The organism is Streptomyces sp. NBC_01341, from assembly GCF_035946055.1.
Classification (GTDB): Bacteria; Actinomycetota; Actinomycetes; order Streptomycetales; family Streptomycetaceae; genus Streptomyces.
This window is the reverse complement of sequence record NZ_CP108364.1, coordinates 5,260,912-5,489,081: the sequence shown is the minus strand read 5'-3', so window position 1 is coordinate 5,489,081 and position 228,170 is coordinate 5,260,912. Positions and strand designations below refer to the sequence as shown.

Annotated in this window: 203 protein-coding genes, 1 other RNA gene, 1 pseudogene and 2 riboswitches (1 of these 207 running past the window's edge); of the genes and pseudogenes, 108 read left to right on the top strand and 97 right to left on the bottom strand. The window is 71.4% G+C overall.

Annotated features, from left to right (window positions below; translation table 11 throughout):
- Window positions 1-154: 154 nt before the first annotated feature.
- The 4 genes from OG206_RS24125 to OG206_RS24110 all read left to right on the top strand — a co-directional run bounded on the left by OG206_RS24125 (window position 155) and on the right by OG206_RS24110 (window position 5,734).
- Window positions 155-709, top strand: a complete 555-nt coding sequence (locus tag OG206_RS24125) for a beta-class carbonic anhydrase (protein WP_327119470.1) — start codon at window positions 155-157, stop codon at window positions 707-709.
- A gap of 191 nt (window positions 710-900) precedes the next feature.
- Window positions 901-1,947 carry an AAA family ATPase gene (locus OG206_RS24120; protein ID WP_327119468.1) on the top strand — a complete coding sequence of 349 codons (1,047 nt, stop codon included), beginning with the start codon at window positions 901-903 and terminating at the stop codon, window positions 1,945-1,947.
- Entirely contained in the window at window positions 1,947-3,320 is a 1,374-nt protein-coding gene (locus OG206_RS24115; RefSeq protein ID WP_327119466.1) for a DUF58 domain-containing protein, read from the top strand. The genes OG206_RS24120 and OG206_RS24115 overlap by 1 nt, the downstream gene beginning before the upstream one ends.
- A complete protein-coding gene (locus OG206_RS24110; protein WP_327119464.1) occupies window positions 3,317-5,734 on the top strand; it encodes a transglutaminase family protein in 2,418 nt (805 codons plus the stop codon). The genes OG206_RS24115 and OG206_RS24110 overlap by 4 nt, the downstream gene beginning before the upstream one ends.
- Before the next feature lie 414 nt (window positions 5,735-6,148).
- On the opposite strand, the gene OG206_RS24105 is transcribed toward OG206_RS24110, so the two are convergent.
- The 3 genes from OG206_RS24105 to OG206_RS24095 all read right to left on the bottom strand — a co-directional run bounded on the left by OG206_RS24105 (window position 6,149) and on the right by OG206_RS24095 (window position 8,261).
- Window positions 6,149-6,553: a DUF3040 domain-containing protein gene (locus OG206_RS24105; protein WP_327119462.1), complete on the bottom strand. Its 405-nt coding sequence runs from the start codon at window positions 6,551-6,553 to the stop codon at window positions 6,149-6,151.
- A 300-nt stretch (window positions 6,554-6,853) separates the two neighbouring features.
- The gene (locus OG206_RS24100; RefSeq protein WP_327119460.1) at window positions 6,854-7,612 is read right to left on the bottom strand and encodes a class I SAM-dependent methyltransferase; all 759 of its coding nucleotides are present in this window, start codon (window positions 7,610-7,612) and stop codon (window positions 6,854-6,856) included.
- 100 nt (window positions 7,613-7,712) lie between these two features.
- The gene (locus OG206_RS24095; RefSeq protein WP_327119458.1) at window positions 7,713-8,261 is read right to left on the bottom strand and encodes an SAV_6107 family HEPN domain-containing protein; all 549 of its coding nucleotides are present in this window, start codon (window positions 8,259-8,261) and stop codon (window positions 7,713-7,715) included.
- Window positions 8,262-8,430: 169 nt separating this feature from the next.
- On the opposite strand from OG206_RS24095, the gene OG206_RS24090 reads away from it, so the two are divergent.
- The 5 genes from OG206_RS24090 to OG206_RS24070 all read left to right on the top strand — a co-directional run bounded on the left by OG206_RS24090 (window position 8,431) and on the right by OG206_RS24070 (window position 14,383).
- Window positions 8,431-9,189 carry an ATP-binding cassette domain-containing protein gene (locus OG206_RS24090; protein WP_327119456.1) on the top strand — a complete coding sequence of 253 codons (759 nt, stop codon included), beginning with the start codon at window positions 8,431-8,433 and terminating at the stop codon, window positions 9,187-9,189.
- The gene (locus OG206_RS24085) at window positions 9,161-11,248 is read left to right on the top strand and encodes a YhgE/Pip domain-containing protein (protein ID WP_327119454.1); all 2,088 of its coding nucleotides are present in this window, start codon (window positions 9,161-9,163) and stop codon (window positions 11,246-11,248) included. Before OG206_RS24090 ends, OG206_RS24085 begins: the two co-directional genes overlap by 29 nt.
- Before the next feature lie 29 nt (window positions 11,249-11,277).
- Window positions 11,278-11,889 (top strand): TetR/AcrR family transcriptional regulator, encoded by a 612-nt coding sequence (locus OG206_RS24080; protein WP_327119452.1) that lies wholly within the window; start codon window positions 11,278-11,280, stop codon window positions 11,887-11,889.
- Window positions 11,890-12,237: 348 nt separating this feature from the next.
- On the top strand, window positions 12,238-12,855 hold the full coding sequence (locus OG206_RS24075; protein ID WP_327119450.1) for a DUF4126 domain-containing protein: 618 nt from the start codon (window positions 12,238-12,240) through the stop codon (window positions 12,853-12,855).
- A 31-nt stretch (window positions 12,856-12,886) separates the two neighbouring features.
- Complete coding sequence (locus OG206_RS24070; protein ID WP_327119448.1) at window positions 12,887-14,383, top strand: phytoene desaturase family protein; 1,497 nt, start codon at window positions 12,887-12,889, stop codon at window positions 14,381-14,383.
- A 57-nt stretch (window positions 14,384-14,440) separates the two neighbouring features.
- On the opposite strand, the gene OG206_RS24065 is transcribed toward OG206_RS24070, so the two are convergent.
- From OG206_RS24065 to OG206_RS24040, 6 genes are all read right to left on the bottom strand, one after another.
- The gene (locus OG206_RS24065) at window positions 14,441-15,436 is read right to left on the bottom strand and encodes a hypothetical protein (protein ID WP_327119446.1); all 996 of its coding nucleotides are present in this window, start codon (window positions 15,434-15,436) and stop codon (window positions 14,441-14,443) included.
- A gap of 50 nt (window positions 15,437-15,486) precedes the next feature.
- Window positions 15,487-16,404 (bottom strand): methylenetetrahydrofolate reductase [NAD(P)H], encoded by a 918-nt coding sequence (metF, locus tag OG206_RS24060; RefSeq protein ID WP_327119444.1) that lies wholly within the window; start codon window positions 16,402-16,404, stop codon window positions 15,487-15,489.
- Window positions 16,405-16,628: 224 nt separating this feature from the next.
- On the bottom strand, window positions 16,629-17,279 hold the full coding sequence (gene thiE, locus OG206_RS24055; RefSeq protein ID WP_327119442.1) for a thiamine phosphate synthase: 651 nt from the start codon (window positions 17,277-17,279) through the stop codon (window positions 16,629-16,631).
- Window positions 17,280-17,418: 139 nt separating this feature from the next.
- On the bottom strand, window positions 17,419-17,784 hold the full coding sequence (locus OG206_RS24050) for an Rv2175c family DNA-binding protein (protein ID WP_327119440.1): 366 nt from the start codon (window positions 17,782-17,784) through the stop codon (window positions 17,419-17,421).
- Between the two features lie 59 nt (window positions 17,785-17,843).
- On the bottom strand, window positions 17,844-19,016 hold the full coding sequence (locus tag OG206_RS24045; protein WP_327122384.1) for an NAD(P)/FAD-dependent oxidoreductase: 1,173 nt from the start codon (window positions 19,014-19,016) through the stop codon (window positions 17,844-17,846).
- Between the two features lie 97 nt (window positions 19,017-19,113).
- Window positions 19,114-19,455 (bottom strand): hypothetical protein, encoded by a 342-nt coding sequence (locus tag OG206_RS24040; RefSeq protein ID WP_327119438.1) that lies wholly within the window; start codon window positions 19,453-19,455, stop codon window positions 19,114-19,116.
- 51 nt (window positions 19,456-19,506) lie between these two features.
- A riboswitch (TPP riboswitch) is annotated at window positions 19,507-19,619 on the top strand.
- Here OG206_RS24040 and thiO point away from each other — a divergent pair.
- The 5 genes from thiO (at window position 19,617) to OG206_RS24015 (ending at window position 24,800) form a co-directional block, all read left to right on the top strand.
- Window positions 19,617-20,843, top strand: coding sequence for a glycine oxidase ThiO (gene thiO, locus OG206_RS24035; RefSeq protein WP_327119436.1), 1,227 nt, complete (start codon window positions 19,617-19,619; stop codon window positions 20,841-20,843). Its footprint overlaps the riboswitch before it by 3 nt.
- Complete coding sequence (thiS, locus tag OG206_RS24030; RefSeq protein WP_327119434.1) at window positions 20,840-21,070, top strand: sulfur carrier protein ThiS; 231 nt, start codon at window positions 20,840-20,842, stop codon at window positions 21,068-21,070. The genes thiO and thiS overlap by 4 nt, the downstream gene beginning before the upstream one ends.
- Window positions 21,071-21,072: 2 nt before the next feature.
- Window positions 21,073-21,867 (top strand): thiazole synthase, encoded by a 795-nt coding sequence (locus OG206_RS24025; protein WP_327119432.1) that lies wholly within the window; start codon window positions 21,073-21,075, stop codon window positions 21,865-21,867.
- A 127-nt stretch (window positions 21,868-21,994) separates the two neighbouring features.
- Window positions 21,995-23,914 (top strand): Stk1 family PASTA domain-containing Ser/Thr kinase, encoded by a 1,920-nt coding sequence (pknB, locus tag OG206_RS24020; protein ID WP_327119430.1) that lies wholly within the window; start codon window positions 21,995-21,997, stop codon window positions 23,912-23,914.
- Between the two features lie 22 nt (window positions 23,915-23,936).
- Entirely contained in the window at window positions 23,937-24,800 is an 864-nt protein-coding gene (locus OG206_RS24015) for a deoxyribonuclease IV (protein ID WP_327119428.1), read from the top strand.
- A 27-nt stretch (window positions 24,801-24,827) separates the two neighbouring features.
- Here the strand turns inward: OG206_RS24015 and OG206_RS24010 are convergent, their stop codons facing one another.
- A complete protein-coding gene (locus tag OG206_RS24010; RefSeq protein WP_327119426.1) occupies window positions 24,828-25,460 on the bottom strand; it encodes a sulfite oxidase-like oxidoreductase in 633 nt (210 codons plus the stop codon).
- A gap of 154 nt (window positions 25,461-25,614) precedes the next feature.
- Here OG206_RS24010 and bfr point away from each other — a divergent pair, with 154 nt between their 5' ends.
- A complete protein-coding gene (bfr, locus tag OG206_RS24005) occupies window positions 25,615-26,094 on the top strand; it encodes a bacterioferritin (RefSeq protein ID WP_327119424.1) in 480 nt (159 codons plus the stop codon).
- A 38-nt stretch (window positions 26,095-26,132) separates the two neighbouring features.
- On the opposite strand, the gene OG206_RS24000 is transcribed toward bfr, so the two are convergent.
- On the bottom strand, window positions 26,133-26,402 hold the full coding sequence (locus OG206_RS24000) for a (2Fe-2S)-binding protein (protein ID WP_327119422.1): 270 nt from the start codon (window positions 26,400-26,402) through the stop codon (window positions 26,133-26,135).
- A 161-nt stretch (window positions 26,403-26,563) separates the two neighbouring features.
- On the bottom strand, window positions 26,564-27,910 hold the full coding sequence (locus OG206_RS23995) for a class II 3-deoxy-7-phosphoheptulonate synthase (protein ID WP_327119420.1): 1,347 nt from the start codon (window positions 27,908-27,910) through the stop codon (window positions 26,564-26,566).
- Between the two features lie 104 nt (window positions 27,911-28,014).
- Between OG206_RS23995 and OG206_RS32635 the strand changes: the two genes are divergently transcribed.
- Window positions 28,015-28,071: a trp operon leader peptide gene (locus OG206_RS32635; RefSeq protein ID WP_079159714.1), complete on the top strand. Its 57-nt coding sequence runs from the start codon at window positions 28,015-28,017 to the stop codon at window positions 28,069-28,071.
- A gap of 96 nt (window positions 28,072-28,167) precedes the next feature.
- Entirely contained in the window at window positions 28,168-30,075 is a 1,908-nt protein-coding gene (locus tag OG206_RS23990) for an anthranilate synthase family protein (protein ID WP_327119418.1), read from the top strand.
- A gap of 228 nt (window positions 30,076-30,303) precedes the next feature.
- Here OG206_RS23990 and OG206_RS23985 read toward each other — a convergent pair whose 3' ends face one another.
- The 4 genes from OG206_RS23985 to OG206_RS23970 are packed head-to-tail and all read right to left on the bottom strand — an operon-like array spanning window position 30,304 to window position 34,236.
- Window positions 30,304-32,430, bottom strand: a complete 2,127-nt coding sequence (locus tag OG206_RS23985) for a CocE/NonD family hydrolase (protein ID WP_327119416.1) — start codon at window positions 32,428-32,430, stop codon at window positions 30,304-30,306.
- A 4-nt stretch (window positions 32,431-32,434) separates the two neighbouring features.
- On the bottom strand, window positions 32,435-32,734 hold the full coding sequence (locus tag OG206_RS23980) for an antibiotic biosynthesis monooxygenase family protein (RefSeq protein WP_327119414.1): 300 nt from the start codon (window positions 32,732-32,734) through the stop codon (window positions 32,435-32,437).
- 43 nt (window positions 32,735-32,777) lie between these two features.
- On the bottom strand, window positions 32,778-33,260 hold the full coding sequence (locus OG206_RS23975) for a nuclear transport factor 2 family protein (protein ID WP_327119412.1): 483 nt from the start codon (window positions 33,258-33,260) through the stop codon (window positions 32,778-32,780).
- 31 nt (window positions 33,261-33,291) lie between these two features.
- A complete protein-coding gene (locus tag OG206_RS23970) occupies window positions 33,292-34,236 on the bottom strand; it encodes a D-2-hydroxyacid dehydrogenase family protein (RefSeq protein WP_327122383.1) in 945 nt (314 codons plus the stop codon).
- Window positions 34,237-34,626: 390 nt separating this feature from the next.
- On the opposite strand from OG206_RS23970, the gene OG206_RS23965 reads away from it, so the two are divergent.
- The gene (locus OG206_RS23965) at window positions 34,627-35,256 is read left to right on the top strand and encodes a TetR/AcrR family transcriptional regulator (RefSeq protein WP_327119410.1); all 630 of its coding nucleotides are present in this window, start codon (window positions 34,627-34,629) and stop codon (window positions 35,254-35,256) included.
- A gap of 586 nt (window positions 35,257-35,842) precedes the next feature.
- A complete protein-coding gene (locus OG206_RS23960; protein ID WP_327119408.1) occupies window positions 35,843-37,231 on the top strand; it encodes a homogentisate 1,2-dioxygenase in 1,389 nt (462 codons plus the stop codon).
- Between the two features lie 120 nt (window positions 37,232-37,351).
- On the opposite strand, the gene OG206_RS23955 is transcribed toward OG206_RS23960, so the two are convergent.
- From OG206_RS23955 to OG206_RS23940, 4 genes are all read right to left on the bottom strand, one after another.
- Window positions 37,352-38,389 (bottom strand): 6-phosphofructokinase, encoded by a 1,038-nt coding sequence (locus OG206_RS23955; protein ID WP_327119406.1) that lies wholly within the window; start codon window positions 38,387-38,389, stop codon window positions 37,352-37,354.
- Between the two features lie 113 nt (window positions 38,390-38,502).
- A complete protein-coding gene (locus tag OG206_RS23950) occupies window positions 38,503-39,195 on the bottom strand; it encodes a response regulator transcription factor (protein WP_327119404.1) in 693 nt (230 codons plus the stop codon).
- Complete coding sequence (gene macS / locus OG206_RS23945; RefSeq protein WP_327119402.1) at window positions 39,192-40,421, bottom strand: MacS family sensor histidine kinase; 1,230 nt, start codon at window positions 40,419-40,421, stop codon at window positions 39,192-39,194. Before macS ends, OG206_RS23950 begins: the two co-directional genes overlap by 4 nt.
- Before the next feature lie 83 nt (window positions 40,422-40,504).
- Entirely contained in the window at window positions 40,505-41,209 is a 705-nt protein-coding gene (locus OG206_RS23940) for a lysophospholipid acyltransferase family protein (RefSeq protein WP_442805888.1), read from the bottom strand.
- A 225-nt stretch (window positions 41,210-41,434) separates the two neighbouring features.
- Here OG206_RS23940 and OG206_RS23935 point away from each other — a divergent pair, with 225 nt between their 5' ends.
- Together OG206_RS23935 and OG206_RS23930 are read left to right on the top strand one after the other, a co-directional pair.
- Window positions 41,435-42,214, top strand: coding sequence for an alpha/beta hydrolase (locus OG206_RS23935; protein ID WP_327119400.1), 780 nt, complete (start codon window positions 41,435-41,437; stop codon window positions 42,212-42,214).
- On the top strand, window positions 42,207-42,872 hold the full coding sequence (locus OG206_RS23930) for a hypothetical protein (RefSeq protein ID WP_327119398.1): 666 nt from the start codon (window positions 42,207-42,209) through the stop codon (window positions 42,870-42,872). Before OG206_RS23935 ends, OG206_RS23930 begins: the two co-directional genes overlap by 8 nt.
- Before the next feature lie 73 nt (window positions 42,873-42,945).
- Here OG206_RS23930 and OG206_RS23925 read toward each other — a convergent pair whose 3' ends face one another.
- The 6 genes from OG206_RS23925 to OG206_RS23900 all read right to left on the bottom strand — a co-directional run bounded on the left by OG206_RS23925 (window position 42,946) and on the right by OG206_RS23900 (window position 47,936).
- Window positions 42,946-43,707, bottom strand: a complete 762-nt coding sequence (locus OG206_RS23925; RefSeq protein WP_327119396.1) for an endonuclease/exonuclease/phosphatase family protein — start codon at window positions 43,705-43,707, stop codon at window positions 42,946-42,948.
- Between the two features lie 75 nt (window positions 43,708-43,782).
- Window positions 43,783-44,724, bottom strand: coding sequence for an ROK family glucokinase (locus OG206_RS23920; protein ID WP_327119394.1), 942 nt, complete (start codon window positions 44,722-44,724; stop codon window positions 43,783-43,785).
- A gap of 75 nt (window positions 44,725-44,799) precedes the next feature.
- Window positions 44,800-45,291 carry a DUF5304 domain-containing protein gene (locus tag OG206_RS23915; protein ID WP_327119392.1) on the bottom strand — a complete coding sequence of 164 codons (492 nt, stop codon included), beginning with the start codon at window positions 45,289-45,291 and terminating at the stop codon, window positions 44,800-44,802.
- A gap of 79 nt (window positions 45,292-45,370) precedes the next feature.
- Complete coding sequence (locus OG206_RS23910; RefSeq protein ID WP_327119390.1) at window positions 45,371-46,552, bottom strand: ArsA family ATPase; 1,182 nt, start codon at window positions 46,550-46,552, stop codon at window positions 45,371-45,373.
- Window positions 46,553-46,556: 4 nt separating this feature from the next.
- Window positions 46,557-47,006 carry an SRPBCC family protein gene (locus OG206_RS23905; RefSeq protein ID WP_327119388.1) on the bottom strand — a complete coding sequence of 150 codons (450 nt, stop codon included), beginning with the start codon at window positions 47,004-47,006 and terminating at the stop codon, window positions 46,557-46,559.
- A 120-nt stretch (window positions 47,007-47,126) separates the two neighbouring features.
- Entirely contained in the window at window positions 47,127-47,936 is an 810-nt protein-coding gene (locus tag OG206_RS23900) for a metallophosphoesterase family protein (protein ID WP_327119386.1), read from the bottom strand.
- A 281-nt stretch (window positions 47,937-48,217) separates the two neighbouring features.
- On the opposite strand from OG206_RS23900, the gene OG206_RS23895 reads away from it, so the two are divergent.
- Window positions 48,218-50,014: an AMP-dependent synthetase/ligase gene (locus OG206_RS23895; protein ID WP_327119384.1), complete on the top strand. Its 1,797-nt coding sequence runs from the start codon at window positions 48,218-48,220 to the stop codon at window positions 50,012-50,014.
- Window positions 50,015-50,079: 65 nt separating this feature from the next.
- Here OG206_RS23895 and OG206_RS23890 read toward each other — a convergent pair whose 3' ends face one another.
- Window positions 50,080-51,222 (bottom strand): glycosyltransferase family 4 protein, encoded by a 1,143-nt coding sequence (locus OG206_RS23890; RefSeq protein ID WP_327119382.1) that lies wholly within the window; start codon window positions 51,220-51,222, stop codon window positions 50,080-50,082.
- Between the two features lie 77 nt (window positions 51,223-51,299).
- On the opposite strand from OG206_RS23890, the gene OG206_RS23885 reads away from it, so the two are divergent.
- Window positions 51,300-52,565 (top strand): glycosyltransferase 87 family protein, encoded by a 1,266-nt coding sequence (locus tag OG206_RS23885; protein ID WP_327119380.1) that lies wholly within the window; start codon window positions 51,300-51,302, stop codon window positions 52,563-52,565.
- On the opposite strand, the gene OG206_RS23880 is transcribed toward OG206_RS23885, so the two are convergent.
- The 5 genes from OG206_RS23880 to OG206_RS23860 form a co-directional block, all read right to left on the bottom strand.
- Entirely contained in the window at window positions 52,522-53,775 is a 1,254-nt protein-coding gene (locus OG206_RS23880; protein WP_327119378.1) for a hypothetical protein, read from the bottom strand. The genes OG206_RS23885 and OG206_RS23880 overlap by 44 nt on opposite strands.
- Window positions 53,776-53,791: 16 nt before the next feature.
- On the bottom strand, window positions 53,792-54,811 hold the full coding sequence (locus tag OG206_RS23875; RefSeq protein WP_327119376.1) for a C40 family peptidase: 1,020 nt from the start codon (window positions 54,809-54,811) through the stop codon (window positions 53,792-53,794).
- Window positions 54,812-55,048: 237 nt separating this feature from the next.
- Window positions 55,049-56,074 (bottom strand): C40 family peptidase, encoded by a 1,026-nt coding sequence (locus OG206_RS23870; protein WP_327119375.1) that lies wholly within the window; start codon window positions 56,072-56,074, stop codon window positions 55,049-55,051.
- A gap of 291 nt (window positions 56,075-56,365) precedes the next feature.
- Entirely contained in the window at window positions 56,366-57,727 is a 1,362-nt protein-coding gene (locus OG206_RS23865; protein ID WP_327119374.1) for an NYN domain-containing protein, read from the bottom strand.
- 37 nt (window positions 57,728-57,764) lie between these two features.
- Complete coding sequence (locus tag OG206_RS23860; RefSeq protein ID WP_018555472.1) at window positions 57,765-58,007, bottom strand: hypothetical protein; 243 nt, start codon at window positions 58,005-58,007, stop codon at window positions 57,765-57,767.
- Between the two features lie 176 nt (window positions 58,008-58,183).
- Between OG206_RS23860 and OG206_RS23855 the strand changes: the two genes are divergently transcribed.
- Both OG206_RS23855 and OG206_RS23850 read left to right on the top strand, forming a co-directional pair.
- Window positions 58,184-58,936: a rhomboid family intramembrane serine protease gene (locus tag OG206_RS23855; protein ID WP_327119373.1), complete on the top strand. Its 753-nt coding sequence runs from the start codon at window positions 58,184-58,186 to the stop codon at window positions 58,934-58,936.
- Entirely contained in the window at window positions 58,933-59,214 is a 282-nt protein-coding gene (locus tag OG206_RS23850) for an Lrp/AsnC family transcriptional regulator (RefSeq protein WP_145802057.1), read from the top strand. The genes OG206_RS23855 and OG206_RS23850 overlap by 4 nt, the downstream gene beginning before the upstream one ends.
- A gap of 71 nt (window positions 59,215-59,285) precedes the next feature.
- On the opposite strand, the gene OG206_RS23845 is transcribed toward OG206_RS23850, so the two are convergent.
- The 6 genes from OG206_RS23845 to ctaE all read right to left on the bottom strand — a co-directional run bounded on the left by OG206_RS23845 (window position 59,286) and on the right by ctaE (window position 66,398).
- Entirely contained in the window at window positions 59,286-60,665 is a 1,380-nt protein-coding gene (locus OG206_RS23845) for an aminotransferase class V-fold PLP-dependent enzyme (RefSeq protein ID WP_327119370.1), read from the bottom strand.
- 173 nt (window positions 60,666-60,838) lie between these two features.
- Window positions 60,839-60,956: riboswitch (SAM riboswitch) on the bottom strand.
- A gap of 97 nt (window positions 60,957-61,053) precedes the next feature.
- A complete protein-coding gene (gene trpD / locus OG206_RS23840) occupies window positions 61,054-62,118 on the bottom strand; it encodes an anthranilate phosphoribosyltransferase (RefSeq protein WP_327119368.1) in 1,065 nt (354 codons plus the stop codon).
- Between the two features lie 123 nt (window positions 62,119-62,241).
- Window positions 62,242-63,867, bottom strand: coding sequence for a cytochrome bc1 complex cytochrome b subunit (qcrB, locus tag OG206_RS23835; protein WP_327119366.1), 1,626 nt, complete (start codon window positions 63,865-63,867; stop codon window positions 62,242-62,244).
- On the bottom strand, window positions 63,864-64,916 hold the full coding sequence (qcrA, locus tag OG206_RS23830; protein WP_327119364.1) for a cytochrome bc1 complex Rieske iron-sulfur subunit: 1,053 nt from the start codon (window positions 64,914-64,916) through the stop codon (window positions 63,864-63,866). Before qcrA ends, qcrB begins: the two co-directional genes overlap by 4 nt.
- Window positions 64,913-65,722: a cytochrome bc1 complex diheme cytochrome c subunit gene (gene qcrC / locus OG206_RS23825; protein ID WP_327119362.1), complete on the bottom strand. Its 810-nt coding sequence runs from the start codon at window positions 65,720-65,722 to the stop codon at window positions 64,913-64,915. Before qcrC ends, qcrA begins: the two co-directional genes overlap by 4 nt.
- A 55-nt stretch (window positions 65,723-65,777) precedes the next feature.
- On the bottom strand, window positions 65,778-66,398 hold the full coding sequence (gene ctaE, locus OG206_RS23820; protein WP_327119360.1) for an aa3-type cytochrome oxidase subunit III: 621 nt from the start codon (window positions 66,396-66,398) through the stop codon (window positions 65,778-65,780).
- A gap of 187 nt (window positions 66,399-66,585) precedes the next feature.
- Here ctaE and OG206_RS23815 point away from each other — a divergent pair, with 187 nt between their 5' ends.
- A complete protein-coding gene (locus OG206_RS23815; protein ID WP_327119358.1) occupies window positions 66,586-66,987 on the top strand; it encodes a hypothetical protein in 402 nt (133 codons plus the stop codon).
- 77 nt (window positions 66,988-67,064) lie between these two features.
- Here the strand turns inward: OG206_RS23815 and OG206_RS23810 are convergent, their stop codons facing one another.
- From OG206_RS23810 to ctaC, 4 genes are all read right to left on the bottom strand, one after another.
- The gene (locus OG206_RS23810; RefSeq protein WP_327119356.1) at window positions 67,065-68,318 is read right to left on the bottom strand and encodes a L,D-transpeptidase; all 1,254 of its coding nucleotides are present in this window, start codon (window positions 68,316-68,318) and stop codon (window positions 67,065-67,067) included.
- Between the two features lie 125 nt (window positions 68,319-68,443).
- The gene (locus tag OG206_RS23805) at window positions 68,444-68,842 is read right to left on the bottom strand and encodes a cytochrome c oxidase subunit 4 (RefSeq protein ID WP_327119354.1); all 399 of its coding nucleotides are present in this window, start codon (window positions 68,840-68,842) and stop codon (window positions 68,444-68,446) included.
- The gene (gene ctaD / locus OG206_RS23800) at window positions 68,839-70,575 is read right to left on the bottom strand and encodes an aa3-type cytochrome oxidase subunit I (RefSeq protein WP_327119353.1); all 1,737 of its coding nucleotides are present in this window, start codon (window positions 70,573-70,575) and stop codon (window positions 68,839-68,841) included. The genes OG206_RS23805 and ctaD overlap by 4 nt, the downstream gene beginning before the upstream one ends.
- Complete coding sequence (gene ctaC / locus OG206_RS23795; RefSeq protein ID WP_327119352.1) at window positions 70,572-71,540, bottom strand: aa3-type cytochrome oxidase subunit II; 969 nt, start codon at window positions 71,538-71,540, stop codon at window positions 70,572-70,574. The genes ctaD and ctaC overlap by 4 nt, the downstream gene beginning before the upstream one ends.
- Before the next feature lie 271 nt (window positions 71,541-71,811).
- Between ctaC and OG206_RS23790 the strand changes: the two genes are divergently transcribed.
- On the top strand, window positions 71,812-73,194 hold the full coding sequence (locus OG206_RS23790) for a cysteine desulfurase/sulfurtransferase TusA family protein (protein WP_327119351.1): 1,383 nt from the start codon (window positions 71,812-71,814) through the stop codon (window positions 73,192-73,194).
- A 17-nt stretch (window positions 73,195-73,211) separates the two neighbouring features.
- Here the strand turns inward: OG206_RS23790 and OG206_RS23785 are convergent, their stop codons facing one another.
- Window positions 73,212-74,186 (bottom strand): carbohydrate kinase family protein, encoded by a 975-nt coding sequence (locus OG206_RS23785; protein WP_327119349.1) that lies wholly within the window; start codon window positions 74,184-74,186, stop codon window positions 73,212-73,214.
- A 160-nt stretch (window positions 74,187-74,346) separates the two neighbouring features.
- Between OG206_RS23785 and OG206_RS23780 the strand changes: the two genes are divergently transcribed.
- Window positions 74,347-74,544: a hypothetical protein gene (locus OG206_RS23780; RefSeq protein WP_327119347.1), complete on the top strand. Its 198-nt coding sequence runs from the start codon at window positions 74,347-74,349 to the stop codon at window positions 74,542-74,544.
- Window positions 74,545-74,711: 167 nt separating this feature from the next.
- A complete protein-coding gene (locus OG206_RS23775) occupies window positions 74,712-76,151 on the top strand; it encodes a hypothetical protein (RefSeq protein WP_327119345.1) in 1,440 nt (479 codons plus the stop codon).
- A 101-nt stretch (window positions 76,152-76,252) separates the two neighbouring features.
- Here the strand turns inward: OG206_RS23775 and OG206_RS23770 are convergent, their stop codons facing one another.
- Window positions 76,253-76,609 (bottom strand): HesB/IscA family protein, encoded by a 357-nt coding sequence (locus tag OG206_RS23770; RefSeq protein WP_327119342.1) that lies wholly within the window; start codon window positions 76,607-76,609, stop codon window positions 76,253-76,255.
- 218 nt (window positions 76,610-76,827) lie between these two features.
- Here OG206_RS23770 and nadA point away from each other — a divergent pair, with 218 nt between their 5' ends.
- Window positions 76,828-78,015: a quinolinate synthase NadA gene (gene nadA / locus OG206_RS23765; RefSeq protein WP_327119339.1), complete on the top strand. Its 1,188-nt coding sequence runs from the start codon at window positions 76,828-76,830 to the stop codon at window positions 78,013-78,015.
- 140 nt (window positions 78,016-78,155) lie between these two features.
- Here the strand turns inward: nadA and OG206_RS23760 are convergent, their stop codons facing one another.
- The 5 genes from OG206_RS23760 to OG206_RS23740 all read right to left on the bottom strand — a co-directional run bounded on the left by OG206_RS23760 (window position 78,156) and on the right by OG206_RS23740 (window position 84,765).
- On the bottom strand, window positions 78,156-81,311 hold the full coding sequence (locus OG206_RS23760; protein WP_327119337.1) for an efflux RND transporter permease subunit: 3,156 nt from the start codon (window positions 81,309-81,311) through the stop codon (window positions 78,156-78,158).
- 241 nt (window positions 81,312-81,552) lie between these two features.
- Window positions 81,553-82,245, bottom strand: a complete 693-nt coding sequence (locus OG206_RS23755; RefSeq protein WP_327119335.1) for a response regulator transcription factor — start codon at window positions 82,243-82,245, stop codon at window positions 81,553-81,555.
- Complete coding sequence (locus OG206_RS23750) at window positions 82,242-83,510, bottom strand: histidine kinase (protein ID WP_327119332.1); 1,269 nt, start codon at window positions 83,508-83,510, stop codon at window positions 82,242-82,244. The genes OG206_RS23755 and OG206_RS23750 overlap by 4 nt, the downstream gene beginning before the upstream one ends.
- Before the next feature lie 183 nt (window positions 83,511-83,693).
- Entirely contained in the window at window positions 83,694-83,972 is a 279-nt protein-coding gene (gene pspAA, locus OG206_RS23745; protein ID WP_327119330.1) for a PspA-associated protein PspAA, read from the bottom strand.
- A 10-nt stretch (window positions 83,973-83,982) separates the two neighbouring features.
- Window positions 83,983-84,765, bottom strand: coding sequence for a PspA/IM30 family protein (locus OG206_RS23740; RefSeq protein ID WP_327119328.1), 783 nt, complete (start codon window positions 84,763-84,765; stop codon window positions 83,983-83,985).
- 297 nt (window positions 84,766-85,062) lie between these two features.
- Here OG206_RS23740 and OG206_RS23735 point away from each other — a divergent pair, with 297 nt between their 5' ends.
- The 3 genes from OG206_RS23735 to OG206_RS23725 all read left to right on the top strand — a co-directional run bounded on the left by OG206_RS23735 (window position 85,063) and on the right by OG206_RS23725 (window position 87,604).
- Window positions 85,063-85,662, top strand: coding sequence for a DUF3043 domain-containing protein (locus OG206_RS23735; RefSeq protein ID WP_327119326.1), 600 nt, complete (start codon window positions 85,063-85,065; stop codon window positions 85,660-85,662).
- A 59-nt stretch (window positions 85,663-85,721) separates the two neighbouring features.
- Entirely contained in the window at window positions 85,722-86,456 is a 735-nt protein-coding gene (locus OG206_RS23730) for a class I SAM-dependent methyltransferase (protein WP_327122381.1), read from the top strand.
- A gap of 74 nt (window positions 86,457-86,530) precedes the next feature.
- Window positions 86,531-87,604 carry a S1C family serine protease gene (locus OG206_RS23725; protein ID WP_327119324.1) on the top strand — a complete coding sequence of 358 codons (1,074 nt, stop codon included), beginning with the start codon at window positions 86,531-86,533 and terminating at the stop codon, window positions 87,602-87,604.
- Window positions 87,605-87,695: 91 nt separating this feature from the next.
- Here the strand turns inward: OG206_RS23725 and OG206_RS23720 are convergent, their stop codons facing one another.
- Entirely contained in the window at window positions 87,696-87,899 is a 204-nt protein-coding gene (locus tag OG206_RS23720) for a hypothetical protein (RefSeq protein ID WP_327119322.1), read from the bottom strand.
- An 86-nt stretch (window positions 87,900-87,985) separates the two neighbouring features.
- Between OG206_RS23720 and OG206_RS23715 the strand changes: the two genes are divergently transcribed.
- Window positions 87,986-89,188, top strand: coding sequence for a bifunctional adenosylcobinamide kinase/adenosylcobinamide-phosphate guanylyltransferase (locus tag OG206_RS23715; RefSeq protein WP_327119320.1), 1,203 nt, complete (start codon window positions 87,986-87,988; stop codon window positions 89,186-89,188).
- Window positions 89,189-89,300: 112 nt separating this feature from the next.
- Window positions 89,301-90,449 (top strand): nicotinate-nucleotide--dimethylbenzimidazole phosphoribosyltransferase, encoded by a 1,149-nt coding sequence (gene cobT, locus OG206_RS23710; protein ID WP_327119318.1) that lies wholly within the window; start codon window positions 89,301-89,303, stop codon window positions 90,447-90,449.
- A gap of 26 nt (window positions 90,450-90,475) precedes the next feature.
- Here the strand turns inward: cobT and OG206_RS23705 are convergent, their stop codons facing one another.
- Window positions 90,476-91,249, bottom strand: a complete 774-nt coding sequence (locus OG206_RS23705) for a hypothetical protein (RefSeq protein ID WP_327119316.1) — start codon at window positions 91,247-91,249, stop codon at window positions 90,476-90,478.
- 87 nt (window positions 91,250-91,336) lie between these two features.
- Here OG206_RS23705 and OG206_RS23700 point away from each other — a divergent pair, with 87 nt between their 5' ends.
- The 8 genes from OG206_RS23700 (at window position 91,337) to OG206_RS23665 (ending at window position 102,861) form a co-directional block, all read left to right on the top strand.
- Window positions 91,337-92,119 (top strand): adenosylcobinamide-GDP ribazoletransferase, encoded by a 783-nt coding sequence (locus OG206_RS23700; RefSeq protein WP_327119314.1) that lies wholly within the window; start codon window positions 91,337-91,339, stop codon window positions 92,117-92,119.
- Between the two features lie 210 nt (window positions 92,120-92,329).
- Window positions 92,330-93,883 carry a leucyl aminopeptidase gene (locus OG206_RS23695; RefSeq protein WP_327119312.1) on the top strand — a complete coding sequence of 518 codons (1,554 nt, stop codon included), beginning with the start codon at window positions 92,330-92,332 and terminating at the stop codon, window positions 93,881-93,883.
- Window positions 93,884-94,225: 342 nt separating this feature from the next.
- Window positions 94,226-95,614: a dihydrolipoyl dehydrogenase gene (gene lpdA / locus OG206_RS23690; protein ID WP_327119310.1), complete on the top strand. Its 1,389-nt coding sequence runs from the start codon at window positions 94,226-94,228 to the stop codon at window positions 95,612-95,614.
- A 57-nt stretch (window positions 95,615-95,671) separates the two neighbouring features.
- Entirely contained in the window at window positions 95,672-97,486 is a 1,815-nt protein-coding gene (gene sucB / locus OG206_RS23685) for a 2-oxoglutarate dehydrogenase, E2 component, dihydrolipoamide succinyltransferase (protein WP_327119308.1), read from the top strand.
- Between the two features lie 149 nt (window positions 97,487-97,635).
- Entirely contained in the window at window positions 97,636-98,259 is a 624-nt protein-coding gene (locus OG206_RS23680; protein WP_327119306.1) for a GntR family transcriptional regulator, read from the top strand.
- A 268-nt stretch (window positions 98,260-98,527) separates the two neighbouring features.
- Window positions 98,528-101,209, top strand: a complete 2,682-nt coding sequence (gene aceE / locus OG206_RS23675) for a pyruvate dehydrogenase (acetyl-transferring), homodimeric type (RefSeq protein ID WP_327119304.1) — start codon at window positions 98,528-98,530, stop codon at window positions 101,207-101,209.
- A 78-nt stretch (window positions 101,210-101,287) separates the two neighbouring features.
- On the top strand, window positions 101,288-102,256 hold the full coding sequence (locus OG206_RS23670) for a helix-turn-helix transcriptional regulator (RefSeq protein WP_327119302.1): 969 nt from the start codon (window positions 101,288-101,290) through the stop codon (window positions 102,254-102,256).
- An 83-nt stretch (window positions 102,257-102,339) separates the two neighbouring features.
- On the top strand, window positions 102,340-102,861 hold the full coding sequence (locus OG206_RS23665) for a DUF4240 domain-containing protein (protein WP_327122380.1): 522 nt from the start codon (window positions 102,340-102,342) through the stop codon (window positions 102,859-102,861).
- A 24-nt stretch (window positions 102,862-102,885) separates the two neighbouring features.
- Here OG206_RS23665 and OG206_RS23660 read toward each other — a convergent pair whose 3' ends face one another.
- Window positions 102,886-103,410, bottom strand: a complete 525-nt coding sequence (locus OG206_RS23660; protein ID WP_327119300.1) for a GNAT family N-acetyltransferase — start codon at window positions 103,408-103,410, stop codon at window positions 102,886-102,888.
- 95 nt (window positions 103,411-103,505) lie between these two features.
- Here OG206_RS23660 and OG206_RS23655 point away from each other — a divergent pair, with 95 nt between their 5' ends.
- Complete coding sequence (locus OG206_RS23655) at window positions 103,506-104,405, top strand: TIGR01777 family oxidoreductase (RefSeq protein WP_327119298.1); 900 nt, start codon at window positions 103,506-103,508, stop codon at window positions 104,403-104,405.
- A 187-nt stretch (window positions 104,406-104,592) separates the two neighbouring features.
- Window positions 104,593-105,906 (top strand): FAD-dependent oxidoreductase, encoded by a 1,314-nt coding sequence (locus OG206_RS23650; protein ID WP_327119296.1) that lies wholly within the window; start codon window positions 104,593-104,595, stop codon window positions 105,904-105,906.
- 7 nt (window positions 105,907-105,913) lie between these two features.
- On the opposite strand, the gene OG206_RS23645 is transcribed toward OG206_RS23650, so the two are convergent.
- Entirely contained in the window at window positions 105,914-107,494 is a 1,581-nt protein-coding gene (locus OG206_RS23645; RefSeq protein WP_327119294.1) for a regulator, read from the bottom strand.
- 314 nt (window positions 107,495-107,808) lie between these two features.
- Here OG206_RS23645 and lipB point away from each other — a divergent pair, with 314 nt between their 5' ends.
- From lipB to OG206_RS23625, 4 genes are all read left to right on the top strand, one after another.
- The gene (lipB, locus tag OG206_RS23640) at window positions 107,809-108,621 is read left to right on the top strand and encodes a lipoyl(octanoyl) transferase LipB (protein ID WP_327119292.1); all 813 of its coding nucleotides are present in this window, start codon (window positions 107,809-107,811) and stop codon (window positions 108,619-108,621) included.
- Between the two features lie 135 nt (window positions 108,622-108,756).
- Entirely contained in the window at window positions 108,757-109,725 is a 969-nt protein-coding gene (lipA, locus tag OG206_RS23635; RefSeq protein ID WP_327119289.1) for a lipoyl synthase, read from the top strand.
- A gap of 270 nt (window positions 109,726-109,995) precedes the next feature.
- The gene (locus OG206_RS23630; RefSeq protein WP_327119287.1) at window positions 109,996-110,196 is read left to right on the top strand and encodes an SCO2195 family GlnR-regulated protein; all 201 of its coding nucleotides are present in this window, start codon (window positions 109,996-109,998) and stop codon (window positions 110,194-110,196) included.
- A gap of 30 nt (window positions 110,197-110,226) precedes the next feature.
- Window positions 110,227-110,934: a DUF4191 domain-containing protein gene (locus OG206_RS23625; RefSeq protein ID WP_327119285.1), complete on the top strand. Its 708-nt coding sequence runs from the start codon at window positions 110,227-110,229 to the stop codon at window positions 110,932-110,934.
- 208 nt (window positions 110,935-111,142) lie between these two features.
- Here the strand turns inward: OG206_RS23625 and OG206_RS23620 are convergent, their stop codons facing one another.
- Entirely contained in the window at window positions 111,143-111,610 is a 468-nt protein-coding gene (locus tag OG206_RS23620) for an RDD family protein (RefSeq protein WP_327119283.1), read from the bottom strand.
- 222 nt (window positions 111,611-111,832) lie between these two features.
- Here OG206_RS23620 and glnA (OG206_RS23615) point away from each other — a divergent pair, with 222 nt between their 5' ends.
- Complete coding sequence (glnA, locus tag OG206_RS23615; protein ID WP_327119281.1) at window positions 111,833-113,242, top strand: type I glutamate--ammonia ligase; 1,410 nt, start codon at window positions 111,833-111,835, stop codon at window positions 113,240-113,242.
- A 404-nt stretch (window positions 113,243-113,646) separates the two neighbouring features.
- Window positions 113,647-114,057, top strand: a complete 411-nt coding sequence (locus tag OG206_RS23610; RefSeq protein ID WP_327119279.1) for a hypothetical protein — start codon at window positions 113,647-113,649, stop codon at window positions 114,055-114,057.
- A gap of 214 nt (window positions 114,058-114,271) precedes the next feature.
- On the opposite strand, the gene OG206_RS23605 is transcribed toward OG206_RS23610, so the two are convergent.
- From OG206_RS23605 to OG206_RS23590, 4 genes are all read right to left on the bottom strand, one after another.
- Window positions 114,272-116,083 (bottom strand): choline/carnitine O-acyltransferase, encoded by a 1,812-nt coding sequence (locus OG206_RS23605; RefSeq protein WP_327119277.1) that lies wholly within the window; start codon window positions 116,081-116,083, stop codon window positions 114,272-114,274.
- Window positions 116,084-116,121: 38 nt separating this feature from the next.
- Complete coding sequence (locus OG206_RS23600) at window positions 116,122-116,928, bottom strand: class I SAM-dependent methyltransferase (protein ID WP_327119275.1); 807 nt, start codon at window positions 116,926-116,928, stop codon at window positions 116,122-116,124.
- Window positions 116,929-116,980: 52 nt separating this feature from the next.
- On the bottom strand, window positions 116,981-117,850 hold the full coding sequence (locus OG206_RS23595) for a HalD/BesD family halogenase (protein ID WP_327119273.1): 870 nt from the start codon (window positions 117,848-117,850) through the stop codon (window positions 116,981-116,983).
- Between the two features lie 152 nt (window positions 117,851-118,002).
- A complete protein-coding gene (locus OG206_RS23590; RefSeq protein ID WP_327119271.1) occupies window positions 118,003-118,566 on the bottom strand; it encodes a TetR/AcrR family transcriptional regulator in 564 nt (187 codons plus the stop codon).
- A 3-nt stretch (window positions 118,567-118,569) separates the two neighbouring features.
- Between OG206_RS23590 and OG206_RS23585 the strand changes: the two genes are divergently transcribed.
- Window positions 118,570-119,667 carry an alcohol dehydrogenase catalytic domain-containing protein gene (locus tag OG206_RS23585; protein ID WP_442805887.1) on the top strand — a complete coding sequence of 366 codons (1,098 nt, stop codon included), beginning with the start codon at window positions 118,570-118,572 and terminating at the stop codon, window positions 119,665-119,667.
- A 294-nt stretch (window positions 119,668-119,961) separates the two neighbouring features.
- Here the strand turns inward: OG206_RS23585 and OG206_RS23580 are convergent, their stop codons facing one another.
- Window positions 119,962-120,231: a hypothetical protein gene (locus OG206_RS23580; RefSeq protein WP_327119269.1), complete on the bottom strand. Its 270-nt coding sequence runs from the start codon at window positions 120,229-120,231 to the stop codon at window positions 119,962-119,964.
- Window positions 120,232-120,349: 118 nt separating this feature from the next.
- Here OG206_RS23580 and OG206_RS23575 point away from each other — a divergent pair, with 118 nt between their 5' ends.
- Entirely contained in the window at window positions 120,350-120,709 is a 360-nt protein-coding gene (locus OG206_RS23575; protein ID WP_327119267.1) for an ArsC/Spx/MgsR family protein, read from the top strand.
- A gap of 10 nt (window positions 120,710-120,719) precedes the next feature.
- Here the strand turns inward: OG206_RS23575 and OG206_RS23570 are convergent, their stop codons facing one another.
- The gene (locus tag OG206_RS23570) at window positions 120,720-121,649 is read right to left on the bottom strand and encodes a Gfo/Idh/MocA family protein (protein ID WP_327119265.1); all 930 of its coding nucleotides are present in this window, start codon (window positions 121,647-121,649) and stop codon (window positions 120,720-120,722) included.
- A 206-nt stretch (window positions 121,650-121,855) separates the two neighbouring features.
- Between OG206_RS23570 and glnII the strand changes: the two genes are divergently transcribed.
- The 5 genes from glnII to OG206_RS23545 all read left to right on the top strand — a co-directional run bounded on the left by glnII (window position 121,856) and on the right by OG206_RS23545 (window position 127,708).
- A complete protein-coding gene (gene glnII / locus OG206_RS23565) occupies window positions 121,856-122,890 on the top strand; it encodes a glutamine synthetase (protein WP_327119263.1) in 1,035 nt (344 codons plus the stop codon).
- A gap of 399 nt (window positions 122,891-123,289) precedes the next feature.
- Entirely contained in the window at window positions 123,290-123,910 is a 621-nt protein-coding gene (locus OG206_RS23560; RefSeq protein ID WP_327119261.1) for a winged helix-turn-helix domain-containing protein, read from the top strand.
- A gap of 202 nt (window positions 123,911-124,112) precedes the next feature.
- The gene (locus OG206_RS23555; protein ID WP_327119259.1) at window positions 124,113-125,381 is read left to right on the top strand and encodes a sensor histidine kinase; all 1,269 of its coding nucleotides are present in this window, start codon (window positions 124,113-124,115) and stop codon (window positions 125,379-125,381) included.
- Entirely contained in the window at window positions 125,366-126,013 is a 648-nt protein-coding gene (locus OG206_RS23550) for a response regulator transcription factor (RefSeq protein WP_327119257.1), read from the top strand. Before OG206_RS23555 ends, OG206_RS23550 begins: the two co-directional genes overlap by 16 nt.
- A gap of 183 nt (window positions 126,014-126,196) precedes the next feature.
- Window positions 126,197-127,708 carry a DUF1996 domain-containing protein gene (locus OG206_RS23545; RefSeq protein WP_327119255.1) on the top strand — a complete coding sequence of 504 codons (1,512 nt, stop codon included), beginning with the start codon at window positions 126,197-126,199 and terminating at the stop codon, window positions 127,706-127,708.
- Window positions 127,709-127,804: 96 nt separating this feature from the next.
- Here OG206_RS23545 and OG206_RS23540 read toward each other — a convergent pair whose 3' ends face one another.
- Complete coding sequence (locus tag OG206_RS23540; RefSeq protein WP_327119253.1) at window positions 127,805-128,281, bottom strand: hypothetical protein; 477 nt, start codon at window positions 128,279-128,281, stop codon at window positions 127,805-127,807.
- Window positions 128,282-128,391: 110 nt separating this feature from the next.
- Between OG206_RS23540 and OG206_RS23535 the strand changes: the two genes are divergently transcribed.
- Together OG206_RS23535 and OG206_RS23530 are read left to right on the top strand one after the other, a co-directional pair.
- Window positions 128,392-130,317: a hypothetical protein gene (locus tag OG206_RS23535; RefSeq protein WP_327119252.1), complete on the top strand. Its 1,926-nt coding sequence runs from the start codon at window positions 128,392-128,394 to the stop codon at window positions 130,315-130,317.
- Between the two features lie 90 nt (window positions 130,318-130,407).
- Window positions 130,408-131,130 carry a TetR/AcrR family transcriptional regulator gene (locus OG206_RS23530; RefSeq protein WP_327119250.1) on the top strand — a complete coding sequence of 241 codons (723 nt, stop codon included), beginning with the start codon at window positions 130,408-130,410 and terminating at the stop codon, window positions 131,128-131,130.
- Window positions 131,131-131,134: 4 nt separating this feature from the next.
- On the opposite strand, the gene OG206_RS23525 is transcribed toward OG206_RS23530, so the two are convergent.
- The 3 genes from OG206_RS23525 to OG206_RS23515 all read right to left on the bottom strand — a co-directional run bounded on the left by OG206_RS23525 (window position 131,135) and on the right by OG206_RS23515 (window position 138,689).
- Window positions 131,135-131,485: a 5-carboxymethyl-2-hydroxymuconate Delta-isomerase gene (locus tag OG206_RS23525; protein ID WP_327119248.1), complete on the bottom strand. Its 351-nt coding sequence runs from the start codon at window positions 131,483-131,485 to the stop codon at window positions 131,135-131,137.
- Window positions 131,486-131,582: 97 nt separating this feature from the next.
- On the bottom strand, window positions 131,583-136,889 hold the full coding sequence (gene pulA / locus OG206_RS23520) for a pullulanase-type alpha-1,6-glucosidase (RefSeq protein ID WP_327119246.1): 5,307 nt from the start codon (window positions 136,887-136,889) through the stop codon (window positions 131,583-131,585).
- 93 nt (window positions 136,890-136,982) lie between these two features.
- Window positions 136,983-138,689: a carbohydrate-binding module family 20 domain-containing protein gene (locus OG206_RS23515; protein WP_327119244.1), complete on the bottom strand. Its 1,707-nt coding sequence runs from the start codon at window positions 138,687-138,689 to the stop codon at window positions 136,983-136,985.
- 1,342 nt (window positions 138,690-140,031) lie between these two features.
- Between OG206_RS23515 and OG206_RS23510 the strand changes: the two genes are divergently transcribed.
- A complete protein-coding gene (locus tag OG206_RS23510; RefSeq protein WP_327119243.1) occupies window positions 140,032-141,084 on the top strand; it encodes a hypothetical protein in 1,053 nt (350 codons plus the stop codon).
- Between the two features lie 338 nt (window positions 141,085-141,422).
- Here the strand turns inward: OG206_RS23510 and OG206_RS23505 are convergent, their stop codons facing one another.
- The gene (locus tag OG206_RS23505; protein ID WP_442805960.1) at window positions 141,423-141,815 is read right to left on the bottom strand and encodes an ATP-binding protein; all 393 of its coding nucleotides are present in this window, start codon (window positions 141,813-141,815) and stop codon (window positions 141,423-141,425) included.
- Between OG206_RS23505 and OG206_RS23500 the strand changes: the two are divergent.
- A pseudogene (locus OG206_RS23500) lies at window positions 141,711-142,568 on the top strand (helix-turn-helix domain-containing protein); the annotation flags it as partial. The gene OG206_RS23505 and the pseudogene OG206_RS23500 sit on opposite strands and share 105 nt — an antisense overlap.
- Before the next feature lie 6 nt (window positions 142,569-142,574).
- Entirely contained in the window at window positions 142,575-142,784 is a 210-nt protein-coding gene (locus OG206_RS23495; RefSeq protein ID WP_327122377.1) for a DUF397 domain-containing protein, read from the top strand.
- Between the two features lie 53 nt (window positions 142,785-142,837).
- Here OG206_RS23495 and OG206_RS23490 read toward each other — a convergent pair whose 3' ends face one another.
- The 5 genes from OG206_RS23490 to OG206_RS23470 form a co-directional block, all read right to left on the bottom strand.
- A complete protein-coding gene (locus OG206_RS23490) occupies window positions 142,838-143,896 on the bottom strand; it encodes a LacI family DNA-binding transcriptional regulator (RefSeq protein ID WP_327119242.1) in 1,059 nt (352 codons plus the stop codon).
- The gene (locus OG206_RS23485; RefSeq protein WP_327119240.1) at window positions 143,881-145,563 is read right to left on the bottom strand and encodes a glycoside hydrolase family 13 protein; all 1,683 of its coding nucleotides are present in this window, start codon (window positions 145,561-145,563) and stop codon (window positions 143,881-143,883) included. Before OG206_RS23485 ends, OG206_RS23490 begins: the two co-directional genes overlap by 16 nt.
- 98 nt (window positions 145,564-145,661) lie before the next feature.
- A complete protein-coding gene (locus OG206_RS23480; RefSeq protein ID WP_327119238.1) occupies window positions 145,662-146,540 on the bottom strand; it encodes a sugar ABC transporter permease in 879 nt (292 codons plus the stop codon).
- Window positions 146,537-147,553, bottom strand: coding sequence for a carbohydrate ABC transporter permease (locus tag OG206_RS23475; RefSeq protein ID WP_327119236.1), 1,017 nt, complete (start codon window positions 147,551-147,553; stop codon window positions 146,537-146,539). The genes OG206_RS23480 and OG206_RS23475 overlap by 4 nt, the downstream gene beginning before the upstream one ends.
- 21 nt (window positions 147,554-147,574) lie before the next feature.
- On the bottom strand, window positions 147,575-148,846 hold the full coding sequence (locus OG206_RS23470; protein WP_327119234.1) for an extracellular solute-binding protein: 1,272 nt from the start codon (window positions 148,844-148,846) through the stop codon (window positions 147,575-147,577).
- A 358-nt stretch (window positions 148,847-149,204) separates the two neighbouring features.
- On the opposite strand from OG206_RS23470, the gene OG206_RS23465 reads away from it, so the two are divergent.
- Window positions 149,205-150,248, top strand: a complete 1,044-nt coding sequence (locus OG206_RS23465; RefSeq protein WP_327119232.1) for a LacI family DNA-binding transcriptional regulator — start codon at window positions 149,205-149,207, stop codon at window positions 150,246-150,248.
- 91 nt (window positions 150,249-150,339) lie between these two features.
- Window positions 150,340-151,278, top strand: coding sequence for a phosphatase PAP2 family protein (locus OG206_RS23460; RefSeq protein ID WP_442805886.1), 939 nt, complete (start codon window positions 150,340-150,342; stop codon window positions 151,276-151,278).
- Window positions 151,279-151,343: 65 nt separating this feature from the next.
- Here OG206_RS23460 and OG206_RS23455 read toward each other — a convergent pair whose 3' ends face one another.
- Together OG206_RS23455 and OG206_RS23450 are read right to left on the bottom strand one after the other, a co-directional pair.
- Window positions 151,344-154,340: a bifunctional [glutamine synthetase] adenylyltransferase/[glutamine synthetase]-adenylyl-L-tyrosine phosphorylase gene (locus OG206_RS23455; RefSeq protein ID WP_327119228.1), complete on the bottom strand. Its 2,997-nt coding sequence runs from the start codon at window positions 154,338-154,340 to the stop codon at window positions 151,344-151,346.
- A 115-nt stretch (window positions 154,341-154,455) separates the two neighbouring features.
- Window positions 154,456-155,244 (bottom strand): putative protein N(5)-glutamine methyltransferase, encoded by a 789-nt coding sequence (locus OG206_RS23450; RefSeq protein WP_327119226.1) that lies wholly within the window; start codon window positions 155,242-155,244, stop codon window positions 154,456-154,458.
- A 269-nt stretch (window positions 155,245-155,513) separates the two neighbouring features.
- Here OG206_RS23450 and OG206_RS23445 point away from each other — a divergent pair, with 269 nt between their 5' ends.
- Window positions 155,514-156,116 (top strand): acyl-CoA-like ligand-binding transcription factor, encoded by a 603-nt coding sequence (locus OG206_RS23445; protein WP_327119224.1) that lies wholly within the window; start codon window positions 155,514-155,516, stop codon window positions 156,114-156,116.
- A 249-nt stretch (window positions 156,117-156,365) separates the two neighbouring features.
- A complete protein-coding gene (locus OG206_RS23440; protein WP_327119222.1) occupies window positions 156,366-158,231 on the top strand; it encodes a LamG-like jellyroll fold domain-containing protein in 1,866 nt (621 codons plus the stop codon).
- Window positions 158,232-158,329: 98 nt separating this feature from the next.
- Here the strand turns inward: OG206_RS23440 and glnA (OG206_RS23435) are convergent, their stop codons facing one another.
- Window positions 158,330-159,691 (bottom strand): type I glutamate--ammonia ligase, encoded by a 1,362-nt coding sequence (glnA, locus tag OG206_RS23435; RefSeq protein ID WP_327119220.1) that lies wholly within the window; start codon window positions 159,689-159,691, stop codon window positions 158,330-158,332.
- 245 nt (window positions 159,692-159,936) lie between these two features.
- On the opposite strand from glnA (OG206_RS23435), the gene OG206_RS23430 reads away from it, so the two are divergent.
- The 5 genes from OG206_RS23430 to OG206_RS23410 all read left to right on the top strand — a co-directional run bounded on the left by OG206_RS23430 (window position 159,937) and on the right by OG206_RS23410 (window position 165,489).
- On the top strand, window positions 159,937-160,611 hold the full coding sequence (locus tag OG206_RS23430; RefSeq protein ID WP_327119218.1) for a DUF3105 domain-containing protein: 675 nt from the start codon (window positions 159,937-159,939) through the stop codon (window positions 160,609-160,611).
- Entirely contained in the window at window positions 160,608-161,333 is a 726-nt protein-coding gene (locus OG206_RS23425; RefSeq protein ID WP_327119216.1) for a DUF305 domain-containing protein, read from the top strand. The genes OG206_RS23430 and OG206_RS23425 overlap by 4 nt, the downstream gene beginning before the upstream one ends.
- A 207-nt stretch (window positions 161,334-161,540) precedes the next feature.
- Window positions 161,541-161,966 (top strand): CBS domain-containing protein, encoded by a 426-nt coding sequence (locus OG206_RS23420; RefSeq protein WP_327119214.1) that lies wholly within the window; start codon window positions 161,541-161,543, stop codon window positions 161,964-161,966.
- A gap of 106 nt (window positions 161,967-162,072) precedes the next feature.
- Window positions 162,073-163,641 carry a multicopper oxidase family protein gene (locus OG206_RS23415; protein WP_327119212.1) on the top strand — a complete coding sequence of 523 codons (1,569 nt, stop codon included), beginning with the start codon at window positions 162,073-162,075 and terminating at the stop codon, window positions 163,639-163,641.
- Between the two features lie 93 nt (window positions 163,642-163,734).
- Window positions 163,735-165,489, top strand: a complete 1,755-nt coding sequence (locus tag OG206_RS23410) for an NAD+ synthase (protein ID WP_327119210.1) — start codon at window positions 163,735-163,737, stop codon at window positions 165,487-165,489.
- A gap of 122 nt (window positions 165,490-165,611) precedes the next feature.
- Here the strand turns inward: OG206_RS23410 and OG206_RS23405 are convergent, their stop codons facing one another.
- The 4 genes from OG206_RS23405 to OG206_RS23390 form a co-directional block, all read right to left on the bottom strand.
- Window positions 165,612-166,844 carry an MFS transporter gene (locus OG206_RS23405; protein WP_327119208.1) on the bottom strand — a complete coding sequence of 411 codons (1,233 nt, stop codon included), beginning with the start codon at window positions 166,842-166,844 and terminating at the stop codon, window positions 165,612-165,614.
- Window positions 166,845-167,191: 347 nt separating this feature from the next.
- The gene (locus OG206_RS23400) at window positions 167,192-168,142 is read right to left on the bottom strand and encodes an endonuclease/exonuclease/phosphatase family protein (protein ID WP_442805959.1); all 951 of its coding nucleotides are present in this window, start codon (window positions 168,140-168,142) and stop codon (window positions 167,192-167,194) included.
- Between the two features lie 239 nt (window positions 168,143-168,381).
- On the bottom strand, window positions 168,382-169,092 hold the full coding sequence (locus OG206_RS23395; RefSeq protein WP_327119204.1) for a TetR/AcrR family transcriptional regulator: 711 nt from the start codon (window positions 169,090-169,092) through the stop codon (window positions 168,382-168,384).
- Window positions 169,093-169,193: 101 nt separating this feature from the next.
- Window positions 169,194-170,789, bottom strand: a complete 1,596-nt coding sequence (locus OG206_RS23390) for an MFS transporter (RefSeq protein ID WP_327119202.1) — start codon at window positions 170,787-170,789, stop codon at window positions 169,194-169,196.
- Between the two features lie 184 nt (window positions 170,790-170,973).
- Here OG206_RS23390 and panB point away from each other — a divergent pair, with 184 nt between their 5' ends.
- From panB to OG206_RS23375, 3 genes are all read left to right on the top strand, one after another.
- Entirely contained in the window at window positions 170,974-171,861 is an 888-nt protein-coding gene (panB, locus tag OG206_RS23385; RefSeq protein ID WP_327119200.1) for a 3-methyl-2-oxobutanoate hydroxymethyltransferase, read from the top strand.
- Between the two features lie 130 nt (window positions 171,862-171,991).
- Window positions 171,992-173,002 (top strand): ATP-binding cassette domain-containing protein, encoded by a 1,011-nt coding sequence (locus OG206_RS23380; protein ID WP_442805885.1) that lies wholly within the window; start codon window positions 171,992-171,994, stop codon window positions 173,000-173,002.
- Complete coding sequence (locus OG206_RS23375) at window positions 172,999-173,850, top strand: ABC transporter permease (RefSeq protein ID WP_327119198.1); 852 nt, start codon at window positions 172,999-173,001, stop codon at window positions 173,848-173,850. Before OG206_RS23380 ends, OG206_RS23375 begins: the two co-directional genes overlap by 4 nt.
- Window positions 173,851-173,853: 3 nt before the next feature.
- Here the strand turns inward: OG206_RS23375 and OG206_RS23370 are convergent, their stop codons facing one another.
- Window positions 173,854-177,183, bottom strand: a complete 3,330-nt coding sequence (locus OG206_RS23370) for a BTAD domain-containing putative transcriptional regulator (RefSeq protein ID WP_327119196.1) — start codon at window positions 177,181-177,183, stop codon at window positions 173,854-173,856.
- 137 nt (window positions 177,184-177,320) lie between these two features.
- Between OG206_RS23370 and OG206_RS23365 the strand changes: the two genes are divergently transcribed.
- Window positions 177,321-178,133: a site-2 protease family protein gene (locus tag OG206_RS23365; protein WP_327119194.1), complete on the top strand. Its 813-nt coding sequence runs from the start codon at window positions 177,321-177,323 to the stop codon at window positions 178,131-178,133.
- Here the strand turns inward: OG206_RS23365 and OG206_RS23360 are convergent.
- Both OG206_RS23360 and npdG read right to left on the bottom strand, forming a co-directional pair.
- Complete coding sequence (locus tag OG206_RS23360) at window positions 178,130-178,318, bottom strand: hypothetical protein (RefSeq protein ID WP_327119192.1); 189 nt, start codon at window positions 178,316-178,318, stop codon at window positions 178,130-178,132. The two genes, OG206_RS23365 and OG206_RS23360, sit on opposite strands and share 4 nt — an antisense overlap.
- Window positions 178,319-178,398: 80 nt before the next feature.
- Complete coding sequence (npdG, locus tag OG206_RS23355; RefSeq protein WP_327119190.1) at window positions 178,399-179,109, bottom strand: NADPH-dependent F420 reductase; 711 nt, start codon at window positions 179,107-179,109, stop codon at window positions 178,399-178,401.
- Window positions 179,110-179,259: 150 nt separating this feature from the next.
- Between npdG and OG206_RS23350 the strand changes: the two genes are divergently transcribed.
- Together OG206_RS23350 and OG206_RS23345 are read left to right on the top strand one after the other, a co-directional pair.
- A complete protein-coding gene (locus tag OG206_RS23350) occupies window positions 179,260-179,862 on the top strand; it encodes a hypothetical protein (protein WP_327119188.1) in 603 nt (200 codons plus the stop codon).
- A gap of 84 nt (window positions 179,863-179,946) precedes the next feature.
- The gene (locus tag OG206_RS23345; protein ID WP_327119186.1) at window positions 179,947-181,290 is read left to right on the top strand and encodes an MFS transporter; all 1,344 of its coding nucleotides are present in this window, start codon (window positions 179,947-179,949) and stop codon (window positions 181,288-181,290) included.
- Between the two features lie 43 nt (window positions 181,291-181,333).
- Here OG206_RS23345 and OG206_RS23340 read toward each other — a convergent pair whose 3' ends face one another.
- Both OG206_RS23340 and OG206_RS23335 read right to left on the bottom strand, forming a co-directional pair.
- Window positions 181,334-182,473: a glycosyltransferase gene (locus OG206_RS23340; RefSeq protein WP_327119184.1), complete on the bottom strand. Its 1,140-nt coding sequence runs from the start codon at window positions 182,471-182,473 to the stop codon at window positions 181,334-181,336.
- 1,019 nt (window positions 182,474-183,492) lie between these two features.
- Window positions 183,493-183,717, bottom strand: a complete 225-nt coding sequence (locus OG206_RS23335) for a hypothetical protein (RefSeq protein ID WP_327119181.1) — start codon at window positions 183,715-183,717, stop codon at window positions 183,493-183,495.
- A 59-nt stretch (window positions 183,718-183,776) separates the two neighbouring features.
- Between OG206_RS23335 and map the strand changes: the two genes are divergently transcribed.
- The gene (gene map, locus OG206_RS23330; RefSeq protein WP_327119179.1) at window positions 183,777-184,634 is read left to right on the top strand and encodes a type I methionyl aminopeptidase; all 858 of its coding nucleotides are present in this window, start codon (window positions 183,777-183,779) and stop codon (window positions 184,632-184,634) included.
- Window positions 184,635-184,814: 180 nt separating this feature from the next.
- Window positions 184,815-185,480, top strand: coding sequence for a biliverdin-producing heme oxygenase (locus tag OG206_RS23325; RefSeq protein ID WP_327119177.1), 666 nt, complete (start codon window positions 184,815-184,817; stop codon window positions 185,478-185,480).
- An 89-nt stretch (window positions 185,481-185,569) separates the two neighbouring features.
- Here OG206_RS23325 and OG206_RS23320 read toward each other — a convergent pair whose 3' ends face one another.
- Complete coding sequence (locus tag OG206_RS23320; RefSeq protein ID WP_327119175.1) at window positions 185,570-186,244, bottom strand: PhzF family phenazine biosynthesis protein; 675 nt, start codon at window positions 186,242-186,244, stop codon at window positions 185,570-185,572.
- Between the two features lie 319 nt (window positions 186,245-186,563).
- Between OG206_RS23320 and efeO the strand changes: the two genes are divergently transcribed.
- The 4 genes from efeO to OG206_RS23300 are packed head-to-tail and all read left to right on the top strand — an operon-like array spanning window position 186,564 to window position 190,867.
- Window positions 186,564-187,700, top strand: a complete 1,137-nt coding sequence (gene efeO, locus OG206_RS23315; RefSeq protein ID WP_327119173.1) for an iron uptake system protein EfeO — start codon at window positions 186,564-186,566, stop codon at window positions 187,698-187,700.
- A gap of 12 nt (window positions 187,701-187,712) precedes the next feature.
- Window positions 187,713-188,972: an iron uptake transporter deferrochelatase/peroxidase subunit gene (gene efeB, locus OG206_RS23310; RefSeq protein WP_327119171.1), complete on the top strand. Its 1,260-nt coding sequence runs from the start codon at window positions 187,713-187,715 to the stop codon at window positions 188,970-188,972.
- A gap of 40 nt (window positions 188,973-189,012) precedes the next feature.
- On the top strand, window positions 189,013-189,981 hold the full coding sequence (gene efeU, locus OG206_RS23305; protein WP_327119169.1) for an iron uptake transporter permease EfeU: 969 nt from the start codon (window positions 189,013-189,015) through the stop codon (window positions 189,979-189,981).
- Window positions 189,932-190,867 (top strand): hypothetical protein, encoded by a 936-nt coding sequence (locus tag OG206_RS23300; protein WP_327122375.1) that lies wholly within the window; start codon window positions 189,932-189,934, stop codon window positions 190,865-190,867. Before efeU ends, OG206_RS23300 begins: the two co-directional genes overlap by 50 nt.
- A 33-nt stretch (window positions 190,868-190,900) precedes the next feature.
- On the opposite strand, the gene OG206_RS23295 is transcribed toward OG206_RS23300, so the two are convergent.
- Together OG206_RS23295 and OG206_RS23290 are read right to left on the bottom strand one after the other, a co-directional pair.
- Complete coding sequence (locus OG206_RS23295; protein ID WP_327119167.1) at window positions 190,901-191,644, bottom strand: bifunctional DNA primase/polymerase; 744 nt, start codon at window positions 191,642-191,644, stop codon at window positions 190,901-190,903.
- Window positions 191,645-191,785: 141 nt separating this feature from the next.
- A complete protein-coding gene (locus tag OG206_RS23290) occupies window positions 191,786-192,397 on the bottom strand; it encodes a TetR/AcrR family transcriptional regulator (RefSeq protein WP_327119165.1) in 612 nt (203 codons plus the stop codon).
- Between the two features lie 184 nt (window positions 192,398-192,581).
- Between OG206_RS23290 and ddaH the strand changes: the two genes are divergently transcribed.
- On the top strand, window positions 192,582-193,397 hold the full coding sequence (gene ddaH, locus OG206_RS23285) for a dimethylargininase (protein WP_327119163.1): 816 nt from the start codon (window positions 192,582-192,584) through the stop codon (window positions 193,395-193,397).
- Here the strand turns inward: ddaH and OG206_RS23280 are convergent, their stop codons facing one another.
- Complete coding sequence (locus tag OG206_RS23280; protein WP_327119161.1) at window positions 193,398-194,402, bottom strand: small ribosomal subunit Rsm22 family protein; 1,005 nt, start codon at window positions 194,400-194,402, stop codon at window positions 193,398-193,400.
- A 167-nt stretch (window positions 194,403-194,569) separates the two neighbouring features.
- Between OG206_RS23280 and OG206_RS23275 the strand changes: the two genes are divergently transcribed.
- The gene (locus tag OG206_RS23275; RefSeq protein ID WP_327119159.1) at window positions 194,570-195,874 is read left to right on the top strand and encodes a hypothetical protein; all 1,305 of its coding nucleotides are present in this window, start codon (window positions 194,570-194,572) and stop codon (window positions 195,872-195,874) included.
- A 28-nt stretch (window positions 195,875-195,902) separates the two neighbouring features.
- Here OG206_RS23275 and OG206_RS23270 read toward each other — a convergent pair whose 3' ends face one another.
- Window positions 195,903-197,204, bottom strand: coding sequence for a multidrug effflux MFS transporter (locus OG206_RS23270; RefSeq protein ID WP_327119157.1), 1,302 nt, complete (start codon window positions 197,202-197,204; stop codon window positions 195,903-195,905).
- An 84-nt stretch (window positions 197,205-197,288) separates the two neighbouring features.
- Between OG206_RS23270 and OG206_RS23265 the strand changes: the two genes are divergently transcribed.
- Complete coding sequence (locus OG206_RS23265; RefSeq protein WP_327119155.1) at window positions 197,289-198,293, top strand: Gfo/Idh/MocA family protein; 1,005 nt, start codon at window positions 197,289-197,291, stop codon at window positions 198,291-198,293.
- 90 nt (window positions 198,294-198,383) lie between these two features.
- Here the strand turns inward: OG206_RS23265 and OG206_RS23260 are convergent, their stop codons facing one another.
- Complete coding sequence (locus OG206_RS23260; protein ID WP_327119153.1) at window positions 198,384-200,051, bottom strand: alkaline phosphatase D family protein; 1,668 nt, start codon at window positions 200,049-200,051, stop codon at window positions 198,384-198,386.
- A gap of 143 nt (window positions 200,052-200,194) precedes the next feature.
- Here OG206_RS23260 and OG206_RS23255 point away from each other — a divergent pair, with 143 nt between their 5' ends.
- The 10 genes from OG206_RS23255 (at window position 200,195) to OG206_RS23210 (ending at window position 209,078) form a co-directional block, all read left to right on the top strand.
- Window positions 200,195-200,950 (top strand): SDR family oxidoreductase, encoded by a 756-nt coding sequence (locus OG206_RS23255; protein WP_327119151.1) that lies wholly within the window; start codon window positions 200,195-200,197, stop codon window positions 200,948-200,950.
- Window positions 200,951-201,086: 136 nt separating this feature from the next.
- A complete protein-coding gene (locus OG206_RS23250) occupies window positions 201,087-201,551 on the top strand; it encodes a lamin tail domain-containing protein (protein ID WP_327119149.1) in 465 nt (154 codons plus the stop codon).
- A 185-nt stretch (window positions 201,552-201,736) separates the two neighbouring features.
- Window positions 201,737-202,591 carry a PhzF family phenazine biosynthesis protein gene (locus OG206_RS23245; protein ID WP_327119147.1) on the top strand — a complete coding sequence of 285 codons (855 nt, stop codon included), beginning with the start codon at window positions 201,737-201,739 and terminating at the stop codon, window positions 202,589-202,591.
- 81 nt (window positions 202,592-202,672) lie between these two features.
- Window positions 202,673-203,254 (top strand): GNAT family N-acetyltransferase, encoded by a 582-nt coding sequence (locus tag OG206_RS23240; RefSeq protein ID WP_327119145.1) that lies wholly within the window; start codon window positions 202,673-202,675, stop codon window positions 203,252-203,254.
- Between the two features lie 77 nt (window positions 203,255-203,331).
- Window positions 203,332-204,234: a glycosyltransferase family 2 protein gene (locus OG206_RS23235; RefSeq protein ID WP_327119143.1), complete on the top strand. Its 903-nt coding sequence runs from the start codon at window positions 203,332-203,334 to the stop codon at window positions 204,232-204,234.
- Window positions 204,235-204,425: 191 nt separating this feature from the next.
- Window positions 204,426-204,908: a universal stress protein gene (locus OG206_RS23230; RefSeq protein WP_327119141.1), complete on the top strand. Its 483-nt coding sequence runs from the start codon at window positions 204,426-204,428 to the stop codon at window positions 204,906-204,908.
- 147 nt (window positions 204,909-205,055) lie between these two features.
- Window positions 205,056-205,481, top strand: a complete 426-nt coding sequence (locus tag OG206_RS23225) for a pyridoxamine 5'-phosphate oxidase family protein (RefSeq protein WP_327119139.1) — start codon at window positions 205,056-205,058, stop codon at window positions 205,479-205,481.
- Window positions 205,482-205,907: 426 nt separating this feature from the next.
- Complete coding sequence (locus OG206_RS23220; RefSeq protein ID WP_327119137.1) at window positions 205,908-207,107, top strand: cytochrome P450; 1,200 nt, start codon at window positions 205,908-205,910, stop codon at window positions 207,105-207,107.
- A 277-nt stretch (window positions 207,108-207,384) separates the two neighbouring features.
- Complete coding sequence (locus OG206_RS23215; protein ID WP_327122374.1) at window positions 207,385-208,005, top strand: RNA polymerase sigma factor; 621 nt, start codon at window positions 207,385-207,387, stop codon at window positions 208,003-208,005.
- Window positions 208,002-209,078, top strand: a complete 1,077-nt coding sequence (locus OG206_RS23210) for a CU044_5270 family protein (protein WP_327119135.1) — start codon at window positions 208,002-208,004, stop codon at window positions 209,076-209,078. The genes OG206_RS23215 and OG206_RS23210 overlap by 4 nt, the downstream gene beginning before the upstream one ends.
- A gap of 243 nt (window positions 209,079-209,321) precedes the next feature.
- Here OG206_RS23210 and rnpB read toward each other — a convergent pair.
- The 3 genes from rnpB to OG206_RS23195 form a co-directional block, all read right to left on the bottom strand.
- Window positions 209,322-209,723, bottom strand: an RNA gene (gene rnpB, locus OG206_RS23205) — RNase P RNA component class A.
- A gap of 18 nt (window positions 209,724-209,741) precedes the next feature.
- Window positions 209,742-210,275, bottom strand: coding sequence for a TetR/AcrR family transcriptional regulator (locus OG206_RS23200; protein ID WP_327119133.1), 534 nt, complete (start codon window positions 210,273-210,275; stop codon window positions 209,742-209,744).
- 123 nt (window positions 210,276-210,398) lie between these two features.
- On the bottom strand, window positions 210,399-211,838 hold the full coding sequence (locus tag OG206_RS23195; RefSeq protein WP_327119131.1) for an RNB domain-containing ribonuclease: 1,440 nt from the start codon (window positions 211,836-211,838) through the stop codon (window positions 210,399-210,401).
- Window positions 211,839-211,971: 133 nt separating this feature from the next.
- On the opposite strand from OG206_RS23195, the gene yaaA reads away from it, so the two are divergent.
- Both yaaA and eda read left to right on the top strand, forming a co-directional pair.
- Window positions 211,972-212,772, top strand: coding sequence for a peroxide stress protein YaaA (gene yaaA, locus OG206_RS23190; RefSeq protein WP_327119129.1), 801 nt, complete (start codon window positions 211,972-211,974; stop codon window positions 212,770-212,772).
- A 61-nt stretch (window positions 212,773-212,833) separates the two neighbouring features.
- Window positions 212,834-213,481, top strand: a complete 648-nt coding sequence (gene eda, locus OG206_RS23185) for a bifunctional 4-hydroxy-2-oxoglutarate aldolase/2-dehydro-3-deoxy-phosphogluconate aldolase (protein WP_327119127.1) — start codon at window positions 212,834-212,836, stop codon at window positions 213,479-213,481.
- Window positions 213,482-213,490: 9 nt separating this feature from the next.
- Here the strand turns inward: eda and OG206_RS23180 are convergent, their stop codons facing one another.
- From OG206_RS23180 to OG206_RS23160, 5 genes are all read right to left on the bottom strand, one after another.
- A complete protein-coding gene (locus OG206_RS23180; RefSeq protein WP_327119125.1) occupies window positions 213,491-214,276 on the bottom strand; it encodes a TSUP family transporter in 786 nt (261 codons plus the stop codon).
- Window positions 214,277-214,286: 10 nt separating this feature from the next.
- Entirely contained in the window at window positions 214,287-215,525 is a 1,239-nt protein-coding gene (locus OG206_RS23175; protein WP_327119123.1) for a bifunctional RNase H/acid phosphatase, read from the bottom strand.
- Window positions 215,525-216,268, bottom strand: a complete 744-nt coding sequence (locus tag OG206_RS23170; RefSeq protein WP_327122373.1) for a zinc ribbon domain-containing protein — start codon at window positions 216,266-216,268, stop codon at window positions 215,525-215,527. The genes OG206_RS23175 and OG206_RS23170 overlap by 1 nt, the downstream gene beginning before the upstream one ends.
- Window positions 216,265-217,101, bottom strand: a complete 837-nt coding sequence (locus tag OG206_RS23165) for a Nif3-like dinuclear metal center hexameric protein (protein WP_327119121.1) — start codon at window positions 217,099-217,101, stop codon at window positions 216,265-216,267. Before OG206_RS23165 ends, OG206_RS23170 begins: the two co-directional genes overlap by 4 nt.
- Before the next feature lie 109 nt (window positions 217,102-217,210).
- Window positions 217,211-218,248 carry an ABC transporter substrate-binding protein gene (locus tag OG206_RS23160; RefSeq protein ID WP_327119119.1) on the bottom strand — a complete coding sequence of 346 codons (1,038 nt, stop codon included), beginning with the start codon at window positions 218,246-218,248 and terminating at the stop codon, window positions 217,211-217,213.
- Window positions 218,249-218,440: 192 nt separating this feature from the next.
- Here OG206_RS23160 and OG206_RS23155 point away from each other — a divergent pair, with 192 nt between their 5' ends.
- From OG206_RS23155 to OG206_RS23130, 6 genes are all read left to right on the top strand, one after another.
- Window positions 218,441-219,928, top strand: coding sequence for a hypothetical protein (locus OG206_RS23155; RefSeq protein ID WP_327119116.1), 1,488 nt, complete (start codon window positions 218,441-218,443; stop codon window positions 219,926-219,928).
- Window positions 219,929-220,083: 155 nt separating this feature from the next.
- Window positions 220,084-220,230, top strand: coding sequence for a hypothetical protein (locus tag OG206_RS23150; RefSeq protein WP_327122472.1), 147 nt, complete (start codon window positions 220,084-220,086; stop codon window positions 220,228-220,230).
- Window positions 220,231-220,415: 185 nt separating this feature from the next.
- A complete protein-coding gene (locus OG206_RS23145) occupies window positions 220,416-221,381 on the top strand; it encodes an ABC transporter ATP-binding protein (RefSeq protein WP_327119114.1) in 966 nt (321 codons plus the stop codon).
- Window positions 221,381-222,103 (top strand): ABC transporter permease, encoded by a 723-nt coding sequence (locus tag OG206_RS23140; RefSeq protein WP_327119112.1) that lies wholly within the window; start codon window positions 221,381-221,383, stop codon window positions 222,101-222,103. The genes OG206_RS23145 and OG206_RS23140 overlap by 1 nt, the downstream gene beginning before the upstream one ends.
- 143 nt (window positions 222,104-222,246) lie before the next feature.
- Window positions 222,247-223,341, top strand: a complete 1,095-nt coding sequence (locus OG206_RS23135) for a sensor histidine kinase (protein ID WP_442805958.1) — start codon at window positions 222,247-222,249, stop codon at window positions 223,339-223,341.
- A gap of 25 nt (window positions 223,342-223,366) precedes the next feature.
- The gene (locus OG206_RS23130; protein WP_327122371.1) at window positions 223,367-223,999 is read left to right on the top strand and encodes a response regulator transcription factor; all 633 of its coding nucleotides are present in this window, start codon (window positions 223,367-223,369) and stop codon (window positions 223,997-223,999) included.
- Window positions 224,000-224,002: 3 nt separating this feature from the next.
- On the opposite strand, the gene OG206_RS23125 is transcribed toward OG206_RS23130, so the two are convergent.
- Window positions 224,003-225,517 carry an MFS transporter gene (locus OG206_RS23125; protein WP_327119110.1) on the bottom strand — a complete coding sequence of 505 codons (1,515 nt, stop codon included), beginning with the start codon at window positions 225,515-225,517 and terminating at the stop codon, window positions 224,003-224,005.
- A 259-nt stretch (window positions 225,518-225,776) separates the two neighbouring features.
- On the opposite strand from OG206_RS23125, the gene OG206_RS23120 reads away from it, so the two are divergent.
- From OG206_RS23120 to OG206_RS23110, 3 genes are all read left to right on the top strand, one after another.
- On the top strand, window positions 225,777-227,315 hold the full coding sequence (locus OG206_RS23120; RefSeq protein WP_327119108.1) for an MFS transporter: 1,539 nt from the start codon (window positions 225,777-225,779) through the stop codon (window positions 227,313-227,315).
- Between the two features lie 152 nt (window positions 227,316-227,467).
- A complete protein-coding gene (locus tag OG206_RS23115) occupies window positions 227,468-228,124 on the top strand; it encodes a class I SAM-dependent methyltransferase (protein WP_327119106.1) in 657 nt (218 codons plus the stop codon).
- 21 nt (window positions 228,125-228,145) lie between these two features.
- Window positions 228,146-228,170: the beginning of an N-acetylmuramoyl-L-alanine amidase gene (locus OG206_RS23110; protein ID WP_442805884.1), read on the top strand. Its footprint extends 863 nt past the window's final position; only the first 25 of its 888 coding nucleotides appear in the window; its start codon is at window positions 228,146-228,148; the stop codon falls past the right edge of the window.

The window sequence follows — 228,170 nt, the reverse complement described above, 5'->3', positions numbered from 1 at the left end:
CAGCGCGTGGCGGGACCGTGACGTGACAGGAGACCTCACCCGGACGGGCGTGCGGGCGTGAGTCTTGTGGGTTACCTCACAACAAGTCTCGTTGACGTTCTTTGTCCCGACCCACAGCACGCAACGAGCGAATGCGACGGCTAACGTCATAGCCATGTCGACTTCTGCGCAGTCTTCCGCCGAGACCGATTCCACCGCCGCCCGCTCCGGGGGAACGGTGACCGACCGGCTGGTCGAACTGAACGGCCGCTACTCCGAGGCCTTCAGCGACCCGGGCATGGACGCACGGCCGGTTCTGCACGTGGCCGTGGTCGCGTGCATGGACGCCCGTCTCGACCTCCACGCCGCGCTCGGCCTCGAGCTCGGCGACTGCCACACCATCCGCAACGCGGGCGGCGTGGTGACCGACGACGTCATCCGTTCGCTGACCATCAGCCAGCGGGCGCTCGGCACCCGCAGCGTCATACTCATCCACCACACGAACTGCGGCCTCGAATCACTGACCGAGGGCTTCCGGCAGGAGCTGGAGCTCGAGGTGGGCCAGCGTCCGGTCTGGGCGGTGGAGGCCTACACCGACGCGGACCAGGACGTACGGCAGTCGATGCAGCGGGTGCGCACCTCGCCGTTCCTCCTGCACACGGACGACATCCGCGGGTTCGTCTTCGACGTGACCACGGGCAAGCTGCGCGAGATCCTCCCCACCTCCTGATCCGCCCCTCGACATACGGGCCACATCCGGCATATCGCTCCCACTTGTCCACAGGCGAGTGACACGAAGCGGTAACGGCAACAAGAATGCGGGTGTGACATCCCTCCGGGTCCTCCGGAGGGTGTCCGTATTTCGGGGCGGGCCGGGCAGTCCTGTGCCGCCGTCCGTGCACAAGGGCCGAGGAGGGCCGGGTGACGACCTATGACGATCGAGCGAGCCTCACAGATCTGACGACGACCGTGGAGCGGGTGCGCAGGTCGATCGAAGGCGTGATCGAGGGCAAGCCTGAGGTCGTACGGCTTTCTCTGACCGTGCTGCTGGCCGAGGGGCACCTCCTGATCGAGGACGTGCCCGGGGTCGGCAAGACGATGCTGGCCAAGGCACTGGCACGGTCCATCGACTGCTCGGTGCGCCGCATCCAGTTCACTCCCGACCTGCTGCCCTCGGACATCACCGGGGTGTCGATCTTCGATCAGCAGCGGCGGGACTTCGAGTTCAAGCCGGGTGCGATCTTCGCCCAGATCGTGATCGGCGACGAGATCAACCGCGCCTCGCCGAAGACGCAGTCGGCGCTCCTGGAGTCGATGGAGGAGCGTCAGGTCACCATCGACGGCCACACCTACGAACTGCCCGACCCCTTCATGGTCGTGGCCACCCAGAACCCGGTGGAGATGGAGGGCACCTACCCGCTGCCCGAGGCCCAGCGCGACCGGTTCATGGCCCGGGTCTCGATCGGCTACCCCAGCGCGGAGGCCGAGCTCCAGATGCTCGACGTCCACGGCGGGGCCTCGCCGCTGGACGACCTGCAGCCGGTGGCCCACGCGCACGACATCGTGAAGCTGATCGAAGCGGTGCGCACGGTCCACGTCGCGGAGTCCGTCAGGCGGTACGCCGTGCAGCTGGTGGCGGCCACCCGGCAGCACGCGGACCTCAGACTCGGGGCATCGCCGCGCGCCACCCTGCACCTGCTGCGGGCGGCCAAGGCCTCGGCCGCCCTGGCCGGGCGGGACTACGCCCTCCCGGACGACGTCCAGGCGCTCGCCGTCGCGGTGCTCGCCCACCGTCTCCTGCCCACGGCGCAGGCCCAGCTCAACCGCCGTACCGCCGAGCAGGTCGTGCTGGACATCCTGCAGCGCACACCGGTGCCGACGTCGGGCGGCGTGGCCGCGCCGGCACAGCCGCAGCACCGGCCCGGCAGTCCGGTGTTCGGCGGGCAGCCCGGCGCGCGGCGGCTGTGATGGCGGCCGGGATTCCCGGTCCGGTGGAGAACGGCGACGACAAGGGCGGCCTGCGGGCGGCTCTGGGCGGACTCACGACCCGGGGCCGGTCGTTCCTGGCCGCAGGCGTGGCGGCGACCGCCTGCGCCTACGTGCTGGGCCAGGGCGATCTGCTGCGGGTCGGCCTGCTGCTGGCCGTGCTGCCCCTGATCTGCGTCACCGTGCTCCACCGCACCCGCTACCAGGTGTCGGGCAGCCGGCGGCTTTCGCCGTCCCGGGTGCCGGTCGGCTCGGAGGCACGGGTCCATCTGCGGATGGACAACGTGTCACGGCTGCCGACCGGCCTGCTGATGCTCCAGGACAGTGTTCCGTACGTACTCGGCCCCCGGCCCCGCTTCGTGCTGGACCGGATCGAGGCGGGGGGCGTGCGGGAGGTCTCCTACCGGGTCCGGTCCGACCTGCGCGGGCGCTACCCGCTGGGTCCCCTGCAGCTGCGGCTCAGCGACCCGTTCGGGATGTGCGAGCTGACCCGTTCCTTCAGCGACTACGACACCCTGGTGGTCATCCCCCGCACCGTGCCCCTCCCCCCGCTCCGGCTGACCGGGGAGGCCTCGGGCTACGGCGACGGGAGGCAGAGGTCACTGGCGCTGGCGGGCGAGGACGACATCATCCCGCGCGGCTATCGCCACGGGGACGACCTGCGCCGGGTGCACTGGCGTTCCACCGCACGCCACGGCGAACTGATGGTGCGTCGTGAGGAGCAGCCGCAGCGGGCCAGGTGCACGGTGCTGCTGGACACCCGCCGGATCGCCTACCAGGACGCCGGACCGGACTCCGCCTTCGAGTGGGCGGTGTCCGGGGCCGCGTCCGCGCTGGTGCACATGCTGGAGCGCGGCTTCGCCGTGCGTCTGCTGACCGACGACGGGAACGCGGTGCCGGACGGAAGTGCCGACGGCTTCGCCGGATCGACACAGGAATCCGCCGACTCCGCGGGCCTGATGATGGACTCCCTCGCGGTCGTCGACCACTCCGACGGGGGCGGGCTCTCCCGTGCGCACGACGTGCTGCGCGGCACGAACGAGGGACTTCTGGTGGCGTTCTTCGGCGATCTCGACGAGGAGCAGGCGGCCGTGGCGGCCCGGATGCGGCAGCGCAGCCGCGGGGCCGTCGCCTTCGTCCTGGACAGCGACGACTGGGCACACGGGCGGGCGACGGCCTCTCACCCGCCGGGCGCCGACCGTCTGCGGTTGCTGCGCGAGGCGGGATGGACGGTCGTGCCGGTGCCGCCCGGGACCGGCCTTCCCCGGCTGTGGCTGCAGGCCGGCCTGCAGCGCTCCGACGCGCACCCCACCGCTGCCGGTCCGACCGCGGGATTCCCGGGGGGCCGGGCATGAGCGGGCGTACCCGGCTGGCGCTGTGCGCCTTCGCGGCCACGATGATGGCGGCGGGTGCGCTGCTGCCCCTGGTCGAGCCCTCGAAGTGGGTCCTGCAGGCCGCCTTCCTGCTGGCGCTCCAGAGCGGCGTGGGCGCGCTCGCCCGCCGGATGTCGCTCGCCCGGATCCTGACGGTCTCGCTCCAGGCGCTCGTCACCCTGGTGTCGCTCACGGTGGCCTTCGCGCGGGACCACGCCCTGTTCGGTGTGCTGCCCGGCCCCGAGGCGGTGCGGCGGCTCGCCGGACTCCTGACCGAGGGCGGGGACGACGTCGGCCGGTACGCGATTCCCGCACCGGCGACGGACGGTATCCGGCTGATGCTGATCGGCGGGGTACTGCTGATCGGTCTCGCGGTGGACGTCCTCGCGGTGACCTTCCGTTCCGCTGCTCCGGCCGGGCTGCCGCTCCTCGCGCTCTACTCGGTCGCGGCGGGGCTGTCCGACGGCGGTGCGGGGTGGCTCTGGTTCCTGCTCGCGGCGTGCGGCTATCTGCTGCTCCTGCTCGCGGAGGGCCGGGACCGGCTGTCCCGGTGGGGGCGGGTGTTCGGCGGTGTGTCCCGTACGTCGGGGGGCCTGGCGGCAGGTCTGGAGGGAGCGGGAAGGGCCATGGCCCCGGTCCGGACCGGCCGGCGCATCGGCGCGGTGGCCCTGGGGGTCGCACTGGCCGTGCCCGCTGCGCTGCCGGCGCTGGACGGCGGGCTCCTGGGCGGCACGGGTGGCGCGTCGGGGCGGGGCGGCGGCGGCACGATCTCCGCGGTCAACCCTCTGGTGTCCCTGCAGAACAACCTGAACCAGCCGGAGAACCGGGAGGTGATCTCCTATCGGACCAACGCCGCCGATCCGCAGGACTTCTACCTCCGCATCCTGGCTCTGGACCAGTTCAGCGGGGGCGAGTGGCGCCCGTCGACCCGCAGGCTGAAGGACGTCCCGGACAGGCTGCCGCAGCCGGACGGGCTGGGTCAGGACGTCACGGTCACCGAGGTCAGGACCAACCTCTCCGCGTCGCGTTCCTACGCGCAGACGTATCTTCCGCTCCCCTACCCGGCGAGCGAGGTGGACGTCCAGGGCCGGTGGAGGTTCGAACCGGAGGGGCGCACCCTAGTCGGTGACGACGGCCAGACGACGCGCGGCGCCCGGTACGAGGTGAGCAGCCTGGTCGTCGAGCCGACGGCCGCGCAGCTCGCCGGGGCCCTGTCGCCGCCCTCGGATCTGCTGGGCGAGTACACCCGGGTTCCCCGTTCGCTGCCGGACGTGGTCGCCAGGACGGCGAAGCGGGTGACCGAGGGGGCGTCCGGCGACTACGAGGCGGCCGTGAAGCTGCAGGACTGGTTCGCGTCGGAAGGCGGTTTCCGTTACGACACGACGGTGACGTCGGGCACCGGCACCGCGGCCATCGAGCGGTTCCTGAAGGACAAGGAGGGCTTCTGCGTCCACTTCTCCTCCACGATGGCCGCGATGGCGAGGACACTCGGCATCCCGGCACGGGTCGCGGTGGGCTTCACGCCCGGCACCGTCCAGGCGGACGGGTCGGTGTCGGTGGGACTGCGGGACGCGCACGCCTGGCCCGAGCTGTACTTCGAGGGAGTGGGCTGGACCCGCTTCGAGCCGACTCCCTCGCGGGGCAGCACCCCGTCCTACACCCGGCCCGACGCTCCCACGCAGGATCCGAGCGGTCCGGCGGCTCCGACGGAGGGCTCGTCCGTGGCACCGACGGCCGCACCGGCCGCCTCGGAATCCTGCCCGGTGCAGTTGCGCCGCGAGGGTGAGTGCGGTGCGTCCGCCGCTGCCGGGGCGGTGGATTCCGGCGACTCGGGCACCGGGGGCGGGGCGGCGGCGCTGTGGGGGCTCGGCATTCTGCTGGTGCTCACGGTCCCGTTCCTGCCGATGCTCTGGCGACTACGGCTCCGCGCCCGGCGGCTCGGCCACTCGGAGGGGCGTACGCCGGCGGATGCCACCGCCCGGGTCATGGCCGTGTGGCGTGAGATGACAGACACGGCCTGGGACCACGGCATCGCCCCGGATGATTCGCTGACCCCCCGGAAGGCCGCGGCACGCCTCGTGCGGCTGGGCGGCATCGACGGCACGGCGGCCGCTGCGGCCCATCGGGTGGCCGGGGCGGTGGAGCAGGTGCTGTACGCACCCGAGCCCCGGCCCGCGGACGGATCGGCCGAGGACGTCCGGGCGGTACGGGCAGGCCTGTGGGCGTCGGCCGGGCGTTGGGGCAGACTGCGGGCGACGCTGGCGCCGCGTTCAGCCGTTCGGGTGATATGGGCTCTGTCCGAACGCAGGGCGGATCTCGGGCGGCGTTGGTCCGGCCGGGTGGGGCGCGAGAGCTGGGCGGCCAGGCTGCGCCGCCCGTCACGCCAGGAGGGCTGACACGGAAAACCGGAGGCCGGCCCGTGCCCCGGGGTCCGGAGAGGGCTCTCCCCTCTCCGGACCCCGGGGGTGGCCGTTCGGGACCACGGGCGGGGCGGAAGGGCCCTGCGGGGCCGCGAGTGGGTGGCGTGGGACCACTGCGCGACGGTCCTCCGAGCAAGAGCACGTATCCGGCCCTCTCCTCGAAGGGGTCAAGGACGGGCTGTCCGCCGGAGCGGTCGGCAGGACCGGCCTGTCGCGGTGCGCCGGCCGTGTCCGCCCTCGTGCCGGCCGCGCATCCGGGCGCGGACGGGTGAGGGGCGGCCGCAGCGAAGCGGCCGCCCCTCACCCGTGAGGTCCAGCGTCACGTTCTCGTCGTGTGCGGTCCGCCGTCCGGGCACCGTGGCTGCAGCCACCGGCCGGAGAGCGGAGAGCTCACTGTCCCTGTTCGTCGCGGCGGCGCTGCCACCGCTGTTCGATCCGGTTCATCATGGACCGGCGCTGCCTGGGATGTCGGCTCTCGCCTCCGCCCCCGCTCGCGTTCCCGGCCGGCTGCTGCTCACCAGGCTTGGGCGCTTTGCGCCACCCGGTGACCGCCAGCACGGCGCAGCCCAGCATGACGAGGAATCCCGCCACGCTGACCCAGGTCTGCTGGAAGACCATTCCGGCCATGAGGAGCGCGATACCCACCAGAAAACCGGCCACCGCCTGGTAGACCCGTCGCCGGGTGTACCTGCGCAGCCCGCTTCCCTCAAGCGCTGTCGCGAACTTGGGATCTTCGGCGTACAGCGCTCGCTCCATCTGCTCGAGCATTCGCTGCTCGTGCTCCGAGAGCGGCACGGGATCCTCCTCGTCGTCGGCCGCGGGGGCGACCGGTATGCGGCCCTTCCAGGATAGGCAGGGATTCGCCCCCGTGAAACCCGCCCTCTAGCCATAGCCAGTCCGGACCGCCATGTCGGCTCGGCTGCTGAGGCGTAGATTCCCCGACCTCCGATCCGTCATGCCGGATGGTGTCACCCGATCATACGGGGCCCACGGCCCGATCGGGGGTTCTGAGCGGTACTCCGTCTGCAGCTGCGTTGCTGATCAGCCGTGCTCCGGTGGCTCCACGGTCCCGCCCGGGCGGGCTCCCCGTCCGGCTCAGGCGCGCTTCTCCCCCAGAACGTGCAGCTGGGTCGCCACGGAGTGGAACGCCGGCAGTTCCGCGACGGCCGCCTCCAGCCTGAGCAGCTCCTCCATCGCGCCCGGCTCGGTGTCCACGAGTACGCCCGGGACGAGGTCGGCGAAGACGCGCACGCCGTGGACGGAGCCGACCTCCATGCCGGCGTCCGCGACGAGTCCGGCCAGCTGGTCCGCGGTGAACCTGCGGGGCACGGGGTCGCCGTCGCCCCAGCGGCCGGCGGGGTCGGACAGTGCCGTGCGGGCCTCGGCGAAGTGTCCGGCGAGGGCCCTGGCCAGGACGGCTCCGCCGAGGCCGGCGCCGAGCAGGCTGAGCGCCCCGGACGGGCGGAGTGCCTCCACCGCGTTCCGCACGCCCTCGGCGGGGTCGTCGACGTACTCCAGGACGCCGTGGCACAGCACCGCGTCGTAGCCCGCGCGGTCGACGACCTCGAACAGGCCGAGGATGTCCCCCTGGACACCGCGGACCCGGTCGGCGACCCCGGCCTCGTCCGCTCGGCGCTCCAGGGCGAACAGCGCGTTCGGGCTGGGGTCGACGACCGTCACCCGGTGGCCGAGCCGGGCGACGGGCACCGCGAAGTTGCCGGTGCCTCCGCCGGTGTCCAGCACGTCCAGGGCTTCCCTGCCGGTCGCCTTGACCCGGCGCTCCAGGGCGTCCTTGAGGACCTCCCAGACCACGGCGGTACGGAGTGAGGCGCGGGGGCGCAGCTGGTCCGACACGGCAGTTGACTCCTCGGCACGGTGCCGCCACGGACGGCGGGGCGTGAACGGTGCAGGTGGTACGGGCTCTCCACCCTATTGCCTCGCGCCGCCCGCTCGCTCACCCCTCGTCGCGCCCTGCTCCGCGGACCTGTCGGGGCAGGTCCCGGGGCGGGGGAAGGACCGGCTGGAGGACGAGGAGCCGCTCGACGAGGCGCAGGAACATGGCCGCGTCGCGCAGCAGGTCGTCGGCGTCGCGGCCGGTGGCCGCGCCGGGTATGCCGGCCTCCGCGCGCGCCCTGCGCTGAGCCCCGGAGGCGAACAGGGCGCCCCAATCGGCGAGTTCGGGCGCGATCTCCGGGAGCACCTCCCAGGCGCTGCGGATCCGCTCCCGGCCGCGCCTGCTCGTCTCGGGCCTGCCCCGGGCGGCGAGGACCGCGGCCGCTGTGCGCAGCGCGGCGAGGTGGGCGGTGGCGTACCGCTCGTTCGGAACGTCGAGGACGGCGGCCTCGTCCAGGCCGGTCTGGGCCTGGGCGAGCAGATCGAGAGCTGCGGGCGGGGCCGTGGTGCGGCGCAGCACGGGGTGGACGTCGGTTGCCGGACCGGTCAGTGAGGGGGCAGGGCTGCCTGTGCGGCGCCGCGGTGCGGCTGCTGCGGACGAGCTGGCCATGACGAACCTCCTGTCGTCGCGTGACGGCTTCGTAGCCGTATGTACCCACTCTGACGACACCCACTGACAATCCCTCAGGATCTGCCCCTGACCAGCGACTTTGCTTCGAGCGCGAGTTCGGGTTAGTTTTTTTGCACTGACCAGTCAGTCTAAATATGGGGGTGGGGTCGTGGACAGCCCGCACGGAGCGGCGCTGAGCGCCGAGGGCTTCGGACTCGAGGGGCCGCGCGGCTGGGCGTTCCACGGAGTGGAGTTCAGCGCCGGGCCCGGATCCCTGGTCGCGGTCGCGGGCCCGTCCGGCTCGGGCCGGACCTCTCTGCTGCTCGCGCTGACCGGCCGGATGCGTTCCACGGCGGGCCACGCGGAGGTCGGCGGCGAGCGTCTGCCCGGGCGGCTCGCCGCCGTCCGCGGGTTCAGCGCGCTCGGCCCGGTCCCCGGCGTCAGCGAACTGGATCCCGCGCTGACGGTCGCCGAACACCTGAGGGAACGCGCCCTGCTGCGGCGTCGTTTCGACGGATCCCCCCGCTCGCTGCTGCGACCCCGTGCCGAGCGCGCCGCCGCGTCCCGGGCGGTGGTCGAGGCGGCACTCGAGGCTGCGGGGCTGGACCTCCCGGACCTGCCCAAGGCCGAACGCACCTCCGTACGGGACCTGGAGCGTCTGGAGGCGCTCCGCCTGTCCGTCGCGCTCGCGCTGATGGGACGCCCGAGGCTCCTCGCCGTGGACGACACCGACCTCAAGCTGTCCGCGCGGGACCGGGCTCTCGCGTGGCAGCTGCTGCGCCGCCTCGCGGACGGCGGGACGACGGTGCTGGCGGTGTGCAGCGAGGCCCCGGACGACGCGCTCGTCGTGCACGCACGGCCGGCCGAGGACGACACGACGAACCGGAAGGACACGGCAGATGCGATCGCCGAGACTGGCCGCGCTTGAACTGCGGAGGTTCGGCAGGGGCCGGATGCCGCGCGCCGCTCTGGTGGCTCTGCTCCTGTTGCCCCTGCTGTACGGGGCCCTCTACCTCTGGTCCTTCTGGGACCCGTACGGGCGGCTCGACCGCATCCCCGTCGCCCTCGTCAACGACGACAAGGGCGCGAGCACCGGCGGCGAACACCTGTCCGCCGGCGACGAGATCACCGGCAAGCTGCTCGACAGCAAGGTCTTCGACTGGCACGAGGTCGGCGCCGCCGAGGCCGCACGGGGCGTCGAGGACGGGACGTACTACCTCTCGCTGACCATGCCGTCGGACTTCAGCGAGCGCATCGCGTCCAGCGCCGGGGACTCCCCCGGAACCGGCGCCCTCCAGGTGCGGACGAACGACGCCAACAACTACATCGTCGGGCAGATCTCCAGGACGGTGTTCGCCGAGGTCCGCAGCGCCGCTTCGGCCAAGGCGTCACGCGGCTTCCTGGACAAGATCTTCATCAACTTCTCGGGTCTGCACGACGCGACCGCGAAGGCGGCCAAGGGAGCCGACGATCTCGAGAGCGGTCTGACGAAGGCGAAGAAGGGCTCGAAGGACCTCGCGGACGGCCTCAGGACCGCCAAGTCGGGCAGCGGAACGCTCTCTTCCGGCCTCATCAAGCTGGACAAGGGAGCAGGCGACCTCGAAACGGGGTCCCGGCAGGTGGCCGACGGCACCCAGTCGCTCGCCGACAAGGTCAACGAAGTCGCCGGTGACGTACGGCCGTTCCTCAAGGACAACGGAAAGGCCATCGGGGACACGGCCCGGCTGGTGTCCGACTCCTCGAAGGCCGTACGGGACAACCTCGACCTGCTGGTGGAGGCGGCACCCACCGCCTCCGCCGCCGCGCACAAGGCCTCCGACGACCTTGCCGAGGTCCACCGGCTGCGCTGCGAGGAACAGCCGCTGCCCGATCCGGGGGTATGCCCGCAGCTGAAGCGCGCCAGGACCGCCGCGGCCGATGTCGCCCGGGTCTCGGACGACGTGAACGCCCTGGTCACGAACCAGAAGGGCGACCTGACGAAGCTGCGCGGCCAACTGACCACCCTGCAGAAGCAGGCCGATGCCCTGGCGAAGCGCTCGCCGCACCTCGACTCGGACCTGGAGTCCGCGGTGGCCAGGATCAACGCGCTCAACACCGGGGCGCACAAGGTGGCCAAGGGCGCCGACACCCTCCGCACCGGACTCGGCACCGCCAAGACGGGAGCCGGGAACCTGGACAAGGGGGTCAAGAAGCTCGGGACGGGCGCCAGGAGTCTGGACAGCGGTCTCCACCGGCTCGGTGACGGCTCCGCGACCCTCGCCCAGCGGCTGAACGACGGCGTCGGCAGGATCCCGGACTACGACCGGGCCGACCGTGACGCGCGTACCGGTGTCATGGCCGACCCCGTGAAGCTCGCCTCCTCCTCGCTGCACGCCGCGCCCAACTACGGGACCGGTTTCGCCCCGTACTTCATCCCGCTCTCGCTGTGGGTGGGCGCGATGGTGGCCTACATGCTCATCCAGCCGCTCAGCCGACGGGCGTTGTCGGCCGGTGCGCCGGCCTGGCGCATCGCTTTCGCGGGCTGGCTGCCGGTGGCCGCGATCGGCCTGCTCCAGGTCGCCGCCCTGATGTCCGTCCTGCACTGGCGGCTCGGACTGCAGATGACCCACACCGCCGGGACGATCGGCTTCCTGGCATTGGTGACCTGCTGCTTCGCCGCGATCGTCCAGTGGCTGAACGCACGGTTCGGCGCGGCGGGCCGGATCCTCGTGCTCGCGGTACTGATGCTCCAGCTGACCTCGGCCGGGGGCACGTACCCCGTCCAGACGAGCCCCGGCTTCTTCGGCGCGGTCCACCCGTATCTGCCGATGACCTACGTGGTGGACGGGCTGCGCCGGCTGATCACGGGCGGTGGGCTCGGCCCGGTCTGGCAGGGCTGCGCCGTGCTGCTGGCCTTCACCGCGGGGGCGCTGGCACTGACCGCGCTCTCGGCCCGCCGCAAGCAGGTGTGGACCCTCGACAGGCTGCACCCGGAGCTGAGTCTGTGACTGCTCAAGGACCTGTGACAATCGTGCGCATGGACAGCAGCAGCACGACGCGCCGCCAGGCCACCCGGCAGAAGCTCTACGAAGCGGCGGTCACACTCATCGCGGAGAAGGGCTTCTCCGCGACCACGGTGGACGAGATCGCGGAGCGGGCCGGGGTGGCGAAGGGCACCGTCTACTACAACTTCAAGAGCAAGACCGAACTCTTCGAGGAGCTGCTGCGCCACGGAGTGGGGCTGCTGACACAGTCGCTGCGGTCGGCCGCCGACTCCACCGACGCCCGCGGCGGCACCCGCGTGGAGGCGCTGGACGCCATGATCCGGGCCGGCCTGGTCTTCATCGACCGCTACCCGGCCTTCACCCAGCTGTACGTCGCCGAGCTCTGGCGGACCAACCGTGCCTGGCAGTCGACCCTCCTGGTGCTGCGCCAGGAGGCCGTGGCCGTCGTCGAGGGGGTGCTCAGGGAGGGCGTCGCCGCCGGCGAGCTCAGCGAGGAGATCGACATCCAGCTCACGGCCGCGGCGCTGGTCGGGATGGTGCTCGTCGCGGCACTGGACTGGCAGGCGTTCCAGCCGGAGCGGACGATCGACGACGTGCACTCCGCGCTGTCCTTGCTCCTGCACGGCCGAGTCAGCGGGCGCTGAGCGCCCGGCGGGTCCCGGGGCGCACAGCGCCGGTCCGGTGGAATTCGATCCCCCCGAATTCCACCGGACCGGCGTTCGTGCAGCCGCGAAGCCCTCCCCCGTGACCCTGGTTCCCCCGTGGTCCCGGGGCTCCGCGCCGTGCGCCCCCGTTGTGTCCGGGGCGCGGTGCCCGTTCCGCCGCCCCGTGCCGGCGGTTCCGGAGCCGCGCCCCTTCCGTGGTCCCCACTCTTCCCTCTCCGCAGGTGGCAGCCCATCCGCGCCCCTACTCATCTCCCGCACTGAGTAGGGGTACTCAGGCCTGCGCCGAAGCCCCTCCGCGCGGCGCCGCCACTGGCTACGATCGCGTCCGTGTCCGTACTCCCCCTGGTGTTCACGAGTGGCTGGGCGAGCGGGATCAACACCTACGCGGTGGTCCTCCTCCTCGGCGTCTTCGGTGCGACCGGGCTCACCGACGAGGTGCCCGAGTCCCTCCAGCGCACGGACGTGCTCGTGGTCGCCGGTGTGCTCTTCCTGTGCGAGGCCGTGGCCGACAAGATCCCCTACGTGGACTCCGCCTGGGACTCCGTGCACACGGTGATCAGGCCCGTGGCCGGGGCCGTCGTGGCAGCGCTGCTCGCCGGTGGGAGCGGGTCGCTGCCGGAGCTCGCCGCCGGCGCGGTGGGCGGCTCGACGGCGCTGCTGAGCCACCTGGTCAAGGCCGGCACCAGGATGGCGGTCAACACCTCCCCCGAACCCTTCAGCAACATCGGAGTCAGCGTCGCGGAGGATCTGGGCGTCGCCGGGATCATCACCTTCGCGATGTTCCACCCGTTGGCCGCTGCAGTGATCGCCGGGACCCTGCTGCTCCTCGGGCTGGTGACACTGGTCTTCCTCGCCTCCCGCATCCGCCGCTTCCTGCGCCGCCGGGCGCAGCGGCGCGAGGAGAGGCGCATGGCCGGGGCGGGCGGTCACGGGCCTGGCGGGTGAGCTGTCGGCGGCACCCTCTAAAGTCACTGACATGGCACGAATTGCGGTGATCGGCGCCGGGACGGGCGCGATGGCGGCGGCCGCCCGGCTGGCCGTGGCAGGCCACCGGGTGACGGTGTACGAGCGCTCCGGGACCTACGGCGGCTCGGTCGGCCGCCACGCCCGCGACGGCTTCGTCTTCGACACCGGACCCGGGCTCCTCCACCTCCCCGCCGTCTACCGTGACCTCTTCGTGAAGACGGGCAAGCAGACCCTGGAGCAGTGCGTCGCGCTCCGCCAGGTCGACCCGGCGTGCCGTCACATCTTCGCTGACGGCACGTCGGTGTCGCTCCCCAACGCCTCCAGGGCGGGCGTCGTCGGGGCGCTCGACCGGGCGCTCGGTGAGGGGGCCGGTGCCCGCTGGGGCGAGTTCCTGGACCGGGCGGGCACGGCCTGGAACCGTTCGCGCAGGCCCCTGCTGGAGGAGCCGCTGCCCGAGGACCGCCGGGTGCTGGAGCGCGATCCCTATCCCTCGGCGCGCCGACGCAGGCTGCTCCGCGCGGCCCTGGAGGCGGCCACGGTGTCGCAGGTCGGCGAGTGGGAGCTGCGCGACCCCCGGCTCGCGGCCCTGCTCGACGGATACGCCCTGTCGTACGGCCTCGACCCGCGCCGCGCCCCGGCCGCGGCGGCCCTCCTGCCGTACATGGAGGAGACGTTCGGCAGCTGGTACGTCGCCGGGGGCATGCGGGCGCTGGCCGAAGCGGTGTACGAGCGGTGCCTGGCGCGGAGGGTGGAGTTCGTCTTCGGTGCCGAGGCGGTCCGGGTGACCGAGAAGGGCGGCCGGGCCTCGGGCGTCGAGCTGGCGGACGGCACGGCAGTGGAAGCCGATCACGTCGTCCTGGGTGCGTGGCCGGGCCCCGGCCTGCTCCCGGCGCGGGCCGACGGGAGGGACACGGCAAGGGAGTCGGTGGTACCCGGCCGCTTCGTCGTGCTGCTGTCGCTGCGCGGCGCGCGCGAGGCGGATGCCGTGCACCGGACCGTCGTGCACGGTGGGGACCCCGGGGCGGAGCGGGACGCCGTGTTCGGCGGGCGGACGGCCGAGCGGCCCACCGTGACCGTGTTGCGTCCCGACGACCCGGCCACCCGCCCGGACGAGGAGCACGAGGCCGTGACGCTGGTGGTGACGGTGGCCCCGCAGGGCCCGGTCGACTGGACGGACACGGTGCTGCGCGAGCGTTTCGCGCAGACGGTGACCGACCGGGCGGCCGTGGCCGTCCCGGGCCTCCGCGAGCGGATACTCCACACCGAGGTGCGCACCCCCGCGGAGACGGCCGCCGACACCGGCGCCGAGGGCGGGTCGGTGCCGGCTCCGGCTCTGGCGGGGGCGGAGGGGGCGTATCTGCACGCCGGGAACCGCACCCCGCTGCCGGGTCTCTATCGGGCGGGTGGCTGGTCGCACCCGGGCGGGGGGCTGGCCCACGCCGGAATGTCGGGCGCCCTGGTCGCCGGACTCGTGGTGGAGGGCGACGACTTCCGCGGCTCCAGGTGAGGTGCGGTGGCGGTCGTCCCTGACGGACGCCGGGCCGTGCCGGCGTCCGCCGTGCGGTCAGTAGCGGTACTGCTCGTTCTGGCCGGTGTCGTAGCCGTTGCCGTAGGGCCCGGGCTGGACGGGCTCCTCCGGCGGCAGCGGCGGGTACTGATCGCTCTCGCGCTGCTGCGGGACCCAGACTCCTCCGGGCGGGGTGTCGGTGTACTGACCCGCGTAGGGGTCGGCGGGCTGGTGCGGGCCCGCGCCCTGGGAGGGGTCGTATCCGTGACCCTGGTCTCCGAACGCCGAGTTGTCGTAGCCGTTGTCGTACGCGGCGTACTGCCCGGTCCCGTCCGTGGCACCCGCCGCGGCGTACGGGTCGGAGTACGCGGGGTACCCCGTCGGGTCCGGTCCGTAGTCGTACTGCCCCGTGTAGGCGCCTTGCGCGTGGAAGGTCTCCTGCGGCCGGTAGGTGTCCTGGCCGGGGTACGCGCCCTGGTCCTGGTACGTGTCCTGGCTCGGGTAGCCGCCGCTCCCGTCGCCGTAGGAGTCCGGAGGGGTCTGCTGGCCGTAGCCGCTGTAAGGGTCGTACGCGGCGTACTGCGGCTGCTGTTCGCCGCCGGCCGGGGCAGGGTCGGTGTAGATGCCGTACTGCCCGGTGTCGTCCGGCATCGGCTGCGTTTCGTAGACCGCCGCGGGCGGCTCCTGCTCCGTGGACAGGGACGGGGAGGCCCCCTCGTACTCCAGGTCGGAGACCTCGAGTACGGGCTGCTGGGGGGCGGAGACTCCGGCACCTCGCCGGCGGCGGCTCTCGCCCGGACTGCCGCCGAGGGCCCAGCCGGTGGAGAAGCCGCGCCTGAAGGAGAGCGTCACGTACGTCTGCCCCGTCGCGAAGGCGATCGCTCCGAGCGCGATCACCAGCACGGAGGGGATCAGCACACCGAGGACCACGCCGAGGAACCCGCAGAAGGCCAGCAGCCGCCAGCGGAGCCGCGCCTTGTACTGCAGCAGCACCTCACCCAACAGCCACAGCGCCACTATGCCGAATGCGATGTAGAGGACCGTCCAGCCCACGCCCGCCCCCTCCTGCGGCCACCGCCCCGGTCGGTGGCGGGTACGGCCGGTCAGGACTGCTTGTGCAGTCCGAGATTCTCGTAGATCTCGAGCGTCGCCGTCGAGTTGTTGAGCGTGATGAAGTGCAGCCCCGGGACACCCTCGGAGAGCAGTTTCGCGCAGAACTCCGTGGCGAACTCGATGCCAATGGAGCGTACAGCGGCCGGGTCGTCCTTCGCGGCGAGGATCCGCTCTTTCAGCGGGGCCGGCAGGGACGCGTTGCTGAGCTGGGCGAATCGTTCGAGCTGCTTGACGCTGGTGAGGGGCATCACCTCGGGAATGACCGGGGTGTCGCAACCCGCGGCGACCACACGGTCACGCATCTGGAGGTAACTCTCCGGATGGAAGAACATCTGCGTGATCGCGTAATCGGCCCCGGCGCGGCACTTGTCCACGAAATGGCCGATGTCGGAGTCCCAGTCGGCCGATCGCGGATGCATTTCGGGAAATGCCGCGACGCCGACGCAGAAATCGCCGGCCTCCTTGATGAGCCGGACCAGATCGGCGGCGTACCGCACGCCCTGCGGGTGTTCGACCCACTCGCCCATGGGGTCGCCGGGCGGGTCCCCGCGCACGGCGAGGATGTTCCGGATGCCGGCGTCGGCGTACTGGCCGACCATGTTGCGCAGTTCGGCGACGGAGTGGTCGACGGCGGTGAGGTGCGCGACGGGGGTGAGCGTGGAGTCCGCGGCGATCTGCTGGGTGGCCCGCACCGTCCCGGCACGCGTCGACCCTCCGGCCCCGTAGGTCACGGAGACGAAGCTGGGCCCCACGGCCTCGACGCGCCGCAGCGCGTTCCAGAGGTTCCGCTCGCCCTTCTCGGTCTTGGGCGCCCAGAACTCGAACGAGTAGGAAGTCTCACCGGACGCGAGCAGCTCACGCACGGTGCGCGCGTGATCCGTCCTGGTGGAAGGTGTGCCAAGGGCCATACTGGGAGGTTAACCAGGGCCGGGCGCTCCCCCAACCGGAGTGAGCGAATTGACCGGAATGAGGTGGCTGTTGTCCACCACTCGGACACCGCCCCCGGAGACACCCCGCGCGTACCCGGCCCCGGGCCCCCGAGGCACCGTCCACGACACCTCTGCGCCCTCGGAAGGTGTACGGGGCCGAGCAGCGCTGTACGGAGCCACGGGGAGGGGGCGGCGGCAGCCGCTCAGAGGGCGCGGGCCCGGACGCGCCGGGCCAGGGCCTCCGCAGCCGCGGCGGGATCCTCGGCCTCGGTGATCGCGCGTACGACCACGACACGGCGTGCGCCGGCGTCCAGGACCTCGTCGAGGTTGCCCGCGTCGATCCCGCCGATGGCGAACCACGGCCGGGACGTGCCGAGCGAGGCGGCGTAACGCACCAGGCCGAGGCCCGGGGCGTAGCGGCCGGGCTTGGTGGGGGTGGGCCAGCACGGCCCGGTGCAGAAGTAGTCGACGCCGGCCTCGGCGACGGCGGCGTCGACCTCGGACTCGGCGTGGGTGGAGCGGCCGATCACGACGTCGCCGCCGGTCACGGCGCGGGCGGCGGGCACCGGGAGGTCGCCCTGCCCGAGGTGCAGCACGTCGGAGCCGATGGCGTGGGCGACGTCGGCCCGGTCGTTCACCGCGAGGAGCGCGCCGTGGCGTTTGCACGCGTCGGCGAACACCGCGAGGTGTTCGAGCTCCTCGGCCGCCTCCATGCCCTTGTCGCGCAGCTGGACGACGTCCACTCCGCCGGCCAGCACGGCGTCGAGGAACTCGGGCAGGTCACCCTGCCGCTTGCGGGCGTCCGTGCACAGGTAGAGCCGGGCGTCGGAGAGCCTGTCGCGGAGCGTGGACATGATGAATTCCCCCCGGGTGGTGCGTTGATGGCGTCGATGGATCACTGGTAGGCCGGTGGACCGCCGCACCGGACGGCCGTCGAGCGGCGGGGTGCGGGCCGTGTGTGCCACGGCCCGCACCCGGCTCACGGCCGTCCGGTCAGACGGCGAGCGCCTGGGCCCGGCGCTTCACCTCCGTACCGCGATTCTCGCTCAGGGCCTGCGCGGGAGTCCCGGGCAGGGTCGGGTCGGGGGTGAAGAGCCAGTCCAGCATCTCTTCGTCGTTGTAGCCGTCGTCCCTCAGGAGGGTCAGGGTCCCCGCGAGGCCCTTGACCACCTTGTCGCCGTCGATGAAGGCGGCAGGCACCTGGAGCGTCCGGTTCTCACCACGGCGTACGGCGATGAGCTGGCCCTCCTTGACCAGCTGCCGTACACGCGTCACCTGCACATCGAGCATTTCCGCGATGTCAGGAAGGTGGAGCCAGGCGGGGACGAGAGCATCGATCTTTGCGTCAATCTCGGTCACAAGGACAAGCGTGCCATCCCGGACCGACAGTCGGTACCCGGGCCGACCGTACGGGGCTGTCAGCGCTCCGGGAGGACCGTCGATTTCAGCGGTACGGAGGGGTCGGCCGCGCGGGCCGGATCGATCCGCGCCCCCGCTTCGACCAGCTTGCGGCCCTGGGCCAGGTCGCGCGGCCTGTTGACGGCCAGCACGGCGACCAGCACCCCCTCCCTGAGCCAGCAGACCGTCCAGGAGGGCTGAGCGGGGTCACCCCGCCACAGCAGGGTCCCGGCGCGGGTGTGGTGGCCGGCGTACTGCACGAAGCGCCCGAACTGCTCGGACCAGAAGTAGGGCACGGGGTCGTACGCCGCGCTCACCCCGCCCGCGAGGGCGGCGGCCACGGTCCGGGGGCCCTGGAGCGCGTTGTCCCAGTGGTGGACCAGCAGGCGTTCGCCGTAGCGGGCGGAGGGGAACGACGCGCAGTCGCCCACCGCGTACACGTCGGGCAGCGAGGTGCGCAGGGAACTGTCGGTGGTGACCGAGCCGTCCGGGCCGAGAGCGATGCCCGAACCGGCGAGCCACGCGGTGGCGGGCCGGGCGCCGATGCCGACGACCACCGCCCCTGCGGGGAACATCCGGCCGTCCGTGAGGCGGACGGTGCCCGGTTCGACGTGGGCGACCCGGGCGCCCGTGAGGAGACGGGCTCCGCTCTCTGCGTACCACGCGGCCATGGGGGCCGCGACCTCGGCGGGCATCGTGCCGGCGAGGGGCCGGTCGCCGGCCTCGACGACGGTGACCTCGCATCCGGCGGCGCGGGCGGCGGTGGTGAACTCGGCCCCGATCCAGCCCGCTCCGACGACGACCACGTCGTGCTGCCGCTCGAGGACGGGCCGCAGCCGCGCGGCGTCGTCGAGGGTGCGCAGCAGATGGACGCCGGGTACGCCCTCGGAGCCGGGCAGCACCACGGGTTCCGCGCCGGTGGCGACGACCAGCACGTCGTAGCCGACGGGCCCCTCCACGGTGTCCAGTTCGTGAGCCCCCGCGCGCAGACCGGTCACGTCGAGCCCGAGGCGCAGGGTGATGTCCAGCTCCTCGAAATCGACGTCGAAGGCGGAGTCCTCTGCCTTGCCGAGCAGGACCGCCTTGGACAGTGGCGGCCGGTCGTACGGCTGGTGCGGCTCGGCCCCGACCAGGGTGACCGGGCCCGCGTAGCCCTGTTCGCGCAGGGCCACGGCCGTCTGCACGCCTGCCATGCCCGCGCCCACGACCACGACCCCGTGCGGCCGGGGTCCTCCTGCCGGGTCCTGCGTCAGTTCGCTCACACGTCCACCCTAATCACGTGACATGACGTCAGCTCAGGGCCTCCTCCACCACGCTCGTCCCGCTGCCTTCCCGCGACTCCCACTCCCGCTCCTCGTCCAGGCGGACCCGGCCACCGGGCAGGTCCGTGACCGTCGAGACGCAGTGGCCGCAGGAGGTAGTGCCGTCCTGCTTCAACTGGACGTAGCGGAAGTCCAGGACGTCGCCCACGCGGGTGCCGAGGAGATGGCCGCGGACGATGTCGCCGCCCGCGTGGTCGGCCCAGATCCTGCCGTCCAGTTCACGGTAGGCGAAGCGGGTCCCGGTACCGACCTGGCCGGGGGCCTGGTCGGCGACGGGCGACAGGACGAGTCCGTCGAGTGAACGGGCCACGGGCACTGTTCCCTTACTGCGCGGAGGCGGCGGGGTCTAGGCTGGCCACCGTAAGGCACTCGCGGGAGTCCGGGCGTACCGGACTGAGAGGGAGGCTGACCGGCCTCCGACCGTACGAACCTGATCCGGGTCATGCCGGCGAAGGGAGGGGCTGGACGCCCATGCGCATCTCCGCAGACAGTTCCGACGTCCTGGTCGTCGGAGGCGGCATCATCGGTCTGGTGACCGCCTGGCGGGCGGCCCAGCGCGGTCTGGGCGTCACGCTCGCCGACCCCGAACCGGGTGGCGGAGCCGCCCGGGTCGCGGCCGGGATGCTGGCCGCCGTCACCGAACTGCACTACGGCGAGCAGATGCTGCTCGGCCTCAACCTCGCCTCCGCGGCCCGCTATCCGGAGTTCGTGGCCGAGCTGGAGGAGGCGAGCGGCCGGGCGACCGGCTTCCGCGCCTGCGGCACCCTGTCCGTCGCGCTCGACTCCGACGACCGGGCCCATCTGCGGGAACTGCACGCGCTGCAGCGGCGCTCGGGCCTGGAGTCCGAGTGGCTCAGCGGACGCGAGTGCCGACGGCTGGAGCCGATGCTCGCCCCGGGTGTGCGGGGCGGGCTGCGGGTCGACGGTGACCATCAGGTGGACCCGAGGCGCCTCGCGTCCGCCCTGGTCACGGCGTGCGAGCGGGCCGGGGTGGCCTTCCGGCGCACCTGGGCCGAGCGCCTGCGCGTCACGCACGGCCGCGCCACGGGGGCCGTCCTCCGGGACGGCACGGAGCTGACGGCGGGCCAGGTGGTTCTGGCCGGGGGAAGCCTCAGCGGTCGCCTCGCGGGGATACCCGAGGCGGTCCTGCCGCCCGTACGCCCGGTCAAGGGACAGGTCCTGCGGCTGACCGTCCCGGCCGCGTACGCTCCCTTCCTCAGCAGGACCGTCCGTGCCGTCGTGCGCGGCAGCCACGTCTATCTCGTCCCTCGCGCCGACGGTGAGCTGGTCGTCGGCGCGACCACCGAGGAGCTGGGCTGGGACACCACGGTCACCGCAGGCGGGATGTACGAACTGCTGCGTGACGCACACGAGTTGGTGCCCGGCATTACCGAGCTTCCGCTGACCGAGACGCGTGCGGGCCTGCGGCCGGCCTCGCCGGACAACGCCCCGCTGCTGGGCCCGACGGCCCTGCCCGGCCTGCTCCTCGCGACCGGGCACCACCGCAACGGGGTGCTGCTGACCCCCGTCACGGGTGAGGTGATGGCCCATGCGCTGACGACGGGCGAGCTGCCCGAGGTGGCCCGCCCCTTCGCACCGTCCCGCTTCGCCCCGGCCCACCGGCCCCTCCCACCGAGGGGTGCGGAAGCCTTCCCCCGCCCAGGCACCACCCCCGTGCAGCAGGAGCAGTCCGTATGACACAGCCCGTGCCCGCAGGCGTTCCCGTCTCCGTGTCCGTGAACGGCGAACACCGCGCCCTTCCCGCGGGCACCGCCCTGGACACCCTCGTCGCCGCGCTGACCGCGGCGCCCTCCGGTGTGGCCGCCGCCGTCAACGAGGCCGTCGTACCGCGCGGCCAGTGGTCCGCCACCGCGCTCGCCGATGGCGACCGCGTCGAGATCCTGACCGCGGTCCAGGGAGGCTGACCATGTCCGACGACCTCTTCACCCTCGGCTCCGCCTCCTTCACCTCGCGACTGATCATGGGGACGGGCGGGGCACCCAGCCTCGACGTGCTGGAGCGCTCACTGACCGCCTCCGGGACCGAGCTGACCACCGTGGCGATGCGCCGGCTCGACCCGACCGTGCGGGGTTCGGTGCTCTCGGTCCTGGAACGCCTCTCCGTGCGGGTCCTGCCGAACACCGCCGGCTGCTTCACCGCCGGCGAGGCCGTCCTGACCGCGCGGCTGGCCCGTGAGGCGCTCGGCACCGACTGGATCAAGCTGGAGGTCGTGGCGGACGAGCGGACCCTGCTGCCCGACCCGGTCGAGCTGCTGGACGCCGCGGAGACCCTGGTCGACGACGGCTTCACCGTCCTGCCCTACACGAACGACGACCCGGTGCTGGCCCGCAGGCTGGAGGACGTGGGGTGCGCGGCGGTCATGCCGCTCGGCTCCCCGATCGGCTCCGGCCTCGGGATCCGCAACCCGCACAACTTCCAGCTGATCGTCGAGCGGGCCGGAGTCCCGGTGATCCTGGACGCCGGAGCCGGGACCGCCTCGGACGCGGCGCTGGCGATGGAGCTGGGCTGCTCCGCTGTGATGCTCGCCTCGGCGGTGACCCGCGCGCAGGAGCCGGAGCTGATGGCGGCGGCGATGCGGCACGCGGTGGAGGGCGGGCGGCTGGCGTACCGGGCGGGACGCATCCCCCGCCGCCATTTCGCCGAGGCGTCGTCGCCCGTGGAGGGCAGGGCGGTGCTGGATCCGGAGCGCCCCGCCTTCTGATTCCGGGCACCGGTGGCGGCCTCCCGGTCACAGCACGTGCATACGCCTGTCACGGGTCGGCACCGGAACGGCCCCGGGGGGCTCCGGGCCCGCCCGACGTGTCCGTCGCAGCTCGTAGACTCGGTCCGTGGACACGACCCTCCAGGACCCCCTCGTCGGGCAGCTGCTCGACGGCCGCTACCGCATCGACGCGCGTATCGCCGTCGGCGGCATGGCCACGGTCTACCGGGCCGTGGACACCCGCCTCGACCGGGTGCTCGCCCTCAAGGTGATGCATCCGGCGCTGGCGACCGACGTCGCCTTCGTCGAGCGCTTCATCCGCGAGGCGAAGTCCGTCGCCCTGCTCGCGCACCCCAATGTGGTGGCCGTCTTCGACCAGGGCGCCCAGGGCGCGTACGTCTACCTGGCCATGGAGTACGTCGCCGGGTGCACCCTGCGCGACGTACTGCGCGAGCGCGGCGCCCTGCAGCCCCGGGCCGCGCTGGACATCCTGGAGCCGGTCCTGGCCGCGCTCGGCGCCGCGCACCGCGCGGGCTTCGTGCACCGGGACATGAAGCCGGAGAACGTCCTCATAGGCGACGACGGCCGGGTCAAGGTGGCGGACTTCGGGCTCGTACGCGCGGTCGGCACCGCCACGGACACCACCGGCTCCCTGCTGGGCACGGTCTCCTACCTCGCCCCCGAGCAGATCGAGCAGGGCACCGCCGACACCCGGTCCGACGTGTACGCCTGCGGTGTGGTCCTCTACGAGATGCTGACCGGCGGCAAGCCCCACTCCGGGGACACCGCCGCCCAGGTCATCTACCAGCACCTCAACGAGGACGTCCCGGCTCCGTCCGCCGTCGTCCCCGGCCTCGCCGCCGGGCTGGACCGGCTGGTGGCGGCCGCCACCGCGCGCAGCCCCGAGCTGCGCCCCCACGACGCGGTGGCGATGCTCGCCGAGTCCCGCGTGGAGCGGAGCGCGCTCACCGAGGAGCAGCTGGACGCGGTACCCCCGCAGGCCATCGCGGAAGCGCGTGACGGCGCCGGCGACCGCACGAGCGTGATTCCCCGGGTGATCCCCGCGGGCCAGGGCACCGCGCACCACACCAGCCGGCTGGAGATGCCGCCGCCGCTGCCCCCGGAGGGGAGGGGCCGGCGTGCCCGCATCGCCGGGGGCGGCCGGCGAGGCGCGGTCGCCGCGCTCGTCGCCGTGCTGCTGGTCCTGGGCGCCGGTATCGGTGTCTGGTACATCAACTCGGGGCAGTTCACCCGGGTCCCCTCCCTCCTCGGGCAGACCCAGAGCGCGGCGGAGCGGCGGCTCTCGGACGAGGGTCTCGACGTGAAGGGTGTCGAGCGCGCCTACAGCGACACGGTGGAGCGCGGCACGGTGATCAGCAGCGATCCCGGCTCGGGCGAACGGATCCGGGGCAACGACGCCGTAGGGCTGGTGATCTCGCGCGGTCCGGAGATCGTGAAGGTTCCCGACGTCGGGGGCCTCACGCTTGCCGACGCGCGGCGTGAACTGAGGAAGGCGGGTCTCGCGCCCGGCATGGTGACCCGCGAGTTCAGCGAGGAGACCGGCACGGGCGAGGTGATCCGCACGGACCCCGAGACCGGTGCCGAGCGCCACGCCGACTCGGCGGTCGCCCTGGTCGTGAGCAAGGGGAGCCCGGTCGACGTACCCGATGTGACGGGGCTCGGTGTCGACGAGGCGAAGGCCGCGCTGGAGGACGCGGGGCTGAAGGCCGAGGTGCTGCCCGGGAGGGTCGAGTCCCCCGAGGAACAGGGCGGGATCGCCCGGCAGTCCCCCGAGAGCGGTACCGAGGCCGCCGAGGGCGACACCGTGGAGCTGACCGTCTCCAAGGGCCCGCGGATGCTCGACGTCCCCGACGTCACGGGGAAGGATGTCGACGAGGCCAGGAGCACACTGGAGGAGGCGGGCTTCGAGGTGAGGGTCGACCGCCCGTTCCTGTCGTTCAGCGACACGGTCGCCCGTCAGTCGACCGAGGGCGGGGAGCAGGCCCCCGAGGGCTCGACCATCACCATCAGGACCAAGGGCCTGTAGGACCACGAAGGACCGGCAGCACATGCGCAACCCGATCGGTGGCCACGTCCCCGTGGCCGGCGGACTGTCCAAGGTGGGCCTCGGCTACGCCCGCGAGCTTGCGGCCGAGACCGTACAGGTCTTCGTCGCCAATCCCCGCGGCTGGGCGACACCACCCGGAAATCCCTCGCAGGACGACCTGTTCCGCGCGCAGTGCGCGGCGGAGTCGGTCCCCGTCTACGTCCATGCCCCGTATCTGATCAACTTCGGCTCGCACACCGAGGCCACCGTCGAGCGGTCGGTCGTGTCCCTGCGGCACTCGCTGCGCCGGGCCAGGGACATCGGCGCGCTGGGCGTGGTGGTGCACACCGGGTCCGCCACCGGCGGCCGCCCGCGCACCGAAGCCCTCGCCCAGGTACGTACGCACATGCTTCCGCTGCTGGACGAACTGACCCATGACGACGACCCGTTCCTGCTGCTGGAGTCGACCGCGGGGCAGGGCTTCTCGCTGTGCTCGCGCACGTGGGACTTCGGCCCCTACTTCGAGGCCCTGGACTCCCATCCGAAGCTCGGCGTCTGCCTGGACACGTGCCACATCTACGCGGCGGGGCACGACCTGACCGGGCCGTCAGGCATGCGGCAGACCCTGGACCTGCTGGTGGACACGGTCGGCGAGGGGCGGCTGAAGCTGATCCACGCCAACGACTCCAAGGACGTGGTGGGCGCCCACAAGGACCGGCACGAGAACATCGGATCCGGCCACATCGGCGCCGAGCCGTTCCGTGAGCTGTTCTCCCACCCGGCGACCGAGGGAGTGCCGCTGATCATCGAGACACCGGGCGGCAAGGAGGGGCACGCCGCGGACGTCGCGCGACTGAAGGAACTCCGGAGTTCCGCGGGCGCGTAGGTGTGCGGGGGCCCGCCGAAAGCCGGCTCAGAGTTCGGGGCCGTCCCCGGGCTCCTCCTGGTAGGAGTAGCGCTGCTCGCTCCAGGGGTCGCCGATGTTGTGGTAACCGCGCTCCTCCCAGAATCCCCGGCGGTCGGCCGTCATGTACTCGATGCCCCGGACCCATTTGGGGCCCTTCCAGGCGTACAGGTGCGGCACCACCAGCCGCAGCGGGAAACCGTGTTCGGCGGTGAGCAGGTCGCCGTCCTTATGGGTGGCGAAGAGCGTCCCGTCCGACGTGAAGTCCGCCAGCCGCAGATTTGAGCTGAATCCGTATTCGGCCCAGACCATCACATGCGAGACATGGGGGGCGGGCGGGGCGAGTCGCACGATCTCACGCGCGAGGATTCCGCCCCATTCGGCTCCGAGCATGCTGAATTTCGTCACGCAGTGGAGGTCCGCCTCGACGGACGAGAATGGCAGCGCCGAGAATTCCCGGTGATTCCAGCAGTGCTTGTCGCCGTCGGCCGTGGCCCCGAAGACCCGGAACTCCCAGCGGTCGGGCTTGAACTTCGGCACGGGCCCGTAATGGGTGACCGGCCAGCCGCGCTGCAGCCTCTGCCCCGGTGGAAGCCCGGCTTGCTCTGCTGTGCCGCGTTCCCGGCTTTCCGGCTGACCCATGCCTCCATGGTGACAGACAGGCAGGGGTGGTCATGACCAGGGGAGAGTTGATCAGGGCAACTCGCACTAAGCGTGCACTTACTGGACGGCCGCATGGCGCGATGCGAGGATGCGCCCAAACATGCCTGTTCACCGGTTGGAAGGAGCCTCTGCGATGCAGGGCGACCCCGAGGTCCTCGAGTTCCTGAACGAACAGCTGACTGCCGAATTGACTGCCATCAATCAGTACTTCCTGCACGCCAAGATGCAGGAGAACTTCGGCTGGACGAAGCTCGCGAAGTACACGCGGTCGGAATCGTTCGACGAGATGAAGCACGCCGAGCTCCTCACCGACCGGATCCTCTTCCTCGACGGCCTGCCCAACTATCAGCGGCTCTTCCACGTCCGGGTCGGCCAGACGGTCACCGAGATGTTCCAGGCCGACCGCCAGGTCGAGGTGGAGGCGATCGACCGTCTCAGGCGCGGTATCGAGATCATGCGGGCCAAGGGCGACATCACCTCGGCGAACATCTTCGAGTCCATCCTCGAGGACGAGGAGCACCACATCGACTACCTCGACACCCAGCTCGAACTGGTCGAGAAGCTCGGCGAGCCGCTCTACATCGCGCAGCTGATCGAGCAGCCGGAGAGCTGACCCGCCTCGCGCAGGGGATTCCGCGGGGGCGCGGGGGGTCAGGCGGCGTCGGACAGCGTGACGTCGGCCGTGGTGCCGAAGACGACGGGTTCGCCGGCCGTGGCGCCTGCCGGTACCGTGCGGCCTTCGACGAGGTCACGGCGGGGACAGTCCCCGCGGCCCAGCAGCGCCTGGATCCTGCGGACGCAACCGCCGCAGTCCGTACCGGCCTTGCAGGCGGAAGCGATCTGGCGGGGGGTGCAGGCTCCGCCGTCCGCGTGCTTCTTGACCTGCTCCTCGGTGATGCCGAAGCACGAGCAGACGTACATGCGGTTCACCTCCCGACGGGTAGTCGATCACTGCGCCGTCCCGATTCCCGGTGAGGCTAACCTAACCTTACCCGCCACCCCCCGCACGCAAAAGCCCCGGTACGACCGTGGGGCACGGATCACATCGATCCGTGCCCCACCGACGTCACCGGGAGTGATCCCTACTGGTCGCGGTACATCTCGGCGACCAGGAAGGCCAGGTCCAGGGACTGGCTGCGGTTGAGGCGCGGGTCGCAGGCCGTCTCGTATCGCTGGTGCAGGTCGTCCACGAAGATCTCGTGGCCGCCGCCGACGCACTCGGTGACGTCGTCACCGGTGAGCTCGACGTGGATGCCGCCGGGGTGCGTCCCGAGCTGCTTGTGCACCTCGAAGAAGCCCTTGACCTCGTCCAGGACGTCGTCGAAGCGGCGCGTCTTGTGGCCGGACGCGGCCTCGAAGGTGTTGCCGTGCATCGGGTCGGTCACCCAGGCCACGGTGGCGCCCGAGGCGGTGACCTTCTCGACCAGCTCGGGCAGCTTGTCGCGGACCTTGTCGGCGCCCATGCGGACGATGAAGGTCAGCCGGCCGGGCTCGCGCTCGGGGTCGAGGCGGTCGACGTAGGCGAGGGCCTCGTCGACCGTGGTCGTCGGGCCGAGCTTGATACCGATGGGGTTGCGGACCTTCGAGGCGAACTCGATGTGCGCCCCGTCCATCTGCCGGGTGCGCTCACCGATCCAGACCATGTGGCCCGAGGTGTCGTACAGCTGGCCGGTCCGTGAGTCGGTCCGGGTCAGCGACGACTCGTAGTCCAGCAGCAGGGCCTCGTGCGAGGCGTAGAACTCGACCGCCTTGAACTCGGCCGGGTCCGTGCCGCACGCCTTCATGAAGTTCAGCGCGTTGTCGATCTCGCGGGCCAGGGCCTCGTAACGCTGGCCCGACGGGGAGGACTTGACGAAGTCCTGGTTCCAGGCGTGCACCTGGCGCAGGTCGGCGTACCCACCGGTGGTGAAGGCGCGGACCAGGTTCAGCGTGGAAGCGGACGCGTGGTACATCTGCTTCAGCCGCTGAGGGTCCGGGATGCGGGCGGCCTCGGTGAATTCGAAGCCGTTGACGGAGTCGCCGCGGTAGGTCGGCAGCGTCACGCCGTCGCGGGTCTCGGTCGGCTTGGAGCGCGGCTTGGAGTACTGACCGGCGATCCGGCCGATCTTCACGACGGGCACGGAGGCCGCGTAGGTGAGGACGGCGCTCATCTGGAGCAGGGTCTTGAGTTTGGCCCTGATGTCCTCGGCGGACACGCCGTCGAAGGCCTCGGCACAGTCACCGCCCTGCAGCAGGAACGCCTCGCCCTTGGCGACGGCTCCCAGGCGGGCCCGCAGCTGGTCGCACTCGCCGGCGAAGACGAGCGGCGGATACGACTCGAGGTCCGCGATCACGTCGCGCAGAGCCTCGGCATCGGGGTACTCGGGCTGCTGCGCCGCGGGAAGGTCTCGCCAGGTGTGGCCACCGGCGACGGAGGTATTGGCGTTCACGGTCACCTTGACAACACTACGGGGTCCAGGAGGCGGTCCAGCCGACCCGCTCACCAAATGAGACGTGCGCTCGTTTGTCCACCGCATCCGATAAGGTCCGTGGCATGTTCGCGCAGACGATCCAGAACTGGTGGTGGACCGCTCATCCGGCGGCCCGCTGATCATCGCGCGTACTGACTTCGCGAAGGCCGCCCCGAGGGGCGGCCTTCTCTGCTTGCTGGAGCCGGGAGCCGTTCCTCCGTCCGGAAGGAACGCCCATGTCCCACCGCTCCCCCGCCCTCTCCGACCTCCTGCGGGACGACTCCCCTCCGTTCGCGCTGCTGCGCAGGCGCACGCCCGGGCGGGACCACGACACCGTGGAGATCCTGACCGGCGAGGTGCACGAGGTGGACCGCCTCGCCGCGCTTCCCGTGGGTGAGCGGCCCTCGCTCGCCCTGGTCCCCTTCGGGCAGATCGCCGAGCGCGGATTCGACGTCCGCGACGACGGCACCCCGCTGGCCGTGCTGGTGGCCGACGAGGTGTACGAGCTGCCGCTTGCCGAGGTCCTCGCGCAGCTGCCCGACCACGGCGTACGGGTCGAGGGCGGCGGCTTCGACGTCTCCGACGACGCGTACGAGGACATCGTCCGGCGGGTCGTCGAGGACGAGATCGGGCGGGGCGAGGGGGCGAACTTCGTCATCCGGCGGACCTTCGGCGGCGAGATCCCCGGATTCGGGCGGGCGGACGCGCTGGCACTGTTCCGGCGGCTGCTGGAGGGCGAGCGCGGGGCGTACTGGACGTTCGTCGTGCACACGGGGAACGCCGGGCGGCCGGGGCTGCGCGGCCGGACGCTGGTCGGCGCCAGCCCGGAGGTGCACGTACGGATGTCCGGCGGGACGGTGGTGATGAACCCCATCAGCGGGACCTACCGCTACCCGGACGAGGGACCGACCGCCGAGAGCCTGCTCGCCTTCCTCGGCGACCGCAAGGAGACCGAGGAGCTCTCCATGGTGGTCGACGAGGAGCTCAAGATGATGTGCACCGTCGGCGACATGGGCGGGGTGGTGGTCGGGCCGCGGCTCAAGGAGATGGCCCACCTCGCGCACACCGAGTACGAGCTGCGCGGGCGTTCCTCCCTGGACGTCCGCGAGGTACTGAAGGAGACCATGTTCGCGGCGACGGTCACGGGCTCGCCCGTCCAGAACGCCTGCCGGGTCATCGAGCGGTACGAACCCACGGGCCGCGGGTACTACGCGGGCGCCCTGGCCCTGATGGGCCGGGAACCGGGAGGCGCACAGACCCTCGACTCGCCGATCCTGATCCGCACGGCCGACATCTCGGAGACCGGCCGGCTGAGCGTGCCGGTGGGCGCGACCCTCGTCCGCCGTTCCGATCCGGCGGCGGAGGTCGCCGAGACCCGTGCGAAGGCGGCGGGGGTGCTCGCGGCCCTGGGGGCCGGGCCCGCCCGGCCCGAGGCGGAGGCGGACCGTCCGCGGCTGGCCTCGGACCCCCGGGTCCGGGCCGCATTGGATGAGCGGCGCGGTGGGCTCGCCCCGTTCTGGCTCCGGATGCAGGAGCGGTCGGCCGAACTGTCCGGCCACGCTCTGGTGGTGGACGGCGAGGACACCTTCACGGCCATGCTCGCGCACCTGCTGCGGTCGTCGGGCCTGACCGTGACGGTGCGCCGCTTCGACCGGCCCGGGCTGCGCGAGGCCGTGCGGGCGCACGAGGGGCCGGTCGTGCTGGGGCCCGGCCCCGGCGACCCCGGGGACACGGCCGACCCCAAGATGCGGCTGCTGAGGGAGCTGGCCGCCGGCCTGGTGCGGGACCACCGGCACGGGCTGCTCGGCGTCTGCCTCGGGCACGAGCTGATCGCGGCGGAGCTCGGCCTGGAGATCGTGCGCAAGAGCGTGCCCCACCAGGGGGCGCAAGCCAGGATCGAGCTGTTCGGCAGGCCCGAGACCGTCGGCTTCTACAACAGTTTCACCGCGCGCTGCGACGGGGCCGCGGAGGCGGAGCTCGGTGCCCACGGCATCGAGGTGAGCCGGGACGCGGCGACCGGCGAACTGCACGCGCTGCGGGGCAGGGGTTTCGCGTCGGTGCAGTTCCACCCGGAGTCGGTGCTCACCCTGCGCGGCTCGACGATCGTGACCGAGCTGCTGGCGGCGCTTCCCGTGGCCGGCTGAGGACTCCTCGGTGCGGACGGTGTCCGGAGGGGTTTCCGGACACCGTCCACCGGGCGGGTCGACGCCGTACATGCCACCGGGGGGCGGGGCCGCCGCACAGCGGTCCCGCCCCCCGGTGGCCGAGGAGGCGCCGGGGCCGCCCCGCACGGCGGTCCCGTCCCCCGGTGACGGCGGGGGTCGCACGCGAAACGACCGTCCGCCACATGGGATGTGGTTCTGCGTACCGGCTCAGTCGGCCCGGCGCGAGATCACCGGCAGGGTGAGCGAGCTGGCGAGCGGACCTCCCGTGAAGACGCGGTTGACCGCGTCACGGTGGTAGGACTCGTCGTAGGCCCGGGCCCACGCCGAGGTTGCTCCCTTCCTGTCCGCGGGAGAGATCTCGATGCGCAGCCGGCGCCCCGCGGCGATCCGACCGGTGGCGGGCAGCAGCTCCACCTCGGCCTTCACGACATCGCCCGGGGACAGCGGCTGGGCGTCCTCGCGCCGGTGCGTGTGATAGGGGCGTACCTCGGTGCTGAGCTCGGGGTCGAGCGCTCTGCGCGACACCTTCAGGCAGCCCCAGGTCAGCGGAGCGGCGGGGTTGGGTTCGTGCGTCCCGAAGGGGACCTCCCGGTCACCGTCCATGACGCGCACCGATACATAGAGGTCCGCGTCGGACGACGTGGAGGCCACCCATACGGTCGCCCTGAAGTGGCCCGCGAGCTCGACGTCCGTGTCGAAGGGGGCTGTCTCGAACACGGCCATGGGCAGATCCGGCTCGGACGCGCGGACATCGGCGGAGTACTCGGCGACGGCGATGTGCGCGGACGGCTCGGCGGTGACTCCGCCGACACCCCCATCGGCACCGGCGTCGAGGAAGAGCTTCCGGTACTCCGTGCCGGGGACGGGCCACTCGGCCGCGTCCCGCCACTCGGACCCTCCGTCGCCGGTGCGCATGACCATGCGTACCGGCGAGGGAGCGCGGTCGGGCTCCACACCCTTGAGGTGCCGGTCGAAGAACGCCTCGATGTCGGACTGGCTGTCCAGGTACATGTGGTGCGCGTACTCGGCGTCCCACACGAGAAGCTGCTTGTCGGGGGACTTCAGCTGAGCGAACGCCTCGAAGCCGGCCCTGCCGTGGATCTGCGCGGTCTGGCTGACCGCCGTGAGCACCGGTATGTCGATACTGGAGAAGTCGGCCGACTGGAGCCCGGCACCGCGGTAGTAGTCGTCGTCCCACGGATGACCGGCCAGCCCGCCGACGAAGTCGACGGTGTCCGACTCGGGGTTCTTCGCACCGCCGACCATCTCGGTGAACCACCACGTGCGGTAGTCGTTCAGGAAGAGGCCGCCCGTGTACGCCAGGTCCCTGTAGGCGTCCGAGTCCGAGGCGAGCGGGGCGATGGCCTTGAGCGACGGGGGGCGCAACGACGCCACGTTCCACTGGATCGTCGCGTTGTACGAGCCCCCGTAGAGGCCGACCTTGCCGTCACTCCAGGGCTGCTGTGCGGCCCACTCGATGGCGTCGTAGTAGTCGAGGGATTCCTGCACGGAGAAGGGGTCGACCGTACCGGGCGTTCTGCCCACGCCCCGGCTGTCCACCCGCACGACGACGTACCCGCGCGGCACCCACGTGCTGGAGTTCGCGCTGACGGCGGTTTCCGAGTGCCGGAAATAGGCGAAGATCCCGTCCCGGCTCTCCTCGTGCCACGCGGCTTCCCGCTCCTCGCTCGCCTGGAGGTCCTCGTCGCTGAGAATGGAACCCACCCGGAACGCCCGCCCGTAGACCGACTGCCGGAGCAGAACCGGGTAGTTGCCCGCCTCGATGGGCCGGAACACGTCGGCGAGGAGGTAGCTTCCGTCGCGCGTGGGAACGCGTACGTCCCGGAGCACCTTGATGCCCGTGAGCGCGCGCCGCAGGTGGTTCCGGGCCTCGGCGGCTCCCCGGAAGCGGAGCCCGGTCTCGCTGAAGACCGCGCGGACGGAGTCCGCCTGCGCGAAGGACTCGACGTCACAGGCGAAGGAAATGCCTTCCGCCTGTGCGTCGACGACCTCACGGATGTGCTTGTCGATCAGCACGCCGTCGCGAAGGTCCGTCTGCCGCCCGAGGCTCTGGACGAACCGCGAACGGTTGACCGTGTCCGGCCGGGTGACATCGGGAGCGCCCGCGGGGTCACCGTCGTGGAGACTGCCCAGCGTCAGATGCGTGGCCGCGGCCGCGCTCCCGATGACAAGACCGCCGATGGAGAAGGTCACCGTCTCGCCGGGCAGGTAGAGGAAGGTCCCCGCATCGTCGGTGACACCTTCCTGGGAAGGCGTGCGATATCCCAGGCCCACGAAAGGCCCGTCCAGGAAGGTCCCGGCCAGCGGCTTCATCTGCTCAGAACCCCTCGATGACCGTGGCGGCGTGGAACGTGTCCGGCGTCCCGGTGAACAGGGGACCCAGCGCGCCGACGAACCCTGCGAACTCCTCGGTCTTCGTGAACTCGAGGTGGTGGTCGACGGACTCCCACTGGAGGAGGAGCACGAACGTCCCCTCCGCGTCGACGGCTCGAAGCAGCTTCACGTCGAGACAGCCGTCGGTCGCCCGGAGAAGCGGTATATGCGCGCGCACAAGGGATTCGAAGTCATCCTCGGTGGCCTCGGCGACCGTGATGCGTGCAACTTCCCAGACAGCCATCTTCGTTCCTTTCGCGGAGAGATCTCGTTCGGCCTGCGGCGGGCTACTTGGCCGGCGGAACGGCCATGGGGAGGTTGTGCCTCACGCAGTGCGAGGTGAGCGCCCAGCGTCCGTCGATCTTGCGCAGCACCGACGCGTAGTGACCGGCCATGCTGAGCGCCAGCGCACCCTGCAGCATGACCGACCCGACCGGCCAGTTCTGCCCGGCGGTGCCTTCGACGTTGGACTCGACCGTCAGGAACTGGGCGTCCATACGCGCCTCGTCCCCATCGATGTCCACGATGTGGTCAGTGGTGAAGTACTGGTTGCCACGCGTGGAGGGCATCGTGCCGCTCTCCATCAGCGCCTGGATCTGGCCGGGGCCGGTGACCGTCACACGGGTCGCGTAAGCCTCCCGGCCGGAACGGCTCTGGATCTCGAACGCGCCCTCAGGTGCGAACAGCGCCGCGATGGCCTTGGCGTCACGCTCTTCGAGCGCGCGGACGTAGCGTGCGAGGACTTCGATGATTTCCAGACGGTCACTCATGAGTACTGCCTCTCCCTGAGAGTTTGACGGACTACTTGACGATGCGGATCGGTTCACCGGCGACGAACGCGGCGATGTCCTCCACGGCCTCTTCGTAGAAGACCTTGTAATTGCCCTCGGTCACGTAGCCGATGTGCGGCGTGATGGTGGCGTTGTCGAGCTCACGCAGAGGGTGCGGCACCGGCAGCGGCTCGGTCTCGAACACGTCGAGAGCCGCTCCGCCGATCGCGCCGTCGCGCAGCGCCTGGACCAGTGCGTCCTCGTCGATGATGGGACCGCGCGATGTGTTGACCAGGACCGCGGTGCGCTTCATCAGCGACAGCTCGTTCGCTCCCACCAGGTGGTGCGTGCGCTCACTGAGGACCAGGTGCACGGACACCGCGTCGGAACGGGTGAAGAGTTCTTCCTTGCTCACCGCGGTCACGCCGTGCGGCGCCGCCTTCTCGGCGGTGAGGTTCTGGCTCCAGGCGATGGTCTCCATCCCGAACGCCTGGGCCACCTTGGCAACACGGCCTCCGATCCGGCCCAGGCCCAGCAGACCGAGCGTCTTGCCTTCCAGAATCGTGCCGACGCTCCCCTGCCAGCCGCCCTCGCGAACCAGCCGGCTCTCGGACGGCAGGTTCCTGGCCGCGGCGAGAAGCAGCGCCCAGGTGAGTTCGCAGGTGGCGGCGACATCGGGGTATCCCGTACCGCAGACGACGACACCCTGGGCGTTCGCCGCCTGGACGTCGATCGCGGCGTTCGCCGGAGCGGTGGTGACGAGCAGCTTGAGACGTTCGAGGCGGCGCAACACGTCGGCGGGGAACCTCGTACGTTCCCGCATGGCCACCACTACATCGAAGTCGGCCAACTGGGATACGGCCGCGTCCGCATCGGGAAAAGCGTGATGGAAGAACTCTGTATATGCATTCAGAGATTCCCAGTCGGCATAGCTCCTTGCCACATGCTGGTAGTCATCCAGCACGGCAATGCGCAGAGTACTCAAAGGGGCCCCTTGAATGATGCGCGGCCGAAGAATACCTCGACCGCCGTCGTTCCGGGGCGCCCACGAAGCAAGACGACGCCGATCCGCACTCGACGCCCCGGACTTGCTGATATTGGTCTATCAACAAAAACTTGCCGAAGCAAGTGATAGGCCACTATCACCTACGTGGCGAGATGCCCGGGCACCGGTGGCCGACAGGGGGAGACCGGCGACGGCACCGCACGCCTGACGGCATGGCGCACCAGGACGAGGCCCGGTGCGGGGCGCCGAACGACCGGCCCGCTCCGGAACGTCCGACGACCGGAGCCCGGGCGTGACGTGACGGCCGATCGGAGAGTGACGGCACCGCCGCCATATGGGGCATCTGGTAGCGTCCCGCGCATGCGCGGGGAAGCGGAGACATCAGAAGGCGGCGACACAAATCGGTCGAAGTCGCGACGCGACGCCGAGCGGAACACCCGCCGCATCCTGCAGGCCGCAAGCGCGGCACTCCGTGACGACCCACAGGCGTCCATGGCGGACATCGCCGAAGCCGCGGGGTTCGGGGTGGCAACGGTCTATCGCCGCTTCCCGACGCGGCAGGACCTGCTCCAAGGGGTGATCTGGGAACTCTTCGCCGCCGACATGGCCCCGGCCCTGGTCGTGGCCGCGAACGAGCCGGACCCGCGCAAGGGAGTCAGCATCGCCTTCGAGGCCGCCCTCAGCGCGGCCAGTCGCAGCGGAGCGATCCTCCCGGAGATGACCCTGGACATCATCCGGTCGACCTTCGCGGATCCGGTCAGCCGGATCATCGAAGAGGGTCGGCAACAGGGCTTGTTCAGGCGCGATCTCGACCCGGAGAGAGACACACTCCGGCTCATCCTGATGCTCCTGGGCGTGGTGCCCACGCTGCGACCGGAGAGCGACGGCTGGCGGCGGTACCTGAGGCTCGTCATGGACTCGTTGTTGCTCGACGCGACAGATCCCCTTCCTCCCGCGGAAGTCGTCACCGACCCCTTCCAGCGCTCCTGAGTGACCCCGGCCGGCCCACCTTCGGCGGCCGCCACGCCGGTCGGCCGGCACGGGTCGGCACGTTCGGATCCCGGCCCGCGACCGGCCGGACATCGGCCCGTCCCCGACCGTCGGATGCTGCCGAACGGCCCCGCTCTGCACGTGAGTTCGCCTGCCGGTCGCCCCGGCGGGGTGGCGGCTGCCCGCGCGCCCGGTGCGCGTCACGGCCACCAGCCCGCGTGCGGCGTCAAGGCCGGCAACCCGCCGATCAGCACAGGTGATGAGCGGTCACGCAGCTGAGCCGCGCCCGGCAACACCGTTGAGACCGAAGCGCAGACCCGAAATGAACCTGGCCTGACTCGTACCGGTGCCGGATCGCGCCTGAAACCGTGCAGACAAGGTAGAGCCACGCACCGATAAGTGTCTATCACTTGTTGACTGTGAACGTTTGGTGATAGATGTCTATCAACAGCAACAGCTCGCCGTGTGCCGCCGAGGAACTGAACCGGCGGAGGCTACGGAACAGATTTCTGCCGCGCGCTACTGATTGCTCCGGCAGATAGCCCGGCTGTGGCGGACAAGTCCCCCTTGGAGAAAGGCCAGACGTATGACCACCAACCTCGAGCGGGAAGCGGCAGTACGCGAGCGTGCCCGGAAGCGCGCGGCTTCGCTGACGTACTCCACCGGTTTCGGCAACGAGCACAGCAGCGAGGCTCTGGCCGGGGCTCTGCCCGTGGGGCGCAACAGCCCCCAGCTGCCCCCTCACGGTCTGTACACGGAACTGCTGTCCGAGACCGCGTTCACCGAGACCCGTCCCAACACCCGGCGTACCTGGATGTACCGCATCCGCCCGTCCGTCGTGCGTCCGCGCCAGGAGCGCATGGACAACGGGACGCTGCTGACCCCGCCCTTCGTGAATACACCGGTGGATCCGCACTCGCTGTACTGGAAGCCGCGGCCGGCTCCCGCCCAGGGGACCGACTTCGTCGCCGGCCTGTGGACGCTGGCGGGCAACGGGGACCCCCGGACACGCAGCGGCATGGCGGTGCACCTCTACACGGCCGACGTGTCGATGACGGACCGCGTGTTCAGCACCTCCGACGGCCAGCTGCTCATCGTGCCCGAGCAGGGCGGGCTGCTCATCCACACCGAACTCGGCCTGCTGGGTGTGGAGCCCGGCCACATCGCCCTGATCCCCCGCGGCATGAAGTTCCGGGTCGAGATCCTCGGCACGGCCGGGGACGAGACCGGCACCGGCTTCGTGCGCGGCTACGTGTTCGAGAACTTCGGTACGCCGTTCTCCCTTCCGGAGCTGGGCTTCGTCGGCCAGAGCGGAATGTCCAACCCGCGCGATTTCCTTGCGCCGGCCGCCGCCTACGACGACTCGGAAGAGCCGGTCGAGGTGATCACCAAGGTGTACGGGGATCTCTGGACGTCGACGTACGACCACTCGCCGCTCGACGTGGTCGCCTGGCACGGCAACAGCGCCCCGTACGTCTACGACCTCCGCGACTTCCAGGTCATGGCGTCGGTCAACTACGACCACCGCGACCCCTCGCTGCTGACGGCGCTGACGTCCACGACGTCCACGCCGGGTCTGAACAACATCGACTTCTGTGCCGTACCGCCCGAGTGGGTCGTCACGGACGCCTTCCGGCCGCCGTACTACCACCGCAACGTGAACGCCGAATTCGTCGGTGTCATCGAGCAGGCCCAGCACGTGACCGCTGGCCTGGGTGGCGCAGCGGCCGACGACGGCTACGTGAACGGCATAGCGGGGATCGTCAACCCGATGAACCCGCACGGCCCGGGGGCGGATGCCTGGGAGGGCGCCACCAAGGGCGGCCTCGATCCGATGAAGACGGACGGGCTGCTGTTCGTGGTCGAGACCCAATGGCCCCTGGTGGTCACCGAGCAGGCCGCCCGGACGATCGGGCAGACCTCCGACGAGACCCTGAGCGGGAACTCCACGCTCCAGAGCCAGTTCCGCTACTGACACCCCCGTGCGGCACGCACGCGTCGTCCCGCACTCGCCCCGGCCCGGCCGGTTCCCTGACACCCGATCAGGGAACCGGCCGGGCCGTAGGGCGTCGGGCCGGGCGTGGGCGTCTCGCCATCAGCCGAAGAAGACCCCCGCCTCCGCGTAGAGGGCCGGGTCGACCGTCTTGAGGCGGGCCGTGGCATCCGCGATCGGCACCCGCACGATGTCCGTGCCCCGCAGGGCGACCATGACGCCGAAGGCGCCGTCGTGGACCGCGTCGACGGCGTGGAGCCCGAAGCGCGTGGCGAGCCAGCGGTCGAAGGAACTCGGGGTGCCACCGCGCTGGACGTGGCCGAGGACGGTGGTCCTGGCCTCCTTGCCGGTGCGGCGCTCGATCTCCTTGGCGAGCCACTCGCCGACGCCGGAGAGCCGTACGTGCCCGAAGGAGTCGTGGGTGTCGTCCTTGACGATCATCCGTCCGTGCGCGGGCGCCGCCCCCTCGGCGACCACCACGATCGGCGCGTAGCTGGCCCTGAAGCGCGAATCGACCCATCCGCAGACCTGGTCGATGTCGAAGCGCTGCTCGGGGATGAGGATGACGTTGGCACCGCCGGCCAGCCCGGAGTGCAGGGCGATCCAGCCGGCGTGCCGGCCCATCACCTCGACGACGAGGACGCGCATGTGGGATTCGGCCGTGGTGTGGAGACGGTCGATGGCCTCGGTGGCGATGCCGACGGCGGTGTCGAACCCGAAGGTGTAGTCGGTGGCCGACAAGTCGTTGTCAATGGTCTTGGGTACGCCGACGCACTTGACGCCGTACTCGTCGGACAGCCTCGCCGCGACGCCCAGGGTGTCCTCGCCGCCGATGGTGATCAGGGAGTCGACCTCGTGCCTGGCGAGGTTCTCCTTGATCCGGCGTACACCCTGCCCGGCGTGCTCGGCGTCGAACGGGTTGGTCCGTGAGGAGCCGATGATGGTGCCGCCGCGCGGCAGGATGCCACGCACCGCGGGTACGGACAGTGGGACGGTCCTGTCCTCCAGCGGTCCGCGCCAGCCGTCCCGGAAGCCGATGAAGTCGTAGTCGTACTCCTGCACGCCCTTGCGGACGATGGCGCGGATGACCGCGTTGAGGCCGGGGCAGTCGCCGCCCCCGGTCAGTACTCCGACCCGCACGGAAGCATCCCTTCGCCGAAGTGAGCCCACTACGGACCACGCTAAGGGTGACCCAGGTCACTTCGGGATGGGTGGGACGGTCAATTCCGTTGCTTCACAGGGTTGTTGTCCAGTCACACGTCGTCGAGGCCTGCCTCGATCGCGTAGCGCACGAGCTCCACCCGGTTGTGCAGCTGGAGCTTGCCGAGGGTGTTCTGGACATGGTTCTGCACCGTGCGGTGGGAGATGACCAGGCGTTCGGCGATCTGCTTGTACGAGAGCCCCTTGGCGACCAGCCGCAGGACCTCCGTCTCGCGGTCGGTGAGCTGGGGGATCTTCGGCGCGTCGGCCTCGGCGGGGGCGGGACCGGAAGCGAGCCTGCGGTATTCGCCGAGCACCAGTCCGGCCAGTCCCGGTGTGAACACCGGGTCCCCCGCGGCGGTGGCCCGCACGGCATCGGTCAGCTCCTGGGTGCTGGCCGACTTGAGCAGGTAGCCGGTCGCCCCGGACTTCACCGCCTCCAGCACGTCGGCGTGCTCGCCGCTGGCGGACAGCACCAGGACGCGCAACCCCGGACGGGAGCCGACAAGCTCCTTGCAGACCTGGGCGCCGGGCATCCCCGGCAGGTTCAGGTCGAGCACCAGGACGTCGGGGTTCGCGGCCCCCGCCCGGCGCACGGCGCTCGGGCCGTCGCCGGCGGTCGCGACCACGTCGAAACCGGACTCGGTCAGATCGCGGGCGACCGCGTCGCGCCACATCGGATGGTCGTCGACAACCATCACCTTGATGGGCCGCTCGCCGGACGCCTGTGTGTCGGTCGTGCTCATCGGGCCGATCCTGCCTTCCCCCGTGAGATCTTCGGAACCTTCAACTCGACCTCGGTGCCCTGGCCGGGTACCGAGATCAGCTCTGCTGTGCCACCCAGGTCGCGCAGCCGTCCGCGGATGGACAGGGCGACGCCGAGCCGCCCCTCCCCCTCCGCCTGGTCGAGCCGGCCCTCCGGGATGCCGGGGCCGTCGTCCCGGACCGTGACGATCACCTCGTCCGGCTCGTCCTCGACCAGGATCCAGGCCCTGGCCGCGGGGCCCGCGTGGACCCTGACGTTGTCCAGTGCGGCGCTCACGGCTGCGGCGAGTTCGCGGGCCGCCCCGACGGGGAGCAGCACCGGGGCACCGGGTTCCGCGAAGGTGACCCTGGAACCCGCGTGCGCGGCGAGGAGTGCGCGCAGGTCGCTGTCGGCGGCCCCGGGTTCCGCGTCGTCATGGTCCGCGTCCACCCGGCGGACCACCGCTCCCTCGGCGCTGTCCTCGGAGACCCGGGTCGTGGGCACCAGGCCGCTGGAGACGAGGGTCCGCAGGGCGACCTCCTGCTCCCCGGCCATCCGGCCCAGCTCCGCCGCCTCACCGCCCAGAGCCGTACCGCGGCGCTGGACCATGGCCAGGACCTGAAGGACGCTGTCGTGGATGTCACGGGCGAGTCGCTCCCGCTCCCGGGTCGCGGCCTCGATCTCCAGGGCGCGGGCGAGGGTCCGCTCACTGGCGCGGGCGACCTCGACGACGTAACCGATGGCGATGGAGGCGACCCACACGAGCAGCACGTTGTGGAACGTGTCCTCGCTGGGCTCGCCGCGCTCGACGATGTTGGCGGCGGCGACGAGGGTGGACGCGAAGGCCGCCCACCGCCAGCCGCCCTTGAGGGCGAAGGCGAGGACGGAACCGGCGGTCCAGATCGACGGGAGCGTCGGGCCGTCCATGTGCCGGGCGTCGGCGTCGGCCAGGGGGGTCAGCAGGATGCCGGCCAGCGCGACGACCAGGTCCAGGCCGAGGAAGCGCTTGGTGCAGCTCGCCGCGCCGGCGACCCTGGGGAGGGTGACGGCGGTCCAGAGGGCGAGGAACGCCAGGAAGGCGACGGCGACCCAGGGGCGCTCGTACTTCTCCCGGCCGAAGCCGGCGAGGAGCGCCGCGTAGACCAGCGTCAGCACGCGGTACGCGGTCAGCGCCCGCCACAGCGGCTGCTCGACCGACATCCGTACGACCCGTTCACGCCCGGCCATGTCCCCCGTGTCCCCTCACCCGGTTCCCAGCCCGCCCATGCTCCCCGCTCCGGACGGCCGGCGTCGCCCCGCCGGCCGGACCGTTATCCGCTCTTCTTCTTGGACTCCTCGGCGATCCGCCGCTTCGCCGCGGTCGCGTAGACGTCGACGTACTCCTGGCCGGACAGCTTCATGATCTCGTACATGACCTCGTCGGTCACCGACCGGAGGATGAAGCGGTCGCCGTCCATGCCCTGGTAGCGCGTGAAGTCGAGGGGCTCGCCGATCCTGATGCCGGGCCGCATGAGCCTGGGCATCACCTGGCCGGGCGGCTGGATCTTCTCCGTGTCGATCATCGCCACGGGGATCACGGGCGCACCGGTGGCGAGCGCCACCCTGGCGAGACCGCCCGGCTTGCCGCGGTAGAGCCGTCCGTCGGGTGACCGGGTGCCTTCCGGGTAGATACCGAAGAGGCCGCCGCTCTCGATGACCTGGATACCCGCCCTGATCGCCGCCTCACCGGCGCCGCGTCCGCCCGAGCGGTCGACGGGGAGCTGTCCCACGCCCTTGAAGAAGGCGGCGGTGAGCTTGCCCTTCACACCGGGCGCGGTGAAGTACTCGGCCTTCGCGATGAAGGTCACCTTGCGGTCGAGCACCGCCGGCAGGAAGAAGGAGTCGGAGAACGACAGGTGGTTGCTCGCGAGGATCGCCGGCCCCTGCGCGGGGATGTTCTCGAGGCCCTCCACCCACGGCCTGAAACCGAGCTTCAGGGATCCGCCGATGGCGAACTTCATCGCGCCGTAGATCAACTCGTCTTCCTCCTGTGTCCCGTCGGGAGACCTTAACCCGTGGGGCCGCCGCCGCCCCCGCCCGGACGGAGCGGCGCACCTCACAGCCGCCCCGCCGCCGTCCGGTGCCCGGGACGACCGCTCGCACGGTGACGGCCCTGGTCGGTGTCGGTCCGGTCGCGTACGGTGAAGTCATCCTTTTGCACACCCCCGCACCCCGCCCCGCTTCACGAACAGGAGACCCCGGTGCCGGTCCTCCCTGGAGCCGAGCCGTTCCGCCACGAGGGCGGAGAGGTCGGCGTCCTCCTCTGTCACGGATTCACGGGCTCGCCGCAGTCGCTCCGCCCCTGGGCGGACCATCTGGCCGAGCGCGGACTGACCGTGTCGCTGCCCCTGCTGCCGGGACACGGCACGCGCTGGGAGGACATGGCGGTCACGGGCTGGCAGGACTGGTACGCCGAGGTCGACCGGGAACTGCGGGCCCTGAGGGAGCGGTGCGAGAGCGTCTTCGTCTTCGGCCTGTCCATGGGCGGCGCTCTGGCGCTGCGCCTCGCGGCGAAGCACGGTGACGGAATCGCCGGCCTGGTGCTGGTGAACCCGGCGAACAAGGTGCACGGCCTGTCGGCGTACGCCCTGCCGGTCGCCCGGCATCTGGTGCGTACGACGAAGGGGCTGACCAGCGACATCGCACTGGAGGGCTCCGAAGAGGTCGGCTACGACCGGGTGCCGCTGCACGCCGCCCACTCGGTGCGGGCGTTCTTCCGGCTGGTCGACGCCGATCTCCCCCAGGTCACCCAGCCGCTGGTGCTGCTGCACAGTCCGCAGGACCACGTCGTACCGCCCGCGGACTCGGCCCGGATCCTGAGCAGGGTGTCGTCGAGGGACGTCGAGGAGATCCTGCTGGAACAGAGCTACCACGTGGCGACGTTGGACCACGATGCGGGGCGGATCTTCGACGAGAGCTACCGGTTCATCGGCCGCCTCGCATCCGTCGCAGGCGAGAAGGGAAGCACGTCCGGTGGCTGAGCACGACGCGGAGCGCGCGGGCAGTGACGAGGAGCGCGAGCCGCGCCCCTCGGAGGGGACGGCCGTCCCCGAGGGTACGGAGGAGGTCCGGCCCCTCGACGAGGCGGCGGCCTGGGAGGCGATCGTCGCGGGGTACGGCGAGGAGCCGCCGGACCCGCCGGGGGCCAAGCCCTTCAAGTCGGTCGAGGACCTGGCCCTGCTCGACGAGGACCAGCTCAACGTCCTGGACGGCGGGCCGGAGACCGGCGAGGACGTCGACAAGGGCACCGGCGGGAAGGCGTCCGCCGGCCCCTCGGAGAAGAGGCCGCTCGGTGGGTCCGTCGTCTTCGCCCCGGGTGTCGCGGGACCGCGTGACTACGAGGTGGCGGAGCCGTCGAGCGGTGACACCGACGACGCCGACGACAGCGGGGAGGGGCACTTCGTCCCTCCGGAGCCGCCGCCCCTGCCCGAGGCGGACGTGACGGCGAAGTTCGCCTGGCTCGCGGTCGTCGGTGGCCCGGTCCTGCTGCTGCTCGCCGTGCTGATGCAGTGGGAGATGACGTGGTGGCTGACCACGCTCTGCATCGGCGGGTTCCTGGGCGGTTTCGCCACCCTGGTGGCGCGCATGCCGCAGGACGACGAGGAGGACGACGACCCGGGCCGCGGCGCGGTGGTCTGAGGCGCGGCTCCCGCACCGGCGGCCGGCCGGGTGGAGCGATGACGGCGGCCCCGTCGGCTTCCCGGCCCCGGGCTCAGCCGCCCGCGGGCACTCTGAGGGCGGCCAGCACGGGCAGGTGGTCCGTGGCCGCCCGCAGGTCCGCGGCGGTGACACCGGGGAGGTCCGCGGGGACGCCGCAGCCCAGCACCTCGATGCGGTCGGTCGCGAACACCGCGTCGATCCGCTTGCGCGGCGCGTGCGGCGGAAAGGTCAGCTCGTCGCCCCACGGCCGTACGGCCCGGCAGTCCTGGAGCCGCCCGGCCAGCCGGCGGAACGCACGCCCCTCCGGTACGTCGTTGAGGTCACCGGCCACGATGGCGTGCGGGACCCGCATCGTGTCGATCCGGTCCAGCACCATGCCCGCCTGGGCATGCCGCTCGTCGCTCCGCAGGCTCAGATGGCAGCTCACGACACCGAACCGGGCACCGGCGACGCGCACCACCGCGGTGGCCAGCCCGCGCCGGTGCTGCCCGGGGGTGAGCGGCAGCAGGACGTCCTCGGTGCGCTCCACCGTGGCGCGCAGCGAACAGAACAGCATCGGTCCGGCCGCGGTGGCCCCGCCGCCGAGGATCACCAGGTCCGTCATGGCCGCGAGCCGGGCGGCGGCCTTCCGCCAGCGGAAGAAACGCGGCGCCTCCTGGACGCACACCAGATCGGGAGCGCAGGCACGGATGACGCGGGCCAGGGCCTCGGTGTCGTCCCGCAGGGAGCGGATGTTGTAGCTGAGCACTCGGATGACGGCCGAACCGTCCGGCTCGGTACGGGAGTCGGGCAGGGCCGTGGGCATCGTGACCATGGGAGGCACCCTACGACGGACGCCCGCCGCTCCCCGGAGGGCGCGACGGGCGTCGGACATGCCGTGTGGCGGCGGTCAGCCCTGGCGTGCCAGGTCGGCCGCGCCCACCAGGCCCGCCTTGCCGCCCAGTTGGGCAGCGAGGACCTGAGCGTGCGGGCGCCATTCGCCGCCGATCAGCCAGCGCCGGAACGACTTGCGGATCGGGTCGAGGACGAGCTCGCCCTCGTCCGAGACACCCCCGCCGACGATGAACGCCGACGGGTCGAACAGCGAGGCGAGGTCGGCCAGTCCGGCTCCGGCCCAGCGGGCCAGCTCACGGAACGAGTCGACAGCCACCGGGCAGCCCTGCCGGGCGGCCGCGCTGATGTGCTTGCCCTCGATACCCTCGACGGAGCCGTCGCCGAGACCCAGCAGGATCTGGGCGTTCTCCGGGGTCGCGTTGGCGCGCTGCTTCGCGTAGCGCACGAGCGCCCGCCCGGAGGCGTACTGCTCCCAGCAGCCCTGGCTGCCGCAGCCGCAGAGGAGCCCGTCCGGGACGACCCGGATATGACCGAATTCCGCCGCCACGCCGAAGCGTCCGCGGCGCAGCTTGTTGCCCATGATGATGCCGCCGCCCAGGCCGGTGCCGAGCGTGATGCAGATGACGTCGTCGTGCCCCTGGCCGGCACCGAAGCGGTATTCGCCCCAGGCCGCCGCGTTGGCGTCGTTCTCGACGACGACGGGCAGGCCGACGCGCTGCTCGACCTTGTCCTTGAGCGGCTCGTGACGCCAGTTGATGTTCGGAGCGAACAGCACGGTGGCGCGCTTGTCGTCGACGTATCCGGCCGCGCCGATGCCGACGGCCTCGACGTCGTGACCCTCGCTCGCCCCGGACACCGCGGCGCTGATCGCGTCCACGATGCCTTCGGCCGTCGGGGGGGTCGATACCTTGAACGTCGAGAGGATCCGGCCCTCTTCGTCGACCACTCCAGCCGCGATCTTCGTGCCGCCGATATCGACGCCGATGGTGAGTCCCATGAATCCCTCAGTTTCGGTCGAGCCCCGCTACGGCCAACCGTACCCGAGCCGGGGACGGGTATTTCCTGCCCCGGGTCAGTCCAGGTCGATCTGTTCGCTGCCGCCGGTGCCCTCGTCGCGCGGGTCGGAGGGGTCTTCGGATGCCTTCTTCCCGGGGCCGGGGGTGTTTCCGGTGGCGCCCTGCGTCCCGCCGGCGCCTTCGGTGCCCTTGGTCCAGCGGGCTTCCTGCCCTTCGACGGCGGAGCGGTAGGCGGCCATGAGTTCGCTCCCGGCCGCGGCAAGATGGTCGAAGAGCTCCGGGTTGCGCTCGATGACCGGCTCGACCGCGGACTTGGCCTGCCGGATCACCTGCTGGACGGTGCCCTGGGCGGCCATTCCGAGCAGCGGCGACTGGAGCGAGGAGACCTTGTCGGCCACCGCGTCCATCAGCCTGCGGAGCTCCTCGGCGGCGGAACCGGGCTGCTGTCCGTACTGTGCCCGGCGGCGGGCCTTCTCCGCTTCGAAGTCCTCGGCGCAGGCCTCCGCCCACGCGTCGTCGTCGACGGGACGATCGGTGGCTTCACTCATGGCGGACTCCTGCGACGCGGTTGCTTCGTGACCGTGGGGGCCACGTACTACCGACGGTACCCGAACGGTGGTATTCCGTTCATCGTGTACGGGGCCAGAGCGCGGGGTCCGGTGTGAACCGGACACGCAGGACGCCGTCGGTCAGGGCGGCCCCCGAGACGGTGCAGCGGCGCAGGGCTGACTCCAGGCCGACGATCCGGTGGAACGGGCCTGCGGTGAGGAGGAGTTCGTCGCCGCGGCGGACGAGCTTGAGGTCCTGCTTGACGGCGCCGGGCAGCGGCAGGCACCAGGAGATGACCCCGTCGTCGGCGCGCTCCGTCCACCACGGGTCCCCGGCGTGTCCCGGTGCCCGGTCGTCCGGCGCGCAGGCCCCGGCGAGGGCGGCCAGGTCGTCGGCCGTGCGCGGCTCGTGGCCGAGGTGGGCGGTCTCGCGCACGGGCGTCGCGGGTTCCCACTCCTGCTGCCAGTGGTCCAGGCACTTCTCCTGGAGCGCGGCGAGACCGGCGAACCAGGGGTCGCCGGAGTGGCGGGGCAGGACCCGGGTGGCCACGAGCGCGTCGACGCGCAGGCCGTGCAGCGCGAGTCCGGTACGGGCGGTGCGCAACGCTTCCGCGGCGGCCTCCCCGGGCTCCGCGACCAGGCGCACTGTGGTCGCCTTGTCCTCGAACAGGGCCTGTACCGAGGCCAGTTCGGCGTCCTTGCGGGCGGCGGCCTCGTACAGCCACCGCGCGGGCATGGGGACCCCGGCGAGCTGGGCCAGCACCGGGCGCAGGGCGCGGGCGGCCTGGCGTTCGCGGGGCAGGAGGCGGCGCAGGTAGCGGCGGAGCTGCCCGGGCAGGGCGAGCAGGGCGAGGGCCTCGGGCAGCGGGGGCAGGTCGACGACGAGCACGTCGTAGCCGCGTTGCGCCCAGTCGCCCTCGGTGACGCGGCGCAGGGTGTGCAGGACGGCGAGCTGCGCGCTGCCCGGCAGCTCGGTGAGTTCCTCGCCGTCGAGCCGGTTGGCGCCGAGCAGGTCGAGGACTCCGGACGCGCGCTCCTGGATGTCGAGGAGCTCGGCACGGAAGTGTGCGGCCGCGTCGATACGGACGCAGTCGAGCCGTTCGGCGGCCTCGGCGGGTTCGGCGCCCGCGGGCAGGGCGGGCACGGCGTCGGCGGACACGAGGAGTGTGCGGCGGCCGTCGCGGGCCGAGGCCAGCGCGGTCGCCGCGGCGACGGTGGTACGGCCTGCGCCGCCGGGGCCGGTGACGAGGACCGTACGCACGTGATCAGGCCTTGGAGACGGACTCGACGCGCTTCTTGAGCCCGGCGAGGGCGCGGTCGATGATGACCTTCTCGGCCTTGCGCTTGATCATGCCGAGGAGCGGGATCTTGACGTCGACGGCGAGCCGGTAGGTGACCTCGGTACGGTCGCCTTCACCGAGGGGCGCCAGCGCGTAGCTGCCGTCGAGCGCGCGCAGCATCTGGGACTTCACCAGGGTCCAGCCGACCTCGTACTCGCTGTTCCAGGTGTAGGCGAGGACGTGGTCGTCCTTGATCGCACCGGCGTCGAGGACGAGCCGGACCTGTTCGGCGCGGCCCTGGTCGTCGACGGCCAGGATCTCGGCCTCCTTGACCTCTCCGGTCCATTCCGGATACCGGTCGAAGTCGGCGATCACTCCCATGACGTCGGCCGGTGCCGCCTCGATCGTGATGCTCGAGCTGGTGTGTTCAGCCATCGCCGTGGCCCTCCAGTGCGGTGTACCGGTCGCGTTCGGCAGAGGCCTGCCGTGTGCAGGCTATCGCGTGCGCACGGCCGCTCCGTCCGCGCCCCGGTCCGTGGCCGGTGCCCGTGTCGCTCACCATTCCAGGACCCAGGGACGGCCGGTCGAGGCGAAGTGGCCGACGTTGACGCACTCGGTGGCGCCGATCCTCATGCGCCGGACGAGCGGCTGGTGGACATGGCCGAAGAGGGCGTAGCGGGGGCGTGTCCGGTGGATGGCGTCCAGGAGGGCGCCGCTGCCGCGCTCGAAGCGCCGGGCCACGGTGTCGTACGTCAGCTCGGGGACCTCCGGCGGGATGTGCGAGCACAGGACGTCCACCGGTCCGAGCGCCTCGACCTTGGCGGCGTACTCCTCGTCGCTGATCTCGTACGGGGTGTTCATCGGGGTCTTCAGGCCGCCGCCGACGAAGCCGAAGACCAGACCGCCGATCTCGGCCCGTTCGCCGTCCAGCACGGTGGTACCGGCTTCGGCGTATTCGGGCCAGAGCGTCGGGACGTCGACGTTGCCGTAGGTGGCGTAGGTCGGGGTGGGCAGGACGGCGAACATCTCGGCGTACTGCTTGCGTACGGCGGACAGGATCGCCTCGTTGCGGTCCCGCCCGGCCCACAGCTCGCGGCCGAAGGCGCGTGCCTCGTCGAAGCGCCGCGCGGTGCGCAGCTCGACGATGCGGTGTGCGTTCTCCGTGCCGAACAGGTCGGGGAAGATGCCGCGTGAGTGGTCGGCGTAGTCGAGGAAGAGGACCAGGTCACCGAGGCAGATCAGGGCGTCCGCGCCGTCTCCGGCGCGCGCCAGCGCCTCGGTGTGGCCGTGGACGTCGCTGACGACGTGCACACGTGTCCGTCGAGTGGTGGTCGTGTGTCGATTTCGGGGCGCGCCGGCTCGCATGGAGATCAGCCTAGGTCCCAGCCCGCCGCTGTGGGTAGAACCCGCCGGACCTGCGGTTACTTCCGGATCGGGACACGGGTGGACTAATGTGCGCCGAAGGACCCCCGATATGTGTGATGCATAAGACATCTGGCCGGAACCCCCTTTCCGGAATCGCCTACCGGTGGGTAACGTCCGGCCAGTCCAGTCGTGCTCACCCCACTGAGCATCTGCCAGTCTTGGACCGCATCCGGTAAGTCGCACAGAGTCGTGGAACCGGAGCCCGATGAGGAGCAGCAGTCTTGCGCGAGTTCAGCCTTCCGGCCCTGTACGAGGTCCCTACGGACGGCAACCTGACGGATCTCATCCGCCGCAACGCCGCTCAGCATCCCGATGTCGCGGTGATGAGCCGCAAGGTGACAGGCGTCTGGACGGACGTCACCGCCACGCAGTTCCTCGCTGAGGTCAAGGACACCGCCAAGGGCCTGATCGCTTCGGGCATCCGGCCCGGCGACCGGGTCGCGCTCATGTCCCGCACCCGCTTCGAGTGGGTCCTGCTCGACTTCGCCATCTGGAGCGCGGGCGCGGTCACGGTGCCGGTCTACGAGACGAGCTCCGCCGAACAGGTCCAGTGGATACTCGGCGACTCGGGCGCGGTAGCCGTCCTCCTGGAGAGCGACGCGCACGCGCGGTCCGTGGCCTCCGTACGCGACCGGCTGCCCGCTCTGGAGCACGTCTGGGAGATCGAGCGGGGCGCGGTCGCCGAGCTCGCCGCGTCGGGCGCATCCGTCTCCGAGGAGACCCTGGACCTGCGCATGGTCAGCGCCAAGGCCGACGATCCGGCGACCATCGTCTACACCTCGGGCACCACGGGCCGTCCGAAGGGCTGTGTGCTGACGCACCGCAGCTTCTTCGCGGAGTGCGGCAACATCGTGGAGCGGCTGAAGCCCCTCTTCCGTACCGGCGAGTGCTCCGTCCTGCTCTTCCTCCCCACCGCTCACGTCTTCGGCCGGCTGGTCGAGGTCGCCTCGGTGATGGCCCCGATCAAGCTCGGCTGTGTGCCGGACATCAAGAACCTCACCGAGGAACTGGCCTCGTTCAGGCCGACGCTCATCCTCGGGGTGCCCCGGGTCTTCGAGAAGGTCTACAACTCGGCGCGCGCCAAGGCCCAGGCCGACGGCAAGGGCAGGATCTTCGACCGGGCGGCCGACACCGCGATCGCGTACAGCCGCGCGCTGGGTACGCCGCAGGGCCCCACGGTGGGCCTGAAGATCAAGCACAAGGTCTTCGACAAGCTGGTGTTCAGCAAGCTGCGCGCCGTGCTCGGCGGCCGTGGGGAGTACGCGATCTCCGGCGGCGCGCCGCTGGGCGAGCGGCTCGGCCACTTCTTCCGCGGCATCGGCTTCACGGTTCTGGAGGGCTACGGCCTGACCGAGACCTGTGCCGCGACGGCCTTCAACCCGTGGGACCGGCAGAAGATCGGCACGGTCGGCCAGCCCCTGCCGGGTTCGGTCGTGCGGATCGCGGACGACGGCGAGGTCCTGCTGCACGGCGAGCACCTGTTCACGGGGTACTGGAAGAACGACGCGGCCACGGCCGAGGCGCTGGCCGACGGCTGGTTCCACACGGGCGACATCGGCACGCTCGACGAGGACGGCTATCTCGCGATCACCGGCCGCAAGAAGGAGATCATCGTGACGGCGGGCGGCAAGAACGTCGCCCCCGCGGTGATCGAGGACCGCATCCGCGCACACGCGCTGGTCGCGGAGTGCATGGTGGTCGGCGACGGACGGCCGTTCGTCGGCGCGCTGCTCACCCTCGACGAGGAGTTCCTCTCGCGCTGGGCCGAGGAGAACGGCAAGCCGGCCGGGTCGACGGCCGTGTCGCTGCGTGAGGACCCCGACCTGCTGGCCGAGGTGCAGCGGGCCGTGGACGACGGCAACGCGGCGGTCTCCAAGGCGGAGTCCGTGCGCAAGTTCCGTGTGCTGGCCGCTCAGTTCACCGAGGAGGCGGGCCACATCACCCCGTCGCTGAAGCTGAAGCGCAACGTCGTCGCGAAGGACTTCGCGGACGAGGTCGAGTCGATCTACCGCGCCTGAACCGCACCCGTACGAGGAGGGCCCCGCACCGGTCACCGCCGGTGCGGGGCCCTCCTCGTACGGGCTCAGAGCAGCGTCTTCAGCTTCTCGGCGAGCAGGTCCCAGCGCCACTTCTCCTCGACCCAGGCGCGGCCCCGCTCCCCCATGCGCCGGCGCAGCTCCGCGTCGCCGAGGAGGGTGACGATCCGGTCGGCGGAGTCCTCGGCCGAGCCGCCCCGCACCACCCAGCCGGTCTCGCCGTCGAGCACGGCGTCCGGGGCACCGCCCGAGTCACCTGCCACCACGGGCAGCCCCGTCGCGGAAGCCTCCAGGTACACGATGCCGAGGCCCTCGACATCGAGACCGCCGCGCCGTGTGCGGCAGGGCATCGCGAAGACGTCACCGGCGCCGTAGTGCGCGGGCAGCTCCTCCCAGGGCACCGGACCGGTGAAGCGCACGGAGTCCTCGACGCCGGTCTCGGCCGCCAGCTTCCTGAGCTGCCCGGCGTACGGGCCCCCGCCGACGACGAGCAGGACGGCGTCCGGCACCTTCGCCAGGATGGCGGGCATGGCGAGGATGAGGGTGTCCTGGCCCTTGCGCGGCACGAGCCGCGACACGCACACGACGACGGGACGGTCGGTGAGCCCGAGGCGGGCCCTGACCCGGTCGCCGCCCGAGGCCGGGTGGAAGGTCTTCTCGTCGACCCCCGGCGGGAGCTGCACCATGCGGCCCGCGGCGTCCGGGGTGAGCGCGGCGGCGATCCTGGAGCGGGTGTACTCGCCGAGGTAGGTGATCGTGTCGGTGCCCTCGCCGATACGGCGCAGCAGCTGCCGGGAGGCCGGCAGCTGGGCCCAGCCCGCCTCGTGGCCGTGCGTGGTGGCCACCAGCCGGCGCGCTCCCGCCCTGCGCAGCGCCGGAGCCATCAGTCCGAGGGGGGCGGCCGCGCCGAACCAGACGGACGTGCACGCGTGCTCACGCAGCAGCTGGACGGCCCTGCGGGTCACCCTCGGGGTGGGCAGCAGCATCGTCGTGCGGTCGCGCACGACGGTGAAGGGCTGCTCGGCGTCGAAGGCCGCGGTCGCCGCGGCCCCCTCCTCGCCCCGCTTCCAGGTGGAGGCGTAGACGACGAGACGGCCCGGTTCCATGCGCAGCGCCATGTTGTGCAGGAAGGCCTGGATGCCGCCGGGGCGGGGCGGGAAGTCGTTCGTCACGATCAAGGTCTTGTCCATCGACGCCGACAGTACCGGGCGGCCCGACGGCCCTGCCTGACGGCTCCCGCACAGCCCGGGCCTGCATCATGGCGTGCATGACGGTCAGGACAGGTACGAGTGACCGGGTGGCCCGGGGTCTGTCCCTCGCCGTGTGGGGCCTCACCCGGGCGGTACTGCTGCTCTGCGTGTTCAAGGTGTTCACGGTGCCCGGCCCGGACGTGACGAGCGACGTCTCGGCGATCTACCGGGGCTGGTACGAGGTGTTCCACGCCGGTTCGTATCCGCTGGACGACGTCACCTGGCAGTACCCGCCCGCTGCCGCGCTCGCCGTGCTCTCCCCGGATCTGCTCCCCTTCCTGGACTACGCCTCCGCGTTCTTCGTAGTCGTGCTGCTCTGTGACGCGCTGGTTCTGGGGCTGCTGCTCCGCGCGGCCGGCCGGCCGGGTGGCGGGAGCGCCGGAGTGTGGCTGTGGGTGCTGGGGGTGCCGCTGCTGGGACCGACCGTCTACGCCCGCTACGACCTGATGGTGACGGCGGTGGCGGTGGTGGCGCTGCTGGCGGGTGCACGCCGCCCGCGGGCGCTGGGCGCCCTGGCCGCCTTCGGGGCACTGCTGAAGGTGTGGCCGGTGCTGCTGCTGGTGGGCACGGCGCCTGGGCGGGCGACGCGGCGGTCCTGGTCCGCCGCGGCGGCGACGGCCGGCGTGCTGCTCCTCGCGGCGGCCGTGGCTCTGCCGGGGGCGTTCTCCTTCCTGGCGTTCCAGCGGGACCGGGGCCTGGAGATCGAGTCGCTCGGGGCGCTGTTCTTCCATGTCGCCCGGCAGTTCGGCTGGAGCGGCCGGGTGGAGCTGCGCTACGGCTCGATGGAGTTCGCCGGTCCGCACGTCGCCCTGGTGAGCACCCTGGCCCTGGCTCTGAGCGTGTTCGCCTTCGGCTGGCTGCTGGTGTGGCGGCTGCGCGCCCGTACGTTCGCGGTGCACACCCCGGCGGACGCGGCCTTCACGGCGGTGCTGCTGTTCACCGTGACCAGCCGTGTGATCAGCCCCCAGTACATGGTCTGGCCGCTCGGGGTCGCCGCCGTGTGCCTGGTGTTCCGGGGCAGCCGGATGGGCCTGCCGGCCTGGCTCGTCCTGGTTGCCACCGGTGTCACGCTGCTGGAGTTCCCGCTCGGATTCGCCCACGTGGTCGCCAGTGACGCGGAGGGCGTTGCCCTCATGGCCGTCCGCAACGGCCTGCTGGTCGTGGCCGCCGTCAGCGCCGGGCGCCGGCTGTGGCGTGGGACCGTGCCGGGTGAGCGCCGGCGCGCCGGGGTGGAGCGGGTCAGCCCAGCCGGGCGCGAAGATAGTCCCGCCAGTGCACCGTGAAGTCCTCGGGCGTCGTGCCGAGGACCGACTGCATGGCGTGCTCCACCGCTCCGTCCCGCCCGGAACGGCTGCCCACGGCCTTGTAGAACGCGATCAGCTTGTCCTCGCCCCAGTCCCGCGCGATGAGTTCGCAGGCCAGCCAGCCGCCCTCGTAGGCCCGCGCGAGCTTCGCGGCGTCCTGGTCGAAACCGAAGTCCTCGTCCACCGGGAGCCGAGCGGGCAGGTCACCGCGGCGGACCGCCTCGGTGAGTTCCGGGGCGAGCTCCGGGGCGGTGCGGGTCTCGTGGCGGTAGGCGGTCCGGTCCGCGAAGCCCTCGGAGAGCCAGACGGGGGTGGCGGCCGACGTGTGGGCGCGGGTGGCGACGTGGGTGGTCTCGTGCGTGAGGACGACCCGCTGCCCGAAGTCGCCGAGCATGCCGTACGCCTGCGGATTGACGACGACCCGGTCCGCGGGGGCCCTGCCACTGCCGCCGACCTCGCCGGTGGTGACCGCCGCTATGCCCCGGTAGCTCGCCACGGGTGAGCCGAGGAGCCCCGCCATGTCCTCGACGGTCCTCGGGACGAGTATCACCACCCGCTCCGCCCAGGGCTCCGGCCACGCCTCGGCGACCGACGGGACGGCCGTGTCCGCGGTGGCCGCGATGCGCACCAGCTCCGCCTCCCGGCGCCCGACCCCCAGGACGAGGCTGCGCGTGCCGCGTACGACCTGGACGTCACCCTGCTGCCAGAGCTGTCCCGGGCCGTCCTCCGCAGCCCGGTCGGCGGCGATGTACCAGGTCCCGCCACCGTCCCGGCGGACCAGCTCCACCGTGCGGGAGGAGGACATGGGCGCCTTGTCATAGTCCTTGATCCGGTAGCGCAGCTCGACCTCGGCGGTGACCCGGTCCCGGCCCTCGCCGGTGATCCCCTTCACCTCGTACGCCCACGACTCCAGAGGCACGTCGGCGAGGTTGCGCAGTTCGGCTCGCTGGGACGACCGGAAGGACGGGGCGCGCGGGTCGAGCCCGGCCAGGTAGGCGTCCGCGTCGTGGTCCAGGACCGCCGCGGCACGGCGGTCCAGGGCGGCGGAGACCTGCCGGGCGGTGGGACCTGCCGCGGTGTCCGGAGGGGCGGCGCAGGCGGGCGCGAGCAGCAGGACGGTGAGCACGGCCCCTGCCGTGCCCCGTCCGCGGATCCGTGTCCGCCGCGCGTCCTGCGTCCGAACAGCCATCCAGCCGATCGTACGGTCAGACGCGGGTGACCGAGGAGACGGGCATCATGCCGACGGGGTCGTAGCGGACCGGGGCGCCGGGATACGGCGCGTGGATGACCTGGCCGCCGCCGGCGTACATGCCGATATGACTGGCGTCCGCGCGGTAGGCGACCAGGTCGCCGGGCCGGGCCTGCGCGAGGGGCACCATGCGGCCCGCGTACCGCTGCGCCTGCGAGGTCCTGGGCAGGCCCACCCCGGCCTGGGCGTAGGCCCACTGCATGAGGCCTGAGCAGTCGAACCCCTCGGGCCCGTTGGCACCCCACACGTACGGGCGCCCCAGGGCCTGCCGCGCCGCCATGAGGGCCGCGGCGCCGCGGGCCGACGCCGCGACGGCGGAGAGGCCGCCGTGGGGGCCGGAGCGTGAGGAGCGGCCCAGCTCGTCACGGTCCGCGGCGGGCAGGGCGCCCAGGAGCTGCCGGGCGCGGGCCAGCTTGTCCTCCACCGTGCGCTTGTGGCGGGCCACGGCCGCCCGGTCGCGTTCCATGGCGGCCAGGGCTCCGGCGGCCTCCGCGCGGGTCTGTTCGATCTTGCGCTGGGCGCGGCGGAGCTTGTGGAGGGTCACGGCACTGCGCTCGCCGGCCCGGTCGAGGGCGGCCGCCCGGTCGAGGAAGGTGTCGGGGTCCGAGGAGAGCAGCAGCGCGACCGAGGGGTCGATACCGCCCGACCGGTACTGCGCGCCCGCCATCGAGCCGAGGGAGGCCCGCAGCCGGTTGATCTCCTCCTGCGTGCGGGCGGCGGAGTCCTGGGCCGTGTCGATCCGGCCGCGCAGCCGGCCGAGGCTCTCGCGGGCCGCGTTGAAGCGCTCGGTGGCCCGCTCGGCCTCCCCGTACAGGCGGTCCACGGTGGCCTTCGCCGTCTCGTGGGAGTCCTGCGGCCCGGCGCTCGCCGGGGCGGTGCCCAGGGTGGCGGCGGCGGTGGCCGCGGCGGCCGACAGGACGGTGGCCCGGACGCCACGGTTGAGACCGGGCCGGGTGGGGCGGCGATGCGACACCACAGGAAGCCGCACTCCCTTCCGCTGTTCGCAGACGTGCGCAGCCCCTGCCGCCCGGGGCGGGCGGACCGACGCACGGGAGCTGCACGGCAGCGCAGACAGTAATCGGACGGCTACGGCCTGACCAAAGGCCACGCCGGGGGTACGGGAGTGCGGGAACGACGGCGCCCCACCGGTGACCTGTGGTCTCCGGTGGGGCGGGGTGCCGTCGGGGGGTGCCGCGATTCGCCCGTTCGGGCGTCAGACGCGGACGCCGAACTGGAAGGTGCCCATGTAGTCCATCGACTCGTAGCGGACCACGGCGCCGGGCTTCGGGGCGTGCAGGATCTGGTTGTTGCCGGCGTAGAGGCCGACGTGCGAGGTGTTGTTGAAGAAGACCAGGTCGCCCGGCTTCAGGGCGCTTCGGCCGATCCGGACACCGTCGTTGATCTGGGTGTACGTGGTGCGGGTGATCTGGACGCCGGCCTGGGCGTAGGCCCACTGGGTCAGACCCGAGCAGTCGAACGAGTTCGGGCCGGTGCCGCCCGAGACGTACGGCTTGCCCTGCTGCGTGGCGGCCGCGCTGAGGGCGGCGGCGCCGCGGGCGGACGCGGGAACCTCGTTGCCGAGGTCGACCCGGTCACCGGCCGCGCGGCTGGCACGCTGCTCGTCGGCGGCCATCTTCGCGCGCTCGGCGGCCGTGAGGGTGTTGAGCAGCTTCTGCGCGTCGGCGAGCTTGCCCTGGTACTTCTTCTTGTTCTCGTTCAGCGAGGTGCGGACGTCGTCGAGGTCGGCGAGCTTGGCCTGCGCCTCCTTGCGCTGCTGCGCGAGAGTGCGCTGCTTCGCCTGGATCTTCTGCAGCGACTCGGCCTGCTTGGCCGTCAGCTGGTCGAGCGCGGATGCCTGGTCGAGGAAGCTGTCCGGGTCCGAGGAGAGCAGCAGCTGGACCGAGGGGTCGAGGCCGCCGGAGCGGTACTGCGCCGTGGCCAGCGAACCGAGTTCGCCGCGCAGGGTGTTCAGCTCGTCCTGACCGCGGGCGACCTTGTCCTGGAGGGCGTCGGCCTGCTTCTTGAGCTTGTCCTGCTGCTCCTTGGCGCCGTTCGCCTTCTCCGTGGCCTCCTCGGCCTCGTGGTAGAGCTTGTCGACCTTCGCCTTGACCTCGCTCTTGGTCGGCTTGGGGTCGGCGTGCGCGGCCTGGGACGTCAGGGCCACAGCTGCGGCGGCGGTCGCGGTGAGCACGGTCACGCGGGTGCGGCTCGGCTGCTTGGGACGACGGTGGGACGCCACGAAGGCGAGCTCCTTCTTCCTCGAGCCGCCTACCGGGCTGTGGGGGACGGAATCCCCGGCTCCGTGCACATCACGGAATCGGCGGTTCCTTCGCCGTCACCCCTGGTGGGCGATCAACCGTGCGAAGGTTCGAGGCCTGACCCTAGTGACCATCTTGTGATCAGTTCAAATCCTCACAAGAAAAATCTCGCCACACCAGGCACTTCTTTACTTTCATCACACTGCGTGTAGCGATGACTTGACGGTACGTTCCGCAAAATCCGGCAAGTCGCCCAATCCACTCAAGACACCCTAGACGCGCGAAAGGCGCTTCAGGAGCAAGGCGGACGCCACCGGTCTCGCACCGGCCTTCGCGACCCCGTCGGCCACTTCGCGGTCGGTGGAGACCACGACGACGGGCCTCCCCGGCGGTTCCGCGCGGGCGAGTTGCCTGATCAGCTCGTCCGCGGTCACCCCCGCCTTGCTGAACAGCACTCGCACGCCGCGCGGTGGCGCCAGCAGGACCGGGACGGCCAGCTCGGCGCCGTCGAAGACACAGGTCATCTCGGCGCCGGTCTGCGCCGCCAGGACGGAGAGCCCGCCGAGAAGACGCAACCGCTGCTTCTCCAGGGGCATCTGGGGATAGCCGGTCTTCGTGACGTTGTAGCCGTCGACGATGAGATGCGCCTGGGGAAGGGCAAGCAGCTGATCGAGCAGGGCCGGATCCGTCTCCGAAAGCGCCCTGGCCGCAATGTCCTTGGGGGACATACGGCCCGGCTCCACCGCCTCGACCCCGTCGGCGGGGCGGATCGACGAGGGAGGCAGGGCCAGTTCGCGGCGCAGCCCCTGGGCGGCCTCCAGCACGGTGTCCAGGAGCAGCCGCAGCCGCATGTCCTCGACCGACCGGCCCTCCCTGGCGGCCCTGCGGCCCGCCTCGGCCGAGGCCTCCGCCTCGGCGAGCCGTGCCTTGAGGCGCCGGGTCTCGCTCTCCGCCCCCGACACCTGGGCGGCGGTCTCGGCGCGCACGGTCTCCGTCTCCGCGGCGAGCTTGCGCAGGGCGGCCTCCCCGCGCTTCACCTCACTGAGCGCGCTGCGGAGCTTGCGGTGAAGGGAGTCGTTCTCCCTGCGGGACGCGTCCAGGTCCGTACGCAGCCGCTCGGTGTCGGCCCTGGTCTGGCCGCGGGCGCGGTCGAGTTCCTCGCGCAGCCGCTCCAGCTCGCGCCGGGTCTCCTCGTCGGCCCGCTCGGCGTGTGCCCGCTGGACCTCCTCACCCGCGGCCGCGACCAGCTTGACCCAGCCGGCCGGCCGCAGCACGTACGCGGCGGCGGCCACGTCGACCGGGTCCGCGGCGGCGGGCGGCGCGCCGGACTTCAGCGCGTCGGCGAGCTCCGTCTGGGTCTGGCCGATCCGCTCGCCGATGCGCCGCCTGAACGCCGGGTCGCTCTCCAGGGCGGCCGCCATCGCGTTGCCCGCGAACTTGGCGCGCCTGCTCGGCGTGAATCGGGCGTACTGCCTCAGCTGGGCGGGGAGTTCGCCGACCGTCAGACCGCCGAAGGCGTCCGAGACCAGCGCCACCACCCTGCGGCGTACGCCCTCGGGCAGCGGACGGTCGAGCGACTCCGCGGTGCCGTCGGCCGCGTCGGCCGGTCCGGCGCCGCCTGTCGGCTGCTCCACCATCCATCACCCCAATATGTAGGTCCGCACGACCCCGTCAGGAGTCGGCGCCCGGCCTGTCGACCAGTTCGATCTGGTCCACCGCGTTGCACCAGCGGCAGCGCACGGACTCGATGGTCTCACTGACCACCTCCCGCTCCTCGACACTCGACTCCCCGGCCAGGTCGAGATGGACGTACTCCACGACCTTCGAGGAGCGCGTCACGTCGAAACGGGTGAGATTGCCGCAGAGCGTGCAGCGCCAGCGGGTCGCGTCCGTCGGCTGGGGAACCGTCGTCATCGTTGAGTCCTCTTTCGTCGAGTCTCTCGTGCGTGCCCAGGTCTTCGATCTCGCGGTGCGCCGTCGAACTGCGGATGTCCTGCGGATGTCCTGCGGCAACCCTACGGCCTCGCGCATACCCACCGGCACGGCGAGGCGGTCTGTCCCGTTCTCACCGTGTGCGTCATGCTCTGTACGTGATCGATCTGCGGGAAGGCGACTGGCGGAAGCGGGCCCGGGAGCTCGGTGCGGCGGCCGGCGCGGGCGGCGCCCCGGTCACGTACGGGCTGATGGCGCTCTGCTGTGCGGTGTTCCTCATCAGCCCGCTCTCCGGGTTCAACCCCACCCACGGCGAGGGCGACGCACTCCTCGCCGCGCAGGCCGGGTACTTCGAGCGGTGGGGCGTGATCCCCAGCGAGCTGCTGGACGGCTCCGCCCACGCGGCACTGACGCCCCTGACCGCGCTCTTCGTCCACGGCAGCTGGCTGCACCTGCTCGGCAACATGCTCTTCCTCTACGTGTTCGGCGCCATGGCCGAGGAACGCATGGGACGGACCGAGTTCGTCTTCTTCTACGTCGCGTGCGGCTACTTCGCGCTGGTGGCCTACGCGGTCGTGCACGCGGGCTCGGATCAGACCCTGGTCGGGGCGTCGGGGGCGATCTCAGCGGTGCTCGGCGCCTTCCTCTACCTCTTCCCCCGGGCGCGCGTCACCAGCCTCTTCCCGTTCCTCTTCTTCCTGCCGCTGCGCTTTCCCGCGTGGATCGTGCTCGTCTTCTGGTTCGTGCTCCAGTGGCTCGCGGCCCAGGGCGCGGGAAGCGGTCCGGGAGTGGCCTACCTGGCCCATGTGGCGGGCTTCGCCGCGGGGTTCCTCTACGCCTGGGGCCGCTATCGGGGTGGTACTAGAGTGAAGCCACCAGCCACGGCCACTGAGGGAGAAAGCCAGCCGTGATCACCGCGATCGTTCTCATCAAAACCAGCGTGGACCGGATCCCCGAGATCGCCGAGGCCATCGCCTCGCTGGACAGTGTCAGCGAGGTCTTCTCGGTCACCGGCACGTACGACCTGATCGCCATGGTCCGGGTCGCCAGGCACGACGACCTCGCCGACGTCATCCCGGGCCGGATCAGCAAGATCCCCGGAGTCGAGGCGACCGACACCCACGTGGCCTTCCGGACCTACTCCCAGCACGACCTCGAGGCGGCGTTCGCCATCGGCCTCGACGCCTGAGACGCGGTGCACGGCTCCGGCCGGGACGAGGAGAAGCTCCCGTCCCGGCCGGAGCCGTTCGCGGAGCGGGTTCAGACCTGCGAGGAGGCACCCCGGTCCGGGACGCAGCGGCCGTCCTCGGTGCGGTAGGCCCAGCGGGCACCCGAGGTCACGAGCTCCCGGACCGCACCCAGGAACCGCTCGATGTGCTCGTCCGGCGTCCCGGCCCCGAAACTCACCCGAATGGCGTTGAGCGACCTCTCCCCCGGCGCCGCCTCGGGCGCGCCGCACTCGCCCGGGTCCTGCGGCTCACTGCCCAGCAGGGTCCGCACCAGCGGGTGGGCGCAGAACAGCCCGTCGCGCACCCCGATGCCGTACTCCGCGGACAGCGCGGCGGCGAAGTGCGAGCTGTTCCAGCCCTCGACCACGAAGGAGATGACGCCGACCCTCGGGGCTGCGTCGCCGAACAGCGAGAGCACCTTCACCTCGGGGACCCCGGCCAGCCCCTCCCGCAGCCGGGTGACGAGCTGCTGCTCCCGCTCGACCAGCCGGTCGAAGCCCGCCTCGGTCAGGGCCTTGCAGGCGGCGGCGATGGAGTAGACGCCGATGACGTTGGGCGATCCGGCCTCGTGGCGGGCCGCGGTGGTGTGCCACTCGACGTCCACGCCCCCGTCGGTGCGCCGGGCCACCTTGCGGGAGGCGCCGCCCCCGGCGAGGTACGGTTCCGCGTCCCGCAGCCAGTCGGCCCGGCCGGCGAGCACGCCGGAGCCGAACGGGGCGTACAGCTTGTGGCCCGAGAAAGCGACCCAGTCGGCGTCCAGTTCCGCGATGTCGACGGGGTGGTGGGGCGCCAGCTGGGCGGCGTCGAGGACGATCCGGGCCCCGTGCGCGTGGGCGGCCGCGGCCAGCTCCTTCACCGGCCACAGCTCGCCGGTGACGTTGGAGGCGCCCGTGACGCAGACCAGAGCCGGGCCGTAGGGATCACGTCCGGCCAGGGCCCGCTCGAGCGTGGCCACGGCCTGGTCCGGGGTGCGCGGGGCGTCGAGGTAGGTCACCCGGGCGTCCCGCCAGGGCAGCAGCGAGGCGTGGTGCTCGGTCTCGAACACGAACACCTCGCAGCCGGCCGGCAGCGCGGCGGCCAGCAGGTTGAGCGAGTCGGTCGTCGAACGGGTGAAGACCACCTGGTCGTCGGCGCGGCAGCCCAGGAACTCCGCGACGGTGGTCCGGCTCGTCTCGAACAGGTCGGTGGACAGCTGCGAGAGGTATCCGGCACCGCGGTGGACGCTTCCGTAGTACGGAGCGTAGGCGGCCACGTCGTCCCACACCCGCTGGAGGGCCGGGGCGCTGGCGGCGTAGTCGAGGGCGGCGTACGTGACGTCTCCACCGGTGACGAGCGGAACGGTGACATCGGCACCCAGAACAGGCAGCGGGGCACAAATGGTCTGGTCGGCGGCAGCGGTGGGGACAGACATGACGAACTCCCGTGAGAGGCAGGCGAAATCTCGCGCCGGCGGTACGCGGCAGCGCGGAGAGGAAGGAGAAAAGGGGTGTGCGGAGGAGGGCTTCGCGCCCTATCGCATTCGCTTGCTCACAGAAGGCTCCCTGGGACCAGGACCCCAAGGGGTGGCATCCAGCGATGCCGAGGGGTCCGCGCTTGCCGCAGACCTCGCTGACTGCGGCCTGGTCTTCACCCGGGGCACCCCGCCACGGACGGAGGGTTGCCGGACAGCGGGCCGGGGCCGTAGTCGCTGTCACTCATGACCTGCGCAGCATCTTGCCATACCTCTGGCGACGCGCAAGGGCGCAGTCCGCGATCCGGACTGCGCCCCGCTCACACCGTACCGTGTGCCCGACAGGCTCTCAGGCGTTGCTGGCGGTCACCCAGCGCTCCAGCGCGCGCTTGGCCCCGCCCGAGTCGATGGACTCCGCGGCCCGCGCGATCCCGGCCGCCAACTGCTCGTTGAGCGTCCCCTCACCCGGGTCCAACGCCACCAGCGCGGCTGCGGAGTTGAGGAGCACGGCCTCACGCACGGGCCCGGTCTCCCCGTCGAGGAGCCGGCGGGCGACATCGGCGTTGTACGACGCGTCGGCGCCCCGCAGCGCCTCGACGGGGACGAGTTCGAGACCCACGTCGCGTGGGTCGAAGGGCTCCTCACGGACCGTGCCGTCGCGCACGGTCCAGACCCTGGAGGTCGCCGTGGTCGTCAGCTCGTCCAGTCCGTCGTCGCCCCGGAAGACGAGCGCGGAGTTCCCCCGGTCCGCCAGCACACCCGCCACGATGGGCGCCATCTTCGGGTCGGCGACCCCGATGGCCTGGGAGCGCACCCGGGCCGGGTTCGTGAGGGGGCCCAGGATGTTGAAGGTGGTCTGGGTCCCCAGCTCCTTGCGGGCCCTGGCCGCGTGCCGCAGGGCGGGGTGGAACTTCACGGCGAAGCAGAAGGTGATGCCGGCCTCCTCCGCGACGGAGACGACCCGCTGCGGGGTGAGTTCGAGGTTGACGCCGAGCTTCTCCAGCACGTCGGAGGCCCCGCTCGCCGACGAGGAGGCCCGGTTGCCGTGCTTGACGACCTTGGCCCCCGTCCCCGCGACGACGATCGCGGACATGGTGGAGATGTTGACCGTCTTGGCCATGTCGCCGCCGGTCCCCACGATGTCGACCGTGCGGCCGGGCACCTCGATGGTGTGGGCGTGCTCGTACATGGCGCGGACCAGTCCGGTGACCTCGTCGACGGTCTCGCCCTTGGCCCGCAGCGCGACCGCGAACCCGGCGATCTGCACGTCCGTGGCCTCACCGCTCATGATGCGGTTCATGGCCCACGCCGTGTCGTCGGCGCCGAGGTCCTCGCCCCGCAGAAGCGGGGTCAGCACGCCGGGCCAGGTGCGGGCCGCCATGCCGTCGCCGCCGTCCTGGGTCGCCACGTTCATGGTCCGCTCCTGGGAGTCCACAGCCGGTACAAGGATGTCTCCCACCCTATCCAGCCCGGAGGCAGCGAAGAGCCCCGTCCATCGGATGGACGGGGCTCTCGCTGTGGCGTTCAGCTGAGGTGATCAGTGGTGGCCGTGGCCGCTCGTGATCTCCTTGTACTCCTCGGCAGTGGGCTTGGCGATCTGGCTGTCCTCGCCGAAGTAGCTCTTGCTGAGGTTCGCCCGCATCCTCTGCAGCACGGAGGGCTTGCGCTCGACACCGTTCTCGTCGACCGTCGGGCCGATCTCGACCGGCTTGTACTGCTCGTGCGCGGTGAGCGTGTGCAGCTGCGCGGGACTGAGCGGCTCGTGGATCTCGACGAACTCACCGTGCGGCAGGCGCTTGATGGTGCCGGACTCGCGCCCGTGCAGCACCTTCTCCTTGTCGCGTCGCTGGAGACCGAGGCAGATCCGCTTCGTGACGACGAACGCCACGACCGGGCCGACGAAGAACGCGATCCGGACGAACCAGCTGATCGCGTTGAGCGACAGGTGGAAGTGCGTCGCCCAGATGTCGTTGCCGCCGCCGATCAGCATGACGAAGTAGATCGTCACCCAGGCGACACCGAGACCGGTGCGGACCGGGGTGTTGCGCGGCTTGTCCAGGATGTGGTGCTCGCGCTTGTCCCCGGTGATCCACGACTCGATGAACGGGTAGAGCGCCAGCGCCCCGAGGACCAGACCGAAGAGGACCAGCGGGATGAGCACGCCCAGGACCAGGGTGTGGCCCCAGAGGTTGATCTCCCAGCCGGGCATCACACGGACGAAGCCTTCGGCGAATCCCATGTACCAGTCCGGCTGGGCGCCCGTGGACACCTGGTCGGGACGGTAAGGGCCGAGTGCCCAGATCGGGTTGATCGAGGCGATGGCCGAGAGGATCGCGATGAAACCGAAGACCAGGAAGAAGAAGCCTCCGGCCTTGGCCATGTACACCGGCAGCAGGGGCATGCCGACGACGTTCTTGTTCGTCCGGCCGGGGCCGGCGAACTGGGTGTGCTTGTGGAAGAACACCAGGATGAGGTGGCCGACCACGAGCCCGAGCATGATGCCGGGCAGCAGCAGGATGTGGATCGAGTAGAACCTCGCGATGATGTCGGTACCGGGGAACTCCCCGCCGAACAGGAACATCGAGATGTACGTACCGACGATCGGCATCGACAGGATCGCGCCCTGCGTGAAGCGCACACCCGTACCGGAGAGCAGGTCGTCCGGGAGCGAGTAACCGGTGAACCCGGTGAACATGCCGAGGACGAACAGCAGGAAGCCGAACAGCCAGTTGATCTCGCGCGGCTTGCGGTACGCGCCGGTGAAGAACACCCGGAACATGTGCACGAACATGCCGGCGAGGAAGATCACCGCTGCCCAGTGGTGGATCTGCCGGACCAGCAGGCCGCCGCGGACGTCGAAGCTGATGTCCAGCGTCGAGGCGTAGGCCTCGGACATCCGGATGCCCTGCATCGGCTCGTACGAGCCGTGGTACACGACCTCGTTCATGCTCGGGTGGAAGAACAGCGTCAGGTACACACCCGTGAGGATGATGATGAGGAAGCTGTAGAGGCAGATCTCACCGAGCATGAAGGACCAGTGGTCCGGGAAGATCTTGCGCATGTTGGCCTTGGCCAGGCCGTAGATCCCGAGCCGGCCGTCCGCCCAGTCGGCGACCCGCTCACCGGCGGGCGCCTTGCGCTGTGTTTCCGTCGCAGTACTCATCCGCGCTCCCAGAAGGCAGGACCGACGGGCTCTTCGAAGTCACCGAGGGCTTCGAGGTTGCCCTCGCTGTTCACACCGATCCGCAGCTGCGGAAGGGCGTGACCGGCCGGACCGAAGATGACGCGGGCGCCGTCGGAGAGGTCGAAGGTGGACTGGTGGCACGGGCAGAGCACGTGATGCGTCTGCTGCTCGTACAGGCTGATCGGGCAACCGACGTGGGTGCAGATCTTGGAGAAGGCCACGATTCCCTCGTGGGCCCACTCGCGCTCGCGCTTGTCCTTGATGTTGTCCGGCTCGATGCGGATGATCATCAGGGCGGACTTGGCGATCTGTGTCTGGAAGTCGTGCGCGTCCTCCTCCAGGCCCTCGGGCATGGCGAAGGTGAGCGAACCGACGACGACGTCCTCGGGGCGCAGCGGCTCCATCGTGTTCATGTTCACGAGCAGCTTGCCCTTGGCCCACAGGGTGTTGCGGAGCTTCTTCTCCGGCAGCGGACCGAGGTCGCGCAGCAGCACCACACCGGAGAGCGGCACCAGGGCCAGCGCGCCGAACATGGTGTTGCGGATCAGCTTGCGCCGTCCGAGCGCCGACTCCTCGGCACCGGCCGCGAAGTCGGCCATGACCTTGGCCTTGACCTCGGGCGTGGCCTCGATGGCGTGCCGGTCGTCGGCGACCTCGACATCGGACATCAGGGTGCGCGCCCAGTGGACGGCGCCCGCGCCGATGAGGAACAGCGCCAGGCCGAGCGTCAGCCCCAGCGAGAAGTTGAGCACGCTCACGTGGCCGAAGGGCCAGATGAACACGATCTTGTCGACCGGGAAGATGACGTAGCTGGCGATGAAGCCGACCGTCGCCAGCATCGACAGCGTGAACATGAACGCGACGGCTCGCTCGGAGCGCTTCGCGGCACGTTCGTCGAGGTCCTGGATGCGCGGCCGGTGTGCCGGCAGCCCGGGGTCGGCGAACGGGTCGTCCGCGACCGCGACCGCGCCGTGCGCGGTGTCCTGCCCTGCGGGCAGGCCCTCTTCTGAAATCTCTTGGCTACTCATGACTTCTTGGCCTTAGCGGTGTGGGCCGCGACCCAGACGGCGATGGCGACCAAACCGCCCAGTCCGAAGATCCAGCCGAAGAGACCCTCACTCACGGGACCGAGGCCACCGAGCGAGAGTCCACCGGGGCTCGCGGAGTCGCCACCGTTCACGGTCTTGATGTACGCGATGATGTCTTTCTTCTCCTGCTCCGGCATGGTGCTGTCCGGGAAGGAGGGCATGCTCTGCGGGCCGGTCTGCATGGCCTCGTAGATGTGCTTCGGGCTCACGCCTTCCAGGCTGGGGGCGTACTTGCCGTGTGTCAGCGCGCCGCCCTCACCGGTGAAGTTGTGACACTGCGCGCAGTTCGTGCGGAACAGGTCCCCGCCCTTGGCCACGTCGGCGCCCGAGGGGTCGACCTGGCTCTTGGTGGGCGTGATCGGACCGGCGCCCAGCGACGAGATGTACGCCGCGAGCTGGTCGATCTCGGCCTGGTTGTAGATGACCGGCTTCTTCGGCACCTGGGCGCCCGGCTGCTGGGCCGGCATGCGTCCGGTGGCGACTTGGAAGTCGACGGCGGCGGAGCCCACGCCCACGAGGGACGGTCCGTCGGTGGTGCCCTGACCGCCGGTCCCGTGGCAGCTGGCACAGCCCACGGAGTAGAGCTTCTTGCCCTCGTCGATGGCGAGGGACTGGGCGGTTTCGTCGGCCTGCGCCTTACCCGCAGGCGCGAACGCGGCGTACAGCCCCCCGGTAGCCGCCAGCGCGAGGAGTAGTACGACGACCGCCGCCAGCGGATGGCGTCGTCGTGCGGAGAGCTTTTTCACGGATTACCCCGGTGTCAGGATCTTCTGCGTCGATGGTGGGTGGGCGCGAGCCCGGTTACTTGATCATGTAGATCGTGGCGAACAGGCCGATCCAGACGACATCGACGAAGTGCCAGTAGTAGGACACGACGATGGCGGCTGTGGCCTGTTCGTGGGTGAATCTCGAGGCCGCGTACGTCCTGCCCAGGACGAGCAGGAAGGCGATGAGGCCGCCTGTCACATGCAGACCGTGGAAGCCGGTCGTCAGGTAGAACACCGAACCGTACGGGTCGGAGGACAGGGAGAGCCCGTCCTTCTTGACCAGCTCGGTGTACTCGAAGACCTGGCCTCCGATGAAGATCGCACCCATCACGAACGTGATCATGAACCAGGTGCGGAGCTTCTTCACATCGCCCCGCTCCGCGGCGAAGACGCCGAGCTGGCAGGTGAGAGAGGAAAGCACCAGGATCGTGGTGTTCGTCGCCGAGAACGGGAAGTTCAGATGGTCGGCCATCTCCTTCCAGTGATCGGGTCCCAGCACCGATCGCAGGGTGAAGTACATCGCGAAGAGGGCCGCGAAGAACATCAGCTCGGAACTCAACCAGATGATGGTTCCGACGCTGGTGAGGTTCGGTCGATTGACCGACGGGTGCGCGTGCCCGGTTTCTACTGTCGTTGCTGTCGCCACGACCGACATTATGTCGGTCGCTTATCCCGCCCTCACTCCCGGGGGTGCCGTTCGGTGTGTCAGTGGCGTGTGTCCTCACCGAACGGCCCATCGAATCGCTGTCTTTACCGGTGCTGACAGGCTGTCGGCCGGAGTACGATCCGCCCATCGGTTCATGCCCCGAGAGCCCCGAAGACACAGACGTCACGGAGGAACAATGCAGCCGACCGCCACGGTCCTGGTCTACAGCGACGACGCCAACACGCGCGAGCAGGTGAGGCTGGCAGCCGGGCGCAGGCCCGCGGCGGACGTGCCGCCGGTGGAGTTCCTGGAGTGCGCCACCCTCCCCGCCGTGCTGAGCGCGCTCGACAAGGGCGGGATCGACGTCTGCGTACTGGACGGCGAGACCGCGCCCGCGGGCGGCATGGGTGTCTGCAGGCAGATCAAGGACGAGATCTTCGACTGCCCGCCGGTGCTGCTGCTGATCGGGCGCCCGCAGGACGCCTGGCTGGCCACCTGGAGCCGTGCCGACGCCGCTGTGACGCTTCCGGTGGACCCGGTCGGCTTCGCGGACGCCCTCGCGTCCGTCCTGCGGCAACGGCTGTCCGTGGGGGCCTGAGGGGCGCGGCGCGGCGGAGGGGCCCCGATCCCCTCCGCGGTGGTCTCCCGGGGCGCGAAGGCGCACTCCGGGCCCGGTCAGACCTGGGGGCGCAGGCGCGCCGTCCGGACATCGGTACCGGCGTCCGGCGAGCCGCTGCGCAGGGCGCTGCCCTTCTGCCAGGCGTCCCAGTCCAGGTTCCAGTCGCCGAAGCCGTTGTCGAACGGCGTCATGGTCTCGCCGTCGCTGCCGACGACCTTGACCACGTCACCCTCACGCACGGTCTCGAAGAACCATTCGGCGTTGGCCGTGCTCATTCCGGTGCAGCCGTGGCTGACGTTGGCGCTGCCCTGCGAACCCGTCGACCAAGGCGCGGCGTGGACGTACTCACCGCTCCAGGTGACCCGTGTCGCCCAGTAGACCGGCAGGTCGTAGGACTCCGAGGAGCCGGCGGCGATGCCGATGCTCTCACCGCGCATGCGTACGAACTGCTCCTTGGCCAGCACGACCTTGACGCCGTTGCGCGTGTCGAAGCCGGGCTTGCCCGTGGTGACCGGGATGGTGTTGATCACTTCACCGTTGCGCAGGACCGTCATCGAGTGGTCCGACGCGTCGGTGATGGCTTCTATCCGGTCGCCGGTCTTGAGTTTCAGGGCCTTGGCGTCACCCCCGTACAGGGCGTTGCCCACTTTTATGCCCTTGAGGTTGCTGCGCAGGTCGATGGTGGCGCCGGCGGGCCAGTACTCCTGGGGGCGGTAGTGCAGGGTCTTGTCGTCGACCCAGTACCAGGAGCCGGTGACGGCGGGTGAGGACCGGACCTGCAGCCCTCGCTCGACGGTGGCCCGGCCCGCCCGGTCGGCGACCGGAGCGCTGAGTTCCGCCGTGAGGGGCTGTCCGACCCCGTAGGTGCCCGCCTGCGGGCCGAACGTGACCTTCAGGAACTTCTTGGCCGAGGTCGTGCCGAACGTGTACGTACGGCTGCCGGGGGCGCCGTCCTCGTTCTCGGTCGAGACCTTGACGGTGTATCGGGTCCCGGCGGCCAGCGAGGTGGTGGAGTGCCACCGCTTGCCGTCGGCGTCGAGCTCTCCCGCCAGATGGCGGCCCTCGGTGTCGACGGCCGTCACGTCCGTGATGGTCACGTCGTCGTCCTTGACGGTGAACTCGAGGGGCTTGTCGGGGTCGGCCTTCTTGCTGCCGGATGGGCCGTTGAAGGAGACGAGATCGGCTGCGTCGTAGGGCTTCAGCGAGAGCGGATGACCGTCGGGCTCTCCACAGGCGGTCGCACCCGCTACCAGGGTGACGACCAGCAGGGAGCAGCTCACTACGGGGCGGATGCGCGGCGTGTGGTTCATGAACCCACGCTAAGAAGATTCATCCGATCCAGCGCGTTCAGTGACTGCAAACGGGGGCCCGGCCCGCTCATTGCTGAGCGGACCGGGCCCCCGTACGGGTGCTGCGTGTTCCTGGGCGGCGTGTCCTACTGGGTGCGGTTCTCGCCCCGGTAGTACTCGAACACCCAGCCGAACAGGCCGATCAGGAGCAGCGGAGCCGCGAAGTAGGCGAGCCACCAGCCGAAGACGACTCCCATGAAGAGGAAGGCGCCTCCGATGGCCAGCGAGAGCGGCTGCCAGCTGTGCGGCGAGAAGAAGCCCACCTCACCCGCCTCGTCCGCGACATCGGCCTCCTTGTTGTCCTGGGCCATCGCGTCTACCCGGTTGGCCGTGAAGGCCAGGTAGAAGCCGATCATCAGGGTGAGCCCGAAGGCCAGGAACAGCGCGGTGGTACCGACCGGCTCCTTGGACCACACGCCGTACGTGATGGCGATGGCCAGCATGAAGAGGCTCAGCCAGAGGAAGAGCTTGCCCTGGATCTTCACTTGCCGTCCTCCTTGCCGCCGGCGAGGACCTTGTCACCCTCGGACAGGTGATCCAGGTGCTCGAGCGCCGCGATCTCCGGGTGGTGCAGGTCGAACGCCGGGGATTCGGACCGGATCCGCGGCAGGCTGATGAAGTTGTGCCGCGGGGGCGGGCTGGACGTAGCCCATTCGAGCGAACGGCCGTAGCCCCAGGGGTCGTCGACCTCGACCTTCTTGCCGTACTTGGCGGTCTTCCAGACGTTGTAGAAGAACGGAAGGAGCGACAGGCCGAGGACGAACGAGGAGATCGTCGAGATCGTGTTCAGGGCGGTGAAGCCTTCGACGTCGAGGTAGTCCGCGTAACGACGCGCCATACCCTCCGCGCCGAGCCAGTGCTGCACCAGGAAGGTGCCGTGGAAGCCGATGAACAGCGTCCAGAAGGTCATCTTGCCGAGCCGCTCGTCCAGCATCTTGCCGGTGAACTTCGGCCACCAGAAGTGGAAGCCGGCGAACATCGCGAAGACCACGGTGCCGAAGACGACGTAGTGGAAGTGCGCGACGACGAAGTACGAGTCGGAGATGTGGAAGTCCAGCGGCGGCGAGGCCAGGATGACACCCGTCAGACCACCGAAGGCGAAGGTGATCAGGAAGCCGACGGACCAGAGCATCGGTGTCTCGAAGGACAACGACCCCTTCCACATCGTGCCGATCCAGTTGAAGAACTTCACACCGGTCGGCACCGCGATGAGGAAGGTCATGAAGGAGAAGAACGGCAACAGCACACCGCCCGTGACGTACATGTGGTGGGCCCACACCGTCACGGAAAGGCCGGCAATGGCGATCGTCGCGCTGATCAGGCCGACATAACCGAACATCGGTTTGCGGCTGAATACCGGAATGATCTCCGAAATGATTCCGAAGAACGGCAGCGCGATGATGTACACCTCTGGATGGCCGAAGAACCAGAAGAGGTGTTGCCAGAGCAATGCGCCACCGTTCGACGCATCGAAGATATGTGCGCCGAATTTACGGTCCACCTCCAGCGCGAAGAGCGCGGCGGCCAGGACCGGGAAGGCCAGCAGGACCAGAACACCGGTCAGCAGGACGTTCCACACGAAGATCGGCATACGGAACATCGTCATGCCGGGGGCGCGCATGCAGATGATCGTGGTGATGAAGTTGACCGAGCCGAGGATCGTGCCGAACCCGGAGAAGGCCAGACCCATGATCCACATGTCGGCGCCGACGCCCGGCGAGCGGACCGCGTCCGACAGCGGGGAGTAGGCGAACCAGCCGAAGTCCGCCGCACCCTGCGGGGTGAGGAAGCCGGCCACCGCGATGAGCGAGCCGAAGAGGTACAGCCAGTACGCGAACATGTTCAGCCGCGGGAACGCCACGTCGGGCGCGCCGATCTGCAGCGGCATGATCCAGTTCGCGAATCCGGCGAACAGCGGCGTCGCGAACATCAGCAGCATGATCGTGCCGTGCATCGTGAACGCCTGGTTGAACTGCTCGTTCGACATGATCTGCGTACCGGGGCGGGCCAGCTCGGCGCGCATGAAGAGCGCCAGAAGGCCACCGATGACGAAGAACGCGAACGATGTGACCAGGTACATCGTGCCGATCGTCTTGTGGTCAGTGGTGGTCAGCCACTTGACGACGACACTTCCCGGCTGCTTGCGCCGTACCGGCAGCTCGTCCTCGAACGAGGCGTCTGCCGCCGCGGCACCCTGGGATTCGTTGAGGATGCTCACAGTTTGTTCGTCTCCGCATTCCTGGCCGGGTCCGTCTGCTCGATGCCTGCCGGCACGTAGCCCGTCTGACCCTTCTCCGCCAGCTCCTTGAGGTGCTGCTGGTAACGCTCGGGAGAGACGATCTTGACGTTGAAGAGCATCCGGGAGTGGTCGACGCCGCAGAGCTCGGCGCACTTACCCATGTAGGTGCCCTCCCTGCTCGGCGTGACCTCGAAGGAGTTGGTGTGGCCCGGAATGACGTCCTGCTTCATGAGGAACGGCACCACCCAGAAGGAGTGGATGACGTCCCGCGAAGTCAGAACGAAGCGGACCTTCTCGCCCTTCGGCAGCCACAGGGTCGGACCCGGGTTGCCGTTCTGCGGGTTCCTCGTGCCGGGGACGCCCACGTCGTAGACGCCACCGGCGCCCTTCGGGAAGTCCTCGCGGAACCTGTCGGGGATGGCGTCGAGTTCCTTCGGGACCTCGTTACCGGCGGAGGGCTGCCCCTCCACCTTCTCGATGTAGTTGAAGCCCCAGCTCCACTGGTAGCCGACCACGTTGATCGTGTGGGTCGTCTTCGGGCTGAGCTCGAGGAGCTTCGATTCATCGCGCGCGGTGAAGTAGAAGAACACCGAGACGATGATGAGGGGGACCACTGTGTACAGCGCCTCGATAGGCATGTTGTACCTGGTCTGGTGCGGTACCTCCACCTTGGTCCTGCTACGCCGGTGGAAGATGACGCTCCACAGGATCAGCCCCCAGACGAGGACACCCGTGGCGAGCGCTGCCGCCCACGAGCCCTGCCAGAGGGAGAGGATCCGTGGGGCCTCTTCCGTTACCGGGGTGGGCATACCGAGGCGGGGGAAATCCTCCCAGTTGTATGAACAACCGGAGGCCGTCGCCAGGACCAGGCCCGCAGTCAGCACCTGCGGCAGCTTCCGCCGCATCGGGCGCCGCGACGAGCGGTCGGAGCCGTTGGGACTCACGTAGCGCCTTCCCGAGAGTCTCGCCCGCACGGTCGGCGCGCCCGTCTCACTTGGTCGGTCGCCGCCCCTGACGCGGGCAGGGGTTTGGATGTTTATGCGGACCAAACCCTACTGGACGCTATTTGGGGTCGCGCGGGGAGGGTGCCCAACGCGCCGCCCGACACCCCGAAGGGGTGGAATCCGCGCGTCCGGCCACCATCTGACGCCCCCTCTTCCTCCGGACGGGGCACCCGTCACCCGGGGAAGCCCTCCCGCGGACTAGCGTGACGGCGTGCCCTACTTCGACGCGGCTTCCTCCGCTCCCCTGCATCCCGTCGCCCGCCAGGCCCTGCTTGCCTCCCTGGACGAGGGCTGGGCGGATCCCGCGCGGCTCTACCGCGAGGGACGGCGGGCCACGCTGCTGCTGGACGCGGCCCGGGAGACCGCCGCGGAGGCGGTCGGCTGCCGGCCTGACGAGCTGGTGTTCACCTCTTCGGGCACCCGGGCGGTGCACTCGGGGACGGCCGGAGCACTTTCCGGCCGTCGGCGTGTCGGCCGCCATATGGTCCTGTCCGCCGTAGAGCACTCCTCGGTGCTGCACGCGGCGGCGGCGCTGGGGGCGGCCGGCGGTTCGTTCACCGAGGTGGCGGTGGACCGGACCGGGGCGGTGGACCCGGCGGCGTACGGCCGGGCGCTTCGTGCGGACACCGCGCTGGCCTGCCTGCAGTCCGCCAACCACGAGGTGGGGACCGAGCAGCCGGTGGCGGAGACCGCCGAGATCTGTGCCGAGGCCGGTGTGCCGCTGCTGGTGGACGCCGCCCAGTCCCTGGGCTGGGGACCGGTGGCCGGCCGCTGGTCGCTGCTGACCGCGAGCGCCCACAAGTGGGGCGGGCCGGCCGGTGTCGGACTGCTCGCCGTGCGCAAGGGTGTCCGCTTCGCACCTCAAGGCCCGGCCGACGAGCGGGAGTCGGGGCGGGCCGCCGGCTTCGAGAACATCCCGGCGATCGTGGCGGCCGCGGCCTCGCTGCGGGCGGTGCGTGCGGAGGCCGCGGCCGAGTCCGTCCGGCTGCGCGCGCTGGTGGACCGTGTCCGGGCGGCGGTGGCCGGCCTGGTGCCCGACGTGGAGGTGGTCGGCGATCCGGAACGGCGGTTGCCGCACCTGGTCACCTTCTCCTGTCTCTATGTCGACGGGGAGACACTGCTCCACGAGCTGGATCGCGCCGGATTCTCCGTTTCATCGGGTTCGTCCTGCACGAGCAGCACGCTGACGCCCAGCCATGTCCTCAAGGCGATGGGGGTGCTCACGGAAGGGAACGTGCGCGTGTCGCTGCCCGCCGGAACCACCGGGGACGAGGTCGAACGCTTCCTCGGCGTCCTGCCGGGTGTGGTGGCCGAGGTGCGGGCGAAACTCGGCGCGCCCGCCTCACCGGCCCCCTCCCCCTCCCCCCGGGACTCACTCGTGGTCGACGCGCTGGGCCGGCGCTGCCCGATTCCGGTCATCGAACTCGCAAAGGTGATCGGAGAGGTACCCGTCGGCGGCACGGTGACGGTGCTCGCCGACGACGAGGCGGCCCGGCTCGACATCCCTGCCTGGTGCGAGATGCGCGAACAGGAGTACGTGGGTGAGGAGCCCGCGGACCGCGGCTCGGCCTATGTGGTCCGCCGGCTCCTCTGATCCGGGTGGCGCGGGGGTCAGGAGAGGTGCTTGCGGACCTCGGAGGCCGCCTCGTCGCCGTAGGCCTTGGTGAACCGGTCCATGAAGTGGGTGCGGCGCAGGGTGTACTCCTGGGTGCCGACCGTCTCGATGACCAGGGTCGCGAGCATGCAGCCGACCTGGGCGGCGCGCTCCAGGCCCACACCCCAGGCGAGGCCGGAGAGGAAACCGGCACGGAACGCGTCACCGACGCCGGTCGGGTCCGCCTTGCGCTCCTCCTCGGCGCAGCCGACCTCGATGGGGTCCTGGGCGGCCCGCTCGATCCGGACGCCGCGGGCACCGAGGGTGGTGACGCGGTGGCCGACCCTGGACAGGATCTCCTCGTCGGTCCACCCCGTCTTGGACTCGATGAGTCCCTTCTCGTACTCGTTGGAGAAGAGGTACGTGGCGCCGTCGAGGAGGATCCGGATCTCCTCGCCGTCCATACGGGCGATCTGCTGGGAGAAGTCGGCGGCGAACGGGATCGCGCGTGAGCGGCACTCCTCCGTGTGGCGGAGCATCGCCTCGGGGTCGTCGGCACCGATGGAGACGAGGTCGAGGCCGCCCACGCGGTCGGCGACGCTCTTGAGCTCGATCAGCCGGGCCTCGCTCATCGCGCCCGTGTAGAAGGAGCCGATCTGGTTGTGGTCGGAGTCCGTCGTGCAGACGAAGCGCGCCGTGTGCAGGACCTCGGAGATCCGGATGGACTCGGTGTCGACGCCGTGCCGGTCGAGCCATGCCCGGTAGTCGTCGAAGTCCGCCCCGGCAGCACCGACCAGGATCGGCTGTGTACCGAGCACACCCATACCGAACGCGATGTTGGCGCCGACACCACCGCGGCGCACGTCGAGGTTGTCGACCAGGAAGGAGAGCGAGACCGTGTGCAGCTGATCGGCGACCAGCTGGTCCGCGAATCGGCCGGGGAAGGTCATGAGGTGGTCTGTGGCGATGGAGCCTGTGACTGCAATGCGCACGGGGAGGCTGCTCCTGCGGAAGGCGGGGGGAGCGCGTGAGCGCACCCTCCGGGACGGCGTGACAGTTCACGCTACCCGGTGACGCCATGGTGCCTGAAAGGGCAAAACTACCCGATAGTAGGTCTTTCTACCTGGGGTCCACCCTGCGTACGGTGCGTTTATGTCGAACACGATCGTTTCGCGTGAGTCCGAGATGACCCTGGCCGAGCTGCGCGGTGACTGCGCGCGTATGGCACCGCACTGGGTCGTGCCGGAGAGGACCGCCGTGCAGCCGGTGGAACCGTCCCGCATCCACGGGGTCACGGTGCCGCCGTCCTCCGCCCGGCTGATCGACGGCATGTCCGACTACGGGGACTGATCCCGGCCCCGCACGGTTGCTCCGCACAGCGGTGCGCGGCCCTCGGCGCGGTTCCACGGCGTACGCGGTGGAACCGCGCGCTTCCCTGCCCCGTCCCATCGGTGCCCTCCGGCCCCGGAGGGCGTACGAGGTGCCAGTGACGGCCAGGCAGCCGAAGGAGCGATCCGGTGAGCAACGGGCGACCCGAGAATGACGTGACCGGTACCCGGCGGCGGCGCTCGCCGCTCGCCGTGACCACGGTGGCGGCGGCTGTGCTGCTGACCGGAGGTGGAGCGGCCTACTGGGCCTCGAACGCGTCGGGTGAAGGCGGCGCGGACGCCGGCCCCGCGGCCGCCGGCGACGCCACTCCCCCGCTGCTGGCGCTGGACCACGCGGACGGCCCGACCGGACCGCCACCGGGGATCGCGCCCGGTGAGCCGGACCCGCACGGTGGCGGGGTCGTCTACCGCGCCACGGGCGAACTGCCCGAGGGCCCCTCCTCGGCGGCCGTCCGGCGCGCCGGGGGCACCGTCACCGCGGCCGAGGTGGCACGGCTGGCCGAGGCCCTCGGGGTGCCGGGCGCGCCGCGCCCCGACGGCGCCGCGTGGAAGGTGGGCAGCGACGGCGACGGGTCGGGCCCGGTGCTGCGCGTCATCAAGCAGGCACCCGGCACCTGGACCTTCGCCCGCTACGCCCCGGGCGGGCCCGACGCCTGCGAGTCCGCGCGGACCTGCGCGAAGAAGGATCCCGCGCCGCAGTCCGGCTCCCCGGTCGACGAGAAGACCGCGAGGGCCGCGGCCGTCCCCGTACTGAAGGCCGTGGGGCAGGACGACGCCTCGCTCGACGCCCGGCAGCTGATGGGATCGGTGCGGGTCGTGAACGCCGATCCGGTGGTGGGCGGGCTGCCGACATACGGCTGGTCGACCGGGATCCAGGTGGGCGCGGGCGGCGAGGTCGTCGGAGGCAGCGGGCACCTCAAGGCGCTGGAGAAGAGCGACAGCTATCCGGTGATCGGCGCGGACGAGGCGCTGGAGCAGATGAACGCGGAGAGCCGTCGGGCGGCGAAGGGCGGCGCGGGCGACTGCGCGACCCCGGTACCGCTGGAGGACGGCTCCACACCGACGGCCGAATGCGGTGCGCCGGGCGCCCCGGAGCCCGCCACGGCGGAGGTCGACGAGGCCGAGTTCGGGCTCTCCGCGCAGTACGCGGACGGGGAGCAGATCCTCGTACCCTCGTGGCTCTTCTCCGTACGGTCCGACGGGGGCGGACCCGCACACACCGTCGTCCGCGTAGCGGTCCACCCGGACCACCTGACCCCGCGGAGCACCCCGCCCGCCCCGGAGCCGACGAAGGACCCCGGAGCACGGAACAGGGCGATCACGTCGTACAGCGCGGACGGCAGGACGCTGGAGGTCACCTTCTGGGGCGGCGTGTGCAGTACCTACGCGGCACGCGCCACGGAGAGCGGCTCGGCGGTCCGGGTCACGGTCACCGAATCGGTGCGGGAGCCGGGGAAGGCCTGCGTCATGATCGCCAAGGAGCTGACCCGGAAGGTGACGCTGGACACACCCCTGGGCGAGCGCACCGTGGTCGACGCGGAATCGGGCGCGAGGGTGCCTCGCGCCTGACACCGGGCACGCACATGACGACGGCGGCGCCCCCCGGTCCAGGGGGCGCCGCCGTCGTACGTCTCAGGCTTCAGCCGGATGGTGCTGCGGCTGAATCGCGCTTAGCTGAAGGAGTCACCGCAGGCGCAGGAACCCGTAGCGTTCGGGTTGTCGATCGTGAAGCCCTGCTTCTCGATGGTGTCCACGAAGTCGACGGACGCGCCGCCCAGGTACGGGGCGCTCATCCGGTCGGTGACGACCTTGACGCCGCCGAAGTCCTTCACGACGTCGCCGTCGAGCGAACGCTCGTCGAAGAAGAGCTGGTACCGCAGGCCCGAGCAGCCGCCGGGCTGGACGGCGACGCGCAGCGCCAGGTCGTCCCGGCCCTCCTGCTCCAGCAGGGTCTTGACCTTGGATGCGGCGGCGTCGGACAGGAGGATGCCGTCGCTCACGGTGGTGGTCTCGTCCGATACGGACATCTGCTTCTCTCCCGGGTTGTACGGACTGCTTGCCGACGGTCCAACCATCGGGGCCTCGGATTCATTCCGGGCCGGGCGTGTCTGTTCCCTTCATGCTCGCACACCGCACCGGCGGGCGGATGCGTCACATCGACGCTATCGGCATCGTCAAACTGACGCGAAGCGGTTATGATAGATAACGTCAATTAGACGAAAAGGCGCTCCGCAGAAAAGAGAAGGTGCGTGTCGTGACCACCGCCCAGCCCCTGGATGTCCAGCCGACCCCGCTCGCCCTCCTGCTGCTCGGCCGCGAGGCCGACCCGCGGAGCGAGCGCGGGGTCGAATGCCCCGGCGACCTGCCCTCACCGTCCGACCCGGACCTGGTGGAGCGGGCCCGCGCGGCCAAGGAGAAGCTCGGGGACAAGGTGTTCATCCTCGGCCACCACTACCAGCGCGACGAGGTCATCCAGTTCGCGGACGTCACCGGCGACTCCTTCAAACTCGCCCGCGACGCCGCCGGCAGGCCCGACGCGGAGTACATCGTCTTCTGCGGCGTGCACTTCATGGCGGAGTCCGCGGACATCCTCACCGGCGACGACCAGAAGGTCGTCCTGCCCGACCTGGCGGCGGGCTGCTCCATGGCCGACATGGCCACCGCCGAGCAGGTCGCCGAGTGCTGGGACGTGCTGACCGAGGCGGGGGTCGCCGACCGGGTCGTGCCGGTCTCGTACATGAACTCGTCCGCCGACATCAAGGCCTTCACGGGCAAGCACGGCGGCACGATCTGCACCTCGTCGAACGCGAAGCGTGCACTGGAGTGGGCCTTCGAGCAGGGTGACAAGGTGCTCTTCCTGCCGGACCAGCACCTGGGCCGCAACACCGCCGTCCGGGACATGGGGATGAGTCTGGAGGACTGCGTCCTCTACAACCCGCACAAGCCGAACGGCGGACTGACCGCCGAGCAGCTGCGCGACGCGAAGATGATCCTGTGGCGCGGGCACTGCTCGGTGCACGGCCGCTTCTCGGTGCAGTCCGTCGAGGACGTACGGGAGCGGATCCCGGGCGTCAACGTGCTGGTGCACCCGGAGTGCAAGCACGAGGTCGTGGCGGCCGCGGACTACGTGGGCTCGACGGAGTACATCATCAAGGCCCTGGAGGCCGCTCCGGCCGGTTCCAAGTGGGCCATCGGTACGGAACTGAACCTGGTGCAGCGGCTGGCGAATCGTTTCGCCGCCGAGGACAAGGAGATCGTCTTCCTCGACAGGACGGTCTGCTTCTGCTCGACGATGAACCGGATCGACCTGCCGCACCTGGTGTGGACCCTGGAGTCGCTGGCCGAGGGGAACCTGGTCAACCGCATCCAGGTCGACGAGGAGACCGAGAAGTTCGCGAAGCTGGCGCTGGAGCGGATGCTGGCGCTTCCGTAGGGCGCGGCCCCCTTCTTCACAACGGAGGGCGAACGCGGCCGTCGGCGCGCACGAGAGAGCCCCTGGCACCGTCCGGACGGACGGTGCCAGGGGCTCTCTCTTCTTCACCGCGAAACGCTTCCACACGAAGCGCCGGCCCGTCAGGCCTTCGCGGGCTCCGGCTCCTCGGCGGAGACCTCCTGCGGCGCCTCCGCGGCCGCCGTACCGGACTTCGCCTCGCGCTTGTCGGCCTTCTTCTTCGCGCGGCGCTCCTTGCGGAGCTCCACCACCGCGTAGAGCGTCGGCACCAGGAGCAGCGTCAGCAGCGTGGAGGTGATCAGACCACCGATCACCACGACCGCCAGCGGCTGCGAGATGAAGCCGCCCTCTCCGGTCACGCCGAGCGCCATCGGGAGCAGCGCGAAGATCGTCGCCAGTGCCGTCATCAGGATCGGGCGCAGACGGTGACGACCGCCCTCCACGACCGCCTCGACGACGCCCATGCCCTGCGACCTGTACTGGTTGATCAGGTCGATGAGCACGATCGCGTTGGTCACCACGATGCCGATCAGCATCAGCATGCCGATCATCGCCGGCACACCCATCGGGGTGCCCGTGAGGACCAGCAGGCCGATGGCTCCGGTCGCGGCGAACGGGATGGAGACCAGCAGGATCAGCGGCTGGATCAGCGACCGGAAGGTGGCCACCAGCAGCATGAAGACGATCGCGATGGCCGCCAGCATGGCCAGCCCCAGCTTCACGAAGGCGTCGCCCTGGTCCTGCGTGACACCGCCGATGGTCGCGGTGGCGCCCTCCGGGAGGTCCAGTCCGTCGATCCTGCTCTGGAGCGAGGCGCTGACCGCGCCGGTGTTGTCACCGGTCGGCTTGGCGGTGATCGTCGCCGCGCGCTGACCGTCGATCCGGGTCATGGACACCGGGCCGGGGACCAGTTCGACGTCGGCGATGTCGCCGAGCTTCACGGGGCCGAGGGGCAGCGCCTTCAGCTCGGCCATGGTGGTGGCCGGACGCGAGGACTTCACGACGACGTCGCGCTCGGCGTCATCCATGATCGCCTTGCCGGACGGGGTGCCCTGCACCGCACCCGCGACCACTCCGCCCAGCGTGGTCTGGTCGAATCCGGCGTCCGCCGCCCTGTCGTTGGCCTTGACCGAGATGCGCGGCACGCTCTGCGCCAGGTCGCTCTGGACGTCGGTGACGTCCTTCAGCTTCGCGACCTCTCCCCGGACCGCTTCGGACGCCTTCTTCAGGACGTCCGCGTCGGCGGCCTTGACCACGACGCTCAGGTCCTGACTGCCGAACCCGTCGCCCGCCGCGATCGTGGTGTCGCCGATGCCGTCGAGCTTGCCGAGGGCCTCGTCGATCCGCTCCTGCGTGGCGTCGAAGTCCGCCGAGTCCTTGAGGGTGATCTGGTAGGAGGCCTGGTTGGCGCCCGTACCGCCGCCGAAGGCCGCCATGAAGCCGGAGGAACCGACGGTGACCTGGTAGTCCTCGACGCCCTTGTCGGCGGCGAGGACCTTCTCGACCTTCCGCGCGGCCTCGTCCGCCGCCTCCAGGCTGGTGCCGGGAGTCAGCTCCTGCTTGATGGAGAGGACCTCCTGCTCGCCCTGGTCGAAGAAGTTCGTCTTCAGGAGCGGCGCCATGCCGAAGGTGCCGAACAGGACCGCGAAGGCGATGAGGACGCTGGTGACGCGGCGCCGGGTGGCGAAGCGCAGGACGGGGACGTAGATCCGCTGGAGCCGGCTCGCGGCTTCCTTCTCCTCGGCCTTGCGGCGCGCTTCGTCCGGGTCGGCGTCGGTGCCCTTGGGGGGCCGCAGGAACCAGTACGAAAGGACCGGTACGACGGTCAGCGAGACCAGCAGTGAAGCCAGCAGCGCCGCCGTCACGGTGAGGGAGAACGAGCCGAAGAGCTGGCCGACCATACCGCCGACCAGCCCGATGGGCAGGAAGACGGCGACGGTGGTGAGCGTGGACGCGGTGACCGCGCCGGCCACCTCCCGGACGGCGGCGATGATCGCCGACTGCCGCTCCTCGCCGTAACCGAGGTGGCGCTTGATGTTCTCCAGGACCACGATCGAGTCGTCGACGACGCGGCCGATCGCGATGGTCAGCGCCCCGAGCGTGAGCATGTTCAGCGACAGGTCACGGGTCCAGAGCACGATCAGCGCCAGAACCACGGACAGTGGGATGGAGACAGCGGTGACCAGCGTCGAACGGATCGACGCGAGGAAGACCAGGATCACGACGACCGCGAAGATCAGGCCGAGCCCGCCCTCGGTGGTGAGACCGGAGATCGCCTTGGAGACGGCGGGCCCCTGGTCGGACACGACGGTCAGCTCGGCGGAGGCGCCGAGGTCCTTGCGCAGGTCCGGGAGCTTGTCCTGGACGGCGTCCGAGATGGCGACGGCGCTGCCGTCCTTGTCCATCGTCGCCATGACGGCGAGGCTCGGCTTGCCGTTCGTACGCGTGATGGAGACAGCGGTGGCGGGCTCCTCCTTCACCGTGGCGATGTCGCCGACGCGGACGGCCTTGCCGCCCTTGCCCGCGTCCTTGCCGGCCGGCGGGATCCTCAGGTCCTCGATCTGCTGGAGCGAGGAGAAGGAACCGCCGACCTGGATGGTGCGGCTCTTGCCCGACTCGGAGAACGAACCGGCCGGGACGGTGGCGCCGCCCGCCTGGAGTGCCTGGGCCAGCGAGCCGGCGTTCAGACCGGCCGCGGCGAGCTTCCGGTCGTCCGGGACCACGGAGACCTGGAGGTCCTGCACGCCGTCGACCGTCACCTGGCCCACGCCGTCGATGTCCTCGAGCGCCGGGACGACGGTACGGTCGAGCTGGTCGGCCAGCGCCTGCTGGTCCTTGTCGGAGGTGACCGCGAGGACGACGGTCGGGATGTCGTCGGTCGAGCCGGCGATGACCTGCGGGTCGACGTCGTCGGGCAGCTGGATGCGGGCGCGGTTCACGGCCTGCTGGATGTCGGCGACGAGCTGCTTCGTGCCGTCGTCACCGAAGTCGAACGTCGCCATGATGACGGCGTTGCCCTCGCTGGCCGTCGAGGTGATGCCCTCGACGCCGTCGACGGTCTTGATGGAGTTCTCGAGGGGCTCGACGACCTGCTTCTCGACCACGTCGGGAGACGCACCCTGGTAGGGCGCCAGCACCGACACCATCGGGAGTTCGATGGTGGGCAGCAGCTGCTGCTTGAGCTGCGGGATCGCGATGGCTCCGAAGACGAGCGCGACGATCGAGATCAGCCCGATCAGGGCCCGTTGCGCGAGGCTGAATCTGGACAGCCAGGACATGGGTGGGTCTCTCTTCTGTGGCGTACGCGGCAGTTGGGCGGCTGTTCGGTGACACGACGGGGACACGACAGGGGACACGACGGGTGACACAGCAGGGGACACAGCCCGCCCACCTATACGATCGCCGGTCCCGCGCGCGAAAACGTCGGCCCCCGGGTTGCTTTCTTATCCCGCGCATACCGCGCCTGGAGTACGCCGCCTCCACCTTTCGCTCCACCCGGGAGCAGGCCGCCTCCACCCCTCACTCCACCCTGGGGCGCACCAGACCCGATTCGTACGCGATGACGACCAACTGGGCGCGGTCGCGCGCACCCAGCTTGGCCATCGCCCGGTTGACGTGCGTCTTCACGGTGAGCGGGCTGACGGCGAGGCGCTCGGCGATCTGGTCGTTGGAGTGGCCGCCGGCGACCAGCACGAGGACCTCACGCTCGCGTTGGGTGAGGGCCGCGAGGCGCGCGGAGTACTCCGCCGCGTCGGGTCCCTCGCCCACGGTGCCGCCCTGGGCCAGGAAGGTGGCGATGAGGCCCTTCGTCGCGGCCGGGGAGAGCAGTGCCTCGCCGGCCGCGGCGAGGCGGATGGCGTTCAGCAGCTCGTCCGGCTCCGCACCCTTGCCGAGGAACCCGGAGGCGCCGGCCCGCAGGGACTGCACCACGTAGTCGTCCACCTCGAAGGTGGTGAGCATGACGATCCGTACGCCTGCCAGGTCGGGGTCGGCGCTGATCATCCGGGTGGCGGCGAGTCCGTCGGTGCCCGGCATCCGGATGTCCATCAGCACGACGTCGGCGAGGGTCGAGCGGGCCAGGGAGACGGCCTCGGCACCGTCCGCGGCCTCACCCACGACCCGCATGTCCGGCTCGGAGTCCACCAGCACCCGGAACGCGCTGCGGAGCAGCGCCTGGTCGTCGGCCAGCAGCACCTTGATAGGCGTCGTCATGCGGATCCCCCCGTCGTCTCCGCGGTGACCGGCCCCTCCGGCGCACGTGTGCGGGACATGACGGGCAGGATCGCATGGACCCGGAAACCGCCCCCGTAACGGGGGCCGGCCGTCAGTGTGCCGCCGAGGGCGGTGACCCGCTCGCGCATGCCGATCAGGCCGTGGCCACCGCCGTCGGAGGAGGTTGCCGGGCCCGGCGCCGCGCCTCTCCCGTTGTCGAGCACGGTGATCTCCGCGGTCTCCCCGACGCGGACGACGCTGACCTCGGCCTTCGCTTCTCCCCCCGCGTGCTTGCGCACGTTGGTCAGGGCCTCCTGGATGATCCGGTACGCGGCGAGGTCGACGGCGGCCGGCAGCGGGCTGTCCCGGTCGGCGCAGGCCACCTCGACGGGCAGCCCCGCGTTGCGGAAGGTGTCGACCAGGGCGTCGAGGACCGCGAGCCCGGGAGCGGGTTCGGTCGGCGCCTCCGGATCGCCGGACTGGCGCAGGAGCCCGACGGTGGCCCGGAGCTCGTTGAGCGCGGAGCGGCTGGCCTCCCGTACGTGGGCGAGTGCCTCCTTCGCCTGGTCGGGGCGCTTGTCCATGACGTGGGCGGCCACCCCGGCCTGCACGTTGACCAGGGCGATGTGGTGGGCGACGACGTCGTGCAGGTCCCGGGCGATCCGCAGGCGCTCCTCGGCGACCCTGCGGCGGGCCTCCTCCTCGCGGGTGCGTTCCGCGCGCTCGGCCCGCTCCCTGATCGCGTCGATGAACGCCCGCCGGCTGCGCACCGCGTCCCCGGCGGCGCCTGCCAGGCCGGTCCAGGCGAGGACGCCGACGTTCTCCTGGCTGTACCAGGGGGTGCTGCCGACGACCATGGCGGTCACGGTCAGCACCCCCATGGTCAGCAGACCGACCCGCCAGGTGGTGGGCCGGTCGGTGCGGGACGCGACGGTGAACAGGGCGATGACCGTGCTCATCACGACGGGGGCGGGCGGGTCCATCAGGACGAACTCGACGGCGGACAGCAGTCCCGTCACGGCGAGCACGGCCATGGGCCTGCGCCGGCGCAGCACGAGCGCACCGGCGGCGAGCACCATCAGCAGCACACTGGACGGTTCCGGGGTGCGGGCGCCGAAGATGGGCTCGTGGCCCGGGTTCGGCTCGGCGAACGACACGCAGATCATGCAGGCGAGCACGGCCGCGGCCAGCCCTCGGTCGAAGGCGAGGGGATGGCCGCGAAGCCAGCGGCGGGGCCGCACGAAGCCGGTTCCGAGGGGGGTCACGCCGAGCAACGGTACGGCGTGTCGTCGACGCCGCGGTCCGTGACGTGTCAGGACGCCGTCACAGCACCGGGGCGGGTCCGCCGCCGGAACGCCGCTCGAGGAGGCGCACCGGCAGCACGCCGCCCCGCCCCGGAGGGACCGGAGCGGGGCGGCGTGAGGAGTGCGGCGGAGAGGTGGCCCCGTTCAGCCGGGGATGAGCCCGTCGTCGCGGAGCATGGAGCGCACCTCTTCGAGGGTGGCGTCGGGTGCCGGAAGGATCAGTTCGGACGGCTCCAGGGAGTCGTCGGGGAGCGGCGAGCCGAGCTCGCGCACCTTGTCCAGGAGCGCGTGGAGCGTGGTCCGGAAGCCCGGTCCGTCACCGCTCTCCATCTCCCCGAGGAGTATGTCGTCGAGCTCGTTCAGCTCGGCGATGTGACTGTCGGCCAGGCTGACCTGGCCCTCCCCCATGATCCGTACGATCATGACGCCACCCTCACTGCTTGTCGAACTTGTGCGGGGACTGCTGCGACTGCGGTTCCGCGTCCTGCGTGCCGCCCTCGATGGCCTGCTGCTCTCCGGCGGAGCCGCCGGCCAGCTCGGCCTTCATGCGCTGCAGCTCCAGCTCCACATCCGTACCACCGGAGATCCGGTCCAGCTCGGCGGCGATGTCGTCCTTCGCCGTGCCGGACGAGTCGTCGAGTGCGCCCGATGCCAGCAGCTCGTCGATGGCCCCCGCACGCGCCTGCAGCTGCTGGGTCTTGTCCTCGGCCCGCTGGATCGCGAGGCCGACGTCGCCCATCTCCTCGGAGATGCCCGAGAAGGCCTCGCCGATCCGGGTCTGGGCCTGGGCGGCGGTGTAGGTGGCCTTGATGGTCTCCTTCTTCGTGCGGAAGGCGTCGACCTTGGCCTGCAGGCGCTGGGCCGCGAGAGTGAGTTTCTCCTCCTCGCCCTGCAGTGTCTGGTGCTGCGTCTCGAGGTCGGAGACCTGCTGCTGGAGGGCGGCGCGCCGGGACAGCGCCTCGCGGGCCAGGTCCTCGCGACCGAGCGCGAGCGCCTTGCGGCCCTGGTCCTCCAGCTTGGACGACTGACCCTGCAGCTGGTTCAGCTGCAGCTCCAGCCGCTTGCGCGAGGTCGCCACATCGGCGACGCCGCGGCGTACCTTCTGCAGCAGTTCGAGCTGCTTCTGGTACGAGTAATCGAGGGTCTCGCGCGGATCCTCGGCCCGGTCAAGGGCCTTGTTTGCCTTCGCGCGGAAGATCATTCCCATACGCTTCATGACACCGCTCATGGGCTTCGCGCGCCCCCTTCTGACGGACTGAGCTCCAGCACTCCAACAGAACCCACAGTACGGGCCCTGTCTCCATTACCGCACTGTTCGAGCACGGATGTGCTCCTCCCCAAGGACGACTGCCGCCGGTGACCGCTCCCGCCCAGGGAGTAGACGAAGATCAGGGAAAGTCGCGGCAACAGTCCGTTCTGCCCCTGTCACGCCACTTTTCGGGACGCGGGCCGTTGCCGGATCGTTCCCGGCCGGTCCCCGGTTGTCCCGGGCGACCCCTTACCCTTGGGTTTTGTGTTCCGTAGCCGTTCCAAGGAAGAGAAGGCCCCCACCGACAAGGTGACGGCGGACCTCTCCAAGCAGCCCCGCGACCCCCAGGCTCCCAAAGGTCGCCCCACCCCCCGGCGCAGCGACGCCCAGACGCAGCGGCGGCGTGCCTCCAGTAGTGCGCCGACGGACCGCAAGGAGGCCGCCAAGCGCCAGCGCGAAGCCCGCCGCTCCGACATGGCCCGGCAGCGCGAGGCGCTCGCCTCGGGCGACGAGCGCTACCTGCCGGCCCGCGACAAGGGCCCGGTGCGGCGCTACGTCCGTGACTTCGTGGACTCGCGCTTCTGCATCGCGGAGTGGTTCCTCCCTCTCGCGGTGATCATCCTGATCCTCAGCGTGATCCAGGTGCAGAACATCCAGAACATCTCGCTGCTGCTCTGGCTCGGCGTGATCGTGCTGATCGTCGTCGACTCCATCGGTCTCGGATTCCGGCTCAAGAGGCAGCTCGCGCAGCGCTTCCCGGACACCCCGAAGCGCGGCGCGGTGGCCTACGGGTTGATGCGGACGCTGCAGATGCGCCGTCTTCGTCTGCCCAAGCCGCAGGCCAAGCGGGGAGAGCGACCCTGAGCACGGAGACCTCCGGCTTCACGGGGGTGTCCTCCCGGTGGCTGGAAGGGCTCGGTGGACTGCGCAACACGGTCCGCCAGGAGCTCGTCGCCCGGCAGCTCGACGAGCAGATAGCCGGGCGCTTCCCCGTGGGGCAGCGGCTGCGGGTGCTCGACGTCGGCATGGGCCAGGGCACCCAGGCCCTGCGCCTCGCGCGGGCCGGCCATTCCGTGACGGGCCTCGAGTCCGACGCCGAGATGCTGAGGTCCGCGCGGGAGTCCCTCGCGGGCGAGCCCGAAGGCATCCGGGAGCGGGTGCGCCTCATCGAGGGGGACGGCCGCGACACCGGGGTGCACTTCCTGCCCGGCAGTTTCGACGTGGTCCTCTGCCACGGCGTGCTGATGTATGTCTCCGAGCCCGATCCGATGCTGGCCGGCCTGGCCCGGATGCTGGCACCCGGCGGCCTCCTCTCGCTGCTCGTGCGCAACGCGGACGCTCTGGCGATGCGGCCCGGGACCGCGGGCGACTTCGGCGCGGCTCTCGCGGCGTTCGACACGGACACCTACACGAACAGGCTCGGCCTCGAGGTCCGGGCCGACCGGCTCGGGATCCTGCGGAACACGCTCGCCGGCATCGCCGCGCCGCTGCACGCCTGGTACGGCGTGCGCGTCTTCACGGACAACGTGGACAACGCGGCGGAGCTGCCCGGCCCCGAGGAGCTGGCGCGGGTGTTCGCCGCCGAGGACCGCGCGGGGCGCACCGACCCGTACCGCGGGGTCGCCGCCCTGCTGCACCTGTGCGGGGTACGCGGCTGAACCGGGCCGGGACGTACGCCTGATCGGCCCACCAGCGCAGGGCACCGGCTTGGCGGCCTGGCCATACTCCGGGCATGGACGCATCGCCGTGCCGAAGCCGTGTACGCCGTTCCCTCATGCCGTCGGCCGCCGCAGTGTGCGCGGTCGTCCTGGCGGGGGGCTGTGCGGGGCCCGGCTCCGCCCCGGCGGCGGCTCCGGCACAGCAGGGAGTGGTGTCGCGGGCGGCCGGCGACCTCGAGGACCAGTACCAGGCGGTCATCAAGGACGTGCTGCCCTCCGTGGTGCAGATCGCCGCCGGTGACGGGCTCGGCTCGGGCATCGTCTACGACGACAAGGGCCACATCGTCACGAACGCGCACGTCGTGGGCAGCGAGAAGACCTTCGCCGTCAGTGTCGCGACCGGTGAGAAGGAGCTGAAGGCCACCCTGGTCTCCTCCTACCCGGAGCAGGACCTGGCGGTCGTCAAGCTCGACGACGTGCCCGCGGGACTGCGCGCCGCGCGCTTCGGCGACACCGACACGGTCGAGGTGGGGCAGATCGTCCTGGCGATGGGTTCCCCGCTCGGCCTGTCCAGCAGCGTCACCCAGGGCATCGTCTCGGCCGTGGGCCGGACCGTCAGTGAGAGCACCTCCGGCGGCGGCACGGGGGCGACCCTGGCCGACATGGTGCAGACGTCGGCGGCCATCAACCCCGGCAACAGTGGCGGCGCGCTGGTGAACCTGGACAGCGAGGTGATCGGCATCCCGACCCTCGCGGCGACGGATCCCCAGCTGGGCGACAGCGCGGCACCGGGGATCGGTTTCGCGATCCCCGTCTCCATGGTCCGCACGGTCGCCGACCAGATCATCAAGTCCGGCAAGGTCACCGACTCGGGCCGGGCGGCGCTGAACATCACGGGACGCACCGTCGTCGACGACGAGTACCGGCCGGCGGGCGTCGCGATCGTCAGCGTCCAGAAGGGCGGCGGGGCCGCCGACGCGGGTCTGCGCGTCGGGGACGTCATCACCCGGATCGGCGACGACCGGGTCACCACCATCACCTCGCTCTCGGAGGCGCTGGCGGGTGACAAGCCGGGCGAGAAGGTCACCGTGGCGTACACCCGGGGGGACGCGAAGAAGACGGTCCAGGTCACCCTGGGCGAGATCTAGGGTCTTCCGTTCGGATCAGGCTGGATCAGGGAGCGGGAACCCCGCACCGTCCGGCGGTGACCCGCCCGGGGTCCGGGCGGGTCAGGGAGCCTCAGTCGGCCTGGAGACTCATGGGTCCGTAGATCTTCGTCGCGTCCTCGAAGAGCGACACCTGGTCCGCGCCGCCTTCCAGGAGCTCCTTCCAGAACTCACCGATCCAGGACTCCGCGTCGCCCTGCGTCGTGAACTCCTCCGGCTGCAGCGCCGGCTCCGTCTCCGTACCGTCGGACTTCTCGAACCGCCACGTCCACGCCATGTCCGCCTCCTGGGTCACGTTGCTCCCAGAAGACTAGTGGGTGTGCCGGGCGCGCAGGTGCTTCACTGACACGGGAGGATCGGAGCGTGGAACTGACTCTGCTCGGCACCGGAGCCCCTGACGGGCTGCCGCGGCCCGACTGCCCGTGCGCCGTCTGCGCGTCGTCCCGCGGTGCGCGGGCCCGCGCCGCCACCGCGCTGCTCGTCGACGACGCACTGCTGCTGGACCTCACACCGGGAGCCGTGTTCGCCGCGGCGCGCGCCGGGCGTTCGCTCTCGGGCGTGCGCCAGGTGCTGCTGACCCATCCTCATGACGGGCCGGCGGTGGAACTTCCCGCCTCTCTGCCCGCCGCCGGACGGGTGCCGGACGGCCAGGAGCTGACACTGATCAGCGGCCACCGGGTCCGCGCCATGGCGATGGACGCGCCGGGCACCGGCTACGAGGTGACGTCGCCCGAGGGCGAGCGCCTGCTCTATCTGCCTCCCGGGGCCTCCCCCGCCGGTCTGGCCGATCCGTTCGCCGAGCCCTACGACATGGTCGTGTGCGACGTGCTCGGCCGGCCGGACGCCGTGGCCAGGCTGCGGGCCGTCGGGGCGGTCACCACCGCCACCGAGGTCGTCGCGGTCCACCTGGACCACGACGCGCCGCCCGGTGCCGAGCTGGACCGGCGGCTCGCGTCCGCCGGGGCACGGGCCGCGCCGGACGGGACGACCCTGCCGGTGGGCGCGTACCACGCCGTGCCCGAGGTGCCCCGGCGCACGCTGGTGACGGGCGGTGCCCGGTCGGGGAAGTCGGTGGAGGCCGAACAGCGCCTGGAGACGTACCCCGAGGTGGTGTACGTGGCGACGGGTGGCCGCCGGCAGGGCGATACGGAGTGGGAGGCCCGGATCGGGCTGCACCGGGAGCGCAGGCCGGCGGCGTGGCGCACCGAGGAGACGTGCGAACTGGCGGGACTGCTGGAGCAGGACGGGCCGCCCCTTCTGATCGACTGCCTGTCGCTGTGGCTGACGGACGCCATGGACCGGGTGGACGCGTGGGACGACACCGGGTGGACGGACGGCGGGCAGGAGAAGCTGCGCGAGCGGGTCGCCGAGCTGGTCCGCGCGGTGCGCGGAACGCGTCGTACGGTCGTCGCGGTGACGAACGAGGTCGGTTCGGGCGTGGTTCCGGCGACGGCCTCCGGACGGCGCTTCCGGGACGAACTGGGCCGCCTGAACGCCGCGTTCGCCGCCGAGTGCGAGGAGGTGCTGCTGGTGGTGGCCGGGCGGGCCCTGGTGCTGCGCGGCTGATCGCCGTGGGGTGCGGGGACGGGGAGGCGTGCGGGGCTGCCGGGTACTGTTCCCGACAGGAACCCCCAGCGGGTTCCGGCCCACCCTGTGACGACCCGCGAGGCAGACCCCCGTGAATCTGGACGACTTCTCCGACCTGATCGAACGCCCCGACGGGGGTGTGCGGCGTGACGCCGAGGAACGCCGGGAACGGCTGGCCGTGCCCGTGGGCGCCCTCGGCCGGCTCGACGAACTGGGTGAATGGCTCTCGGCCGCCCAGCAGTCGGTGCCGGTCAAGCCGGTGGACCACCCGCGCGTCGTGCTGTTCGCCGGGGACCACGGGGTCGCCGAGCTGGGGGTTTCCGGCCGGGCCGCCGGGACCGCGCACCAGCTGGTACGGGCCACGCTGGACGGCGCCAGCACCGTCGCCGTGCTGGCCCGCCGCCTCTCCGTGCCGGTACGGATCGTGGACGCCGGCCTGGACTGCGACCCCGAGCTGCTGCCGGACGCCGTCGTGCGCGACCGGGTGCGGCGGGGCAGCGGCCGGATCGACATCGAGGACGCGCTCACGGCCGAGGAGGCCGAGCGGGCCGTACGCCTCGGGATGCGCGTCGCCGACGAGGAGGCCGACTCCGGCACGGACCTGGTGGTGCTGGGGGATCTCAGCGTCGGCGGTACGACGGCGGCCTCGACCCTGATCGCGGCCCTGTGCGGCACGGACGCCTCGGTGGTGACCGGGCGCGGTGGCGCCCGCATCGACGACCTGGCGTGGATGCGCAAGTGCGCGGCGATCCGGGACGCGCTGCGGCGGGCCCGCCCCGTACTCGGTGACCAGCTGGAGCTGCTGGCGGCGGTGGGCGGCGCGGATCTGGCGGCGATGACCGGCTTCCTGCTGCAGAGCGCGGTGCGCCGGATGCCCGTGGTGCTGGACGGCGTGGTCTCGGCCGCGTGCGCACTGGTGGCCCAGCGGGCGGCCTTCCGGGCTCCCGACTGGTGGCTCGCCGGCCAGGTGAGCGGCGAGCCCGCGCAGGCGAAGGCGCTGGACCGGATGGCTCTGACACCGCTGCTGGACCACGGGGTGACGGTCGGTGAGGGGAGCGGCGCGCTGCTGGCCCTTCCGCTCGTCCAGGCCGCGGCGGCGCTCGCGGCGGAACTCCCCGAGCGGGTACGGGAGTCCGCCGGGGACGAGGAGAAGCCTTCCGAGGACGCCTCGCAGGACGTGGACCGGGCGGAGGACGGCGAGGCGCCCGGGGACCCGCGGCCCGCGGGGACGACCGCCTGAGCGTCTCAGAGCCTGTCGGGTGGCCCTCAGGGACCGGCACCGGGCCGGGGCCCCGGGAGCGGGGTCCTGTCCGGAGCCCCGCCGATCAGGTCCTGGAAGCGGCGCCGGGGTCCGGCCCAGCGCACGTCGTGGTGATAGGCCCTCAGCACCGCTCTGGCGCGGGCCCTGTGGCGGCGTCGGTAGAAGCGCTTCGCCCAGAGCGAGGCGGGCCGGGCCAGCCGGATCGCCCCGATCAGCGCGATGAACGGGATGAGGGTCCCGATCACCGCCATCCGGGCCTTGCCCTTGAACAGGGCGATGAGCACGAAGCCGAAGTTGGCGACGTAGGTCAGGACGACGCCCAGCCTGCCCTGCTGCTGCTCACCCGTCAGCTCGTCCACGCCGAGCGGTGAGAAACCGAGCAGCACGAGCAGGACGAGCGAGGCGGTGAGGACGACGACCTCCACGCTCTGCCGGCCCTCCTCGGTCCAGTACACGTCGTCCAGGTGCAGGATCAGCGCGAACTCGTCGAGCACGAGGCCCGCGCCGAGGCCGAAGACGACCGCGAAGACCCCGGCGGTCACGCCCTGCTGACCGCTCGCGACCGCGCCGAACCCTCCGACCACCGAGAGCACGACGCCCGGCACCACGTGGTGGACGTGCACACCGCCGGGTGTGATGTTGCGGAACGGCCCCTTCCCCGCTCTGATCAGGCGGGTGATCATCCGGGTGACGGCGAAGGTCAGCACGAAGGCGCTCAGGGCGATCAGCAGCGGGAGCTTGCCAGGCTCGACGATGTTCTGCTGGAACCAGTGACCCATGCCACCTCCATCCGGAGACCCACCTATGCGGCTTTCGAGCTACTTTGCCCCATCTGGCGCCCGGTCACACCGGCTAGCGTGCGCGCGGTGACCTCCCTGAACAGCCACGGCCTGCGTTTCGCCTTCGGCACCCTGACCGCGCTCCCCGTCCGCGTCACCCGCTGGGACCGCGGAACCGCCCGCGCGGGCATGCTGTGCGCTCCGCTCGCCGGGCTCGCCGTGGGCCTGCTCGCGGCCGTCCCGGGGAGCCTGCTGCTGCTCGGCGGGGCGGGACCGCTGGTGGCGGCGGTCGCCTCCGCCGCGCTCCCGGCCGCGGTGACCAGAGGGCTGCACCTGGACGGGCTCGCGGACACCGCCGACGGGCTCGGCAGCGCGAAACCGGCCGAGGCCGCCCTGCGGATCATGAAGCAGTCGGACATCGGCCCGTTCGGCGTGGTCACCCTGCTGTTCGTGCTGCTGGCGCAGGTCGCCGCCCTCTTCGAGCTGTACGGCCGCGGATGGGCCGACGGCGCGCTGGGCACGGTGGCCGCCGCCGTCACGGCCAGGCTCGCGCTGACGCTCGCCTCGCGCCGCGGTGTCCCGGCGGCGCGACCGGAGGGCCTCGGCGCGGCGGTGGCGGGTACGGTGCCGCCGCCGGGTGCGGCGGCGGCGGCCTGCGTCGTGGTCGCCTGCTGCGCGGGGGGCGGCGCCCTGCTGGGCGGACACGGCGCGGCCCTTCACCAGGCGCTCGCGGTCCTGGCGGGCACCGGCGCCGCGCACCTGATGCTGCGTCACTGCGTGCGGCGCTTCGGCGGGGTGACCGGCGACGTGTTCGGCGCACTGGAGGAGACCGCGGCCACCACGGCCCTGCTGGCGCTGGCGCTGGGCTGACCGGCCGGGTCCGAGCGGAGGCCGCCAGGGGCCCTGCGGGCGCCGCACCGCGCACCCCCGCCCACCGGACGGCCCCGCCCCCGTGAGCCCGGGACCCGGGCGCGCGTAGGCTCATTACCGGCACATTGCGGCGGCGTCCGCGATGTGCCGGGCCCGGTCGGCCCACCCCTCGACCGGCACACAACTCAACGGAAGCGAGATTCCACCACCGTGACTGCTCTCACTCTCAGCACCTCAGGTGCGGCGACGCTGCGCGCCGACGCACTCGTCGTCGGTATCGCCAAGGGCGCTGGGTCCAAGTCCGGGGGCCTGGTCGTGGCACCGGGCGCCGAGGCCGTGGACAAGGCGTTCGACGGAAAGCTCGCCGCCGTCCTGGAGACCCTGGGCGCCTCCGGGGCCGAGGGCGAAGTGACCAAGCTCCCCGCCCCCTCCGGCCTGAAGGCCCCCGTCGTCATCGCGGTCGGACTCGGTCCGGTCCCGGAGAAGGACGAGGCCTACGACGCCGAGACGCTCCGCCGGGCCGCCGGCAGCGCCGCACGTGCGCTGAAGGGCTCGAAGAAGGCCGGATTCGCGCTGCCGACCGAGTCCGTCGAGGATGCCTCGGCCGTCGCGGAGGGTGCCCTCCTCGGCGCGTACGCCTTCACCGCCTACCAGGGCGGCGAGAACAAGCTCGCCCCCAAGGGCGCCAAGCCCGACGCCAGGAAGCTGCCGCTCGGCGAGGTCGCCCTGCTCGGCACCAAGCCGCGCGACAAGGCCTTCAAGGCGGCCGCCGAGCGCGCCGTCGCGGTGGCCGAGGAGATCAACCGGGCCCGCGACCTGATCAACACCCCGCCGAACGACCTGTACCCCGAGTCCTTCGCAGCCGTGGCCACCGCCGCCGGCAAGGAGCACGGCATCAAGGTGCAGGTCCTCGACGAGAAGGCGCTCGTCAAGGGCGGCTACGGCGGCCTGCTCGGCGTCGGCCAGGGCTCCACCCACGGACCGCGCCTGGTCAAGCTGGCCTACACCCACCCCAAGGCCGAGAAGACCCTGGCCCTCGTGGGCAAGGGCATCACCTACGACTCGGGCGGCATCTCGCTCAAGCCGGCCGGCCACAACGAGACGATGAAGTGCGACATGAGCGGCGCGGCCGCCGTGTTCGCCGCCGTCGTCTCGGCGTCCCGCCTCGGCCTCCAGGTCAACGTCACCGGCTGGCTGGCCCTCGCCGAGAACATGCCCTCCGGCAACGCCACCCGCCCGGGTGACGTGCTGCACATGTACAGCGGCAAGACCGTCGAGGTCCTCAACACGGACGCCGAGGGCCGTCTGGTCCTCGCCGACGCGCTGACCCGCGCCTCGGAGGAGAAGCCCGACGCCATCGTCGACGTCGCGACCCTGACCGGTGCGATGGTCCTCGCCCTCGGCAACCGCACCTTCGGTGTGATGTCCAACGACGACGCGTTCCGTACGTCGATCCACGAGATCGCCGAGGAGGTCGGCGAGGCCTCGTGGCCGATGCCGCTCCCCGCCGACCTGCGCAAGGGCATGGACTCCCCGACCGCCGACATCGCCAACATGGGCGAGCGCATGGGCGGCGGCCTCGTGGCCGGTCTGTTCCTCAAGGAGTTCGTGGGCGAGGGCATCGCCTGGGCGCACCTGGACATCGCGGGCCCGGCGTTCCACGAGGGCGCCCCGTACGGCTACACGCCCAAGGGCGGCACCGGTTCCGCGGTCCGCACCCTGGTCAAGCTGGCCGAGCGCACGGCGGCCGGCGACCTCGGCTGAGGTCCGGGCCGGCCGTCCCGCACGGACGCTCCACCCGCGGTGCTCGCGCGCCGTACACGGCCCCGGGCATACGTCCGGGGCCGTGGGCGTTCACCCTTCGGCTCCGACCGGCTTTTTCCGGAGATCTGTACGCATCGGTAACCGTTCGGGCCCGGTGATCGTCCGGCCCGGAGCAGGGGCCCGCGTCCCGTCCGCCCGCAACAAGTGCGAAGATGGGTTCTCGGCAGGACAGGGCCCCCACCACAGGGCCGAATAACGCAAGCGGCCGAACACCAGCCGACCGGCCGGTCACACCCCAGCGACGGGGCCCGGCATACGGCGCACATGCATGGAGGACGTGACGTGGCGAACGACGCCAGCACCGTTTTCGACCTAGTGATCCTCGGCGGTGGCAGCGGCGGTTACGCCGCGGCCCTGCGCGGAGCTCAGCTGGGCCTGGACGTCGCACTGATCGAGAAGGGCAAGGTCGGCGGCACCTGCCTGCACAACGGCTGCATCCCCACGAAGGCGCTGCTGCACGCCGGCGAGATCGCCGACCAGGCCCGCGAGGCCGAGCAGTTCGGCGTGAAGGCCACCTTCGAGGGCATCGACATGGCGGCCGTCCACAAGTACAAGGACGACGTGATCTCGGGCCTCTACAAGGGCCTGCAGGGACTCATCGCCTCGCGCAAGGTCCACTACATCGAGGGTGAGGGCCGCCTGTCGTCGGCCACCTCGGTGGACGTGAACGGCGAGCGCGTACAGGGCCGCCACGTGCTCCTGGCGACCGGCTCCGTGCCGAAGTCGCTGCCGGGCCTGGAGATCGACGGCAACCGCATCATCTCCTCGGACCACGCGCTGAAGCTGGACCGTGTGCCCAAGTCCGCGATCGTTCTGGGCGGCGGCGTCATCGGCGTCGAGTTCGCCTCGGCGTGGAAGTCCTTCGGCACCGACGTCACGATCGTCGAGGGCCTGAAGCACCTCGTCCCGGTCGAGGACGAGAACAGCTCGAAGCTCCTGGAGCGCGCGTTCCGCAAGCGCGGCATCAAGTTCAACCTCGGCACCTTCTTCGACAAGGCCGAGTACACGCAGGACGGCGTGAAGGTCTCCCTCGCCGACGGCAAGACCTTCGAGGCGGAGGTGCTGCTGGTCGCGATCGGCCGCGGTCCCGTCTCCCAGGGTCTGGGCTACGAGGAGGCGGGTGTCGCGATGGACCGCGGCTACGTCCTCGTCGACGAGTACATGCAGACCAACGTCCCGACGATCTCTGCCGTGGGCGACCTGGTCCCGACTCTCCAGCTCGCGCACGTCGGCTTCGCCGAGGGCATCCTCGTGGCGGAGCGTCTGGCCGGCCTCAAGACCGTGCCGGTCGACTACGACGGCGTGCCGAAGGTGACGTACTGCCACCCCGAGGTCGCTTCGGTCGGCATCACGGAGGCCAAGGCCAAGGAGATCTACGGCGCGGACAAGGTCGTCGCGCTCAAGTACAACCTGGCGGGCAACGGCAAGAGCAAGATCCTGAAGACCGCGGGCGAGATCAAGCTCGTCCAGGTCAAGGACGGTGCCGTGGTCGGCGTCCACATGGTCGGTGACCGTATGGGCGAGCAGGTCGGCGAAGCCCAGCTGATCTACAACTGGGAGGCGCTGCCGGCCGAGGTCGCGCAGCTCATCCACGCCCACCCGACGCAGAACGAGGCCATGGGCGAGGCACACCTGGCCCTGGCCGGCAAGCCCCTCCACTCCCACGACTGATCAAGTCCCGGGCGACGACCGACCACATCCGCACTTTTGTAAGGAGCAACTGAAACCATGTCGGTTTCCGTAACCCTTCCGGCGCTCGGCGAGAGCGTCACCGAGGGCACTGTCACCCGTTGGCTGAAGGCCGAGGGCGAGCGCGTCGAGGCCGACGAGCCGCTGCTCGAGGTCTCGACCGACAAGGTCGACACCGAGATCCCGGCCCCCGCTTCGGGCGTGCTCTCGTCCATCAAGGTCGCTGAGGACGAGACCGTCGAGGTCGGCGCCGAGCTGGCCGTCATCGACGACGGTTCGGGCGCACCCGCGGCCGAGTCCGCGCCGGCCGCCGAGCCGGAGGCCGCTCCGGCCCCGGCCGCCGAGGCCCCCGCCCCCGAGGCGCCCGCCGCCGAGGCCCCCGCTGCGGAGGCCCCGGCCCCCGCAGCCGCCCCGGCCGGTGGCGCCTCCGGCACCGACGTCACCCTCCCCGCACTCGGTGAGAGCGTCACCGAGGGCACCGTCACCCGCTGGCTGAAGGAGGTCGGCGAGGAGGTCGCGGAGGACGAGCCCCTGCTCGAGGTCTCCACGGACAAGGTCGACACCGAGATCCCCTCCCCCGTCGCCGGTGTGCTGCTGGAGATCGTCGTCGGTGAGGACGAGACCGCCGAGGTCGGCGCCAAGCTCGCCGTCATCGGTGCTCCGGGGGCCGCACCCGCCGCTGCTCCGGCCGCCGCCGCACCGGCCCCCGCCGCCGCACCCGCCGCTGCTCCGGCCGAGGCCGCACCGGCCCCCGCCGCCGCTCCGGCTCCGGCGGCACCCGCCCCGGCCGCACAGGCTCCGGCACCCGCCGCACCGGCACCCGCAGCACCGGCACCCGCAGCCGCACCCGCGCCTGCGCCTGCCGCGCCCGCCCCGGCCGCGCAGGCTCCGGCGCCGGCCGCCCCGTCCGCGCCTTCCGGTGACGACGGCGCGTACGTCACGCCGCTGGTCCGCAAGCTCGCCGCCGAGAACGGCGTCGACCTGGGTTCGGTCAAGGGCACCGGCGTCGGTGGCCGCATCCGCAAGCAGGACGTCGCCGCCGCCGCGGAGGCCGCCAAGGCAGCCGCCGCCGCTCCGGCTCCGGCCGTCGCCGCTCCCGCGGCCAAGGCCGCGCCGAAGCTGGAGGCGTCCCCGCTGCGCGGTCAGACGGTCAAGATGACCCGCATGCGCAAGCTCATCGGCGACAACATGATGAAGGCGCTGCACTCGCAGGCCCAGCTGACCACGGTCCTCGAGGTCGACATCACGAAGCTGATGAAGCTGCGCAACCAGGCGAAGGAGTCCTTCGCCGCCCGTGAGGGCGTCAAGCTGTCCCCGATGCCGTTCTTCGTGAAGGCGGCGGCCCAGGCGCTGAAGGCCCACCCGGTCGTCAACGCCCGGATCAACGAGGACGAGGGCACCGTCACGTACTTCGACTCGGAGAACATCGGCATCGCCGTGGACGCCGAGAAGGGTCTGATGACCCCGGTCATCAAGGGTGCGGGCGACCTGAACATCGCCGGTATCGCGAAGAAGACCGCCGAGCTGGCCGGCAAGGCGCGCGGTGGCGGCCTGACTCCGGACGACATGTCCGGCGCGACCTTCACCGTCAGCAACACCGGTTCGCGCGGCGCGCTGTTCGACACGGTCATCGTGCCCCCGAACCAGGCCGCCATCCTGGGCATCGGTGCCACGGTCAAGCGTCCGGCGGTCATCGAGACGGCGGAGGGCACGGTCATCGGCATCCGTGACATGACCTACCTCTCGCTCTCCTACGACCACCGTCTGGTGGACGGCGCGGACGCCGCCCGTTACCTGACCACGGTCAAGGCGATCCTCGAGGCGGGCGAGTTCGAGGTCGAGCTCGGTCTCTGAGCGGTACGGCTGTAATCAGCCTCACCAGCGGCGCCCCCGTCCGGAACACTTCCGGGCGGGGGCGCCGCCGTATTGTCTAGACACCACCGGTCGTTCCCGGCCGCCGTTGTCGGTGCAGGCATCAACGGTTCGCCACGAAGGAGCCCCTCATGACCCCGCCCGTCGTCCACTCGCTGCGCGAACAGATCCGCGAGCACATCGTGGAGGGAATAGTCAGCGGGCGCTGGAAGCCGGGTGAGCGGATCGTGGAGCGCCGCATCGCGACGGAGCTGGAGGTCAGCCAGACCCCGGTGCGCGAGGCGCTGCGCGAGCTGGAGACGCTCCGGCTGATCGAGTCGGCTCCCAACAAGGGCGTCCGGGTGCGCAGCCTGACGGCGGCGGACCTGGAGGAGAGCTATCCCGTGCGGGCGGGGCTGGAGCAGATCGCGGCCGAGCTGGCGGCCCCGGCCCTCGGCGAGGACTGCTCGGCGCTCGCTCCGCACGTGGCGGCCCTCTACGAGGCGGACCGGCTGGCCGACGGCGAGGCGCAGGTGCGGCACACGGTGGCCTTCCACCGGGAGATGGTGCGGGCCGCCGGGAACGCCGTTCTGCTGCACACCTGGGAGGGGCTGGGCATCGAGGTGTTCACGGCTCTGTCGATCCGCTGGCTGGGCACGGTGCAGAAGTCGTACGCGGAGGAGCACGAGGCGCTCATCGAGGCGTTCCTGCGGCGGGACCCGCAGATCGCCGTCCTGGTGAAGGAGCACGTCCTCGGGTGCGCCCCGCGCGCGTGAGAGGCGGCCTGACCTGCGCGCCCATCTGCGGCGCCGGGCGCTCTGCTGTGCACCTCGAGGTCCGGTTCACCCCTTTGATCCCGTCACTCCGTGCCCTGTTTCGCGGCACCGCATGCCACTTTTCTTCATATCGAGAAGTTTTGCCCTTCATCCTTTGATCGATCATCGATCGGCGACTTACAGTTCACTCGCGGGCCCACCGGCCCGATCGCCCTGTCCTGCCAGCCAGGGCCTTCTCCACCCCCCTCCACTCCGGAAGGCGGCGATCATGACCGACCCCGTAGCAAAGCTTCCGAGCGAGCTCGACCAGCTCCCGGACCGCGACCCCGAGGAGACCGCCGAATGGGCGGCCTCCCTGGACGCCGTCACCAAGGCCGCGGGCCCGCACCGCGCCGCGTACCTGATGCGGCGCTCGCTCCAGCACGCCGAGGGCGCCGGCATCGCGCTGCCCAAGCTGCTGGAGACCGATTACGTCAACACCATCCCCACCTCCGCGGAACCCGCCTTCGACGGCGACCTGGAGATGGAATCCAAGATCACCGCGTGGAACCGCTGGAACGCGGCCGCGATGGTCACCCGGGGCGCCCGGTACGGCGTCGGCGGCCACATCGCCACGTTCGCCTCGGCGGCCTGGCTGTACGAGACCGGCTTCAACCACTTCTTCCGCGGCAAGGAGGGTGACGGCTCCGGCGACCAGCTCTACATCCAGGGCCACGCCTCGCCCGGCATCTACGCCCGCGCCTTCCTCGACGGCCGCATCAGCGAGCAGCAGCTCGACAACTTCCGCCAGGAGTCGGGCGGTGACGGCCTGCCGTCCTACCCGCACCCGCGGCGGCTGCCCTGGCTGTGGGAGTTCCCCACCGTGTCGATGGGCCTCGGCCCGCTCTCGGCCATCTACCAGGCGCGCTTCAACCGCTATCTGGCGAACCGCAACATCAAGGACACGTCGAACTCCCACGTCTGGGCCTTCCTCGGCGACGGCGAGATGGACGAACCCGAGTCGACCGCCGCCCTCGCCCTCGCGGCGCGTGAGCAGCTCGACAACCTGACCTTCGTCATCAACTGCAACCTGCAGCGCCTCGACGGCCCCGTCCGCGCCAACTTCCGCGTGGTGCAGGAGCTGGAGGGCGCGTTCCGCGGAGCCGGCTGGAACGTCATCAAGACGCTCTGGGGCAACGCCTGGGACGAGCTGTTCCAGCTGGACACCACGGGCGCGCTGATCCGCCGCCTCCGCGAGGTCCCGGACGCGCAGTTCCAGACGTACGCCACCCGCGACGTGGCCTACATCCGCGAGCACTTCTTCGGCACCGAGCCCGCGCTCGCCGAGCTGGCGAAGCTGCTGAGCGACGCGAAGATCGCCGAGTGCTTCTACAGCTCCCGCGGCGGCCACGAGGCCCGCAAGGTGTACGCGGCCTACCGTGCCGCCGTCGAGCACAAGGGCGCGCCGACCGTGATCCTGGCCCAGACGGTCAAGGGCTACACGCTCGGCAAGGGCTTCGAGTCCAAGAACGCCAACCACCAGATGAAGAAGCTGTCGATCGACGAGTTCAAGGGCATGCGCGAGCTGCTCGGCCTCCCGATCCCGGACAGCGCCTTCGAGGACGGGCTGGTCCCCTACGGCCACCCGGGAGCCGACTCCCCCGAGGTCCGTTACCTCCAGGAGCGCCGTGCCGCCCTCGGCGGTCCGGCCCCCGCCCGCCGGGTGCACGCCGTGGCCCTGCCGGAGCCGGAGGAGCGCGCCTTCAAGGCCCTGTACAAGGGCTCGGGCAAGCAGGAGATGGCGACCACCATGGCGTTCGTCCGCCTGGTGAAGGACCTGATGCGGGACAAGGAGACCGGCAGGCGCTGGGTTCCGATCGTCCCGGACGAGGCCCGTACCTTCGGTATGGAGTCGCTGTTCCCGTCGGCCGGGATCTACTCGCCGCTCGGCCAGACGTACGATCCGGTCGACCGCGACCAGCTGATGTACTACAAGGAGGCCAAGGACGGCCAGATCCTCAACGAGGGGATCACCGAGGCCGGCGCCATGGCCGACTTCATCGCCGCCGCCACGTCGTACGCGACGCACGGCGAGACGATGATCCCGTTCTACATCTTCTACTCGATGTTCGGCTGGCAGCGGACCGGCGACCAGATGTGGCAGCTCGCCGACCAGCTCGGCAAGGGCTTCATCGTCGGCGCCACCGCGGGCCGCACGACGCTGACCGGTGAGGGCCTGCAGCACGCGGACGGCCACTCGCACCTGATCGCATCCACGAACCCGGCGTCGCTCAACTACGACCCGGCGTTCGCGTACGAGATCGCGGTGATCGTCAAGGACGGTCTGCGGAGGATGTACGGCCAGGCGGCCCCCGGCGAGGACTCGGACGTCTTCTACTACCTGACGGTCTACAACGAGCCGAAGCAGCAGCCCGCGATGCCCGAGGGCGTCGAGGAGGGCATCGTCAAGGGCCTGTACCGCTTCAAGGAGGGCGCGCCGGCGGCTGAGGACGCCCCGCGCATCCAGCTCCTCGGTTCGGGTACGGCGATCCACTGGGTCCTGGAGGCCCAGGAACTGCTCGCCGCCGACTGGGGTGTCACGGCCGACGTCTGGTCCGCCACCTCGTGGGGCGAGCTGCGCCGCGACGCGCTGGACTCCGACGCGGCGCTGCTCCGCGGCGAGGAGCGCGTGCCGTACGTGACCCAGGCGCTCTCCGGCGCGCCGGGCCCGGTCCTCGCGGTCAGCGACTGGATGCGCGCGGTACCGGACCAGATCAGCCAGTGGGTGGAGCAGGACTGGTCCTCGCTGGGCACGGACGGCTTCGGCCTCTCCGACACCCGCGCGGGTGCGCGCCGCCACTTCGGGGTCGACGCCGAGTCGGTCGCGGTCGCCGCGCTGGCCCAGCTCGCCCGCCGCGGCGAGATCCCGGCCTCGAAGGTCAAGGAGGCCCGGGAGAAGTACGGGATGTGAGTCCTCGGCGGGGGCGGGTACCGGGTTCGGCCGGTGCCCGCCCCCGTCGTCGTACCGCCGGGCGCCACAATGGGCCGTATGCGTGCCGCCCGCCTGATCAAGATGGTGCTGCTCCTGCAGTCCCGCGCCTCCATGACCGCCGCCGAACTCGCGCGGGAGCTGGAGGTGTCGGAGCGCACCGTGACCCGGGACGCCCAGGCTCTCTCCGAGGCCGGGGTGCCCGTGTACGCCGACCGCGGCCGGACGGGCGGCTACCGGCTCATCGGGGGCTACCGGACGCGCCTCACCGGCCTGGCCCGCCACGAGGCCGAGGCGCTCTTCCTGTCCGGACTGCCCTCCGCGCTGCGCGAGATGGGCCTCGACGACGCCGCGTCGGCCGCACGGCTCAAGGTCTCGGCCGCCCTCCTCCCGTCGCTCCGGGACGCCTCGCACACGGCGGCCCGGCGCTTCCACCTGGACGCCCCCGGCTGGTACCACGACCCGGTCACCCCGGAGCTGCTGCCCGCCGTGGCGGAGGCCGTCTGGGACGACCGGCTCATCCGGGCGCGGTACCGTCGCGAGCCCGGCGCCGAGGTGGAGCGCGAGCTGGCACCGTACGGACTCGTGCTGAAGGCCGGGGTCTGGTACGTCTGCGCGCGGGCGGGCGAGGACGTCCGGGTGTACCGCATCGACCGGTTCACCGCGGTCGCCGTGTCAGGAACCCGCTTCGAGCGGGACGAGGACTTCGACCTGCCGGGCTTCTGGGAGGAGCGGGCGGCGCAGTTCGCCCGGTCGATCCTGCGCACGGAGGTGACGGTGCGGCTGTCGGAGGCGGGTGTGCGCCGGCTGCCGCACACCGTGGACCGGGCCGCGGCCGAGGAGGCCCTGGCCGGGGCGGACGGCCCGGACGCCGACGGGCTGCGCACGGTCGTCCTGCCGGTCGAGTCAGCCGACGTGGCCTACGAGCAGTTGCTGGCCCTCGGGCCGGAAGCAGAGGTCCTCGCGCCCGCCGTCCTGCGCGAACGTTTTGCCGATACGGCCGAACGGCTGCGCGACCTCTATGGCTGAACGTCCCCGGAAGTGAAGCCGAAGGCCTCTTTTCGGTGTCTGGGCGTGCGTCGCCCGTCGTCGGGGCAGATGCTGGACCCGTGATGGACGAGACGGAGTTCTGGCAGATCATCGACAGCACCCGCGAGGCCGCCGAGGGCGACCCCGAGGACCATGCCGATCTGCTCGTCGAACGGCTGGTGCGGCTCGATCCCGACTCGGTGCTGGATTTCGCCCGGCACTTCGAGGCCCGCTACAACCGTGCTTACCGCTGGGACCTGTGGGGCGCGGCGGCCGTGCTGCTCGGCGGGGCGAGCGACGACGCGTTCGACTACTTCCGCTGCTGGCTGATCGCCCAGGGCCGGGAGGTCTTCGAGGGGGCGATGCACGATCCCGACAGCCTCGCCGAACTGCTGGACGACTTCGGCGAGGAGCTCGACGGGGACGGCGAGGAGATCGGCTTCGCCGCCGACGAGGCCTACGAACAGCTCACCGGGGTGGTCGCGCCCGACCTCGGGCTGCCGCCGCAGGCCGCGAAGCCGGAGGGCACACCCTTCGGCCTCGACGACGACGGGGTGCTCGCGGAACGCTACCCGGCGCTCTGGGAACGCTTCGGGACGGCCTGACACCGGGGTCACGCCGGGGAGCCCTCAGGCGGTGAGCGAACGGCCCATCAGGACGTCGTCGACGTAGCGGCCGTGCAGGTAGAACTCCCCGGGCAGTATTCCCTCGACGGCGAACCCCTCCGCCGCGTAGAGCGCCCGAGCGGGGCTGTTGTGCCCGAGCACGCGCAGGGTGAGCCGCCCCGCGCCCTGCCGACGCGCCTCCGTGCAGGCGGCGTGCAGGAGGGCCCGTGCGATGCCGTGGCGCCGCGCCCACTCGGCGACGGCGAGGCCCTGGATCTGGCGTACGTGGGCGTTGCAGGCGAGGAGTGTCGGGCGCCCCAGCCGGAGGTAGCCCGCCGGCCTCTCCCCGTCCTCGGTGACGGCGTCGGCGACCAGGAAGTCCCCCGGCGTGTTCCGGTCGTCGAAGAAGGGTGCGTAGGGCGGCTGCGGCCTCGGCTGTACGGAGTGGAGGCCCGACCACGTCTCCCGGTCGAGCTCCGCAAGCTCGGCCTCGTCCTCGGGCACGGCGAAGCGGACGGGGCGGAGGGAGCTGATCTGCGGCGCGGCCATGCGCGCCACTGTGCCACGCGGCCGCCCCGCGCGGCATCCGTGTTCCGCGCCCCGCATCACGGATGAGTCGCGGCGCATGGGGCAGGATGGACGCCATGCTGCGTTCCCGAATCGCCGTCACCGGATCGACAGGCCTCATCGGAGCGGCGCTCGTGCGCTCGCTGCGCGCCGACGGGCACGAGGTGGTGCGTCTGGTGCGCCGCCCGGCCGCGACCGGCGACGAGGTGGAGTGGGACCCGAAGCGTCAGTACGTGGACGTGGCGGGGCTGGTCGGCTGCGACGCGATCGTGCACCTCGCCGGCGCCGGGGTCGGTGACCACCGGTGGACCGACGCGTACAAGCGGGAGATCCGGGACAGCCGGGTGCTGGGGACGACCGCCGTCGCCGAGGCCGTCGCCTCTCTCGACACACCGCCGAAGGTACTGCTGTCCGGGTCCGCCATCGGCTACTACGGCGACACCGGGGACCGCGCGGTCGACGAGAGCGCCCCGCCCGGCGACGGTTTCCTGCCGTCCGTGTGCGTGGAGTGGGAGGAGGCCACGGCGCCGGCCGAGGAGGCCGGTGTCCGCACGGTCCACGCCAGGACCGGTCTGGTCGTCGCCAAGGAGGGCGGCGCCTGGGGCCGGCTCTTCCCGCTGTTCAAGTCGGGGCTCGGCGGGCGCCTCGGCAGCGGCCGGCAGTACTGGAGCTTCATCGCGCTGCACGACCACGTCGCTGCGCTGCGGCACATCCTGGACACGGAGAGCCTGTCGGGGCCGGTGAACCTGACCGCCCCCTCCCCCGTCACGAACGCGCAGGTGACGGCCGCGATGGGTCGGGTACTGAAGCGCCCGACCCTGTTCACCGCCCCGGCGCCGGCTCTGAAGATCGCGCTCGGCGAGTTCTCCGAGGACGTCCTGGGCAGTCAGCGGGTGCTGCCCGGCCGGCTCCTCGACTCGGGCTTCGCCTTCGCGTTCCCCGGTATCGACGAAGCCATCCGCGCCGCGCTGCGCTGACCGGCCCGACCCGGGCCGGGTCGGCCCGCCCGTGCGGCCGCCGTGCGACCCCGTGCACCGGTGCCCTGGGTGCGCGCGACTGCGCCCGTATCGGCCATCCGCCTAGCCTCGACCCGAACTCCGGCATTCCGGGGCCGCGTTGGGGGAAATAGCCCCCCAGCATTCGCACCGAATCGGGGAGGGGCACGTGCTCACGGCACACACAGCAGACCACGCGGATGTGGTCATCATCGGGGCGGGTATCGCCGGCCTGTCGGCGGCTCACCAGCTCATCGGCGCGGGAGTGGACGTCAGTGTCCTGGAGGCCGCCGAGGAGGTGGGGGGCCGGATGGCCACCCGCGAGGTCGACGGCTTCCGGCTCGACGGTCCGGGCCCGTTGCTCAACACGGCGTATCCGGATCTCACCGGCGCTCCGGGGCTCGAGGCCCTGGTCCTGCGGGAGTTCGCACCCGGGGTACTCGTCCACAGCGGGGGGCGACAGTACCGCGCCGGCGACATACGGAGCGCGCGGGGCGCACTCCGCGCAGTGCGCTCCCGATCGAGCGCCCCCAGCGCGCCCCTGGGAGGAGCGATCGACCAGGCCCGCCTCGGCGCCTGGCTGGCACGACTCGCCACCACCCCCGAGTCCCGCATCACCGCCCGGCCCGACAGGCCCGCGCTCGCGGCACCGGCGGCGCGCGGCCTCTCGCCCCGCACCGTCGACGGGTTCCTCCGGCCGCTGCTCTCGGCGCTGCTCTGCGACCCGGAGCTGACCACGTCGAGCCGCTGCGCCGAACTCGCCCTCCGCGACTACGCCCGCGGCCGGCTCTGCGTGCCCTCGGGCGGGTCCTCGGCCCTGCCCGAACTGCTGGCGGCCGCGCTGCCGCCCGGGACCGTACGCACCGGGGTGCACGTGACGGCCGCCGGCATCACCTCCGTACGCACCAAGGAGCACGGCGAGCTCGGCTGCCGGTCACTGCTGCTGGCGACCGGTGCGGGCGCCGCCGCCGAACTGCTGCCGGGCCTGCGCACACCGGCGTTCCACCCGGTGACGGTGCTCCACCACACAGCACCCAAAGCGCCGTCGACCGGGGCCCGTCTCCTGCTCGACGCGGACCGGTCGGGTCCGGTCGCCCACACGGCGGTGATGAGCGAGGTGGACCCCTCGCGCGCACCGCGCGGCCGCGTCCTGATCACCTCCACGGTGCTCGGCCCGCAGCCGCCGGACCTCGACCGTACCGTCCGCGCGCACCTCTCCAGGCTGTACGGGACACCCACGCACGACTGGGAGCTCCTGGCCGCCCGTCACGACCCGGAGGCCGTCCCGGCGATGGTGCCGCCGCACGATCCGCGGCGGCCCGTCCGGGTGCTCGCCGGACTGTACGTGTGCGGCGACCACCGCGACACGAGCAGCGTCCAGGGGGCCCTGGCCTCGGGCCGCCGTGCGGCCTCGGCGATCCTCGCGGACCTGGGGGTGAGCCGGCCCCGCGAGGACGGGACACACCTCCCCGCGGCCGCGTAGGCGCCGGTCAGCCGAGGGCGGCGACCCGGTCGCGGTAACCCCGCACGGCGACGGCGTCGCGGTAGGGCTCGAGGCGCCGTTCGAAGTCCCGGACGTACTCCGTCGCGCGCACCGACCGCATCTCGGCCGCCTGTTGGGCCGCCTCGGCACCCAGCAGGCATGCCTGGTCCAGTTCGCCGAGCCCGAGGCGCGCCGAGGCCAGTACCACGCGGCAGAACAGCCTGCTCCGGGCGAAGGCGGGCGCCCGCAGCTGGAGCGACCGCTCGGCGTGCTGTGCGGCCACCCGGTACTGCTGCAGATCTCGGTGGCAGTGGCCGAACTCGTCGGCGAGCTGGGCCTCGTCGAAGAAGCGCGCCCAGTGCGGCACGTCGTCCCCGGGCCTGGCGCCCTGCAACGCGCGTTCCGACCGGACGAGGGCGGCGACGCAGGCCCTGCTCTCCCCCAGGACGCCGTGCCCGCGGGCCTCCACCGCGTGCAGCAGCGCCATGACGATCTGCGGCGCGGCGGAGCCGATGCCCTGCTGGGCGACCCGGGCGAGCTGGATGGCCTCCCTGCCGTGCCCGAGATAGACGGCCTGGCGGCTCATCGTGATCAGGACGAAGGCACCGTACGCCCGGTCACCGGCCGCCTGGGCGAGGCGCAGCGCCTGCACGAAGTAGCGCTGGGCGAGACCGTGCGCCGCGATGTCGTACGAGGTCCAGCCCGCCAGCCTGGTCAGATCGGCCGCGGCGGAGAACAGCCGCCTGCCCATGGCCTCGCCGTAGCTCCCGCGGAGCATGGGCTCGGCCTCGTGCTCCAGGTACCGGACGAGGGCCTGCCGGGCGTGGCCACCGCCGTAGGCGTTGTCCAGGGTGCGGAAGAGCTCGCCCACCGAGCGCAGCGCGGCGACGTCGCCGCTGCCGACCCGCAGGCCCGCACCCCGCTCGGTCTGCCGCTGGCGCGGGACGCCGAGGGGCGGCGCCGCGGGCGCGGGAGGGCGTGGGAGCCCGGGGTCACGGGCTCCGTGCGGCAGCCCGGGTGCCTGCGGGACGCCGCTCCCGTTCGCCTGGTGGAGCCCTTGCGGGGCGCGGGCCTCGGCGGTCGTGCGCGGGGCGGCCGTCGAGGGTGTCCCGCCCGCCCGGTCCGCTGTCCCGCCGCGGCCGACCCATTCGTCGGCGCGCCCGATCAGCCAGTCCCGGCTGGGGACGACGAGTCCGGCCGGGGTGAAGGCGATCTTGCGCAGCTCGGCGTGACTGCCCGAGTCCTTGCGCCACAGACCGCTGACGATGTCGACCGCCTCCGCGGGTGTCGCCGCGAACTCCAGGCCCGCGTAGACGGGTGCGCACGCGTCCAGGCCCAGATCCTGTGCCGAGAGCCGGCGTCCGAGGCGCCGGGTGAAGACCTCGGCGATCAGTGCGGGGGTGGTGCCCCGGGGCTGCTGACCGCGCAGCCAGCGGGTCACCGAGGTCTTGTCGTATCGCAGGTCGAGCCCGTGTTCGAGGCCGAGCTGGTCCACCCGGCGGGCCAGCCCGGCATGGGAGAACCCGGCCTCCGCGATGAGGGCGGCGAGGCGCCGGTTCGGGGTGCGCTGGGGCGGTCGTTCCGACATCAGCTGAAAGGTCTCCTGCCATCGAGCCCGGGCGGGCGGCCCTCCCGGGCTCCCCCGCGAGTGGGAGCGGGCGAGCCCGTTATGGAACGGCGCGAATTTAGCCGCCTCGGCCGCGGTCCCAGCACCCTTCGCTCCACGTTCATCCGATCGTGTGAGGATTGCCCGGATCGCTGACGGATTCGACCGCGTACGGCCTGCCGGATCCGGCATCCGGCGCCGGTCGTACAGTGGCTGGGGGCGCACATCAGTGCATGGTGACGTGGTTCCGGGGACACCCCCCGGCCCTGCGGCACCGCGAGTAGGGAGGCACCCGAGTGAGTGAGCTGCGGTTCGTCCGTCTGGGATTCGGCGAGGAGGCCGTCGACTACCAGGAGGCCTGGCAGAGGCAGCGCGAGGTGCACGCCGCACGGTTCGAGGACACCGTCCCCGACACCTGCCTGCTCCTCGAGCACCCGTCCGTCTACACGGCGGGCCGGCGCACGACGGAGAGCGAGCGCCCGCTGGACGGTACGCCCGTCATCGATGTCGACCGCGGCGGGAAGATCACCTGGCACGGCCCCGGGCAGCTCATCGGCTACCCGATCCTGAAGCTGCCGCGCCCGGTGGACGTGGTCGCCCACGTGCGCCGCCTGGAGGACGCGCTGATCCGCACGGCCGCCGAGTTCGGCGTGGAGACCAGCCGGGTGGAGGGCCGCAGCGGTGTCTGGGTGCTCGGCGATCCGGTCGAGGACCGCCCGGCCCTCGGCGGGCTCTCGCTGGACTTCGACCCCCGGCTGCACGACGAGGAGTTCGATCCCCGGCTGAACGGCCCCGAGTACGCGCCGTCCAACGCCGGCCAGCGCCGGGAGGACCGCAAGCTCGCGGCGATCGGTATCAGGGTCGCCAAGGGCGTGACCATGCACGGCTTCTCGCTGAACGTGAACCCGGACAACACGTCCTTCGACCGGATCGTGCCGTGCGGTATCCGGGACGCGGGGGTGACCTCGCTCAGCAGCGAACTGGGCCGCGAGATCACGATCGACGACGTCCTGCCGGTCGCCGAGAGGCACCTGCGGGAGATCCTGGAGAACGCGGAGCCCGCGCCGCGCGTCGTCGGCACCCCGGAGACCGCCGTCACGCCCGCCTGAGACGGTTCCCACAGGCCCGCCGGGAATAGGGCCTCTCGGCCACAGGTTGGGCAGACGTAAGACCGTTCTAACCACGGGCGTACCCTGGTGTTTACCGAAGATTCCAATGCAGTGAGAGCTAAGGGGAGTGCCGGAGTGTCCGCTGTCGCACCCGACGGGCGCAAGATGCTGCGCCTCGAGGTCCGGAACAGCCAGACCCCCATCGAGCGCAAGCCCGAGTGGATCAAGACCCGGGCGAAGATGGGCCCCGAGTACAACCAGCTGCAGAAACTCGTGAAGAGCGAGGGACTGCACACGGTGTGCCAGGAGGCCGGCTGCCCGAACATCTTCGAATGCTGGGAGGACCGCGAGGCCACCTTCCTCATCGGCGGGGACCAGTGCACGAGGCGCTGCGACTTCTGCCAGATCGACACGGGGAAGCCGCAGGCCCTCGACCGTGACGAGCCCCGCCGCGTGGGCGAGTCCGTGGTCACGATGGACCTGAACTACGCCACCATCACCGGCGTCGCCCGCGACGACCTGGAGGACGGCGGTGCCTGGCTGTACGCGGAGACCGTGCGCCAGATCCACGGGCTGACGGCGGAGCGGGAGGCGGGCGCGACCAAGGTCGAGCTGCTGATCCCCGACTTCAACGCCGAGCCGGAGCAGCTGGCCGAGGTCTTCTCCTCGCGCCCGGAGGTGCTCGCGCACAACGTGGAGACGGTGCCGCGGATCTTCAAGCGCATCCGCCCCGGCTTCCGTTACGAGCGTTCCCTGGAAGTCATCACGCGGGCCCGCGAGGCCGGTCTGGTGACCAAGTCCAACCTGATCCTCGGCATGGGCGAGACCCGCGAGGAAGTCAGCGAGGCGCTCCAGGACCTGTACGACGCGGGTTGCGAGCTCATCACGATTACGCAGTACCTCCGGCCCTCCGTCCGGCACCACCCGGTCGAGCGCTGGGTGAAGCCGCACGAGTTCGTGGAGCTCAAGGACGAGGCCGACGCGATCGGTTACTCCGGCGTCATGTCGGGTCCGCTGGTGCGTTCGTCCTACCGCGCCGGACGCCTCTTCCAGCAGGCGATCGAGCGCCGCAGTGCCGCCACCGCGGCCACACCCTCCGTGTGAATCGGCGCACAAGTAATTACTGAACAGTAATAGCCGCGACGACGCGGTCCGTGCGTCCCCCGCAGGTCGGGGGCCCGTATGGGCCGCGTCGACGTGCGCGGCGCCGAAATCAGAGGTTCATTGGTGTTTGACCGACCGGTCATGCACTGGTAACACCGAGCAGTGACCCTAGGTACATACGCGGTGGCTTCCACGGCCACCGCCGTCATTGCTTCCCGCTACTCAGTGCGCGCCGGGTGCGCGCATCCGCTCCGAGGGGGAACGTCCACGATGCACGCCGCGCCGGTACGAGCCAACACCATCCCGTCCGTCACCACCGCACTCCGCGCCGTCGAGTCGCTGCTCATGAGCAGCGGCCAGCGCACCGCCCGCAGGAACGCCTGGACGGCGGTCCTCGAGGACCGCCGCAGGGCCCAGGACCGGGTCGAGGCGGAGCACGTGCTGAAGGCTGTGGCCGACCACCGTTCCTAGGTCACCTCCGGGCCACGTAAACTTCGCTGCATGGCGAGGAAGGCAAACACTGACGGCGCGGACAGCGCCGAGAACGCGGGGCGGCTCAAGCAGATCGCCCTGACCTACAAGATGACCAGGCGGTCGGACCCCAAAGTGGGTCTCGTCGTCGCGGGTGTGGGAATCATCACCTTCGGTGTCCTCCTCGCCATCGGTTTCCTGATCGGTCACCCGGTCTACGCGGGCATCCTGGGCTTCGTACTGGCGTTCCTCGCGATGGCGATCATCTTCGGACGCCGCGCGGAGCGGGCGGCCTTCGGGCAGATGGAGGGACAGCCGGGCGCCGCTGCGGCGGTGCTGGACCGTGTCGGCCGCGGCTGGACCACGACTCCGGCGGTCGCGATGAACCGGAGCCAGGACGTCGTCCACCGGGCGGTCGGCAAGGCGGGGATCGTGCTCGTGGCCGAGGGCAACCCGAACCGGGTGAAGAGCCTCCTGGCCGCCGAGAAGAAGCGGATGGCCCGCATCGTGGTCGACGTACCCGTGCACGACATCATCGTCGGCGACGGCGAGGGCCAGGTGCCGCTGAAGAAGGTGCGCACCAGGATGCTGAAGCTCCCGCGGGTCCTCACCGGTCCGCAGGTGACCGCCGCCAACGACCGGCTGCGCGCGATGGGTGACCTGATGAGCAACATGCCGCTGCCGAAGGGCCCGATGCCGAAGGGCATGCGGATGCCGCGCGGCGGAAAGATGCGCTGATACCGCGGAAGCGTGAAGCGGTGCGGCCCCGGACGAGATCTCGTCCGGGGCCGCACCGTTTCGCTGTCCCTGTGTCTCCCCCGGCGCCGTGTCCCGGCGTCCTGTCCCGTGGCGCCACGGGCGGGGGCCGCCCGCAGCCGGCCCAGGCTCGCGGTCGGCGTGTGGAGTGCGGAGCGCCGCGCACCCGGGTGTCCGGGATGCGGACGGCTCAGATACGGACCTGCACGGCGCGCGCCAGCCGGTCGTGGAGGCCCCGGCTGTCGCGGTCCCAGACGATGGCCGGGATGACCAGGAGGAGCAGTACGCTCCGCAGGGCGACCCTCACGGTCCCGAGCCGCCCGCCGTCCTCGGCGACGACCCGCAGGCCCATGATCCGCTTACCCGGGGTTGAACCGATGGTTCCGACCGTCAGCAGGCTCATGACGAGGAAGACGCCGAGCGCCCAGTTCCCCGCCACCTGCTGGTCACCGCGAGCGAGCAGGCCGTATGCGATCACCATGCACACGATCCAGTCGATGAAGAGGGCCCCGAAACGCCGGCCGAGCGGGGCGATCGACCCCGGCCCCTCCTGGGGCAGACCGAGGCGCTCGCCCCGGTAACCGAAGTCGGCGCCCATCTCCTCGGCCGCCGCGCGCGGCCCCGAGAGCCACGATCCGATTGCTTGCCTGTTGTCCACCGGACCACGGTACTGCGCCCACGTTTGCACCTGGCCGGGCGGGGCACGGAACACGTCGCCGAGGTGCCGCAGGCAACCGGGCTGGTTAACTTGTGCGAAACAAATGGGTCATGCTGGAGAAATCCCTTCTGCCTAAGGTCGGGTCCAGCGTGTGCCACCGCACTGGCCACACAGACGAGCTGCAACCCCGCCCTTTCCCGGGTCGGGAGTAGGAGGAGTTGGATGTTCCAGAACGCCGACGAAGTCCAGAAGTACATCGCCGACAACGACGTCAAGTTCGTCGACGTCCGGTTCTGCGACCTGCCGGGTGTGATGCAGCACTTCACGATCCCCGCGGCGTCCTTCGACCCGTCCGAGGAACTGGCGTTCGACGGCTCGTCGATCCGTGGCTTCCAGGCCATCCACGAGTCCGACATGGCGCTCCGCGCGGACCTGTCGACGGCTCGTGTCGACCCGTTCCGCCGCGACAAGACCGTGAACATCAACTTCTTCATCCACGACCCGATCACCGGCGAGCAGTACAGCCGTGACCCGCGGAACGTCGCGAAGAAGGCCGAGGCCTACCTCGCCTCCACCGGTGTCGCCGACACCGCCTACTTCGGCCCCGAGGCCGAGTTCTACGTCTTCGACAACGTCCGCTTCCAGACGTCGGCGAACGAGAGCTTCTACCACATCGACTCCGAGGCCGGCGCCTGGAACACCGGTGCGGTCGAGAACAACCGGGGTTACAAGGTCCGCTACAAGGGCGGCTACTTCCCGACGCCGCCGGTCGACCACTTCGCCGACCTGCGCGCCGAGATCTCCATGGAGCTGGACAAGAACGGCCTCCAGGTCGAGCGCCAGCACCACGAGGTCGGCACCGCCGGCCAGGCCGAGATCAACTACAAGTTCAACACGCTGCTCGCCGCGGCCGACGACCTCATGCTCTTCAAGTACATCGTGAAGAACGTCGCCTGGCGCAACGGCAAGAGCGCGACCTTCATGCCGAAGCCGATCTTCGGTGACAACGGCTCGGGCATGCACGTCCACCAGTCCCTGTGGTCCGGCGGCTCCCCGCTGTTCTACGACGAGCAGGGCTACGCGGGCCTCTCGGACATGGCGCGCTACTACATCGGCGGCATCCTGAAGCACGCCCCGTCGCTGCTCGCCTTCACCAACCCGACGGTGAACTCCTACCACCGCCTGGTGCCGGGCTTCGAGGCCCCGGTCAACATGGTGTACTCGCAGCGCAACCGCTCCGCCGCGATGCGCATCCCGATCACGGGCTCCAACCCGAAGGCCAAGCGCGTCGAGTTCCGTGCGCCGGACCCGTCCTCGAACCCGTACCTGGCGTTCTCGGCCCTGCTGATGGCCGGCCTCGACGGTGTCAAGAACAAGATCGAGCCGCCGGAGCCGATCGACAAGGACCTCTACGAGCTGGCTCCCGAGGAGCACGCGGGTGTCCAGCAGGTCCCGACCTCGCTGCCCGCCGTCCTCGACGCCCTCGAGGCCGACCACGAGTACCTCCAGGCCGGCGGCGTCTTCACGCCCGACCTGATCGAGACGTGGATCGACTACAAGCGCACGAACGAGATCGCCCCGATCCAGCTGCGCCCGCACCCGCACGAGTTCGAGCTGTACTACGACCTCTAAGACGCAGGGGCGGGTGCCCTTGACCGGAGCCGGGAACGTGGTGTGCCCCGCAGAGACACTCTCCTGTGTTTCTCGTTGAAGCCCCTGGTTCTCCAGGCTGAGGCCGGTCCGGCGGTCCCTGCCTCGACGTCAGATTCAGCAGCGAGGGCTGGTTCCCCCTACCTCGGGGGGAACCAGCCCTCGCTGTCGTATGAGGGTCGACGGAAGGACCGAGGATAACTATGACTTCTTGACGACATGAAACCGTCAAAACGAGTGGAGCCTTGGTTCGGCGTGTCCTACTGTCGATACGCAGGAGTTGATCACGGGGCTTTCGAACACTGGTGAGCAAATTCCAGCTGAAAGTACCTGGCCATTTCTTTTGCGACCACAAGAACCTCTTTTTGACGTAGGCGAGTGAGTTGATGAAGCTGAAAACAATAACCCGAGCAGCTGCCGTAGCCACCGGGATGACCGTCGCAGGGCTGACCCTTGCTTCGTCCCCCGCCTCAGCCTCGGCGGCGGCTGACTGCGGCTATGCCTGTTCGGTGTCCAAGCATGTCGATACCGGTGTTGACAGTGCCGACTACCAGGCTCAGGTCAACAACAGCACAGCGGGCCCCGGAGTGACGAGCTGGATCTGGGTCTGGTCGAATAATTCCGGAGCTCACGCCGACTACTACCTGAACGGCGACGCAACCATGCACAAGATTTATGGCCCGGCCCGCAGTTCAGCATCCACAACTCTTTCCCGGGATGTCACTTCATTCAGGGTCTGCGGACCGAATGGGTTCGGTGGTGACGCCTGCTCGGCTTGGGCGCATCCCCAGTATTAGGACTTGCCCGAGAAGCCGTATCTCGACCGCTCCTGGAACGCGCAGGCCGGACACGTTCCTGGCGGGTGATCGTCCGGCGGTGAGGGCATGAAGTCAGGGCTTCCCGGCAGCTCGGAGACGCGAATCGAACCGAGCGGGGCCGGGAGGCCCTGATGTCGTTCGTACACGCTGAAGGCGTCGGCGGGGCACCGGCTCCGGTGGCAGCTCCTCGGGGTCAGTCCGCCAGGAGGTCCCGCAGTTCCCTGACCGCCTCGCGAAGCCGGTCCGCGAAGGCGTGCATCTGGTCGGCGACCGTGCGCGGGGTGCTCAGGTAGAGGTTGAACCGCTGCGGGAGCAGGACGTAGGCCACGCCGATGCAGCGGCTGCTCGTGGAGCCGAAGCCGAAGTACTGGATGTTCTCGGACGGTGCCGAGCTCGTGCTCAGGTAGTCGTCCCGCATGGTCAGCCAGCCCGGGGAGCGGTACAAGGAGGGCTGTTCGCCGACGCCGAGCTCCTCGCCCCGGCGGCGCTGGATCAGTTCCAGTTCCCAGAGGTGCTGCTCGGGCGCGGCGCCGGCCTGGCACTCCTTCGCCCGGGCGACGTGCGCCGCCGCGGCGGCCCGGAACGCGGCGCGGCGGGCGTCGCGGTCCGCCAGGGGGTCCTCCATCGCCGCGACGAAGGCCGGCATCTCGGGGGTCACCACCCGCATCGCCTCGGTTCGGCCGTGGCGGAACTGCCGGGTGGCGATGGACTCGTACGTCGCCCCCAAGTGCCCCTTGGCGCGCTGGTGGGCCAACTGGTACGCGGTCTGCACGAACGCGTCCGGGGACACCCCGAGCGCCTTGGCCGCGGTGCTGCCGAAGTCCCCGAAGGACACGGTGGTGGTGGCGGTGTCCCGCCCGTACGCGGCGAACGCGTCCGCGGCGGTGCGTACCCGGGCCCTCAGGGGCGCGTCCAGCCCGAAGGTGAGCGGCTGCGGGACCGGCTGCCCCTGGGGGCGGGCGCCGGAGCGGCGGGAGTGCTCCTCGGGCGGGGTGCCGAGCAGCGCGTCGGTGAAGCTGAGGATGGTCGTCCCGTCCAGCTCGCAGTGCTCGACGTTGATGCCGGCCCGGCCGTCCGCGTAGACGACGAAGGAGACGGCCTTGTCGAACCACCGGTTTCCCCGGTCTCCGTGCAGCAGTTCGTCGCAGGTCTGCTGGGTGTCCCCGGGTGCGAAGTCCTCCAGGCAGACGCAGAAGAGGGCGGTCTCGATGTCGTCCAGCGTCCTGGCGTTGGCCGGGTCCCCGGCCAGCAGTTCCTGCCGCGTGGCCGCCCACTCGGCCCGTGCCATGGTGGTGAGGTGACCTGCCCGGTCCTCGTCCGCCGTGTGGACGTCGGCCTTGGTCACCGCGCGCAGCCCCCCTTCGATCTCGTCGAGGCTGTGCGGGACGCCGTCGGGGCCGATGACGTCCAGGCGGAACATGGTGCCGCGGAAGAACACGACGATGTGCCGGGCCGCGGAGGGCCCGGGCGCCTGCTCGCTGTACGGGGCGCGCACGGTGTCCAGCGGCACTCCGGGGATGCGCGTGGTGGAGAAGAGGTACTTGTTCTGCACCATGGACTGCGGCACCCCGCGCTGTTCCACCGGCGCGACGAGCCCCTCGTCGAGGCGCCGCTTGTAGTGGAGCGCCCCGGCGACGAGCCCGGCGGCGCGGTCGAGCTGTCCCTGGCCGGTGTCCTGGAAGAGGAAGAAGAAGTTGGCGTTGAGAGCGATGCGGTCCCGGCGGCCGAGGTAGCGGTACGGCCAGAAGGTGTCGAGCCAGCTGTGCACCCCCTCCGTCGCGTCGTACTCCTCCAGCGCCGCGTGCAGCGTCCTGCCGGGGCCGCCGGGCCGCAGGAAGGCGGCGACCTCGGCCTCGGTGGCCGCCCGCTCCTCCTCGGTCAGCAAGGGGGCGCACCAGGCGAGGAACCTCTCACAGCTCGCCTCCAGTGTGGGCAGCGGCACCTTCGGCAGACTGCCCTCACGGGCGAAGGTCGCTCCGGCTGCTGCTTCCTGACTGACGTTCAATGCGGCTCTCTTCTCGGTGAGTAGGGCGGGAATGGGATCTACCGGTTCCGGGGCGTGGAGAGGTGGAGCTGGGCGTAGAGCCAGCCATCCTCCTCCAGTCCGCTCGCGTCCACCTCGGCCGCGGCCATGCCGTCCAGGACCCGTCGCTGTTCCTGGGGTCCGGCGAACCGCCGCTGCCTGAAGACCCCGTCGACCGTGATCGTGCGGTAGCCCAGTTCCGCCAGGGCCTGCTCGACGGGGGCGAAGGGGAACATGCGCAGGACGAAGTGCGCCATCCACGGGAGTCGGCCGTCCTGCGCGCGGACGACACGGACGAGCGTGCGTTCGGTGACGTAGCCGATGCATCCGGTCGAGATCACCAGGTCGGTGCCGGCGAGCCGGGCGCGCTGCTCCGGGGTGGGGTCGTACGTCTCCAGGTCGGCGTGGACGGTGTCGTCGAGGAAGCCGGCCTCGCGGGCGTAGGCCAGGGCCCCGGTGGAGGCGTCCAGGCCGGTGAAGCGCAGGCCGTTCGCGGGGCTGCGGGAGCGGGAGAGGTCCTGGTCGCGCGCCAGGAGCCCTTCGCGGGTGGTGGGGCCGGTGCCGTCGTAGCGTGCGTAGAGCTCGTCCATCGTGAGGTCGTACTTCAGCAGGGCCGCGTTGATCCCGTACGAGCAGCCGATGTCCAGCACCCGTGGGGCGGTGACCTGTTCGGTCTCCCGGTACTCCTTGACGAGCTTCTCGAAGTAGGGCTTGGCCAGTTGGGGCACGCAGTAGCCGAGGGGGCGCAGTTCCCGGAAGTACGTCCGGGGATCGGGTGCGGTGTAGATGTGGTCCAGCGAGACTTTTCCGGTCGCGTCGAGGCGCAAGGGGCTTCTCCTTGGTGGATCGCGTGGCTGGGCCGTGGTCTGGAGAAGTCCGTCAGTCCAGCAGCCGGTCCCCCCGCACCGCCCGGCCCTCCGCGGCACGGTGCTCGGGCAGCACGCGGCCGAAGAGCTGCCTGGTGCGGGCCACGCTCCCGATGACGCCGGGGCGCTCGCTGTAGGCGAAGATCGCGCTGTGCCGCGCCCGGCCGCCCCGCACGGGGCTGACCCGGTGCAGCGAATAGCGGCCCATGAACAGCTGCAGGTCGCCCGGCCTCAGCGGGAGACGGCGGGTCATCGGCCCGCCGCGGCCGTCCAGGACGTCCCGGACGTCGTCGAACCGTTCGTCGTCGGCGGACCTGATGTGCGGGCAGTACTCGAAGTCGCCGCCGCTCTCGGCCTCCTGGGTCAGCATGCTGACCGTGTACTCGTTGGTGTCGAAATGCCAGGGGTGCTCCATTCCCGGGCGCACGACGTTGAGCACGAGTCCCGACAGCGGGTCGGCGAGCTCGTACAGGCGGGGCAGCGCGAAGCAGCCGGCCACGAAGCGCTGGAACAGCTCGTGGCCGTAGAGCCGGCCGATGAGGGCGTCCGCGGGCACGCGGTCGCGGGCGACGAAGGCGTTGCCGCGCTGGAAGGTGCGCCGTCCGGGGTGGTCCTCGGGCAGATCGGCGTCCACATCGATGTTGTAGACGTTCACCGTCTCCACGTCGAAGTACGCCTGCGGGGCGATGGCGGCGCACTCCTGTCGCAGGACCTCGTGGAGTGCGGGCCGGATGAAGTCGGGGAGTACGGTGCAGCCGACCGCGTCCAGTTCGCTGCGCGCCCGCGCGACCACCGCCTCGCATTCGGGACTCTCCGGGTCCGACAGGGGGTAGCGGTCCGTGTCGACCACCTGGTCGAGCGTGATGGCTTGCAGAGTGCTCATTCGACCCTCTCCACGCGCACGTCGGGACTGGACGTCGTCAACTCAGCTGATGAGTAGCAGAGTTGAAGTTCCCACAGCACCGCCGCGATGTCTGTGACACGTCACACTTCCACTCCGTGCGACACGTGGGCGCCGAAGGATGGCCGCCTCCGTCACTCCCGCGCGCCGGATGCCACGATCGCCGCGCGGAGCAGTGGGCCGACCTGTTCGGACAGGTCGGAGGCGTACTGGGCGGCCCACGAGAGGCCGAGAGCGACCGCGATGACCGCGCGGATGGTGAGTTCGGGCCGGATGGAGCCGGCTTCCTGCGCCCGTTCGAGCAGTCGGCCGCCGGCGGACTTCATCCGGTCGCATGCCTCGTGCAGCCCCGACTCCTCGTTGGCGAGGGCGTCCATGATCGACTCGGGGAGACCCTGGTACGTCGCCGATCCGGCCGCCATTTCCTCGAGCCACGCAAGGAGCGCCGCCTCCGGGTCGGGGGATGCGAGCAGGCCGTCGGCGCGGGCGCGCAGAGCGTCGAAGTTCGCGTCGAGCAGCGCCTCAAGGAGTACTTCACGGTTGGGGAAATGGCGATAGAGCGTGCCGATGCCCACGCCGGCCCGGCGGGCGACGTCTCGAAGTGACGCGTTGGTGCCGTGTTCGGCGATGACCTCACCGGCCGCCGCCAGCAGCAGGGCACGGTTTCTCAGCGCGTCGGCGCGATTCGTCGGTGGCATGTCATGACCTCACGTGGGACGGAGCGGTGCTCCGTTCGGCGAACGGAGCACCGCTCCGTTACAGTCTCTTCCGGAGCGCCGCTCCGGTGTCACCGACATAGTACGGAGCAATGCCCGGCGTGCGATGGATCCGCCGGACAGGCGGGGATACGAGCCGCGGCGCCCACCTACGGACAACGACAGAGGGAGAGAACCGTGCGCGCGATCGTCGTCGGGTCATCCGCAGGACAAGGTGGGGCATCAGTCGAGCACCTCCCCGATCCCGAGCCTGCCACGGGGCAGGTTCGCATCAGGATGGCGGGCGCCGCGGTCAACCCGGCGGATCTGCACGCCGTCGACGGCCGCGCGCCCGCGATCGGCGACGGGCGGCTTCGAGGGCTGGGGCTGGACGTCTCGGGCGTCGTGGACAGGGTGGGCCCCGGCGTGCACGACCTGACGGCCGGCATGCCGGTGGCAGCGATGACGTTCCCCCACGCACCCCATTCGGCAGCCGGAGCGGCGGCGGAGTACGTGATCGTGCCGGCGGCGGACGTGGCGCCCGTGCCCGAAGGGGTCGGCCTGCTGGACGCGGCCACGGTCCCGCTCAACTCGCTGACCGCCGACCAGCTCATCAGCCTGCTCGGCCCCTCCCGCGGCAGAACCCTGCTGGTCACCGGAGCGGCCGGTGGGGTCGGGGGGTACGCGGTGGCCCTCGCCGCGCTCGCCGGCTGGTCCGTCACCGGGCTCGCCCGCACCTCTGACGCGGACTTCCTGGTGCGGGCCGGAGCCACGGAGGCGATCAGCACTCTGGAGGGAGTCACGGGCTTCGACGCGGTACTGGATGCCGCGCGCCTCAACGGCCCGGCTCTGAACGCCGTACGCGACCTGGGGACGTACGCCGGCGTCTTTCCCGGTGCGGAGCCGCCGGCCGAGCGGGGCATCACCGTCGTCAGCGCGGTCGTCGTCCCGGACGGTGACCGGTTGCGCGAGATGCTGCGGCTGACCGCAGAGGGACGGCTCGAAGCACGCCGTGCGGGCGCGGTCCCGCTCGCCGAGGCCGCGACGGCCTACCGGGCCCTCCGCGACGGCGGCAGCCGCGGACGCTGGGTTCTGACCCCGTGACCAGGGCGGCGGGCTCTTCCGGCCGCCCTCGGCCGGGTCCGCTGCCGGGTCCGGTGCGGCGGACGGTGCAGCCTTGAACACGTGCTCCCCCTCAGGCGGTTCACGAATTCGGCCGTCGACGGATGACGCGTCGGCGGCGCGCGGCAGCCGTTGAGGAGGGTGCCGTGCTCGCCGCAGGCGGCCTGGCCTGCCCCGTCCCCGCCGTATACGGAACTGCGGCCGGGCGCTCCGCCAGGCACCCGCGAACCCGTGCCCCCGGACGTCCGGGGGCACGGGCGGTGCGGGGGGGTGCGGTCAGCGGCCGTAGCGGATCAGTGCGCGGACCATGCGGCAGGTGGTGTCGGACGGCGGGTGGATGGCGAGACGGTCGGCGGTCGTGCGTATCCGGTCGTTGTCGGCGCTCGACGGGTGGTAGACACCGCTGTCGAGCAGGGCGATCGCCAGGCGCATGGCCTTCAGGCGACGGTTGTGCGAGACGTACCACTCGCGGGGCCGGCCCGCGGGGAGCGGCTTCTTGCGCAGCGGCGTGTGGAGCGGCTCGGTCGTGACTGTGGCGACGGCCATCGGCAACCTCCTGGCACGGTGGTGGAACCCTCACGAACTCCCTCCATTTTACTGCCCCGCACTGACAATCGCCCCTGGCCAGAGGCCTTTTCGGGGTCACTCCCGTACCCTGGGCCCCATGGAGATCTGGATCAATCCCGCCTGTTCCAAGTGCCGCAGCGCGGTGAGTCTTCTCGATGCCGAGGGCGCCGACTACACCGTCCGCCGCTACCTCGAGGACGTGCCCTCTCCCGAGGAGATCCGGGACGTGCTCGGTCGCCTCGGGCTGGAGCCGTGGGACATCACGCGCACCGGGGAGGCCGAGGCTGTGGAACTCGGCATCAAGGAGTGGCCGAGGGAGCCCGGTTCGCGCGAGCGGTGGATCACGGCGCTGGCCGGGCACCCGAAGCTGATCCAGCGCCCGATCATCACCGCCGAGGACGGGACCGCCGTGGTGGCCAGGTCCGACGAGGCCGTCCGGGACGCGCTCGGGCGCTGAACCGCCGGGGTCAGGCGCGCACCGGCGCGAGCTGCTCCTCGGCCCGGGCGAGCACCTCGGTGAGCCGCAGCCCGAACCGTACGTCGCAGGGGTGTGCCACGCCCGTACGCGCCGCCTCCGCAAGCGCGTCGACGGCAAGCCGGAAGGCGTCGCGGGCGTCCACCGCGTCCGCGGGCAGGCAGGACACCCCTGCCTCGCCCCGGACCTCCAGCTCGGTCCCGGTCGCTCCCTCCGGCGCGTCCAGCGCGAGCGTCACCGTGCTCGACGCACCGGACGCGTGCCGCAGGAGCAGATGTGCGGCGTCCGCCGGTCCGCGGACCGCGGTCACCTCCGTCACCTCACCCAGCACCGGGACGAGGACCGAGAGCGCGTGCGGGCCGACGTCCCAGAGTCCGCCCTTCTCCCGGCGCCAGGGCGAGGCACCGAACTCATTGGCGGCGCCCGGGGTGAACAGTGCGCCGATCCACATGGCCCGTGCCGTGAACCAGCCTCCTGCTGCGGCCTGTTCGGCGATCCAGGCGGCGGTGCCCGCGTCGAACCGCATGGTGCAGAAGACCACGGAGGCGACCCCGGCCCGCCCGGCCGCATCGGCGACCTCGCGCGCGCCGGCGACGGTGGTCGCGACCGGCTTGTCCAGCAGCAGGTGGCATCCCGCGGCGGCCGCTCGTGCGGCGAGCGGCGCCTGGACGTCCGGCGGAACGGCGAAGGCGACCGCGTCGCTGCCGGCCAGCAGCGCGTCGAATCCTGCGTCGCCCGTGAAGGCCTCGGTCCCGTGCGCCGCAGCGAGCGTCCGGGCGGCTTCGGGGCGCCGGCCCCAGACACCGCTCAGGACGACGCCCGGATGGGAGGCGAGGGCGGGGGCGTGGGTCATGCGGGCCCAGGGGCCGGCACCGACGAGGCCGATGCGCAGCGGTCCGCCGGAGGCGACGTGTGTGTTCATGCTACAAGTGTGCCTGGACGCGACCGCGCTACGCGGACCGCACCCGGTGCGCCGCGGGATGGGACGGCACCCGGCGGAGGTGACCTGCCGTGCGACACCCGGGGGAAACCCCGGTAACACGCGGTTCACATACGGGCAACGGCCGGGAAATCGCGGCTTGCGAAGCTGCGCACCATAGACCGCAGCACCCGCAAAGGATGGCGTCCGTGACGTTCAAGGCTGAGTACATCTGGATCGACGGCACCGAGCCGACCGCCAAGCTTCGCTCCAAGACGAAGATCATGTCCGGAAGCCCGTCCACGGACGTGGCGGACCTGCCCATCTGGGGTTTCGACGGTTCGAGCACCAACCAGGCCGAGGGTCACGCCTCCGACCGGGTGCTGAAGCCGGTCTTCACGTGTCCGGACCCGATCCGCGGCGGTGACGACGTCCTCGTCCTGTGCGAGGTCTTCGACATCGACATGACTCCGCACGCGTCGAACACCCGCGCGCTGCTGCGCCCGGTCGCCGAGCAGTTCGCGGGTCAGGAGCCGGTCTTCGGCATCGAGCAGGAGTACACCTTCTTCGACGGCCACCGTCCGCTGGGCTTCCCCGAGGGCGGCTTCCCGGCCGCTCAGGGCGGTTACTACTGCGGTGTGGGCGCGGACGAGATCTTCGGCCGCGACATCGTCGAGAAGCACCTCGACAACTGCCTGAAGGCGGGTCTGGCCATCTCCGGCATCAACGCCGAGGTCATGCCCGGCCAGTGGGAGTTCCAGGTCGGACCGGTCTCGCCGCTGGAGGTCTCCGACCACCTGTGGGTCGCACGCTGGCTGCTGTACCGCACCGCCGAGGACTTCGACGTCTCCGCGACGCTGGACCCGAAGCCCGTCAAGGGCGACTGGAACGGCGCGGGCGCGCACACCAACTTCTCGACGAAGGCGATGCGCGAGGGCTACGACGCGATCATCACGGCGGCCGAGTCGCTCGGTGAGGGCTCCAAGCCGATGGACCACGTCAAGAACTACGGCGCGGGCATCGACGACCGCCTGACCGGCCTGCACGAGACCGCCCCGTGGAACGAGTACAGCTACGGAGTCTCCGACCGCGGCGCCTCGGTCCGTATCCCGTGGCAGGTCGAGCAGGACCGGAAGGGCTACATCGAGGACCGCCGTCCGAACGCCAACGTCGACCCGTACGTCGTCACGCGGCTGATCGTCGACACCTGCTGCACCGCGCTGGAGAAGGCCGACCAGGTCTGATCCCCACCGGGACGGCTCCGGCCTCACCGGCACGGTCACCGAAGGGGCGTCCGCGGGCGGACGCCCCTTCGGTGTGCCCGGATCCCCGCACGGCCGTGGGGCGGCCGGTGCGCAGGAGAGGGGTGAGGTGTCCGGCGCGAGGTCCGTATCGACGGGTGAGAGGGCTCTGATGCACAGCCGCAATCTCTGCTTCAATGGGGACATGACCGGCTTCCAGCACACCGCGTCGGGTCGCAGCGACCTCGAGCCGTTCTGGCCCTCCCGTCAGCACCATGACTTCGACCGGGTGTGTTGCCGCGCGTGGAACGCGCAGGCCCTCTAAAGCCGCCTCACACCGGCCTTCGGCCCGCGCGCACGACGTACGTCCTCGACGACTCCTCGCGCGAAAGAGCTGACCCCATGGCTGACACCCGTACCTTCTCCGCAGCGTCCGCCGCCACCGCGGCGTCCGCTGCGGCCTCCACCGCCGCCCGCCCCACCCTCTCCCCCGACCGTCCCAGGCTTCGCGCCGTCGACCGTGACGAGGTGGTCGAACTCACGGACGTGGCGGGCTTCCTGCCGCCTGGCGCCACCTGGCTGCCCGCGCCCCAGCACGCGCTGCCGGCGCTGCCGGGCCGGCCGCCGATGGTCGGTTACCTGGTGCTCGTGCCCGCGGACCAGCAGCCGGCCCTGGCCGGGGCCGTGGCCACGGCCCGGCACCAGCAGCTCGTGCCGGAGCCTGTGGGCGCTCCTGCCGCGAGCGGCCCCGTGCGGATCGACTCCACCCGGCGCACCGCCGCTGTGGACGGGGTGACGCTGGACCTCACGTATCTCGAATTCGAGCTGCTGGCGCACCTGGTGGCGCATCCGCACCGGGTGCACACCCGTGACCAGCTGGTGACGACGGTCTGGGGCTACGGGCACGTGGGCGACGGGCGGACCGTCGACGTCCACGTGGCCCGTCTGCGCCGCAAGCTGGGCGCGGAGCACCGGCGGTCGATCCAGACGGTGCGGCGCGTGGGCTACAAGTACACGCCCTGAGCTCCGGCGCACACGGCGGGAGGCCTCGGGGACCTGTTCCCCGGGGCCTCCCGCCGTCGGTGGACGGCCGGTGCGGGCGGCCGGTGGTGGTGCCAGGTACACCCCCGGTCGGGTGGCGGAACGGCTGACGGCGCACGGTCCGCAGGGGCGAGACTGTGCGTCGAACGGGATCCGACGGGGGGGCCCGGCGAGGGGAGACACGATGAAGCGAGCCGCACGCAGCCGGGTCAGGACCGCGTTGCTGACCGCCGGGCGGGCGTTCGTCCTCTCCTTCGCGAGCATCGTGGGCTCCACCGCTCTCTTCGTCCTGTCGGTCCTCTCCCTGGCCTTCGTCCTGCTGGGGGTGGGTCTGGTGACCACCCCGTGGGTCCTGGAGGCGGTGCGCGCCCATGCGAACCGGCGCCGACTGCTGGCGGCGACCTGGTCGGACGTCCGCATCCCGGTGCCCTACCGGCCGTTCCCGAAGGATCCGCGCACCGGTTTCAACGGCCGGGTCGAGCGGACCACGCTGCTGCTGAAGGACCCGGCCACCTGGCGGGACCTGCGGTGGCTGCTGCTCGACATGACGGCCGGCTACGTGCTGCTGGTCCTCACCTTCGCGCTGGTGGCCTATCCGGTGGAGGGGCTGGTCCTGGCGGCGGGGCTGTGGCGGGTGTTCGAGGACAGCACGTACTGGTACGGATTCGTGCCGGTCGGCAGCCAGCTGACGGGGCTCGCCGCGGCGGCCCTCGGCATCGCGGTCTTCCATGTCGGACTGTGGGCGGCCGAGCCGCTGCTCCGGTCCCACTTCGTGCTCGCCCGGTCGGCGCTGGCACCGGCGCAGGGGGAGCTCGCGCGGCGCATCGACCGGCTGACCGAGACGCGCCACGAGGCCGTGGACACGGCGGCCTCCGAACTGCGGCGCATCGAGAGGGACCTGCACGACGGGGCGCAGGCCCGGCTGGTGGCGATGGGCATGAACCTCGGCACCATCGAGGCGCTGGTCGAGAAGGACCCGGCGCAGGCCAAGAAGTTGCTGGCGATGGCGCGTACGTCGTCGGCGGAGGCCCTGGCGGAGCTGCGTGACCTCGTACGGGGCATCCATCCGCCGGTGCTCGCCGAGCGGGGGCTGGGAGACGCGGTGAGGGCGCTTGCCCTGCGCCTGCCGGTGGCCTCCGAGGTGACGGTGGAGCTCACGGGCCGTGCCGAGGCACCCGTGGAGTCGGCGGCGTACTTCGCGGTGAGTGAGACCCTGACGAACGCGGTGAAGCACGCGGGCGCGGACCGCATATGGGTGGACGTGCACCACGCCGGGGGCATGCTGCGGATCTCGGTCACCGACAACGGCAGGGGCGGGGCAGCGGTCACGGGGGGATCGGGACTCAGCGGAATCGAACGCCGGCTGGGTACATTCGACGGCGTACTCGCCGTCAGCAGTCCCGCGGGCGGCCCCACCATGGTGACCATGGAGATCCCTTGCGCGTTGTCCTAGCCGAAGATCTCTTCCTGCTCCGCGACGGCCTCGTACGCATGCTGGAGGCGTACGACTTCGAGGTCGCGGCGGCCGTCGAGTCGGGGCCGGAACTCGCCCAGGCTCTGGCCGAGTTGAAACCCGACGTCGCCGTCGTCGACGTACGGCTCCCGCCGTCCCACACCGACGAGGGCCTGCAGTGCGCGCTCGCCGCCCGCCGCAGCCGGCCGGGGCTGCCGGTGCTGGTCCTGTCGCAGCACGTGGAGCAGTTGTACGCCCGTGAGCTGCTGGCCGACGGCGACGGCGGCGTCGGGTACCTGTTGAAGGACCGGGTGTTCGACGCGGACCAGTTCGTCGACGCCGTGCGCAGGGTCGCCGCGGGCGGCACGGCGATGGACCCGCAGGTCATCTCGCAGCTCCTGTCCCGGCGCTCCGCGGACAAGCCGATGGGCGGCCTGACACCCCGCGAGCGTGAGGTCATGGAGCTCATGGCGCAGGGCCGTTCCAACGGTGCGATCGCGGCGCAGATGGTGGTCACGGAGCGCGCGGTGGCCAAGCACACCTCGAACATCTTCGCCAAGCTCGGCCTGCCGGTGTCCGACGACGACAACCGGCGCGTACTGGCGGTGCTCGCCTACCTCGACCGGGGCTGACCTGGTACGGGAACGCAGCCGGCCCGCCGGCCCCGGTCTCGACGACGGCCGGCCGTCGCGACGGCCCCGGGGCCCGCCCGTGTGGTCCGCCGGAGGAATTCCGGGCCGCTCTGAACGGCCGGGGCGCCCCGTCCGTATGGGACGTCACGCTTCTGACTCGAAGCCCCGAAGCGGAGGAGTTCCATGGGACGCACATCGCGCAAGAAACGTTCGACACTGGCCAACCGGGCGATCGTCGCCTCGGCCGCGCTGATCCTGGGTGGAGGTGGGCTGGTCGCCGTCAACGTCTACGCGAGTGCGGGCGAGAGCGGTTCCGGCTCGCCTCCCGGACAGGCTCTGACCGCGGCTCGCCAGATGTCCACCATTGACTGCCCTGACGCGGGAACAGCCCTTCCCGACGTACCGGAACAGGCGCGGCCGGAGGTCGATCGCGAACTGGCGGCCATGGATACGCAGATCACCGACGCGTACCGGCAGTTCGCGGACCGCAGGGAGCAGATCTCCCGGGATCCCGGTCTGGCACAGAACGCGGTACTGGGCCCGCTGCAGAGCAAGCGGACGGCCAGTCTGGACCGCATCGGGATCGCCGTGGAGCGAGCGGCGGGTGACCGCCCGCAGGGGCTGGACGGTCTCGCCGGATGCAGCCTCCGCGCGGACGACGAGGACGGCGGCGGCCAGGGCGAAGGCGGAGGTGACGGCCAGGACGGCGGTCAAGGCGGGGGCCAGGATCCCGGCGAGGACGGGGGCGACGGCCAGGACGGCGGTCAGGAGGGGGGTGACGACCAGGGAGGGGACCAGGGACAGCAGGGCAACGGCCCCGAGGCCTCCGACTTCGTCGACATCGAGTCGGTCCAGCCCGACGTCGACCGTCCCCGCCTCCGCCGGGGAGCCTCGCGCGGTACGTTCACCACCTCATGCGGCCGCAACGAGAACGGCAAGTTCAACCCCGACAACGTCATCGCGGCCCCGGGCGTGAGCAACGGCGCCCACCACATGCACGACTACGTCGGGAACCAAGCCACGGACGCCTTCGCCGGCGACGACGACCTGGCGGCCGGCGAGACGACCTGCCGGAACCGCGGCGACCGGTCCACGTACTACTGGCCCGTGCTGCGCCTGCAGAACGGTCAGGACGAGGACGACGTGGCCGCGGACGGTGGCGGGAAGGACCAGAACACCGGGGAGATCCAGACCCCTTCCCAGGTCACGCTGAAGTTCGTGGGCTCTCCCGCCGGGAAGGTCACGGCGATGCCTCGCTTCCTGCGCATCATCACCGGGGACGCCAAGTCCCTCACCAACGGCGACGCCAACGCGAACGCCTCCTGGAGCTGTACCGGTTTCGAGAACAGGCAGCTCAAGGACAAGTACCCGATCTGCCCCGAAGGCAGCCAGGTGGTGCGCTCCTTCGCCTTCCAGAGCTGCTGGGACGGCCGGAACACCGACAGCGCCAACCACCGCACCCATGTCGCGTTCGCACAGGACGACGGGCGGTGCCCCAGCGGCTTCCGGGCCATCCCGCAGCTGGTGCAGCGCATCGTGTACGACGTCCCGCCGGGCCCCGGCTTCGCCGTGGACTCCTTCCCGGAGCAGCTGCACAAGCCGGTCACCGACCACGGCGACTTCATCAACGTCTTCGACGACAGGCTGATGAAGAAGGTGGTGAGCTGCATCAACGGCGCACGCAAGTGCCGCTGACGCGGTGACCCCGCCACCCGGGGCCCCGTCCGGACCGGGCCGTGAGCCCGGCGGTATCCGGACGGGGGCCTGCGGGCGGCCCCAGAACCTGCGCGGTCAGCTCCCGTGGTGACCGGAGTGCCCGCCCTCGCTCCCCCCACTGCCACTGTTCCCCGAGTGGTGCGGCGAGGCGGTCTCCACCGTCCCCCCGAGCCGGCCGCGCAGCGCCGCGACCACCTCCGGGTCACCGACGGCGACCCACTTCCGGCCGACCAGGTAGGACCCGCCGTAGTCGTTGGCCTCGTTGATCCACTCCCGCTGCCCCCGGTCGGTGGCGAACGTGGCCAGCACGTAACGCCCGTCCCCGGTCGTACAGTTGGCCTGGCGCAGCTCCTCGGCGTCCGTCTGTACGTTGGGCTCGCAGTCCGCCTTCGAGGCCAGCTGCTCCAGGGTCCCCTTCGCGGTCGCCGGCACGTCGGGCGCGTCGTCGTCGTGCGCTCCTCCGCCGCAGGCGGTGAGCAGGGCGAACCCCGCCAGCACGGCCGCGGCGGCCCGGGGGGCCCGTACTCGTCGCCACTCCTGCGGTTGCACCATCCGGCCATCGTGCCCCGGTGGTACCACCCGGCGCGGGGAAACCGCGCAACCCGCTCCCGGAGGCGCGCGTGCCGGAGTGACCATCGCACCATTCGCTCGTTCTGCTGAACATGCCCCCTCAGCGAGCAGTACCGCCGCCTGCCGGCCGCCCGTTCGCGACACCGGCCGTCCCGGACCGGACCGAGGCCGCGCCCGCCGAGCACTACGCGCGCCTGGTCCGGGTCGCCTACCTCGTGCTGGCCCCCTCGCTGGGCCGCAACCGCCGTGTCGTGTCGGCCCACTGGCTGGCGCAGCGGGCCCTGGCCGCCGGGGAGGGCGCGGACCCGGGTCACGCGTACGCGTACGTACGGCTCCGGGTGGTGCGCTCCGCGCTGGAGGCCGGGCTGCCGTTGCTGAGGTTCGCCCGGCCCCGCCGGGCGCAGTTCCCTCCGCTGGTGCCGCAGGTGTGGGGGCTGCGGCTGTTCCCGCACTCGTGCGGGGCGGAGGAACTGGCCCTGGAGCAGGCGCTGGCCGGTGTCTCGGGGCCCTCCCGGGCCGCGCACGTACTCCGCGGGCTGGAGGGGCTCGACGACGCCGAGGTGTGCGGGGTGCTCGAAGCGGCAGGTGTCGCGGACCCGCGGGCCGCGCTGCTGGAGGCCGACGCACTCACGGCGCCGTACGCGCTGCTTGCCTCGCCGGAGTTCGACCCGTGCTCGCTCCAGGTCAGGCCGCCCGACGCGGCCCGACGCGCGCGGCGCGGGCGGGCCGTCCTGGCCGGGCTCGGGGCCGTGGTCGTCTGCGGGACGCTTCTGCTCGCCCCGGGGGACGGCCTGGGCGGCCCGGGTCCCGCCTCCGCGCCGCTCTACTCCCTGCACCACTCCGCCCAGCGGGCCCTGGACCCCGCCGCGCTGCGCAGGGTACCGGCCGGGCTCTGGCGGGGCTCGGAGCGTACGGATTTCACCGTGTGGCCGACGCGCGGCGACCGGACCGGGGACAGCCGGCTGCTGCGCCGCGCCCTCGCCGCGTGGGCGCGGCCGGGGCCGGCGGTGGCCGCGTCCGCGACGCCCGGGACACCCGACGGGCCCCCGATGGGCCCTCCGCAGCTGCTCTACGCGGGCGAGGTGGGCCGGGCGGCGGTGGTCCTGTTCCACGACGGTCTGCGCGTGGTGCGTTACGCCGAACCGCGCAACGCCGATCCGGCCGGGGGTGCGGCGCTGGACTTCGCCCGGGTGGACGGTGCGGACGCCGTGTCGGCCAGTGCGCTGGTGGTGCAGCGCCGGGACGGCCGGATCCGCTATCTGACCGCGCCCTGGGTGCGCGAGGCCGCCGTACGCGATCTGCTCGCACCGCTCCGGGCGCCGCGGGCGCTGGCTCTGGACCGGCACGGGGTGACGGACCCGGTGGCGGTGCCGGAGCCGCGGGAGGAGGGCCGGGCGGACTGCCGGTCCTGGCAGGCGCTGGAGGTGCGGGACGGCACGGCCGCACGGCTGATGACGGACCTCGGTGAACTCACCCCGGCCCGGCTCACGTCGGGGGCGCCGTCAGCTCCGCACGACGTGTCGGGCCGGGCCGAGCGGGAGAGCTGGGCGCGCACGGCGTGCCTGCTCCCGGCGGTGCGGTCCCACGGCGTCCGTTCGGTGAACTCCTGGGCGTACGCGCGACAGCAGCTCCCGGAAGGAGAAGGGGCCGCACAGTGGCTGTGCACCAGGGCGGACACCTGGCGGGGCACGGGGAGCAGGGTCCTGGCGCAGTTCCAGGCCCCGCCCGAGCTGTCGGGCGGGGCCGGGGCCCCGGGTGCGGTCGCGGCGCGCGCCGAGGACTCGCCGGACTGCGGGATGCGCAGGCCGCGGGTGCTGGCGGGCGTGCTGTGGAAGTCGGACGGCGGGCGGTGGTACGTACTGGCCGCGGGCTCCCGGCAGTTCGCCTCACTCTCGGCGGCGGGCGGGGTGCGGGGCCGGACCGACGGAAGGCTGCTGGCGCTGCCGGCCAGGGAGGGCGACCGGGCGCGGCTGGCGGGAGTGCTGGCGGACGGCAGCCGGGTGGGCGCTCTTCGCTGACCACAGGGTGACCGCCGCTCCGCCCGGCCTCGGAACCGCCTGGTGAAGGTGGCGGACCTGCAGACAGCCACCCCCGTTAGGCTGTCCGGCATGACGACCGGTGTGCGGCGCAGGATGGGCGTCGATGAACGCAGGGCCCAGCTGATCGGCGTCGCGCTGGAGTTGTTCAGCCACCGCTCGCCCGACGACGTGTCGATCGACGAGATCGCTGGGGCGGCCGGCATCTCGCGCCCGCTCGTCTATCACTACTTCCCCGGCAAGCGGAGCCTGTACGAGGCCGCGCTGAAGCGGGCGGCGGACGAGCTGGCCGGCCGTTTCCTGGAAGCGCACGAAGGTCCGCTGGGGGCCAGGCTGATCCGGGTGATGCAGCGGTTCTTCGACTTCGTCGAGGAGCACGGGCCGGGCTTCGCCGCACTGATGCGTGGGGGCCCCGCGGGTGGTTCGTCCACGGCGGACGCCCTCGTCGACGGGGTGCGGCAGGCGGCGTACGAGCAGATCGTCGCGCACCTCGGTGTGCCGTCGCCGCCCGCGCGGCTCGAACTGGTCGTGCGGTCCTGGGTGTCGCTGGCCGAGTCGACGGCGCTGCTCTGGCTGGACGGGAAACGCATCCCGCGTGCGGAGCTGGAGTTGCAGCTGGTGCACGACTTCGCGGCGCTCGCGTCGGTGAGCGCCGCGTACGACCAGGAGATGGCCGGCATCATGCTGCGGGTCTTCGCCCAGGAACCGGCGGACGGCCCGTTCGACGAGCTGCTCTCGCGGCTCGCCGCCCTGGCGCCCGCCGTGCCGGTGGTGCCGCCGCAGCGGCGGTCCTGAGCCCTCAGCGCTTGGCGTAGGACGGGTCGAGGTCCCTGGTCTCGGCAGAGGTGTGGACGACCAGGCCGTCGGCCGGCTTCAGGTGGCCGGCCAGCAGGCCCAGGATCGCCTCGGCGAGCCGTTCCTTGAGCTCGGGGGTGCGGCCGGCCAGCAGCGCGACCTCGACGTGCACGATCGCGTCGCCCGCCGGGGCGTCCCCGACGACGGACTCCTCGACGCGGCGGAAGCGGGTCTTGCAGCTGGGGATCTTCGTGGTGACGGTCTCGGCGACCATCGGGTGGAGGGCGAGGGCGAAGCCGCGTCGGTCGAAGCCGTCGTCGAGCTCGGCGGAGTAGTCGACGGTGATCTGCGGCATCTGGCGCTCCTGGGTGCGGGTGCGGTCGGGCTGTGGGACCTCAGCTTTCCCCGATCGTCTTGGCCGCACAAGGCGGTTCCGGCCGGTGCCCGGGCCGTCAGCGCGCGGAGAACACGGCGACCGTGCGTCCCGGCACGGTGAAGCTGCCCGACTTCCCTTCGTACGCGGCCTTCTTGACCGTGGGGTCGGCTCCTGCCGCCTGCACGGGGTGCAGGGCGTAGGACTTTCCGGCCAGGCCGGGGACGACCTGGTTCTGCGTGCCCGGGGTTGCGTTCATGACGACGACGAGCCCGCCCAGCCGCATGGTGATCACGCCGGGCGTCTCGTCCGCGCCGGAGAGCGGGAAGGACAGGGCGTCCTGCACCTCGGCCGCTGTGGTGAGGCCGAACTCCTGCTCCGTGGTCCGGATGGTGAGCAGGTCCTGGTAGGCGGCGGACGCGCCCGTGATCTGCGCGCACCCGGGGCTGAGCGCGGCGGAGGTGAGCAGCGGCTTGCCGTAGGACCACTTGTCCTTGTTGTCGGCGGCGGGCGGCAGCCCCCGGCCGAAGCCGTTGCCCTTGCGGCAGTCCCAGTGCAGCGCGTTGAACCAGTCGCCGCTGTCGTAGGAGTTGCGGTCCAGCGACTTGGAGCGCAGCAGGTCGGTGCCCGCCTGGGAGAGCGCGGGCCCCTGGGAGAGTGCCGCCGTCGCCATGGCCAGCACCTGCATGCGGGCGCGGTCCGCGGCCGGGGTGCCGGCCGGGAGCTTGAAGGCGAGGGCGTCGTAGAGCGTCTCGTTGTCGTGGGCGTCGGCGTAGGCGAGTGCGTCGCCGGGTACCGCCGCGTATCCGGCGGGAGCCCCGTTGTAGTCGACGGCCGATCCCCTGACCGTGCGGCCCCGGGTGTCGGTGAAGGTGTAGTCGGCGAGGTTGCCGGTGAGGCCGACCTTGATCAGGTCCTGGTAGTGGAGGAGCCGGGCCTTCTGCTCGGCCTCGGTGCCGTTGGCGGGTGAGGTGTTGGGGTCGGTGTAGAGGCCGGAGGCGAAGCCCTGGACCCGGGGGTCCTCGTCGAAGGGGCCGCCGCCGCGCACGGCGTCGCGGGCCCGGTCGGAGAAGGTGGCGATGCCGGTGCCGGCCATGTTCTTCTGGGTGGCCTGGACGAAGCGGGCGTCGTCGGCGATCTCACCGAAGTTCCAGCCCTCGCCGTACAGGATGATCTTCTTGCCGTCGACGCCGTCCCTGGCGACGGTGAGCGCGTCGAGGGCCTTGCGGACCGCGAGGATGTTGGCCTTGGGGTGGTGTCCCATGAGGTCGAAGCGGAAGCCGTCGACCTTGTACTCCCTGGCCCAGGTGACGACCGAGTCGACGACGAGCTTGCCCATCATGGTGTTCTCGGTCGCGGTGTTGGCGCAGCAGGTCGAGGTGGCGACCGTGCCGTCCTCAAGGAGCCGCTGGTAGTAGCCGGGGACGATCCTGTCGAGGACGGACTTGTCGTCCTGGCCGGCCGCGACGGTGTGGTTGTAGACCACGTCCATCACGGTCCGCAGTCCGGCGCCGTTGAGCCCCTGGACCATCTGCCGGAATTCGACGGTGCGCTTCGTGCCGTCCGGGTCGGAGGCGTAGCCGCCCTCGGGAACGGTGTAGTGCAGGGGGTCGTAGCCCCAGTTGAAGCCGTCCTTGGCCGCGGTCTTCGCGACGCAGGCCTGCTGCTCCTCGGAGCCGGGGGCGTAGACGGTCAGGTCGCAGGCGGGCTGCTGCCGGTCGGCCCTCTTCTCGGGGATGGTCCCGATGTCGAAGACGGGCAGCAGGTGTACGTAGCTGGTGCCGGAACCGGCGAGCTCCTTGAGGTGCTTCATGCCGTCGGACCGGGTGTCGGTGAAGGCCAGGTACTCGCCCGGGTGCTTGGACGTGGAGTCCGTGATCGAGAAGTCGCGGACCTGGAGTTCCTGGATCTGCGCGTTGCGCAGCGGGACGGCGGCGGGCTTCTTCAGGCCGGACCATCCGCGTGGTGCCAGCGCCGGGTCGTCGAGGTCGACGACGAGGCTGCGGGCGGAGTCGGCGGTCAGGGCGGTGGAGTAGGGGTCGGTGACCTTGTTGGTGACCAGTTTCTGGACGGTGGGGGCCCAGACCTGGACGGCGTAGCGGTAGGGCTTGCCCGTCCAGGACTTCTTGCCGGTGACCGACCAGACGCCGGTGCGGTCGTCGCGCCGCATCGGGACGGTCCTGCCGTCGAGTTCGAGCGAGACCGTGCGGGCGGTGGGTGCCCAGACGGAGAGCGTCGGGCCGCCCTTGCGGAAGACCGGGCCGAGGGCGGCGCCGCTCGCCGCCTTCCCGTAGAGCTCGTCCAGGACCCCGGCGATCTGTACGCCGGTGGCGGCCAGGAGGGCGCCGTTGGCGGCGCGCTGGGTGGCGATCAGCTGGCCGCGCAGGGACTCACGGACGCGGTCCCGGTCCCGGGTGTCGACGGCGAAGGCCGGGTAGTCCTCGAGGTGCGGGTACTTCGCCTTCTGGGCGTCGGTGAGGGCGGTGGCGCCGAGGCGCAGCCACCGCCCCTCGTCGGACAGGGCGCCGTCGACGACCGAGATGCCGCCCTTCTCCGCGTACACGAGCTGCTGGCTGGTGGCGTCGGTGGCCTTCACCTTCCAGACGACGGTGTTCGCGTCGATCCACTGGGCTTCGGCCTTGGTGAGGTCGGGCGTCGGGGCGCCGCCCGTCTGCGGCAGCAGGTAGCCGGGCTTGCCACCCAGCATCCAGACCTCGTGTCCGTAGGAGGCGAGGTCGAGGGACTGGTCGCTGGGGAGGTCCTTCTCGTCGCCCTTGTGGAGGATGTAGCTCAGCGAGGTGGCGCCGTCGGTGAGGGGGACCTCGAAGGTCACGCCGTACGCGTCGGTCCTCGCCGGCTCCAGTGGCTTGGCCCAGTCCGTGGGCGCGGCAGCCCCGGTCCAGGTGTGCAGGCCCCAGCCCGCGTAGTCGCCGTCGGCCCGGTGGTAGTGCAGGACCGCCTTGGAGGTGTCCTGGGGAGGGGCTTCGGGGGCCTCGGCGGACTGCTCGTCCTTGCCCTGCTCGATCCAGACCTGGCCGGTCCTCCCGAGGTCGACGGTCCGCTCGGGCCCGTCGGCCGTGCCGTCCTTCTCGACGGTGTACGGCACCGAGGAGGCGCCTTCCTCCAGGTCGATCCAGGCGAAGGCGCCGTAGGCGTCGCGCCCGACGAAATCGGCGGTCACGTCACCGGACTTCAGCTGCCAGCCGTCGTAGTCGCCGTCCGCGCGCCTGTAGTGGACGACGGCCTGGTCGCGGTCGACGGCGACGGGCTTCGGGACGGGCGGGGCCTGGCCGGCGGTCGTGGAGGCCACAGCGCTCACGGTGCGTCCCGCGCGGTCGATGACGACGGCCTTGTAGCGCAGCGGGGTCCCGGCCTTCACCGAGTCGTCCAGGTGCTGGGTGACCTTGTACGGGGCGTGGTCGGCTGAGCCGAGGGTGGTCCACATCCCGTTGCCGGTCTGCGCGGCGAACACGACGCGGTTCAGGTCCCCGCCGTCCACCTCGGCACTGATCTCGACGGTGCCGGTCGCTCCGGCGGCCGGCGCCTTGAGGGCGATCGAGGGCCTGGTGGCGGGGGTGCCGAGCGGCTTGTCGGCGCGGAGCACGATGCTGGACAGCGCGGGCACGGTGACCTCGACGGTCCTGTCGGCGGCGCTGCGCACGGTGCCGGAGCCGCCGTACAGCGTACGGAAGGTCATGCCCGCCGACTCGGTGGGCAGCTCGACCGTCCTCGCCTGGGTGGAGTTGTTGGAGGCGACGACGTACTCGTACGGCTTCCTGGTGTCCGTTCGCGAGAAGGCGTGGACGGAGTTCCTGGCGTAGCGCTCGGTCTGGGTGCCGTCGCGCAGAGCCGGGTGCTCACGGGTGAGCGTCGAGAGGGCGGCTATGGACCGGTAGAGCGGGTGGGAGGTGTCGAACGCGTCGGAGGCGTGCGTACGGTCCGTGCCCAGTTGGTCGTCGTCGAGGTAGTCGGCGGTCTTCGAGGCGAACATCGTCTGCCGGGCGTCCTTGTCGCCGCCCGCCCCTGTGTAACCCTGCTCGTCGCCGTAGTAGATCACCGGGTTCCCGCGGCCGAGGAACATCAGCTCGTCGGCGAGGCGGGCGCGCTTCAGGAGTTCGGCGTCGCCGGCCTCCGGGTTGTCCTGCTTCAGGAAGGTCCCGATGCGGCCCATGTCGTGGTTGCCGAGGAACGTCACCTGCTCGTAGGCGTTGGCCTGGTCGCTGGTGTAGCGGTAGTCGTCGGCGTAGACGGCGGCGAGCTTCGACGCCGGGGCGCCCTGGGAGGCGTACTGCCGGGCGGCTTCCTGGAAGGGGAAGTCGAGGGTGGCGTCGAGGCGTCCCCGGGTGACGTACGGCGAGGTGATCGCGGTGTCGGCGGAGTAGACCTCGCCGAACATGAAGAAGTCGTCCCTGCCGTGCTTCGCCGCGTATCCGTCGAGGGCGGTCGCCCACCGGGTCCAGAAGTCCAGGTCGACGTGCTTGACGGTGTCGATGCGGAACCCGTCGATCCGGAAGTCGCGGACCCACTTCTCGTAGATCTTCTCCATGCCGGACACGACCTCGGGCCGCTCGGTCCACAGGTCGTCGAGGCCCGAGAAGTCGCCGTACTCGGTGGACTCGCCGGCATAGGTCGAGTCACCCCGGTTGTGGTACATCGTGGTGTCGTTGAGCCAGGCCGGGACCTTCTTGCCCTTGTTCTCGGGGGTGTACGGGAAGGAGTCGGCGTCCACCTTCGCGATCTCCTGGACATCGCCGAACGGCCGGCCTTCCTCATCGAGGTACGGGAAGGCGCCCTTGGGCTTGTAGCCGTACTTCTTCTCGGCGTAGTCGACGGTGTCGGCCGTGTGATTGGTGATGACGTCGAAGAAGACCTTCATGCCCTTGCCGTGGGCCTTGTCGATCAGCTTCGTGAGGTCGGCATTGGTCCCGAAGTGCGGGTCGACCTGGGTGAAGTCGGTGATCCAGTAGCCGTGGTAGCCGGCCGAGGCCTTGTCACCGGTGCCTTGCACGGGCCGGTTCTTGAAGATGGGGGCGAGCCAGATCCCCGTGGTGCCGAGACCCTTGATGTAGTCGAGCCGCTGGGTGAGGCCCTTGAGGTCGCCGCCCTGGTAGAACCCCTTGTCCGCGGGGTCGTAGCCGGTCTCCAGCCGCGAGCCGGTGAGACCGCCCCGGTCGTTGGAGGTGTCGCCGTTCGCGAACCGGTCGGGCAGCACGAAGTAGAACTGCTCGCGGGTCAGGTCGTGCCTGGCCGGCTCCTTCGCGAGTTTCGCGTCCGAGGGCGGGGACGGGGGTCTGGGCGCGGCGGACGCGGAGGCCGCCGGTACGACGGGCAGCAGCGCCGCGCACAGTGCGGCGACGGCTCCCCGGCGGAGGGTGGTTCGGGACACGGGCGGGTACTCCTCGGCTTTCGGGGATCGGGCGGTGTGGCGGAGCGGGCCGGGGACGCTCACCCTCGCGTCCCCGGCCCGCGGTCGATTGCGTCAGCTGCGCCAGACGTCGGCGGTCAGCGTGACCTTGCCGGAGGACGGCACGGTGGCGGTGCGGTTGGCACCGCTCTCCCAGGTGACGTTGCCGCTCGCGTCCTTGCGGAGGTACTTGTAGGCGAACGAGGTCCCGGCGGGCAGGGCCACGTCGAGCTTCCACACGGGGTACGTCGCCGGGTCGAGCTTCAGCGCGCTGCCGGGCGCCCAGTTGCCGAGGGCCGCCTGGTCGCCGGTGACGTAGATGTTCTGGCCGGGCTGGGTGGTGGCGTTGACGCCGAAGGAGGCGCCGGACTGGCCGTTGCCCGGGTCGGGGGCCGTGCCGCCGGTGCAGGTGCGGGCGCCGGCATGCAGGGCCACGGCCGTGCCGGAGCCCAGGGTGGCGGTGAACTGCCCGGAACCGTTGACGGTGACGCCCTTGCCGGACTGGACGTCGCAGTAGTCACCGGCGGGCAGCGAGGTCTGGAAGGTCCGGGTCAGCGAGGAGCCCTCGTAGTTGATCGCGACGTAGGCCTTGGAGCCTCGGCCGAACGCGATCTGGTCGCCGCCGTTGTCCCACCAGTTCGAGACGGCCTGACCGCGGGCGGCGTTGCGGAAGCCGACCATGGAGGAGATCTCGCGCCAGGCGTGCTGGCACTTCCAGCCGTCGCTGTAACAGGCGTTGACCTGGCCGCCGTTGGGCGGGCCGGCGTCCTTGTCGGACCACTCGTAGCCGGAATGGACGTCCGGGGAGCCGTAGGGGTGGGCCAGCATGAAGACGCTCGCCAGGGTGTACTTGGCGCCGTCCTTGTAGTTCAGCGTGTCACCGCCGCGCTCGGTGTCGTGGTTGTCGACGAAGACCGCGGACTTCCCGGACTCCATGAAGCCCCAGCCCTCGCCGAAGTTCCTGAGGTTCGCGAGGTTCTCGTTGTTGAAGACCTGCTTGAGGCCGCGGGCGTAGCGGAACTCCTGGACGTCACCGCTGCCGAGGTACTCCGACGGCGACACGGCTTCGCCGGCGCCGTAGATCGCCTCGTGTTTCCAGTACACGCCGGTGTTGCTCAGACGCGACTTGATGTTCGCGAGGTCGGCGGCCGGCATGTGCTTGGCGGCGTCGATGCGGAAGCCGTCGACACCGAGGGACAGCAGGTCGTTGAGGTAGCCGGCGATCCTGCCGCGTACGTAGTCCTCGCCGGTGTCCAGATCCGCCAGGCCGACCAGTTCGCAGTTCTGGACGTTGGCCCGGTCGCCGTAGTTGCTTATCTGCGCCTGGCAGTCGTTCATGTCGTTGACGGAGTAGGTGCCCGGGTAGTCGTACTTGCTGTACGAGGACCCTCCGGTGCCGGTGCCCGAACCGGCGGACATGTGGTTGATGACCGAGTCCGCGATGACCTTGACACCCGCGGCGTGACAGGTGGAGACCATGTTCGCGAAGGCGGCGCGGTCACCGAGCCGGCCGGCGATCCTGTAGCTGACGGGCTGGTACGAGGTCCACCACTGGCCGCCCTGGATGTGCTCCTGGGGCGGCGAGACCTGGACGAAGCCGTAGCCGGCGGGCCCGAGGCTGTCCGTGCAGGCCTTGGCCACGGAGGCGAACTTCCACTCGAACATCACCGCGGTGACGTCCTTCCCGCCGGGCGGCGCGGCCTGGGCGGTTCCGGCGGGGATGGCGAGGACGGCGGCGCCCGTGGCGAGGGCGAGCGCGGCAGACAGGGATCTGCGTGCCATGACTTTCCTCCTGCGGTGGGGGAAGTGCGGGGATGGCGGAGCAGCCTCACGTGGCAACGCGCCGTGCCGTCCAAGGCTTTGAAGGTTCTTGCAGCAAGACTGCAACACCTTCGGTGCGGCAGACCGTACGAGCCTGACCAGTCCCGGTCAACCCCCTGGACACAACCCGCTAACGTCCCGCTCACATCCGCGAAATCCCGGAGATTTCTTCCTGCAAGGACTTACGCAAGATATTGCGAGGCTGTTACGTTGCACCCGACTCCGGTCCGGCCGGCCGGGGGTCCGGTCCACCGAACCCCACGCGCCCGGCCGGCCGGGCCGGTCACACCGCGGAGAGGCCCCGGCGCCGCTTCCCCGCCGGCCCACCCCCGGGCCGACGCCCGGGTCTCTCCCGGTGCGGCGGATGCGTCGACCGTTCGCGCGACACCCCCGGCGAGCGGATGACACCACCCGGGACGGGTGTCACCCAAAACCGCACACAAGGTGCGGCAGGAGCGAACGGCCTACGGCCACCGAACACTCGAGACCCCGCAGCCCTCGGCATCCGGCATCCGGCACAACACTGCACCGTAAGACGGATGACGATCATCATCCAGCCTGATATTCTATTTACCTCGCAAGCACTCCGCAGCGGAGGGGCCAGCCGACCATGCCCCCCTATTGATCAACTGATCCCGCTCCACGTCCCGCTTGTCGAGGACCGACGGGGTTGATCGTGGCGCGCCGGTCGTCGGAGCGCTCGCGGACCGCTGGGGTGCCGACGTGGGGCCTGTCCCGCGCGAGGCGGTCCGGGGCCGCACTCGATCCGGTGCCGTGGCTGCCCCCACCGGGTCGCGGGGGCCACGACCCGGTGGGCCGCGACGCGGTGGCCCGCGACGCTAAATGCATCCGGCGACGGTGCCACTCCTGCTGAGGGGCATGGAGCGGATCCCCCGCCCTCTCCGTACGTGACGAGACCTCCACCCGAGAACCCGGGTTCCCGGGGGGCTGCCCAGGAGGACGATCCGTAATTCTGCCGCTGCATGGTCACCAGGCTGCTCTCCGTGTTGCGGTAGACCATGATGACCTGGCCCCGTGAGGGGTCATAGGCCATGGCCGGCGCGTCGACGGACGAGGCCCCTGGAATCTGCGAGGGGGCCCCCGACACCTCGGATGGCATGACCAGGGACTGGATGATGATCATCATCCGAGCTGATATTCTATTTACCTCGCAAGCACTTCACGGCGGAGGGGCCAGCCAACCATCCCCCCTATCGATCAACTGATCCCGCTCCACGTCCCGCTTTCCAAGGATGCACCGGAGTTCATGTGATCAGCCACCGTGAGAACGAATAAGGAAAACATGCTCGCACAATTCAAACGATTCCGAATGGCGATCGTTGCGTTGATCGCTGCCGGCGCTGTCGTCTTCGGAATCGCGGTCCCTGCCAACGCCGCACTCCCGGATGAGGACCTCGGCTGGCTGCCGGTGCAGTACGACGCCGGCCAGATATACTCCCAGAGCACAGAGGGAGAGGCCAGGGATTCGCACGGCAACGTCGTTCACGCATGGCGTTCCCACACCGACAATTCCCTCTGGATCTCGGTGAACCGCTCGAACGCGCGCCAGGTACCGGCGCTGGTCGACGGCACCTTCGCACAGACGCGCGCGGCACCGTCCGTCATCTGGACCGACAACGGAAGCGGTGGAAACTTCCGCATCTTCCACACCGGCGTCGACGGGAATATCTACCAGACGCGCGTCCAGCTCAGGTCCGACGGATACCTGCCCACGGTGATCCCTCGTGCTGCTCAGGTACCCAGCACAGTCGTGACGTCGCCCTACACCGGCCCGTCGGCAACCGCATTGCCGAACAACTCCTTCATGCTCGCCTGGGTCGGTGCATCCGGCCCGTTCGCCTGGACGACGTACTTCAACGGCGGCAACAACCGCTGGAGCGCACCCTCGGACATCCCGGGTGCCCGGACCGTGGACACCCCCGCCATCGCGGCTCAGATCAGCAGCTGGAACCAGATCGTCGCCGTCTGGCGCGACATTCCGTCGGGGCAGCTCTACCTGTCCCGACAGACGTACGGGAGCGGTTACTGGACCACCCCCTACGCCCTGGGCGGAAACGTGCCGCGCGCGACGGACTACTCCCCCTCCATCGCACTCACCGATAACGGCTGGGGGTTGGTGACCATGGTCAATTCCTACGATGACACCATCACCAGCATTGCGATCACTCGGGAGGGAGCCGTCAGCTCGTGGTACGACGAGGTCACTCGCAGTCCCGCGTGCCACACCGTCTTGGTCGTCGCGGTTCACGCCCTTCTTTACTATGTTCGCACCCAGGCGAACGGGGCCGTCGACTACAAGCGCGCAGCGGATTTCAGCAGTGTCAATCACGGGTGAGACCGGCTGACTGAGCCCTTTCCAACCGCCCGTCAGGTCGGAAAGGGCATCTGCTGGCTGATGACCTCTCAGGATGGCTACATCTACTGGAAGGTCGCGGGACGCTTCTGATTCCTGCGACCAGCCTCCGCCTTTCGGGTGCTAGGGCATCCGGATCGCGAGCGTCAAAGTGAAAGTGCCTTCCCGAGCGGGACGACAGGCTTACCTCAGAGCCTCCGGATCGCGGAGGAAGGCACTTTTTCGTCACCCCTGATCGATTCCCGCTCCCTCATCGAGTACAGCGGGGTGTGAAGCGGCCCGCCTGCCCTCCTCTGCGGTCAGCCGGTCGATCAGGATTCTCAGTTCCGCACCATGTCGAGTTCAGCCCAGACCGTCGTGCGCGGAACGGGCCCCATGTCGATGCCCCAGCGGTCCGCGAGCGCTTCGACGATCAGCAGACCGCGTCCCGATTCGGCGTCGTCCACCGGCACGTCGACGGCTCCGGGCAGGGGCGGACGCTGTTCACCCCGGGTGTCGGTCACCTCGATACGCAGATGCGCGCCGTCGTGGACCGCCAGGCGCAGGAGGAAGTCCCGGCCGGGTACGCGGCCGTGCTCGACGGCGTTGGCGGCCAGTTCGGCGACGATGTGCGCGGCCGGGTCGGTGGGCAGCCCCCAGCGGACGAGCCCGGCTGGGAAGTCGACCCCGATGACGAGTCGGACGCGGCGCTGGTCGCCTCCGTGGGCCGCCAGATCAAGGCATGGCGGGAGTCGGCGGGCATGCGGGCCGGCGACTTCGGGGCCGCGATCGGATATGGCGAGGACCTGGTCTACAAGGTCGAGGGGGGCCGCCGCATCCCCCGGCCGGAGTTCCTGGACCGGGCGGACGCGGTGCTGGGGGCGGGCGGCAAGCTCGCGATGCCGAAGCGGGAGATGGCGGAGGTCCGCTACCCGAAGAAGGTTCGGGACCTGGCGAAGCTGGAGGCCAGGGCGGTGGAGGTGGAGGCGTACCACCACCACAACGTCAATGGCTTGTTGCAGACCGAGGAACACATGCGGGTCCTCTTCGCCTCATGGCTGCCGGCCTACACACAGGACGAGATATACCGGGTAGTGGCTGCCCGGTTGGCCCGGCGGTCCATCTTCGAACGGTCGCCCGTTCCGACGCTGAGCTTTGTCCAAGAAGAGGTGACGCTCCGCCGTCCGGTCGGAGGCAGAATGGTTCTGCGCCATCAACTCGAACGTCTGCTGGAGTTGGGACACCTGCGGAACGTAGCCATCCAGGTCATGCCGACCCATAGGGAAGAGCATCCTGGGACAGGCGGGTTGATCGAAGTGCTGAAGTTTCCCGACGGCAGCGCCGTGGGGCGTTCGGAGGGAGCGTTCAGTGGCCGTCCGGTCTCCGACCCGAAGCAGCTAAGAATCCTCGGATTGCGCTATGGCATGATCCGGGCGCAGGCTCTTACGCCACGTGAGTCGTTGGCCTTCATTGAGCAAACTGCTGGGAGAGAGATGATCCACAAGCCCTCCGCACGGGGAGCCATGGAGCTGCACCGGCTGAAGAGTAGCTACAGCAGCAGTGGCGACGGCAACGACTGCGTCGAGGTGGCGACCGCCCCCGGAACCGTGCACGTGCGTGACTCCAAGGACATCCGAGGCCCCCGTCTCGGCTTCGCGCCCGTCGCCTGGGAAGCCTTCCTGACCTACGCCTCCGGGAGCTGAGGGCGGGCCGGGTCCCCCCCCTCCGGACCCGGCCCGCCTCTCCCGCGCCCGCCTCAGGCGCTCCGCGCCGCCGCTGTGGACCCCCGCACCACGAGCTCCGGCTGGAACACGTACTCCGTGCGCTGTACGGGGCTTCCGCCGATCTCCTCCAGCAGCGCGCCCACGGCCGCCGCCGCCATCGCCTGCACCGGCTGGCGCACCGTGGTCAGCGGCGGGTCGGTGAAGGCGATGAGCTGGGAGTCGTCGAAGCCGACGACGGAGACGTCACGCGGGACGTCGAGCCCTCTCCCCCGGGCCGCCCGGACCACGCCGAGCGCCATCAGGTCGCTGCCGCACACGATGCCCGTGCAGCCGCGGTCGAGCAGCGCGCCGGCCGCGACCTGTCCCCCCTCGACACTGAACAGCGTCGAGCAGACCAGGAGTTCGGCCTCCTCCCGGTCCATTCCCAGCACCGCGACGGCGGCGGCGACGAAGCCGTCGCGCTTGCGCCGGGAGGGCACGTAGCGCTGCGGCCCGATGGCGAGGCCGATCCGCCGGTGGCCGAGTTCGGCGAGGTGCCCGACGGCCATCCGTACGGCGGCCTGGTCGTCGGGCGAGACGAACGGGGCGCTGATGTGGTCGTTGTAGCCGTTGATCAGGACGAAGGGCACCCCCCGGTCGCTGAGCGCGGCGTACCTCGCCGGGTCGGCCGAGGTGTCGGCGTGGAGTCCGGACAGGAAGACGATCCCGCCGACGCCCCGCTCGACGAGCTGTTCGACCAGCTCGTCCTCGGTCGCGCCGCCGGGGAGCTGGGTGCAGAGCACGGGCGTGTAGCCGTGTCCGGCGAGCACCTGCTCCACGGACTGCGCGAACGCCGGGAAGATCGGGTTGGTGAGTTCGGGCGTGACCAGCCCGATCAGCCCGGCGCTGCGCTGCCGCAGCCGGACCGGGCGTTCGTAGCCCAGGATGTCGAGCGCCGCGAGCACCCGCTGACGCGTGGTGTCCGCGACGCCCGGTTTCCCGTTCAGGACGCGGCTGACGGTGGCCTCGCTGACGGCCGCCTGTCCGGCGATGTCGGAGAGCCGAAGTGCCGGTCCGGTCCTGGGTGCGGGGACGGTCACACCGTCCACCACACCGTGGTGTCGGCGGGCAGGTCGACCGTGTCGCCGTCCACGGTCACGCGGTCGCTGGCGAGCAGCAGGACGCCGGGCGCGCTGATCCGCACGGGCGCCCCGGTGGTGTTGACGGTGCAGACGAAGCCGGCGCGGCCCAGGGCGAGCACGCCCTCGGGGGCGTCCAGCCACTCGACGTCCGTACCGGCGCCGAGTCCGGGGTGCTCGCGGCGGGCGGCGATCGCGGCGCGGTACAGCTCCAGCGTGGAGCCCTCCTTGCCGCTCTGCGCCTCGACGGACAGTTCGCCCCAGCTGTCGGGCTGCGGGAGCCAGCTGCCGCCGCTGCCGAAGCCGTAGGAGCTGCCCCCGCGGGTCCACGGGATCGGCACCCGGCAGCCGTCGCGGAAGCCGTCCTGGCCCTCGGCCCGGAAGAACGACGGGTCCTGACGCACCTCGTCGGGCAGGTCGGTGACGTCGGGGAGGCCGAGCTCCTCTCCCTGGTAGACGTAGGCGGAGCCGGGCAGGGCGAGCATGAGCAGGGTGGCGGCGCGCGCCCTGCGCAGCCCGAGCTCACGGTCGCCGGGGGTACGGATCTGGGTGCCGAGGCCCGCCGGGTTGGCGAAGCGGGTGGTGTGCCGGGTGACGTCGTGGTTGGACAGCACCCAGGTGGCGGGTGCGCCCACCGGGCGCATCGCGTCGAGCGAGGTGTCGATGACGGCGCGCAGCTCAGCGGCGTCCCAGGCGGTGGCCAGGTACTGGAAGTTGAAGGCCTGGTGCATCTCGTCGGGACGCACGTAGTTGGCGGTGCGCTGGACGGTGGGCGTCCACGCCTCGGCGACCGCGATCCGCTCACCGGGGTACTCGTCGAGGATGGTGCGCCAGCTGCGGTAGATCGCGTGCACACCGTCCTGGTCGAAGAAGGGCAGGCCATCGTCGGCGCTGCCCAGCAGCTTCAGCTGGTCGTGCGACCCGAGGTCGGGCAGCCCCTCGGCCTTGACCAGGCCGTGGGCGACGTCGACGCGGAAGCCGTCGACACCCATGTCGAGCCAGAAGCGCAGGATCGACCGGAACTCGTCGGCGACGGCGGGGTGTTCCCAGTTGAAGTCGGGCTGCTCGGGCGCGAAGAGGTGCAGGTACCACTCGCCGGGCGTGCCGTCCGGGTCGGTGGTACGCGTCCACGCGGGTCCGCCGAAGATGGACTCCCAGTCGTTGGGCGGGAGTTCGCCGCCTGCGCCCTTACCGGTGCGGAAGTGGTAGCGCTCGCGCAGCGCGGAGCCGGGGCCCTCGGCGAGGGCGCGCTTGAACCACTCGTGCTGGTCGGAGGAGTGGTTGGGCACCAGGTCGACGATGATGCGCAGCCCCAGGCCGTGGGCTTCGCGGATCAGCGCGTCGGCGTCGTGCAGCGTGCCGAACATCGGGTCGATCGCCCGGTAGTCGGCGACGTCGTAGCCGGCGTCGGCCTGCGGCGAGGCGTAGAAGGGGCTGAGCCAGACGGCGTCGACGCCGAGGTCCCTGAGGTACGGGAGCCGGGCGGTGACACCCGCGAGGTCGCCCATGCCGTCGCCGTCGCCGTCGGCGAAGCTCCGCGGGTAGACCTGGTAGATCACCGCGTCCTGCCACCAGCCGGTGCGGTGGCCCGGGGCGTCGTCGGACGTGCCGGTGGAGGGGGCAGCGAGGTGCTGGGTCATGTCGTCCCTGGGGTGTCTGGGTGGGGGGCGGCGCCGGGACCGGGTCGGGGATCCGGCGCCGCCGTGACGTGGCGTGCGGTGCGTGCGGACTGGGCGCTTCAGCCCTTGACGGCTCCGGCGGACATGCCGGTGACGAGGTGCTTCTGCGCGAAGAGGAAGACCAGTGCGGCCGGGATGGCGATGAGCACGGACGCCGCGGTCATCGGGCCCCACTGGGCGCCGTACTGGTTGACGAACTTCTGCAGTCCGCCGGCGAGTGTGAGGTTCTCGTCGCCGACCATGAAGGCGGAGGCGTACGCCACCTCTCCCCAGGCGGTGATGAAGGAGTAGAAGGCGGTGACGGCGAGGCCGGGCTTGGCGAGCGGCAGGATGAGCCGCCAGAACGTGCCGAAGGGGGTGAGCCCGTCGACCTGCCCCGACTCGTCGATCTCGTGCGGGATCGTGTCGAAGAAGCCCTTCATCATCCAGGCGCAGAAGGGCACCGAGATGGTGAGGTAGGTGATGACGAGGCCGGCCGGCTGGTTGAGCAGGCCGATGGTCGACATGATGTTGTAGATCGGCACGATCAGGACGGCGACCGGGAACATCTGGGTGATCAGCAGCGTCCACATGAGCCCGCGCTTGCCGGGGAAGCGGAAGCGGCTGACGGCGTAGCCGGTGGTGGCGGAGACGAAGACACCGATGACGGTGGAGAGTCCCGCGACGACCACCGAGTTACCGAACCAGCTCAGGAACTCGGTGTCCTTGATCAGGTTCGTGTAGTTCTCGAACGTGGTCTCCCTGAAGAAGTCCGTCGTCGTCGCGAACCTGGCCGGCTTCAGCGAGGTCAGCAGGACCCACAGCACCGGGAAGACCGCGATCACCGACGCGATGATCAGGGTGAGGTGCAGGGCGACGGAGGCGGCAGGCGAGCGGTCGCCGCGGCGGCGGACCTTGCGGGCGCCGTGCCGGCTCGGGGTTGCCGTGACGGTGGTCACCAGTTGTCTCCCTGCGTGCGGAGCACTCGCCGGTACACCATGGCGAAGAGCATCAGGAGTACGAGGATCAGCACGCCCCAGGTGGAGGACTGCGCGAAGTCGCGCGGGCTGATCTCGAACGAGAACTTGTACGCCTGCGTCACCAGGATCTGGGTGGCCTCACCGGGTCCGCCGCGGGTCAGCAGGAAGATCACCGGGAACATGTTGAAGGTCCAGATGGTGGAGAGCAGGATCACCGTCGTGGACACCGGGCGCAGCCCGGGCAGCGTGATGTGCCGGAAGCGCTGCCAGGCGGTGGCTCCGTCCATCTCCGCGGCCTCGTAGTGCTCGGAGGGGATCGACTGCAGCCCGCCGAGGAGGGCGACCATCATGAACGGCACACCCAGCCAGACGTTGACGGCGATGACAGAGAGCTTGGCCCACGTGGGGTCGTTCAGCCACGGTATGCCGTCGATCCCGGCGCCGCCGAGGATCTTGTTGAGCAGCCCGCGGTCCTCGTTGTAGAGGAAGCGCCAGGCGAACACCGAGACGAAGCCGGGGATGGCCCAGGGCAGGATCAGGGCCATGCGGTAGGCGGAGCGTCCGGCGATCCGGCGGTTGAGGATGTTGGCGAGGCCCATGCCCAGGCAGAACGTGATGCCCACGCAGGAGACCGTCCACACCAGTGTCCAGCCGAGCGTGCCGAGGAACTGGGTACCCGTCAGCGCGTCGACGTAGTTGTCGACGCCCACGAACTCGTAGGTGGCGGGCAGTTCGTTCACACCGATGGACCGGGCGACGTTGCGCTCGTTCGCGTCGGTCAGCGACAGGTAGATGCCGCGGACCAGCGGGTATCCGATGATCACGCCGATCACGATCACGACCGGGGCGACCATGGTCCAGGCGTACCAGTGGACCGACATGGCCCGCCGGAGCTTGCTCGGTGGAGCGGATTCACCAGTACCGCGGCTCCGGCCGCGGGCGACGTCGTCGCCCGCGGCCTTCGCCACCGACTGGCTGGTGTGGACAGCCATCAGCCGGCCTGCCTTCCTGAGTTACTTCCAGCCCTTGAGGAGCTTGCGGTAGGAGTCGCCGGTCGTCGAGGCGGCCTTCTCCGGCGTGGTCTGGCCGGTGAGGACCTTGGTGTACTCGGTGACGAGCGGCGCGAAGAGGCTGCCGGTCTCCGGGATCCAGGGGCGCTCGACGGCGGTCTCGACGACGGGCTTGAAGAACTGCACGATCTCGCTGTTCACGGCCTGCTGCTTGGCGTACACGGAGGTGCGGGTCGGGAGCAGGTTCAGCTCACCGGCGGTCTGCGCCTGGGACTCCACCGAGGTCATGTACTCGACGAAGGCGTAGGAGGCGTCCAGGTTCTTGGAGCCCGCGTACACGGCGAGGTTGTGGCCGCCCTGCGGGGCGCCCTGTCCGGCCGAGCCGGCCGGCACCGGGGAGATGCCGAGGTTCGCCTTGTCGGTGAACTCCTTGCCGGTCAGGGTGTCGGCGACGGCCCAGGGGCCGTTGATCATCATCGCGACCTTGCCCTCCTTGAACGACGACTGCATGTTCTCCCAGCCGTCGGTGGCGTCGGTCTTCGCGGCGCCGGAGTCGACGAGGTCCTTGACGGTCTTGAAGGCCTTGACGCCCTCGGGCTTGTCCACCGTGACGGACTTGGAGGAGGCGTCCACCAGGTCGCCGCCCTCGCCGTAGAGGAAGGAGAGGAACCAGTACGCGTCGTCGCCGCGGAGGTAGAGGCCGGTCTTGCCGGTCTTGTCCTTGATCGTCTTGGAGACGGTCTCGAGGTCGGCGATGTTCTTGGGGACCTCGACACCGGCGTCCGCGAAGATCTTCTTGTTGTAGAAGATGCCCATGGAGTCGATGACCTGCGGGACCGCGTAGGTCTTGTCCTTGTACTCGGTGGACGCGGCGGCCTGCTCCAGGAAGTCGTCCTGGTCCTTCAGCGCGGCGGTGCCGTCCAGCGGGGCGAGGTACCCGAGGTCGGCGAACTCGGGGGTCCAGGCGACCTCGGAGCGGATGACGTCCGGGGCGCCGGCACCGGCCTGGGCGGCGTTCTTGAACTTGTTCTGCGCCTCACCGAAGGGGACGTTGACGTACTTGACGTCGACCTTCGGGTGCTTCTTCTCGAAACCCTCGGCGAGCTTCTTGAAGACCTTGTCCTCGCTGCCGACGGTCGAGGTGTCCCACCACGTCACCGTGCCGGAGAGCTCGCCCGAGCTCTTGCTGCCGCCGGACTCGTCGTCGCTGCCGCAGGCGGTCGCCGCGAGCGCCAGGGCCGCGACCAGGGCGGTGGCCGTTATGCCACGTCGCATCTGAACTCCTTCAACTGCCGTACCGCTCCGTCGCGGCGCCGGGTCGACGTGAACGTAACAAGGATGAAAGACGACCGAAAGACCTTGCGGAAGATTTCTGCAAGCACCGGCGATCGTTACATTGGCGTGTCCGCAAGGTTGCCGTCAAGCCTCTTGACGGAACCGCCCGACCCCTGTCCATGCCTGGCCAGAACCCTGTGGCGCCCGGTAGGAAGATCGGATCGCGCAGAGGGATCGTCGCCCGCAAGCTCTTGCAAGATATTGCTGCCGCGCGTCCCGAAGGCGCGGCCGACCGGGTCGGACTGCCCGAATCCTGCGCATGGTGGGCAATCCGACACGCGCCCGGTACAGTCCCCTCATGACCGCACGGCTTGCCGATATCGCAACTCAGGCGGGGGTCAGCGAAGCGACGGTCAGCCGCGTACTGAACGGCAAGCCCGGTGTCGCTGCGGCCACCCGCGAATCCGTCCTCGCGGCGCTCGACGTACTCGGCTACGAACGTCCCGTGCGACTGCGCCGGCGCAGCGCGGGTCTGGTCGGCCTGATCACACCCGAGCTGGAGAACCCGATCTTCCCGGCGCTGGCCCAGGTGATCGGCCAGGCGCTGACCAGACAGGGCTACACACCGGTGCTGGCGACCCAGACCCCGGGCGGCTCCACCGAGGACGAGCTCACCGAGATGCTCGTCGACCGCGGGGTCTCGGGCATCATCTTCGTCTCGGGGCTGCACGCCGACACCTCGGCCGACATGCAGCGCTACGAGCAACTACGGGCCCAAGGTGTCCCGTTCGTGCTGGTCAACGGCTTCTCACCCAAGGTCCAGGCGCCGTTCATCTCCCCTGACGACCGGGCTGCGATGCGGCTCGCGGTGACGCACCTGGTGGCCCTGGGCCACCAGCGCATCGGCCTGGCGGTCGGACCCAAGCGCTTTGTGCCGGTGCTCCGCAAGATAGAGGGATTTCACGCCACGATGCAGGAGCAGCTGGACCTCACGGCCGGTGCCGTGGAGGAGTTGATCCAGCACTCCCTGTACACGCTGGAGGGCGGCCAGGCGGCCGCCTCGGCTCTGATGGAGCGCGGTTGCACCGCGGTGGTGTGCGCGAGCGACATGATGGCGCTGGGCGCGATCCGGGCGGCACGCAGACTGTCGATGGAGGTCCCGAGGGACCTCTCGGTGGTGGGCTACGACGACTCGCCCCTCATAGCCTTCACCGATCCGCCGCTGACCACGATCCGTCAGCCGGTGACGGCGATGGGTCAGGCCGCCGTGCGCACGCTGCTGGAGGAGATCGGCGGCACACCCGCACCGCACAGCGAGTTCGTGTTCATGCCCGAGCTGGTCGTCCGCGGTTCGACGGCCTCCGGGCCGGGCCCGTCCGCGGCAGCCCGCCCCCGTCCGTGAGGAACAGAACGTGCGACCGGAAGCCGACCGTAGGATCATCGGGCGGAGGGGGACGTATCTGGCAGACTCTGCGCCTATGGGTGAATCGCACGTGACCACACAAGAAGACCGCACGGCGGCCACCCCGTCACCCGTCGCGGACGGAGGGACGGAGTCCGGTTCCACGCGCACGGTCAGGTCACGCCTACGCACCCGTTTCTCCCTCGCGGCCCTCCGGGCCCCGCGCCGTCCGCGTCTCTGGTTCGAGATCCTGCTGATCGCGGTCAGTTACTGGCTGTACTCGCTGGTGCGCAACGCCGTGCCCGAGCAGAAGGACGCGGCCCTGCGGAACGCCGACTGGATCTGGTCCGTCGAGCACAGCATGGGGCTCGCCTTCGAGGAGTCGGTCAACCACGCCGTCAATTCGGTGACATGGCTGATCGTGTCGATGAACTACTACTACGCGACGCTGCACTTCGTCGTGACGATCGGCGTGCTCATCTGGCTGTTCCGCCGCCATCCCGGCCGTTACGCGGCCACCCGCCTCGTCCTGTTCGCGACCACGGCGGTGGCGCTCCTCGGCTACTACCTCTACCCGCTGGCCCCTCCCCGGCTGATGAGCGGCGGGGGGTTCTTCGACACCGTGGTGCTGCATCAGACCTGGGGTTCGATGGCCTCGGGCAACTTCAAGCACATGTCGAACCAGTACGCGGCGATGCCGTCGATGCACATCGGCTGGTCGTTGTGGTGCGGTCTGACCATCTTCGCCCTGGCGTCCGCGCCGTGGGCGCGCATCCTGGGCCTGCTCTACCCCATGGCCACGCTGGTCGTGATCGTGGCGACCGCCAACCACTTCTGGCTGGACGCGGTGGGCGGCATGGTGTGCCTGAGCTTCGGCCTCGCCGTCTCGTACGCCTGGTACGGAACGCTGCCGCACCGCCTTCCGAAACAGGTCGCCGCCCGCGCCGGACGGCTGCGCGCGGTGCGCCGGAATCCCGGACCGCGCGTGCGTCCGCGCGCGACCGCGTCGAGCGCCGCCGAGAAGGCCTGACCCGTTTCCTGCCCCTTTCGGGCACTGAGTGCGTCGGCCCGCCCCGGCCCGCTGGCCGGGGCCTCTCAGCCTGCCGCGCCGTAGAACCTCTCCTCGACCACGGCCCGTGCCCGCCGGGTGATCCGCCGGTAGTCGTCCAGCATGTCCCCTACGTGCCCCGGCTCGTACCCGAGGTAGCGCCCCACTGCGGTCAGTTCGCGCGGGTTCGAGGGGAAGGTGTCGCCCGGCCGCCCCCGCACCAGCATCACCGCGTTGCGCACCCGTGAGGCGAGGACCCATGCCTCGTCCAGCGTCTGCGCCTCCTCGGCCGGGATCAGGCCGGCCGCGCACGCCGCGGCGAGGGCCTCCCGGGTACGCGTGGTCCGCAGTCCGGGCTCGGCCCAGCCGTGCTGCATCTGCATGAGCTGCACCGTCCACTCGACGTCGCTCAGCCCGCCCCGCCCCAGCTTGGTGTGGAGCGTCGGATCGGCCCCGCGCGGCATCCGTTCGGACTCCATCCGCGCCTTGAGCCGCCGGATCTCGCGCACGGCGTCGTCCCCGAGGCCCTCCACCGGGTACCTCAGCGGGTCGATCAGCTCCACGAAGGCCCGGCCCAGATCCGCGTCACCTGCCATCGGCTCGGCACGGAGAAGCGCCTGGCTCTCCCAGACCAGCGCCCACCGCCGGTAGTACGCCGCGTACGACTTCAGGGTGCGTACCAGGGGGCCGCTCTTGCCCTCCGGGCGGAGGTCCGCGTCGATGAGCAGCGGCGGATCGGCGGTCGGCAGCTCCAGCAGCCTGCGCATCTCGGTGATGACGGTGTTGGCTGCCCGCATCGCCTCCTCGTCGGCGACCCCTTCCCGGGGCTGGTGCACGAACAGGACGTCGGCGTCGGAGCCGTAACCCAGTTCGTGGCCGCCGAAACGGCCCATCCCGATGACGGCGAACCGGGTCGGCAGGGTGTCCCCCCACCGGGCGCGCACCGCGGCGCGCAGGGCTCCGGAGAGCGTGGCGGCGTTCAGATCGGTGACCGCGGAGCCGACCCGGTCCACGAGCGCGCCGGGATCGGGTTCCGCCGGGTTGTCCTCGGTGCCGTAGGAGCCGATGATGTCGGCCGCCGTCGTGCGGAACAGCTCCCGCCGCCGCACCCCTCGTGCCACCGCGACCGCCGCTTCGGCGCCCTGTGCCCGGCCGACCGCGGCGAGCACCTCCTGCTCCAGGTGTTCCCGGCGGCGCGGCCGGAGCCCTTCGGGGTCGCCGAGGATGGCCACGGCCTCCGGGGCGCGCATGAGCAGGTCGGGGGCGAGCCGCCCGGCGGACAGCACCCGGGCGAGGTTCTCGGCGGCGGCGCCCTCGTCCCGCAGGAGGCGGAGGTACCAGGGGGTCTTGCCGAGCGCGTCGGAGACCTGCCGGAAGCCGAGAAGTCCCGCGTCGGGGTCGGCCGAGTCCGCGAACCAGCCGAGCAGCACCGGCAGCAGCGTGCGCTGGATGGCCGCCTTGCGGGACACCCCGGACGACAGAGCCTCCAGGTGCCGGAGCGCGGCGGCGGGGTCGGCGTAACCGAGGGCTTCGAGGCGTACGACGGCGGCCTTGGGGCTGAGCCTGCTCTCGCCGGGGGCGAGCTGGGCGACCGCGTCCAGGAGCGGCCGGTAGAAGAGCTTCTCGTGCAGCCGCCGCACCACGGACGCGTGCCGGCGCCACGCCCTGTTGAGTTCGGCGACCGGGTCCGTACGCAGCCCGAGCGAGCGCCCGAGCCGCCGCAGGTCGGCCTCGTCCTCGGGGACCAGGTGCGTGCGGCGCAGCCGGTAGAGCTGGATGCGGTGCTCCATGGCACGCAGGAAGCGGTAGGCCTCGTCCAGCTGGGCGGCGTCGGCCCTGCCGACGTAGCCGCCGTCCGCGAGGGCGCGCAAGGCCTCCAGCGTGGACCCGGAGTGCAGGGTGCTGTCGCTGCGGCCGTGGACGAGCTGCAGGAGCTGTACGGCGAACTCGACGTCCCGGAGCCCGCCGGGGCCGAGCTTGAGCTCACGGTCGATCCGGTCGACGGGGATGTTGTCGACGACGCGGCGGCGCATCTTCTGCACGTCGCCGACGAAGTTCTCCCGTTCCGCGGCCTGCCACACCAGCGGCGACACGGCGGCGACGTACTCCGCCCCGAGGTCGGGGTCGCCGGCCACCGGGCGGGCCTTCAGCAGGGCCTGGAACTCCCACGTCTTGGCCCAGCGCTGGTAGTAGGCGAGATGGGAGGACAGGGTCCGCACCAGAGGTCCGTTGCGGCCCTCCGGGCGGAGGTTGGCGTCCACGGGCCAGATGGTGCCTTCGACGGTGGTGTCGGAGCAGACGCGCATCATGTGGGCGGCGAGGCGGGTGGCGGCCTGGATGGCGCCGCTCTCCTCCGCCCCCGGGGCGGGTTCGCCCACGAAGATCACGTCGACGTCGGACACGTAGTTCAGCTCGTGTCCTCCGCACTTTCCCATCGCGATGACGGCGAGCCGGCACTGCGCGGCGTCGGCGGGGGCCGCGGCGCAGGCCAGGGCGAGTGCCGCCCGCAGGGTGGCCGTCGCGAGGTCGGCCAGCTCGGCGGCGACCTGGGCGACGTCCGTCGTCCCGCACACGTCGCGGGCCGCGATGGACAGGAGGGACCTGCGGTAGGCGACCCGCAGCCCGTCCGGATCCACCACGTCATCGAGCATGCGTTCGAACTCGGGGACTCCGGGGTGCAGATCGGTGGCCTCGTACGTGACGAGCGCGTGCCAGTCGTGCGGGTGCCGTGCCAGATGGTCCCCGAGCGCCTCAGAGGCGCCGAGCGCGCCCAGGAGCCGGTCCCGCAGCGGTTTGGCCGTGACGAGGGTGTCGAGGAGGACCTGCCGCTCAGCGGGCTCCTCGGCCTCCACGAGCCGTACCAGGCTGTTCAGCGCCAGATCGGGGTCCGCGGTCGCCCCGAGCGCGTCGAAGAGGACCGGATCGGCCCGGACGGACGACAGCTCGGGCAGATCCAGCAGCCTCTCGGCGGCGGACGGATCGGTGAAACCGTGCCGCAGCAGCCTGGTGAACGTGCTGCTTCTGCGTCCCGGCACCGTCGTCATTCCGTGTTCTCCTGCCAGCCGACCTCACATATGCGCCCTTCGAGCCTAGCCCTGCGCAGGTGAATACGGAGAGGGGGCGGAGCCCCGGCTCCCTCCGCGCCTCCCCCGGGGTCGGCTACCGCGGCCGCGTCCCGATGACGACGGTGGCGTACAGCTCGTCGGAGACGACGACACGGGGGATCAGCCCGCCGCCGCCCAGCGCCTCCTCGGCGCGCGCCGCCTGCCGCTCACTGGCCTCGACCAGCAGGCTGCCTCCCGGGGCGAGCCAGCCCGCCGCCTCCGCGGCCACCCGCCTCATGACGTCGAGCCCGTCACCGCCGCCGTCGAGCGCGACGCGCGGCTCGTGGATGCGTGCCTCCGGGGGCAGCAGCGCCACGTCACCCGTCGGCACGTACGGGACGTTGGCGAGGAGTACGTCGACGCGACCGCGCAGAGTACGCGGCAGGGGCGCGAAGAGGTCGCCCTCGTGGACCGTCCCGCGGTCGCCGACGTTGCGGCGCGCGCAGCGCACCGCGGCGGGTTCGACGTCGGCGGCGTGCAGTTCGGCCCCGGACAGCGAGGCGGTCAGGGCGGCGCCCAGCGCGCCCGAACCGCAGCACAGGTCGACGACGACCGCCCGCTCGGGAGCGAGGGCGGCGGCCTGGCGGACGAGGAACTCGGTGCGCCGCCGGGGCACGAAGACCCCGGGATCCACCGCGATCCGCAGCCCGCAGAACTCGGCCCAGCCGAGGACGTGTTCGAGCGGCAGGCCGGCCGCACGGCGGTCGACCATGGCCGCGAGCTCGGTGGGTCCGTCGGCCGTGGAGCAAAGGAGTGCCGCCTCGTCCTCGGCGAACACGCAGCCGGCGGCACGCAGTGTGGTGACGATGGCGGAGAGGGCGAGCGGTGGCGGGAATTCCTGCATGGGGCGGAGCCTTTCGGGGAAAACCGATGGGCGCTCCGCGGCCGCTCAGACCCTGTCGGGCCGGCGACGACGAGAGGCGAGCACCCGTCCTGCGACAGCGTTGATGGGTCTCACCTCCTTGGTCGGTCCCGGTCTCGGGAGGGGTCAGACTACCCGACCCCGGACACGGCGGTGCCCCGTACCGGCGGCGCTCATCGGCCGGTACGGGCATGCGCACGGAGCGATTTTGCCCACTGCGCAATGTGTGGGGCGCCGGAGATAATGGCCCCATGGAGAGCTCTGTGGGACTACGGGAACGCAAGAAGGCGGCCACCCGGCAGGCCGTGCACGAGGCGACACTGCGCCTGACCGTCGAGCACGGCTTCGATCACGTGACGGTGGAGGCGGTCGCGGACGCGGCCGGCATCTCCCGCAGGACCTTCTCCAACTACTTCACCAACAAGGAGGACGCCCTCCTCTACGGCGAGGAGCAGCAGATCGGCTCACTGGTCCGGGCCGTCCGCGAACGCCCCGCGGACGAACCCGCCTGGACCGCGCTCAGGGCGGCGGTGGCGGAGTTCTCCGAACACGTCGCTCCCCCGGAGCGCGAATGGGCCGTCCGCACGAGGCTGGCCATGGGCCACCCCTCGCTCCTCGCCCGCCAGCTCGCCAACCACGCGGCGCTGGAGCGGGACCTGGCGGACGCCATAGCCGCACGCCGAGGCCCCGGCGGCGGTCCGGTGCGTCCGAGGGTCCTGGCGGCCGCCTTCCTCTCCTCGCTGCGGATCGCGATGCGCATGTGGATCGAGGAGGACCTGGCCCGGGAGCCCGGCGAGGTCATCGACGAGATCCTCGACGAGATGGGCCGGGACTTCCGCCCCGACGTACTCTGACGGCCTCATGACGGTGAATCAGCCGCACCCGGCCGCACCACCCTCCCGGACCACGTCTTTCTGACCACGGCCCGGGACACCCAAGCCCCCCGCCACGGCCTTTGCACGCCCGGCAGCACGGCGGAGGATGCGTCCGAAACATGCGTCTTGCGCCGTTCACCCACCCTTCTCCCGTCATTGAGCCGGGGCTCGCCCGCCGCACGTAGCGTCCGACCGACATTGCCGGATTGTTCATGAAGCGGGATCACCATGTGCGACACACACCACATACCGGACGGACCTCAGCTCCGCTTGAGCCGTCGGTCCATGCTCGTGGGCGCGGGACTCGCGGGGGCCGCCGTCGCGGGGCTGGCCGCGACGGCACCGACGGCAACGGCCGCCGAGGCCAAGGGGAACGACGGCCCTTGGCACCCTGACACCGACGCCTCGCGGTTCACCATGGTCGTGATGCCGGACACGCAGTTCCTCTTCGACGGCGCGAGCATCCACCCGGCCCCCGTCGAGGCGACGTTCCGGTACCTCCTGGAACAGGCCGAGGACGAGAACATCGTCTTCCTGGCTCATCTCGGTGACATCACCCAGAACGGCCAGGCGGGGGAATTCGCGGCCGTGGACAAGGCGTTCCGCGTCCTGGACCGCAAGGGTGTCCCCTACAGCGTCGTCGCGGGCAACCACGACATCGGCTCCTCCACCGACGACACCCGGGGCGACTCGCCCTATCTGGACGTCTTCGGCCCGCACCGCTTCCGTCACGCGCCCACCTTCGGCGGCGCCAGCCCGGGGGGCTACAACACGTACCACCTGTTCCGGGCGGCCGGCCGCGAGTGGATGGTGCTCTCCCTGGACTGGCGGCCGTCGCCGGGCACCATCGCCTGGGCCAAGGACGTCATCGCCAAGCACCCCGGCACGCCGGTGATCCTCACCACCCACGAACTCGTCTACGCGGACACCTACGGCGACGAGGCCCAGCTCTCCGAGCACGGCCAGGAGCTGTGGGACGAGCTGATCAACAGCACGGACCAGATCTTCCTCACCCTGAACGGGCACTACTGGCCGCCCGCACGCACCACCCGGGCGAACGCGGCGGGCCATGACACCCACCTGCACATCACGAACTACCAGGACCGCTACTACGGCGGCGCCGCGATGATCCGCCTCTACCGTTTCGACCTGGCCCGCAACACCATCGACGTCGAGACCCTCTCCCCCTGGATCCTGGGACGCGTCGGCGAGGGCCTGAACGCACTGGAGCGTGAGGAGGTCGAACTGACCGGCCCGCAGGACCGCTTCGCCGTCGACATCGACTTCGCCGAGCGCTTCGCCGGCTTCGCCCCGGTCCGGGCACGCCCCTCCCGCCCGGCCTCGCGGATGCTGATCCCCGGCACGGTCGCGTACTGGCGCTTCGACGCCTCCCACGACACCGGCAGGGTCCGCGACCTGACCGGGCGCGGCAACGACCTCACCAAGGTCGTCGCCCCCGGCTCCGACCCGGCGACCGCCCTCACGTGGTCCGCCGAGCACCATCCCGACCAGCCCGGCCACGCAAGTCTGTACTTCGCCGGCGACAAGACCCCGCTGCGCGGGGCACACCTCATCACCGGTGACCATGCCCCGCTGAACTCGGCGACCTTCCGGTCCGGTTACACCTTCGAGGCGTTCTTCAAGCTCCCCGGGGACTGGGAGGACGGCCGCAACGGCTGGGCCGCGCTCATCAGCCGCTGGGGTCTGGCCCGTGAGGCGGGCAAGCTCAAGAACGACCCCGACGAACCCGTCGCGACGCTCAGCCTCTCCGGTGGCCGCGAGCTCCAGTGGTGTGTATACCCGCAGGACCTCGACGAATCGGTCAGCAACTGGGGCCACTCGCTGCCGCTCGACACCTGGTGGCACGTCGCCGTCGTCAACGACGGGCGCCACACCGTCATGTACGTCGACGGCTGCCCCGTGGCCCGCAACCCCTCCACCCGCAACTCCGGCCTCACCAGTCTCGGACTGCCTTGGCTGCTCGGGGGCTACGAGTACGGAGGCAAGCTCGACCAGCTTCTGCACGGCTGGATCGGCGACGTCCGGATCAACGAACGCGCCCTGAAACCGGCTGAGTTCATGAACGCCCGTTAGAGGCGACCGGACGGGAAGCGGGAGACGGCTTCGGGCCGACGGATTCGCACCGTCGGCCCGAAGCCACGTCGAAGCGCTCTACCGGCGCTGACCTGCCGTTACAGCACCGGCAGCAGGTTCTTCAGCTCGAAGGCCGTGACCTCGCTGCGGTACTCCTCCCACTCCTGCTTCTTGTTGCGCAGGAAGAAGTCGAAGACGTGCTCGCCCAGGGTCTCGGCGACCAGCTCGCTCTTCTCCATCAGCGAGATCGCCTCGCCCAGGTTCTGCGGGAGCGGCTCGATGCCCATCGCGCGGCGCTCCGAGTCGGACAGGGCCCAGACGTCGTCGTCGGCGCCGGCCGGGAGTTCGTAGCCCTCCTCGATGCCCTTGAGGCCCGCCGCGAGCAGAACGGCGTACGTCAGGTACGGGTTGGCGCCGGAGTCGATGGAGCGAACCTCGACACGGGCCGATCCGGTCTTGCCGGGCTTGTACATCGGGACGCGGATCAGCGCGGAGCGGTTGTTGTGGCCCCAGCAGATGTACGAGGGGGCCTCGCCACCGGCGCCCGCCGAGCGGGAGGAGCCGCCCCAGATGCGCTTGTAGGAGTTGACCCACTGGTTCGTCACGGCGGAGATCTCGGCGGCGTGCTTGAGCAGCCCGGCGATGAAGGAGCGGCCGACCTTGGAGAGCTGGTACTCGGCACCCGACTCGTAGAAGGCGTTGCGGTCGCCCTCGAAGAGGGAGAGGTGGGTGTGCATGCCGGAGCCCGGGTATTCCGAGAAGGGCTTCGGCATGAAGGTCGCCTGCACGCCCTGTTCCAGCGCGACCTGCTTCATGACGAGGCGGAACGTCATGATGTTGTCGGCGGTGGACAGCGCGTCCGCGTACCGCAGGTCGATCTCCTGCTGTCCGGGGGCGCCCTCGTGGTGGCTGAACTCGACCGAGATGCCCATGGATTCGAGCATGGTGATCGCCTGGCGGCGGAAGTCCATGCCGACGTTCTGCGGGGTGTGGTCGAAGTAGCCGGAGCTGTCGGCCGGGGTCGGGCGGCTGCCGTCGACCGGCTTGTTCTTCAGCAGGAAGAACTCGATCTCCGGGTGCGTGTAGAAGGTGAAGCCCAGGTCGGAGGTCTTGGCGAGGATGCGCTTGAGGACGTAGCGCGGGTCGGCGAAGGAAGGCGAACCGTCCGGCATCAGGATGTCGCAGAACATCCGCGCCGTCCCGGGAGCCTCCGCGCGCCACGGGAGGATCTGGAACGTGCCGGGGTCCGGCTTCGCGATCATGTCCGATTCGTATACACGGGCGAAGCCCTCGATGGCCGAGCCGTCGAAGCCGATGCCCTCGTCGAAGGCCTGCTCCAGCTCGGCCGGGGCCACGGCGACGGACTTGAGGTAACCGAGAACGTCGGTGAACCACAGCCGTACGAAGCGGATGTCACGCTCCTCAAGCGTCCTGAGGACGAATTCCTGCTGCTTGTCCATAGCCACATCCTTGCAGTTCAGACGGTCCGTTCACCACCGCCGGGGGTAGGGGGACACCTCAGTATCACGACCCCGGATTTCACCCACATTACGCACACGGTGTGAGAGAGAGCACGCGACCACCCACTACGATCGGCGCCCATGGTGTGCAAGGGCCCGGAGGGTCTCCCCGCGGCCCCGCGCGCACCGGATTCCCCGCTCGGCCACCCGTCCCTCCCGACCCCTTGGCAGAAGGACCCGACGACATGAGCTTCGACCGCAGGACCCGCATGGAGCAGATGCGCAGTGCCGACCGTGCGCGTGACCGCCGCAAGAGGGTCTTCGCCATAGGCGTGAGTGCCGTGGTCGTGGCAGGTCTGGTCGGTTTCGGGTCGTACATGGTGCTGGAGAAGTCGGAGGCGAAGGAGCGGAACGGGGAGAGCCGGGCCCAGGACTCCAAGCAGACCGAGCAGGACGGGAAGGACCTCGCCGCCGAGCCGATCGCGGGCGAGAAGACGTGGGACGCGAAGAAGCTGACCCGCAACCACGTGACGACCGAGGTGACGTACCCGATGGAGCCGCCCGTCGGCGGGGACCACAGCCCGGCCTGGCTGAACTGCGACGGCGTCGTATACGAAAAGGCCGTCCCGGACGTCAACGCCGTGCACGCGCTGGAGCACGGTGCGGTCTGGGTGACGCACACCGACAAGGCGTCCGGCGACGACGTCGGCAAGCTCGCGTCGCGTGTCAGGAGCACCCCCTACTCCCTGATGTCCCCGTACGAGGGACAGGCGGGGGCGATCATGCTCAGCGCCTGGGGCAAGCAGGTCACGGTGGACAGCGCGGACGACCCCCGGGTGGCACGGTTCTTCGCGAAGTACGTCCAGGGCGCCCAGACACCTGAGCCTGGAGCTCCCTGCACCGGCGGGGTCGACGGGTGAGCCCCTCGCTCACCCGTCGTGTCCGGTGGGCGGCGGGTTCCGCCGTGGGCCTCGCCCTGCTGTTCGCCGGAGCGGCGACGGTCGCCTCCGCACGGGGCGACGGGTCGGCGCCCTCGTCCCGTACGCCCGCCGCGGACTCGGCGGACGCGGGCTTCGCCCGGGACATGGCCGTCCACCACCAGCAGGCCGTGGAGATGTCCTTCATCGTCCGGGACATGACCGGTGACGAGGACGTACGGCGTCTCGCGTACGACATCGCCAACACGCAGGCCAATCAGCGGGGCATGCTGCTGGGCTGGCTGGACCTGTGGGAGCTTCCCAAGACTGCCCCGGACGGCGCGGCCCCGATGGCCTGGATGTCCGGCGGCCACGACGGCGCCGGGCACGGTGGCGGCGGCCACGGCGGGGCGGGCACGCACGGCACGGCGGACACGCAGGCTGCCGTCGGCACGGAACGCGACGGGGCCCTGATGCCCGGGATGGCCACAAGGACCGAGCTGAAGCAGCTGGGTGAGACCGGCGGCCGGAGGGCCGAGATCCTGTTCCTGCAGTTGATGACCGACCACCACAAGGGGGGCGTGGCCATGGCCGAGGGCTGTGCCGACCGGTGCACGGTTCCGGCGGAGAAGCGGCTCGCCCGGGGCATGGTGGAGGCTCAGCGGTCCGAACTCGATCTGATGGCGGACATGCTCGAGGAGCGAGGGGCCGCGCCCCGCACGTGATGCGTGGGGGTGCACCCCGGACCCACGGCCGCGTCCCCGGGAAGGGCCGGGACGTCCGCGGCCCAGGACGCGCTCCAGGGCCGTACACGTCCGTGGCGTACACCCGGCCGGGTGATCCGCCAGCGGTCGCGTGCGCCGGGCGGGCCCACCACAATGGTGGTGGCTCGGGGTCGTACGGCATGCCCACCGGCACGCGGGAGGAATCACATGACCACCGCCAAGGACATCATGAGCAGCGGGACCCACTGGATCCCCGCCCACGAGACGCTGGACCGCGCGGCGCAGATGATGCGCGACCACGACGTGGGCGCGCTTCCCGTCTCGGCCAACGGCGAGCAGGACAGGATGGTCGGGATCATCACCGACCGCGACATCGTGACGAAGTGCGTGGCGTCGGGGCACGACCCGGCGGAGGTGACGGCGGCCGAACTCTGCGACGGCACGCCCCGCTGGATCGACGCGGGCGCCGGTGTCGACGCCGTGCTCGACGAGATGCAGAGCCACCGCATCCGCCGCCTCCCGGTCATCGAGGGCAAGAAGCTCATCGGGATGATCAGCGAGGCCGATCTGGCCCGGCACCTCTCCGACGAGCAGATCGCCGGCTGGGCCGAGAAGGTCTACGCCGGCTCCTGAGTTCCCGTCGCGTCCCGGCCCGGTTCCCCCGCCCTCCGCGAGGGGTCCCGGGCCGCTCGGGTGTCGGGGCGCCGTCCCTATACCCGACGGGGGTACGGTGCGCAATATGTCTGAAATGCCCAGTCGCCGCACCGTACTCGGCTCCAGCCTCGCCCTGGCGGGCACGGCAGCCCTCGCCACCCGGTCCTACGCCGCCCCGCGCCGCACCACCGCGCCCGCGCGGGCCGCCGACACCTACGTCGCCCCCGACGGCCCGGAGGTCGCGGACGCCGAGGCCAAGCGGGGCACCGGCCCACTGCGGAAGGTCTCGCTCACCGCCACCGCCTCCAGCCTGGAGCTGGGCGACGGCCTCACCGTCCCCACCTGGTCCTACGGCGACCGGCTGCCCGGCCAGGCCGTCCGGGTCACCGCGGGCGACCACCTCGAACTCACCCTCGCCAACCAGCTGACGCAGTCGACCTCGATGCACTGGCACGGTCTCGCGCTGCGCAACGACATGGACGGCGTCCCCGGCCTGACCCAGAAGGCGATCGAGCCCGGCACCGAGTTCACCTACCGCTTCGCGGTCTCCCACCCGGGTACGCACTGGATCCACCCGCACTCGGGCGTCCAGCTCGACCGCGGGCTGTACGCACCCCTGATCGTCGAGGACCCGAAGGAACCGCTCGCCTACGACAAGGAGTGGGTTGTCGTCCTCGACGACTGGCTCGACGGGGTGGAGGGTTCCACCCCCGACGCGGTCCTCGACGAGCTGACCAAGGGCCGGGGCAGCAGCCACGACGCCGCGGGCCACACGACGAAGTCGGGCCGTCGGCACAGGGCGGCCGCCGACGGCGACGCCCCCTCACGGCTCATGGTGGGCGCGAGCAGCGATCTGCTCGGCGGGCACGCCGGCGACGTCGCGTACCCGCACTACCTCGTCAACGGACGCAGGGCGAGCGACCCTTCGGTCTTCGAGGCCAAGCCCGGGGACCGCATCCGGCTGCGCGTCATCAACGCCGGCGGGGACACGGCGTTCCGGCTGGCGCTCGGCGGCCACCGGATGACCGTGACGCACACGGACGGCTACCCCGTGCGGCACACCGAGACCGACACCCTGCTGCTGGCGATGGGCGAGCGGTACGACGTGCTGGTCACGGCCGGGGACGGGGTGTTCCCGCTCACCGCGCTCGCCGAGGGCAAGGACGCGCAGGCGCTGGCCGTGCTGAGGACGGCGTCGGGAGACCTCCCGCCCGCCGACGCCCGGCCCTCCGAGCTGGACGGCGAGCTCGTCACCGCCGACCGGCTGGTCGCGGACGAGTCGGTGGCCCTGGCGGCCCGCGAACCCGACCGGACCGTGCGCATGACGCTGACGGGCTCCATGGACGCGTACGACTGGGGCTTCGACGGCAAGCCCTACTCCCCGGCCGTGCGGCAGCCCGTCAAGGCCGGGGAGCGCGTGCGGCTGGTCTTCACCAACCGCACCTCGATGTGGCACCCGATCCATCTGCACGGCCACACGTTCGCGCTGGCGGGTACGGCCCTCGGCGCTCGCAAGGACACCGCGGCGGTCCTCCCCGGCCGGTCGCTGACGGTGGACCTGGACGCCGACAACCCCGGCCTGTGGATGCTGCACTGCCACAACGTGTACCACGCGGAGGCGGGCATGATGACGGTGCTCGGCTACCTCCGCTGAGCCCCGCGTGACGGCGCCCGCCGCGCGCGGCACAGGGCGGGCGGACGGCGGCTCGCCAGGACATCGCGTCAGTCAGACGATTACACTGGTTCCGTGCCTCAACTACGTCTCGCACTGAACCAGATCGACGCGACCGTCGGTGACATCTCCGGCAACTCCGAGTCGATCGTCCACTGGACCCGGCACGCCGCCGAGCAGGGCGCCCACCTCGTGGCGTTCCCCGAGATGGCGCTGACCGGCTACCCCGTCGAGGACCTGGCCCTGCGCTCGTCCTTCGTCGAGGCGTCGCGGGAGGCGCTGCGCGCGCTGGCCTCCCGCCTCGCCGGCGAGGGCTTCGGCGAACTGCCGGTCGTCGTCGGCTACCTGGACCGCTCGGAGCACACCGCCGCGCGGTACGGGCAGCCCGCGGGGTCCCCGCGCAACGCCGCCGCGGTGCTGCACCGCGGCAGGGTCGCGCTGAACTTCGCCAAGCACCACCTCCCCAACTACGGCGTGTTCGACGAGTTCCGGTACTTCGTGCCCGGCGACTCGATGCCCGTCGTACGGGTCCACGGCATCGACGTGGCCCTGGCGATCTGCGAGGACCTCTGGCAGAACGGCGGGCGCGTCCCGGCCGCACGCGCGGCCGGTGCCGGGCTGCTGCTGTCCGTCAACGCCTCACCGTACGAGCGGGACAAGGACGACACGCGGCTCGAACTGGTCCGCAGGCGCGCCCGGGAGGCGGGCTGCACGACGGCGTACCTCGCGATGATCGGCGGTCAGGACGAGCTTGTCTTCGACGGCGACTCGATCGTGGTCGACAAGGATGGTGAAGTCATCGCCCGCGCGCCCCAGTTCGCCGAGGGAAGCGTGATCCTGGACCTGGATCTGCCCGCCGCGTCGGCCGTGGCGCCGTCGGGGAGCGTCGACGACGGGCTGCGGATCGACCACGTGGTGCTGAGCGAGGATCCGCTCCCCGCCTACGAGCCCGAGCTGACGGGCGGCCGCGCGGAGCGGCTGGACGACGACGAGGAGCTCTACTCGGCCCTGGTGGTGGGGCTGCGCGCGTACGCCGCGAAGAACGGTTTCAGCAGTGTGCTGATCGGGCTCTCCGGCGGCATCGACTCGGCACTGGTCGCGGCCATCGCCTGCGACGCGCTGGGCGCCGCGCACGTGTACGGCGTCTCGATGCCGTCGAAGTACTCCTCGGAGCACTCCAAGGGCGACGCCGCCGAACTGGCCCGGCGCACGGGGCTGAACTTCCGCACCGTCCCGATCGAGCCGATGTTCGACGCGTACATGGGCTCGCTGGCGCTCACCGGGCTGGCCGAGGAGAACCTGCAGTCCCGGCTGCGCGGCACGATGCTGATGGCCCTGTCGAACCAGGAGGGCCACATCGTGCTGGCCCCGGGCAACAAGTCCGAGCTGGCGGTGGGTTACTCCACCCTGTACGGGGACTCGGTCGGCGCCTACGGGCCGATCAAGGACGTGTACAAGACGTCGGTCTTCCGCCTGGCCCGGTGGCGCAACCGGGCCGCCGAGGAACGCGGACAGGTCCCGCCGATCCCGGAGGCCTCGATCACCAAGCCGCCGAGCGCCGAACTGCGCCCGGGCCAGGTGGACACGGACTCGCTGCCCGACTACGACGTGCTGGACCGGATCCTGGAGATGTACGTCGACCGGGACCAGGGCAGGGACGCGATCGTGGCGGCCGGCTTCGACGACGCCCTGGTGACGAGGACGCTGCGCATGGTGGACACGGCCGAGTACAAGCGCCGTCAGTACCCGCCGGGCACGAAGATCTCACCGAAGGGCTTCGGCAAGGACCGCAGGCTCCCGATCACCAACCAGTGGCGCGAGTCGGTCTGACGCGGCGGCCGCCCTCGGTCCCGATCGGCCCCGAGGGCCGGACAGCACAGGGGCGCCCACACGTGGCGACGCGTGAGAGCCTGTCGGCGTGACCGCCCGATCAGAGGTCACCCGGCAGGCTCTCAGGACCCGGAGGAGCCGGCCTGCTCGCGCACCGCGGTCTTCCCCGCCTCCCCGGCGAAGGCACCGGAGGCGACCACACGGGACGCGCCGGGTGTGCGGTCCAGGAAGCCGGCCGTGGCCGCGACCCCCAGGCCGGCGACCGCCAGGACGGCGCCGACGAAGGCCGGGGACGTCCAGCCCCAGCCCGCCGCGATGGCCACACCGCCGAGCCAGGCCCCGCCCGCGTTGGCGAGGTTGAAGGCCGAGTGGTTGGAGGCGGAGGCGAGCGTGGGCGCGTCCTTGGCCTTGTTCATCACGAGCATCTGCAGCGGCGTGGTGGTCATGAAGCCGATGCCGCCGAGCAGGACCACCATGACCAGCGCCGCCCACTGCACGTGGGCCGCGAAGGGGAAGACGACGAGGACGACGGCGAGGGCCGCCAGCGAGCCGTAGAGGGTGGGCCGCAGCGCCCTGTCGGTCAGCGGTCCGGCCGCGAGGGCGCCCAGGGTCATCCCGATGCCGAAGAGCGCGAGCACCAGCGTGACCGAGGACTCGCCGAAGCCCATCGCCTCGGTCGTCATGGAGGAGAGGTAGGAGTACACGGCGAAGACACCCGCGAAGCCGAGGACGGCGGTGAGCAGGCCGAGCAGCACCTGCCGGTTGCCCAGGGCACTGAGCTCGCGGCGGACGTTCTGATGCGCCTCGACGGGGATCTGCGGGACGAGACGGGCGAGGGCCGCCATGGCGACGAGGCCGATGACCGCGACCACCAGGAAGGTGGCGCGCCAGCCGAGGTGCTGTCCGAGCAGCGTCGCCGCCGGCACACCGATGATGTTGGCGACGGTGAGCCCGAGGAACATCGTGGCGACGGCGCGTGCCTGCCGCCCGTCCGGCACGAGGCGGGCGGCGACGACGGCACCGACGCCGAAGAAGGCCCCGTGCGGCAGCCCTGCCAGGAAGCGGCCGGCCATGAGCCACCCGAAGCCGGGTGCGAAGGCGGAGGCGGCGTTGCCGACGGTGAAGACGGCCATCAGCAGCAGGAGCATCCGCTTGCGCGGGATCCGCGAGCCGAGACCGGTGAGGAGGGGGGCACCGAGGACGACGCCGATCGCGTACGCCGAGACGAGATAACCGGCGGTGGGGACGGACGTTCCCAGATCGTCCGCGACGTTGGGCAGCAGGCCCATCATCACGAACTCGGTGGTGCCGATGCCGAAGGCGCTCACAGCGAGGGCGAGCAGGGCCAGGGGCATGGTGGAGACCTTTCGGGGGTGGCCACCCGGCCCGTGGAGGGCGGGAGGCGACGGCGTGCTGGCGGGAGCGTCGGCTTCGTTGCCGGGACGGATTATGTATCCCGTCGGAACAAAGTCTCTCAGACGTTTTGTGCCCGGAGGTGAACGAGCCGTTGCGCCGAGGTGTGATGTGGGCATCACTCGGCGGTGCCGCGCACGGCCGAACCCGGACGACGGCCGGCCGCGGGGGGTGTGCCGGACGGCGTGAACTCCCGTTCTCCCAGGGCGAGGACGGCCGGGAGCCGGGGTGTCGGCCGGTGCGCTCACCGGGCGGGCGCGGAAGCCGACCCGCCGTCAGGGCGCGGCACTCACAGTTCGATGCGGGCGGCGATCGGGAGGTGGTCGCTGTCGGTGGCGGGAAGGGTCCAGGAGGCGAGGGGTTCGACGCCCCTGACCATGATCTGGTCGATCCGCGCCATCGGGAAGGACGCCGGCCAGCTGAAGCCGAAGCCGTCACCGGCGGCGCCCTGGGTGGAGCGCATCTGGGAGGTGACCGCGTGCAGCGAGCGGTCGTTCATCGTGCCGTTCAGGTCACCGAGCAGGACGACCCGTTCCACCGGTTCGTGGGCGATCGCCTCGCCGAGCGCGTCCGCGCTGTTGTCGCGCTGGCTGGCCGTGAAGCCCGCGTTCAGCTTGACCCGGACGGACGGCAGGTGGGCGACGTACACCTTCACCGGGCCTTCGGGGGTGGTGACCGTGGCGCGCATGGCGCGGGTCCACCCCAGCTTGATGTCGACGGGCCTGGAGTCAGACACGGGGTACTTGCTCCACAGCCCGACGGTGCCCTGCACGGAGTGGTGCGGGTAGCGCTCGGCGAGCGCGTCCTCGTAGGCCGACACCTTGCCGGTGGGCAGTTCCTGCAGGGCGACGACGTCCGCACCCGAGCCGGCGACCTGCCGGGCGGTTCCCGCGGGATCGGGATTGCCCGCGTTGACGTTGTGCGTCGCGACGGTGAGGTCGCCACCGGTGCCCGACTTGTCACTGAACAGCAGGCCGCCGAAGAGATTGAGCCAGACCGCGGCCGGCAGGACCAGGGCGATCACCGCCGTCGCCGAGCGCCGGAGCAGGCCGAGTACCAGCAGCACCGGCATCATGAGGCCGAACCAGGGCAGGAACGTCTCGATGAGGCTGCCCAGGTTGCCGATGGTGTTGGGGACGTCGGCGTGCAGGACCATCAGGAGGGTCAGGAGGACCGAGCAGAGCGCGAGAATGATGCCGCGCCGCCAGATGCCCCGGTCGGAGGCGAGTCTGCGGCGCAGGGCCCCGAAACGGGAAACCGGCTGCGAATCCGCGCCGGTGCTCTCGGTGTCCGCCTTGTACCCCTGCACCATTGCGCTCGTCCTCACTGCATTGCCCTACACATCACCGCGCCTCACGACCCTAGGCGATGGGTGACGCCATTCGTGCCGCCGACGACGGCCGTACTGCCATCAGGACGACCGGAACGGCGTGACGGGTTCCGGCCGTCGTCGCGTGCGTCCGGCTTGTGACAGAACGATCACATGACGGACGCCACGGCCCCCGCCCCCGTGACCTGCGGCTCGGGCGGCCGCGGCGCGAGCCCTTGGAGGAGGACCAGGATGATGCGGTCCGCGAGGTCCTCCGGCAGGGGCGCCTCGGGACGGTGGACGGTGCGTACGAGCATGGGGCCGAGGAACAGGTCGTCCACGAAGTCCACGTCGAGGTCGTCGCGGAGTTCCCCCGCGTCGACGGCCCGCCGCACGGCGGCCAGCATGGCGGCGCGGCGCGGCGCGATGACGGTGCTCTGGTACTCGGTCCACAGCCTGGGGTGCTTCTTCATCTGCACGAACACGTTGTGCAGGAGGGTCGAGGAGCGCTGGGCGAGTCCGCGCGTCCGCATGGATTCCAGCAGGACGCGCAGGTCGTCGAGGCCCGCGGTGCCGGAGACGGTGGGCTCGGCGGGCTCGATGTCGCGCAGGACGTCGACGAAGATCTCCTCCTTGCCGCTCCACCGTCGGTAGATGGTGGCCTTGCCGACGCCGGCGGTGCGGGCGATCCGCTCGATGGACAGGCCGTCCAGCGTCTCGCCCGCCTCCAGGAGTTCCACGACGGCGTCGAGGATGGCCCGCTCCACGGCCGCGCTGCGCGGACGGCCGCGGCGGGGCTCCGGGGCCGGGCTGGGGGCGGACGGATCCTGGGGCCCGTCCCGCTCCGGGTCCTGCCCCGGGTTCTGTGCCGCCTGCCGCACGTGGGCCGCCTCTCGCTGCGCCGTTACGCCGTTCGCTCTTCACCGTCCGTATCGATTCTCGCCGACCGGCGGACGCGCAGCGACCGCCGGCCGGCGGGAGATCAGGACTGCAGCACCCGCTCCTCGCTGGTTTCGGGCGCTGCGGCCGGCGGTCTGCCGGGCAGGAAGGCGGCCACGACCGCCGCGCCGACCAGGGCCACGGCCGCGGAGCCGAGGGCGGTGACGTGCATCGCGCCGATGAACGCGTCGTGCGCCGCGGCGATCAGCGGCCTGCCGGCCGGGCCGAGCTTCTCCGCGACGCCCAGGGTCGCCTCGATGGACTCCCCCGCGGCGTCCCGCGCACCGGCCGGTACACCGCCGAGGTGCCCCTCCATGTCGCCGCGGTAGACCGTGGAGAGCACCGAGCCGAGTACGGCGATGCCGAGCGCCCCGCCGACCTGGCGGAACGTGTTGTTGATGGCGGAGCCGGAACCCGCCCGCTCGCGGGGCAGCGCCTGCATCACGGCGACGGTGACCGGCGGCATGATGTGGGCCATGCCGGTGCCCTGGACGAAGAAGACGAGGCACAGCACCCAGAGCGGGGTGTCCGCGTCGAACAGGGCGAAGGCCGCGAGACCGGCGGCGACGAGGAGCATGCCGACGGTGCACACCGCGCGGGCCCCGAAGCGGTCGACGACCAGACGGGTGCGCGGCGCGAACAGCATCTGCGCGACGGCGAGCGGCAGGATCAGCAGACCGGACTCCAGTGCCGAGTACCCGCGCACGCTCTGCAGGTAGAAGGCGGAGAAGAACGTGACGCCCATCAGCGCGAAGAAGACCAGCGCTATGGCCGCGACGGCGGCCGAGAAGGCGGGCTTGCGGAAGTAGGAGACGTCGATGGACGGGTGGCTGCTGCGCTTCTCGTGCCAGACGAAGCCCGTCAGGACCAGCAGGCCGCCGATCAGCGGCGCGAGGGCGGTGATGTCGGTGAAGGAGGCGAGTTCGCCGCCTCGGATGATGCCGTACACCAGCAGGACCAGGCCGACGATGGACAGGACGACGCCGAGCGGGTCGACACGGCCGGGGTCCGGGTCACGGGAGTCGGGGACGAGCAGGACCATGGCGGTCAGGGCGGCGATCACCACGGGCACGTTGACCAGGAAGATCGATCCCCACCAGAAGTGCTCCAGGAGCACCCCGCCGGTGATCGGGCCGATGGCGATGCCGAGCCCGACGCTGCCGGCCCAGATGCCGATGGCCTTGGGCTGCTCGTCGCGCTCGAAGACGTTCATCAGGACGGCGAGGGTGGCGGGCATCACGAACGCCGCGCCGAAGCCCATCAGCGCGCGCCAGGTGATGAGCTCGCCGGGCGAGGTGGAGAGCGCGGCCAGGCCGGAGCCGATGCCGAAGACCAGGATGCCGGCGAGCAGGACCTTCTTGCGGCCGATGCGGTCGCCCAGCAGTCCGGCGGTGAAGAGCAGTCCGGCGAAGACGAGCGTGTAGGAGTTGATGGCCCACTCGAGCTCGCTCTGGGTGGCACCGATGCCGGTCGGGGCGGGGCTGGCGATCGTCTTGACCGCGACGTTCAGGATCGAGTTGTCGAGGACGACGATGAGCAGGCTGAACATGAGGACGCCGAGGATGGCCCAGCGGCGGCGGTGGACCGCCTCGGGGACACGGGGCGGCGCGGCGGCAGGGGCGCCGGACGGTATGGACATGGCCAGGACTCTAGCCGATTTCCAATACGAGACCGTCTCGTATTGGAAATACTTTACCCGGTCGACGCGCACGCTTCCCGCGCCCCGGTGGGCCCACTTCCCGGGAACGGCCGCGGGATGCCACCATGGAAGGGATCCGGGGACGCCGTCAGGGCGCCACGAGATGACGAAGGAGCCGTTGGCCATGTCGCTTCAGGCTGCGCAGAACCAGTCCGCCACACCCCCCGCGGGTCCCACCCCCGGCGCCGGAAAGGCGCTGTACGGGGGCGCGAGCACCCGCCGCATCACCGTCCACGACATCGCCGCCGCCACCGAGCGCGGCGAGAAGTGGCCGATGCTCACCGCCTACGACGCGATGACCGCGTCCGTCTTCGACGAGGCCGGCATCCCGGTCATGCTCGTCGGCGACTCCATGGGCAACTGCCACCTCGGCTACGAGACCACCGTGCCCGTCACCATGGACGAGATGGCCATCCTGTCGGCCGCGGTCGTGCGGGGCACCAAGCGCGCCCTCGTCGTCGCCGACCTGCCCTTCGGGGCGTACCAGGAGGGCCCCGTCCAGGCCCTGCGCAACGCCACCCGGCTGATCAAGGACGCCGGCGTCGGCGCGGTCAAGCTGGAGGGCGGCGAGCGCTCGCACGAGCAGATCCGCCTCCTGGTCGAGGCCGGGATCCCCGTCATGGGCCACATCGGCCTGACGCCGCAGTCCGTCAACGCCATGGGCTACCGGGTGCAGGGCCGCGGCGAGGAAGCCGCCCAGCAGCTCCTGCGCGACGCCAAGGCCGTGCAGGACGCCGGCGCGTTCGCCGTCGTCCTGGAGCTCGTACCGGCCGAGCTGGCCGCCGAGGTCACCCGCACGCTCCACATCCCGACCGTCGGCATCGGCGCCGGGCCCGACACGGACGCCCAGGTGCTGGTCTACACCGACATGGTCGGTCTGACCGGCGGCAAGGTGCCGCGCTTCACCAAGCAGTACGCGAACCTGCGTCAGGTGCTCGCCGACGCCGCCAAGGCGTACGCCGAGGAGGTCGTCGGCGGTACGTTCCCGGCCGCGGAGCACACCTTCCACTGACGCACCTTTGACCACTGCCGCACCACCGACAGCCCGCCGACTTCCCCCATCGGCGGGCTGTCGCCTGCGGTCGGCCCGCTGTCAGCGTCCTGTCGGTGACTTGTCGGTGGCGGCTGGTCTGATGGTGCCCATGAAGCAACACGACAAGAACCTCAGGGGCGGCAGGAACGCCGTCGAGGTACGGGGGCTGGTCAAGCACTACGGCACGACCAAGGCGCTGGACGGGGTGGACCTCGACGTGCGCGAGGGCACCGTCCTCGGCGTACTCGGGCCCAACGGTGCCGGCAAGACCACGCTCGTACGCTGTCTGTCCACCCTGATCCTGCCCGACGCCGGGCACGCGGTCGTGGCGGGCTACGACGTGGTGAAGCAGCCCCGCCAGCTGCGCCGGACCATAGGCCTGACCGGGCAGTACGCCTCGGTGGACGAGAAGCTGTCCGGCTGGGAGAACCTCTACATGATCGGGCGGCTGCTCGACCTGCCGCGCAAGAAGGCCCGGTCCCGCGCCGATGAGCTGCTGGAGCGCTTCTCGCTCACCGACGCGGCGAAGAAGGCCGCGATGGACTACTCCGGCGGCATGCGGCGGCGGCTGGACCTGGCCGCATCCATGATCGGCAACCCGGCCGTCCTCTACCTCGACGAGCCGACAACGGGGCTCGACCCCCGTACCCGCAACGAGGTCTGGGACGAGGTGCAGCGGATGGTCGCGGAGGGCGCGACCGTGCTCCTCACCACGCAGTACATGGAAGAGGCCGAACAGCTCGCCAGTGAACTCACCGTCATCGACCGGGGCAAGATCATCGCCCGGGGCGGTGTCGACGAGCTCAAGGCCAAGGTCGGCGGCCGCACCCTGCAGATCCGCCCCTCCGACCCGGCGGAACTGGCCGCCATGGCACAGGCGTTGCGCGAGGCCGGGCTCGACGGCGTCGCGGGCGCCCAGGCGGTCCCGGACGAGGGACTGCTGTATGTGCCGATCCTCAGCGACGAGCAGCTGACGGCCGTGATCGGCCTGCTCGGCACCCGCGGATTCGCCCTCGCCCACGTCGCCACCGCGCTGCCGAGCCTGGACGAGGTGTTCCTCGCCATCACGGGCGACAAGGCCACCGTCACCGACTCGATCCCCCAGGAGGTCGCGGCATGAGCACGACGACTCTGACGCCCACCCCCACCGGCGCGGCCGCACCGGCCACGAAGCTCCACGACGAGGGCCGGATCGGGCTGCGGAACAACCTGCGCCACATCGGGGCACTGGTGCGCCGCAATCTGCTCCAGATCAAGAAGGATCCGGAGTCGATGTTCGACGCGCTCCTGATGCCGGTGATCTTCACCCTGCTGTTCGTGTACGTCTTCGGCGGCTCGGTCGGCGGCAGCCTGGGCGGCGGCCGTCAGGACTACCTCAACTACCTGATCCCGGGCCTGATGGCCATGATGGGCATGAACATCGCCATGGCGGTCGGCTCCGGTGTCAACGACGACTTCCGCAAGGGGGTCATGGACCGGTTCCGCACGATGCCCATCGCCCGGTCCTCGGTGCTCATCGCGAAGATCGTGGTCGAGCTCGGCAGGATGATGGTCGCCACGCTGATCCTGCTGGGCATGGGCTTCGCGCTGGGCATGGAGCTCAAGGAACCCATGCTCGGGATGATCGAGGCGATCGCCCTGTCGGCCGCGTTCGGCGCCGCCATCATGTGGATCTTCATCCTGCTCGGGCTGACGATGAAGACGGCTCAGGCGGTCCAGGGGATGGGGATGCTCGTGCTGATGCCGCTCCAGTTCGGTTCGTCCATCTTCGCGCCGACCGGGACCATGCCCGGCTGGCTCCAGACGTTCACCGACTACAACCCGCTGTCCAACCTGGCCGACTCCGCCCGCGCCCTGATGATGGGCGGCCCGCTCGCCCACTCGGTCTGGGTGACGCTCGGCTGGACCGTGGTCATCACCGCGGTGACGGCCCCGCTCGCGGTGTCCAGGTTCCGCAAGAAGTCCTGACGCCTACTCATCCCCGTACGCGTGCACCAGGGCGGTGGCCTCCTCCAGTGTGAGGCCGCCGCCTTCGGCGTACGCGGCCTCGAAGGCGGCTTCGTCCGGTTCCGCCGCACGGGCGGCGCGCTCCGCCTCCGCCAGGTTCTCGCGCTCGATCGCGGCCGGTACGTGGCCCTTCGGCAGCAGCTCCTTCTGGAGGCCGAGCAGCATCGCCGCGTCCCGGCCGCTCCGCTCGCCGCCCAGCCCGGCCACGGCCCGGGCGAGGGTGGTCAGATGGGCGGAGGTCATCTGCGGCGCCACCATGCGCGCCAGCGAACTCCGCGAGTGGTCCAGTGCGTACAGGGCCCCGGTCAGCGCTTCGGCGTGACGGCCGTCGAGGTTGTCCAGCCAGGCGAGCAGACCCACGACGAACCCGTCGAAGATCGCCACCGTCTCCGAGGCGAACTCGGCTCGCAGCAGTGTGAGCTGCTCCCGCGCCTCGGCGACGCGGCCGGTCCGGCCCAGCAGCTGGGAGAGGTAGAGCCGGGCGGCGGGCCGTGCCTCGTTGCCCAGGGTGCGGCTCTCCGCGAGCACCTCGCGCAGGATGTGCTCCCCCTCCTCCGGCCGGCCCGTCTCGCAGAGCACGGAGGCGTACCGGGCCCGCAGCAGCGCCACCTGTGACGGGGCGCCGAGCTGCTCCGCGTAGCCGATCGCGGCGAGGAAGTCCTCGGCGGCCGCCTCGTGGCGGCCCGCCCGCTCGTTGGCCTCGCCACGGGAGGAGTAGGCCTCCGCGACACCCCAGACATCACCGAGGCGGAGGAAGATGCCCAGGCTCTCGTCCGCGTCCCGCCTGGCCTCGCCGGCCCATTCGGGCCGGTTGGCCAGCACGTTGGCCCGCAGCTGGAGGGCGGCGGCCAGCTCCCACTCGTATCGGAACTCACGGCAGGCGCGCACCGTCTCGTTCGTGAGGTGACGCAACTGGTCGGGCTCACCGGTGAATATGACGGCGAACAGCCAGAGGGCTCCCGGCATCCGGCAGGTCTGCGGCTGGCCCGCCCGGTAGGTACGGGCGATCACCCGCAGCCGTGCCTGGCCTTCGTCCGCCGTCCAGTCGTCCGCCGTGTGGTCCAGGCTGGCCAGCTCGACCAGCCGTACTCCGCGCCGCGCCTCCTGGAGGCGCTCGGCCTCCATCGGCGGTGGCCGGTCCGTACACCGCTCGAACAAGGAGGTGGCGGGCTCGGCGGACTCACCGAAGGGATCGGGACCGAGGGCGCCGACGGCCTCGGACCAGTGCCGGGCGTCGGCGCGCAGATCACGCATCTGCCAGTACCAGGCGAGGGACAGCACGAGGCAGAGCGCTTCGTGCTCGTCCCGCGCGGCCGTCGCCCGGCGCAGCGCGGTGCGCAGGTTCTCGTACTCGCGCTCGAACCTCTGGATCGCCGCCAGCTGGCGGGGGCCGCGGAGTTCCGGGTCGGTGGTGCGGGCCAGTTCCCGGTAGTGGACGAGGTGCCGGCGTTCGGCGGCGGACCGCTCCCCCGCCTCCCCGAGGCGTTCGGACGCGTATTCCGCGACCGTCTCCAGGAGCCGGTAGCGCATGTCGCCGTCGTCGCCCGGGGCGGCGACCACCAGGGACTTGTCGACCAGCGAGCCGAGGAGCGGTGCCACGTCGCGGGCGTCGGCCAGGACCGCCCCGGGCAGGGAGCAGACCTCCTCGGCGGCGGCGAGGTCACAGCCGCCGGCGAACACGGACAGCCTGCGCAGCGCGGCGCGTTCCTCCTCGTCGAGCAGGTCCCACGACCAGTCGACGACCGCGCGCAGGGTCTGCTGGCGGGGCAGTACGGTGCGGCTACCACTGGTCAGCAGCCGGAAGCGGTCGTCGAGGCGGTCGGCGATCCGGCGCGGGCCGAGCATGCGCAGCCGGGCCGCGGCCAGTTCGATGGCGAGCGGGAGCCCGTCGAGCCGGCGGCAGATCTCGGCGCAGGCCGCCGCCGTCTCCGCGTCGGCGTCGACCCGGAAGCCCGGCCTGGCGGCGGCCCCGCGGTCGGCGAACAGGCGCAGGGCCATGGGGTCGGGCAACGGGTCCACGGGGCGCACCAGTTCGCCGGGCACGCCGAGGGGCTCACGGCTCGTCGCGAGGACGGTGAGGCCGGGACACCGGGCGAGGAGGTGGTCCGTGAGCCGGGCCGCCGCCTCGACCACGTGCTCGCAGTTGTCGAGCAGCAGGAGCATGCGCCGCTGGGAGCAGTGCTCGACGAGGTGGGCGACGGCGCTCCCGGCGCCGGCCACGGAGCCCCGCTCCACGGCACGCAGTCCCTCCGCCCCGGCCCCGCGCAGCACGGTCTCGCGGGCGCCCAGTGCGCCGAGTACGGTCTCGGGCACCGCCTCCGGGTCGTCGACCGGGGCGAGTTCGACCAGCCAGACACCGTCGGGCCAGGACGCGGCGACCGCCTCGGCGGCCTCCTGGGAGAGCCGGGTCTTCCCGGCGCCTCCCGGACCGAGGAGCGTGACCAGCCGGGCCCGGGTCAGGTCCTCGCGCAGGTCCGCGATGTCCGCGTCACGCCCCACGAAGCTCGTGAGCCTGGCCCGCAGGTTCCCCCGGCGCACGGGCGGTGCGGCGGGTGAGGCCTCCGCGGCGGGCGGGTCCCCGTGCAGCAGGTCCGCGTGCAGGGCGCGCAGTGCCGGGCCGGGATCGGTGCCGAGCCGTTCGGCGAACAGGGTGCGGACCTCGTCGTACGCCGTGAGGGCCTGTGCGGCACGTCCGGCGTCCCTCAACGCCCCGATGCGCAGGACCTGCAGGGGCTCGTCGAGCGGGTGGTCGGCGCAGAGCCCGGCGAGTTCCGCCAGCGCCTCGTCGGCGCGGCCCAGGGCCAGGACGGCCTCGATGCGGATCCGGCGCGCGTCGAGGCGCCTGGCGTCCCACCGCGCGGCCGCCACGGCACGGTCGGGCAGATCGGTGAGCGCGGGCCCGCGCCACAGGGCGAGGGCGTCGTCGAGGACGGCGACGGCCTTCACCGGCTCGCCCTGCTCCATGACCCGGGCGCCCTCCCCCGCGAGCCGCTCGAAGCGGTACAGGTCGACGTTCCCGGGTTCGGCGGCGAGGCGGTAGCCGCTCTCCGCGGACTCGACGGCTTCCGGGCCGAGCGCCCGCCTGAGCCTGCCCACGAGTGCCTGGAGGGCGCCGACGGCGTCGGCGGGCGGGTCGCCGTCCCACACCTCGTCGACGAGGGTCCCGGCCGGGACCGTGCGGCCCGGGCGCAGGGCGAGCACGGTGAGCAGGGCGCGCAGCCGCGCCCCGCCGAGGTTGACGGCCGTGCCGTCGGCCCGGAGGGCGCGGGTGGTACCGAGGATGCCGTAGTGCACGCGGCCATTGTCCGTGACGGCGGTTCCCCCCGTGGAACTACCACCCCGCTGCGAGACGTTCCCGCCGTGTCACCCGTAAGGTCGGGGGCCAGTCCCGTGCCGCGCAGCCGCGGCCCAGCGCCTCAGGAGTGTCCTCGATGACGACCGCGTTCCGCCGCCCCAGCGACCGGCGGGTCAGTCCGATCTTCCTCGGGATCGTCGCCGTCATGGCCGTCTCGGGCTGGGCGGTGTGGACCGATTTCGCCGACCGGACCGGGTTCGCGGTCTTCCTGTTCGTCACGGCTGCCTGGATCGTCTCACTCTGCCTCCACGAGTACGCCCACGCACGCACCGCGCTGCACAGCGGCGACATCTCGATCGGGGCGAAGGGCTATCTCACCCTCAACCCGCTCAAGTACACCCACGCCCTGCTGAGCATCGTGCTGCCCGTGCTCTTCGTCATCATGGGCGGCATCGGCCTGCCGGGCGGGGCGGTCTACATCGAGCGGGGCCGCATCAGCGGGCGCTGGAAGCACAGCCTGATCTCGGCGGCCGGCCCCCTCACCAACGTGCTGTTCGCCGTCGTCTGCACGGCGCCGTTCTGGCTGGGCGCCCTGGACGGCGTCCCGCTCTCCTTCCGGCTGGCCCTCGCGTTCCTGGCACTGCTCCAGGTGACGGCGGCGATCCTGAACTTCCTGCCGGTCCCGGGGCTCGACGGTTACGGCGTGATCGAGCCGTGGCTGTCGGACGGCGTCCGGCGTCAGGTGGCGCCGTTCGCGCCCTTCGGGCTGATCGCCGTCTTCGCGCTCCTGTGGATCCCGGAGATCAACGGGGTCTTCTTCGACGCGGTGGACGCCCTGCTGCGGGGGCTGGGCGTGAGCGAGGCCGAGACGTACTGCGGCCTCGACGCCTACCGCTTCTGGCAGGAGTGGTTCGGCGACCAGGACCCGGGCTGTGCGCTGATCCGCTAACCGGCGGCGGCCTCGGCGCGTGCCTCCGCCCTGTGCTTGCGCACGTAGAACCAGGTCATGTTCGACGAGAGGCCGGCCAGCAGCACCCAGACGATGCCGAGGAAGCTGCCCTGGACGAAGGCGACCACGGCCGCGACGACGGCGAGGACGCAGACGGCCAGGGAGTAGAGAGCGAGGCGGGGCATGAGGGCTGGTGCTCCTGTCCGGGGATGGTGCGCGGTCCCGTCCAGTGTCCCTCATGCCCGATTCGGCTCCCGGCACGGGCTCACACGTCGGTGGTGCGCAGCCCCGCGTGTGCCTTGTAGCGGCGGTTGACGGAGATCAGGTTCGCCACCAGGGACTCGACCTGGTGTGCGTTGCGCAGCCGGCCGGCGAAGACGCCGCGCATGCCGGGGATGCGGCTCGCGAGCGCCTGCACGGTGTCCGTGTCGGCGCGCGCCTCGCCCAGCACCATGACATCGGTGTCGATCTCGTCGATCGTCTCGTCCTGCAGCAGCACCGCCGACAGGTGGTGGAAGGCGGCGGTGACCCGGGAGTCCGGCAGGAGGGCGGCTGCCTGCTCCGCGGCGCTGCCTTCCTCGGGCTTCAGGGCGTAGGCGCCCTTCTTGTCGAATCCCAGCGGGTTGACGCAGTCGACGACGAGCTTGCCGGCGAGCTCCTCGCGCAGGGATTCCAGCGTCTTGGCGTGACCGTCCCACGGCACGGCGACGATCACGACGTCGCTGCGGCGCGCGCACTCCGCGTTGTCCGCACCCTCGACGCCCAGGCCCAGCTCGGCCGCCGCGGCCTCGGCGCGGTCGGCGGCGCGTGAGCCGATGACCACCTTCTGCCCGGCGCGGGCGAGGCGGTAGGCGAGGCCGCGGCCCTGGGGGCCGGTCCCGCCGAGCACGCCGACGGTCAGGCCGGACACGTCGGGAAGGTCCCACGGGTCCTTGGCGGGGGGCTTGGGGTCGCTGCCCCTGTCATTCGTAGTCATGGCGCCGACCCTACTGCCAGGTAGCCGCAGGGAACCCCCACCCGGGCCGCCTCGGCGACGTGCACGGCGGACAGCTGCCGTGCCCCCGTCCGGGTGGATTACGGCGATCGGGCGGCGCCCGCCGCGGGTCGGCGTGCATGATTCCGGGTCATGGACGCGGTACGTGTCGCTCTGCTGCGCGAGGTGCTCGCCGGGACGCAATGGCCGACGGCGGCCCGGGGGTTCGCCCGCACACTGCGGTCGTCCGTCGTCCCCCGGGACGGCGGACTGCTGCTCGTGGGGACCGAGGTCTACGAACCGTGGCACATGGCCGCGCACCTCGTGGACGAGTCGACGTGGTGCGGGCTGCCCCAGCTCAGGCCCACGCTCGTACGCCACCGGGTGGAGCCGGACGATCCCGCGCACCTGGCCGTCGGACTCGGCCGGATCGAGGCGGCCGGGCGGGGCGAGACGCTGCTGCTGGTGGCGCCCGCGCGGCCGGACGCCGCGCTGCTGGAGCGCGTGCACGACGCGCGCCGGGCGGGGGCGACGGTGCTCTCGCTGGACGGCGGCGATCCGGAGGTGCGAGGTCTCGCCCATGAGGCGCTGACGGTCTCCGCCGAGGACGAGGTGGACCTCGACACGGTGCAGCACCTGGTGAGCGCGGCGGCCGGGGAGAACGTGGCGGTCACCCCGCGCGGCCGGAGGTCGTTCCGGGACCGGCTGTCCCGCCTGGCCGACCAGTTGACGGCTCCCCCGCCGGCCCGGTGGTGAGGGGCCCGGGGAGGGCGGGCGGCCCGTCACCCCGGCGGGAAAACACGTTGCCGTGGCGGGCGCGGCGACGGACCATGATCCCTCGTGACCTCCCGCCTGCTTCCCGACCTCTCCCCCTGGCGTTCCTCCGCCGACTTCCGGCTGCTCTGGGTCCAGGGGCTGGTGACCTACTTCGGCAGCTTCATGGCCCTGATCGCGCTGCCGCTGCAGATCAAGCACCTCACCGGTTCGCCGCTCGCCGTGGGGGCGATGGGCGCGGTGGAACTCGTGCCGCTGGTCGTCTTCGGACTGTACGGAGGGGCGCTGGCCGATTCCGCCGACCGCCGCAGGGTCATCCTGGGCACCGAGGCGGGGCTCGGGCTGCTGGCGGTGGTCCTGCTGGTCAACGCGCTCGCCCCGGAACCCGCGCTCTGGCCGCTTTACGTGGTGGCGGGCGGGGTGTCCGCGCTGGCCGGGCTGCAGCGGCCGGCCCTGGACTCCCTGATGGCCAGGATCGTGCCGCACGACCAGCAGACCGCCGCCGCCGCGCTCAACTCGCTGCGCTGGCAGGTCGGTGCCATCGCCGGGCCCTCGCTCGCGGGGGTTGTGGTGGCCTACGCGGGACACGCGACGGCGTATGCCGTCACCGTCGTCACGTTCGCGGTCTCGGTGGTGCTGTGCCTGCGTCTTTCGTCGGCGCCGCCCGCCCATGACGCCGAGAAACCGTCCCTGCGCGGGATCGCCGAGGGTGCCCGCTACGCGTGGAGCCGCCCGGTGCTGCTCGGGACGTACGCGATCGATCTCGCCGCGATGTTCTTCGCCTTCCCGAACGCGGTCTTCCCGTTCCTCGCGGACGACCTGGACGCCGAGTGGGCCCTGGGCCTGATGTACGCCGCCGGGTCGGTGGGCTCCCTCGCGCTGGGGCTGACCAGCGGCTGGACCTCGCGGGTGCGCCGGCACGGGCTGTTCGTCGTGGGCGGCGCTGCGGGCTGGGGCCTGGCGATCGCGGCGGCCGGGTGGTTCCGGAACATCTGGCTGGTCCTGGTCTGCCTGGCCCTCGCGGGAGCGGGCGACATGCTCAGCGGGCTCGGCCGGTCGACGATCTGGAACCAGACGATCCCGGACGAGCTGCGGGGGCGGCTCGCCGGGATCGAGGTGCTCTCGTACAGCGTCGGCCCCCAGCTGGGCCAGGTCCGGGCGGGTGCGATGGCCGGCTGGACGGGGGCCCGCTCCGCGGTGTGGTCGGGCGGGGCGGCGTGCGTCGCCTCGGTGGCGCTGCTCGCCGCGACGCTGCCGAAGCTGCTGACCTACGACTCCGCGACGGACGAGGACGCGATCCGCAGGCGTGCGGCCGGCACCGGCCCCGTCGAGGACCGGCCCGGCTCCGCGCCCGCCGGGCCACCCGGCACGGAGCCGGGTGTCCTGCCCGCCGCCCGCATCGACCTCTGACCTGAGCGGCGGGGGCGGGGGCGTCGGCCTTCTCGCTCAGCCGTCAGACCGCAACGGCGGCCGCGAGCTTCTCGGCGACGTCCGCCGGCGACGTCAGCTCGGCTATCTGCCGGGCGACCATCCGTGCGTTGTCGCCGTACGAGGTGTCCGTCAGGACATCGTTCACCGCCTTGAGCACGCTCTCGACAGGGGCGTCGAGCAGCGGGAACCCGATCCCGGCACCGACCGCGGCGACCCGTTCGGCCTGGATGGGCTGGTCCGCGCCCAGCGGGGTCACGATCAACGGGACGCCTTCGGCCAGGGCACCGAGCACCGTCCCCGCACCACCGTGCGTCAGTATCGCGTCGGCGCCCTGGAGCAGCTCCACCAGCGGGGTGAAGCCGACGAACTCGACTCGCTCGACCTGCTCGTCGGTCAGGCCGAAGTCCTGCGGCGTCGACTTGTTGAGGGTCACCCGCAGGTCGATGTCCTGCGTCAGCAGTCCGCCCAGCAGAGGGCCGATCACGTGCGGCATCGCAAACACCGTTCCGAAGCTGACCAGCACGCGCGGCCGGGAATTGACGCCTTCGGGCTTCGACGGCTGGGCCTGTCCAGGTTTCCTGAACGCCTCGGGACGCAGAGCGATCCGGTTTTCGGGCTCCTCCCATCCGGCGTTCTGCAGTGCGGGCGGGCACGTGTCCAGGTACCAGCGCTCCGAGCCGTAGGTCACCCCGCGCTCTTCGTACCTGCCGCGAAGACGGCTCGCGATGAGCTCCGCTCTCTCAGGCTGAACGGCCGGACCGAAAGTCAGCACGGCGACGGGAACGTCGAGTACGGCTCCGACCAGGGGGCCCACGAAATCGAAGTGCGCGGCGACGATCAGGTCCGGCTGCCATGCGCGTGCCTTGGCCAGCGCCTCGTCGAAGCCGAGGTCGATGCGCGCTCCGGTGAAGAATTCGGCCTCGGCTTCGGGGGTGATGTCCTGGAACAGGTCGACGCCCGTGGTGCGCAGCACCTCCGCTATCAGGGGTTCGATCGGTGGGCCCGCGGGAAGGAAGTCCACGTCCTCGGCCGCCAGGGACGCCGCCATGGATTCCGGCGTGCAGACGGCCACGGTGTCACCGCGTCCCCGAAACGCCCGGACCAGCGGCAGAAGGGGCAGGAGATGCCCGGACCCCGGGGCACAGAAGAAGAGAGCTCGCATGAAAAAGGAAATCCAATCAGCTGGCGGAACCGGCGAGGCAACGTGACTGTGCCCGGAATCGTGGCGAACGACCTCGTGATCATTCGCGCAGTCAATGCAGAAACATTGCCCCTACGGGCGGACAGCCCGAAATTCCCCCGTGCCGCATAAGGGCACGGCCGGAGCAGGACCTGGCCTCAGTACCGCCCGATACCGGGAATTCCGGAATCAGAATTTACGGAGACGGCAGTCTCCTGACGAGCCGACAAACTAGATTGACCCGTCAAGCGAATATGTTAGCGCAGGCGCGAAGGTGTCACTCACCATCGGCTCCAGCACCTCTCCGACCACGAGGATCAGGTCGGACTTCGGGGTTCGATATCCGACCGGATGATCCATCAGGCCTTGGACTTGTCGACTCCACCCCTCGCATAGCGGACCACTCGGCGAACGTGACCCGCCGTCGCCGGGAATGCCCGCGACTCTGTCGCATCCGAGCAACACGCCCTGCACCAAGGCCGATCGAACGGAACCACCCCGCACGGGCAGCCGGAGCCCGCGAGGCCCTGAGCTGATGGTACGTCACTTATGCCCCACTCCGGGGGAAGTGAACACATTGCGGAGACAGCCGCCAGAATATCCGGTCGTCACGCTGTCCCCGGAATAAGACATTCCGGTATGTGCGAAAATCAATTGAGGACGAACGAACGGGACGCGCACTCCCGGATTCGCCCCCTCGAGACGCGAACGCTCCGACTCACGTCCGGGCCCACCGAACTTTTCAGCACCCCCATCCGGCCCGCTCCACACCCACACACCGCCGGCGAACCGGGCACGAAGCGCGGAGGCCGATGCCCGCATGCCTTCACTCGCCGTACAGATTGAAAGAAAAGACCGAGTCGTCCCGTAACCCCCAGTGGGAACCATTTGCGCAACATCGCCGCATTACCGGAACGCGCATGCGTCCGGCACGCGGAGCCCGTAGCCGCGCACCGCACCCCGAGCCGCGCGTCGGCCCACAAGGGGTTACGGGGCGGCCCTCAGTCCGGGGTCCCGCCCGTGCGGTCGTGCCACTTCGGGTCGTTCTCCCACTCGAGGTTCCGCTCCCTCGCCGTGTCCATCGCGTGCTGCGCCTCCTCGCGGGAGGCATACGGGCCGAAGCGGTCCTTGGCCGGGCACTCGGGCCCTTCCTCGACCTTCTTGTGCTCCAGGCAGTAGAACCATTCGCCCGGTTTGCCCACCGTGCGCTTCTTGAACAGGGCCATCGACGGATCCTTTCCTCGCTGCCATGGTGCCCCCGAGACCGCTGGTTAGACTCGCTGACATGTCTGGCCAGTCGCTTCTCGTACCAGGGGAGATCACTCCCGTCCGTTCCGTTCCCGGAAACATCCGGCGTCCCGAGTACGTGGGCAAGCCCGCGCCCACGCCGTACACGGGACCGGAGGTCCAGGACTCCGACACCGTGGAACGCATGCGGATCGCGGGCCGCATCGCGGCGCAGGCGATGGAGGAGGCCGCCAAGCACATCGCCCCCGGGGTCACCACCGACGAACTCGACCGGGTCGCCCACGAGTTCATGGTCGACCACGGGGCGTACCCGTCGACCCTGGGCTACCGCGGGTTCCCGAAGTCGCTCTGCACCTCGCTCAACGAGGTCATCTGCCACGGCATCCCCGACTCCACGGTGCTGCGCGACGGGGACATCGTGAACCTCGACGTCACGGCGTACATCAACGGGGTGCACGGCGACAACAACGCCACCTACCTCTGCGGGGACGTCGACGAGGAGTCACGGCTCCTGGTGGAGCGCACCAGGGAGTCCCTGAACCGCGCCATCAAGTCCGTACGCCCCGGCCGGCAGATCAATGTGATCGGGCGCGTCATCGAGTCGTACGCCAAGCGGTTCGGCTACGGCGTGGTGCGGGACTTCACCGGGCACGGGATCAATACCTCGTTCCACTCCGGCCTCATCGTCCCGCACTACGACAGCCCGCACGCGACGACCGTGATGCAGCCGGGGATGACGTTCACCATCGAGCCGATGCTGACGCTGGGAACCCACGACTACGAGATGTGGGACGACGGCTGGACCGTGGTCACGAAGGACCGCAGGCGCACGGCGCAGTTCGAGCACACACTGGTGGTGACGGAGACGGGCGCGGACATCCTGACCCTCCCGTAGGGCCCGGGGGCGCTCTCGTGGGACCTCGGGGTTTTACCGACGCGCAGTCGGGAACCGGTTGACTTAGGTAAACCTAAGCAGGAGGATCGGGCCATCGGCGCGCGGCGGCGCGTCCAGCTGCTGCCGGTACGTGCGCACCCGTCCGGACTCCACGTCCCCTCGGTCCCCCGGAGGCCCGCCTTGGACCCGACCGCCACCACCGCGCCCTTCTCGACGCTCATCCGCACCGCTTCGCACGAGCAGCACACGGAGGCGGAGACCTCGGCCTTCATGGGCGACATGCTGGGCGGACGGCTCGGGGTGGACGCGTACACGCGTTACACGGAACAGCTGTGGTTCGTCTACCGCGCACTGGAGGACGGTGCCCGGTCACTGCACGGGGACCCGGTCGCCGGACCCTTCATCCGGCCGGAGCTGATGCGCGCCGCCGAACTGGAGCGCGACCTCACCCACCTGGGCGGTGAGGGATGGCGGGACGGCCTGGAACCGCTGCCCGCCACCGCCGCGTACGCGGAGCGGGTCGCACAGTGTGCCCGGGAGTGGCCCGGCGGCTACGTGGCCCACCACTACACCCGCTACCTCGGGGACCTCTCGGGCGGCCAGATCATCCGCGGCACCGCGGAGAAGACCTGGGGCTTCGAGCGCAAGGGCGACGGGGTGCGGTTCTACGTCTTCGAGCAGATCCCCAACCCGGCCGCCTTCAAGCGGGAGTACCGGGAGCTGCTGGACGCGGTGAACGCCGACGACCTGGAGAAGCAGCGCGTCATCGACGAGTGCAGGCGCGCGTTCGCACTGAACAGCGCCGTCTTCCGGGAACTCGGCCAGGTCTTCCCGCTCGGCGCGTAGGGGCCGGCCGGGCTCCACCGGGGTCCGCCGGCCACAGACATGTCCGCCGCCCGGCCGGTACCGCGCCCGAGCGGCTGCCCGAAGTCCGGTCAGGACGCGGCCACCAGGATGACGCGTCCCCCGACTTCCACCATGCCGTCGGGCGCGGGCGCGGTGAGGATCTGCGAGCCGCGCCCCTGTGTGATGTTGAGCGCCCGGCCGAGCCGGGCGCTCAGCAGCATGGCGGCGGCACCGGTCGCCTCGTCCTCGTCGATCCCCTCGTCATGGCGCCGGGGGAAGGCCCTGGCCCGTACCCGGCCGGCCGCCTCGTCCTCCCAGGCCCAGACATAGAGCCATCCGTCGCCGGGCGGCGGCCCGGTCAGTGCGTCGACCTCCGCGACCGAGTCGTACTGTTCGAGCGTCCTGGCCGGCGCCCATTCCGGGCGGGCCGTGATCCAGGTGAACTCGCCGTCCTGACGTGCCACCACGTCCCCGACGGGCATCTCCAGGATCTCCAGGTCCAGCAGCCAGGCCGCCCCCACGAGCGGATGCCCGGCGAACGGCAGCCGGCGGCCCGGCGTGCGGATGTCCACGACGCCGCGCTCGGGGTCGTCCACGAACACGGTCTCGCTGAAGCCCAGCTTCCGCGCGAGCGCCTGCCGCGTATCGTCGCCGGGATATCCGCGCCCGTCCCGCACGACCCCGAGCGGGTTGCCGTGGCGGCCGTCCGGGCCGCAGAACACGCGCAGTACGTCGATGCCTTCGGGTACGTCGAAGTCGTTCACCCAGGCATTCAAGCACCGCCCGTACCCGGGCACACCACAGGGCCGCACCGGCGTGGAGCGCCGGCGCGGCCGAGGTGTTTCCCCACCCGCGGACCGGGGTGCCGCTCGTCGATCCGAAAGGCCCACTTGACCCTTTCTTGACCTTTCCGTGGTTTCCCCATGGGGCCGCCGTGATCTATCCGTTTCCGGCCTCTCGGAGTGAGACCCGAATCACGCAGAAGACGGGTGTCGGCGAGGTAAGGCACGGTTAAGTTAGGGCCGCCTCACCTACTTTCGTCCGCACCGTCCCCCGCTCTTCTCACCCTTTGTGGAGCCCCGCATGCGAGCCCTTCGTACCTCCGTCGTCACCGCTGTCGCCACGGTGGCAGCACTGACCGCCGTCACGGGCTGCGCCGAGAAGAGCGACAGCAAGGGCGACGGCGCCGTCCAGGTCGTCGCCAAGGACGACTCGTGCGCCGTGTCGTCCAAGAAGATCCCGGCCGGCCACGTCGAACTCGCCGTGGAGAACAAGGGGTCCAAGGTCACCGAGGTCTACGTCCTGTTCCCGGACGACCGGATCGTCACCGAGCGCGAGAACATCGGTCCGGGCACCAAGGCGAAGATCACGGCCGAGGTCAAGGCCGGCACGTACGAGATCGCCTGCAAGCCCGGCATGAAGGGCCAGGGCATCCGGCAGACGGTCGAGGTCACCGGAGGCAAGGCCGCCGCGCGCAGCCCCGAGATGGACCAGGCCGTCGCCGGGTACCGGACCTACGTGCAGGCGCAGGCCGACGAGACGCTGCCGAAGGTGAAGGTCTTCACGGACGCCGTCGCCGCGGGCGACGTCGAGGCGGCGAAGAAGGCGTACGCAGATTCCCGGATCGGCTGGGAGCGCACGGAGCCGGTCGCCGAGTCCTTCGGTGACATCGACCCGAAGGTCGACGTCCGCGAGGACGGACTCGAGGACGGCCAGAAGTGGACCGGCTGGCACCGGCTGGAGAAGGCGCTGTGGCAGGACGGGAAGCTGGGTGCCGAGGAGAAGGCCCTCGCGCCCACCCTCTACAAGGACCTGCTCGACTGGCAGAAGCGGGTCGGCCGGGCCGACATCACCCCGACCTCGATGGCCAACGGTGCCAAGGAGCTCCTCGACGAGGTGGCCACCGGCAAGGTCACCGGTGAGGAGGAGCGATACAGCCACACCGACCTCGTCGACTTCAAGGCGAACGTCGAGGGTGCCGAGCAGTCCTACACCCTCCTCAAGCCGATCGCGTCGAAGAACGACGCCGCGCTGACCGCCTCCCTGGACAAGCAGTTCGCGGCGCTGAACACGCTGCTGGACAAGTACCGCTCGGACAAGGCCTCCTACGACTTCACCTCGTACGACAAGGTCGGCAAGGCCGACCGCAAGGAGCTCTCCGACGCGGTCAACGCGCTCGCCGAGCCGCTGTCCAAGCTGGCCGCCGCGGTCACGAAGTAAGGGGAGCGGAACATGACCGGGGACACCTCGGACAAGGAGTCGGGCGCCGCCCCGTCGCGCCGGGCGCTGCTCGGCTGGGGCGGTGCCGGGCTGGCGCTCGGCGCCGCGGCAGCCGGTGGCGCGGTCGCCGCCGTGCGCTCCGGAGGGGATGCGGAACCGGCGTCGGACAGCAGCACCGCCGTGCCCTTCCACGGTGAGCACCAGGCAGGCATCGCCAGCGCCGTCCAGGACAGGCTGCACTTCGCCTCGTTCGACGTGACGACGAAGGACCGGGCGGAACTGGTCGCGCTGCTCAAGGAATGGACCCGGGCGGCCGAGCGGATGACGACCGGCCGGACCGTGGGCGAGGGGGCCTACGGCGGTGCCGAGGAGGCCCCGCCGGACGACACGGGCGAGGCACTCGGGCTCAAGCCCTCCCGGCTCACCCTGACCCTGGGTTTCGGCCCTTCCCTGTTCGCCGCGGGCCGTTTCGGCATCGAGGACCGGCGGCCCGAGGCACTCGTGGACCTGCCGAAGTTCCCCGGCGACAACCTCGACTCCGCCCGCAGCGGCGGCGATCTCTGCGTCCAGGCCTGCGCCGACGACCCCCAGGTCGCCGTGCACGCCATCCGCAACCTCGCCAGGATCGGCATGGGGCGCACGGCTGTCCGCTGGTCGCAACTCGGGTTCGGCAAGACGTCCTCGACAACGCCAGGCGCCCAGACCCCGCGCAACATGATGGGCTTCAAGGACGGCACCCGGAACATCTCGGGTACGGACGGGGCGGCCCTGCGCAAGCACGTGTGGGCGGGTGCGGCGGACGGTGCCGGGTGGATGGCGGGCGGGTCCTATCTGGTGGCCCGGCGCATCCGGATGCACATCGAGACCTGGGACCGGGCGCCGTTGCGGGAGCAGGAGGACATCTTCGGCCGGGACAAGGGCGAAGGCGCGCCGGTCGGCAAGGCCAAGGAACGCGACGAGCCGTTCCTCAAGGCGATGCTGCCCACCGCGCACGTGCGCCTGGCCCACCCGGACACCAACGGCGGGGCGACGATCCTGCGCCGCGGCTACTCCTTCACCGACGGCACGGACGGCCTGGGCAGGCTGGACGCGGGGCTGTTCTTCCTCGCCTACCAGCGGGACGTGCGCACGGGCTTCATCCCGGTGCAGCGCAGCCTCGCGGGCGCCGACGCGCTCAACGAGTACATCCAGCACGTGGGTTCGGCTGTCTTCGCCGTACCGCCGGGCGTCCGCGACGGGGACGACTGGTGGGGCAGGGCGCTGTTCTCATGACCGGCACCGCATCCGTGAACGACACCGTGGAGGGACCCGCATGTTCGGCAACTATCTGATCGGGCTGCGCGAGGGTCTGGAGGCGGGTCTGGTCGTCTGCATCCTCATCGCCTACCTGGTCAAGACCGGGCGCCGCGACGCGCTGCGTCCGGTGTGGACCGGCATCGGCATCGCCTGCGCCATCTCGCTGGCCTTCGGGGCCGCGCTCGAGTTCGGTTCGCAGGAGCTGACGTTCGAGGCGCAGGAAGCGCTCGGGGGTTCGCTGTCGGTCGTCGCCGTCGGTCTGGTGACCTGGATGGTGTTCTGGATGCGGCGTACCGCGCGGCATCTGAAGAAGGAGCTGCACGACAAGCTCGACTCGGCTCTCGCGATGGGAACCGGCGCGCTGGTGGCCACCGCGTTCCTGGCGGTGGGCCGTGAGGGCCTGGAAACCGCCCTGTTCGTCTGGGCGTCGGTGCGGGCGAGCGGCGAGGGCTCCTCGTCGCCGCTGATCGGCGTCCTGTCCGGCATCGCGACGGCCATCGCGCTGAGCTGGCTGTTCTACCGGGGTGCGCTGAAGATCAACCTGTCGCGGTTCTTCACCTGGACGGGCGGCATGCTCGTGGTCGTGGCGGCGGGTGTGCTCGCCTACGGAGTCCACGATCTGCAGGAGGCCCGCTTCCTCGGCGGCCTCCAGGACAAGGCGTTCGACGTCACGGCCACGATCCCGCCTGACAGCTGGTACGGCACGCTGCTCAAGGGCGTCCTCAACTTCCAGGCCGACCCGACCGTTCTCCAGGTCACGGTGTGGGCGCTGTATCTCGTCCCCACACTCGCGCTGTTCCTGGCCCCGGTAGGGTTCAGGCGGTCAGTGCGGACGACGGATCAGAAGGCGCAGAAGGCAACGGATGACAAGGCTGGGTCGACTGGCGGCGGGGCTCGCGACGGCGACGGTGCTGAGCGTGACGGCGAGCGGCTGCGTGACGGTGCACGGGGAACTGGAAGTCGTGCCGGGAGCGACGAGGTCTGAGGCCGCGAAGGCCCTGGAGGACTTCACCGTCGCGTACAACAAGGCGGACAGGGCGTACGATCCGGCGCTGGACGCGGACCGGGTGACCGGTTCGCTCGGTGCGATCAACCAGGCGGGGCTGGCCGCGCGGGGGAAGAACAACCCCGGCGGAAACGCGGCCCACAAGCCGCTGGAGCTGACGGACGCCTCGTACGTCATTCCGGAGAAGGCGGGCTGGCCGCGCTGGTTCGTCGCGGACACCGACTCCGACCGCGACCAGGACGGCGGGAAGGCGGACACCCGCTGGCTGCTGGCGTTCGTGCGCACCGGGCCGGACGCGAAGTGGAAGGTCGCCTATCTGGCGGTCGTGGCGTCGTCCGAGGTGCCGAAGTTCCGCAGGAGTGCCGAGGGCTGGGCCCAGCCCGTGCCCTCCGCCGGCACGGACGCCGCTCTCGCCACACCTCCGGCGGAACTCAGCGCCACGTACACCGGCTTCCTCCGGACGGGCGCTCCGGACGTCTTCGCCCCGGGTGCGACGACCTCGGGCTGGCGGGAGGCGCGGAAGAACACCCGCAGGCCGGGCTTCTCGTACCAGTACGTCGACCAGACACTGGACTACGGGACGTTCGCGCCACTGGGCCTGACGACGGAGGACGGCGGAGCGCTGGTCTTCTTCAGCAGCAAGCACTTCGAACGGCAGACCGCGGCCGAGGGCCTGCGTCCCACGGTCACGGCGGACGTGCGGGCGCTCCTGACCGGCGAGGTGAAGAGCACCCTGACCAAGGAGCGGGTCTCCAGCCAGCTCGTCTACGTGCCGAGGAAGGGCGCGGGAGACCCCGGGGACACGGACGGCAGGGTACGGGTGCTGAACCGGCTGCCCGGTCTGATAGCGGCGCAGGGTTCCTGACCGCCGGCTCCGGGGACCCGGGCCGGCGGGGCGTCAGCGGCTGAGCGGCCAGGCCACCGCGTCGTGGGCGAGGTCGCTCTCGTCGGCCGTGTCCGCGTACTGCGCGCAGGCGTCGGTGAGCGCCTCGAGCAGGGTCAGCGGATCGGGCAGGGGGTTCTCGGGGCCACGGATCCATTGCACGTCCAGCTCACCGGGCAGCCGAGCGGGCGGCAGGAGGACGTAACTGCCCCGGCAGTGCCAGCGCAGCCCCGGATGCTCGTCCATGGTCTCGGGGTGGCTGTCGAGCTCACAGGGCCACCACTCGTCCTCGTCCTCGGGGGTGCCGCGGGTGGCGGTGAAGAAGAGCATCCGGTCGTTCCCGGACTGTGCCACCGGGCCCACGTCGACACCGGCGTCGGTGAGCCGCTGCAGCGCGGCGCGCCCGGCGCTCAGGGGCACGTCGAGGACGTCGTGCACGAGGCCGGTCGCGGTGATGAAGTTGGCCAGCGGCTGGCCGGCCGCCCAGCGCTCGATCTGGCCGCTGTCCGTCGTCGACTGCGTCTGCCAGGCGAACGAGACGGGGTGCCGCGCAGGGGTGGGGCAGCCGATGCGTTCGCACGAACACCGGTAGCCGGACGGGTGTGCTGCGGGTGAGATGGGCATTCCCGCTTCGGCGACGGCCAGGAGCAGTCCCAGCCGGGCCGCGTCGTCGGCCTCCGGCTGTGCTTTCGGCCGCCTGCGCAGCCACTGGGAAATCCTGCCCTCTGTGCCGCGATAGCGGCCGGAATCGGCGCCCATCTATCCCCTCACCTCAGCGGTTTCGTCTCCATCGTCCCACCATCCTGCTCCTCGGGTGGCCGAAGTCGCCGAGCGGGGTGCCCGGACAGCCGTGCGGGGGCGCGGCGACTCGTGGCGAATGTCACGAAATCGTTGATCGGTTCAGGGCCTGGGAGTGAGTCCCCGCAGTGCGTGGTCGACGACCGCGTCGGCGTACTCGTGAGTCAGCGGAAGGGTTCTCAGCAGCCAGCGGTGGGTCAGCGGGGCCACGAGGAGCTCCAGGGCGACACGCGGATCGACGTCGTCGCGGACGTCTCCGGTCTCCTGCGCGGCGCGAAGACGTGTGACATACAACTGGAGCTGGGGTTCGAGAAGATCCTCCACGAACCGGGCGGCCAGCGCCGGATCGATGACCCCCTCCGCGGTCAGGGCCCGGGTGGGCGCCTCGGTCGCGGGGTCGTTCAGCTCGTCGACCGTGGCCCGCAGGACGGTCCTGAGATCGGCGGCCAGGTCCCCGGTGTCCGGGATCGCGGCCTCGCCGGCGCCGTCCGCCTGCCGGGCGCCCATGTCGAGGAACGCCTCCATGAGCACGGCCGCCTTGGAGGGCCACCAGCGGTAGATGGTCTGCTTGCCCACCCCCGCCCGGGCGGCGATGCCCTCGATCGTCGTTCTCGCATAGCCGGCCTCGCCGACCAGGGCGAGCGCGGCGTCGTAGATCGCGCGGCGGGAGCGGTCGCTGCGGCGACTGGAGTCGGGGGCCTTCTGGGGTGCCATCGGGCCAGCCTAGAGCCGGTACGGGCCGATACGTATCGTCTTGCCGGTCACCCCGTCGGCCCATGCGAACCACCCGAACGGATCACAGCGCGACGGCCCGGCGGGGGCGCACCATGAGCTCACGCACACACCCCGTGCGTATCCCGCCGTTCCGCGGTCCAGGCCGCCGTTCGTAGGAGCCCGCATGACCCGTGACGCCACCCCTCGTCGCTACCTGATGTGCGCCCCGGCCCACTTCGAGGTCACCTACTCCATCAACCCGTGGATGGACCCTTCGAAACCCGTGGACCTTGCCCTGGCCAACACCCAGTGGGAGGACCTGCGCGACCGCTACCGGGCGCTCGGCCACACCGTGGAACTCCTCACCCCGCGCCCCGACCTGCCCGACATGGTGTTCGCCGCCAACGGCGCGACGGTCGTCGACGGCCGTGTAATGGGCGCCCTGTTCGCGTACCGCGAGCGGTTCGCTGAGGCCGAGGCGCACCGCGAGTGGTTCCGGTCCAACGGTTTCGCCGACATCCACGAACCGGACCACGTCAACGAGGGCGAGGGCGACTTCGCCGTGACCTCCTCGTACGTCCTGGCCGGACGCGGGTTCCGGTCCAGCCCGCTCTCCCACGGCGAGGCGCAGGAGTTCTTCGGGCGCCCGGTGATCGGCCTCGACCTGGTCGACCCGCGCTACTACCACCTGGACACGGCACTGTGCGTGCTCGACGACACGGCCGACGAGATCATGTACTACCCGGGCGCCTTCTCGTCCGGCAGCCGCCGGGTGCTGGCCCGGCTCTTCCCCGACGCGTTGATCGCCCAGGAGGCGGACGCCGCGGCGTTCGGCCTCAACGCGGTCAGCGACGGACGGCACGTGCTGCTGCCGCAGGGCGCCGTGGGGCTTTTCGACCCGCTGCGCGACCGGGGCTTCGAGCCGCTTCCGATGGATCTGAGCGAGCTGCTCAAGGGCGGTGGCAGCGTGAAGTGCTGCACCCAGGAGCTGCGGCCCTAGCTAGGACTCCTCGTCGGCCTCGGGCGGCGGCCACGCGTCGCCCCACCCGGTGTCCCGGGCGGCACGGTAGAGCGCACCGTGCCGCTTGGTGACCGTGGCGCGCCGCAGGCCCTCCTCCCGGGTGCAGAGCTCCAGCAGCACCTGGCCCTTGCGGATCTGCGGCCGGCGGGTGATACGGGCCGGGACGGGTTCGGTGGGGAAGCGGGTCGCGACCACGTAGCTGAACTTCTCGTCCTCGTGGCTGAGGGTGCCTCCCTTGACCCGGCGGTGCAGCGACGAGCGGCTGACGCGGGCCGAGAAGTGGCACCAGTCGGTGCCGGGCTCGATGGGGCAGGTGCCGTCGTGCGGGCAGGGCGCCGCGACGCTCATCCCCGCGGCGATCAGCCGGTCCCGGGCCTCGATGACGCGGGCGTAGCCGTCGGGGGTGCCGGGCTCGACGACGACCACCGCCTGGGCGGCCGCCGCCGCTACATCCACCAGGGCGACCCGGTCCTCGGGCGTGAGCTCCTTGAGCACGTACGACACCGTCACCAGGTCGGTGGGCGCGAGGTCGAGCGCCGCGCCGATCCGCGCCCGCTGCCAGGCCGCGGTGCGCAGACCGGGGATGCCGGACGCCTCGGCCAGCTCACGGCCGAGCGCGAGGGCCGGCTCGGCCCAGTCCAGCACCGTCGTCCGCGGCCCGTCCCACGCCCCGGCGACCGCCCAGGTCGCCGCGCCCGTGCCGCCGCCGATGTCCGTGTGCGTGGCGGGGGTCCACCCGGGGGCGGCCTCGCGGAACGCGTCGAGGCAGGAGCGTACGGCCTCGAAGGTCGCGGGCATCCGGTACGCGGCGTACGCGGCGACGTCCGAGCGGTCCCGGAGCACCGGCGCGTCGGTGGGCGTGGTCCCGCGGTAACTGGCGATCAGCCGGTCGACCGCCCGCGCGGCCTGTGACGGCGGCAGTCCGTCCAGCAGTGCCGCCAGGGCCGCGCGCAGGGCTTCCGCGGTGGGGAGGGTGTCGTTCACCGCCGAATTGTAGGCGCAGCAGACCCCGGTCACGCAGTCCGGTGTTCCGGCACACGACCGGGACAGAACCGCTGCATGACCGAACTGCTTTCCGTCAGCGGCCCGTTGCTACGCTGATCGGCGCCCGCCTCGGGGACGGTGCGGCGTACCGGATCGTCGGGGGGACCATGAGACAGAGGATCGTGCGCCTGGCTCTGGTCGGCGGGGTGATGGTCCTCGCCCTGCTGCTCCTGCCGGCGACCTGTGGGGGCGGCGGCGGTGAGGACGACGGGAGACCGCAGGAGCCCCGGAAGAGGAGCGCGGGCCCGGTGACGCGGCTGACGGTGCCGCGGGAGTACACGACGGGACGCGGCTGGGAGGTCGTCGGCGCGGGTCCGGACTACGCCGTCTCGCACACGACGGGGCGGCTGGCCTACCTCGTGCGGACCCCCGACGGGCGCTACCGGCTGCGGACCCTGGACACGGAGACCGGCCGGGCCGGCTGGAGCGGCGAGGCCCGGCGCGTGCCGGACCCGGCACGCTTCCCGAAGCTGATCACCGTGGCCAAGGACGACCGGCAGTTCTTCGTGACGTGGTCCTTCGGGCGGGCCGGGGACGGGCTCACCCCCGCGAAGGGCTTCGTCTCCCTCGACGTGTACGACGTGGTGGACGGTGAGCACCGGCGTGTCGAGGTTCCGTGGACGGGCGTGCCGACCGTCACGGCGACGGGCCCCGGCGTCCTGATCACCGACGGGCGCGCGGCCGGCACGGTTGTGGACCCCGTGGACGGCGAGGTATCGGCGATCGCCCCGTCCGCGGTGGAGTACCCGGAGGACTGTCCTGCCTGCGAGCAGCTCACCGAGGTGCGCGGGCAGACGGCGAAGGGGCTGCTGCTGAGCGGGGCACGCGAGTTCTGGGTGGGCGGCGGCTGGTTCAGCCGCCGGTCCGCCCCGGCGGGCGCCGACCCCCGGTCCGGGATTCCGACGTCCGTCGCTCCCGGGCTCGTCCTGGCCAGATGGCAGCCGGCCGGGGGGACGCCCAAGGCAGCGACCCACGAACTCTGGACCGTCCACGACGCGCTGAGCGGGAATCCGGTCGTGTCGGTCCGGTGCCACAGGCCGGCCATGGAGCCGGGGACGTATCCGCAGGCCGTGGTCTCCCCTTCGGCCCGCTACCTGGTGGCGGGGAACCTGGCCTTCGACCTGACCGGGAAGAAGGGGTTCTGCTTCGAGGACGAGGGCGGCGCGGCGCGCCTGACGTTCGCCTCGGTGACGGACGGCGGCAGCGCGTACGGCGCGACGAACGCGCGCGACGCCGACGAGGCCCTGCAGGGCGGCACGGGCCCGGTCTCGATGAGCTTCCCCGCCTGGGACGTCGAGGCGCTGTCCCCGAACACGCGCCTGCCGGACATGGAGACGGCCGGCACCGGTGTCTTCCGCTGGACGGACCGCAAGGACCGGCTGCACCTGATCGGCTACCCGCGCACCGGCTGAGCTCACCGGGCGCACGTACGCCGTCCTGTCAGCCGGGGAGGCCGTTGTTCCGCCACGGCCGGCAGAGCAGCAGGAAGCACGCGGTGGCGGACAGCGCGCAGACCACCTGCACCACGGCCATGGGCACGGCGGTCGCCTCGCCCGCGATCCCGACGAGCGGCGAGGCGATGGCGCCGATGAGGAACTGGGAGGTGCCCAGCAGCGCGGAGGCGGACCCGGCCGCGTGCTTCGTCCGCATCAGGGCCTGGGAGTTGGTGTTGGGCATCGCGAGGCCCATGCACGACATCAGGACGAAGAGCCCGGCGGCGACCGGCAGCAGGCCGACGTCGCCGAAGACGCCGGAGGTCATCAGCAGCAGGGCGATCGCGGCGAGGGAGATGACCACGAGTCCGAAGCCGAGCGCCTTGTCCAGGCTGATCCGGCCGACCAGCAGCTTGCCGTTGATCTGGCCGACGGCGATGAGGCCGACGGAGTTGATGCCGAAGAGGAGGCTGAAGGTCTGCGGTGAGGCCCCGTAGATCTCCTGGACGACGAAGGGGGACGCGCTCACGTAGGCGAAGAGCGCGGCGAAGGCGAGACTGCCCGCCACCATGTAGCCGGTGAACACCCGGTCGGCGAGCAGTCCTCGCATGGTGCGCAGGGCGTCCGTGATGCCACCGGTGTGCCGCGCCGACGGCGGGAGCGTCTCGTGGAGGAACTTCCAGACGACGAAGGTGAGGGCCGCGCCGACGGCGACGAGGACGACGAAGATGCCGCGCCAGTCGGTGAACCGGAGGACCTGGCCGCCGATCACCGGGGCGATGACCGGGGCGACCCCGGAGATCAGCATCAGCGTGGAGAAGAACCGTGCCATCTCCACGCCGTCGAAGAGGTCGCGCACGACCGCCCGCGAGATCACGATGCCCGCCGCGCCGGCCAGGCCCTGCAGCAGGCGGAAGCCGATGAGGAGTTCGGCGGTGGGGGCCAGGGCGCAGATCGCGGTGGCGACGACATAGACGATCATGCCGAGGAGCAGCGGCTTGCGGCGGCCCCAGCGGTCGCTCATGGGTCCGACCACGAGCTGGCCGAGTGCCATGCCGGTGAGGCAGGCGGTCAGGGTGAGCTGGACGGTGGCGGCGGGCGCGTGCAGGGAGTCGGTGACCTCGGGCAGCGCCGGGAGGTACATGTCCATGGAGAGCGGCGGCAGCGCGGTGAGGCCGCCCAGGACCAGGGTGACCAGGAGTCCGACCCGCTGTGCGACGGGGGTGGAGACGCCTGGTGCGGCGCTTTCGGTGGTGGGTATGTACGGGTGCTGTTCTCGCTGGGCCCGGCTCACGCCGCTGTCCGGCATCGTCGTCTCCGCTTCGTTGAAACCGCATCTATGCTCTCAGGTCAGTCGTAGTGGTCGAAACCTTTTCTGTGAGGGCGGGCGGGCATGAGCGGGACTGTGCGTTGGGGAGTTCTGGCCACGGGCGGCATAGCCGCGACGTTCACGGCGGACCTGCTGGCCATGAAGGACCCGGGGGCCGAGATCGTGGCGGTCGCCTCGCGCACCGAGGCCTCGGCGAAGGCTTTCGCCGAGCGCTTCGGAATCGGACGGGCGTACGGCAGCTGGGCGGAGCTCGTCGCCGACGCGTCGGTCGACGTGGTCTATGTCGCCACCCCGCACTCCGCGCACCGGGAGGCCGCCGGTCTGGCCCTGGAGGCCGGCAAGCACGTGCTGTGCGAGAAGGCGTTCACGCTCAACGAGCGCGAGGCCCGGGAGCTGGTGGCCCTGGCCCGGGAGCGCGGGCTGTTCCTGATGGAGGCCATGTGGACGTACTGCAATCCGCTCATCCGCCGGATGACCGAGCTGGTGCGGGACGGGGCGGTCGGCGAGATCCGCACGGTGCAGGCGGACTTCGGGTTCGCGGGCACCTTCGGGGCCGGACACCGCCTGCGCGATCCCGCGCTGGGCGGCGGCGCGCTCCTGGACCTCGGGGTCTACCCGGTGTCGTTCGCCCAGCTCCTGCTGGGCGAGCCGGACCGGGTCCAGGCCGACGCGCTGCTGTCACCCGAGGGCGTGGACCTGAACACCGGGATGCTGCTGGGCTGGGACTCGGGTGCCACCGCGCTGCTGAGCTGCTCGATCGTCGGGGACCTGCCGACGGTCGCGTCGGTGACCGGCACGGCGGGGCGCATCGACTTCCCGCAGGGCTTCTTCCACCCGGACAGCTTCGTCCTGCACCGGCCGGGCCGGGAGCCGGAGAAGTTCACCACCGGCCCGGGCCCGCAGGGGCTTTCGGGCATGCAGTTCGAAGCCGCCGAGGTGACACGGGCCTTGCTGGCGGGCGAGAAGGAGTCCCCGCTGGTGCCGCTCGACGGTTCGCTCGCCGTGATGCGGACGCTCGACGCGGTGCGTGAGCGCGTCGGCGTCCGCTATCCGGCGGACCTGGTCTGACCCGGGCGGCTGGGGTCTCCCGTTTGGATCAGGCCGGATCAGGGAGCGGCGCCAGGGCACGCGAGCCCAGCATGATCCAATCGAGAGACCCTACGCCGGGGTGAGCCCCGGGTTGCCGGCCTCGGTCACGAAGGACGCGGCCGTGCTGACGGGCGCACCGGGGGTGGTGACCGCCGACACCGTCCGGAAGTCGGCGCGCGCCTCCTCCTTGCCGAGGCCGACGACGACGTAGCCGCGGCGGCCGTCGTAGAACTTCAGGTGCGGGTTGGCCGCCATCTGGTTGGCGTAGTTGGCCGGCTTCTCGGAGCCGTCCTTGCCGCTGGTGATCGAGGTGGCCACGATCTCGGTGCCCACCGTCCTCGACGCCGGGTCGTTGAAGTCCTTCTTCAGGTCGAAGCCGTAGGCGACGTGCACGTCACCGGTGAGGACCATCAGGTTGTCGATCCCGGCGGCCTCGGCGCCGTCCATGATCCGCTGCCGGGACGCCGGGTAGCCGTCCCACGAGTCCATGGACAGCTTGTAGGCGTCGGTCGGCACGTCGCGGCGCTGGGCGAAGGTGACCTGCTGGGGTACGACGTTCCAGTGGGCGTCCGAGCGCTTCCAGCCGTCGATCAGCCAGCGCTCCTGTGCGGCGCCCGTCATGGTGCGCGACGGGTCCTCGGACTCCGGTCCCGGGACCTTCCAGCCGTCGCCGTAGGCCTGGTTGCTGCGGTACTGGCGGGTGTCGAGGATGTCGAACTGCGCGAGCCGTCCGAACCGCAGCCGGCGGTAGAGCCGCATGTCGGGTCCGGTCGGGCGCTGCGGGGTGCGCAGCGGCTGGTTCTCCCAGTACGCGCGGTAGGCGGCGGCCCTGCGCAGCAGGAACTCCTCCGGCGGGACGTCGTTCTCCGGGGTGTCGCCCGCGTAGTTGTTCTCCGTCTCGTGGTCGTCCCACGTGACGACGAAGGGGTGCGCGGCGTGGGCGGCACGCAGGTCGGGGTCCGACTTGTAGAGGCCGTACCGCATGCGGTAGTCGTCCAGCGTGAGCGTCTCCCGGTTGAAGTGGTCGGGCAGGACGAGGCCGGTCTGGTTGCGGGCGCCGCCGACCGCCGTGACCGCGTACTCGTAGAGGTAGTCGCCGAGGTGGAAGACCACGTCGACGTCCTCGGCCGCCAGGTGCTTGTAGGCGGTGAAGTAGCCGTCGTGGTAGGCCTGGCAGGAGACCGCGGCCAGGTTGAGCGAGCTGTTGCGCGCCCCGGCGGAGGGTGCGGTGCGGGTGCGGCCGGTGGGGCTGATCCACGTGCCGGTACGGAAGCGGTAGTAGAACGTCCGGTCGTCGTCGAGGCCCTTGACGTCGACGTGCACGCTGTGGCCGAACTCCGGGTGCGCGGTGGCCGAGCCGCGCCGGACCGTGCGCCGGAAGCGCTCGTCGCGGGCGATCTCCCAGTGGACCTCGACGCGCTCGGCGGGCAGCCCGCCGTCCGCCTCGTAGGGTCGGGGCGCGAGTCTGGTCCACAGCAGCACGGAGTCGGGCAGGGGGTCGCCGGAGGCGACGCCGAGGGTGAAGGGATCCTCGGTGATCTTCCGGGCGTCGAGCTCGGCGGCGCTCGCGATGCCGGCCGTGGGCAGGTTCGCGGCGAACGCGAGCGCTGCGGCCGCACCGGTGACGGTGAGGAAGCGCCGACGGCCCACTCCCTGCCCGAGGTGCCTCGCGGCGGCACGGAACTCTTCGGAATGCCCCTGCTGTACGGGCGCGGTGCTGATCTGTGCGGGTGTCATATGCCCCTCCCCTGCTGGATGTTGCCAGAGGCATTTGAGACCGCGCGGACGACGTTGCGTGGGCACGTACACAACATCCGAATGGCGGTGCGATGAGCACCAGGTGCCGGCACGGTGCAAACCCTCCCGTACGCTGCCGGGCCATGAACGCTGAGCAGGCAATCGCAGTCGTCACAGGTGCGGGATCGGGGATCGGGAGGGCGGTCGCGCTGGCGCTCTCGGGCGCGGGGTGGACGGTGGCCCTGGCGGGGCGGCGGGCGCCGGCCCTGGAGGAGACCGCCGCGGCGGCCGGGCCGGGCCGCACGGTGTGCCTGCCGACCGACGTGACCGATCCGGACGGCGTGGCGGCGCTGTTCACGGCCGTACGGGACCGGTTCGGCCGGCTCGATCTGCTCTTCAACAACGCGGGTACGTTCGGGCCGGGTTCGGTGCCGGTCGAGGATCTCGCGTACGAGGACTGGCGGACCGTCGTGGACGTCAACCTGACGGGGACCTTCCTGTGCGCCCAGGCGGCGTACCGCCTGATGAAGGAGCAGGCCCCACAGGGCGGCAGGATCATCAACAACGGCTCCATCTCCGCACACGCCCCGCGCCCGCACTCGATCGCCTACACGGCGACGAAGCACGCGGTGACCGGCCTGACGAAGTCGCTGTCCCTGGACGGGCGGCCGTACCGGATCGCCTGCGGCCAGATCGACATCGGCAACGCCGCGACCGACATGACGGAGCGCATGAGCACGGGGATCCTCCAGGCCAGCGGCGAGGTGGCCGTCGAGCCCGTGATGGCCGCGGCGGACGTGGCGCGGACCGTCCTGCACATGGCGGAGCTGCCCCTGGAGGCCAACGTGCAGTTCGCGACGGTGCTGGCCACGGCGATGCCGTACGTGGGCCGAGGCTGACCGACTCGCTTCACAATTGCCCTGATCTTGCTGTCAGTTGAAAGAGTTTGCGAATTTCTCCCGGCCCGTCCGGGCAAGCGCGTGCTGCCCGTATGCTGCTGACCTTCACCAGTTGCACACAGAAGGACCACACCGCATGCGCATACGCACCGCCGCGCCCCTCGCCCTGGCCGCCGCCACCGCACTGGCCGGCTCGCTCCTCGCCACGGCTCCGGCCTCGGCGGCCTCCCACCAGGGCGGGCTGCACCTCGGCAAGATCCAGTACGACAGCCCGGGGTCCGACAACCGCTCGAACACCTCACTGAACGCCGAGTACGTGGACATCCACAACAACGGCCGGTCCACGCTGCAGCTGAGGGGCTACAAGCTGAAGGACAACACCGGCTACACGTACACCTTCCCGGGCCACACCGTCGGCGCGGGAAAGACGGTCCGGGTCCACACCGGCAAGGGCCGCGACAGCGGGGCCCACGCGTACTGGAACCGCGGCTCGTACGTCTGGAACAACACCGGCGACAAGGCCCGCCTGTACAAGCCGAGCGGCGCGCTCCTCGACTCCTGCTCCTGGCCGAAGGGCAGCGGGGTCAAGGTCTGCCACTGACCACAGTGACCGGGCCGCCGCGGCCCAAGGGGGGGTCCGCGGCGGCCGGGAGGTGGTCCGGAGCGTCAGGGCTCCGGACCACCTCGGGACCCGCCCGGGGGATGCCCTCCGCCCGGACACTCCCGCACCGCACCCGGCGGCACGGGCCGGGAATGCGCGCCGGAGCCGCCCGGTTGAGCCGGTACATGAGCCCACTGCCGCGCGCCGAGGTCCTCCGCTACACCGCCTTCTCCGCCGACCCGGACGGCGGTAACCCGGCCGGTGTCGTCCTGGACGCCTCCGGACTGGACGACGCCGGGATGCTCGCCGTCGCCGCAGAGCTGAACTACAGCGAGTCGGCGTTCCTCACCGCTCCGGACGGCCTCGGCGGCTACACCATCCGCTACTTCAGCCCCAGGGCCGAGGTCCCCTTCTGCGGTCACGCCACCGTCGCCGCCGCCATCGCGCTGGCGGAGCGGGACGGCCCGGGCGACCTGGTCCTCGCCACCGCCGCCGGCCCGGTCCCGGTCACGGTCACCCGCGAGGGCGAGGAACTGCGCGCCACCCTCACCAGCGTCGAGCCGCACATCACGGACGTCGCCCCCGGGGACCTGGCGGAGGCCCTGTCCGCCCTGTCCTGGCCGGCCGTCGACCTGGACGCCGCCCTTCCGCCCCGCATCGCCTACGCGGGCGCCCACCACCTGGTCCTGTCCGCCGCGACGCGGGAACGGCTGGCGGACCTGTCGTACGACTTCGACCGGCTGGAAGCGCTCATGCACCGGCTCGGCCTGACGACCGTGCAGCTGGTGTGGCGCGAGTCGGAGACCGTCTTCCACGTACGCGACCCGTTCCCGGTCGGCGGCGTGGTCGAGGACCCGGCGACCGGCGCGGCGGCGGCCGCCTTCGGGGCGTACGCGCGCGAGCTCGGCCTCGTCCCGGACGACGCGGTGCTCACCCTGCACCAGGGCGCCGACATGGGCCGGCCGGGCACCCTCACGGTCGGGCTCCGTCCGGGTGACCCGCGCATCAGGGTGAGCGGGACGGGCACCCGTATCGGCTGAACTCGCCGCGACCTTCGCCGGCCTGGGCGGCGGGTGAGTCGGGCCACCCCCGAGGGGCGGCCGCGCGGCAGGATGGCGGTCATGGCACCACCCCTGACCGTCCCCAGCATGACCGCCGGAGCGGACTTCGTCCTGCGGCCCTGGGAGATGAGCGACCTGCCCCTCGTCCGCGAGGCCGCGGAGGACGACTACATCCCGCTGATCACCACGATCCCGACGCCGTACTCCGACGCCGGTGCGCAGGCCTTCGTCAGACGGCAGTGGAGCCGGGCGGAGACGGGGACCGGGTACCCCTTCACCATCGCCAGGACCCGGGACCGCAGACCGGTCGGCTCCATCGGCCTCTGGCTCACGGAGGAGACCGAGGGCCGGGCGTCGCTCGGCTACTGGATGACGGGCCGGGCGCGCGGCCAGGGCGTGGCGGGAGCGGCCCTGCGCACGGTCACGACCTGGGCCCTGCACGAGCTGGGCATCCCTCGCGCGCAGCTCCTCATCGAGCCGTGGAACACCGCGTCGGTGCGCACCGCGGAGAGCGCCGGATACCGCTGCGAGGGACTGCTGCGCGGCTGGCAGGAGATCGGCGGCCGCCGCCGGGACATGCTGATGTACGCCCGGTTGAACGACGACCGTCCCGCCGGTGACAGGGCGCCGACGGGAGGCTGAACGGCAAGACGTTACGATCGCGGGCACCGCGGCCGAAACACGCTGCCGCGGCAACCGAACCCCAGGAGTGACGCACCTTGTCCGTACCACGCATCGGCGTATCGGTCGTGACCATGGGAGACCGCCCGCAGCAGGTCGAGGCGCTGCTGGCGTCGGTGGCCATGCAGGATGTGCGGCCCACCCGCGTCGTCGTCGTGGGCAACGGTTCGCCGCTCCCCGACTACACCGCCTTCCCGGGTCTGACGGATCTCACCGGCGGGGTGACCCTGCTGGAGCTCGACGAGAACCTGGGCTGCCCCGGCGGCCGCAACGAGGCGCTGAAGGCCCTCGCGGACTTCGGCGACGTGGACGTGGTGATCGAACTCGACGACGACGGGCTCCTGGTGGACAAGGACGTCTTCCGCACGGTCGAGAAGCTGTACGCGGACGACCCCGGGCTCGGCATCGTGGGCTTCCGCATCGCCGACGAGCACGGCGAGACCCAGCGCCGGCACGTCCCGCGCCTGCGCGCCAAGGACCCGATGCGCCGCGGACCGGTCACCGCCTTCCTCGGCGGCGGCCACGCGCTCTCCATGGAGATGCTCGCCGGGACCGGGACCTGGCCGGCGGAGTTCTTCTTCACGCACGAGGAGACGGACCTGTCCTGGCGTGCGCTCGACGCGGGCTGGAAGATCCTCTACGAGCCCTCGCTGCTGCTCCAGCACCCCAAGACGTCCCCGGCCCGGCACGCGGTCTACTACCGCATGACCGCCCGTAACCGCGTCTGGCTGGCCCGCCGCCACCTTCCCGCGCCGCTGGTCCCCGTGTACCTCGGCACCTGGATCCTGCTCACCGTCCTGCGTACCCGCTCGGTCTCCGGGCTGCGCGCCTGGGCGTCCGGTTTCGCCGAGGGGATGCGCACCCCGTGCGGCGTGCGCAGGCCGATGCGCTGGCGGACGGTGTGGCGCATGACGCGTCTGGGCCGCCCTCCGGTCATCTGACCGCGGACTGCCGGAAGGATCCCGCGGGCAGCGCTCCGCTCCCGCGCTCCTGACCACCGCCGGACGGACACCGTCAGCACCCCGTCATGATCCGGGGCCGTCGCGTCAGAGCTCCGTCAGTGCCGCACACGACGTACCCCGGCCCGCGCTGTCATGGGAGCCGAAGGGCGGACGGGAGCGAGGCGGAGCGGATGTTGTCCAGGGTCGTGGTCGGTGTGAGCGGAACGTCCGGAGGGCTGGCGGCGTTGCACGCTGCCGCCGCCGAAGCGCGGGTGCGCGCCGCGGAGTTGTGGGCGGTACTGGCCTGGGACGTTCCCGGGGGCGGAGTCGGCGGCCGGGGCCCCGATACGTTCTCCCCCTCGCTCGCGCTGCACCGCGCCGATGCCACCGCGAGGCTGCGCGACGCCCTCGACCTGGCCTTCGGCATCGGCGGTCCCGGGGTGTCCGTCACCGGCCTCGCGGTACGGGGCACGCCCGGCGCCGTGCTCGTGGACGCGGCCCGCGGCCCGGAGTGCGTGATCGTGGTGGGGACGGGATCGGGCGGGGCGCTGTCCCGTCGCCTGCGTCCGTCCGTGGCGCGCTACTGCCTGGCGCACGCACCCTGTCCGGTGCTGGCCGTGCCGCCGTGGCCCCTGCTGACCGGACCGGCCGTCGCCCACCGGCACATCGTCTGAGCGGCCCGTGGCCCGGACGTCCGGCCGGGCGGGCCCGGTCGGGTACGACAGCGGGAGTCGGCGTGTAACACCACTGCCGATCCGGGGCGAACGTTGCATAATGCGGCGCTGAGGCACCATCACCCGGTCCTGTCGAGGAGTGCACCCGTGGCGTTGACCCGTGCAGAGCGTGAGCAGTTTCTGGCCGAACCGCATGTCGCGGCCCTGGCCGTGGACGCGGCCGAGGGACGGGCACCGCTGACCGTGCCGATCTGGTACCAGTACGCGCCCGGCGGCCACCTCTGGATCATGACCGGCCGCGATTCCCGGAAGGGGGCCGCGATCGCCCGGGCAGGCCGTTTCAGCATGATGGCCGACCGCCTCGAACCGACCATCCGCTACGTCTCCGTCGAGGGCCCCGTCGTCGCCACGCTTCCCGCCACCCGCGAACAGCTCGTCGAGATCTCCTCGCGCTACCTGCCCGCGGACAAGGTCGACGGCTACGTCGACTTCGCGTGGAAGGAGCACGGCGCGCAGGTCGTCATCCACATGCGGCCCGAGCGCTGGCTCAGCTCCGACCTCGGCAACCTCTGAGCGCCCGAGGGGCCTCGTACACCTCCGGCCGCAGGCCGCCGCCCTCGCCAGGGAGCGGACACGTGGCCCCCGGGTGACATAGAGAGGAACCTGCGCCCCCGCGACGGTCCGGACCGGCCGCGAGGGCGCAGTCTCCGCGCCACCCTCGCATCACCTGTTCAGCCGGTAACGATCGTCGCATACGGGCAACTCGAACGGTTTCGGCGAGGCGCGGCGTAGATCTATTTGACGTGTCAATTACGCCGTGATTGGGTCCCTTCACATCAGCACCGACCGGACGCGGCCGGACGCGAAAGGCCGTCGGCACGGAACAGCTGCCGACGGGTGACCGGCTGCGTACGGCGCCCACCGAGCGGAACACGACCACCCGGCCGGCGCACCACGCCCGACGCCGCGTCCTTACGGCATCTACCCCAGGACTTGATCATGACTGAACGTCTGACGCGCGGATTCGCCGTGACGGACCGCGAGCCGAAATGCCCCTTCGATCCGTCGGCCCGCCTCGTCGGCATGGCCCGGGCGGAGGAACCGGCACGGGTCCCGATGTACGAGCCGAGGTTCGGCGACGCGGACGTGCTCGTCGTGTCCCGGCACGCGGACGCCCGCGCCGTCCTGGGCGACAACCGCCTGCGGTACAGCCATCTGCCGCTCGCCGACGGCAGCCCCCGGACGTTCATGCCCGGCTTCCCGCCCGACTTCGACGGCGCCGAGCACGCACGCCTGCGCCGCATGCTCTCCGGGATCTTCACCCGCAAGCGGGTACAGACCCTGCGGCCGATGATCGAGCGGGTCGTGGCCGAGTGCCTGGACGCGACGGAGAAGGCAGGGCCTGGAGCGGACCTCGTCGCGACCTTCGCTCTGGCGGTCCCTTCGAACGTGATCGGCGAGGTGCTCGGGGTGCCTTCCGAGCTGCGTCACGACTTCCACCGGCTCAGCACCGGGATCGTCAACTTCGCGAGCTCCCCGACGGAGTACTTCGCACACCTCGGCGCGTTCCGCGAGTACATCACGCACGTGGTGGAAGAGATCCGCCGGGAACCCGGCGAGGGGCTCATCAGTTCGCTGCTGAGCGAGGACGAGGGGAAGCTCAGCACGGCGGAGATCATCGGCATGACCAGTGCCCTCGTCGTGGCCGGACACGAGACGACCGCAGCGATGATCGGCGTGAGCGCGCTGGCACTCATCCAGCAGCCCGAACAGCTGGCGCTGCTGCTCGCCGGCGGCGAGGACAGCACCGAGAACGCCGTGGAGGAGTTCCTCCGGTACATGAGCATCTCGGGAGTGTTCCCCCGCGCGGCCACCGAGGACGTCACCATCGGTTCGTGGCAGGTGAAGGCCGGTGAACGAGTCCTGGTCTCCCTGCTGAACGCGAACCGTGACCCGGAACTGCTGCCGGAACCGAACCGGCTCGACCTTTCCCGCGAGCCGGTCGCGCACCTGGCCTTCGGATTCGGCACCCACCAGTGCCCCGGTCAGCACCTGGCCCGCCTGGAACTCCAAGTGGCCCTGCCGGCCCTGTTCCGCCGCTTCCCCGGTCTCGCGTCGGCGGTCCCGGCCGAGGAACTGGCCTTCCACAGCGACGGGGCGAACGTCTACGGCCTGGAGGCACTTCCCGTCACGTGGTGACGGCGCACTACGCCGGAAGGGGCCCCCGACAGGTCGGGGGCCCCTTCCGGCGTAGTGCGGGAGGTGGCGGGAGACGAGCCGGGCGGCTCGGAATCCGGCCGGGGGCCGGGTCACATCGACCGGTTCGAACCGGATGATCCCGGTCGCCGACCGGCGCCGTCCGCCACATCAGGCCTTTCGATCTTCCCGTTTCACGGAGGTGTGGCGCAGGACACGGGAACGCGGTCGGGTCGGCGGAGAGTTAATGGGTGTGAGGCATACAGAAACCAGTGAGTCGTTGCGAGCGCGCGTGCGGGCGGGGGACCGTGCGGCGTTCGCCGACCTGTACGAACAGAACGCTCGCGCTGTGTACAGACATGCCCTGAGGCTGACGGGTAACTGGTCGGAGGCCGAGGAAGTGATGTCGGAGACCTTCCTGGGCGCCTGGCGTACCCGGGAGTCGCTGGATCCGGAGGGTGGTCCCCTCACACCGTGGCTGCTCGGCATCGCCACGCACAAGGCGCACAACGCCAACCGTGGCCTTCGTCGGCGGCTCGCCTTCCTGGCAGGCAGTCCGGAGCCCCGGCCGGTGGAGGACTTCGCGGACGAGACGGCCGGCCGGATCGACGATGCCCGCCACCTCGAGTCGGTCCATGAAGCCCTGCGTCGGCTGAGCCGCCCGGACCGTGAGGTGATCGCTCTGTGCGTGGGTGCCGGGCTGGACTACCAGCAGGCCGCCGAGGCGCTGGGCATCCCGGTCGGCACCGTGAGGTCGCGGCTCTCCCGCGCTCGGGCGCGGCTGGCCCGCCACAGCTCAGGCCCTGTGTTTCGAAAGAACCGGGAACCGCGGGGCCGTCGCGGAGAGAAAGAGAGTGAAGCCGCAATCGCGGCCCTGTTCTTGCAGGAGGAAACCCGATGAACGCCGACAACTCACGCGCCGGCTCTGCCCGGAGTGAGGCAGAAGAACTGCTCTCCGCTCCGGTCGACTGGGACCTCTCGCCGAGCCGCCACCTTCACCACAAGGACATTCTGATGCAGCAGATCGATCACGATCGCAACTCCGCCGGCGAGACGTTGCCCGCTCCCACCCGCCGCCGCAGGCTGCCGCGCCTGGCCCTGTTGGTGCCCGCCACGTCACTGGCCCTGGCCGGCGCCCTGGTCGTCACCCTTTCCGGCGGCGACCACGCCTCCGCCCCGACGGCCAAGTCCGCTGTCTCCTCACCGGCCCGCGTCACCAACGCATCCGTCACGCTGGGCCGGATCGCCGATGCCGCCATGAAGACGGACGCGACGCCGGTCCGGGAGGACCAGTTCGCGTACCTCCGGCTCCTGACGCGCGAGAACAAGGGCGCTCTCGGCGGCCGGGTGGTGCTCGGTGCAGCACACAAGGAGGAACGGTGGCTGGGGCAGGCGCCCGGCCCGGTGACCACGACCGGCTGGTTCCGCTCGAGCGGGAAGGACGCCATGATGCCTGGTCAGCTGGGACCGATGACCACCACGTCTCCCGTGCGGCCCGGTGTGTGGTATCCCACCTACGCGTGGCTTGCCTCGCTGCCCACCGAACCCGACGCCCTGCTCGAACTGCTCTACGCCCAGACCAGGGTGGATGAGCGGGAATCGAAGGAGGAGGCCGTCTTCGGGACTGTCGGTGACCTGCTCTCCAACGCGATCATGCCGCCCGCGACAGCCTCCGCGCTGTACCAGGCTGCCGCGAAGATCCCCGGCATCACCTGGATCCCTGACGCCACCGACGCGGCCGGACGCCATGGCATCGGCATCACCCGCAGGGACGCCCGCTCTCTTACCCGGACCGTGTTGATCTTCAACAAGGACACCCTCGCCTACACGGGCTCGCAGTCGTACTTCATCAACCACGGGTCCAAGGCCAACGCCGGCGGTACTACGGGCGACGTGCTGTACGGCATCAACGCCATGATGGAACGCGGGGTCGTCGACCGGCATGACGAGGTGCCCGCGAAGACCGCCGGCTGACTCCGGCCTGTAGACGGGGACGGCTGAAAAGGGGTCCTGCTGCCCGACCGGGCAGCAGGACCCCTGGCGTACGCGTCGCCACGGAACCTCATAACCCGACAGAAGCGAATGACGGGGGCGGCCTCGCCCCTACGGCTGGTGCCGGGGCCGCGGGCCGACCGGAGCCCTTGCGCAGACCTGCGGCTCGTGGGGCTCCGGTCGTGCTGTCCGCGCCGGGCACACTGGCGAAACCGCTGGTGGCGGCAGACGAGTCGGGCTGTACGCCGGGTTCTGTCTCCCGGTCGCCTCGCGGCGGCCGGGGAGACGGCCATCCATCTAGGACCGGCATTGCTGCCGGCCTCGTGCGGTCTACCCGCGAACTCGGGCGAGCAGCCCTCGGTCGTTCGCGCAGAACCGTCGTGCGACGGTCCCTCTTGACCTTGCTCCGGGTGGGGTTTACCTAGCCGCCTGAGTCACCTCAGGCGCTGGTGGTCTCTTACACCACCGTTTCACCCTTACCCGGGACCGGAGTCCCGGGCGGTCTGTTTTCTGTGGCACTGTCCCGCGGGTCACCCCGGGTGGCCGTTAGCCACCACCCTGCCCTGTGGAGCCCGGACGTTCCTCGGGAGGATCCGGGGATCCTCACGCGGCCGTCCGCCCGGCTCGTCTGCCGTGGTGACCATGCTACCCGGCGGCGCGACCGGCGAAGGCCGCGATGCCCGCCTCCCAGACGGCCGGCACGTCGGCCCCCGGGGGGAACCCGCCGCCCAGTTCCAGGACCACCATCCCGTGGGCGAAGGCCCAGGCCGCGCGGGCACCGGCCTCGTCGCCCCCGGCGGTGCGGAAGAGCGGTGCCGCGGCCGCGTCCGCCGCCGCGGCGGGAGGGAGTGCCCTGCCCATGGTGACGAGGTAGAGGTGTGGGTGGCCCAGTGCGTAGGCCCGGTAGGCCGTGGCGAGCGCGGCGAACGACCCCGGGGCGGCGCTCTCCGCCGTCGCCAGCACGCCGGCGACCTCCCTCAGCATCTCCCCGGCGAGGACCGTCAGCAGGTGGGACTTGTCCGGGAAGTGCTTGTAGAGGGCGGACGCCCGCACACCCACCCGGTCGGCCACCCGGCGCATGGTGAGCGCCTCCTGCCCTTCAGCCTCCAGCAGGACGCGCGCGGCGGTGACGATCTGCCGGCGCCGGCTGACGGCGGGGCCGGCGGCGAGATCGGTCACGCGGGAGCCTTCCTGGTGCGTGCGGTGCGGTAGGTGTGAGGTGTGCGGCGCGCTGGGTGCGCCGCAGCGTGCACGCGACGTCGTGATCGTACGAGACGACGCCGGCAGCCCTGCTCCGAGGGCTCACGCGGGCACGAACAGCACCTTCGACGGGCCGGGTTCCGCGCGGGTCAGACGGACCCTCAGCCGTTCGCCCAGCGGGAGCGGCGTGCCGGACTCGATGCGGGCGACGATCGCCGGGTCCTCGATGTGGACGGTGCCGACGGCCGGCCGGTCCTCCTTGACGTCGACGACGTATCCGTCGAAGATCTCGCCGACCCGGGTCCTGAGCAGCGCCGCCTCGACCACGTCGACGCACTCCCGCTCCACCGTGTTGGCCCGGCGGCTGCCGTCGGCCATCTCCTTCGGCAGGCCGGGCAGGGCCCGGAGCACCCATTCCGGCACCCGGGCCTCCGCGGTCGCGGAGAGACACAGTTCGGCGGCGTACCTGTCGACGAGACGGCGCAGCGGCGCGGTGCAGTGCGTGTAGAGCTCCGCCACCGCGGCGTGCACGGCGGGGGTGGGGAGTTCCCCGTGCTCGAACACGCTGTAGCCGGCGCCGCGCAGGAGCGTGGTGCACTCCTGGAGGAACGCCGCGTGGCTGCTCTTCGCGGGATCCAGCGAGCGCACCACCTCGGCGTAGGCGACGTGGTGGGGCCAGTCGATGTGCAGGGCCTCCGCGGAGCGCCTGAGCCTGGCCACGGCACCGTCCGGGGCGACGGGCAGCGTACGGAGGATGCCGGTGCCCGAGTCACGCATCATCGCCGCGGCCGCCATTCCGGTGAGCAGGGAGAGCTGGGCGTTCCAGCCGTCCGCCGGCAGCGGTGTGCGGTAGCCCAGGCCGTAGGTTCCGTCGCGTTCGACGATCTCCTGCTCGGGCACGTTCAGTGAGATGCCGCCCCGCGCGGTCTCCTGTTCCTCGCGCAGCCTGCCGATGACCGCCAGCAGGGCGAGCGGTTCCTCGGCGGTCCCCGCGTCGATCTGGCGCTGGACCCCCGCGTAGTCGAGTTTCGCCCTGCTGCGCACGAGGGCGCGGCGCACCTCGGCCCCGACGGTGCGGCCCTCCGGGTCGAGGTCGATCCGCCACAGGGCGGCGGGACGCGTCTCGCCGGGAAGGAGGCTGGCAATGCCTTCGGAGAGCAGGGCGGGGTGCAGGGGGACTCTGCCGTCGGGGAAGTAGAGCGTCGTCACCCGCCGGTGCGCCTCGGCGTCGAGTGCGCCGCCGGGGCGGACGAAGGCGGCGACGTCGGCGATGGCGTAGAACACCCGGAAGCCGTGCCTGCGCCGCTCCAGGTACAGGGCCTGGTCGAGGTCGGTGGAGGCGGGCGGGTCGATGGTGAGGAACGGAAGGTCGGTGGCGTCGAGGTGGGCCGACACGTCGGGGGCCCTCGCCGCCTCGCCTGCTTCGGCGAGCACGGCGGGCGGGAAGCCGTCGGGCACGTCCAGCCGTGTGCGCAGCTCACGCAGGGCCGCCCGGAGGGGGCTGTCCTCTGCGCCTGTCATGTGAAGCCGGCGGCGGGGCATGCCACCGAGCGTAGGTCGGTGCGGGGCGGTCGGCATCCCGGTCGGGGGCGGTTCGCGTGCCTCGGGTCGCCGTACCCTTGCTGCGGGGTTCCCGCGTGTCAGGGGCCCTGTGCCGCGTCCGAAGGAGAATTCCGTGCTCGTGTTGTTGCCGCCCTCCGAAGGTAAGGCCGCATCGGGGCGCGGGGCACCGCTGAAGCCGGAGTCGCTGTCTCTGCCCGGCCTTTCCGAGGCCCGTGCCGCGGTCCTCGACGAGCTGGTCGAACTGTGCGTGGCCGACGAGGAGAAGGCCCGCGATGTGCTCGGACTGAGCGAGGGCCTGCGCGGCGAGGTGGCGAAGAACGGGGAGCTGCGCACGGCGGGCACCCGCCCGGCCGGGGAGATCTACACGGGCGTGCTCTACGACGCGCTGGGTCTGGCCACCCTGGACGCCGCCGCGAAGCGGCGGGCCGGGAAGTCTCTGCTGGTCTTCTCCGGGCTCTGGGGCGCGGTCCGGACCGGCGACCGCATCCCGTCGTACCGCTGCTCGATGGGCGTGAAGCTGCCCGGGCTGGGCGCCCTGGGCGCGCACTGGCGCGCCCCGATGGCGAAGGTCATGCCGGAGGCGGCCGGGGACGGACTGGTGCTGGACCTGCGGTCGTCGGCGTACGCGGGCGCGTGGAAGCCCGCGGGCGAGATCGCCGGGCGGACGGCGAGCGTGCGGGTCCTCCAGTCGCAGGTGGTGAACGGGGTCGAGAAGCGGTCCGTGGTCAGCCACTTCAACAAGGCGACGAAGGGCCGGATGGTCCGCGATCTGCTGATGGCCGGTGCCCGCCCGAAGGGGCCGGCCCAGCTGGTCGAGGTGCTCCGCGACCTGGGGTACGTGGTGGAGGCCGAGGCTCCGGGACGGGCCGGCCGGCCGTGGGCCATCGACGTGGTGGTCACCGAGATCCACTGAGCCGTTGCAGTATGCGCAACGCTCGTTGCGCATACTGCTGATCTCGCGGCAGGATGAGCCCATGACCTCCTCCGCGCCCTCCGTCGTGTCCTCCTCCGTCCTGGACCTCGCCCCCGTCGTCCCCGTCGTCGTCCTGGAGGACGCGGCCGACGCGGTGCCGCTGGCCCGCGCGCTCGTCGCGGGCGGGCTGCCCGCCATCGAGGTCACGCTGCGCACGGCGGCCGCCCTCGACGCGATACGGGCGATCGCCTCGGAGGTACCCGGAGCCGTGGTCGGCGCGGGCACGGTGATCTCGCCCGCACACGTCGCCGCGACGGAGGCCGCCGGGGCCCGCTTCCTGGTCAGCCCCGGCTGGACGGACGCCTTGCTGGAGGCGATGAAGAGCTCGGGCCTGCCGTTCCTGCCCGGGGTCTCGACGACGTCCGAGGTGGTCGCACTGCTGGAGCGCGGAGTCACCGGGATGAAGTTCTTCCCGGCCGAGGCGGCCGGCGGCACCGCCTACCTGAAGGCTCTGTCCTCCCCGCTGCCCCAGGCCCGGTTCTGCCCGACGGGCGGCATCTCGCTCGCGTCGGCACCCTCCTACCTGGCGCTGCCCAACGTCGGCTGCGTCGGCGGCAGCTGGATGGTGCCGGGCGACGCCGTGGCGGCGAAGGACTGGGCGCGGGTCGAGCGGCTGGCCGCCGAGGCATCGGCGCTGGGCCGCGGCTGAGCCTCCCGCTCAGCTCACGGCCCGGACCGCGTACAGCAGACCGATGCCCAGCGCGAGGAGGCCCAGCAGCAGCCGCAGGCCCGTCTCCGGGAGTCGGGGCGCCAGCCGCGCGCCGAGATAGCCGCCGCAGAGCCCGCCGAGACCGCAGGCGAAGCCGAGGGGCCAGTCAGGGGCTATGTCGCCCGTCGCCGTGAGGGACAGCAGCGCGTACACGCCCGCCCCGGCCAGGGAGGTGACGAACGTGCAGGCCAGCGCGGCGGGGGCGACCTTGGCGACGGGGACCCCGCGCCCCACGAGGATCGGTCCCAGCAGCGAGCCTCCGCCGATGCCGTAGACCCCGCCCGCGACGCCGACTGCCAGGGCGAGCCCTGTGGTGGCACGCCGAGACGGTGGTCCCGCCGCCGTTCCGCGCGGTGCGGGGCGCATCGTGCGGGCGCACAGCCAGACCCCTAGCGGGAGCAGCAGTACGGCGATGAACGCCCGGAAGACGGTGGCGCCCGGCACGGCGAAGACCCGGATCATCGCGCCGATCGCGACCCCCGGCACGGCTCCCGCGACCAGCAGCCGGGGCAGCGGCCCGCGCAGCCGCCCGCCCCTGCGGTAGCGCAACAGGGCGCCGGGGCACGACACCACGTTGTACAGCAGGTTGGTGGGCGTCACCGCGGGGCTCGGCACCCCGAGCACACTGACCTGCACCGGAAGCAGGAACACCGCTCCGGACACCCCCACGGGTGCGGTCACCATGGAGAGCAGCAGCCCCGCCGCGAAGCCGAGGACACCGGTGGGCCAGGTCACGGCAGCGATGTCAGCGCAGGTGCGAGGTGTCGTTGAGCACCCTCAGCGACGGGTTCCCGTCCGCGTAGTACGCCACGGTCGACACGGAGGCCGGCGAGAGTTCCATGCGGAACAGTGACTCCGGCGGAGCGCCCAGCGCGAGCCGGACCAGCGTCTTGATCGGGGTCACGTGGGTGACCAGGAGCACGGTGCGGCCCGCGTGGCGGGCGACGAGACGGTCGCGGGCGGCCGAGACCCTTTCGGTGACCTCCGCGAAGCTCTCGCCCCCGCCCGTGGGTGCCACGTCGGGGGACGCGAGCCACGCGGTCAGGTCGGAGGCGTACCGCTCGCGCACCTCGGCGAAGGTGAGCCCCTCCCAGACGCCGAAGTCCGTCTCGCGCAGACCCTCCTCGATGCGGACCTCAAGCCCCAGGCGGCCGGCGACGGCAGCGGCCGTCTCCCGGCAGCGCCGCATCGGGGAGCTGATGATCTCCTGGACCGTGCCCAGCGCGGCGAAGGCGTCGGCCGCGCAGGTGGCCTGGTGACGGCCGGTGGCCGAGAGCTCGGGGTCGGTGCCGCCGCTGCCGGAGAACCGCTTCTCCGGGGTCAGGGCCGTCTCGCCGTGCCGGAGCAGGACGAAGGTGGCGGGCGCTCCCAGATCGGGGGCGCTCCCCCAGCCCGTCTGCGGAGCGGCCGCCGGCGCCGGACGGGCGGCGGCCATCGCCGCGCGGACCTTAGCCGCGCCCGCGACCGGGTCGCCGGGAGGGCCTTCGGCGGACTCGGGCACATCGGCCGGACGCCCGGTGTCCAGGTCGGCCGTCGACGAGGCCCGGTCCCACCGCTCCCCCCGCTTGCCCGCGTCCATCGCCTCGTTGGCGAGCCGGTCGGCGTGCTTGTTCTCGGCGCGCGGGATCCACTGGTACGTCACGGAGGAGGCGGGCAGGATGCCCGCCGCCTCGGCGGCGAGCGGTTTCATGTCGGGGTGCTTGATCTTCCAGCGGCCCGACATCTGCTCGACCACCAGCTTGGAGTCCATCCGGACGTGCACGCGCAGGTCGGCGTCCGGAAACAGGGCCCTGGCCGCCTTCAGTCCGGCGATCAGGCCCTTGTACTCGGCGACGTTGTTCGTCGCGACGCCGATGTACTCGGCGGCCTCGGCGAGCGTCCCGCCCGTGACGGGGTCGAGGACGACCGCGCCGTATCCGGCGGGTCCCGGGTTGCCCCGGGAGCCTCCGTCGGCCTCGACGACCAGCTGGTGGGAGGCGGGCATTACAGGCCCGACTCCGACGTACGGACGAGGATGCGGTGGCAGTTCTCGCAGCGCAGGACGGTGTCGGGGGACGCGGCCTTCACGTCGTTGACCTCGGTGATGTTCAGCTCCAGGCGGCAGCCCTCGCAGCGGCGCTGGTAGAGCCGGGCCGCACCGACGCCGCCCTGCTGGGCGCGCAGCTTGTCGTACAGCTTGAGCAGGTCGGCGGGGACGGAACCCGCGACGACCTCGCGGTCCTTGCCCACCGTGGCGGCGTCGCCGTCGATCTCCTGGGTGGCCGCGTCCCGCCGGGCGGTCGCGTCGTCCACCTTGGCCTGGACGGCGCGCACGCGCTCGGTCAGCTCGGTGACGCGCTCCTGGGCGGACTCGCGGCGCTCCATGATCTCGAGGACGACGTCCTCCAGGTCGCCCTGGCGCTTGGCCAGCGAGGTGATCTCGCGCTGCAGGCTCTCCAGGTCCTTCGGCGAGGAGACCGCGCCGGAGTCGAGCCGCTGCTGGTCGCGGACGGCGCGCTGGCGCACCTGGTCGACGTCCTGCTCCGCCTTCGACTGCTCGCGGGTGGTGTCGCTCTCCTCGGTCTGCGAGGCGACGAGCAGGTCGCGCAGCTGGGCGAGGTCGTTGTTGAGCGCGTCGATCTCGGCGTGCTCCGGCAGCGATGTCCGCCTGTGGGAGAGCTGCGACAGGCGTACGTCGAGTGCCTGGACTTCGAGGAGTCGGATCTGGTCGGCGGGCGCGGCGTTCAGTTGGGGGCTCCAGAAGAGTGGTGGGTGGTCCAGGGGTCGGTGACCTGCTTCGAGACGTGGACCCGCAGGTCCCATCCGTGGCGGTCGGAAAGTGCGTCGAGCTGCGCGGCGGCCTGTTCGCACCAGGGCTGTTCGGTGGCCCAGTGTGCGGCATCGACGAGGCCGAGCGGCGAGTGCTGGACGGCCTCGGAGGCCGGGTGGTGGCGCAGGTCCGCGGTGAGGAAGGCGTCCACACCCGCCGCGCGTACGGCGTCGAAGAGGCTGTCGCCGGACCCGCCGCTCACCGCGACCCGCCGCACGACGGCGTCCGGGTCGCCGGCCAGCCTGATGCCCTGCGCGGCGGCGGGCAGCCGGGCGGCGGCGCGGGCGGCGAACTCGCGGAGGGTCTCGGGGTGGTCGAGCTCGCAGACCCGGCCGAGGCCCCGCCGGCCCGCGGGGTCCGTGGGGTCCGGGACGAGCGGGCCGGTGACCCGCAGGTCCAGGGCGCCGGCGAGGGCGTCGGAGACCCCGGGGTCGGCGGTGTCCGCGTTGGTGTGCGCCACGTGCAGGGCGATGTCGTGCTTGATGAGGTCGTGCACGACCCGGCCCTTGAAGGTGGTGGCCGCGACCGTCGTCGTACCGCGCAGATAGAGCGGGTGGTGGGTGACGATCAGCTGGGCACCGAGGGTCCGGGCCTCCTCGACGACCGGCCGGACGGGGTCGACGGCGAAGAGGACCCGGTCGATCTCCGCTGCGGGGTCGCCGCAGACCGTGCCGACGGCGTCCCATTCCTCGGCGCGCTCGGGGGGCCAGAGGGCGTCGAGCTCGGCGATGACTTCAGACAGACGGGGCACGGGGGAAAGGCTACCTGCCCCCCGTGCCCCGCCGCCCCTGGCCGCCGGGGCTCGTGCGAGCGGAACGGCGGCGCGTCACGAATCGTTACTCGCCTCGCCGCTCGGCCCGCTACTTGACGAGGTCGGCGCGCAGGTCGTCGAGGACGAGATTCGCGGAGCTGACGCCCAGGCCGAGGTACCAGGTCTCGTCGGAGACGTCCTTGGCGTGACCCGCCTTGACCGCGGCGAGGTTCTTCCACAGCGGGTTGGCGCGGGCGGTGTCGCGCTTGGTGGCCTTGGCGTCGCCGTAGACCCCGGTGAAGATCCAGTCGGCGTCGGCCTGGTCGATGTTCTCGGGGCTGATCTCCGCCGCCAGGTCGTCGATCTGCTGGTTCTTCGGCCGCGGGATGCCGACGTCCTGGAGGATCGTGCCGATGAAGGAGTCCTTGGCGTAGAGGCGGATCTTGTCCGGCAGGTAGCGGACCATGGAGACGGTCGGCTTGTCGGGGCCGATGTCCTCACCGAGCTTGTCCGCCTTCGCCTCGTAGGCGGCGAGCTCGGACTTCGCCTTCGCGGTCCTGTCGAGCGCTGCGGCGTTAAGGAGGTAGTTCTCCTTCCAGGTGAAGCCCGGTCGGATGGAGAACACGGTGGGGGCGATCTTGGACAGCTCGTCGTACTTGTCGGCCGCGCGCAGCTGGCTGCCGAGGATCAGGTCCGGCTTCAGGCCGGCGATGGCCTCCAGGTTGAGGCTGTTGATGGTCCCGACGCTGACGGGGTTCCCTGCCTCCTTCTTCAGGTAGGACGGGATGGCCGCGTCCCCTTCCGAAGGGGCGTAGCCGACGGGCTTCACACCGAGTGAGACAACGTTGTCGAACTCACCGACGTCCAGCACGACCACGCGCTGGGGCTTCGACGCGAGCTTCGTCTTCCCCATGGCATGGGTGAGGGTGCGCGGGAACACGCCCTCCCCGGCGTCCGTGCCGTAGCCGGCGGTCTTCTTCGCCGCGTCCCCGAAGTCCTTGCCGCCCGTGGCGACGGCGGCCTTCTTGTCGGCACCCGCGTCACCGGCGGCGGAGCCGCCGGAATCATCAGCTCCGCACGCCGAGAGGGTGAGTGCGGCGGCGACCGCGAGACAGGCAGCGGCGGTGCCGCGGCGTCCGAAGGACATGGTGTGCTCCAGTTCGGGACGTGCACAAAGAATACTTAGGAATGCCTAACCTTAGACCCCCTGCGAAAGCACGGCGACACCCGTGTTCGCAGGCGAATACGAACATCGGCACCCTTATGTGTGAAGTGCTGGGGCTCGTGTTGTCCGGCGGGGGCGCGAAACCTAGCTTCGGTTGCCGGAGGTGACCGAGCCATGACTGCCTGTGCCATCGAGATCAACACCGCGGGGGCCGCCCGTGCCGCCGCGACGACGGAACCCGGACCCGGGCCCGTGGAAGCGGCCGCGCCGGCCGCGTCGGAGACACCCCGCGCCGCGGGTACGTCCGACGAGGGCGCGGATCCACTCAGAGTGGGCGCGTCCGACGACGGTCCGGGCGACGGGGACAAGCCAGGACCGGCCGTCGGGTCCGCTGCGTACGCCCGCCTCGTCGGGAACGCCGCGCCCGCCGGACCGGACGGCCGGGGTGTCCCGGACACGTCCGCGGAAGAGCCCGTCCCGCCCCGTCCCCCGGTACCTCCGGTGCCGGCCTTCCCGCCCGGCCCCCCGGGCGGGAAGGCGGAGGCGGTCGAGGCGCCCCCGCGCGCGGTCCCGCCGGTGCTCACCATCGCCGCCGACCGCTCGTACGCCGCACGCCTCACGGCGGCCGACACGGAGGCGGCGGACCCGGCCTGGTTCCCCGAGCGCTGGACCCTCGGTCCCGAGCCCTACGCCGTCCCGCTGCCCCTCGGGCAGCCGGAGGAGGCGGACTCCGACGTGCTGCCGCTCTCGGACGGGCGGGTCCTCATCCGGCGCCGGGTGGCGGACCGGCACACCTTCTCGCTGCTCTACCCGACGGGCCCCGCGACCGGTGAAGTGCCCCTGGGCGCCCTCGAATGCGAGGACCTCACCCTGCTCCCCCCGCCTCCGGACGGCATGAGCGCCTACGCCCTGGTGCCGGGCGACCGGTCCACCGGCGTCTGGCTGGTGGCGGGCGGACCCTTCGGCCCCGAGCACGTCGCGGACGTGGCGGGACGCTGTTCGGGCGGCGCGTGGCTGGACCGTGAGGGACGGCTCCTGGCCCTGGACCGGCAACTGCCCGGCGGCGGGCCGGTGAAGGCCGTCGCCGTCGACCTGGAGCGGGGCGGGGAGGTGACACCGCTGCTGCAGATCGCACCGGACAGCGACGACCGGCTGCTGCTCGCGGACGCGGACAGCGGACTGCTGCTGATCCGCTCCGACGCGCCCGGCCACGACCGTCTCGGCTGGGGGGTGCTGGGCAGTTGCCTGCCGGTGCGCTTCCCCGAGTGCCTGCACCCGGCGGACGTGGCCGTGACGCCGATCGCCGTGCAGCCCGGTCAGATGCTGATGCCGGAGAACTGCGCGGTCGCCCTGCGGCTCGACGGCCCGGGCGGCAGTTGGGTGGGGCTCTGGCGCCCGGCCGGACGGCGGATGCATCACGTCGCGGCTCCGGAGGGCTGGCTGGCCGGCGCCGGGTTCTGGAGCCGGGAGGGGACGCTGCACCTGCCGTACGCGCAGCCCGGGGCGCCCTGCGGAGTGGCGGTGGCACAGGCCCCGGCGGAGGAACCGCCTCAGCTGATCACGACCGGAGCGCAACCGTCCGCGGCGCCCGCGCCTCCTGGAGTGTGCAAACCCGTCCCGCTCGGTCAGGCCCCGCTCACGGGCAGCACGACGGCCGGCTGACGGTCCGGGCCGGCCCGTACACTCCGGCCCGGGCTGCGCAGCCGTACGCGCGGACAGCCGACTGCGGTGACCGTGCCTGCGGAGGCGGGTCCGCGATGTACATGCAGGCGATTTATACGGGGTGAAGTTCCCAGATGTCCGAGGACCGAACCGACATGAGCCAGACGCGTCCGCAGGGTGCGGGGCAGGGCGACGACGGCTCCGGAAAGCACCGAGGGGGCGCGTCGGCGGAGAACGCCGCCGCGCAGCCGCGCGGCCGCCACCGCCGTCCTGCCGAAGGGGGTGGCAGCGCGGCGGCCTGAGAACCGCGCCGCAGGGCACACGAGGGCCGTCCGGGCCGCGGGGCCGGGGCGGCCCTCGCCGTTCCCGGCGCCCCGGCCCGCCACCCGATTCTCCCCAACTCGGTGCGGAGCCAGGACATTTGTCACGGTCCAGTCCGTACATGCGCCCCTGTCGGGACGGTCGCCGACTCCGTAGCGTGGTGGGTATGACACAGACGACGGACACCACGACCGGGCCCGCGGCGGTCTTCGCCGGGGTGGTCAAGACGTTCGGGAGGGCGGACCGCACTGTGCGGGCCGTCGACGGCCTGGACCTCACGATCCGGCGCGGCGGGACGGTCGCGCTCCTGGGCCGCAACGGTGCGGGCAAGTCCACGGCCATCAGCCTGCTCCTGGGGCTGAACGATCCCGACTCGGGCAGCGTGCGGCTCCTCGGCCGCACCCCCCGCGGCGCGGTGCGCGCCGGGCTGGTCGGCGCGATGCTGCAGGACGGGCGGCCGATCCCCCGGGTGACGGTGCGCGAGCTCATCGCCTTCGTCGCGTCCACCTACCCGCGCCCGCTGCCGGTGGCCGAGGCCGCCGCCCTGGCGGGGGTGGCGGAGTTCGCGGACCGCCGGGTGGACAAGCTCTCCGGCGGCCAGGTGCAGCGGGTGCGCTTCGCCGTGGCGCTGGCGGGGGATCCCGGTCTCGTCGTACTGGACGAGCCGACCGCCGCGCTGGACGTGGAGGCGCGCCGCGCGCTCTGGGACTCCATGCGGGCGTTCACGGCACGTGGCAACACCCTTCTGTTCTCCACCCATCACCTCGAGGAGGCCGACGAGCACGCCGACCGGATCGTGGTCCTCGACCGCGGCAGGATCGTGGCCGACGGGGCCGGTGAGGAGATCAGGCGGGCGGCCGGCCACCCCGTGGTGTCCGTCGACCTGGCCGGCCGCCCGGCCGGGGAGCTGGGGTTGCTGCCGGGTGTCGTGGGCGTCGAGGTGCGCGGAGGGCGCGCCTCGCTGCGCAGCGAGGACTCGGACGCGACCGTGACGGCGCTGGCCGCGCTGGGGGCGGTGCGGGGGCTCAGGGTCGTCGGGGCGACGCTGGAGGACGCCTTCCTCGCCCTGACCGCACCCGCCGGAGCGGCCGGAACCGCCCGCCGTGACGAGCAGCCGAAGGAGGCCGTCTGATGTTCGCGTACGTCGTCCTGGAGGTCCGCCGGACCCTGCGCGACCGGACGTTCCTCGTCTTCGGGGCGGGCATGCCGGTCATGATGTACCTGCTCTTCACCAACCTCGGCGGGGCCGGCGACGACACCGGCTGGAAGGCCGCGTCCATGGTCGGCATGGCGGCCTACGGGGCGCTCGGGTCCGCGATGGCGATCGGCACGGGCATCGCGTCCGACAAGTCCCTCGGCTGGCTACGGCAGTTGCGGATCACACCGCTGGACCCGGGCCGCGCCGTCGCCGGCCGTGCGGTCAGCGGCGTCGTGACCGTCCTGCCGGCGATCCTGGCCGTGCTGCTGGCCGGCGGGCTGGTCAACGGCGTGCGGCTCGCGGTGTGGCAGTGGACCGCCCTGGCGCTGCTGCTGTGGACGGGCTCCCTGCCCTTCACCCTGCTCGGGATCGGAAACGGCTACCGGCACACTCCGCAGGGCACGGGGGTGGTCAACGTGGCCTGTCTGATGGGGTTCGCGGTCCTGGGCGGCCTGTGGTTCCCCCTCACGGAGTTCCCCGGCTGGCTGCGTACCGTCGGGGAGCTCACCCCCGCCCACGGCTTCGCGGAGCTCGGCCGGGCGACGGTGGCCGGGCACGCGCCGGCGGTGGGTCCGGTCACGCTTCTGGCCGGATGGATGCTCCTGTTCGGGGGGTACGCCATGATCTCCTACCGTCGGTCCGCCCGGACCGAGTGATCGGAGCGACCGTGACCCGTACGGGAAGAGATGACCCCCGTCCCCGGATCCCCCGCCCCCGGATCCGCTGTCCCCGGATCCGCCGTCCTCGCAACCGCCGCCCCGGGAACCGCCGCCCGGGGCCTCCCGGGCCCTATGCCCTGCTGCCCTGTCTGCTGCTGGGGCTCGGCGCGTTCTCCAACCTCTGGCAGGGCGAGAGCCCGAACCCCTGGGTCGGCGGCATCGGGCTCTTCGCCTTCAACACCCTCTACATCGCGGTGGTGTTCAGGGGATTCGACCGCAAGAGGCGGGAGAGCGCGACCTCTTACGCGCTGCTGGCCGCCATGGCGGTGATCACCTTCGGGCTGGCCATCGGCTACGGCGGCGGATGGCTGTTCTTCTTCCCGCTGCTCTCGCTGGCCTGCGGCACGATCCTGCGGGGCCGGTCTCTCGGCGCCGGACTGCTCCTGCTCGCCGGGTGCGCCGGGTTCGTCGCCGCCTGGCGCGGCGACCACGTCTCGGAGCCCTGGACGATCGGCTACGGGACGGTGATCTCGGGCGGTGTGACCGCGGCGCTCCTCATCCTGTCGGAGACGGTGATGGAACTCCGCGCCACCCGGCAGGAGCTGGCCCGCGGCGCCGTCGAGCAGGAGCGGCTGCGCTTCTCCCGGGACCTGCACGACCTGCTCGGGCACACCCTGTCCGTGATCGTGGTGAAGTCGGAGGCCGCCCGCAGGCTCGCGCCCCACGACGTGGACGCCGCACTCGAACAGGTTCGTGACATCGAGTCCGTGGGGCGCCAGGCCCTCACCGAGGTCCGCGAGGCGGTGACCGGCTACCGGGAAGGAAGCCTCGCCACGGAGCTGGGGCGGGCCGCATCGGTGCTGACTGCGGCCGGGGTCGAGCCGGTGGTGCGGCATTCGGGGCCGCCGCCCGGCCCCGGGAGCGAGGCGCTGCTGGGCTGGGTGGCGAGGGAGGCGGTGACCAATGTCGTCCGGCACAGCGGTGCGACACGCTGCGAGTTCGCACTCGACTCCACCGCGGGACGGGTCCGGCTGACGGTCACCGACGACGGCGTGGGGCCGTCGCCGGACGCGGGCCGGGCCGACGGGACCGGTCTGAGGGGTCTGTCGGAACGACTCGCCGCGGTGGGCGGCTCGCTGGAGTCGGGCCCCGGTCCGCACGGCGGTTTCGTGGTGACGGCGCGGCTCCCCGCGGACGACGCGCGGCCGGGTCACACCCGGCCGGACGCGTGCTGAGCCCTACCCTGAGCCCGTGAACGAGATGCCGCGGGACCACCGCCCGGCCAGGTCCGTCCGGATCCTGCTCGCCGAGGACCAGGGCATGATGCGCAGCGCGCTCGCCCTGCTGCTGGGTATGGAGCCGGACTTCGAGGTGGTGTCCCAGGTCGCCGCCGGGGACCGCATCGTGGAGTCGGCACTTGTCTCGCGCCCCGACGTGGCCCTGCTGGACATCGAGCTTCCCGGCCGGAGCGGTCTGGACGCGGCGGCGGACCTGCGCGAGGAGGTCCCGGAGTGCAGGGTGCTGATCCTGACGACGTTCGGCAGACCGGGGTATCTGCGGCGGGCCATGGAGGCGGGGGCCGCGGGGTTCCTGGTGAAGGACGGCCCGGTCGGGGATCTGGCGAAGGCGATCCGGCGGGTGCTGACCGGCGAGCGGGTCATCGACCCGGCACTGGCCGCGGCGGCCCTGGGTGCGGGGCCCAGCCCGCTGACCGGGCGGGAGCGGGACGTACTCAACGCGTCCGTGGACGGTGCCACCGTCGCGGACGTCGCGGCGAAGCTGAACCTGTCGGCGTCGACCGTACGGAACTACCTGTCGTCGGCCATCGGCAAGACCGCCACCCGCAACCGCATGGAGGCGGTGCGGGCAGCCCGGCAGCAGGGCTGGCTCTGAGTCCTACGCCTTGTCCAGGCCCTTCACGGCCTTCGCACCGGTGTGCGGCGCCTCCGTCGGCTCGCGGGCGGGCGCCCCGGCCCGACCGCTCCCCCGCTTTCCGGGGTGCCCCGGCAGCCACAGCAGCATCATCACTGCCCCGGCCACCAGCACCATGGCGGACGTGCGGAAGGCGAGGGCGTATCCGGCGGTGATCTCCGCCGCCCCGCCGGAGCCCGCGGTGCGGGCGGCGGCGACCGTGGAGAGCACGGCGAGGCCCAGCGCGCCGCCCATCGTGCGGGACGTGTTGATCAGGCCGGAGACGAGCCCGGCGTCGCCCGGCGCGGCGCCCGAAGTGGCGAGCGAGGCCAGCGGGGTGGAGGCCAGCCCTGACCCGGTCATCATCAGCACGCCGGGGAGGCAGACCGCCGTGAGGTAGGAACCGTGCACGCCCATCGTGGACTGCCAGGCGAAGCCCGCGGCGGCGATGAGGAAGCCCAGCACGGTCAGCGGCTTTGCACCGGTCCGTGCCATGATCCCCGGCGCCGCCTTCGCCGCGACGAAGACGGCGACCGAGCTCGGGACGAGCGCGAATCCGGCCTCCAGAGGCGTGTAGCCCAGCACGTTCTGGGCGTAGACGGTCATGAAGTACCACATGCCGAAGGTCGCCGAACCCAGCAGGAGCATCGAGACGTTCGCCGCCGAGACGGCCCGGACACCGAGCACCCGCAGGGGCATGAGCGGGGCCGCGGCCGTCGCCTCCACCCGGACGAAGAGCCCGAGCAGCGCGAGCCCGCCGCACAGCGGCACCAGGGTGCCGGCGGCGGTCCAGCCCGCGGCCTCGGTCTGCACGATGCCGTACGCCGTCGTGGCCAGTCCCGCCGTGACGAGCACCGCGCCCGGCAGGTCGACCCGGCGCCGGTCGCCCGTGCGGCCCTCGGCGAGCCACAGCGCGGCCCCGGTCAGGACGAGGGCGCCGACCGGTACGTTGATGAGGAGGACCCAGCGCCAGGAGAGGGCGTCCGTCAGCACCCCTCCGACGAGCCCGCCGGCCGCTCCGCCGCCCGCGCCGACGGCCATCCAGGTGCCGATCGCCCGGGTCCGCGCGGGGCCTTCGGGGACCGCCGCGGTGAGGAGGGTGAGCGTGGCCGGGGAGAGCACCGCAGCGCCGAGCCCCTGCGCGGCGCGGGCGGCGAGCAGTTGCCAGCCCTCCTGCGCGAATCCGCCGGCCAGCGAGGCCGCGGTGAAGAGACCGAGGCCGGTCATGAATATCAGCTTGCGCCCGTACAGGTCCGCGGCCCGCCCGCCCAGCAGCATGAAACCGGCGAAGGCGATCGCGTAGGCGTTGACGACCCACTGCAGTCCGGAGGCGCTCAGGCCGAGGTCGCTGCGCATGGACGGCAGCGCCACATTGACCACGGACACGTCGAGGACGACCAGGAACTGGCCGGTGCAGGCGGCCGCGACCACGGCCCAGGTGCGGGTTCGCGACCGGGCGGGCAGCAGGGCGGGTGGGGAGTCGTCAGCCATGGATGTCATACTCGCAGGCTGCACGTGCCCCGTACATCGGTTTCGGGTCCCACCCGGGCCGGGACGCGGGACGTAGGACCCGCCCCGGCCGCACGGGGCCGGAGACTGCCGGCACATCCCGTTCCGTTACGTCGTGTTCACCGGAATACGGCGTGCGTACGGAAGCGTTCACTGTGCACACACTTGGCGGTCGGTGCTGCCCTCGGCGCGCTCCCGCACGCTCCACCCGTCTTTCCTTCCGCTTTCCCCTGCCCCGGAGGCCACACGCATGCAACGGACGACGAACGAACAGCCGGCCGGGGAGCACGCCCCCGATCCGCACCGGGTCCGGGGCGGCGTCGTCCCCGTACTCGCGTTCGCGGGCATCACCGTCGCGGTGATGCAGACCCTGCTCGTCCCCGTCATCAAGGACCTGCCGGCCCTCCTGCACACCGACCCGTCCAACGCCACCTGGGTGCTGACGGCGACTCTGCTCGCAGGCGCGGTCGCGACCCCGATCATGGGGCGGCTCGGTGACCTGTACGGCAAGCGCCGCATGCTGCTCGCCAGCCTCGCCGTCATGGTGGTCGGCTCACTGATCTGCGCCTCCACCGACGACCTCGTGATCATGATCGTCGGCCGGGCGCTGCAGGGGTTCGCGATGGGCGCCATCCCGCTCGGGATCGGCATCATGCGCGACGTGCTGCCGCGCGAGAAGCTCGGCTCCGCCATGGCGCTGATGAGCTCCTCCATAGGTGTGGGCGGCGGACTCGCGCTGCCCGGCGCCGCGCTCGTGGCGCAGCACGCCGACTGGCACACCCTCTTCCTCGGTTCGGCCGCGCTGGGAGTGCTGGCCATGGCCATGACCGTCCTCGTCGTGCCGGAACCGCCGCTGCGCGCCCCCGGGCGCTTCGACCTTGTCGGCGCGCTGGGGCTCTCCCTCGGCCTGGTCAGCCTGCTCGTACCGGTGACCAAGGGCGCGTCCTGGGGGTGGACCTCACCCCTGACCCTGGGTCTGATCGCCGCCGCCGTGCTGATCCTGGTGCTGTGGGGACTGTTCGAACTGCGCAGCAAGACCCCGCTCGTCGACCTGCGCACCAGCGCGCGCCGCGAGGTGCTGCTCACCAACCTCGTGTCGGTCATGGTCGGGGTGGCGTTCTACGCCGTCTCGCTGGTTCTTCCCCAGTTGCTCCAGCTTCCCGCGTCGACCGGTTACGGTCTGGGGCGGTCGATGGTCGTCGCCGGGCTCTGCGTGGCGCCGCTGGGTCTCACGATGATGCTCGTGGCCCCGCTGTACGCCAGGATCTCGGCCCGCCGCGGCCCCAAGATCTCCCTGCTCCTCGGCATGGTGATCATCGCGATCGGTTACGGCGCGGGACTCGGCCTGATGAGCGCCGCCTGGCAGACCATCGTGATCGCGGTGGTGCTCGGAGCCGGGATCGGACTCGCCTACTCCTCGCTGCCGGCTCTGATCGTCGGTGCCGTCGACGCGTCGGAGACGGGTGCCGCGAACGGCCTGAACACACTGATGCGGTCGATCGGCACGTCGCTGTCCAGTGCGGTGATCGGGATGGTGCTGGCCAACACCTCGACGCGGGTGGGGTCGGTGAACATACCCACCATGGAGGGCTTCAGGATCTCGTTCATGATCGCCACGGGTGCGGTGCTGATCGGCCTGGTGCTGGCCGCGTTCCTGCCGGCCCAGCGGCCGGGGCGCCCGGTGCTGCTGGCCGGCAGTGCGGGTGACGGGGCCGCCGCGGAACCCGCACGGGCCGTCGGGGCAGTGGCCCCGGCCGGTGCCGGCGAGCTGCGGGCCTCGGCCACGTAACGGGCGGGCGGCCCGGAGCGGACCGGCACCCCGACCCGACGGTGCCGGGGCGGGCGGCCCGTGACACCCGTACGCCCCCGCCGGTCCGCACGGCGCGGGCGTACGGCACGATGGGACGCCGTCCGATCCACCGCCCCACCAGGAGGAACCCCGTGGCCGCCGAGTCCGCCGTCCGACCAGAGCCGGATGTTCTCGCCGCCTTCGAGGCCGCCAAGGGCTTCATGCCGGTCCACGAGGGCCTCGCCCTGTACTCCGCGGCGGTGGAGGCCGCGTCCCTCGGTCTTCCGCTCCTGGAAGTCGGCACGTACTGCGGGCGGTCCACGGTCCTGCTCGCCGCCGCGGCCCGCGCCGCCGGCGTCACCGCGCTCACCGTCGACCACCACCGGGGCAGCGAGGAACAGCAGCCGGGGTGGGAGTACCACGACCCGTCCGTGGTGGATCCCGCGCTCGGGCTGATGGACACACTGCCGTCCTTCCGCCGGACGCTGCACGCCGCGGGTCTGGAGGAGCACGTGGTGGCACTCGTCGGCCGTTCCCCTCAGGTGGCGGCCGTGTGGGGTGGCCCGCTCGGATTCGTCTTCATCGACGGCGGGCACACCGACGAGCACGCGAACGGCGACTACGAGGGCTGGGCCCCCAAGGTCGCCGACGGCGGGCTGCTCGTCATCCACGACGTGTTCCCCGACCCGGCGGACGGCGGACAGGCGCCGTACCGGGTCCAGCAACGCGCCCTGGCCTCAGGGGCGTTCACCGAGATCTCGGTGACGGACTCGCTGCGGGTGCTGCGGCGCACGGGGCCGGGGATCTGAGGGCACGGATAGCATCTCGACGTGCGCCACGACGACTTCACCGCCT

Bases quoted from the DNA above. Each gene is read 5' to 3' on its own strand.
- OG206_RS23120 (WP_327119108.1), top strand. From the start codon at position 225,777: ATGCAACGGACGACGAACGAACAGCCGGCCGGGGAGCACGCCCCCGAT.
- OG206_RS23265 (WP_327119155.1), top strand. From the start codon at position 197,289: ATGAGCGGGACTGTGCGTTGGGGAGTTCTGGCCACGGGCGGCATAGCC.
- panB (WP_327119200.1), top strand. From the start codon at position 170,974: ATGTCGCTTCAGGCTGCGCAGAACCAGTCCGCCACACCCCCCGCGGGT.
- OG206_RS23570 (WP_327119265.1), bottom strand. From the start codon at position 121,649: ATGAACACACACGTCGCCTCCGGCGGACCGCTGCGCATCGGCCTCGTC.
- OG206_RS23780 (WP_327119347.1), top strand. From the start codon at position 74,347: ATGTCGAACACGATCGTTTCGCGTGAGTCCGAGATGACCCTGGCCGAG.
- OG206_RS23535 (WP_327119252.1), top strand. From the start codon at position 128,392: ATGCCCCCTCAGCGAGCAGTACCGCCGCCTGCCGGCCGCCCGTTCGCG.
- OG206_RS23485 (WP_327119240.1), bottom strand. From the start codon at position 145,563: ATGACCCAGCACCTCGCTGCCCCCTCCACCGGCACGTCCGACGACGCC.
- OG206_RS23195 (WP_327119131.1), bottom strand. From the start codon at position 211,838: ATGCCCCGCCGCCGGCTTCACATGACAGGCGCAGAGGACAGCCCCCTC.
- OG206_RS23255 (WP_327119151.1), top strand. From the start codon at position 200,195: ATGAACGCTGAGCAGGCAATCGCAGTCGTCACAGGTGCGGGATCGGGG.
- OG206_RS23260 (WP_327119153.1), bottom strand. From the start codon at position 200,051: ATGACACCCGCACAGATCAGCACCGCGCCCGTACAGCAGGGGCATTCC.
- OG206_RS23160 (WP_327119119.1), bottom strand. From the start codon at position 218,248: ATGTCCTTCGGACGCCGCGGCACCGCCGCTGCCTGTCTCGCGGTCGCC.
- ddaH (WP_327119163.1), top strand. From the start codon at position 192,582: ATGACCCGTGACGCCACCCCTCGTCGCTACCTGATGTGCGCCCCGGCC.
- OG206_RS23965 (WP_327119410.1), top strand. From the start codon at position 34,627: ATGCGCGGGGAAGCGGAGACATCAGAAGGCGGCGACACAAATCGGTCG.
- OG206_RS24115 (WP_327119466.1), top strand. From the start codon at position 1,947: ATGGCGGCCGGGATTCCCGGTCCGGTGGAGAACGGCGACGACAAGGGC.
- OG206_RS23990 (WP_327119418.1), top strand. From the start codon at position 28,168: ATGTCCCACCGCTCCCCCGCCCTCTCCGACCTCCTGCGGGACGACTCC.
- efeB (WP_327119171.1), top strand. From the start codon at position 187,713: ATGACCGGGGACACCTCGGACAAGGAGTCGGGCGCCGCCCCGTCGCGC.
- map (WP_327119179.1), top strand. From the start codon at position 183,777: ATGTCTGGCCAGTCGCTTCTCGTACCAGGGGAGATCACTCCCGTCCGT.
- OG206_RS23360 (WP_327119192.1), bottom strand. From the start codon at position 178,318: ATGCCCCGCCTCGCTCTCTACTCCCTGGCCGTCTGCGTCCTCGCCGTC.
- OG206_RS23740 (WP_327119328.1), bottom strand. From the start codon at position 84,765: ATGAAGCGTATGGGAATGATCTTCCGCGCGAAGGCAAACAAGGCCCTT.
- OG206_RS23755 (WP_327119335.1), bottom strand. From the start codon at position 82,245: ATGACGACGCCTATCAAGGTGCTGCTGGCCGACGACCAGGCGCTGCTC.
- OG206_RS23890 (WP_327119382.1), bottom strand. From the start codon at position 51,222: ATGGACAAGACCTTGATCGTGACGAACGACTTCCCGCCCCGCCCCGGC.
- OG206_RS23980 (WP_327119414.1), bottom strand. From the start codon at position 32,734: ATGGCTGTCTGGGAAGTTGCACGCATCACGGTCGCCGAGGCCACCGAG.
- OG206_RS23575 (WP_327119267.1), top strand. From the start codon at position 120,350: ATGGAGATCTGGATCAATCCCGCCTGTTCCAAGTGCCGCAGCGCGGTG.
- OG206_RS23270 (WP_327119157.1), bottom strand. From the start codon at position 197,204: ATGCCGGACAGCGGCGTGAGCCGGGCCCAGCGAGAACAGCACCCGTAC.
- OG206_RS23645 (WP_327119294.1), bottom strand. From the start codon at position 107,494: ATGTCGGAACGACCGCCCCAGCGCACCCCGAACCGGCGCCTCGCCGCC.
- trpD (WP_327119368.1), bottom strand. From the start codon at position 62,118: ATGAACGTGGCGACCCAGGACGGCGGCGACGGCATGGCGGCCCGCACC.
- OG206_RS23470 (WP_327119234.1), bottom strand. From the start codon at position 148,846: ATGCGACGTGGCATAACGGCCACCGCCCTGGTCGCGGCCCTGGCGCTC.
- OG206_RS24025 (WP_327119432.1), top strand. From the start codon at position 21,073: ATGTCCGACGACCTCTTCACCCTCGGCTCCGCCTCCTTCACCTCGCGA.
- OG206_RS23985 (WP_327119416.1), bottom strand. From the start codon at position 32,430: ATGAAGCCGCTGGCCGGGACCTTCCTGGACGGGCCTTTCGTGGGCCTG.
- OG206_RS23450 (WP_327119226.1), bottom strand. From the start codon at position 155,244: ATGCAGGAATTCCCGCCACCGCTCGCCCTCTCCGCCATCGTCACCACA.
- OG206_RS23495 (WP_327122377.1), top strand. From the start codon at position 142,575: ATGATCCACAAGCCCTCCGCACGGGGAGCCATGGAGCTGCACCGGCTG.
- OG206_RS23610 (WP_327119279.1), top strand. From the start codon at position 113,647: ATGAAGCTGAAAACAATAACCCGAGCAGCTGCCGTAGCCACCGGGATG.
- OG206_RS23140 (WP_327119112.1), top strand. From the start codon at position 221,381: ATGTTCGCGTACGTCGTCCTGGAGGTCCGCCGGACCCTGCGCGACCGG.
- OG206_RS23630 (WP_327119287.1), top strand. From the start codon at position 109,996: ATGCACGCCGCGCCGGTACGAGCCAACACCATCCCGTCCGTCACCACC.
- OG206_RS23220 (WP_327119137.1), top strand. From the start codon at position 205,908: ATGACTGAACGTCTGACGCGCGGATTCGCCGTGACGGACCGCGAGCCG.
- aceE (WP_327119304.1), top strand. From the start codon at position 98,528: ATGACCGACCCCGTAGCAAAGCTTCCGAGCGAGCTCGACCAGCTCCCG.
- ctaE (WP_327119360.1), bottom strand. From the start codon at position 66,398: ATGTCGGTCGTGGCGACAGCAACGACAGTAGAAACCGGGCACGCGCAC.
- glnA (WP_327119220.1), bottom strand. From the start codon at position 159,691: ATGGACAAGCAGCAGGAATTCGTCCTCAGGACGCTTGAGGAGCGTGAC.
- OG206_RS23240 (WP_327119145.1), top strand. From the start codon at position 202,673: ATGGCACCACCCCTGACCGTCCCCAGCATGACCGCCGGAGCGGACTTC.
- OG206_RS23655 (WP_327119298.1), top strand. From the start codon at position 103,506: ATGCTGCGTTCCCGAATCGCCGTCACCGGATCGACAGGCCTCATCGGA.
- OG206_RS23670 (WP_327119302.1), top strand. From the start codon at position 101,288: ATGCGTGCCGCCCGCCTGATCAAGATGGTGCTGCTCCTGCAGTCCCGC.
- OG206_RS23815 (WP_327119358.1), top strand. From the start codon at position 66,586: ATGCAGCCGACCGCCACGGTCCTGGTCTACAGCGACGACGCCAACACG.
- OG206_RS23130 (WP_327122371.1), top strand. From the start codon at position 223,367: ATGCCGCGGGACCACCGCCCGGCCAGGTCCGTCCGGATCCTGCTCGCC.
- npdG (WP_327119190.1), bottom strand. From the start codon at position 179,109: ATGACTACGAATGACAGGGGCAGCGACCCCAAGCCCCCCGCCAAGGAC.
- OG206_RS23960 (WP_327119408.1), top strand. From the start codon at position 35,843: ATGACCACCAACCTCGAGCGGGAAGCGGCAGTACGCGAGCGTGCCCGG.
- OG206_RS23295 (WP_327119167.1), bottom strand. From the start codon at position 191,644: ATGGGCGCCGATTCCGGCCGCTATCGCGGCACAGAGGGCAGGATTTCC.
- OG206_RS23725 (WP_327119324.1), top strand. From the start codon at position 86,531: ATGGACGCATCGCCGTGCCGAAGCCGTGTACGCCGTTCCCTCATGCCG.
- sucB (WP_327119308.1), top strand. From the start codon at position 95,672: ATGTCGGTTTCCGTAACCCTTCCGGCGCTCGGCGAGAGCGTCACCGAG.
- OG206_RS23585 (WP_442805887.1), top strand. From the start codon at position 118,570: ATGACCTCACGTGGGACGGAGCGGTGCTCCGTTCGGCGAACGGAGCAC.
- OG206_RS23390 (WP_327119202.1), bottom strand. From the start codon at position 170,789: ATGTCCATACCGTCCGGCGCCCCTGCCGCCGCGCCGCCCCGTGTCCCC.
- OG206_RS23415 (WP_327119212.1), top strand. From the start codon at position 162,073: ATGTCTGAAATGCCCAGTCGCCGCACCGTACTCGGCTCCAGCCTCGCC.
- OG206_RS23905 (WP_327119388.1), bottom strand. From the start codon at position 47,006: ATGGCTGAACACACCAGCTCGAGCATCACGATCGAGGCGGCACCGGCC.
- metF (WP_327119444.1), bottom strand. From the start codon at position 16,404: ATGGCCCTTGGCACACCTTCCACCAGGACGGATCACGCGCGCACCGTG.
- OG206_RS23580 (WP_327119269.1), bottom strand. From the start codon at position 120,231: ATGGCCGTCGCCACAGTCACGACCGAGCCGCTCCACACGCCGCTGCGC.
- OG206_RS23660 (WP_327119300.1), bottom strand. From the start codon at position 103,410: ATGGCCGCGCCGCAGATCAGCTCCCTCCGCCCCGTCCGCTTCGCCGTG.
- OG206_RS23880 (WP_327119378.1), bottom strand. From the start codon at position 53,775: ATGGCTGTTCGGACGCAGGACGCGCGGCGGACACGGATCCGCGGACGG.
- OG206_RS24085 (WP_327119454.1), top strand. From the start codon at position 9,161: ATGCGATCGCCGAGACTGGCCGCGCTTGAACTGCGGAGGTTCGGCAGG.
- thiO (WP_327119436.1), top strand. From the start codon at position 19,617: ATGCGCATCTCCGCAGACAGTTCCGACGTCCTGGTCGTCGGAGGCGGC.
- qcrA (WP_327119364.1), bottom strand. From the start codon at position 64,916: ATGAGTAGCCAAGAGATTTCAGAAGAGGGCCTGCCCGCAGGGCAGGAC.
- OG206_RS23680 (WP_327119306.1), top strand. From the start codon at position 97,636: ATGACCCCGCCCGTCGTCCACTCGCTGCGCGAACAGATCCGCGAGCAC.
- OG206_RS23230 (WP_327119141.1), top strand. From the start codon at position 204,426: ATGTTGTCCAGGGTCGTGGTCGGTGTGAGCGGAACGTCCGGAGGGCTG.
- OG206_RS24080 (WP_327119452.1), top strand. From the start codon at position 11,278: ATGGACAGCAGCAGCACGACGCGCCGCCAGGCCACCCGGCAGAAGCTC.
- OG206_RS23900 (WP_327119386.1), bottom strand. From the start codon at position 47,936: ATGCGAGCCGGCGCGCCCCGAAATCGACACACGACCACCACTCGACGG.
- efeO (WP_327119173.1), top strand. From the start codon at position 186,564: ATGCGAGCCCTTCGTACCTCCGTCGTCACCGCTGTCGCCACGGTGGCA.
- OG206_RS23760 (WP_327119337.1), bottom strand. From the start codon at position 81,311: ATGTCCTGGCTGTCCAGATTCAGCCTCGCGCAACGGGCCCTGATCGGG.
- OG206_RS23250 (WP_327119149.1), top strand. From the start codon at position 201,087: ATGCGCATACGCACCGCCGCGCCCCTCGCCCTGGCCGCCGCCACCGCA.
- OG206_RS23380 (WP_442805885.1), top strand. From the start codon at position 171,992: ATGAAGCAACACGACAAGAACCTCAGGGGCGGCAGGAACGCCGTCGAG.
- thiS (WP_327119434.1), top strand. From the start codon at position 20,840: ATGACACAGCCCGTGCCCGCAGGCGTTCCCGTCTCCGTGTCCGTGAAC.
- OG206_RS23335 (WP_327119181.1), bottom strand. From the start codon at position 183,717: ATGGCCCTGTTCAAGAAGCGCACGGTGGGCAAACCGGGCGAATGGTTC.
- OG206_RS23705 (WP_327119316.1), bottom strand. From the start codon at position 91,249: ATGGGTCACTGGTTCCAGCAGAACATCGTCGAGCCTGGCAAGCTCCCG.
- thiE (WP_327119442.1), bottom strand. From the start codon at position 17,279: ATGTCCACGCTCCGCGACAGGCTCTCCGACGCCCGGCTCTACCTGTGC.
- OG206_RS23925 (WP_327119396.1), bottom strand. From the start codon at position 43,707: ATGGTCACGATGCCCACGGCCCTGCCCGACTCCCGTACCGAGCCGGAC.
- OG206_RS24010 (WP_327119426.1), bottom strand. From the start codon at position 25,460: ATGGGTCAGCCGGAAAGCCGGGAACGCGGCACAGCAGAGCAAGCCGGG.
- efeU (WP_327119169.1), top strand. From the start codon at position 189,013: ATGTTCGGCAACTATCTGATCGGGCTGCGCGAGGGTCTGGAGGCGGGT.
- OG206_RS24125 (WP_327119470.1), top strand. From the start codon at position 155: ATGTCGACTTCTGCGCAGTCTTCCGCCGAGACCGATTCCACCGCCGCC.
- OG206_RS23340 (WP_327119184.1), bottom strand. From the start codon at position 182,473: ATGCGAGCTCTCTTCTTCTGTGCCCCGGGGTCCGGGCATCTCCTGCCC.
- OG206_RS23665 (WP_327122380.1), top strand. From the start codon at position 102,340: ATGGACGAGACGGAGTTCTGGCAGATCATCGACAGCACCCGCGAGGCC.
- OG206_RS23405 (WP_327119208.1), bottom strand. From the start codon at position 166,844: ATGCCCCTGGCCCTGCTCGCCCTCGCTGTGAGCGCCTTCGGCATCGGC.
- OG206_RS23510 (WP_327119243.1), top strand. From the start codon at position 140,032: ATGCTCGCACAATTCAAACGATTCCGAATGGCGATCGTTGCGTTGATC.
- OG206_RS24000 (WP_327119422.1), bottom strand. From the start codon at position 26,402: ATGTACGTCTGCTCGTGCTTCGGCATCACCGAGGAGCAGGTCAAGAAG.
- eda (WP_327119127.1), top strand. From the start codon at position 212,834: ATGACCTCCTCCGCGCCCTCCGTCGTGTCCTCCTCCGTCCTGGACCTC.
- OG206_RS23860 (WP_018555472.1), bottom strand. From the start codon at position 58,007: ATGACGACGGTTCCCCAGCCGACGGACGCGACCCGCTGGCGCTGCACG.
- OG206_RS23590 (WP_327119271.1), bottom strand. From the start codon at position 118,566: ATGCCACCGACGAATCGCGCCGACGCGCTGAGAAACCGTGCCCTGCTG.
- OG206_RS23175 (WP_327119123.1), bottom strand. From the start codon at position 215,525: ATGCCCGCCTCCCACCAGCTGGTCGTCGAGGCCGACGGAGGCTCCCGG.
- OG206_RS23950 (WP_327119404.1), bottom strand. From the start codon at position 39,195: ATGAGCACGACCGACACACAGGCGTCCGGCGAGCGGCCCATCAAGGTG.
- OG206_RS23530 (WP_327119250.1), top strand. From the start codon at position 130,408: ATGACGACCGGTGTGCGGCGCAGGATGGGCGTCGATGAACGCAGGGCC.
- OG206_RS23145 (WP_327119114.1), top strand. From the start codon at position 220,416: ATGACACAGACGACGGACACCACGACCGGGCCCGCGGCGGTCTTCGCC.
- OG206_RS23720 (WP_327119322.1), bottom strand. From the start codon at position 87,899: ATGGCGTGGACGTGGCGGTTCGAGAAGTCCGACGGTACGGAGACGGAG.
- OG206_RS23275 (WP_327119159.1), top strand. From the start codon at position 194,570: ATGAGACAGAGGATCGTGCGCCTGGCTCTGGTCGGCGGGGTGATGGTC.
- bfr (WP_327119424.1), top strand. From the start codon at position 25,615: ATGCAGGGCGACCCCGAGGTCCTCGAGTTCCTGAACGAACAGCTGACT.
- OG206_RS23885 (WP_327119380.1), top strand. From the start codon at position 51,300: ATGACGGTCAGGACAGGTACGAGTGACCGGGTGGCCCGGGGTCTGTCC.
- OG206_RS23515 (WP_327119244.1), bottom strand. From the start codon at position 138,689: ATGGCACGCAGATCCCTGTCTGCCGCGCTCGCCCTCGCCACGGGCGCC.
- OG206_RS23545 (WP_327119255.1), top strand. From the start codon at position 126,197: ATGGGACGCACATCGCGCAAGAAACGTTCGACACTGGCCAACCGGGCG.
- OG206_RS23975 (WP_327119412.1), bottom strand. From the start codon at position 33,260: ATGAGTGACCGTCTGGAAATCATCGAAGTCCTCGCACGCTACGTCCGC.
- glnA (WP_327119281.1), top strand. From the start codon at position 111,833: ATGTTCCAGAACGCCGACGAAGTCCAGAAGTACATCGCCGACAACGAC.
- OG206_RS23475 (WP_327119236.1), bottom strand. From the start codon at position 147,553: ATGGCTGTCCACACCAGCCAGTCGGTGGCGAAGGCCGCGGGCGACGAC.
- OG206_RS23525 (WP_327119248.1), bottom strand. From the start codon at position 131,485: ATGCCGCAGATCACCGTCGACTACTCCGCCGAGCTCGACGACGGCTTC.
- OG206_RS23770 (WP_327119342.1), bottom strand. From the start codon at position 76,609: ATGTCCGTATCGGACGAGACCACCACCGTGAGCGACGGCATCCTCCTG.
- OG206_RS23625 (WP_327119285.1), top strand. From the start codon at position 110,227: ATGGCGAGGAAGGCAAACACTGACGGCGCGGACAGCGCCGAGAACGCG.
- OG206_RS23920 (WP_327119394.1), bottom strand. From the start codon at position 44,724: ATGGGACTCACCATCGGCGTCGATATCGGCGGCACGAAGATCGCGGCT.
- OG206_RS23245 (WP_327119147.1), top strand. From the start codon at position 201,737: ATGAGCCCACTGCCGCGCGCCGAGGTCCTCCGCTACACCGCCTTCTCC.
- pspAA (WP_327119330.1), bottom strand. From the start codon at position 83,972: ATGATCGTACGGATCATGGGGGAGGGCCAGGTCAGCCTGGCCGACAGT.
- OG206_RS24095 (WP_327119458.1), bottom strand. From the start codon at position 8,261: ATGGCCAGCTCGTCCGCAGCAGCCGCACCGCGGCGCCGCACAGGCAGC.
- OG206_RS23540 (WP_327119253.1), bottom strand. From the start codon at position 128,281: ATGGTGCAACCGCAGGAGTGGCGACGAGTACGGGCCCCCCGGGCCGCC.
- macS (WP_327119402.1), bottom strand. From the start codon at position 40,421: ATGGCCGGGCGTGAACGGGTCGTACGGATGTCGGTCGAGCAGCCGCTG.
- OG206_RS23375 (WP_327119198.1), top strand. From the start codon at position 172,999: ATGAGCACGACGACTCTGACGCCCACCCCCACCGGCGCGGCCGCACCG.
- OG206_RS23440 (WP_327119222.1), top strand. From the start codon at position 156,366: ATGTGCGACACACACCACATACCGGACGGACCTCAGCTCCGCTTGAGC.
- OG206_RS23420 (WP_327119214.1), top strand. From the start codon at position 161,541: ATGACCACCGCCAAGGACATCATGAGCAGCGGGACCCACTGGATCCCC.
- OG206_RS24015 (WP_327119428.1), top strand. From the start codon at position 23,937: ATGCGCAACCCGATCGGTGGCCACGTCCCCGTGGCCGGCGGACTGTCC.
- OG206_RS23430 (WP_327119218.1), top strand. From the start codon at position 159,937: ATGAGCTTCGACCGCAGGACCCGCATGGAGCAGATGCGCAGTGCCGAC.
- OG206_RS23810 (WP_327119356.1), bottom strand. From the start codon at position 68,318: ATGAACCACACGCCGCGCATCCGCCCCGTAGTGAGCTGCTCCCTGCTG.
- OG206_RS23845 (WP_327119370.1), bottom strand. From the start codon at position 60,665: ATGTCTGTCCCCACCGCTGCCGCCGACCAGACCATTTGTGCCCCGCTG.
- OG206_RS23445 (WP_327119224.1), top strand. From the start codon at position 155,514: ATGGAGAGCTCTGTGGGACTACGGGAACGCAAGAAGGCGGCCACCCGG.
- OG206_RS23350 (WP_327119188.1), top strand. From the start codon at position 179,260: ATGGACGCGGTACGTGTCGCTCTGCTGCGCGAGGTGCTCGCCGGGACG.
- OG206_RS23465 (WP_327119232.1), top strand. From the start codon at position 149,205: ATGACCGCACGGCTTGCCGATATCGCAACTCAGGCGGGGGTCAGCGAA.
- OG206_RS23555 (WP_327119259.1), top strand. From the start codon at position 124,113: ATGAAGCGAGCCGCACGCAGCCGGGTCAGGACCGCGTTGCTGACCGCC.
- OG206_RS23595 (WP_327119273.1), bottom strand. From the start codon at position 117,850: ATGAGCACTCTGCAAGCCATCACGCTCGACCAGGTGGTCGACACGGAC.
- OG206_RS23560 (WP_327119261.1), top strand. From the start codon at position 123,290: ATGGCTGACACCCGTACCTTCTCCGCAGCGTCCGCCGCCACCGCGGCG.
- OG206_RS24070 (WP_327119448.1), top strand. From the start codon at position 12,887: ATGGCACGAATTGCGGTGATCGGCGCCGGGACGGGCGCGATGGCGGCG.
- qcrB (WP_327119366.1), bottom strand. From the start codon at position 63,867: ATGAGTACTGCGACGGAAACACAGCGCAAGGCGCCCGCCGGTGAGCGG.
- OG206_RS23210 (WP_327119135.1), top strand. From the start codon at position 208,002: ATGAACGCCGACAACTCACGCGCCGGCTCTGCCCGGAGTGAGGCAGAA.
- OG206_RS23365 (WP_327119194.1), top strand. From the start codon at position 177,321: ATGACGACCGCGTTCCGCCGCCCCAGCGACCGGCGGGTCAGTCCGATC.
- OG206_RS24045 (WP_327122384.1), bottom strand. From the start codon at position 19,016: ATGGCAGGCGTGCAGACGGCCGTGGCCCTGCGCGAACAGGGCTACGCG.
- OG206_RS23455 (WP_327119228.1), bottom strand. From the start codon at position 154,340: ATGACGACGGTGCCGGGACGCAGAAGCAGCACGTTCACCAGGCTGCTG.
- OG206_RS23155 (WP_327119116.1), top strand. From the start codon at position 218,441: ATGACTGCCTGTGCCATCGAGATCAACACCGCGGGGGCCGCCCGTGCC.
- OG206_RS23290 (WP_327119165.1), bottom strand. From the start codon at position 192,397: ATGGCACCCCAGAAGGCCCCCGACTCCAGTCGCCGCAGCGACCGCTCC.
- OG206_RS23150 (WP_327122472.1), top strand. From the start codon at position 220,084: ATGAGCCAGACGCGTCCGCAGGGTGCGGGGCAGGGCGACGACGGCTCC.
- OG206_RS23125 (WP_327119110.1), bottom strand. From the start codon at position 225,517: ATGACATCCATGGCTGACGACTCCCCACCCGCCCTGCTGCCCGCCCGG.
- OG206_RS24110 (WP_327119464.1), top strand. From the start codon at position 3,317: ATGAGCGGGCGTACCCGGCTGGCGCTGTGCGCCTTCGCGGCCACGATG.
- OG206_RS23915 (WP_327119392.1), bottom strand. From the start codon at position 45,291: ATGAGTGAAGCCACCGATCGTCCCGTCGACGACGACGCGTGGGCGGAG.